The organism is Alterinioella nitratireducens (assembly GCF_013155465.1).
Classification (GTDB): domain Bacteria; phylum Pseudomonadota; class Alphaproteobacteria; order Rhodobacterales; family Rhodobacteraceae; genus Alterinioella; species Alterinioella nitratireducens.
This window is the reverse complement of the sequence record NZ_JABJVX010000001.1, coordinates 337,923-558,984: the sequence shown is the minus strand read 5'-3', so window position 1 is coordinate 558,984 and position 221,062 is coordinate 337,923. Positions and strand designations below refer to the sequence as shown.

Sequence of the window (221,062 nt, the reverse complement as noted above, 5' to 3'; positions counted from 1 at the left end):
CAATGCGTTGCGATTGCGGTATTATTTTACCCCATCAGAAATGGCCCCTTATTGCCGCAGCAGGGTCGATTGCACCGCATCCGCCTCGGCCCAGGCCAGCATCGCGTCGCGCAACCCCGCCTGGATCCGCGCCCGCCACGCGGCGTCGCGCAGGTTGTCGAGGTCATCCGAATCCGAGAGGAAGCCAAGCTCCAGCAGCACCGAAGGAATGTCGGCGGCCTTCAGGACAGAAAACCCGGCCTCCAGCCGCGGATGGCTGTACAGGGGCGCCCCGGCTGTGCCGAGACCCGCCACGATCTGGTCGGCAAGCGCGACCGATCTCGGCGCGGTCTCCGTCCGGGCCAGGTCGATGAGGACGCCCGCGACCTCGTCGTCATTGCCCGCCAGGTCGACGCCCGCCAGCAGGTCGGCGCGGTCATGCGCCTCGGCCAGCGCGGCGGAGGCCTCGTCGCTGGCCGTGTCGGAGAGGGTATAGACGGTGGCCCCGCTGGCGCGCCCTTCGGCCAGCGCGTCGGCATGCAGCGACAGGAAGATGTCGGCCCCGGCGCGGCGCGCGATGGTGACGCGCTCGGGCAGCGACACGAACCAGTCGCCTTCGCGCGTCAGAACCACGTCGAACCGGCCCGATCGCAGCAGCACCTCGCGCAGTTCCAGCGCGAAGATCAGCATCAGCTCGGCCTCGTCCCCGCCATCGCGCTGCGCGCCGGGGTCGACACCGCCATGGCCGGGGTCGAGTGCGACCATGATCAGATCGCCCGCCGTGGACGGCGCGGGGGCAGACAGAACCGCCTCGGGCAGGTTGAGCCCCGCGGGCGGTCCGGCGGCGGCGGCAAAGCCCGCGCGGTCGGTCGGATCGAGTTGCAGCCGGACGATGGCAGTGCCGTCCTGCGCGTTGGTGACCATGCCCGCGCGGGTGACGGCCATGGGCGCGGCCAGGGTCAGGACCATCCGCGACCACCCTGCCCCGGCGCCGCCCGTGGCCACGCCGGTGACGGCCTCGGACGCATCGAGCCCATCGGCCAGATCGCCCCAGGCGACCTCGCGGAAATCCAGCACCACGCGGTCCGGCCCCTCCAGCGTGAAGACGCGGTAGGGGACAGCTTGCGTCAGCGCCAGCACCAGTTCCGCGCCATCGCCCTGGTCGATCAGGTGGCTTTGTGCGGCCTCGACCCGCGCCACGGCACGAAAATCCTGCGCCAGGGCGGGCAGGCCGAGAAGAAGTGTCAGGAATAGCGTCGCAACTGCCCGCATCATCGGTCTTCCGCCGAGAATTTCATTGCCGCTGTCATAGCAGAGCGTCCCGCCAATCCCAAGGCTTTGCAGCCCCGCATCGTCGGCAATTTTCACGGGCATGCCCGCCCCCCGCCCGATGCGCGCCCGATTTGGCCCGCAGGCTGCACCCGGAGATTTCCATCACCCCGAGTTGCCCTATGCTGCGTTTCCTGTTTCGCGATATTCCCTACCGGATCCATATCCGCCGCCGGTTGATCCTGACCTCGCTGGCGCTTGTCGGACTTGGCGCCGCGGGCGCGCAACTGGTCGATCCCGCAAGAAACCCCTTCGCCGATCCGCAGGCCCTGCTGGCGCTGCTCTGGGTCTGGGGGGCGGTTCTGGTGCTGAATGCGGTGATCTTTCCGGCTGGCTGGATCGACGCGCTTCTCGGCTCACTGGCGCTGGCGATCCTGATCGTGCCGAGCCCGCTTTTCCTCGACGACCTCGCGGAGGCAAGCAAGGGCGCGCAGCCGATGTCACCCCTTGCGGCCCTCCTCAGTGCAATGGCCATCTGGTACGCGCTGTTCTGTGTTCTCGTGCTTGTGTTCTGCAAACTGGGGTCGAAGGTCAAGATGGGCCAGCGCAGACAGCAGGACAGCTTCCAGTCGACGCTCCCGCCCGAGGCGCTGCGTCGGGCCCTCTCCGTCTCTCCCAACCTCGACAACGGCGTGCGCCGCTGCGGCCCGGTCGACTGGACGGGGTGGTTTCCGGTCTCCTTCACGGCGGTCGAACCCGATCCCGACGGGTTCCGGCTCAGCGAAAACACCCATCGCTACAAGGCCAGGATCTTGCGGGACGAGGCCGTTTACAAGCTCGTCGAATACCAGATGGAGATCGAGGGGCGCACCAGCACGGGCCGGGTCGAGGAATGGTTCGAGCCTGACGGGACCGGCACACGCTACCGGATGCAGGAGACCCATGACCATTTCGACCTGCCGACCGCCCTGTCCTACTGGCTGTGCGATTTCGGCGCCGATCACACCCGCGCCCTGCTGGATGCCGCCCGGGGCCGCGCCTCGCCCGCGATCTTCACCAAGCCGCAGCGCACCGCGACGACCTCGCTGGCGCGGCTCTTCAGCTGGCGGCGCGCGCCGACATGAAGTCTTGCAGCCGCGCCAGCCCCTCCTCGATCTCGGCACTCGCGCGGGCATAGGAAAAGCGCAGCCAATGCGCGCCCCGGACGGGATCGAAATCCAGCCCCGGCGTGACCGCGACGCCGGCCTTGTCCAGGATCTCGGCAGCGAAGGCGAGGCTGTCATCTGTGTGCGCGGAGGCATCGGCATAGACGTAGAACGCCCCGTCGGCGGGCGCGACGTGATCGAAACCCGCCTTGGCAAGCCCCGCCAGCATCAGCGCCCGGTTGGCCGCGTAGATCTCGCGGTGGCGGTCCAGCTCGGTGCGGCCCTCGGGGCTGAGCGCGCCAAGCGCCGCGACCTGCGCGGCATGGGGCGGGCAGATGAAGAGGTTCTGCGCCAGCCGCTCCACCGTGCGGATGTGCTCCTCGGGCACGACCAGCCAGCCGAGCCGCCAGCCGGTCATCGAGAAATACTTGGAGAAGGAGTTGACCACATAGAGGTCATCGGAACATTCCAGCGCCGACACGGCCCGGTCGCGATATTGCAGCCCGTGGTAAATCTCGTCCGATATCAACGAGATACCGCGCGACGTTGACGCATCTACCAATGCGCCCATCGCCGCCTTGTCCAGCATGGTGCCGGAAGGATTGGCCGGTGAGGCCACGATCAGCCCGGCCATGTCGTCGGTCAAATCGTCAGGCGTGGGTTGAAACCGGGAGGTTTCATAGGTCTGGAACCCCACCGGCGTGAGCGACATGGCGCGCAGGATCTGGCGGTAGCTGGGATAGCAGGGCTCGCCCAACCCCACCTTGTCGCCTGCATCGAAGAGCGCCGAGAAGGCCAGGATGAACGCCCCGGAGGCCCCTGCCGTCACCACAACGCGGGCCGGGTCGAGGTCGATCCCATACCATTCGGCATAGAGCGCCGCGATGCCTGCGCGCAGATCGGGGCGGCCAAGCGCCACCGTGTAGCCAAGCGGCCCCGCCTCCATCTCGGCGGCCAACCGCTCGCGGGCGGCCCCGGGCGCGCCGGTGCCGGGCTGGCCGACCTCCATGTGGATGATGTGGCGGCCTGCCTCTTCGGCGGCACGGGCAGCCTCCATCACGTCCATCACGATGAAGGGATCGACCTGCGATCTGGTTGAAACGCGCATCGTTTTCTCCTTGGTTCCGGGCGAGTTGAACCAGCCCAACCGCTCGGCGTCAATGCGCCTGATCCGCGCTCTGCCCAATGCCGAGGACGCCCTGGTTCTGGTCCGGCAGGGCGACCAGCCGCCCAAACAAAAAGCGCCCCCGACCATCTGGCCGGGGGCGCTTTTTTTCGTGTCTTGTGACGATGTCAGCCGAGCGACCACCAGCCGCGCTTCTTCGGGCGGTCGGGATCGTCCGCCGGGGTCTCTTCGGCCATGGCGGGCTCGGGCGTGCGCTCGGGTTCCGGTTCGGGCTGCTCCGGGGTCTCCTCGGCGCCTTGCGCCTCCTCGACCGGGGCGGCCTCCTCGGGCACAGGCTGCGGAGCCTCTTCGGCCGCGGTCTCGGCGGGGGCCTCTTCGGGCTGCGCCTCCTCGGCGGCAGGCGCTTGCGCCTCCTCGGGCTGCGCCTCCTCGGCGGGGGCTTCCTCGACCGGTTTCTTCTTGGCCCGGCTGGCGCGCTTGCGCTTGGGCTTCGGGGCCTCTTCCTCGGCAGGCGTCTCCGCCACCGGTGCATCGGCGAGCGCCTCGGCCTCGGCCGCAGGGGCCTCCGTCACCTCGGCGTCGGGCTTGGCCGCGTCATCGGATGTCGCCGCCTCCGCGGTGCCGTTATCCCCATTGCCATTCTCGGTATTGCCATTCTCGCCATTGCCGGTGTCGGATTTCCGGCGACCGCGTCCGCCCCGTCTGCGGCGGCGCTTTTTCTTGGGGGCCTCCTCACCGGCGTTGGCGGCAATCTCGGCAGGCGAGTCCACGACCGGAGCGCTGTCCTCGTCGGAGGCCTCGTTTGCGACCTCCTCCATCAGCGCGCTGTCCATCGAGATCACGGGGGCCTCGGCCGGCACACGCCGGGTGGCGGTCTTGAACTTCTCGATCTTGTAATCGGGCGAGACCAGCATCGGATCGCCCTCGACCCGGATCGACAGGCCATAGCGCGCCTCGATCGCGGCGAGGTATTCGCGCTTGGTGTTCATGATGAAGTTCAGGATACCGATCGGCACCGTCAACAGAACCTCGCGCGAACGGCGGCGCGTGCCTTCCTCTTCCAGTTGGCGCAGGATCGACAGCGCCAGGCTGTCATCCGAGCGCACGATGCCGGTGCCGTGGCAGGCATGACAGGGCTGCGTCGTCGCCTCCAGCATGCCGGGGCGCAGACGCTGGCGGCTCATCTCCAGCAGGCCGAAGCCCGAGATACGGCCGACCTGGATCCGCGCGCGGTCCGATTTCAGCTTGTCCTTCAGGCGTTTCTCGACGGCGGCATTGTTGCGCCGCTCGTCCATGTCGATGTAGTCGATCACGATCAGACCGGCGAGGTCGCGCAGGCGCAACTGGCGGGCGATCTCATCCGACGCCTCCAGATTGGTCTTCGTCGCGGTATCCTCGATCGAGCCTTCCTTGGTGGAACGACCGGAGTTCACGTCGATGGCGATCAGCGCCTCAGTGACGCCGATGACGATGTAACCGCCCGATTTCAGCTGCACCGTGGGGTTGAACATGTCGGCCAGGTAGCCCTCAACCTGGTGGCGCGCGAAGAGCGGCATCTGGTCGGTATACTGCTTCACGTTCTTGGCGTGGGACGGCATGATCATCTTCATGAAGTTCTTGGCATGGCGGTAGCCCGCCTCGCCTTCGACCAGAACCTCGTCGATGTCGCGGTTGTAGAGGTCGCGGATCGAGCGGTGGATCAGGTCGCCTTCCTGGTAGATCGCCGCGGGCGCGATGGATTTCAGCGTCAGGTCGCGGACCTGTTCCCATTGCCGTTGCAGGTATTCATAGTCGCGCTTGATCTCGGTCTTGGTGCGTTTCGCCCCCGCCGTGCGGATGATGAGGCCCGCGCCCTGCGGCACCTCCAGCGAATTGGCGATATCCTTCAGCTTCTTGCGATCCGCCGCAGTGGTGATCTTGCGGGAGATGCCGCCGCCGCGCGCGGTGTTGGGCATCAGGACGCAGTAACGCCCGGCCAGGCTGAGATAGGTGGTCAGCGCCGCGCCCTTGTTGCCGCGTTCTTCCTTGACGACCTGCACCAGCATGACCTGGCGGACCTTCACGACCTCCTGGATCTTGTAGCGGCGCGGGCGCGGTTTGCGCACCGGGCGGATATCCTCCTGGTCGTCATCATCGGCGACGGTCGAGATATTGGGATCCTTCGCCTCGTCGGCGGGCTTGGCGGTGTCGTCGCCGTTATCATCGCTCTCGTCGCCGATCAGCTCGGGGCCGCCCTCATCCGCGTCCAGATCGACCACGTCCATCGAGGAGGGTGTGGCGGATGCGTCCTCGGCGTCGCCGCTGGTGACGGCGTCGTCATTGCTGTCGGCGGCGACGGTTTCATTCGCCGTCCCGGCCTGCGCATCCGCGGGTTTCTTGCGGCGGCGGCGGCTGCGTTTGGGCTTGGCGTCGGCATCGGCCTCGGCCGCGGCCTGCGCCTCGGCATAGGCGCGTTCCTCGGCCAGGAGCGCCTCACGGTCGGCGGTCGGGATCTGGTAGTAATCGGGGTGAATCTCGGAAAAGGCGAGGAACCCGTGGCGATTGCCGCCGTAATCCACGAAGGCGGCCTGCAACGAGGGTTCGACCCGCGTGATCTTCGCCAGATAGATATTTCCTGCCAGTTGCCGCTTGTTCAGCGACTCAAAGTCGAATTCCTCAACCTTATTCCCGTCGGCCACGACGACGCGGGTTTCTTCCGCGTGCGTGGCGTCGATAAGCATTTTCTTTGCCATGTGTTCCTTGCGCATGGAGCCACGCTACCGTGCCCCGGGGGGCCGGCATCCGTTGTTCCATGTTGTCCTGAAATGGCGATGGCGGGGGCGCAGTCGGACAGGATGCGGGCCAAGAACCCGTCATGCCATCCCTCAATCCTGCGCTCGCGTTGCATCGCGGTTTATCTCCGATGGCGGGGTGTCGTGCCCACCATCCGTTTGCAAGCCCCGGCCCTGCCGGGACAATCCTGTCGGGCCCGGTCGATTGCGGGGGCCCTCGTGACCTTCCCGAAATCCGCGCCGCGTCGTCTTGGGACGCGCGCCGGAAGACGGTTCGGAAATCTGTTGATGCGGTCCGGGCGTCCGGCCCATTGCCGCGTCTACAACATTAAGGGCAAGTTCGGGGCGATTACAATGGCAATTCGACACCAGACCCCGTTGCACCGGCCCACGATCATGGCGCCGTTGGGGGCGTTGCCCCCGCCGCCCTATGGGCGCCTCCCCCAGGATATTTTCGGAACAAAGAAGCCGTTAAGGTTAACCGCCGCCGCCGTTAACCGGAACGCAACATTTCATACCTATACCAAAGGCACGGTACAGGCGGGGACGCCGATGACCGTGAACGAAGAAGACCCCTGATGCGGGCGCTGGCCCGGATCAGGGGTTGTTCCGCCCCTTTTCTTTGTTCTCAAAATATCCTCGCCGAAGGCTCCCGTCCCCCGCGTCAGACGCGACGCTTCAAAGATAATCCGAACGGCTGAGCCCGTATTTCGCCATCTTCTCGTTCAGGGTCCGGCGCGGCAGGCTAAGCTCCTCCATCACATTGGCGATGGAGCCACGGTGCCGCCGCATGGTGTTGTCGATCAGCATCCGCTCGAACGCCTCGACATATTCCTTGAGCGGCTTGCCCTCGCCGACCTGTTGCTGGCCCACCTCCTCGCCATCGTTCATCAGAAGCGAGGCGATCGAGCCCGAGCCGCGCCTCTGTTGCAGGATGGCGCGTTCGGCGATGTTGATCAGTTGGCGCACATTGCCGGGCCAGGGGGCCTGCAGGAGCTGCGCGGCCTCCTGCGCGGTGACCTGCGGGGCCTCGGTGCCGTATTCCTCGGCGAACTGTTCCCCGAAACGGTTGAAGAGGGTCAGGATATCCTCGCCGCGCGCGCGCAGCGGTGGCAGGTCGATGCGCATCGCGGCCAGGCGATAGAAGAGATCGGGGCGCAGGCTGGCCTCGCAGCTTTCGGGTTCCGCCGCGTTGCAGATCGCCACGACGCGGGTCTCGGCCGGGTTGCCCATGTCGTTGATCAGCGTCAGCAGGCGCGCCTGCAACGCCTGCGGCAGCGCCTCGACCCCCTCCAGCAGCAGCGAGCCGCCGCGCGCCTGTTCGACCAACGGCAGATCCTGCCCCTCGCCCACCGGCCCGAACAGCATGGCGGACAGTGCGCTTTCCTCATGCGCGGCGCAGGCCACCGAGACCAGCGGCTTGCCCGCGCGCGGCCCCACCGCGTGCAGCGCATGGGCCACCAGCGATTTGCCGGTCCCGGTCTCGCCGGTGATCAGTACATGGCCATCGGCCTGGCCGAGGTCCAGGATATCCTCGCGCAGCCGCTCCATCACCGGCGAGGAGCCTATCAGCTTGCGCATCAGCACGGTGCCATCGCTGAGCTCGCGGCGCAGCGCGCGGTTGTCCAGCGTCAGACGCCGTGTCTGGCCGGCGCGCTTGGCAAGCTCGGTCATGCGGTCGGGATTGAACGGCTTTTCCAGGAAGTCATAGGCCCCGAGGCGCATCGCCTCGACCGCCATCGGCACGTCGCCATGACCTGTGATCATGATCACGGGCAGGCTGCTATCCATCCCCATCAACCGCTTGAGGAAAGCGATCCCGTCCATTCCGGGCATCTTGATGTCGCTGACGACGACGCCGGAATAATCCGGCCCGATCTGCTTGAGCGCCTCTTCCGCGCTGGCATAGGTCTCGGTCTCGAAGCCGCTGAGGGCCAGCCATTGGCTGATCGACTGGCGCATGTCCTGCTCGTCGTCGATGATCGCGATTCTCATGGTCTTTTCCCTACCTGCTCATTGCGCCGCGGCCTGGCTCTGATCGGCGCGCGGCAGGCGGACCTCGAACACCGCGCCGCCATCCTCGCCGTTGCGCGCCGTCAGCCGTCCGCCCAGATCCTTCACGATGCCCGAGGATATCGCGAGGCCGAGCCCCACGCCATCACCGGGTTTCTTGGTCGTGTAGAAGGGCTCGAACAGCGCGTCCAGATCGTCAATGCCGCGCCCGTTGTCGCGCACCGTCAAAACCACCTCGTCGCCCTCGGCGATGATCAGGTCCAGTTCGCGATGCGCCTCGCCCTTCATCGCATCCAGCGCATTGCGCAACAGGTTGATGATCACCTGTTCCAGCCGCAGCCGGTCGGCCAGCACCATCACGGGTTCTCGCGGCATGGTCTGGGTGATCTCGACCGTCATCTGGCGCAGTTGCGGCTCCATCATGGTCAGCGACGCGGCGAGAGAGTCGCGCAGATCGACGGGCGCAAACGCCTCGGCCCCCTTTCTTGCATAGGATTTGAGCTGCCGCGTGATCGCGTTCATCCGGTCAAGAAGGTCGTCGATGCGCTGGAACGAGGACAGCGCCTCCTCGGGCCGTCTGCGTTGCAAGAGCAGCCGCGCGCCCGCCAGGTAGGTTTTCATCGCGGCCAGCGGCTGGTTCAACTCGTGGCTGACGGCGGCCGACATCTCGCCCATCGCGGCCAGTTTGGAGCTTTGCGCCAGGCTCGCCTCGGCCTCCTCCAGCGTCTTCTCAACCCGTTGACGTTCGGCGATTTCCCGCTGCAAGCGATTGTTGAGGCGGCGAAGCTCCGCCGATTCGCGCTGGAAGATCACCGTCTGCATCCGCGCCCGGCGGCTCAACACATAGAAGGCGCCCGCCAGAGCCAACGCGAATCCCATGATCTCCAGCGCCAGCACCCCGTTGACGCGTTCGCGCACCGAGGCGAAGGCGGTGAACGAGACCAGTTTCCAGCCTCGAAACGGAATCCGGCTTTCCAGCCGCAGCGTCGAATTGCCGGAAAAGAACGGCCCCGGCGTGGTGAAGGCCCAATCCCCCGTCGCCTCGATCACGCGCTGGATGGCCGAGGGGGGCGATTGCACGGCCATCGCGCCCTCCTCCTCCAGCCCGCGCCAGCGCGGTTCGGTGGACAGGATGATGGTGCCTTCCGAATTGGCCACGAAGACCGCTTCGGAGGTGCCGCGCCAGCGATCCTCCAGGCGGCCCAGATCGACCTTGACCAGGATCACGCCGACCAGTTGATTGTCGGCCTCGATGCGGCGCGCGAAGGTGAACTCGAAGGCGCCGGTCTCCAGCTCGCTGGTGGTGAAGACCGTGTCATTGGTGCGCAGCGCCTGCACGAAATAAGGCTCGTTGCGGTGCAATTCGCCAATCTGGGGCCGGTCGGTTGCGGCCACCACGCGCCCCTCGCGATCCAGCAGCGTCAGGGACGCGGCCCCGATCTCCTCGCGGTAGGAAATCAGTTGCTGCGAGGTGCGGCTGAAATCCCCGATGGCCAGCGCGCGGGTCAGCGTCGGATCGCGCGACAAGAGCAGCGGCACCACCGAATTTCGCTGCAATTCCGAGATGATGGAGCCGGAATAGAGCGCCAGGCGCAGTTCCGCCCGGTTGCGGGTGCTTTCGGTGAACCGCTCGGTCAGCCAGATGTTCGAGACCCAGACGACCCCGCCCGCGATGGCCAGGAACAATACCATGACCCCACGCAAAATCCATGCGCGCCGCCCTGTCGAGGATCGCGGGGCAACGATGGGGCCAGACGGCTGGTTCATGGCGTGATGTTAGTGGCTTGGCCCATCCGGCTCAAGCCCGTCAGGCATCGGCCAGCGCATCGACCAATCCGGCAAAAAGCGCCCGCCCGTCGGTGCCGCCGACGCGGGCGTCAACCACACGCTCGGGGTGCGGCATCATCCCCAGCACGCGCCGGTTTTCCGACAGGATCCCGGCGATATCATCAACCGATCCGTTGGGATTGGCCCGGTAGCGGAAGGCCACGCGGCCCTGGTCCTTGAGCGCGGCCAGCCCCTCGGCGTCGATCACGTAATTGCCGTCATGATGGGCCAGCGGGATGGAGATCTCGGCGCCTTCGCCATAGCCACGGGTAAAGACGCTGTCGCCGGTCGCGACCGTCAGGGTTTGCATCTTGCAGGTGAATTTCAGCCCCGCATTGCGCATCAGCGCACCGGGCAGGAGGCCGGTTTCGCACAGCACCTGGAAGCCGTTGCAGATGCCGATCGCATAGCCGCCCCGGTGCACGTGATCCGCGACCGCCTTCATGACGGGCGAGCGCCCCGCGATGGCCCCGCAGCGCAGGTAATCGCCGAAGGAAAACCCGCCGGGAATACCGATGATATCGACGCCTTCGGGCAGCGTGCTGTCCTTGTGCCAGACCTCGGTTACTCCGCATCCGGCGGCGCGGAAGGCATCGCTCAGGTCACGGTCGCAATTGGAGCCGGGAAAGGTGATGACGGCGGCTTTCATGGGGCGGGATCCTTGTCTAGCGGGTGAAATCCGTGATGACGGCAATCCCCGGCGGGGCGGGGCCGTCGAAGGCGGCCAGTTCGGTTGTGACATCCGACAGCGTGACACGCCGCGCGATCATCGGTGACAGGTCCAGTCCGCCCGAGATCAGCGACAGCAGGGACGGATAGCGCCAGGCGGGCATGCCGCGCGTGCCATAGATGGCCAACTGGCCGGAATAGACCACGTCCCAGGGCAGCCTCATCGCGGCGTGGTCGCCCGCAGGCATCCCGACCTGCACCATGCGGCCCAGTTTGCGAAGGCATTTCAAAGCGTTGATCGTGGTGGGTGCAATGCCGAGCGCCTCGACAGCCAGATCGGCCCCGCCACCCGTGATCTCGCGGACCTCCCCCACCGGATCGGCCCCGCCCGCGTTCACGGCGGCATCAATGCCCAGGCTCAGCGCGTGGTCCAGCTTCTCCTGCACCAGGTCGGCCACCACCACCCGCGCGCCTAGGGCCTTGCCGATCAGCGCCGCCGCCAGCCCCACGCCGCCCGCGCCCCAGACGGCCAGCCATTCGCCGGGCCGCAGGGCCGCGCGCCCCGTCAGCGCGTGCCAGGCCGTCGTGACCCGGCAGCCGAGGGCCGCGGCAAGCGCGGGATCCATCCCCTCGGGCAGCGCGGTCAGGTTCACATCGGCGCGCGGCACGGCGATCTGCTCGGCAAAGGCCCCCGGCGCGGTGAACCCCGGCACCACCTGATCGGCGCAGATCGTCTGATTGCCCGCCTGGCAATCGGCACAGCCGCCGCAGGCCAGGATGAACGGCGCGATGACCCGGTCGCCCACCCGCCAGCGCGTCACATCCGCGCCCACGGCGCGCACGACACCGCAATATTCATGGCCGCCCACCTGCGGCAGGGACACATCCGGATCGGCCCCGACCCAGACATGCCAGTCCGAGCGGCAGATGCCGCAGGCCAGAACCTCCAGCACCACGCCATCGCGCGGGCAGTCGGGATCGGGCAGATCACTGATCTCCAGGTCCGACCGATAACCTGTCAAAAGCGCCGCCTTCATCGCGGACCTCAGCCCATCTCGATGCGGTAGCTTTCGATCACCGTGTTGGCGAGCAGCTTCTCGCACATCTCGGTCACCTCGGCCTCCGACGTTCCCTCGGCCAGGTCCAGCGCGATCACCTTGCCCTGGCGCACGCCCTCGACGCCGTCAAATCCGAGGCTGCCAAGCGCGTGGCGCACCGCCTCGCCTTGCGGGTCCAGAACCCCCTGTTTCAGCATCACGGTCACGGTCGCACGCATCACCCTGCCCCCATCTTCTTGGTCCAAATACTCAAAATCCCCCGCCAAACCCCGGGCGCGGAGCTTCAGTTGATCAGCGTCGGCTTCGTCACCGGGCCGTTATTCGTGGGCAGCACGCCCAACCGCCGCGCCACTTCCGTGTAGGCGTCGGCCAGGTCGCCCAGGTCGCGGCGGAACACGTCCTTGTCCAGCTTGCGGCCCGTCTCGATATCCCACAGGCGGCAGCTGTCGGGGCTGATCTCGTCGGCCACGATGAGGCGCATGAAATCGCCGTCATAGACGCGGCCGACCTCGATCTTGAAATCGACCAGCCTGATGCCCACGCCCAACATCAGCCCGGACATGAAATCGTTGACCCTGAGCGCCAGCGCCACGATGTCGTCAAGGTCCTGCTGGCTCGCCCATCCGAAGGCGATGATATATTCCTCGGGCACCAGCGGGTCGCCCAGGTCGTCGTTCTTGTAGGAAAACTCGATGATCGGGCGCGGCAGTTGCGTGCCCTCCTCCAGCCCCAGGCGCTTGGCCATGGACCCGGCGGCAAAGTTGCGCACGATGACCTCCAGCGGGATGATCTCGACCGCGCGGATCAGTTGTTCGCGCATGTTCAGGCGGCGGATGAAATGGGTGGGCACGCCAATGTTGTTCAGCCCGGTCATGAAATATTCCGACAGGCGGTTGTTCAGCACCCCCTTGCCTTCGATCACGTCGCGCTTTTCGGCATTGAACGCGGTCGCGTCATCCTTGAAATACTGCACCAGGGTGCCGGGTTCCGGGCCTTCGTACAGGGTCTTGGCCTTGCCTTCATAGACCTTCTTGCGCCGTGCCATGTGCTGCTTACTCCGAATCCCCGAGGGTCCGCCAAGGCGGGTCATCGCGCGTATACGCCGACACTGGCGGAAAGGAAAGCGGGGGCGGGGTCTACTCCGCCGCGAAGCCCCAGAAGCCATGGCGTCCGGTGCCGACGGCGATAACACCGGCATAGGAATGAAAGCCGCTCTCGGCGCTGAGGTTCAGAAACGGTTCGTCGTTGAGCAGCAGCTCCGCCCGCCCGTCCAGGAACCGGACCGCCAGCACGTCGGTGCCATCGCCACGCCCGACGGGGTCGTCAGCGTCGGCAAAGATCGGCTCCATCCCGTCCTCATCGCGCAACAGGACCATCGGGTTGTTTTCATGATCCAGCAGGAAGGCGGCATAGGTCGAGGTCTCGACATTGAAATCGAAGATCAGTCCAGCGGCGGCCAGCCCCTGCCCGTCATCGTTGCGGACATAGATATTGGTCTGGACACGGCCGTTGCCGACATCGCCGATCACGTTGCCGCGATAATAACGGATCGCGCCGGGATCGCTCCGGTTCTCCAGCACGTACCACCCCTCCTGCTCATAGCCCTGCCAGGTGTCATCCTGGAACGGCGCCATGTCCAGCGGGGCCAGGTATTGCCCGGTGCCGATCTCCGAGAACGTGTCTTGCGCGAATGTGGCGGTTGCGCCTGCGACAAGACAGGCGGCGATGAGGGGGAAATGGCGGATCATGGGACCGTCCTGGAGCTGTGAAAACCTTGTCAATCAAAGTCCCGCCAGAGTAATGCCGGGCCCGCGATTCGATCCAGCAAGAAACCTCCGGGCCAAGTCGGCACTTGAATGCGCCCCCGCTTGCCGATTATTTGGAAGGCAACGCAGCCCATGCCCGCAAGGAGAGCCCCCAAGATGACCACCTTCGATGACCGCGAGAACGCGTTCGAGAACAAATTCGCCCATGACGCCGAAATGGTCTTCAAGGCCGAGGCGCGGCGCAACAAGCTGGTCGGTCTCTGGGCCGCCGATCTGTTGGGCAAATCCGGCGACGAGGCCAATGCCTACGCGATCGAGGTCGTGAAATCCGATTTCGAGGAAGCGGGCCACGAGGATGTCGTGCGCAAGCTCAAGGGCGATCTGGGCGACAAGGCCAGCGACGAGCAGATCCGCGCCAAGATGGCCGAGCTTCTGATCGAGGCCAAGCGCCAGATCATGAAGGAAGCCTGACCGGGCGACTGTCCCCGCAAGGTGATCGGATGCCGCCTCGGGGCGGCATTCTGCATCCCGGCCCCCGCCTCATGATCATTATGCGCAATATGAACTTGCCCCGCGCGCATTGAGCGATCACACCCGGCAGCGACGCTGCCCCAAGCAAGAAGGCCCTACTGCGCATGTCCGACCTCCTGTCCCGACTGCTCGACACCCGCGACTGGCTGATGGCCGACGGGGCCACCGGCACGACGCTGTTCAACATGGGGCTATCTTCCGGCGACTCGCCCGAGATCTGGAACACCGATCATCCCGACCGGGTGGCAACGCTCTACCAGGGCGCGGTCGATGCGGGCTCCGACATCTTCCTGACCAACAGTTTCGGCGGCACCGCCGCGCGGCTCAAGCTGCATGACGCGCAAGACAGGGTGTTCGAGCTGAACAAGGCCGCCGCCGGAATCGGGCGCGAGGTGGCCGACAAGGCCGGGCGCGACGTGGTGGTCGCGGGCTCGATGGGGCCCACCGGCGAGATCATGGAGCCGATGGGCAGCCTGACCTATAAGGGCGCGGTCGAGATGTTCCACGAACAGGCCGAGGGGCTGAAGGCGGGCGGGGCCGATGTGCTCTGGGTCGAGACGATCTCGGCCGCCGAGGAATACAAGGCCGCCGCCGAGGCCGCGCGCCTGGCCGAGATGCCCTGGTGCGGCACGATGAGCTTCGACACGGCGGGCCGCACCATGATGGGGCTGACCTCGGCCGATATGGCGACGATGGTGGACGGGCTGGCGCATAAGCCGCTGGCCTATGGCGCGAATTGCGGGGTCGGCGCGTCGGACCTGTTGCGCACCGCGCTCGGTTTTCGCGCCTCGGGCGTCGAGATCCCGATCATCGCCAAGGGCAATGCGGGCATTCCGAAATATGTCGATGGCCACATCCACTATGACGGCACGCCCGATCTGATGGCGCAATACGCGGTGCTGGCCCGCGATTGCGGCGCGCGCATCATCGGCGGCTGCTGCGGCACCCAGACCGAGCATCTGCGCCGGATGCGCAAGGCGCTGGAAGACACGCCCCCCGGCCCCGCCCCGACCCTGGACAAGATCGCGGCAACGCTTGGCGCGTTTTCCTCCGACAGCGACGGCACCGACGGGGCAGGCCCGACCCGCGCCCGGACCAGCCGCCGCCGCGCGCGGGGCTGAGAGATTCACCGGATATTGACCGAGGCGACGGCAATGTTGCCCTCATGCGAGACATATTTGCCCCACCTCCGCGCCGCTCGAAACCCGATGTCATCGACCCCGAGATCTGGGTTACGCATCTTTTCTCGTCCCGCGCCGCCGCGGAAGGCGGTGTCGTGCGCCGCAAGGCCCGCGATGTGGAGCGGATCGTCGGGTGGGAGGTGTTCACCAGCGAGATCAAGCGGCGCGGCTACCGCGCGGTTCTCAATGGCGGGCAGGTGGTCGTCTTCTGCAACGCCGAACCCGTGCGCATCCTCGAATGACGGGGGCCTGACTTTTCGAAAAGGCAGGCCAAGGCCTTCGAAGGCCTTGAGCCCCCCACCAACGCGCGCAATCCGATCTCTTCGAAGAGATCGGCAAGAGCCTTCGAAGGCTCTTGCCCCACCCTCAGAACAGGCTCAACTGATCGCCACGCACCAGCGGCACCGCGAACAAGTCGCATCTGAGCGGCGGCAGTTCCTTTGCCAGCCCATGCGCCCGACGCGCCCGCGCGAACCGCTTTTGCAGCAGGTCTGCATAGACGCCGGTCCCCGTCATCCGCGTGCCGTATTCGCTGCTGTATGCCTTGCCGCCCTGCATCTCGCGCACCCGCGCCATGACGCGGCCCGCGCGGTCCGGCATATGCGTCTCCAGCCACTCGCGGAACAGTGGCCCGACCTCGAGCGGCAGGCGCAGCGTGATCATGCTGGCCGCCCTCGCCCCCGCCTCGGCGCCGGCCTGCACCAGCCGCTCGATCTCGTGATCGGTCAGGCCGGGGATGATCGGCGAGGCCATGAGCCGGACCGGAATCCCCGCTGCCGCCAGCCGCTCGATCACCTTGAGGCGACGCGCGGGCGCGGGCACGCGCGGCTCCATCCTGCGCGACAAATCGGGGTCCAGCGTCGTGACCGAGATGCCGACCTTGGCCAGCCCGTCGGCGGCCATTTCCGCCAGCAACCCGATATCGCGCTCGACCAAAACGCCCTTGGTGACGATGCCGACCGGATGGCGGAACTCCTGCAACACCTCCAGGATGCCGCGCATGACGCCCAGATTGCGCTCGATCGGCTGATAGGGGTCGGTATTGGTGCCGATGGCGATCGGCGCGACCTTGTAGCCAGGCCGCGACAGCTCCTGCCGGAGCACCTCGGGTGCCTCGGGCCGCGCCACCAGTCGCGTCTCGAAATCCAGCCCCGGCGACAGCCCCAGATAGGCATGGGTGGGCCGTGCGAAACAGTAGATGCAGCCATGTTCGCAGCCCCGGAACGGGTTGATCGAGCGGTCAAATCCCAGATCGGGCGAGGCGTTGCGCGTGATCACGCGGCGCGGCCTCTCGGCCCGTGTTTCCGTGCGCAGCGTCACCGCCTCCTCGGTCCGCGGCCAGCCGTCATCGACCGCCTCCGCCGTCAGCGGCTCGAACCGGCCCGGCGGGTTCGAACCCGCCCCGCGCCCGCGCGCTATCTTGTCGTTTCGCTGCATTGCGCCATTCTGGAACGAAACCGGAACATGTGCAAGTCAAGGTCGGTCCCGACATGAACCAAGTCGCAATCCGGCGCGTCAGGTTCGGGGCCAGACGCCAAAGATCACCCAATCGCCACCCCCATGCCGAAGCCAGGGAGTTTCCGACCCATGTCCGATGAAGATGAAATCATCCTGTCCGAGCTCGACGACGAAGAGCTTGTGCAGCAGATGTTCGACGACCTCTATGACGGCCTCAAGGAAGAGATCGAGGAAGGCGTCAACATCCTTCTGGACCGCGACTGGGAGCCCTACCGCATCCTAACCGAGGCGCTGGTCGGCGGCATGACCATCGTCGGCAAGGATTTCCGCGACGGCATCCTCTTCGTGCCCGAGGTGCTGCTGGCCGCCAACGCGATGAAGGGGGGCATGGCGATCCTCAAGCCGCTTCTGATCGAAACCGGCGCGCCGCGCGTGGGCAAGATGGTGATCGGCACCGTCAAGGGCGACATCCACGATATCGGCAAGAACCTGGTCTCGATGATGATGGAAGGCGCGGGCTTCGAGGTGGTGGACCTGGGCATCAACAACGCGGTCGAGAACTATCTCGAGGCGCTGGAGGCCGAGCAGCCCGACATCCTGGGCATGTCGGCCCTTCTGACCACGACCATGCCCTATATGAAGGTCGTGATCGACACCATGATCGAACAGGGCATCCGCGAGGACTATATCGTGCTGGTCGGCGGCGCCCCCCTGAACGAGGAATTCGGAAAGGCCATCGGCGCCGACGCCTATTGCCGCGATGCCGCCGTGGCGGTGGAGACGGCCAAGGATTACGTTGCGCGCAAGCATAACCGGATGGCCGCCGGGGCCTGAGCGCCCCTCACCTTGTTTCGGCATGGCCGGGCGGGGTAAAGGGGGTGCGTATGCCCCCCCGATCCCCGCATGGTGACCCCGGCCCCGCCACATGACCTTGAAGCTGCTCGCCCTCGCAAATCTTGCCCTGCTGGTGCTCTACCCGATCTCCTGGCAGGCGCCCTTGATGCGCGCGGGGCTGCTGCCCTTCTTCGCGCTCGACGAGATCTCGATCCTCTCCGGCATCGCGACGCTCTGGGGCGAGGATATCCTGCTGGCCAGCCTCGTCGCCCTTTTCGCCATCGCCGCCCCGATCGTGAAGACGCTCGGCCTTGTCCTGATCCATTTCGGCCAGGCCCCCTCGCGCCTGCTCACCGGTTTCACTGTGATGGGCAAGTTCGCCATGGCCGACGTGTTCCTGATCGCGCTCTATATCTTGCTGGTAAAGGGCGTCGGGCTTGGCCGGGTCGAGACCGCCTGGGGCCTCTGGCTCTTCACCGCCTGCACGCTCGTCTCGCTTGCCATCAGCCTTGCCACGGGCGCACTGGTCAAGCGCGGGCACCTGGGCTAAGCCAACGCAATGGCCAAACCCGTCACCCGTTTCATCTGCGCGAATTGCGGCACCGTTCACAGCAAATGGACAGGGCGCTGCGAGGGCTGCGGCGAATGGAATACGGTGCAGGAGGAACAGCCGCTTTCGACCGGTCCCAAGGGCCGCGGGCTTGGCGGCATGAAGGGCAAGGGCATGGCGCTGACCGACCTTGCCACGAAAGAGGCCCCGCCGCCCCGCGTCGGCTCGGGCATGGCGGAACTCGACCGCGTCCTTGGGGGCGGGCTGGTCGCGGCCTCGGCCTCCCTGGTCGGCGGCGATCCCGGTATCGGCAAATCGACGCTTCTGCTGCAAGCCGCAGCCAGTTTCGCGCGCGCAGGGCTCAAGGTGATCTATGTGTCGGGCGAAGAGGCCACCGCCCAGGTGCGGATGCGCGCGCGGCGCCTGGGTCTGGCCGATGCGTCGGTCAAACTCGCCGCCGAGACCAACCTGCGCGACATCTTGACCACGTTGGACAGGGAACAGCCCGATCTCGCCATAATCGATTCCATCCAGACCATGTGGCTGGATACGGTCGAAAGCGCGCCGGGCTCTGTCGCGCAGGTCCGCGCCTCGGCGCATGAATTGACAAGCTTTGCCAAGCGCAGCGGCACCTCGGTCATGCTGGTGGGGCACGTCACCAAGGAAGGCCAGATCGCGGGCCCCCGCGTGGTCGAGCATATGGTCGACACCGTGCTCTATTTCGAGGGCGAGCGCGGCCACCAGTTCCGCATCCTGCGCTCCGTCAAGAACCGCTTTGGCCCGGCCGATGAGATCGGCGTGTTCGAGATGACCGGCGCGGGACTGGCCGAAGTGCCGAACCCCTCGGCGCTGTTTCTTTCCGACCGCAATGAACGGGCGCCGGGATCGGTCGTCTTCGCGGGCATGGAGGGCACCCGTCCCGTGCTGGTCGAGGTGCAGGCGCTGGTCGCGCCGTCGTCGCTCAGCCAGCCGCGCCGCGCCGTCGTGGGGTGGGATGGCGGGCGGCTCTCGATGATCCTGGCGGTGCTGGAGGCACGGGTGGGCATCAGCTTTCAGGGGCTCGACGTCTACCTCAACATCGCGGGCGGCATGCGCATCTCGGAACCAGCCGCCGACCTGGCCGTTGCCGCCGCGCTGCTTTCGGCACGCGAAGACGCCGCCCTGCCCGCCACATCCGTGGTTTTTGGGGAACTTTCGCTCTCTGGCGCGCTGCGTCCGGTGGCTCAGGCCGAAAACAGGTTGAAAGAGGCCCGGAAACTTGGTTTTTCATCGGCTATCGCGCCCGAGGGATGCAAAATATCCGACGGGGCTGGTATGGATCTGAAACTGATGCCGGACCTGACCCGGTTCACTGGCGATATATTCGGCGCGGGCTGAGACCCGCCAAACAAGAACGAGAGGGCCGATATGGAAGGCTTCACCCTATTTGACGCGGTCGTCGCCGGTATCATCGTGATATCCGCCATCCTGGCCTATTCGCGCGGTTTCGTGCGCGAGGCGCTGTCGATCCTGGGCTGGATCGCGGCGGCGATCGTGGCCTTCATCTTCGCCCCGCAGGCGAAGGAGCTGATGTTCGAGGTGCCCTACCTGGGCGATTTCCTCAACGGATCCTGCGAATTGGCGGTGATCGCCGGTTTTGCCGCCGTTTTCGCGCTGGCGCTGGTGATCATCTCGCTCTTCACGCCGTTCTTTTCCTCCGCCGTGCAGCGCTCGGCGGTCGGCGGCCTGGATGCGGGGCTCGGCTTCCTCTTCGGTGTCGCGCGCGGCGTGCTCCTGGTGGCGGTCGCGCTCATCGCCTATGACCGCGTGGTGGGCAACGAGCCGATCGAGGTGATCTCGGACAGCCGCTCGGCGGAAGTGTTCCAGTCGATCACCGGCTCGATCGAGGAAAACATCCCCTCGGACGCGCCCGGCTGGATCGTGCAGCGCTACGAGGAACTGGTGAACAGCTGCGACCCCGTGGTCGCGGAGTAACCCCGGACGGGGCGCGCGAGGCTTTTCGAAAAGCCTCGTCAGGGCCTTCGAAGGCCCTGCGCCGCCCCGGAACCGGTGTCAGATCGCGTCATCGCGGCGATAGCGGCGGCCACCGCCCCCCGCCAGCGCCGCGATCAGCAGCAGGACCGCACCGCCCCAATAGGCGTAGAAGCCGATATCGACAAACTCCATCATCCGGTTCATCGCGGCACCGATCCCGTCCGAGAAATCCCACAGGCTCAGCCCGACCTGGTCCAGCGCATCCTGCGCCTGCATCTGGTTCCAGACCGCCAGCGCGAAGGGCGCGGCCCCGGCGATGAAATTCAGCAGCCGCGAGGGGGTGGACAGAAGCGCGACCAGCCCCGCCAACCCGCCAAGCGCAAAGGTGGCCGCATAGAGCAGCACCTCCAGCGGCGCATCGGGGCCAAGCGCCGGGCGCAGCGCGTCATAGGGGGTGAAGCCGCCCGCGAAAGGCATGCTGACCCAGTTGAGAAAGGCGCTCGCGGCCATCGCGGCCCCGGCGAGAATTGCAATAATACGCATGATGACGGGTCCTTGCTGATCAAATCGGATGCCGACACGCTAATCCGAGGGGCCGGGCGCAGGCAACCGTTCAGACCGGGGCCGCATCCTCCAGGAACCGGTCGAACGCATCCAGGCAGTCGGCCCAGATCGGATCACTGGGCACCACCATGTGATTGGGCGAGTCGCAGAGGTGAAACGTGGCATTCGGGATCCTCCGTGCCATCAGCTTGGACTGCTCCGGCGACTGGATCGCATCGCCCGCGCAATGCAGGATCAGCACCGGGCAGGTCACATCGCCCAGGATACCCGTCACGTCGATGTCTCCGATCACGCGGCGCAGCTCGGCGGCGGCGTCGGGCGTGGCCGAGACCGCTTGCAGCCCGACAAGGCTGTCCAGTTCTTCAACGGTAGATCGCGGCGCGAAGAGCGTCGCCACCGCCTTCATGAACGGGCTGCCCGCCACGCCCCAGCCGGCGCGGATCATCGCCACCATGGTCTCGGTTGTCTCACCCTCCCCCCGCGCGGTCGAGCCACGCACCAGACCGTTGTTCAGGATCATCCGGGCGACCCGGTCCGGGTGGCGCGCGGCGAAGACCAGCGCCGCCGGGACGCTCTGGGAAATGGCGTAGACCGGGAACCGGTCGATCCCGGCGGCATCGGCCACCGCCTCCATGTCATCGGCCAGATCCTCGACCGTGACGCGGCTCAGGTCCAGATCGCGTTCCGACAGCCCGGTGCCGCGCGGATCATAGCGGATCAGCCGCCGCCCGCGCGCCAGCCGTTGCAGAAGCGGCCCGAAGATCGGGCTGGACAGATCGTGTTCCAGATGGCTCAGCCAATGCCCGCCCCGCATCAGCGGCGGCCCCTCGCCCAGTTCGGCCCAGGCAATCGCGGTGCCATCGCGCGAGGTGGTGTAGCGGATGGTCTGACCCGCGGGCGGCACCGGGCGGATTGCGCCGCCGTCCGTGACGACCTCCACCACCATCTGCAAACCGCGCCGGGGCACCGTGCGGATCACGCCCTGCCGCTTGCCGTCATCGCCCAGGGCCGCGCGCGCCGCACTGATCCGGGCCGCCACCGTCGCGTCCGAGACGATGCGCCCCTGCCAGACATCGGCCCGGATCTCGTCGTAACGCACAAGATCCGGCGCGCGGGAGGCCAGAAGCGCGATGAGGGCGAAGACCTGCGGCTCCACATGCGCCTCCTTTCCCGCCACACGCAGCCGGTAGCGGTCCGTATCCAACTCAGCAGGGCCGAAACGATAGATCATGCGCCCATGATGCGCACCGGACCCGCGGTTTCTCAAGGAAAGAGAGGGGTCTGGGGCGAAATAGAAGCCCATCCCAAGGCTTTCTAAAGGCCCCCTTCAAGCGCGGAGCGCGCAGCCCTGTCATGGTGATCTCACCCAATCAGAAGGACCGCCCCGATGACCCGCACCCCGATCCACACCCGCCCCGATGGCTCCATCGACACCGCCCGCTACATGGCCCGTGGCCGCCGGATGCGCAGCGAAGAGGCGCATCGCCTGGCCCGCCGCACCACGTCCCGCCTGCCCGCGCTGGCCGTCGCCGCGGTGAGCGTGCTGGCCGCGCTCCTGATCCTGCCCATGGCCACCTGAGCGCAACGCCGCGCCGATATTCCGCCGGGGCCCGCGCGCATGTGGGTGACTTTGCGGGGCCGCTTCTCTATAGCTCCGGGGAATCGCCCCAGACGTGGACCCTGCCCCCATGCGTGCCGAGATGACCCCGTTCCATAGCCATCCCTTCGATGACGACAAGCTCAAGGAGGAATGCGGCGTTTTCGGCGTGGTCGGTGTTTCCGATGCGGCCAATTTCGTGGCCCTGGGCCTCCACGCCCTGCAACATCGCGGGCAGGAGGCGGGCGGCATCGTCACCCATGACCCCGATCACGGCTTCCAGTCGGCCCGCCGCTTCGGCTATGTGCGCGACAACTTCACCTCCGCCAAGCTGATGGAGACGCTGCCGGGCTCGATCGGCATCGGCCATGTGCGCTATTCCACCGCCGGATCGAAGGGCCAGACGCAGCTGCGCGACGTGCAGCCCTTCTTCGGCGAATTCTCGATGGGCGGGGCCGCCCTGGCCCATAACGGCAATATCACCAATGCCGAGGAATTGCGCCGCGACCTGATCGGGCGCGGCTCGATCTTCCACAGCTCCTCTGACAGCGAATGTATCATCCACCTGATGGCGCGCAGCTACCAGAAGAACATCCCCGAACGCATGAAGGACGCGCTGCGCCGGGTCGAGGGCGCGTTCTCGGTCGTGGCCATGACGCGCACCAAGCTGATTGGCGTGCGCGACCGCCTCGGCGTGCGCCCGCTGGTCCTGGGCCGGTTGGGCGACGGCTGGGTGCTGTCATCCGAGACCTGCGCGCTCGACATCATCGGGGCCGAGTTCATCCGCGAGGTGGAGCCCGGCGAAATGGTCGTGATCTCGCCCAAGGGCATCGAGAGCTTCATGCCGTTCGAGCCCGCAAGGCCCCGCTTCTGCATCTTCGAGCATGTCTATTTCTCGCGTCCCGACAGCATCCTGAACGGCCAGTCCGTCTATGAAACCCGCCGCCAGATCGGCGTGGAACTGGCGCGCGAGGCCCCCGTCGAGGCCGATCTCGTCTGCCCCGTGCCCGACAGCGGCACGCCCGCGGCCATCGGCTATTCCCAGGAAAGCGGCATTCCTTATGCGATGGGGATCATCCGCAACCAGTATATGGGCCGCACCTTCATCGAGCCGACCGAGCAGATCCGCAACATGGGCGTGCGCCTCAAGCTCAATGTCAACCGCGCGCTGATCAAGGGCAAGCGGGTGATCCTGGTCGACGATTCGGTCGTGCGCGGCACCACCAGCCGCAAGATCAAGGAGATGATCCTGGATGCAGGCGCGGCGGAGGTCCATTTCCGCATCGCTAGCCCCCCCACGGCCTGGCCCTGCTTCTACGGCGTCGACACGCCCGAACGCGAGAAACTGCTGGCCTCGACCATGTCCGAGGAAGAGATGCGCCGCCACCTGAACGTCGACAGCCTGCGCTTCATCTCGCTCGACGGGCTCTACCGTGCCGTCGGCGAGGCCAAGGGCCGCGACAATGCCTGCCCGCAATATTGCGATGCCTGTTTCTCGGGCGATTACCCGGTGCAGCCCTCGGACATGGTCGCCAAGGGCTTCGAGATGCGCGAACCGGCGGAGTAGCCCCGTGCTGCGCTTCCGCCCGCATCATTTCCTCTGCGCGCTCGGCTACCAGGGCAAGGGCTATTCGGACGGCTTCACCGCCAACATGTCGGCCATCGTCGTGGACCGCCTGCGCGCCCCCGACGGCGACGCAACGCCGATCCAGGTCACCGGCCATGCCGACGACATCTGCGCCCCCTGCCCCAAGCGGCGCGGCAATCTGTGTACCGAGCAGACCTCCATTTCCCGGCTCGACCGCGCCCATGCGCGCGCCCTGCGCCTTGCCCCGCATGAGCGCCTGACATGGGGCGAGGCACAGGCCCGCATCCGCAAACATGTCCAGCCCGGCGACCTTCAAACCCTCTGCCAGGGCTGCCAATGGCTTGCGCTCGGCCTCTGCGAAACGGCGCTGGCCCGGTTGCACGAAGACTGACCCGACCGCTTCTTTGTTCCGCAAATATCCCCGCCGGAGGCAGCGCAACGGGCCCACCATACACATCACCTCCAGTGATGCGCCCCCCCGCGCCGAGGACGGCCCGCAAGGGCCGGAGGAGGCGCGGAGCGATGCCGAAGGCAGCGCAATCCCAAAAAGAAAACGCCGCCCGAGGCTCCCCCCCGGGCGGCGTTTCAATTCAAACCCCTGTGGCTCAGCGCGCCGACAGGGCCTTCCAGCCGCCCGCAACCAGAAGCGCCGCGATCACGGCCTTGACCGCATCGCCCAGAAGGAAGGGCGCGACGAACCAGGTCCAGTAGAAGCCACTGCCCTGGGCGACCCACCCGGCCTCGACACCCGTGGCGCCCGCCACCAGCGCGGGCCAGGCCAGGCCCGGCACATAGAGCAGCGCCGAGATCACGATGGCCGACAGCGCCGTGCCGACAAACCCGCGCGCCAGCCCGCGCTCGGCGGCCCAACCGGCGGCCCATGCCATGCCGACGAAACCGACCAGGAAACCGGCGGTCGGCCCCGCGAAGGCCACGCCATTCATGCCGTTCGCAAAGACCGGCAGCCCCATCGCGCCCTCGGCGAGATAGGCGATCAGCGTCGCCGCCCCGAGGCGCGCGCCGAAGGTGAAGCCCACCATCAAGATGGCCAGCGTCTGCAAGGTCATCGGCACCGGCAGCATCGGCACCGAGATCTGCGCGGCCAACGCGATGAAAGCGGTGCCGCCCGCGACCATCAGCACCTGTTTCAACAGGCTGGTGGATCCGGTAACGGCCTGGCTCAAAGTCATGTCGCGGCTCATGCGCGTCTCCTCTGTCTCTGATTGGAGGTTTCCATTGGCCCTTGTTCTCACCAGCGGCACCGCCAAAGTCAAGCCGCTTGCCCCCTTGCCAAGCCGCGCCAAACCGGCCATCACGCGGCCATGAGCAAGAAACCTCTCGATGGACGCATCGCCCTTGTCACTGGGGCCTCACGCGGGATCGGCGCGGCCTCGGCGCTGTGGCTGGCGCAACGCGGCGCCCATGTCGTCGCGGTCGCGCGCACCGTGGGGGGCCTGGAAGATCTCGACGACCGGATCCAGGCCGCCGGCGGCAGTGCCACGCTGGCGCCGATGGACATCACGGATGAGAACGCGCTGGCCCATCTCTGCCGCTCGCTGCATGAGAGGTGGGGCCGCGCCGATATCTGGGTCCACGCCGCCATTCACGTGACCGCGCTGACGCCCGCGGGCCATATCCGCGCCAAGGATCTGGATGCCAACATCGCCACCAATATCCGCGCCCTCGCCCGCGCCATAGCGCTGATCGAGCCGCTCATCGCCGCCTCGGATGACGCCACGGCCCTGTTCTTCGACGACACCCGGATCGAAAAGAAATTCGCCGGGGCCTATGCGCTCTCGAAAGCCGCCGGGCGCGCCCTGATCCAGAGTTGGCAGGCCGAGACCGCGCGCCATGGACCGGCGGTCCACCTGCTGAAGCCCGCCCCGATGCCCACCGCCACCCGCGCCCGGTTCCATCCCGGCGAGGATCGCGGCCCGCTGGCCGACCCGATGGCCGAAGCCGACCGGCTGCTTGGCGTTCTCTTGCCTCGGGGCTGACCCGGCCTGCTCGGCGCTAGTCGCCCGGAGCGCGATATGCAGAGGCCATGTCGGCCGCCTTTTCCGCGACCTTGGCAAAGTCAGGCGAACTCCACGCCTGCACGGTCGTCAGGTCCGTCACCGAGCCCGAGGCGGCGGCGGTCATGACCCCGGCCAGAAACTCTTCGGCCCTGTCGGCTTCTGCCACAAGAACGAAATCGGTCGCGCCGGTCGTGACCCAGTAATGCAGGAACGTACCGCCCGCGGCCGACACGACCGCCGAAACGGCCTCGGTCCGGTCCTCGGGCTTTGCCATCAGCCCCCGCACGGCATCCAGAGAATAGCGTCCCGTCAGGATGAAAGTCGGCATGTCATGATCCCCCTTTTTGACATTGCAACCCGTCCCTCATAGCAGGTTTCTGCATCCTTGGCTGAATTATGTTAAGGACCGGCCCTGGCGCCCATCGCGCCGAGATCGGAATTGACGACAGCCCCGGGCAAACCTAACGTCGACCGGACAGTCGGCAGAGGAGGCCCGGTCATGTCCCGGACACGCCCCCCCGCCACCGCCCCCGCCTTTCCGATGCTGGTCGCGATGACCGGGCTGGCGCTGTTGACGCTGAACCTGATTGTGCCCTCGCTGCCCGCCATCGCGGCGGAATTCGACGCCAGCTATGCCTCGGTCAACCTGATGGTGGGCGGATACCTGGGCGTGACCGCGCTGGTGCAGATCGTGGCCGGGCCGCTTTCGGACCGGGTCGGGCGCAGGCCGGTGGTGCTGGTGGCGCTGGCGGTCTTCGTCGCGGCCTCGCTGACCTGCCTTCTGGCCACAAGCCTCTGGCTGCTCCTGGCCGCGCGCATGGTGCAGGCTGCGATCATCGCGCTTTCGGCCATGGCGATGGCGATCCTGCGCGACACCCATCCCGCCGACACTGCCGCCGCCCGCATCGCCACGCTTGGCATGGCCATGGCCATTGCGCCGATGGTCGGCCCGGTCCTGGGCGGCGCGCTGGAGGCGACGGTCGGCTGGCGCGCGGGGTTCGCGGTCTACACGGGCGCGGGGCTGACCCTGCTGGCCGTCACCTGGCGCAGCCTGGACGAGACGCATCGCCCCGGCACGGGCGGGCTTGGCGGCATCGGGCGCGACATAGGTTCGCTGCTGAAACTGCCCCGGTTTCGCGGCTTCGCCATCAGCGCGGTCTTTTCCGTGGGCGCCTTCTTCGTCTTCCTGGCCGGGGCGCCGCTGGTCGCAAGCGCCACCTTCGGCCTGCCGCCCGCCGCCCTCGGGGTGGTGCTCGGCTCGATCTCGGCGGGGTTCTTCTGCGGCAGCTTCGTGTCGTCGCGCATCATCGCGCGGGCGGGGCTGGTGCGGCTGGTGCTGGCGGGGCGCGTCGTGGCCTGCACCGGGCTGACGCTTGGCCTCATCGCCTATGCGGCGGGGCTGATCGGCAGTTTGGGCTATTTCGCCGCGACGATCACGGTCGGCCTTGGCAACGGGCTGACCATGCCCGCGGTGCATTCCGGGCTGATGTCGGTGCGGCCCGATCTGGCGGGCAGTGCCGCGGGTCTGGCGGGCGCGATGATCGTGGCGGGCGGGGCCGCGCTCAGCACCGCGACCGGCCTTGTCCTGCGCGCCGAGACCGCGGCCCCGATGCTGCTTGCGCTGCTGCTGGCCACCTGCTCTGTCGGGCTGGCATCAGCGCTTTGGCTGCTGCAAGACGAGCGGCGGATCCTGTCGCGGGCGTGATCAGCTCTCGGGCGCGTCCTCGAACTCCAGCGCCAGCGCCTCGGCGCGGGCTGCAAGCTCGGCCAGGCTGTCGGTGATCGCGGAGGGCACCACGGCGACCGAGACCTGTTCTGGGTCGGGCGGCGGCGCCTCTTCCAGTTCCGCGATTCGGCGCGCACGGCGTTCCAGCCGGTCCTCGGCATCGGCCAGGCTGCGGTCACGGGCGCGCAGGGTTTCCTCGGCGCGTTGCAGATCCTCTTCCAGCCCGGCGGTCTTGTCGGCCAGCATCAGCCCCGCCATCAGGAGCATGCGTTCCGGGGCCATGCGTCCGATCTGGCCGAGGATCACGGTGGCCTCGGTATCCAGCATCTTGGCGGCGGCCTGCAGATAGGGCTCCTCGCCCGGTTGGCAGGAGACGGCAAAGCTGCGCCCGCCGATGGTGATCGAGATCTCAGGCATTGGCCCCGCTCCCTTCCTTGTCCAGAACCGGCCGTATCTCGGCCAGGATGGCGCGCGCCTCGGCGGCGTCAACGGCCCGCTCGGCGCGCAGGCTTTCGAGTTCGGCGGCCAGGGCGGCGGTCACCAGGTCGCCATTGGCCACCGCGTCATTGCCGATCCCCTCGCGCATTTCCTCGATCGTGTCGCGCAGCGCGCTGTTGCTTTGCCGCAGGCGCGACAGTTCCTTGTCGGCCCCACCACCCGGTCCGGCAATCGCCTCGAGCTGGTCGAGCTTGCCCTGCACCTCGTCCAGTTGCTCGCGCGCCTCGGTGCGTTCTTCCTGCAGCGCGTTGCGTTCCTCGCGCAGGCGCTGGATACGGCGGCGCAGCACGTCCTCGACGCCCTGGCGGCGCTCGACCTCGGCCTCCAGCGCCTGCATCGTCTCGATATCGGCCTCGCTCATGGCGGGGGCGCTTTCCTTCGCCCTGGCGATCTCGCGCGCGGCCTCGTCGGCATCGGCCTTGCGGGCGGCCTCGACGGCGCGCAGGCGGTCGCTCAACTCGGCATGCGCGGCCTGCTCGGCGGCCAGCGCGCCTTGGGTTTCCTCCAGCGCCGCGCTGAGGGCGGCGACGCGTTCGGCCAATTCGCCCGCGTCTCCGCCCGCGTCTTCGCCCTGCGCACCCACACCCACACCCGCGCCGCGTGCCGCCACGCCCTGCGCGATGCGGTCCAGTGCCGCCGTGATCCGGTGTTCAAGCGCCGTGATCTGGTCCAGATCCGATGGTTCGCTCATATCAGCCCATGCCCCTCGTCTTGTTTCCAACCCGGGTCTTGCCCTGCCTGCCCGGGCCGATCTGCCTGGCCACAAGCGAATCGTATCCCGGCGTCATTTGCAACAGTTTCCGGGTCGTTTTCGAGCCTCGAATGCCGAAATGCGCCGAAAATGCCGCGTTGGGGGCCGCTGCCTTGCTTGCACTCCGCCCCCGGCCTGCTATCACCCTGCGCAACACAAGCCCCCGTTTGACAGGAGCCCGCCCCCGTGGACACCAAAGACCTTGCCGCCGCGCATCCCGATCACTGGCGCCGTGCCGCCTGCATCCGCACCCTGACGCTCGACGCCGTCGCCGCCGCCAATTCGGGCCATTCCGGCATGCCGATGGGCATGGCCGATGTCGCCACCGTGCTGTTTCGCAACCACCTGAAATTCGACGCAAGCGCGCCGCACTGGCCCGACCGCGACCGCTTCATCCTCAGCGCGGGCCATGGCTCGATGCTGCTCTACTCGTTGCTCTACCTGACGGGCTACGAGGATATGACGCTGGACCAGATCCGCAATTTCCGCCAGTTGGGGTCGATCACGGCGGGCCACCCGGAATACGGCCATGCGGCGGGGATCGAGACCACGACCGGCCCGCTTGGCCAGGGGCTGGCCAATGCCGTCGGCTTTGCCATGGCCGAGGAGTTCCTGCGCGCCCGGTGGGGCAAGAAGGTGGTCGATCACCACACCTATTGCATCGCCGGCGACGGCTGCCTGATGGAGGGCATCAGCCAGGAGGCGATCGGCCTTGCCGGCCGTCACGAGCTGAGCCACCTCATCGTGATGTGGGACAATAACGACATCACCATCGACGGCAAGGTGTCGCTGTCTGACCGCACCGACCAGATGGCGCGTTTTGCCGCCTCCGGCTGGGACGTGTTCGAATGCGACGGCCACGACCCCGAGGATATCGACCGCGCGCTGACCGCGGCCAAGGCCAGCGCGGGCCCCGCGATGATCGCCTGCAAGACGCATATCGCGCTCGGCTCCTCGGCGCAGGATACCTCCAAGGGGCATGGCGCGCTGACCGATGACCAGCTGATCGCCGATACCAAGGCGGCCTATGGCTGGAGCCACGGTCCCTTCGAGATCCCCTCGGACCTCAAGGAGGAATGGGAAGCCATCGGCGCGCGCGGCGCCGCCGACCGCGCGGATTGGGATGCCCGCATCGCGGCGCTCTCGACCACCAAGCAGGTGGAGTTTGCGCGCTCCATCGCGGGCGAGATGCCCAAGAAGCTCTCGGCCACGATCAAGGCGCTGAAAAAGCAGGTGACGGAAACCACCCCCAAGGTGGCCACCCGCAAGGCCAGCGAAATGGCGCTGGAGGTGATCAACCCGATCATCCGCGAAACGCTTGGCGGCTCGGCCGACCTGACGGGATCGAACAACACCAAGACCGCCGATCTGGGCACGTTCGAGCCGGAAAACCGCACCGGCCGCTACATCTATTACGGCATCCGCGAACATGGCATGGCGGGCGCGATGAACGGCATGGCGCTGCATGGCGGCGTGCGCCCCTATGGCGGCACCTTCATGTGCTTCACCGATTATGCGCGCGGCGCGATGCGGCTCAGCGCGCTGATGGGCGTCTCGGTGCAATATGTCATGACCCATGACAGCATCGGGTTGGGCGAGGACGGCCCGACACACCAGCCGGTGGAACATCTGGCCATGCTGCGCGCGACGCCCAACATGCTGGTCTTCCGCCCGGCGGATGCGGTGGAAACGGCGGAGGCCTGGGAAGCGGCGCTGAACCAGAAGGCGACGCCGTCGGTGCTGGCGCTTTCCCGCCAGGGCGTGCCGACCGTGCGCCGCGAGCACAAGACCGCCAACCAGACCTGGCGCGGGGCCTACGTGCTGGCCGAGGCCGAGGCCAAGCGCCAGGCGATCCTGATTGCCAGCGGCTCGGAGGTCTCCATCGCGCTGGAAGCCAAGGCGATCCTGGAGGGCGATGGCATCGGCGTGCGCGTCGTCTCCATGCCCTGCATGGAGCTGTTCGCGACCCAGGACGAGAGCTATCGCAAGCGCGTCCTGCCCGGCGGCGCGGTGCGCGTGGCCGTCGAGGCCGGGGTGCGCCAACCCTGGGACCAGTGGTTGTTGGGCGAACGCGGTCGCGAGGCCAAGGCGGGCTTTGTCGGCATGGAGGGGTTCGGTGCCTCGGCCCCGGCGGAGGAGCTTTACGCCCATTTCGGGATCACGGGCGAGGCCGTGGCCGCCAAGGTGCGCGCGCTGCTGTAAGCGCGGATCGTGACAGATCGTGAGGCCCCGCGTCGATCCCGGCGTGGGGCTTTTTCGTGGGCAGGGATTGCGCCGCCTTCGGCGTCGCCACGCGCCTCCTCCGGCCCTGGCGGGCCGTCCTCGGCGCGGGTCAGCGCGCGAACCGGAATGGCGGCGCAGTGTGGATGGGGTGGTTTTGAGTATTTTTGTCAAGAAGATGGGGAAGGGATTCGCGCAATGTCCGGCTTTTGGCGGCACGTCGATGCCGCGTTGCAGCAGCGGCAGCCAGATGTCATGCGCTAACATCAGCATTTATCGCTAACATGTTGCGGCAAATCGGTTTCCCGCCTTCTCACGCGGGGTGAGCCCCCCTATAAGCCGGGGCCAAGAGGCAAGAAGGAGCACGCCCCATGACCGTCACCATCGGGATCAACGGATTTGGCCGCATCGGCCGCTGCACTCTGGCCCATATCGCCGAAAGCGCGCGCAATGACGTGTCGGTGGTCAAGATCAACGCGACTGGGCCGATCGAGACCTCGGCGCATCTCTTGCGCTACGATTCGGTGCATGGGCGCTTTGCGGGCACCATCACGACCGAGGGCGATCACATGGACCTGGGCCGCGGCCCGATGAAGGTGTTTTCCACCTATGACCCGCGTGAGCTGGACTGGTCGGGCTGTGACGTGGTGCTGGAATGCACCGGCAAGTTCAATGACGGCCACAAGGCCAATATCCACCTGGAGCAGGGCGCGAAATCGGTGCTGATCTCGGCCCCCGCCAAACATGTGGACAAGACCATCGTCTATGGCGTCAATCACCGCACGCTGACGGATGACGACACCATGGTTTCGAACGGCTCCTGCACCACCAATTGCCTCGCCCCGCTGGCCAAGGTGCTGGACGAGGCCATCGGAATCGAGCGCGGCATCATGACCACGATCCACTCCTATACCGGCGACCAGCCGACGCTGGACCGGCGCCATGACGACCTCTACCGCGCGCGGGCCGGCGCCATGGCGATGATCCCGACCTCGACCGGCGCGGCCAAGGCGCTAGGCGAGGTGCTGCCCGGCCTCAAAGGAAAGCTGGACGGATCGGCCATGCGGGTGCCCACGCCCAATGTCTCGGCCGTGGACCTGACCTTTGAAGCGGGTCGCGACGTGAGCGTCGAGGATGTGAACGAGATCGTGCGCGAGGCCTGCGCCGGTCACATGGGCATGGTGATGGCCTATGACCCGGAACCCAAGGTCTCGATCGATTTCAACCACACCGTGCAAAGCTCGATCTTCGCGCCCGACCAGACCAAGGTTGTCGGCGGGCGCACGGTGCGGGTGCTGGCCTGGTATGACAATGAATGGGGCTTCTCGGCGCGCATGGCGGATGTCGCCGGGGCGATGGGGCGATTGCGGGGCTGAACGTCCCCTCGATCCTGTCTTGCGCGCCCGTCCCCCCGCGGTTCGGGCGCTTTTTCATGCCGCCTTGCGCCCTGCCCCGCCCTGCGCCATGGTCGCCGCGACGCTCCAAGCCCGGGATGCCCATGACCAACACCATCGCCTTCTGGCTTGCCTTCCTCATCGCCGCGATCTTCGCCGCCGACTATTTCTATTTCGACTGGGACCTGCATATCGTGTTGGGGCGTTACATCCTTCGGATCATCGAATGGGTGGCCTTCTGGCGCTGACCCCCTGCGATTGAGGCTTTGCATTTTGCCGAAAGCTGGAGTAAACGCAGCCATAACGGCGATGTTAGCGTTAACACGCGTCAGGGCCGCGAAACCGAAGCCGCAGACACCAAGGAGTGGATCATGACAGTCAAACTAGCCATCAACGGGTTCGGACGCATCGGGCGGCTGGTTCTGCGGGCGCTGGTCGAGGGCGGGCGTGACGATGTCGAGGTGGTCGCGATCAACGATCTGGGGCCGGTCGAGACCAACGCACATCTGCTGCAATTCGATAGCGTGCATGGCCGCTTCCCCTCGGAGGTCAGCCATGGCGAGGACTGGATCGACGCAGGCCGCGGCAAGATCGCCACCACCGCCATCCGCAACCCGGCGGAACTGCCCTGGGGCGATGTCGATATCGTGCTGGAATGCACCGGCATCTTCACCGGCGACAAGGCCAAGGTGCATCTGGAAAACGGCGCCTCGCGGGTGCTGGTCTCGGCCCCCTCCTCGGGTGCCGACAAGACCATCGTCTTCGGGGTCAACCATGACACGCTGACGGGTGACGATCTGCATGTCTCGAACGCGTCCTGCACCACCAACTGCCTGGCCCCCGTCGCCAAGGTGCTGAATGACGGCATCGGCATCACGCGCGGCTTCATGACCACGATCCACAGCTACACGGGCGACCAGCCGACGCTGGACACGATGCACAAGGATCTCTATCGCGCCCGCGCCGCGGCGATGAGCATGATCCCCACCTCGACCGGGGCCGCGCGCGCCGTTGGGCTGGTCATGCCCGAGTTGAAGGGCAAGCTGGATGGCGTCGCGATCCGGGTGCCGACGCCCAATGTCTCCTGCATCGACCTGACCTTCGAGGCCGCCCGCGATGTCACCGAGGACGAGATCAACGAGCTGATGCGCAAGGCCGCCGCCTCCGGCCCCCTCAAGGGCGTGCTCGGCGTGACCGACAAGCCGCTTGTGTCGATGGATTTCAACCACGATCCGATGAGTTCCACCTTCGCCACCGACCAGACCAAGGTGCTGGAGGGCCGCATGGTTCGCGTGCTCAGCTGGTATGACAATGAATGGGGTTTTTCCAACCGGATGCTGGATACCGCTGTGGCAATGGGCAAGCACCTCTGACCCGACCGGGGGCACCTTAACACTGTATCAAGGTTAACGCGCGCCCTGCCTTTCATTTTGCCCAAAATACCTCCGCCGGAGGCATCCCGCCCTCGCCGCCCGCGCGGCGGGCTGGTAGGATGTCCATACCCGTCAGCAAGGAGCCCTGCCAATGACCTGGAAAACCCTCGATGACATGGATCTTGCCGGCAAGATCGTGCTCACCCGCGTCGATATCAACGTGCCGGTCAAGGATGGCGCGGTGACGGATGCGACCCGGATCACCCGCATCGTGCCGACGATCCACGATATCCTCGCCAAGGGCGGCAAGCCGGTGATGCTGGCGCATTTCGGGCGTCCCAAGGGCGAGTATGTCCCCGAGTTGAGCCTGAAACTCACCCTGCCCGCCCTGCGCGAACATCTCGATTGCGATGTGAAATTCAACGAGAAACCCGACCGCGCCAGCCTGGAGGCCGTCCCCAGGGGCACCGCGGTCCTGGTCGAGAACACCCGCTTTGCCCCCGGCGAGGAAAAGAACGACCCCGACATGGCCGCCTTCCTCGCCTCGCTCGGCGATGTCTATTGCAACGATGCCTTTTCCGCCGCGCATCGCGCGCATGCCTCGACCGAGGGCGTCGCCCATCTGCTGCCTTCCTGCGCGGGTCGGCTGATGGAGGCCGAACTGCGCGCGCTGGAGGCGGCCCTGGGTCATCCCGACCGCCCCCTCATCGCGGTGGTCGGCGGGGCCAAGGTTTCGACCAAGCTGGCGCTTCTGGGCAATCTGGTCGAGAAGGTCGATCACCTCTTCATCGGCGGCGGCATGGCCAATACCTTCCTCGCCGCCGAGGGCATCCATGTCGGCAAATCGCTCTGCGAACATGACCTCGCCGTCACCGCGCGCGAGATCATGGACAAGGCGCGCGGCACCGATTGCACCATCCACCTGCCCCTCGATATCGTCGTCGCGCGCGAGTTTGCCGCCGGGGCCGCGCATGAGGTGATGGGGATCGACGATTGCCCCGAGGACGGGATGATCCTGGATGCCGGTCCCAAGACGGTGGCAGAATTCGACTCGGTGCTGTCCAATTGCCGCACGCTGATCTGGAACGGCCCGCTTGGCGCCTTCGAGATCGAGCCCTTCGACACCGCCACGGTCAAGGCCGCGCGGGCGGCCGCCGAGGCCACGAAATCGGGCCGGCTGATCTCGGTCGCGGGTGGCGGCGACACGGTCGCGGCGCTCAACCATGCGGGCGTCGCGGAGGATTTCACCTATGTCTCGACCGCGGGCGGCGCCTTCCTGGAATGGCTCGAGGGCAAGACCCTGCCGGGTGTCGCAGCACTTCAGGGCTGATCGCTGCAATCGCTTGCCAAGACCCGGACGGATGCGGTTTGATACCCGCATCCGTTAATTCATTTTGAAAGGGTCCGACATGACCGATTTTCGCCAGTCCGGCACCGCCCTCGCTGTCTCCGCGCTTCTTGCGGCCACGCCCGCCGCCGCCACGCCAAGCTCGCTCTGGGAACTCCTGACCATCGACCGGGTCGCCACCTGGGTCACGCAATATGCCATCGCGCTCTCGCGGACCGTGGCGCAGGTCACCTATACCGACCTCGATATCGCGGTGCTTGAGGGGCGCGTGGCGTTGACCGGCCTCAGCGTGCAACCCTACGCATCCCCCGGCGATGGCGATTGCGCCTTTTCCGCCGACCGCATCGTGATGACGGCCGCACCGCTGGATCAGCTGGACTACGGCGCCGCCAATATCGACATCATCGGGCTGGAGATGAGCCCCGGCTGCCTGTCCGAGATCGACCGGATGGAACTGGCGCAGATGGGACTGGACCGCTTCGTGCTGGACCGGGTGCAGGTGCAGATCGAACAGGTCATCGCAAGCGCCGAAACCCGCGTCGATTTCCAGGCCGTCTCCGAAGGTCTGGCCGAGGTCAGCGGCTCGGTCGACCTGTCCTATTTCGCGGTCGACGTGACGGGCCGCTCCCCCGAACCCGTGGCCTATCTGCGCCATGCCGAATACGAGATCCACGACCAGGGGGCCTGGGCCAATCTCGCGCCGATGCTGCCGCCCTTCATCGCCGATCCCGAAACCCTGCGCCAGATGCTGAGCGCCGAGCTGATGCGCGGCGGCGGGGCGGCCCCGACGGCGCCCGCACCGATCACACCTGATCCAACGGCCCCGGCCCCGGACACCCCCGACCCTGTCACCCCCACCCCGGCCGTGCCGTCCAAACAGGGCGTGGCCGGTGACACCGGACCGACCGAGCAATTCATCGGCGAGCTGGCCACCGCGCTGGCAGGGTTCGCCGCCGAACCGGGGCGCTTTGCCCTGACCCTCTCGCCGCCCGAACCGGTGCTGCTGACCGAGGAGATGTTCGAGGATTTCGGCCTCTTCGTCTCGGCCCTGCACCCCTCGGTCTCGACCAGCGACGCGCCCGAGATCACCCGTGTCACCGGGGCCGAGATCGAGACGCTGACCGGCGAGGCCGAAAGCGGCGAGATCGCGCTGGAGCCTGCCGACCGGTTGCGCATCGCACGCGCCTTCCTCACCGGCATCGGCGCGCCGCGCAACACCGACACCGCGTTGCAGATCCTGCGCCCGCTTCTGGAGGACAACCACCCCGTCGCCGTCGCCATGGCGCTGGAGGCATTGGATGACCTCGATCCCGGCCTGGCCTATCAACTGGCCCATCGCGCCGCCGCCGAGGGCAACCGCGCCGCCTTTGCCCGGCTGGATGCCCTGGAACGCGCGCTGCCGGTGGCCGATATCCGCGCGGTGCAAACGGGCGAGGCCCCCGAGCTGTCGGGCGAGGAAAGCCCCGCCGACCTGCGCCGCCGGGGCTATGACGCGCTGATCGGCCTCGGCACCCCGCGCAACTATGCCCATGCCTATTTCTACGGGCTGCTGGCGCTGGCCGAGGGCGACCGTGCCGCCGCCAGCCTGGTCGACGAGATCGAGGCCATGATCGCCCGCGCGCCTGAGGAGGAGACCGCCGAATGGCAGGGCATGGCCGACGCGGTGCAGGCGCGGGTCACGGCGCATTTCTTCGGCCTGGCCGCCGATGAGACCGCCGAACCGGAGACCGAGACCGACCAGTAACGGGCGCGGCACCCTGCCCCTGTTAGCGTAACCAGAATTGCAGCCCGGTCTCCGGGCTGCGATACAGCGCCCGACACCATGCCATCAGCGAGGGATTGCCAGATCATGCCGAACCAGGACCAGACCGACCGCATCGCCAGGGGCCAGGGCTTCATCGCGGCGCTCGACCAATCCGGCGGCTCCACGCCCAAGGCGCTGAAACTCTACGGCATCGACGAGGATCAGTATGCCTCCGAGGCCGAGATGTTCGACCTGATCCACGCCATGCGGTCCCGCATTGTCGAGGCCCCCGCCTTCAACGGCGACCGCGTCGTCGGCGCGATCCTGTTCGAGATGACGATGGAGCGCGAGATCGGCGGCAAACCCGCCCCCGCCGCCCTGTGGGAAGATCACGGCGTGGTGCCCTTTCTCAAGGTCGACAAGGGGCTGGAGGCGGAGGCCGACGGCGTCAGGCTGATGAACCCCATGCCCGACCTGGATGCGCTGCTGATCCGGGCGCGCGAGCTTGGCGTTTACGGCACCAAGATGCGCTCGGTCATCGACGCGGCCAACCCGGACGGCATCAAGGCCATCACCGACCAGCAATTCGAGGTTGCCGAGCAGATCCTGGGCCACGGGCTGATCCCGATCATCGAGCCCGAGGTGACGATCTCCATCGCCGACAAGGCCGAGGCCGAGGAGATGCTGCTGCGTGAGCTTCTGTTACATCTCGACCCGCTGCCCGAGGATCGGATGGTGATGCTGAAACTGACCCTGCCGGAGGTGGACAACCTCTACAAACCGCTGGTCGATCACCCCCGCGTGCTGAAGGTCGTGGCGCTGTCGGGCGGCTATTCGCGCGAGGAGGCCAATGCGCGGCTCGCGCGCCAGACCGGCATGATCGCCAGCTTCAGCCGCGCGTTGACCGAAGGTCTGTCGGCACAGCAGAGCGAGGCCGAGTTCAACGCCACGCTGGAGGCCTCCATCGCCTCGATCGCCAAGGCATCAACTTCCGGGTAACAATCGCTACGCAAGGGATTCCCTTTTCGCGCGGGATGTGCGAATCTGCCCGCAGGCGCCCACAAAAAGAGGCGGCGGGCAGAGGCGATGCAGAAAAAACGTTCATTGGCCGGGCTTCTTGTGCCCATGGGGTTGCTCTTCGTGGGGGCCTATTTCACCTTTGCCGCCGTGCAGGGCGATTACGGGCTGTTCCGCCGCATCCAGATCGAGGCCGAACGCGATACCTACCAGGCCGAACTGGATGCGCTGGTCGCGGAAACGGCGCAGATGACCCTGTTGACCCGGCGCCTCTCGGATGATTACCTTGACCTCGATCTGCTGGACCAGCAGGCGCGCGACCGGCTTGGCTACATGCGCGCCGACGAAGTAATCCTGCCTTGATCGCACCGGCCCTGATTCGCGCATTCTGACGCAAGGTCAATTCCGGGGGTGATTTTCCTCCTGTGATGGTTTAGAAGATAGTTCAATACTAAACTATTGTCCAAATCCGCAGGAGGGGACCCCATGGCCGCACGCAAGGCATCTGCGAAAAGCGCCGCAAAACCAAACGTTTCCGCCGAAGAGCTGATGGCCTATTACCGCGATATGCTGCTGATCCGCAGATTCGAGGAAAAGGCCGGCCAGCTCTATGGCATGGGTCTGATCGGCGGGTTCTGCCACCTCTATATCGGCCAGGAGGCCGTCGTCGTGGGGCTGGAGGCCGCCGCGAAAGAAGGTGACAAGCGCATCACCTCCTACCGCGATCACGGTCACATGCTGGCCTGCGGCATGGACCCCAAGGGCGTCATGGCCGAGCTGACGGGCCGCGAGGGCGGCTATTCCAAGGGCAAGGGCGGCTCGATGCACATGTTCTCGAAGGAGAAGCATTTCTACGGCGGTCACGGCATCGTCGGCGCGCAGGTGCCGCTTGGCGCGGGCCTGGCCTTTTCCGACAAGTACAAGGGCAATGACAACGTCACCTTCACCTATTTCGGCGACGGCGCGGCCAACCAGGGCCAGGTCTACGAGACCTTCAACATGGCGGCACTCTGGGATCTGCCGGTGATCTTCGTGATCGAGAACAACCAGTATGCCATGGGCACGGCGCAGGCGCGCTCGACCTCCAGCGCCGATATCTACGTGCGCGGCGAGGCTTTCGGCATCCCCGGCGAGATCGTCGATGGCATGGATGTGCTGAAGGTCAAGGAAGCCTCCGAAAAGGCGGTCGCGCATTGCCGCGCCGGCAAGGGGCCGTATATCCTGGAAATCAAGACCTACCGCTATCGCGGCCACTCGATGTCGGACCCGGCGAAATACCGGACCCGCGAGGAGGTGCAGAAGATGCGCGAGGAACGCGACCCGATCGAGGCCGTCCGCTCGCTGCTCCTGACTGGCAAGCACGCCTCCGAGGACGATCTCAAAGCGATCGACAAGGAGATCAAGGGCATCGTCAACGACGCCGCCGAGTTCTCCAAGGAAAGCCCGGAACCCGCATTGGAAGAGCTCTGGACCGACATCTATGCGAAAGGCGACGCCCCGCAGGAGGAAGACGCCTGATGCCGCATTTCGAGATACACGCAAGCGACGTCGAGGCCGCGAAAGCCTTCTACGGCGGCCTTTTCGGATGGGGCTTCTCGCCCATGGAGGGCGGCGAGGAGATGGCCTATCACCTGATCGAGGGCGACCAGATCGGGATGGACAAGGGCGTCACCGGCGGGCTGATGAGCCGCATGGGCGACGCGCCCCAACCGGGCGCGCCCATCCGCGGCGGCACCATGACCTTTGAAGTGGACGATTGCGACGCACGTTACGCCTGGGCGCTGGACAATGGCGGTGCCGAGGCGCTGCCGCCCGAAGATTACCCCGGCATCGGTCGCTGTGCCTATGTAGAGGACGGACAGGGAAATGTCGTCGGCCTCATCAAACCTGTGAATATGGAGCGCTAAGCCATGGCAACTGAAATTCTCATGCCCGCCCTCTCTCCCACGATGGAGGAAGGCACACTGGCGAAATGGCTGGTGAAAGAAGGCGACACCGTCGCATCCGGCGACATCATGGCCGAGATCGAGACCGACAAGGCCACGATGGAATTTGAAGCCGTCGATGAAGGCGTGATCGGCAAGATCCTGATCGAGGAAGGCACCGAAGGGGTCAAGGTCAACACCCCCATCGCGGTTCTTCTGGAAGAAGGCGAGGATGCCGACGCGGTGCCCGAGAGCAAATCCGAGGAGGCCGCACCCGCGGCCGAGGAGGAGACCCCGAAGGAGGAGGACAAGGCCCCGGCGCGTGCCGCCGACCCCGTCCCCTCCGCCAATGTCGAGCCGGACTACCCCGAAGGCACCGAGATGAAGACCCAGACCGTGCGCGAGGCCCTGCGCGACGCCATGGCCGAGGAAATGCGCCGCGACGATTCTGTGTTCCTGATGGGCGAGGAGGTCGCCGAATACCAGGGCGCCTACAAGATCAGCCAGGGGATGCTGGATGAATTCGGGGGCAAGCGCGTCATCGACACGCCGATCACCGAACACGGTTTCGCCGGTGTCGCGGTCGGCGCGTCTTTCGGCGGCCTGCGCCCCATCGTCGAGTTCATGACCTTCAACTTCGCCATGCAGGCGATTGACCAGATCATCAACTCGGCGGCCAAGACGCTCTACATGTCGGGCGGCCAGATGGGCGCGCCGATGGTGTTCCGTGGCCCCAACGGTGCCGCCGCCCGCGTCGGCGCGCAGCACAGCCACGATTACGCCGCCTGGTATGCCCAGGTGCCGGGCCTGAAAGTCGTGATGCCCTATTCGGCCGCCGACTATAAGGGCCTGATGAAGACCGCCATCCGCGACCCCAACCCGGTGATCTTCCTGGAAAACGAGATCCTCTATGGCCGCTCGGGCGATGTGCCGGACCTTGAGGATTTCACCATCCCCTTCGGCAAGGCCCGCATCTGGCGCGAGGGCGACGACGTCACCATCGTCAGCTTCGGCATCGGCATGCAATACGCGCTGGAGGCTGCCGACAAGCTGGCCGAGGAGGGTATCTCGGCGGAAGTGGTCGATCTGCGCACGCTGCGCCCCATCGACTACGACACGCTGCTGGCCTCGGTCATGAAGACCAACCGCTGCGTCACGGTCGAGGAAGGCTTCCCGGTCGCCTCCATCGGCAACCACCTCAGTGCCACGATCATGGAAAAGGCCTTCGATTACCTCGACGCGCCCGTGATCAACTGCACCGGCAAGGACGTGCCCATGCCCTACGCGGCCAACCTGGAGAAACACGCGCTGGTCACCACCGATGAGGTGATCGAGGCGGTCAAGCAGGTGACCTACCGTTAAGCCATGGATGTTCTTGGAAAAAATAAGACTGCCGAGGCCTATCGCGTTTCCGTCGAGATCGACGGGCGCGCGGTGGTCGGGCTGGTCCCCGATGCGTTCCTGACCTCGGAATACGGGAGAGGCGCGCGGGTCAGCCACACGGAGGCTTATGAATGGATAGCCGCCAACCGACATGACCTGACCGATGCGATCAGGGCGCGTTTGGCAGGCCAGCAACCGCGTGCGCCGTATCGGGCCGTGGTGCTTGAACAGGAGAGATAAGAGATGCCGACAGAAATTCTCATGCCCGCCCTTTCCCCCACGATGGAAGAAGGCACGCTGGCGAAATGGTTGGTCAAGGAAGGCGACGAGGTCAACTCGGGCGATCTCCTGGCCGAGATCGAGACCGACAAGGCCACGATGGAGTTTGAGGCCGTCGATGAAGGCGTGATCGGCAAGATCCTGGTCACGGAAGGCAGCGAGGGCGTCAAGGTCAACACCCCCATCGCGGTGCTTCTGGCCGAGGGTGAAAGCGCCGACGATATCGGCGAAAGCGCGGGGACATCCGACGCCGCACCCGCCGAAAAGAAAGAAGCCGCCGAAGCCCCCGAAAGCCCGAAGGAGCCCGCCAAACCGGAGGCAAAACCCGCCCCCGCCGCGCCGCAGGCCTCCGATGGCAGCCGCATCTTCGCCTCACCGCTGGCCCGTCGCATCGCCGCGCAGAAGGGGCTGGACCTCACGCAGATCAAGGGCTCCGGCCCGCGCGGGCGGATCGTCAAATCCGATGTGGAAGGCGCCACCGCCGCCAAACCCGCCGAGGCAAAACAGGCCGCCCCCGCCGCCGCAGCCCCGGTCGCGGCGCCCGCGCCCGTCGGACCTTCCGCCGATGTGGTGCTCAAGACCTACGAGGGGCGCGAGTTCCAGGAGGTCAAGCTGGACGGGATGCGCAAGACCATCGCCGCCCGCCTGACCGAGGCCAAGCAGACCATCCCGCATTTCTACCTGCGCCGGGATATCAAGCTGGACGCGCTCTTGAAATTCCGCAGCCAGCTGAACAAGCAATTGGAGGCGCGCGGCGTCAAGCTGTCGGTCAATGACTTCATCATCAAGGCCGTCGCCAACGCGCTGCAACAGGTGCCCGAGTGCAATTCGGTCTGGGCGGGCGACCGGGTGTTGCAATTGAAGCCTTCCGATGTGGCCGTCGCCGTCGCCATCGAGGGCGGTCTCTTCACACCGGTGCTGAAGGATGCCGAGATGAAATCGCTCTCGGCCCTCTCCGCCGAGATGAAAGACCTCGCCGCCCGCGCCCGCGACCGCAAGCTCGCGCCGCATGAATACCAGGGCGGCACTTTCGCGATCTCCAACCTGGGCATGTTCGGCATCGACAATTTCGACGCCATCGTGAACCCGCCCCATGCCGGGATCCTGGCCGTGGGCTCGGGCGTGAAAAAGCCGGTCGTGGGCGAGGATGGAGAGCTGACGGTCGCCACCATCATGTCTGCCAGCATGTCGGTCGATCACCGCGTCATCGACGGCGCGCTTGGGGCGAAGCTGCTGCAAGCCATTGTCGAGAACCTGGAAAATCCCATGACCATGCTGGCCTGACGCCGCATCGCCAGAGGCCAAACACACGGAAAACGCCCCGCCATATCGGACGGGGCGTTTTTCTGCTTGCATTCTATTAGTGTCTTATATACACTTATAGATATTGAACCGGACCAGATGCCAAACCGACAGACAGTTAACCACGAGGAGGGCCAGATGTTTTATTCCGAACTCAGCATGGATCTTGAGACCTTCCTCAAGGCGCTCGGCCTGATCGGGTTCGGCATTTACGTCACAGGCTTCATGCTGCTCAGCACCGGACGCCTCGACAGCCGCGGCACCCGCTATTTCGCGATGACGCTTGTCGCCTCCACCTGCGTCCTGCTCAGCCTGACCGTCGATTTCAACCTGTCCTCCGCCCTGATCCAGATCTTTTACGTCCTTGTCTCCCTCAGCGCGATTTTCCTGCGCGCGCGGCCCAATCCCCACCCCCGCCCTGTCCCGGTCCGCGTCTAAATCCCTTTACCAAGACGAAAAAAGGGCGGGCCCATTACGGCCCGCCCCTTTTTCATTTCTGATAGAAGATTTAGCTTTTCGACCCACCCGGCACGATTTGATCCATCGACAGCGACGGCTGGTCGCAGCCCGCCTCGCCCACGATCTTCGCGGGCACGCCCGCCACCGTCTTGCAAGGCGGCACCGGCTCCAACACCACCGATCCGGCGGCGATCCGGCTGCATTTGCCCACCGTGATATTGCCCAGGACCTTCGCCCCCGCCCCGATCAGCACGCCATCGGCGATCTTGGGGTGGCGGTCATCGTCTTCCTTGCCGGTCCCGCCAAGCGTCACCGAATGCAGCATCGAGACATTGTCGCCGACGACGGCCGTTTCCCCGATCACAATGGAATGGGCGTGGTCGATCATGATCCCCTGCCCGATCCGTGCCGCCGGGTGAATGTCGATCCCGTAGGTCTCGCTCACCCGCATCTGCACGAAATAGGCCAGGTCGCGCCGCCCCGCCTGCCACAGGTGATGGCCGACGCGATAGGCCTGGATCGCCTGGAACCCCTTGAAATAGAGCAAGGGCTGCATGAAGCGATGGCAGGCCGGATCGCGGTCATAGACGGCCACGATATCGGCCCGCGCCGCCGTGCCCAGACCGGATTCGCTGCGATAGGCCTCATCCGCCACCTCGCGAATCAACTGCTCGGACACGTCGCCCGAGGCCAGTTTCTGCGCCATCCGATACGCCAGCGCCGCCTCCAGCGAGCCGTGATGCAGGATACAGCCATGCACCAGCCCGCCCAGAAGCGGTTCATCGCGCACCGCCTCCTCGGCTTCGCGGGTGATGCGGCTCCAGACCGGGTCAAGCTCGGCCAGATGTGTGCGGGTCTTTGCCATGGGGCGCCTCCGGGTCATCTCCCCTCCTGACTACATCAGGTGCCCCCGAAGAACCAAGCCGAAACCCGTGATCGCCCCGATCACAATCGCTTATACCGCGTCCGGAATGGTAAACGCCGCGTAATGCAGCGCCAGGCGCACCGTGCCGCCCGCGAAATCCCCGCCATTCGCCGTCAGCAGCAAAGGCGTCGGTGCCCAGACCACGAACGGGTTCACCGGCCCGCTGATCCAGGAATTCTGCGCCGTACCCAGGCCACTGCCGAAACGGTCATCGCTGGACGTGTCGCCAAGCCGCCAATCGGCCAGCGTCCCGGTGATCGCATCCGTCACCCGGCCCGTCACGCCAAAGACGATGGAGCGCGCCGGAAAGGACAGCGCCGCCGCGACGCTGCCCCCCGCCGTGATCGCCACATCCTGCTCGACCGTCATCACCTGCATCCCGGCCCCGCCCGGTGCCGCCGAGACACCGCCCGCGCGCCAGCCACTGCCGTCATGCAGATCGGTGGTGCCACGATCCGCGACAAACGCCCGCCAACCGGCTTTCGGCGTGAAGAACACCCAGCCGCCATTGACGTATTGCGCGACCTCGCCGTCACGTCCGGCCCAGGCATTGACCGCCCCGCCCGGCACACCAAAGCATTCCCCCTCCAGCACCGCCCCCGGCGGCGTGGCCTCGCTGCGCGAGCGCAGGGTCAGTTGCACAACGCCATCCAGCCGTTGCAGGGCCTCGTTCACGGTCACATGCTTCTGCGCCTGCGCGGCGGCCAGAAGCGGGAGGGTCAGGTTGCTCGTGTCAGTCATTGATCTCGATCCTTGCAAATGGTCCCGGTCCGAAGCGCGCAGAAACCTGTGCAACTTCAATACTGTATGGCGCGCTGACCCCGTCTGAGATCCGCATCGCATCGCTATAGGTGAAGGCAGGCGCGTTCAGCGTGGCCTCCCGGCGCATGATGCCGCCGCCATCCCGCACCCGCAGGAGATAGCGCTCGACCTCTTCGCCCAGCGGCACCTCTGTCCCCTGCCAACTGTCGCCGTCGATGCGGGTGCGCCGGATCCACGAGATCTCGCGCCCCGCGCCCGCGACCGACGCGCGCAGATGCGCGGGCGCGTAGGGCCTGAGCCCGACCCCGTCAAAGGCCAGTTGCCGATGCACATAGCTTGGGTGGTCATAGCTCTTGGCGGCCTGCCCAACCCGGTAATGCCGTGCCAGGCCGCGCGCCGAAAGCGGCACCTCGATCTGTTCCGGCGCGCCGTCCAGCAACACGAAGAGGGAGCCCACCGGCCAATCGGCAGGCATGATCCCGTCACTGCCCGCCTGCCCGCGCAATCGCAGCGAGATGTCCCACAGGTCCTCGCCCACCAGCGTGGCCTGGGCAAACTGGATCACCTCCCAATTGGCCCCGTCGCCATCGCCGATCGCGGCGGCATTGGCCCCGTTCAGCACATCCTCCATCTCGGCCGAGGACAGCGCCCCGCTGCTCAACCGCACCCTGAGCGCAGGCCCCCGATCCCAGATACCGGGCTCCGCCGCAAAAAGGGCTGTTTCCAGCACCCCCACGGTCGCGCGCCGCTCGATCAGCGTGTTCAGCGTGTAGCCGCTATCCCCCGGCGCGCTATAGGCCGCGACGACCCCCGGCCAGGGCACGGCGGCCACGGCCAGATGCGGCGTGTGCTCGACCTCACCGCCCGTCAGCAGCGGCAGGTCCATGAAGACCGGGCTCACAGGGACCGGCGGCACGAAGGCCTCCAATGTCACGGCTTCATCGACGGTATCGGACGGCTCGTATATCTCCATCTCCGAGCGCACGGCCTCGATCCGCCGCGCCCCCGCATCCTCGACCCGGTCCACCCGCCACGAGGAGCCATCCACCAGCTCGAAAATCGTGCCCGCATCCACATCCAGCCGTGACGGCGGCAGCGAGAAGCTGATCGTGTCACGTGCAATCCGCGATTCCGCCAGCCAGCGCTCGGCCACCGCGCGTCCCTCGGCCCCCGTCATGACAAGCGGCAATTCGCTCTGGCTGATCCCGTCCTCGCCATCGTCGGGAAAGACGGCCTCGGCCACCCGCGTTTCATAAGCCCCTGCGGCTTCCGTATGGGCCAGGCGCACCCGGCCCACCATGTCGGCGCGCGGCTGACGCGTGTTGACGGGGGCGGAATTGCCCTCCTCATCCACCGCCATCAGATCGGCATCGACATTGGTCTCGGTCATGCCCACACGGCTGCGGAACACGATCTTGCCGTCCCGCTCGCTCGCCTCGAACCCATAGGCCAGCATCAGCGGCTGCAACCGTGCCCGCGCGCTTTCCACATCCGAGGACACCGTGCCGCGCACAAAGCCATAAAGCTCGCTGACATCGTAATCCTGCAGCCCCGCATCTTCGCAGATCTCGGCCACGACATCGGCCAGAGGCTGCGCCCCCATCCGCCCCGAGATCCAGTGCCCGCGCGCATGGTTCTCCCCGTCCGACCACAGCGCCTGATTGTTCGGAAAGGCCGGCCAGGGCCGCGCGTCCCAGGCCCAGACATAGGCATGATCCATATCCAGCATCGGCCCGCCATAGAGATCCGAGACCGGGTTCTTCTCGGGGTCCAGCCAATAATCCGTCATCGCGCGCAGATACTGCATCTGGATCAGGTCATCGCGCCGCCCGGTCGAGTAATAGGGGATCGAGGATTCCGAGGATTTCGGATCGAGGAACTTGTTGGGCTGGTTGGTGCCCTTGTCGATCGCCGCACAGCCCAGTTCGGTAAACCTGAGAGGTTTGCTCTGCGGGATCCATGCGGATACCTCCGCGCCGTGCTCCATCGCAATTGCACCGTAGGCAATCACGGATTCCCCTGACACGGTCGAATTCGGCCCAACAAGAAGAAAAATGGTGTTGTCGTCGGCTGCTAATGTTGCGTCCAGTTCCAGGCGCACAATGCCGTTTCCGATATCTGTTGCCGAGCTGCTGTGCACAGCATGACCGTTGTCACCGACTGAGATCGTTTTTGACGCAAAGTCGTATTCAAGCAGAGGTCCATTCCCGGTGTAGGCAACACTCATGCGCACTTTGCCGGACGTGCCTTCCCCGACCCAAGATCGAAAGACGAACCTTTTGCCACCACTGTTATCAATCGGATTGGTGTTTATGCGCCCTGCAGCAGCAATGTGGCCCATTGTCGAGATTTCCGCCGGAGCGTCAAATCCCGCGATTGGCGTTGCATTTGCGGGGGCAACTACACCATTCAGGAATGGATACCAGGTCGATGGCGCCTGCCCCAGATCGGTCAGATCGTTCTCGACCCCGTCGGTCCGGTTATGATGCGCGTTCGCCCACCAGTTGCGAATATCCTTGTATCGGTAGATCCAGGGTTTGTTTTCCGTCCCGTCGGTAATGGGCAGGCGCTTCTGCGCCGCGCGCCCTTCGACCGAACCATAATACCAGTCATAGCCCTCGCCACCCTCGATATTGGCCTTGAGGTAATCGAGATTGTAAATGGAGCGCCATTCCGCATCGGCATGGTCCTCGCCGTCTCGCCAATCGGAAAGCGGCATGTAATTGTCGATCCCGACAAAGTCGATATTGGCATCCGCCCAAAGCGCATCGAGGTGAAAGAACACGTCGCCCGAGCCGTCCTGCGGGTGATAGCCGAAATACTCCGACCAGTCGGCGGCATAGGACAGTTTCGCATCGGGCAGCAGCAGGCGCACTTCTGCCGCCAGGTCGATCAGCGCCTGCACCGCCGGAAACCCGATTGCGCCGCGCAACTGCGTCAGGCTGCGCATCTCGGACCCAATGCAAAAGCTCTCGACTCCGCCCGCCGCCGCCGCCAGCGCGGCACAATGAAGGATGAAGCGGCGATAGCGCCATTCGGACGGCCCGGAATAGGTCACGCTGCCCGCGCTCACCGTGAAATCCGAGGCCGAGGCGGTGCCGAAAAACGCCGCCACTTCCGCATCCGCCGCCGCCGTGCGATCGGGCGAGCCCGCGATCCCCGGCGCCTTTTCCCCGGTGATCCGCCCCCGCCAGGGCAGCACCGGCTGGTCCCCCGTCTCGCGCCACGGATCGGGCAATCCGTTGCCCTCAAGAATCTCCATCAGCAAGAACGGGTAGAACATCACCTCTTGCCCCGCCTCGTTCAGCGCCTGGATCGCCTCGATCACCGAGGCATCGGCGGGCGTGCCGCCATAGACCACCCGATCCTCGACCCGCGCGATAAGCTCGGCGTTGGACCGCGCAATACCCGCCACGGACCACGGCATTTCCGCGCCATCCGACACGTTCTGCTCGACCTTCGGCTTCACGCTGCACTGCCCCGCGCGCAGATCGTCGCCGAACCAGCTCACGATCAGGCTGGTGGCCCCGCAATTGGGCAACTCTCCCTGAAGGTTGTCCAACGCGCGCAGGAAATCCGCCTCGCCGCTGGCCGTGTTCACATTGGCGCTTTCCGATTTGCCAAAGCCATGCGCGTAACTCACGGCCGTGGTCGCCAGCGCATACTCCCCCGTCCCCGGCATCATCGCCACGGCACGGATGGCCTTTGACGGCTGCGGCGCGCTGTCCAGCCCCGCAGGACTGGCAGGCCGGATCACCTCGAAGCTGAATTGCGGCACCCGGTTGCCGTATGGCGTCAGGTCCAGATCCTCGATCACCACATAGGCTATGCCGCGATAGGCGGGCACCATGCCCAACCCCTCCACTGCTTCCATCTTGGGGTCCGGCATCTGGTCATCGGTGCCGCGATAGACACGCATCGTGAAATCGGTCTGCGCAATCTCGGCCCCATCGGCCCAGACCCGCCCCACACGGGCGATCTCACCCTCGCAAAGCGCCACCGCCAGGCTCACCGAATAGCTGTAGCTCGCCGTCCTCGGCTGCGGCGGCGCGCCCTTGCCGCCCCCCGTCACCGCGACGCTTTCCTTGAAGCGCGTGGCCCAGATCACCTGCCCGCCCAGGCGCATCTGCCCGAAGAGCCGCGCCACCGGCGCCCCCTCGGCAGCGCCCGTCAGGCGGAACCGGTCCATCTTGCCCTGCTCGATCACCTCCGAGCCCTGGCCCATCAGCCGCTGGTCAATGACCCGGCCCAGGGTCGCGCCCACGGCCCGGCCCACCACGGCCCCGGTCAGCCCCAGAACCGTGCCCGAGGATAGCCCGCCAATGGCGGCACCCGCCGCGGAAAGAAGGATCGTCGCCATGTGTCAGGTCCTTTCGGGAAACGCAAAACGCGCCACGATGCGCCGCTCCCATGGCGGCGTCAGGGCGCTTTCGATAACGCCATGCCCGCTATAGGCATGGATGAAAGTGGGGGCGGGGCCGGTTTCGGCCTGAAGCCCCAGATGCTTGGCCACGGCGCCGCGCCGCATCCGGAACAGCAGCAGATCGCCCTCGGCCTCCTCTGCGATCCGCTTTGCAGTCAGATGCCGCAAGGCCGCACGCCAAAGCCGCTCATCGCCCTCGGGTTCCGACCAGTCGGGCGTATAGGCGGGCACGGGCTCAGGCTCCCGCCCGAACACCTCGCGCCAGACGCCCCGCACCAGCCCCAGGCAATCGCAGCCCGCCCCATGGGTCGAGGCCTGGTGCACATAAGGCGTGCCGATCCAGCCCCGCGCCACGGTCACGACCACACTCATCGCAGGCTCTCGCCATCCGACGGTGCCGATCCGCGACCGGGATAGGCCATCACCCAATCCTCGCCCGGAATATCCGGAAAGCCCTGGAAATTGAGGATATTGGCGAATTTCAACCGGCAGGTCTCCATCCGCTTGTCGCAGCCCGCCTCAAGCCGCACGAGGTCGCCCGCCGCGATCTCCGCGCGCAACTCCTCCCACAGTTCGACCCGGCGCGCACCATCCGAGAACCGATCGTTCTTGATCACGCCGACCAGCCCCTCGGCCGCCCCGGACAGCACCACCATCCGCCCGCGCTCGAACCAGCGCGGCGCGAATTCATCGAGACCCTCGAAGATCAGCACCCGTCCATCCGCAACCGCGCTAACGGCACCCTCATGCGCATAGCCCGACACGGTCAGATCGAACCGGCACGCCGCATCGCCCAGAACCGCCGAACAGGGCCGCTGATAAACCCGCCCCTCGGGCCGGTTCATCGGCTCGGCCAACCCGCGCAATTCCACCTGGAACGCGCCTCCCTGGCGCTCCAACTCGCCGAAAGTGCCCTTGAACTGCAAGGCGCGGTTTTCCGGCGCGGACCAGTTGACCAGCCAGGCTTCGACCACGGCCCCGTCGAACCGGCCCGCCAGGATATCCGCCTCGCGGATCGAGGCATCGCTCAGCGCCCCGACGGCCTCGGTATTGTCCACCGACAGCCCCGTGGTCTGGCTAAGCGCCGCCGCCGACAACCCGCTATCGGCCTTGAACACGGTCCCCTCGAACGCCAACGCGCGGTCGTGATCGGTGAACCCGTATTGCACCCCATCGGCCCGCGTCACCCGCCAGCAGCGCGCGACCTCGCTGGCCCCGCCCGCCAGATGCGCCAGCAGCCCCTCACCCCCGCTCATGACAGGATCTCCACCACCGGCACATTGGGCGCCTCGCCCGCCTGGAAGCTCGCCAGCGAGGTCTGGATCCGGTCGATATCGAACCGCACCGGCACGTCGAACTCAAAGCTCGCCGCGACTTCGACCCCCTCGTCGGGCGCATCGGCGAAGGTGATCAGCCCGGTCGTGTCATCGACCTCGTAATGCGTGCCAAAGACCAGCTCCGCCGCGTCGAACCCGGCCAATACGCTACCTGACACCGGCTTGCGGATGGGGCGCGCATAGGTCTGCTCGCCTGACCGATAGACCTTGACCAGCTGAAACACCCGCGTCTCGCCATCGCCGATCCCGATCAGATTGTCGCGATAATGCAATGGCTTGGAGGGCGCGCAGCCCTTGTAATCCGACCAGTCCTTCCAGCGGAAGCCATGCAGCTGCCCGCGCCTTGCCTCGAAAAACGCGATCAGCGTCTCGATATCGTCCAGGCTGCGCATCCCCACGCCCGCATCATAGCGGCGGCGCGAATGCGCCCAGGGGGTGTTGCGCTCCTCATGGCCGTTGGCCAGCGTCACCACATCGGTGCGCCGCTCCGGCCCCCCGACCGAGCCGAAGCTCAGATTGGCGGGAAAGCGTATTTCGTGAAATGCCATCGTCAGCCTCCCTCAGCGGTTGCGTTGCCCGCGCGCCAGCGCCCGGCTCATCTGCGCGGCGATCTGGCTCTTCGATTTCTGGAACCCCTGCACATCGGGGGTCTGGATATTCATCGTGATGTTGATCGGGGCCCCGCCGCCCTGCGTGCGCACGCCCAGGCTGCCATCGGGCCCCCGGCTCAGCGGCATGATCGCCTCCGGCCCCGCCTCGCCCATCAGGCCCATGCCGCCCCGCATGGCGAAACTGGTCGGGCCGCTGACGATGCCGCCGCGGGCAAAGGGCGTCACCCGCCCGCCCGAAAACGCGCCGCCCTTCTCAAACGGCAAGAGGCCCGAGACCAGGCCGTTGACCCCATTGGCCAACAGCCCGCCGACCGCGTTCTGCACGGGCCGGATCGCGGTATTATAGGCCGCGTCCACCATGCTCTGCGCCACGCTGCGCAACGCATCCGACAGGCGCATCCCGTCGAACACAACCCCGTCAAAGGCCCGCCGCAGGCCGGTGCCGAAAGACCGGCTCAACCCCTGCACTTCGCGGCCTGTATAAAGCATCGTCTCCTGCATCGTGCGCAGCTCGCCCTGGAACGCCGCCACCATCGCGGTGGCCGATCCAAGCGAGGCCTCCAGCTCTCCCAATTCGGCGTCGAAGCCGTCAATTTCTTCATCCATCGTGATCGTCCTTCACATCGGGAAAGCGGGCGGCCAGGGCCTCTAGCCCCGCCCGTCCCATCGGGGCCACGCCCGGCTCGTCCCCCATCAAGATCAGCAATTCCGCGGGCGTCAGCGCCCAGAATTCATGCGGCTTCAAGCCAAGTCCCTGCATCCCGGCCCGCATCAGGCCGGGCCAGTCGAACGGCCTCGCGCCGCTCATTGGGGCGGCCGGAACGCAAGCGCCAGAAGCCGCGCCGCCACGCGCGCGGCCTCCAGCGGACCTCCCGCGATCTCGGCCTTCGCCAGATCGCCCAGATCGCCGTTCCAACCGCCCCCCCGCAGCCCCGCACAGACCAGCGCCAGCACATCGCGGCTCTTGAACGCACCCGCCTCGAACCGTTCGACCAGGTCGGCCAGGCTCTCGGCCCGCAACCAGGTCTCCAGTTCGGCCAGCGCGCCGAGCGTCAGTTTGAGCACCCGTGTCTCGCCATCGAGTTCCAGCGCCACTTCGCCTGCCCAGGGGTTCGCCATCGCTTACAGCGCCGTGAACGAGAGCACGCCCGCCGAGGCCAGCGACAGCTCATAGCTCGCCTCGCCGTCATGGCTGCCCGCATATTCGATCGAGGTGATCTGGAACGCGCCCTCCACGGTGCCGAAATCGGGGATGATGACCTGAAACTCGGGCACCTCGCCGTCAAAGAAGATCTGGCGCGCGCGTTCATCCGTCGCCTCGTCGCGGAACACGCCCGAGCCCGAGATGGCGGCCGATTTCACGCCGCCCCCGGCCAGCAATTCGCGCCAGCCCCCGGCGCTTTCCAGGCTGGTCACATCCACCGTTTCCGCGTTGAAGCTCAGCCGCGAGGCGCGCAGCCCCGCCATGGTCTGGAACGTGCTTGTCCCATCCAGGTCGACCTTGATCAGCAGGTCCTTGCCGTTTTGTGCAGGCATCTCAATCTCCAGTTATATCATGTATTTGCAAGTCAAAGCTCACGCGATAGCCTCGTCCAGGCGGGCGCGGAACCAGATATCGATGCGCCGGTTGGCGCTGGTCCGCACCGCCTTGGCGCGGGTAAAGTGAACCCGGCTGGCCCGGCCCCGGCTCAGGGTCAATGGCGCCGCCAGAACCGCATCCGAGACCGCTGCCGCGGCCTCTTTCGCCAGGTGAAACCCCGCCCCCGTCGTCACGACCGAGACGCTGAACTCATGCAGCGCGCCGCCCGCCGACCCGTCGCTGCGGTCGCGCACCTTTTCGGGGCCGAGCGTCACGTAGATCTCGGGCTCCGGTCCCGGCGGCATCGCGTCGAACACATCCGTTCCGACAATCGCGGCCAGCCCCGCATCCGTGCTCAGCCGCCCGTAGACCGCGCTTTGCAGCGCGGCAGTCATGCCATAGCTCATGCGCCTTCCTCCTCACGTGCGAAACAGACCAGGAACCGCCCTTCGGGATCGGCCTCCGTCACCGCTTCGATGGCAAACAGCCGCGCGCCGTCGCGGAACCGCTGCAAGGGTGTCGGCCGTGACGGCGCTCCCTGCGGCGCGGCCCGCACCGTGATCCTGAACCCCATGCGCGCCAGGTCACCGCTGTCGCGGCCCGTGCGCGGACGCACCTCGCCCCAGACCTGGCCAAGCGGCTGCCAGGTCTCCGCAAACCCGCCCGCGCCGTCGGGCACCCGCACCGGCCCCTCCAGCAGCAGGCGGCGCGAAAGATCGGGCCGGGTCATCCGCCCACCCCCCGCATCCGCACCGCGCGGTAGGGCTCGATCAGCACCGCCACGCCCACGGCAATCGTGGCGTCGCTGGTGCCGCGCGACTCGTAGAGTTCACCGGCCTGGATCAGAACCGCCTGCCGCAGGTCGGCGGGGATACCGTTCCAGTCCGAGCCATAGCCCGCGATCATCTCGATCTCGATCGAGCCGCCGCGCGACGGGTTCGGCAGGCTGCTCACCGCCTCCACCGCAGGGCGATGCGTGTCCTTGCGCAACACATAGGCATCGGGGTTCAGCACCGTCTCGACGCCCCCCCGCGTGATCACCTTGATTGATGTGATGCTCTGCACCGGGGCCACCGGCAGCGCCTGGCACTCGGTCGAGCTCCAGCCGTTCAGGTGCCAGGTAAAGCCGCGCTGAAACAGCGCCTTTCCGATCCGCGCCTCGACCGCCGCAAGGGCTGCCCGCAGGCAGCTTTCCAACTGCGCATCCTGGCTGCCATCATCGGCAAACCCGGATGACAGGCGCAGGTGATCGGTCAATTCGGTCACCGGCAGCGAAGCGCTCGGGACCGAGGTCATTTCGACCATCATCATGTTCTTTATTCTCCACGAAAGACTGCCTCGGAAACTGGCATGACAGGGCTTTGCACCGCTCATGCGGAGGACAAAAATAGGCTGGAGGCCGCCAAGCCCCGCCATGCCGCCCGCCCCGACCCGAAAAAAGAGGGCCGGAACGGGATCTCGCCTCGCCTCAGATCGTCAGGAGGTGCCGAATTTCAGCAGCTTGATGGCCGAGAAATCGCTGACATCGCCACCGACGCGCTTGGTGGCATAGAACAGGACATGCGGCTTGGCGCTGAACGGGTCACGCAGCACGCGCAGGTCGGGACGCTCGGCAATGGTGTAGCCGGCATCGAAATTGCCGAAGGCAATCGCCATGGCACCCGACGCGATATCGGGCATGTCCTCGGCGATCAGGACCGGATAGCCCATCAGGCGCGCGGGCTCCCCGGCAGCCAGACCATCGGACCACAGGAAGCGGCCATCGGCATCCTTCATCTTGCGCACGGCCCCGGCGGTCTTGGAATTCATCACGAAATTCGCATTGGCCCGGTAGCGCGCGCCCAGGGCATAGACCAGATCGACAATCGCATCTGCGGGGTTGGTGGCATCGAAATCGCCATCCGCGCCGGTCACGACATAGCCCAGGTTGCCCCAGGACCAGCTCGCATCGTCCACGGTGGGGTGGGTCAGGAAGCCGGTCGGCTTGTCGATTCCGTCGCCCGAGATGAAGGCCATGGCTTCCGCACGGCTGAACTTGTCCGCAATCCGCTCGGCCAGCCAGCCCTCGATGTCAAAGGCGGTGTCGTCCAGCAGGCGCTGCGATGCCTTGGGCAGGGCCGACAGCTCATGCAGCGGGATCGAGATGCGCTCGATCTGCGGCGTGTCGGTCTCGGTGCTCGCCGCCGTCTCGGTGGCCCAGCCCGCGCCGACATCGGTGTGATCGACCAGCACGTCGAACGAGGTCGCCTCGACATTGACCACATTGGCCACTGACCGCAGCGAGGAGGAGCCACGCAAGACGCCCTGGATTACCTCCGCCGTCTGCGGATCGACCAGGTAGCCACCTTCCGCGTTGACGGCAGTGTTAAGCGCCTTGCCCTCAAGCTCCAGGCCGCGCAGCCCGTCGTCGTCGCCGGTGCGCAAGTAGGTGCCGATGGCCTTCTTGTGCGGCGCACCCGCCTCGACAGAAGACGAAAGCGCAGGGCGCGAATGGGTCATGGATTTGGTTTTCAGCATGGAAATACGCTCTTCCTGTTTTGCAAGTTTGGTGGTCATGTCGTCCTGGAACTGGCTGAATTCACTCAAAAACCCTGCCAGGGCCGTTTTCACCTCGGTGGTCGCATCCTGGGCCTGAGGCACAGGGCTGCGACCCGAGGACTTCGATACAGTCTCGGTCATCCGATCATCCCAATTAGAAGTCGTCGCGGGGTCAGTGGCACGTTCGGAAAAACCTGAATCACCCGACGCTGCCTGAAATCAGAGATTCCAACGCGCCATGCGATGCTTGGTTTTCAGGAATTTCCGGGACCTGCCTTACCGCGCCGCCAGTTTGCGGCGGGCGTCCTGGAACACCGTCGCCAGTTCATGCAGGAAATCGCCCTTGGCCTCCTCGGCCTTATGGGCGTCCACCCGCGCCTGCGGCAGCATCGGGAAGGTGACAAGCGACACCTCCCAAAGCTCCACCTCGTTCAGAAGCCTGCGCCCCTGGTCATCCTTCGTGGCCCGCACAGTGCGATAGCCGATCGACAGCCCATCAATCGCGCCCGCCTCCAGCAGGGCCGCCGCTTCGCGCCCCTTGGCGACGCTTTCCAGCAACCGCCCCTTGACCATCAACCCGCGGCCATCCTCCCGCACCTCATCCCAGATCCCGATGGGCTGCGCCGGATCGTGCTGCCACAGCATCTTGACGTTGCGCCCGGCCCCCGCCAGCCCCTTCAGGCTGCGCGCATAGGCCCCCTTCTGCACCACGTCGCCGCCCTGGTCGCAGGCGCCGAACAGGCTCGCGTATCCTTCGATCCTGTGGCCTTCCCGCACGGTCAGCGCCTCGTCGAAGCGGCAGAACTTCATCTCAAGCCCCGCCTCTGAAATCATGTTCATTCTCAATCTCCTATCCGCCAGAGCTCATCTGAATCAGCTCGTTCACACCTTGTGCCAGGATGACGCTGACCGCGCCGAAGACGGCCAGCCACAGCCGCCGTTCCAACCGGTCCAATGCCCCTTCGATCCCCTTCAGCCGAAACGCCAGCGCCTGCCAACGCTCCTCCGCCACCCGTTCATTGGCGTCGATCCGGGCCGTGGCGGCATTGAACGGGTCGTAGAGGAACCGCGATCCGCCGGACGTGCCCCGCGCACTCATTGATCCTCCGACAGCCGCGGCAGACCCAGCATCGCGCGCTTTTCGGCAGGCGTCAGGAACTCGGCCTCCGCCACCCGCCGCCACTTCGCGTCCCGCTCGGCCGACAGCGCCGGAACCTGGTCAAGGTCGGGCCTGAGCTCCACGACTTCGCCGGAATACCCCGCCAGCCAATGCGACAGCGACGACAGAACCTTGCCCGCCAGCGGCAGCACGGTCAGGCGATAGAAGGCCCGGTTCGCCTCGGCGTAATTGGCATAGGTCGCGTCACCCGGTATCCCCATGATCATCGGCGGCACCCCGAAGGCCAAGGCGATCTCGCGCGCGGCGGCATCCTTGGTCTTCTGGAACTCCATATCCGAGGGGCTGAACCCCATCGGCTTCCAGTCCAGCCCGCCTTCCAGCAGCATCGGCCGCCCCGCATTGCGCGCGCCCTGGTGATGGCTCTCCATCTCCGCCTGCAACCGCTCGAACTGGTCGCCGGTCATCGTGCCCGCGCCATCCGCGCCCCGATAGACAATCGCGCCAGAAGGCCGCGCCGCGTTATCCAGCAACGCCTTCGACCAACGCGAGGCGCTGTTATGCACGTCCAGCGCCGTCGCCGCCGCCTGCATCGGGCTCAACCCGTAATGATCGTCCTGCGGATGGAACAGCTTGATATGGCAGATCGGCGACAGCCCCCGCGCGTCGAACCGATGCTTCTTTGCCCCGACCGTGTAATCATAGGCAATCGGCCAGCCATCCGGCCCCGGCACCAGCCCCATCCTGTCCGAGCGCAGCACATGCAATTCCTCCGGCGTATCGCCCTCGGGGCTCACCGCCTCGACGTAAGCGTTACCCGACAGCAGCAACTGCGCGTAGAGCGCCTCAAGCAGCTCCGCCCGCCCCTGCGCTGCATTGGGCCGCGACAGCAGCCGCAAGACCGGATGCGCCTCATAGCGCCGCTCGGCATCCTGGCAGATCAGGGGCAGCGCTGCTGCCGCCTCCGCGATCAGCTTGACCGACCGGAAGCCCACCGGGTTGCCGGAAAACCCCGTCTTCATCAGCGACACCGTATCGCGCGGGCTCCAGGCCACGCGCCCCGCGCCCGCCCAGGTCACCACCCGCCCCGTCGCCGAGGCCTTCGCCTCCACCGGCTCCGGTTTCCGCAAGAAATCCAACACCATCCGCTTGTCTCCTTGATCCATCAAAAAAGGCGTCCCGCCGGTTCAGCGAAACGCCTCGAAAAGCGCGGATAGCGCGCCCTTCACTGCAATAATTTCAGATCCGCCGCATCCCCGGCCGCGCGATATTCCGCGCGGGCACGATCATCCCGTCGGTCAGCGCCCAGACCAGCGCATCGACCCGGTCAGGGCTGCCGCGCCCCTGGTAGCCGGTCATCGTCATCCGGCACATCTCGTCTTCCAGCGCGTTCAGCCCCGGCATATGCGCCACGCGGCCTTGCTCGTAGAGCGCTGCCACCGGCTCGGCCCGCGCCACTTTCCCGCGAGACGCCCGCACCGATTGCACATTGACCAGCGGGTCGATCGCCCGCACCGCGTCCAGCACGAGGTCGCCGCCCTGGTTGACCTCCGCCACCATCCGCGCGCCCCCGTGTTTCTCATAGGCCGCCACCGCCCGCTCCGCCCATTGATGCGCCGAGACGCCCTGAACCGAGCAATCCTCGATCACCACCGCGTGCCAGCCCTGCGGCGCGCCGTGCTGCACCACGCCAACGACGACGATCCCGCAGGCGTCCGAGCCCGAATGCCCCGTCACCGGCGGATCCACCGCCACCGTGATACGCGCGCCCTCGGGCAGCTCCGTGACCCGTCCCGCCTCCAGGGCGGCCCGATCCCAAAGCGCCCCTTCCATATCCTCGACCAACTCGCCATCCAGCTCCTGCCGACCCAGTTTCGTATCGCCATAGCGCGCCCGCACATCGGCCAGGAACGAATCCGCCAGATAGGCCCGGTTGGCCTCGGTCGGCGCGCTCGTCACGACCGTGTTGTTGCGCGCCAGAAGCTCCTTCAACACCTCCACATTGCGCGGCGTCGTCGTCACCACCTGCCGTGGATCGTCGCCCAGACGCAGCCCGAATTGCAGCATGTCCCAGGTGTCCTCTGCCCGCTTCCACTTGGCCAGCTCATCGACCCAGGCCGCGTCGAATTGCGGGCCGCGCAAAGCCTCCGGGTCATGCGCCGAATAAAGCCGCGCCTCGGCCCCGTTGGGCCAGACCAACATTCGTTCCCCCGCCACCCAGCGCGGGCAGCGGTCGGGCGGAGAGCAGGCCAGTATCCCGCTCTCCCCCTTCACCATCACCGCCAGCGCCTGGTCATAGGTCTCACCCAACAGCGCCACCCGTCGCGCCCGTCCCGGCGCCTCCGGCGTCGCGCCTTCCACCATGGACCGCACCCATTCGGCCCCGGCGCGGGTCTTGCCCGCGCCGCGCCCGCCCAGGATCACCCAGGTCTTCCAGTCGCCCTCCGGGGCCAGTTGATGCGGCAAGGCCCAGAACTCGAAGATCCAGGGTAACGCCGCCAGCGCCTCATCCGGCAGGCTCGCCAGAAACGCCTCCGCCACCTCGGGCGGCTCTGAGGCAATCCAGGCGGCACCCGATTTCAGCGCGCGCCGCGTCGAGGTCGAGGGCACCGGCCCCACCCCTTGCTTGTTCTGCTGCTGCGTCACGTGTCTTCCCCTCGAAACCCATCGCCATCATCAGAGCATGGTTCATCGCCCGAAGGTCCTTGGAGAGATCCGTCCCCGAGACCTCTTGCTCCGCCTTCAGCTTCTCGATCGCACTCTGCAGCACCAATTGTGCCGTCGAAAACGCCGTCTCCGCGCGGCCCAGCATCTTGCGGGCCCACGCTTCTTCCCCATCGGTCAAAATCGTCATAATTGTTTTCCCCGTGCAAAATCCCGCACGAGCAGAAACGAAAAAGCGACCGTCAGGGTCACCCCCGAGGCCGCTTGCCCATTTCTTCCAGCATGTCACAATCTATGCCAGAGACCGTTCGCCAAGTCAATAAGTTTATTACTTTCAAACTGTTAACGACTCTCCCGCACGCTTACACAAAATTAACCCCGGCTTCTTTGTTCCGCAAATATCCCGGGGGGTGTGGGGGGCTGGCCCCCCACCAGGGTCGGTGCCAACGGCACCGAAACCCCTAGTTTTCCTGCGCCGCCCGCTCCGCCTCGATCACCCGCCAGGCAGCCACGTTGCGGTTATGCTCCTCCAGCGTCACGGCAAAGGCATGCCCGCCCGTGCCGTCGGCGACGAAATAGATATATTCCGTCTCGGCTGGATTGACCGCCGCCTCGATCGCCGCGCGGCCCGGATTGGCAATCGGCGTCGGCGGCAGCCCGTCGATCAGGTAGGTGTTCCACGGGTTGTCGGCATTGGCCAGTTCACTGGCCCGGATGCCACGCCCAAGGAACCCCTGCCCCTCGCTCTCGCCATAGATGATCGTGGGGTCGGTCTGCAGCCGGATTCCCTGCTCCAGCCGGTTCACGAAGACGCCCGCGACCTGATCGCGCTCCGAGCTCACGCCCGTCTCCTTCTCGATGATCGAGGCCAGGATCAGCGCCTCCCGCGCGTTTTCCAAGGGCAGGTCCTCGTCGCGTCCGGCCCAGGCCGCGACCAGGATATCGGTCTGCGCCTCGATCATGTCGGCCAGGATCTCCGAAATCGCGGTGCCGCGCGCCACCTCATAGGTGTCCGGGGCCAGCGTGCCCTCCTGCGGCAGGTCTTCGACGTCATCGACCAGGAACTCCGCGCCGCGCATCCCGTTCACGATCTGCCAGACCGTCATCCCCTCGGGCACGACGACGCGATAGACGATGGGTGTGCCGCCCTCGACCAGCGCCGTGTAATTCTCGGGCACCGGCTCATCCGAGCCGAACACCGCCAGGTCGATCTGCTCGCCCCCTCCCGGCAGCCGCTCGCGCAGCCGCATCTCGCCATTGCCCTGGCCACGGATCACATAGGTCGCGGTATAGCGGAAGGTCGATTGCCCGCCCGAGGTGATAATCTCCAGCACCTCCCGCATCGAGGCCCCGGCGGGGATCTCGTAATTGCCGAAACGCAGCTCATCCGCGCGCTCTGTGTAGCGCGCACCGAGCCGGAAGATGACGGGGCTGGAAATGATGCCCGCCGCCGCCAGGTTGTCGCCGACCTCGGCCAGGGACGCGCCGCGCGCGACCTCGAAATAGGCGGCTTCCGCCGCCGGTCCGGGTTCAACGAATTGCCGCTGCCCCCAGGCGATGGCCCCCGCAAAGGCGATCAGCGCCACGATCAGCAGGCTGAACGCATTGGCCGCAATGTGCTTCCACATCAGTCGCTTACCTTGCCCAGGACCAGGCTGGCATTGGTGCCGCCAAAGCCGAAACTGTTCGACAGCGCCACGTCGATCTTGCGCGCGCGCTTGGCGTTCGGGGCCAGGTCCAGAACCGGCTCGACCGCCGGGTTGTCCAGGTTGATCGTCGGCGGCGCGACCTGGTCCCGGATGGCCAGGATGCAGAAGATCGCCTCCACCGCGCCCGCGGCCCCCAGAAGGTGCCCGATCGAGGATTTGGTCGAGGACATGGTCGCGCCCGAGGCCGCGTCGCCCATCAGCCGCTCCACCGCGCCCAACTCGATCGTGTCGGCCATGGTCGAGGTGCCATGCGCGTTGATATAGTCGATATCCTTGGGGTCCACGCCCGCCCGCTCCAGCGCGGCCTGCATCGACCGGAACCCGCCATCGCCATCCTCCGACGGCGCGGTGATGTGATAGGCATCGCCCGACAGGCCGTAGCCCAGAACCTCGGCGTAGATCTTCGCGCCGCGCGCCTTGGCGTGCTCGTATTCCTCCAGCACAACGACGCCCGCGCCCTCGCCCATGACGAAGCCGTCGCGATCCGCGTCATAGGGCCGGCTGGCCTTCTGCGGATCGTCGGGCCGCTTGGTCGACAGGGCCTTGCAGGCGTTGAACCCGGCAATCCCGATCTCGCAGATCGCGGCCTCGGCCCCGCCCGCGATCATCACCTCGGCATCGCCCCACTGGATCAGCCGCGCCGCATCGCCGATGGCATGCGCGCCGGTCGAGCAGGCCGTCACAACCGCATGGTTCGGCCCCTTGAAGCCGTATCGGATCGAGACCTGCCCCGAGATGAGGTTGATCAGCGACCCGGGGATAAAGAAGGGCGACACCCGCCGCGGTCCCTTTTCCTTCAGCAGCACGGCCGTGTCTGCAATCGAGGACAACCCGCCGATGCCTGAGCCGATCATCACGCCCGTGCGCAGCCGGTCCGCCTCATCCTCGGGTGTCCACCCGGCATCGGTGACGGCCTGTTCCGCCGCCGCCATGCCGTAAAGGATGAAATCGTCGACCTTGCGCCGGTCCTTGGGGGCCATCCAGTCGTCGGGGTTGAACGTGCCGCCCGAGCCATCGCCGAGTGGCACTTCGCAGGCATAGGTCGTGGCCAGATGCGACGCATCAAACTTGGTGATCGGCCCGGCCCCGGACTGGCCCTCCAGCAGGCGGCTCCAGGTTTCATCAACTCCGCAGGCCAACGGGGACACCATCCCCAGGCCCGTGACAACAACTCGACGCATCTATTCCGCCCCTTCGCTTCGCAGCTTTTCGTCCCACCCTGATAGCGCCAAGCGGCCCTTGGGGGCAATCCCTTGGGCTCGGCCTGCGCGCGGGAATTCGCCCGTATCCGCGCGCGTGCAAATGCAAAACGGCACCCGCCGGGGGGGTGCCGCAATGGATCTGTCAAAGATCGTGGAACGCCTCAGGAGGCTTCCTTGATGAACTTCACGGCATCGCCGAAGGTCTGGATGGTCTCGGCGGCGTCATCGGGAATCTCGATGCCGAACTCCTCCTCGAAGGCCATGACCAGCTCGACGGTGTCCAGGCTGTCCGCGCCCAGATCGTCGATGAACGAGGCGTTCTCGGTCACTTTCTCTTCTTCGACACTCAGGTGCTCGACAACGATTTTCTTAACGCGGTCTGCGATATCGCTCATCTTTACGATCCTCATCCAGTTTTGCGAAAGTCCCCGATCCCGAGGTCGCCTTCGTTTTTCAATGTGCCGATGCCGGCGGTGGTCGTGGACTATTATAAAAGCCCCTCTACCGACTGACGCAAGAGCGTCCCCCGGCAAAATCTGCGCCGCCTATAGCACATCTCGTTGCGAAGGCAACGGGGCAATTGGCAGATCCCGCCCCGCGCCCGCCATGTTGTCACGGACGAATTCCGCCAGTTCCGCCAGCCCCTGATCGGCCTCGGGCACGCGCCCGCGCATCAGGTGCCAGACATGCGGCACATCCGTCCAGACGCGCAGGTCCGCCATGCCGCCCGCCTCCCGGACCGCCTCGGCCAGCCGCACGCCATCGTCGCGCAGCATCTCGCCCTCGCAAACCTGCACGATCATCGGCGGCAGGCCCGAAACCGCGCCCAGAAGCGGCGACAGGCGCGGGTCCGATGCGTCGCGCCCGTCCAGATAGGCCGCCACCGCGCGGCGCACCCAGGACGCGGGCAGCAGGTGATCCCGCCTGCGGTTTTCCTCCAGCGACGGGGCCGTCCCGCGCAGATCCGTGGCCGGTGAGATCAGCGCCGCGACAGCGGGCATGGGCAGCCCTTCGCGCGCAATATCTTGCAGAAGAACCGCCGCCAGGCAGCCCCCCGCACTGTCACCCGCCACCGCGATGCGGCACGGATCGTGCCCCGCCTCCAGCAGCGCGCGATAGACCGCCAGCACGTCATCGGGCGCGGCGGGAAAGGGGTGTTCGGGGGCCAGGGCGTAATCCGGCAGATAGCCCCTCAGCCCGGTTTCCGCCGCCAGATGCGCCACCAGGTGGCGATAGCTGCGCTGCGATCCCATGACGAACCCGCCGCCATGCAAGAAGAGCAGCACGCCCCCCTCCTCCTGCCCCGCGCGCGTCAGCCAGACCCCCGGAACACCGCCAAGCGCCGCGTCGTCCTCGACCAGGTCACGCGGTCTCTTGTAGAGGAGAAACGCGTTCATCTCGAACGTCATCCGCGACAGCCAGAAGGGCAGCGGCAGGGCCAGCAGGGGTTTCTGCACCGCCCGCGCAACCCCGTTGCTCAGGCGCTGACGCAGCGAGACCATCAGATCATCGCCATGCCGCCATTGACGTGCAGCGTGGTGCCGGTGACATAGCCCGCCTCGGGGGCCGCCAGGTAGAGCACGGCCGCCGCGACCTCCGAGGGTCTCCCCATGCGGCCCGCCGGGATCTGGGTCAGGATCTTGTCCTTCTGATCGTCGGTCAGCTTGTCGGTCATCGCCGTTTCGATAAAGCCGGGGGCCACCGCGTTCACCGTGATCCCGCGCGAGGCGACCTCGTAGGCCAGCGATTTCGACATGCCGATCATGCCCGCCTTGGACGCGGCATAGTTCCCCTGACCGGGATTGCCCGTGGCGCCCACGACCGAGCTGATATTGACGATCCGCCCCCACCGCGCCTTCATCATGCCGCGCAACACGCCCCGGCAAAGCCGCATGGTCGAGGTCAGGTTGACCTCCAGCACAGAGGTCCATTCCTCATCCGACATCCGCATGAAGAGGTTGTCGCGGGTTATCCCTGCGTTGTTGACCAGGATGTCAACCGCGCCCATCGCCTCGGCGGCCTGTTTCGGCAGCGCCTGGACGGCTTCGGCATCGCTCAGGTTGCAGGGCAGCACATGGGCGCGCGCGCCCAGGTCTGCCGCCAGCGCCTCCAGCGGCTCGACCCGCGTGCCCGACAGGCCCACAGTGGCCCCCGCGCCATGCAGCGCGCGCGCGATCTCGGCCCCGATGCCGCCCGACGCGCCGGTCACCAGCGCGCATTTTCCCGTCAAATCAACCATCTCCGCCCTCTTCCTCATCTTGTATGTAAAATTGTCCGGGTCTCAGCCGTTCAGCGTTTCCGCCGCCGCGCGGACCTCGTCCGGCGTGCCGACCGTGCGGGTGGCCAGCGACTTGTCGATCCGCCGAACCATGCCCGTCAGCGCCTTTCCGGCCCCGATCTCCCAGGTCTCGGTCACGCCATGCGCCGCCATCCACAACACGGATTCGCGCCAGCGCACCGCGCCCGTCACCTGGTCGACCAGGTGGTTGCGCAACAGCATGGGCGAGCTTTCGGCATGCGCCGTGATATTGCCCACGACCGGCACGGCGGGGCGCTCGATATCGACATGGCTCAACGCATCGGCCATGACCTCGGCGGCGGGGTCCATCAAGGCGCAGTGGAACGGGGCCGAGACCGGCAGCAAGATCGCGCGTTTCGCCCCTTCCGCCTTGGCCAGCTCCACCGCGCGTTCGACCGCCTCACGGTGGCCCGAAACCACGACCTGCGCCGGGTCATTGTCATTGGCCGCCGTGCAGATCTGGCCCTGCGCGGCGGCTTTCGCCACTTTCTGCGCGGTTGCAAGGTCCAGACCCAACAGCGCCGCCATCGCGCCCTTGCCGACCGGAACCGCCTCCTGCATCGCCTGCCCCCGCGTGCGCAGGAGCCGCGCGGTATCCGCGAGGCTCAACGCCCCCGCCGCACACAGCGCCGAGTATTCGCCAAGCGAATGGCCCGCCACATAGGCTGCCGCCTCGATCGTGACCCCTTCCGATTTCAGCGCCGCCATCGCCGCCATCGACGTCGCCATCAGCGCCGGCTGCGCGTTCCTGGTCAGCGTCAGATCGTCCTGGCTGCCGGTCCAGATCAGGTCCGACAGTTTCTCTCCCAGGGCCTCGTCGACCTCGTCGAAGACGGCCTGCGCGGCGGCATAATCCTGCGCCAGCGCCTGGCCCATGCCGATGGTCTGGGCGCCCTGCCCGGGGAAAAGAAATGCTCTGGTCATGGTCGTGCTGCACCCGAATTTGTTGTTTTGCTGACGCTATCTTGGCTTACGGGGCCCCCGCAAGGCAATGCGTTTCGCAAATCGCCCCGCATCCTAGAATCGCGAATAGCTCGGCACCGGGGGGCCTTCGCCCGGAAACATCTCCACGAAGGAGCGCGGCGCCAGCGCCCGCCAGCTCAGCAGCAGGTGGCCCTGCACCCATCCCAGGCTGACCCGGTCGGGCCGCGCGAACATCTGGTGGCGGGTCTCGATCTCGGGTGTGACAAAGAACACCTCGGGTTCGGCGGCGATCAGGAACGGGCGTTCGACGGGCAGGATACGAAAGCCGGGGGCATCGGTCTGCCGGTCCCACCAGGTCCAGAGTTGCCCATGCGCGGTCAGGCAGGGGCCTTGCGGCCGGTCGGTCTCGACCGTTCCGGGCAGGGCCAGACCCCACGCCAGGTCGCGCAAACCCATCCAATCCAGCGGCGCTATTGCCACCATCCCTCGACCTCCTGTTGCGGGATCGAGGGTAACACCTTTCAGGATGCGGGCACAGGACCGCAAAGGCGCGACAAGTGACGTTACGTCAACTTTTTTGGCCAAATTGTCGACTACCTGCATCCGATCGGGATGGAGCGGACCGGGATCGGCCCGATTCCAGCAGCCGCAGGTTGTGTCAGGCGCGGGCGCGAATCGCCGGGGCGGGCGTCGAGAGGCGATCAGTTCGGGCCACGGCCATTCCCGTTCCCGTTGCCATTCCCGTTCCCGTTCCCGTTCCCGTTCCCGTTGCCGTTTCCGTTGCCGTTCCCATTCCCGTTCCCATTCCCGTTGCCACTGGCGTTCCCGCCCTGCGTGCCAGTGCCGTCCTGGTTGCCGCCCGCGTTCTCGGCGTTGTTGTTAAACTCGGAATTGCCCGGCGCGTCCTGGTCGCCATTGCCGAAGCCGTTATTGCCCTGGCTGCCACCGCCACTGTTGCCGTTGCCATTCCCGTTGCCATTCCCGTTGCCGTTGCCGTTGCCGTTGCCGTTGCCGTTGCCGTTGCCGTTGCCGTTGCCGTTGCCGTTGCCGTTGCCGTTGCCGGGAGATGTCTCTGATCCGCTCCCGCTACCAGCCCCGTTTCCCTGCCCGCCGGAGTTTCCGCCCGACCCTGCGCCCGACGTGCCGTCCTGGTTGCCCCCGGCATTCTCGGCATTGTTGTGGGGCCCGGAATTGCCCGGCGCGTCCTGGTCGCCATTGCCGAAGCCGTTATTGCCCTGGCCGCCGCCATTGCCATTCCCGTTCCCGTTGCCATTCCCGTTGCCGTTGCCCATCCCGTAGCCATCGCCACCACCGGAACCGCCATTGCCGCCACCGGCGGCCTCGGCCAGTTCGTCGCAGATCGGCCAGCAATTGCTGGTGCCGGGCGGCGGGCCCTCCTCGGTGTCGGCCCCCCCGGCCGCATCGGCCCCGTCCGACTCCCCCGAGGGCTCGACGAAGCCGGTCGCCTGCCAATTCGCCATCGACCGATACCCCTCGAAGTCGCTCGAGATGATGCGGCTGCCGTTCAATTCGCCGACGATATAGTCCGACTGACGCTGCATCGCGTCAAAATTCGCGTCCATCGCCGCGACGGTAGAGAATGCGATCGCCGAGGTGAAAACCACGTAATCGGCGGTGACGGCCCCGCTTTCGCAGGACAGGAAGGATGCAAGCGACATGTTCAACACGATTGTTCGTCCCAATCTGGATCATCTGGATTCGGTTGATGAAAATTCGCCTCGAATTGCGCAGAAATCGTGACCGCCGCGTGATCCTTCATGGGCATTCGTGCTGGCCCGCAAAACCTGCTTGATCCCCGCGCCCAGATGGCTATAACGCGGACTTCCTCCGCCGTTGCCCATGCACCGGCGCGGTCTCTCGTGGTCGGGGGGCGGAGGATCAGCCCCGGCCTTTGAAACGCGCCCTGTAAAAAAGACTGGAGAACTCATGCCTCTCTACGAGCATGTGATGATTGCGCGTCAGGATCTGTCCAACACGCAAGCCGAAGGCCTGATCGAACATTTCGGCACCGTCCTTTCGGATAATGGCGGCAAGGTCGTCGATACCGAATACTGGGGCGTCAAGACGATGGCCTACAAGATCAACAAGAACCGCAAGGGCCATTACGCCTTCATCCGCACCGACGCACCCGCGACCGCCGTGCAGGAGATGGAGCGCCTGATGCGCCTGCATGACGACGTCATGCGCGTGCTGACCATCAAGGTCGACGACCACGCCGAGGGCCCCTCGGTCCAGATGCAGAAGCGCGAAGAACGTGGCGACCGCCGCGAACGCCGCTAAGCCAGGGAAGGAACAGACAAGATGGCCGCAAAACCGTTTTTCCGCCGCCGCAAGACCGACCCGTTCGAGGGCGAGAACGCGCCGAAGATCGACTACAAGGACACCCGCCTGCTGCAGCGCTACATCTCCGAGCGTGGCAAGATCGTGCCCTCCCGTATCACCGCCGTTGGGGCAAAGAACCAGCGCGCCCTGGCCCGTGCGATCAAACGCGCGCGGTTCCTGGCCCTGCTGCCCTACGCCGTAAAATAAGGAACCTGACCCATGGACGTTATCCTTCTGGAACGCGTGGCCAAACTGGGCCAGATGGGCGAAGTCGTCTCCGTCAAGGAGGGCTATGCCCGCAATTTCCTGCTGCCGCAGAAGAAAGCCCTGCGCGCCAATGAAACCAACCTGAAGACCTTCGAGAACCAGAAAGCGCAGCTTGAGGCGCAAAACCTGGAGACGAAGGCCGAAGCCGAGAAGATGGGCGAAAAGCTGGCGGGCCAGCAGTTCGTCGTGATCCGCTCGGCCTCGGATGCGGGCGCGCTCTATGGCTCGGTCACCACGCGTGACGCCGCCGATGCCGCCACCGCCGAGGGCTTCACGCTTGACAAGAAGCAGGTCGCGCTGTCGCGCCCGATCAAGTATCTGGGCGTGCATGTCGTGCATGTCGTCCTCCACCCCGAGGTCGAGGTCGACATCGAGCTGAACGTCGCCCGCTCGCCGGAAGAGGCCGAGCTGCAGGCGTCCGGCAAGTCGATCCAGGATCTCGCGGCCGAGGAAGAGGCCGCGGCCGATTTCGAGATCGCGGAGCTGTTCGACGATATCGGCGCGGCTGCCTCGGATGACGAGGACTTGGCCGAAGCGGCGGATATCGACACGGACACATCGGAAGACGGCTCGGGCGACGAGACCGAAGAACAAGCCTGATCCGATCGACCTCAGTGATGAGGGACAGGAAAACCGCGCCTCTCGGGGCGCGGTTTTTTCGTGTCACGGGCTGACGAGAAACGGCCCGCCCCTTTGTGCAAGGGGCGGGCCGCGATGGTGGTCGGCAGGTCGTTACTTGTTGTCACCGCCAGGGGCCGGAGCCGGAGCTGGTGCAGGGGCCGGTGCAGGCGCGGGTTCGGGCGCCGGAGCAGGTGCGGGCGCCGGAGTTGGTGCAGGCGCCGGAGCAGGCGCGGGCGCCGGAGCAGGTGCAGGCGCCGGAGCAGGTGCGGGGGCCGGTGCCGGTGCAGGCGCCGGTGCAGGCGTATCCGTATCCGAACCCGGCGCAGGTGCAAAGCCGCCGCCCGGTGCCGGGGCCGCCCCGCCGACCGGGATCGCTTGCGCCGTCAGGCTGGCCTCGCAAAAGCTGCCATCATAGGAGCCGACCCAGATATCCACGCGGCCATTCAGGTTCTCGGCCCCCGACACGGTCAGGCGCGGGTCGAGATTGCCATTGCTGTCATCATCGAACAGCCAGGTCGTGGTGACCGTGTTGACCAGCAATGTCGCGTCGCAGGCGGACTCGACCGACAGTTCCAGGTCATAATCGTCCATTTGGCTGAGGATCAGGGAAAAGTCCGGCGTGGCCGCGGCGGCACCGACGCCCGGCAGACCGCAATCCGCGACCGAGAATTGACCGCCCGCGACCACGGGCGCTTGCTGCCCGCCGACCAGCTGCGCGCCGGTGAAGCTGTAGGTTTCACCGGGTTGCTCCCAGGTTGGGCAGGCAAAGCCGGCGGCGCTTGTCGCCAGGACGAAGGCGGAGGAGAGGAGAATCGATTTCATTGCAGTGACTCCAGGTAGGGGCTTAAAAACATTGGGGTTAAGGATGGGCCGGAACGTAGGGAAAAGCAATTGGGGACAGATCGGCCCGGTTGGGTTTGGCAAGGCCGGTCCGGCCTTCAGGGGGACGGGCTGGCTTGCGGGTCATTTGCAGTCCGGTCAGGGAATCGGGCCGCAAGGCAGAGGGTAGACTCATGTTCGTGTATATGCAACACGTATCCATCTCCCCTGCCCCGAAAGAAGAAAGGCCGCCCCGATGCGGGACGGCCTTCCTTGCGATCATGGGATCCGGTCTCAGTTGTACCAGGTTTCCATCTCAAGCGTCGCCGAGCAGTTCGAGGTGCCATATGTGCCGACCCAGACGTCGATACGGCCCTGGGTGTTGGCGGTGCCATAGAGGTTGATGCGCGGGTTCGGGTAGCCGGCGCTGTCATCGTCATAGAACCAGGACGCGTTGGCCGAGTTCACCAGCAAGATCGTGTCGCAGGCGGCCTGGGTCACTTCGATCTCGAGGCGGCCATATCCGCTCATGCCGGATGTATAGAACGAGAAATCAGGCTGCGAAATGACATAGCCGGTGTTGTTCCAGCCGCAGTTGCGCAGGTTCTGGTTGCCGCCGGCCGTGACGGAATAGCGGTTGGGGGTGTAGAGATCCTGGCCGGTCACGGAATAGGACGCCCGACCTTGCTGGATCTGGGGACAGGCCACCGCCGCAGCTGAAAGGGACAAAAGAACGAAGAAGGAAGCAATTAGGGTGCGCATTGTAAACTCCATTATTATCATGCAAGGGGACATTAGCCCCCGATTAGTGTCCTGTCTACACGAAAAGTGATCGACCCGTTACTTTTTGTATGTCGTGGCATTGGGGAACGGGGTTCAAAGGAGGATTCTTCAATGATCCCAAGGCATTCCGCCCCCTCACGCTATCGACAAGCGACCGACCGGAAGCTGACGCTGACGTTCACGTCACCGGCCTTGGCAAAGAGTATTATCGAGGCTTGACGCCACGTCCAGAATTTTTTGCCGCCCCGCGCCCGAAACGGAAAAAGGGCCGCCCCGGTCGGAGCGGCCCCTTCCTAAGTTTCCAGCGATCGCCGGTATCAGTTGTACCAGGTCTCCAGTTCCAGCGTGGCCTGGCAGGAGTTGCCGTTATAGGTCCCGACCCAGACATCCAGGCGGCCGTTCAGGTTCGGGCCCGAGGTGATGTTGAGCTCCGGCTGCAGGCTGCCGCCGCCATCATCGTCGAAATGCCAGGTCGTGTTCGGCGTGTTGACCAGGAGGGTCGGATCGCACTGGCTCTCGACCTCGATCTCGAGCCGGCCATACTCCTCCATGCCCGACAGGATGAAGGAATATTGCGGCTGCTGGTTGACATAGCCGCGGCCCTCCATCGGGCAGTCACGCAGGTTGGCGGACCCGCTGGCCGTGACCTGATAGCGCTGCGGGCTGTAGAGCTGCTGCCCGGTCAGGTTGTAGGTCTGGCCCGGCACCTGCCAGGACGGGCACCCGCCCGCCGGGGTCGGCGTGGGCGTGGGCATCGGGGTCGGCGTGGGGGTCGGCGTGGGCGTCGGGGCCTGCGCATAGAAGCTTTCCATGTTCAGCGTTCCCTGACAGGACGTGTTGCCATAGGTGCCGACCCAGATATCGACCCGGCCATTGAGGTTCTGCGCGCCGCGCACCTCCAACTGCGGTTGCAGGCTGCCGGCGCTGTCATCGTCAAACAGCCAGGTGCCGTTCGCCGTGTTCACCAAGAGAAGCGTATCGCAGGAGGCCTGCACATCCGCGACCAGGTAATAGGGGTCCATCCCGCTCATCTCGAAGGAATATTGCGGAACCTGGCTGGCATAGCCGGGATATTGCAGGTTGCAGCTGCGCAGCGAGGCACCGCCCACGGCGGTCACCTGGTAGCTCTGCGGTGTGTAGAGCTGCTGACCGGTGATCGAGTAGTATTGCGGCGCGGGCGCGGCAAAGCTCGGGCACGCGGCGGCGGGTGTCGGCGTCGGCACCGGGGCCGGGGTCGGCGCCGGTGTGGGCGTCGGGGCCGGGGCCTGGGCATACCAGGTCTCCATGTTCAGCGTCGCATCGCAATAGGAGCCGTTATAGGTTCCGACCCAGACATCGACGCGGCCATTGAGGTTCTGCGCGCCGCGCACTTCAAGCCGGGGCTGCAACCCCTCGCTGCTGTCATCGTCGAACAGCCAGGTGGCGTTGGCCGTGTTCACCAGCAGCAGGGAATCGCAGGAGCTGACGACATCCGCGACCAGGTAATACGGGTCCATCCCGCTCAGGTAGAACGAGAAATCCGGGGCCGAGGTGGCATAGCCCGGATAGTTCATGTTGCAGTTGCGCAGCTGGTTCTGGCCACCGGCCACAACGCTGAAGGATTGCGGGCTGTAAAGCTGATCGCCGGTGTAATTATAGGTCGCACCGGTCTGGCTGTAATCCGGGCAGGCAAGCGCCGCGCCGGTGGTTGCGAAAAGGCCAAAAAGGGCTATGGCTAAATATCTCACGGGTTATTTCCTCCAAGAGATTTGGTTGAGATCATGTGGTGATGTTGTCCCAGGATGCCGGCCTCACATGATCCGTTTCTCGACCGACGCGGCCCCGCCTCACTCTCCCGGGGCCGTGGAGCAGACCGATCCGTTGACGAACCGCCCTGCCGTTTCCGATTTCAATTCCTTTCCCGCATCATTGCGTCAGCGAAAGAATGTTTCAAGCGTGAAGCCACCGGGGCAGCATTCGAAGCCCCCCATGGCGCGCGGAGTGTTGGCTGTCATGACAATGGGGTCGGAATGAGGCGCAGGCGCGGGATTTCACCGGCTTTCGGTGAAAGGGCACGGCGCAGGGGCAAGCGGTTCGCATGTCCAATCCTTCCCTGTTCTTGCGGTCCAGTCGCGGGACCGCTCGCGGCCCTCTTGTTCATTTGGTCCGACACCCGGGACGCGGGGGCCCCGTTCACCCGGGGTCCGGTCCATATCGTCGAGGGGCGTGACGCCCCACCTGGCTATAGGTGTCGTAACTGGCGCAAAAGGTTCAAAAATTCTGGCTCAAATATCTGACGGTTCCGGTTTCGTGCCGCAAGGATAACCACCTTACCCCGTATGGGCCTAGAAAAATCGTCTGGGGGCGGACAAAAATTTTGAGCGTTCAGCTGCAAAACGGCATGAAAAAGGGCCGCACCCAACGGCGCGGCCTCAGAGCGGATGCGGTTCGGATTGGAGACCGCGACATCGCGCCCCCCCTATGCTGTCGCATCGCCTCGGCGGCTCGCCTTGCGCATCGGCAGCGATCCCTGTCCCCCCTCTGGCACTTCCGACCGGCTCTTTCTGAGCCCCTTCAGGAGCTCGATCTTGGCAGGGTCGTTCCAGAGAATCTCCAGAAGCCCGACCGCCGCATCGCTCGGGGGCATGACACCCTTTTCGTATTTCTGAAAGGCACGGGGCCCGCCACCGACCAGATTGCCCGCTTCGACCTGCGTCAACCGCAATGACTTGCGGATTTCCCGGACGTGTTCGCCATATGCTTTGCGAAGCTTCGCAAACACTTCGTCACGCTCCGAAAGGTCCGACCCCGAGTGAATCGAGTCGCTGTCATCCTCCGGATACCACCCAGGCACATCCGCGCTTGCACTCAGTGAGCCGAAGGCGACAACCTGTGTCCGGACCTGACGCGTGAGACGCTTGCCGGTGACCGGATGAATACGGGTTTCAGTCATTCGCCCTTCTCCTTGAACGACACCAGTGTGATATCGATAATCGTCTCGCCCGCGAACTTGATGTAGAGATGACGCTCATCCCACCACATGTTGTATGTATCGTGCCAGACGCCGGGAATCGGGGGGCTATGCGCGGGCCGTGAACTCACGAAATCCCCTTCTTCCAAATCTCCGACCGCCTCCACGATGTCCTCAAGCCCGTAGCCGAGCGCGTTTGCCGTCTTCACCGCGGTTCGCGTAATTTCGAGGCTGTCCACATTCCTGAATTTCGACTGGATGGCGTCGAGATCATGATGCCGCTTGCGTTTGACAGTCAATATACACCTTCAAGGTCACTTTTCAAGTCACTTCCCCCCACGTCGCACAGTATTGCGACGGTCGCTGTCAGAAAAGACTGAACTCTTCGGAAAAGCGAGCCCTGGACGCCGGAGCGTCTTCAAGAAACAAATGGGGGCCGCACCCAACGGCGCGGCCCCTGTTCTTCCGTCGCTGACCTCGCAGATCAGGCCGTTTCGTCGTCGTCCAGCGCCTCGATCGCCTTTTGCAGGTCTTCCTTCGAGACCTCCTTGTCGGTGATCTCGGCCATCTCGAAGACGTAATCGACGACCTTGTCCTCGAAGAGCGGCGCGCGCAACTGCTGCTGTGCGGCCTGGTTTTGCTGGATGAACTCGAAGAACTGGCGCTCCTGGCCCGGATATTGCCGCGCCTGGTTCATGATCGCCTGGGTCATCTCGGCGTCGCTCACCTGCACGTCGTTCTTCTGGCCAAGCTCGGCCAGCAGAAGACCAAGGCGCACGCGGCGTTCGGCCAGTTTCCTGTGCTCGTCGGTGGGCTCGACCTCGGGGTGGTCATGGCCCTCGACATCGGGGTTTTCCTCGTGCCACAGCTGATGCGCGATCTGGCCTGCTTCGGCCTCGACCAGGCTCGGCGGCAGGTCGAAGCTGACGGCCTCGTCCAGCTTGTCCAGCAGGTTGCGCTTCATCACGGCGCGGGCGGTCCCGGCATATTCGGATTTCAGGCGTTCCTCGATCTGGCCGCGCAGGGCGTCCAGGCTTTCGGCGCCGAACTGCTTGGCCAGATCGTCGTTCAGCTCCGCCTTGGCGGGGGCCTTCACGTCCTTGATCTTGCACTCGAAGACGGCGGCTTTGCCGGCCAAATGCTCGGCGCCGTATTCCTCGGGGAAGGAGACCTCGACGTTCTTCTCGTCACCCGCCTTGGTGCCGATCAACTGCTCCTCGAAGCCGGGGATGAAGCTGTTCGAGCCGAGCGTGAGGGGGTAATCCTCGGCGGCCCCGCCTTCGAACGCCTCCCCATCGACCTTGCCGAGGAAGTCGATCACGACCTGGTCGCCCTCTTCCGCCGCGCCGTCCTTGGCCTCGAAATTCTGTGCCGACTCGGCCAGACCGTCCAGCGCTTCCTGCACGTCGGCCTCGGCCGGGGTCACGACCATCTTCTCCAGCGAGATCGCCTTGAAATCGACCTCGGGGATCTCGGGCAGCTTTTCATAGGTCATCGAGACGACGACATCGTCGCCCTCTTTCCAATCCTCGTTGACCATCTTGACCTCGGGCTGCATCGCCGGGCGGTCGCCGGTTTCCTCAAGGTGGCTCTGCATCGCGCCATCGACGCTTTCCTGCATCGCCTCGCCGATGAGGCGCGGGCCGAACTGTTTCTTGAGCAGCGCCATCGGCACCTTGCCCTTGCGAAAGCCCTTCATCTCGATTTCGGGCTGCGCCTCGGCCAGTTTCTCATCGACCTTGGCGGCCAGCTCGTCGCCGGTGATGGTGATCTCGTAGCCGCGCTTGAGGCCGTCGTTGGTTGTCTCGGAAACCTGCATTGCAATCCCTATAGCTCATGGGCGGGGCCCCTGCCCCGCGAACGTCAATTTCGCGGTCTTCTATGCGTGTGCGCCCAGGCGTGCAAGGGTCATTCGGGGGATTTGGCCGATAGGCGGGCCGCGCCTAGCAGACAACCATCACCGGCTCGTCCAGCGTGACCGTGATCCCGCGCGCGCGCAGGCGGGCGATCTGCGCCTGCAAGGCGGGGGTGTCGAACTCGGTCAAGGACAGCTCGCGCAGGCGCGGCAGGGTCTCGAACACGCTCAGATCGGTCAGGCCGGTATTGTCCAGATGCACCGTGCGCAGGGCCGGATGGCCGCGCAGCGCCTCCAGCGTCAGGCCCTCTCCCGGCAGGGTCAGGTTCAGACGCTCCAGCCGCGGCAGATCGGCGATAAATCCGAGATCGGTCAGGTTGCCGCCGCCCACGGCCAGCTCGCGCAGGCCGGTCAGCCCGCCGATGGCGCCATGGTCGCGCGCGGGCAGCCATTGCGCGTGCAGCACCGTCAGGTCGGGGAATGCGGCAAGGCCGGAAAGATCAGTGACCGCGCTGCTGCCGATATGCAATTCGCGCAACTGCCGCATCGGGGCGATCTGCCCGAGATCCGAGAAATCCGTGTAGCTGATCATCAGGGCGGTGATGTGATCCATCTCCGCAAGCACCGAATAGTCGCGCAGGCTGGCCCCGTCGAGGTTGAGCCGGTCGCAGGCCCCGGCCTCGCACGCCGCGAGCCGGTCGGCCCCAAGCTGCTGACTGGCGCGTGTGGCGGTGTTGCCGGTGGCCTGGCAGGCCATGAGCAGCGCGGCGGCAAGCCCGAGCGCGGGAAAGGTGGCAAGGCGATGGGTCATGTGCGGGATGTCCTGAAGAGATATGGCTTTCAGGTTGGTCGCGCGGCAGGCGGCTTGCGTTCAATCGGCCTTGCGCTCGGTCCGCAACTCGCCCGTCATCAGCACCGGGGCCGCATCGAAGCCGCGCGCGTCCAGCATGTCGGCCACACGCTCCAGCGAGGCGACAAGCTGCGCCTGTTCCCAATCCGCGAGGTCGAGGAATTTCCGCGCATAGCGCTGCTGCAACGCGTCGGGCGCCGCGCCCAGGCGGTCATGCCCGTCGCGCGTGACCGTCACGTTGACCTGCCGCCGGTCCTGTTCCGAGGGCACCCGCTCCACCAACCCCTGTGCCACCAGCTTGTCGACCAGCGCCGAGACCGTGGCCTGGCTGACGCCCATCTGCGTGGCCAGCGCCTTGGGCGTGGCGCTGTCACGCGCATCGACGATCTGAAGCACCCGCAATTGCGCCGGGGTCAGACCGACCGCATTGGCCAGGTCGCGCGCATAAAGCTCGGTCGCGCGCAGGATCCGCCTGAGCGCGACAAGGGTTTCGTCCATGCGGGTGTTGGCATCCCTGGTCATGAAAAAAACCTTGGCACAGGCCCCTTGACCCCGCAATCCTTGATCGCATCGCACCCCTTCGCCTTACGAAGCACCGGGGCGCTGCAAGAAAATATCCGGAACGATCAACATTTGCCCGAAAAACCACATTACAAGCAAAAATGAGCAAATATGTTGTTATCCGGCCTTTAAGGTTGATCTATGGCTCACATCGCATTACTTAGCCTTCCGAAGCAATAAGGATGCAAAGACACATGCCAGAGACCAGTGACATCAGCCGACCCCGCAAGCCCCTCCTGCGCAAACCTGAATCGGAGGACGGGGCCGCGATCTGGGAGCTTGTGCGCGACTGCAAGCCGCTGGATGAGAACTCGATGTACTGCAATCTGGTCCAGGCCGACCATTTCGCGGACACCTGCGTGGTCGCCGAACTGGATGGCGAGATCGTCGGCTGGATTTCCGGCCACATGATCCCCGATCAGGACGAACTCTTTGTCTGGCAGGTCGCCGTCAGCCCCAAGGCCCGTGGCCTGGGTCTGGGCAAGACCATGCTGCTCGACCTGACCCGGCGGGATGTTTGCGACGGGGCGACCCATCTCAAGACCACGATCACCAAGGACAACGCCGCCTCCTGGGGACTGTTTCGGGGCTTTGCGCGCGCCATCGGCGGCGAGCTCAGCGATACGCCCCATTTCAAGCGCGACATTCATTTCGAGGGCCGCCACGACACCGAACACATGGTGTCGATCACGCTGCCGCGTGAAGGCGACCTCAAGCGCGCGGCCTGATCCAGGCCCTCCTGCGCGCACTTCACCCTCCCAATTCTGACTTAATCCTTGAAAGGACATGACAATGCCCAAGGACATGATGACCGACGTTTCGATCTATGACCGCCGCGAAAGCGCCGCCCGCTCCTATTGCCGGGGGATGCCCGCGAGCTTCGCCACCGCGAAAGGATCCGAAGTGACGGATGAGACAGGCCGCACCTGGATCGACTTCCTCGCCGGCTGCTCCTCGCTGAATTACGGCCATAACGACCCCGACATGAAGGCCGCCCTGATCGAGCATATCTCAAATGACGGGATCGCCCACGGGCTGGACCTGCACACCGATGCCAAATCCGCCTTCCTGGAGGCGTTCGAGCAGCACATCCTGGCCCCGCGCGGCATGGATCACCGGGTGATGTTCACCGGCCCGACCGGCGCCAATGCCGTCGAGGCCGCGATGAAGATCGCGCGCAAGGTGACGGGCCGCACCAATATCATCGCCTTCACCAACGGCTTTCACGGCGTGACCATGGGCGCGCTGGCCGCGACCGGCAACGGCTATCACCGGGGCGGGGCCGCGATGCCGCTGGAGGGCGTCACGCGGATGCCCTTCGACGGCTTCTTCGGCGACGGCACCGACACGGCCGCACAGCTTGAGACCATGCTCGGCGATGCCTCAGGCGGCATCGACGCGCCCGCCGCGATCCTGCTGGAAACCGTGCAGGGCGAAGGCGGTCTGAACGCCGCCAGCGCGCCTTGGGTCAAACGCATCGCCGGGATTGCGAAGAAACACGGCGCGCTGCTGATCATCGACGACATCCAGGCCGGTTGCGGTCGCTGCGGCACCTTCTTCTCGTTCGAGGAGATGGGCGTGACCCCCGATATCGTGACCATGGCGAAATCCGTCTCGGGCTTCGGCCTGCCGATGGCGATGGTGCTGGTGCGCCCGGACCATGACGTGTTCGGCCCCGCCGAGCATAACGGCACCTTCCGGGGCAACACCCACGCCTTCGTCACCGCCCGCGTCGCGATCGAGAAATTCTGGGCCGATGACCGGTTCCAGAAAGAGCTGAGCGAGAAGGCGCAATTGATCGAGGACGCGCTGTCGGACCTGGCCAACATGGTGCCTGGCGCGCGCCTCAAGGGCCGTGGGCTGATGCGCGGCGTCGATGTCGGCTCGGGCGAGCTGGCCGGGGATATCTGCGCGCGTGCCTATGAACAGGGCCTGATCATCGAGACCTCGGGCAGCGACGGCCAGGTCGTCAAGGTGCTGGCCCCGCTGACCACCCCGAAAGAGACCTTCGCCAAGGGCTTCAACATCCTTCTCGACGCCGCCGACAAGGTGCTGGCGGCGCGGACCACCATCGCAGCGGAGTAAGCAACATGATTGTCAGGGATTTCAACAAGATCATCGAAAACGAACGCGACCGCGTGGTGTCGGATGCCGACTGGACCAGCATCCGGATGCTGCTGGCCGACGACAAGATGGGCTTTTCCTTCCACATCACCTTCCTCAACGAAGGCTCGGAACACACGTTCGAATACAAGAACCACTTCGAGAGCGTCTATTGCATGAAGGGAAAGGGCTCGATCACCGATCTGGCCACCGGCGAGACGCATGAGATCGTGCCGGGCGTGATGTATGCGCTGGACAAGCACGACCGCCACACGCTGCGCGCCGAGGAGGAGCTGGTGATGGCCTGCTGCTTCAACCCGCCCGTGACCGGCACCGAGGTGCATCGCGAAGACGGCTCCTATGCCGTGCCCGAGGAGGCCTGAGATGAGCCATACGGTCGAGAAGATCGGCGGCACCTCGATGTCGCGCCTGTCGGAGCTGCGCGAGACCCTGTTTATCGGGGATCGTGAGCCGTCCGACATCTACAACCGCATCTTCGTGGTCTCGGCCTTCGCAGGGATCACCAACCTGCTGCTGGAACACAAGAAATCAGGCGAATTGGGGGTCTACGCGCTCTTTGCCAATGCCGATAGCAACCATGAATGGCAGGACGCGCTGGACGGTGTCGCGGAGGCGATGAAATCCGCGCATCGCGAGATCCTGAGCCATGGCGGCGACATCCAGCAGGCCGACATGTTCGTCGAGGACCGCATCCTGGGCGCGCGCAACTGCCTGATCGACCTGCAACGGCTGTGCTCCTACGGGCATTTCCGACTGCCCGAGCATATGGGCCATATCCGCGAGTTGCTTTCGGGCCTGGGCGAGGCACATTCCGCCTTTGTCACCACCTTGATGCTGCAACGCCACGGCGTCGAGGCGCGGCTGGTCGACCTGACCGGCTGGCGCGACGAGGGCGACGTGAGCCTGGAGGCGCGCATCACCGACGCCTTCAAGGGGATCGACCCCGCGACGGAAATGCCCATCGTGACCGGCTATGCGCAATGCGTCGAGGGCCTGATGCGCGAGTTTGACCGCGGCTATTCCGAGATCACCTTCAGCCACCTTGCCGCGCTGACCGGCGCGCGCGAGGCGATCATCCACAAGGAGTTTCACCTCTCCTCGGCCGATCCCAAGCTGGTCGGTGTCGATGCCGTGCGCAAACTGGGCCGGACCAATTACGACGTGGCCGATCAGCTGTCGAATATGGGGATGGAGGCGATCCACCCCAATGCCGCCAAGGCGCTGCGTCAGGCCGGTGTGCCCCTGCGCGTCACCAACGCGTTCGAACCGGGCGATCCCGGCACGCTGATCGACGACCAGGCCGCCGACGGCTCTGCCGCCGAGATCGTCACCGGGCTGGAGATCGTCACGCTGGAAGTGTTCGAACAGGACATGGTCGGCGTGAAGGGCTATGATGTCGGCATCCTGGAGATCCTCAAGCGCCACAATGTGCGCATCGTGTCGAAGGTCTCGAACGCCAACACGATCACCCATTACCTCGATGCCTCGCTCAAGACGATGCGACGGGTGGAGCGGGACATCTCCAAGCTCTTCCCGGCCGCCGAGATCGCCACCCGGCGGCAGGCCGTCGTGTCAGTCATCGGGCGCGACCTGCGCGGGCTGTCGATCCTGTCGCGGGGGTTGCGGGCGATCGCGGATGCAGGCTTCGAGGCGATCGGGGCCAGCCAGGGCCCGCGCAACGTGGACGTGCAGTTCCTGATCGAGCGCGACGCGCTGGAACCGGTGATCAAGACGCTGCATTCGACGCTGATCGAAGAGGCAACCGCGCCGCAGCTCTCGCGCGCTGCGTAATCTCTGCCTCGGGCGGCGGGGGGGCTGCTGCCCTTCGCCGCCTGCCCAAGTCCCCGTATAGCGCGCGCCGTGAGACAGATATTGGTGCGGGTGAAGGGACTCGAACCCCCACGCCAAAGGCGCCAGAACCTAAATCTGGTGCGTCTACCAGTTCCGCCACACCCGCATTGCGCCGCTCTCTAGCAAAGCCCGGGCGCTTAGGCGAGACCCAAATGCCACCCCGTCAGACCCTCCGGGCAGTTTTTGCTTGGGCATGTTTCGGCCTTGGGTTAACCTGATGCCAATAAAACACGGGTCCATAATGGGCCAGGCACGAGCAGGACAGGCATCATGGCACAGTCTCACGGGCCCGCATCCGGCGGCACCGCATCCCTATTCGCAGGCGCGGGCCTGCCGATGGGCACCACGATCTACACGCTGGCGGGCGCGCTGCCGGTCGAGGCGCTCTATCCCGGCGACCGCGTGATCACCCGCGATGCGGGCGCGCAGACGCTGCTGGATATCCGCCGCCGCCCGGTTCCGGAGGGCACGGCCATGGTCCGCATTACCGGCGACGCGCTTGGCGGCAAGCCGACGCAGCCGACCATCCTGCCCGGTCATCAACGCGTGCTGATCCGCGACTGGCGGGCGCAGGCGCTCTATGGCACGCCGACCGCGCGGGTGCCGCTGTCGCGCCTTGTGGATGGGGACTTCGTCGCCTGGACGGATGAGCGGCCAGAGGCGCTGCTCACCCTGCATTTCGCCCATCCCCACATCATCTATGCCAATGGGCTGGAGCTGTTCAGCGCCGATCCGGTGCCAGCAGACGCCTGAAGACGGCGGGAAGCTGCTCCGGCAGATCCTCGGCAATCAGGCCGGGGCCGACCTCCAGCGCCGCCTCAAGATGCAGCGCAGCGCCGGTCATCGCGGCCTGCATCGGGGCCAGCTTTCGCGCCAACAGGCCGGTGATGATCCCCGCCAGCACGTCCCCCGCCCCCGCCGTCGCCAGCCAGGGCGCGGCGCGGCCATATGTGGCGGCGTTGAGCGCGGTGCGCCCCTCGGGCGCGGCGATCACGGTGTCCGGCCCTTTCAGCAGCACGATACAGCCCGCCCGCGCCGCCGCCGCGCGTGCGGCATCGACCTTGGAGAAGGCCGGGCCTGCCTTTGGCTTGTCGCGCAGCCTGTCCGAGAGATCGGGGAAGAGCCGGGCAAATTCACCCTCATGCGGGGTCAGGATCACATCCGGGTGCAGCATGTCGAAAAGCGCGTCCGGAGCCTCGGCAAAGGCTGTCAGCGCATCGGCATCCAGAACCATGGGACGGGGTTTGACCCCGCCGCACGCCACCTGCACCAGCGCCTTCGCCCGCTCCAGCCCCAGACCCGGCCCCAGGCAAAGCGCGTTGATCCGGTCGTCGTCCAGAAGCGCCGCCAAGCCTTCCGCATCCTCGCATTTGCGCAGCATGATCGCGGTCATTTGCGTGGCGCATTCCATCATCGCCGATCCCGGTGCGGCCACCGTCACCAGACCCGCGCCGACCCGGAGCGCGCCGCGCGCCGCCAGCCGCGCCGCCCCCGACCGGCCCATCGGACCCGACAGCACAACCGCGTGGCCGTGGCTGTATTTCTGCCCCTGCGCGCCCTTGTGGATCTGCGGCGAAACCCGACAGGGCGAGACCAGCGGCCCCAGTTTCAGCCCCGTCGGCCCCGGCCTGTTGCGGGGTCCCTGCCCCGAAAAGCGCGGCTCCAGCCCGATATCCTTGAGACGCAGTTTTCCACAGGCAATCGGCCCCGAGGCCAGGTGATGGCCGATGCGCGCGCGATGGAACGTGACCGTCAGATCGGCATTGGGCACGCCCGCCGCGCTGTCGATCAGGAGCCGCCCGCTATCCATGCACAGCCCCGTCGGCGCGTCGATGGCAAGGGCGCGGCAGGTCCGCCGCCGCCTGCCCCAACCGCGCACCATCGGATCGACCACCTCATGCGCCACGGGCCGGGTCAGACCGGCCCCGAACACCGCATCGACGCAGAGATCGGCCTCGGCCCCGATGATGGCGTCGGCGTCCCAGGCCGCGACCGCGCCCATGTCGCACCAGCGGTCATGGTTTGCCTTCGCATCCGGCGGCAGCTTGTCGGCATCGCCGAATAGAAACACTTCCACCTGCCACCCGGCCCCGCGCAGCAGGCGCGCCACGACGAACCCGTCGCCGCCATTGTTCCCCGGCCCGCAGAGCACCAGCGCCCGCTGCGGGGCCGCCGCGAAATCGGGCCATTCCTCATACGCGGCCTCGACCACGCCGCGCCCCGCGCGCTCCATCAACTCCAGCCCGGTGACCGTGCCGCCCTCTATCGCGGCGTGCTCGACCCTGCGCATCTGCGCCGCCGTCAAAAGCTCCATTCCGCACCTCGCTTTACAAACTGCCCGCTTTCTGTGCGCTTTGCACAATTTTTGTGCGCCAGCTCCGGTTTCCTCCGATCCGCCGCGCAACTCTCACGCTAGCCGATTGCCCCTTGCAAGGGAACGTGGTGTCAGAGGCCCAAGAGACGGGCGCGGAGGAGACATGTCATGAAAAAGATCGAAGCCATCATCAAACCCTTCAAGCTCGACGAGGTGAAGGAAGCGTTGCAGGAGATCGGCATCCAGGGCCTCAGCGTCACCGAGGTCAAGGGCTTCGGCCGCCAGAAGGGCCATACCGAGCTGTATCGCGGGGCCGAATATGTCGTCGATTTCCTGCCCAAGGTGAAGATCGAGGTGGTGCTGTCCGACGACATGGTCGATGGCGCCATCGAGGCCATCGTCGAGGCCGCCCGCACCGACAAGATCGGCGACGGCAAGATCTTCGTCTCGCCCGTCGAACAGGCGATCCGCATCCGCACCGGCGAATCCGGCGAAGACGCGCTTTGAACACATCCAGAAGACCACGCATCAAGGATACCAGATAATGAGCAACGACACCGTTCTGAAACTGATCAAGGAAGAGGATATCGACTATGTCGACATCCGGTTCACCGACCCGCGCGGGCGGTTGCAGCATGTGACCATCGTGTCCGACCTGGTCGATGAGGATTTCCTGGAAGAAGGCTTCATGTTCGACGGCTCGTCGATCGCCGGCTGGAAGGGGATCGAGGCCTCGGACATGAAGTTGATGCCCGACACCGACAGCGCCTATATCGACCCGTTCTATGCCGAAAAGACGCTCTGCCTGCATTGCAACGTCGTGGAACCGGATACCGGCGAGGCCTATAACCGCGACCCGCGCGGCACCGCCGTCCTGGCCGAGGCCTATCTGAAATCCTCCGGCATCGGCGATGTCGCCTATTTCGGCCCCGAGGCCGAATTCTTCCTGTTCGACGATGTCCGTTTCTCGGTCGAGATGAACAAGGTCAGCTTCGAGGTCGACGCCCAGGACGCGGCGTGGAATTCCGACAGCGAATACGAGATGGGCAACATGGGCCACCGCCCCGGCATCAAGGGCGGCTATTTCCCGGTGAACCCGACCGACGCGGCGCAGGATCTGCGTTCCGAAATGCTGTCGACCATGAAGCGGATCGGCATGAAGGTGGACAAGCACCACCATGAGGTCGCGTCATGCCAGCACGAGCTTGGGTTGATCTTCGACAGCCTGACCAAGCAGGCCGACGAGATCCAGAAATACAAATACGTCATCCACAACGTCGCCCACGCCTATGGCAAGACCGCGACCTTCATGCCCAAGCCGATTTCCGGCGACAACGGCACCGGCATGCATGTCAACATGTCGATCTGGAAGGACGGCAAACCCTTGTTTGCAGGCGACAAATACGCCGACCTCAGCGATGAGGCGCTGTGGTTCATCGGCGGCATCCTCAAGCATGCCAAGACGCTGAACGCCTTCACCAATCCCTCGACCAACAGCTACAAGCGCCTGATCCCCGGTTTCGAGGCCCCCGTGCTGCGCGCCTATTCCGCGCGCAACCGCTCGGGCTGCGTCCGGATCCCGTGGACCGAAAGCCCCAAGGCCAAGCGCGTCGAGGCCCGCTTCCCCGACCCGGCGGCCAACCCCTACCTGTGCTTTGCGGCGCTGCTGATGGCGGGGCTCGACGGCATTTCGAACAAGATCAACCCCGGCGAGCCGTCGGACAAGGACCTCTACGACCTGCCGCCCGAGGAACTGGCCGGCATCCCCACCGTCTGCGCCAGCCTTCGCGAGGCGCTGGAAAGCCTGGAGGCCGATCACGACTTCCTGCTCAAGGGCGACGTCTTCACCAAGGACCAGCTCGAAGGCTACATGGAGCTGAAATGGGAAGAGGTCTACGCCTATGAGCACACGCCCCACCCGGTGGAATACAAGATGTATTACAGCTGCTGAGACCGACTGATCCACACGACATGCAAGGGCATCCCTTCGGTTCGGAGGGGTGCCCTTTGCTTTTTCCCTGCACCCGTTGCGCACGCGCGACGCAGGTTTCTGTGGACCCGAATATCCAGGTGATCGTCGCGGCGGGCTCCGGCCCACCCCCGACCCGGCAGCGTCTTTCTTTTGACAGCGCGGGGCCCCCGGCCCTACCCTTGGGGGGTATCGAACCACCCATTTGAAGGATCACTTTGCCATGAAGCTTGCCCTTGTCACCGCCGCCCTGCTTGCGTTTTCCGCGCCCGCGCAGGCCCAGATGATGCTGACCACGCCCGAGGAGATCGCCGCCGTCGCGCGCGGCTTCGGGGCGGCCAGCGTGCAGACCTCCTCGACCGGGAGTCCGATCCTGAACGGCACCATCGAGGGAACCAATTACGGTATCTTGATGTATGGCTGCGACGGCACGCGGAATTGTGAATCGGTCCAGTTCTTCGCCACCTTCACCGGGCGCGGCCGCGACCTGGAGCACCTGAACACCTGGAACGAGGATCAGCGTTTCGGCACCGCCTATATCAACCAGGAGGGACGTATCTTCCTGCATTGGAGCGCCAACCTGGATTACGGTATCTCGCGCCAGAACCTCATTGACAGTTTCGATATCTGGCGATTGACGCTGGCCGAATTCGTCACCCACCTGGACGGCTGAGCGCGCGCTGAGCCGACGTCATCAGACACCATAAGAGGAAACCGGTATGAAATATCTTATTGCGACCCTCGCCACCCTGCTGGCCCCCTCCCTGGCATGGGCCGAGACGCCGCAGGCGCTGCTGGATCAGGCGCTGCTGCTTGGGCCCGCGCAACTGGGCGCGCCCGAGGGGCAGCCGGTGATCTTCGGACAGGCAGGCGATGCGGCCTATGTCGCCAACCTCGGCGGGCCGGATTGCCGCACGGGCGCCACCGGCTGCGACACGATCCGGTTTTCCAGCTTTGCCCCCGCGGCGGATCAGGCAACGCTCGATGCCTGGAACGCCGCCGGGAACGGCAGCCAGGTGGCGCTGGACGGCGAATGGGTCTCGCTCTCCGCCGAGATGCCGGTGACAGGCAATGCGCAGGCCGTGTTCGCCAACTGGAACGCGCTGCTGACGCAGTTCGTGCAGACCTTCGACCCGTAAGGGCCGCTATTCGGTCTCGGCGCCCTCTTCCGTCTCGGGGGTCTCTTCCTCGGGGGCCGGGGCCGGGACGATGGCATCATCGGGCGCGCAGGCATTGCCGCGCAGGTCGTTGATCGCGGCCAGCGCCGCCTCGGCGGTATCGGGGGCCAGGGTGATCTGCATCGGCGCGATCAGCGGATAGATCAGCGCGCCCCGGTCGCCGCGCATCTGCATCACATGGGTGCGCGCCATGACGGTGCCGAACTGGCCCGAGGCGGCATCGGCGGAAAAGATGCGATGCGCCTGGGTGCGCAGGGTCCGCGCGCCATCCATGGCATTGGGGTTCTCGGTATCGCCCTGTTCGGTGGCGGCCTGGCGCAGCCCGGTGAAGATATCGCCCGCCGCCTGGATCTGTTCCCAGGCCCCCTGGCTCGGCATCAGCATGACGCGGCGGTTGCCGGTCGAGGTATCCTCGGCGGGCAGCACGCCGGTGATCGGGTCGAGGTCGCGCAGATCCATGCGCAGGACCTGCACGCCGACCGGATTGCCCGCGCTGCGGCCCGCCGTGGTCAGCAGGGTCTGGACCAGGCGGCAGCCCTGAAGCTCCAGCTCGATCACGGTGAACTCGCCGGGCACATCGCCCTCGACGATACCGGGCGAGGCCGCGCGGATCGCGATCTCCTCGGGGGTGACCTCCTGCTGCGCGGCCAGGGGGGCGCTGGTGCAGATCAGGGCAATGGCGGGCAAAATCCGGGCAAATCGAGACATGAAAACCGCTCCTTCCTAAAAATATGCCGTCAGCGTCGCATGGGGCGTCAGGAAGGACCAGAGTGAATGGCCCCCTTTACCGCGCGCCTGCGCTGCCGGTCTTTCGTTCAGAACCGCGTGATGCGGCGCGCCATACGAGTGATCTGGCGGGTGCGCTGCGCGTTCTGGCGGTCGGGCTGGTGATCGTCCTGCGGCATCGTGCGGTCGCCCCTGTTGCGAAAGGCGTTGATCCCGGCATCCATGCCGCGATTGACGGCCTGGCGCATGATGCGGTTGAGGATCATGTTGATGATACGGTCCATGTCTCTGCCTCCGGTCCTTTTTTCTGCTTAAGGCGATTCTCGCACATATCTGCGGCGGAATTGGGGCACTTGGCGTCACTGTGCCATATTTCGGGGGATTCCAGAAGGCGGATCACGCGCCGAACATGTCTTCCTGGCCCTTTTCGGGCTCCGGCCCGTCCTCCGCCTCGTCGCCGTCGTCGTTGTCACCGCCTTCGCCCGGTCCCGGAAAGGCCCCCGGCGGGGGGCGGTTTTCCAGAAGGCCCGCATCGCGCAATTCCTTCAGCCCCGGCAGGTCGCGCGTGGTTTCCAGGCCGAAATGGTCGAGGAACGCCTCGGTCACCACATAGGTCACGGGCCGGCCCGGTGTCATCTTGCGGCGGCCGAAGCGGATCCACTCCATCTCCATCAACTGGTCGATGGTGCCCCGGCTGACGCTGACACCGCGCACCTCCTCGATCTCGGCGCGGGTGGCGGGCTGATGATAGGCGATGATGGCCAGCGTCTCGATCGCGGCGCGGCTGAGCTTGCGTTGCTCGGAGGTTTCGCGGCTCATCAAAAAGCCGAGGTCGGGGGCGGTGCGGATGGCCCAGGCATCGCCCACGCGCACGACCTGCACGCCGCGCCCCTCATAGCGTTTGCGCAGGAGCACCATCGCCTCGGCGGCGTCGCAGCCATGCGGCATCCGCGCCTGCATCTCGCGCGTCGTCAGCGGATCGGCGGAGGCAAAGAGCATCGCCTCGACCATACGCTCCTGCTCGGCCAGGGGCGGCGCGTGGAAGAGGCTTTCCTCGGGCGTGTCGGCTGCGTCGCTCATTCCGGTGCTCTCGGTTTCAGGTGGATGGGCGAAAAGGTCTCGCGCTGGCGCAGGTCGGCGCGACCCGCCTTGACCAGTTCAAGCGCCGCGGCAAAGGTCGAGGCCGTGGCCGAGCGGCGTTTCTTGGGGTCATTGCGCCAGCCCTCGGGGATGAAACCGATAATGTCCATCCAGTCGCCGCCATATCCGATCATGCCGCGCATCCGGTCCAGCGCCTCCTCCATGGTAAAGATGCGGTCGCGATCCATGGTGAAGGGGCGGAACTCGTCGCGGGTGCGGATGCGGGCATAGCCCTGCATGAGGTCCAGAAGCGAGGCGGTATAGGTCACGTTGCGCGCAGTTTCCACCACCTCGGGCAGGCCGCGCGCAAAGCGATCCTTGCCAAGGCGGTCGCGCGCCATCAGTTGCGCGGCGCGGGTGCGCATGGCTTGCAGCCGTTCCAGCTGAAAGGCCAGATGCGCGGCCAGTTCCTCGCCCGTCGGCCCCTCCTCGCTCGGGTCGGGCGGCAGCAGCAGGCGGGATTTCAGAAAGGCGAGCCAGGCCGCCATGACCAGGTAATCGGCGGCCAGTTCGATGCGCAAAGACCGCGCCTTTTCGACGAAGGCCAGGTATTGCTCGGCCAGCTTCAGCACCGAGATCGTGCGCAGGTCGACCTTTTGCGTGCGGCTGAGCGTCAGCAGCACATCCAGCGGCCCCTCGAACCCGTCCACATCGACGATAAGCGCCTCGGCCGCGCGCCTTTCGGCGACGGTTTCCCACATGTCATCGTCCTGGATCGGCATTTCGGCCATCATCTGTCCCGCGAAATCAGCGCGTCAAATTCGGCTTCAACCTCGCGTATGTCAAGGCGAACCGGGTCGGGGCGCGCGCGCATCACGGCGGCCAGACGGTCGGTCGCGTCCCGGTCCAGCGTCCCGGCGGCCTCGACCACCTTGCGCATTTCCTCCATCTCGCCATTGCAATGCAGCACGATATCACAGCCTGCCGCACGCGCGCGGCCTGCACGCTCCTCCACCGGGCCGGGCAGCGCGTTCATCGACAGATCGTCGGTCATCAGAAGGCCCTGGAACCCGATCCCGTCTCGGATCACCCGGATCATGCGCGGGCTCAGCGTGGCGGGCAGGTCGGGGTCGATGGCCTCATAGACCAGATGCGCGGTCATGCCCCAGGGCAGATCGGCCAGCGCCTGGAACGGGGCGAAATCGGTGTCGCGCAGGGTCTCCAGATCGGTGGTGACGCGGGGCAGGTCGTGGTGGCTGTCGAGCCGTGCCCGGCCATGGCCGGGGATGTGTTTCAGGACCGGAAAGACGCCCGCATCGCGCAGGCCGTCGGCGACGGCGCGGGCGTGCAGCGCCACCTGCCCCGCCTCGTCGCCATAAAGACGGTTGCGCAGAACCGGATGCGTATGGGCCTGGGCAATATCGGCCAGCGGTCCGCAATTGGCATCAATCCCGCAATCCAGAAGCTCGCGGCCAATGATATAGCTGCGCAGATACAGCGCGCGCGAGGCATCCGCGCCGAGCGCCTCGACCATATCCAAGGGCGGCGTCCATTCGCGCCAATAGGGCGCGCGCATCCGCTGCACCCGTCCGCCTTCCTGGTCGATGAAGACGGGCGCATCGGGCGCGGTCGCGCGCAGGTCGCTGACCAGGCGGGCCAGTTGCAGCGGTTTTTCGACATTGCGCGCGAAGAGGATGAAGCCCACGGGCTGCACATCCCGGAAAAACGCGTCTTCCTCACGCGTCAATTCGGTCCCGGCACAGCCCAGGATGGTGGCCGAGAACCCCATCTCAGCGCAGGGTGACGGGGATGCAGGGCGCGCCTTGCGCGTTGAGCGCAGTGCAGAAGCGGCGCGCATCGCTGAGGTCGGTAAAGCCATGCGCGCGCAGGCGGAAGAACGCGCGCCCGCCCGAAACCGCCTGCTGGATCACGCGGTTCTTGTCGCGGAAGTAATCGGCATGGGCGCGGGCCAGGCGGTCCCACTCGGCGCGCGCGGTCGCCGCATCGTCAAAGGCGCCAAGCTGCACCAGCCGCGTGCCCGTGGCCAGTTCATCGGCGGCCAGTTCGGTGACCTCGGGCGTTTGCACGGGGGTCGCCGGGGACGAGGCCGAGGCCGAGACGCGCAGTTCCTCGGGCCGCGTGGAGGGGCGCAGCGACAGGCTGACGCCGGGAATGGTGGCGGGAATGACCTCGATCACGGGCCGCGCGGGCGCGATCCTGGCGACCTCCTCGTCGCCCTCCTCGGCGTCGGGCAGCGCGTCCAGCGGCAGGGCCTCCTCGACCAGGCGGTCGATCAGGGCCATGGTTTCCTCGCTGCTGACATCGGGCGCAGGGTCGGCGTTTTCCGGCAGGCTGGCCGAGGATAGGTCGATCTCTTCCAGGTCCAGCGGCGCGGGCGCCAGCACGATCCGGTCAGCGGCGGGTTCCGCGACCTCGCCCTCGGTGATGCGGTTGACGGTCAGGCCCTGGTGATCAATGATCGAGCCGCCGGGGTTTTCGGGGGCCACCCGCAACGGCCCTTCCAGCGCGCGGATCACCGGCACGCCGGAGACGTCGCGCACCGTCAATTGCCAGGCCCAAAGCCCCATCCCGACGACAAGGCCCACCGACATCAGCGCGCCGGCCCAGTTGACGATCGTTTTCACCGCCGACGGGCCCGCCGTTGCGGGGGCCATGCGAAGGTCGGACTCGTCCTCGTAATATTCGATATCTGCCATGCCTGCCCTCATTGCCCCGGCATGGGCAGTGCGCGAAGGGGGCGCGGCATACCGGGATGTTCTGGTCCTGCTCGTGACACGCGGCCTGGCTGATTGTTGCGGGCCGACCCGGTTTTCCGGGCCTGACCTCAGCGCATTTCTTCGACCGGTGTCACGCCCAGAATAGCAAGACCGTTGGAAATAACAACCTGAACGGCACCGATGAGGGCAAGTTTCGCAGCCGTGGCGGCGGGATCACCCTCCTGCAGGAAGCGCAAGGACGTCTCCGCGTTGCCCTTGTTCCAAAGCGCGTGGAATTCGGAGGCCAGGTCGTAGAGGTAGAAGGCCACCCGGTGCGGTTCATGCGCGCGCGCCGCGATCTCGATGAGGCGCGGCCATTCCGCCAGCTTCGCGGCCAGCGCCAGCTCGGCCTCATGGGTCAGCTGCGACAGGTCCGCCGCCTCGGATGTCAGGCCCGCCTCCGCCGCCTTGCGCTGCACCGAACAGATCCGCGCATGAGCGTATTGCACGTAGAAAACGGGGTTGTCCTTGGATTGTTCGCGCACCTTGTCAAGGTCGAAATCCAGCGGTGCGTCGTTCTTGCGGGTCAGCATGACAAAGCGGGTCACATCCGCGCCCACCATCTCGACCACATCGGCCAGCGTGACGAAAGTGCCTGCGCGTTTCGACATCTTGAAGGGCTCGCCATTCTGCCACAGCTTCACCAGCTGCGTCAGCTTGATGTCCAGCGGCACACGGCCATCCGACAGTGCCGACACCGCCGCCTTCATCCGCTTGACATAGCCGCCATGATCGGCCCCGAACACATCAATAAGGGCGTCGAACCCCCTGGAAACCTTGTCATAATGATAGGCAATGTCGGGCGCGAAATAGGTCCATGCCCCGTCCGATTTCTGGATCGGGCGGTCCACGTCGTCGCCATGCGCGGTCGAGCGGAAGAGCGTCTGTTCGCGCGGCTCCCAATCCTCGGGCTGCTTGCCCTTGGGCGGCTCCAGCGTGCCGCGATAGATCAGGCCCTTGGCGTCCAGATCGGCGATCGCGGCCTCGATCCGGCCGGTGCCGTAGAGCGATTTCTCCGAATAGAAATGGTCCATCTTCACGCCAAGCGACGCAAGGTCGGCGCGGATCAGGTCCATCATCGCCTCGGTGGCGATGTTGCGCACATCTTCCAGCCAGACCTGCTCGCCCTTGCCGACATAGGCATCGCCCACCTTGTCCTTCAGCGCCTCACCGACCGCGATCAGGTAATCGCCGGGATAGGTGCCATCCTCGAAGGCGACCTCCTGGCCGTGTGCCTCAAGGTAACGAAGATAGACCGAGCGCGCGAGGACATCGACCTGCGCGCCGCCATCGTTGATGTAATATTCGCGCGTGACCTCATGACCCGAGAAGGCCAGCAGGCTCGCCAGCGCATCGCCGAAGACGGCACCGCGGGTGTGGCCGACATGAAGCGGGCCGGTGGGATTGGCCGAGACATATTCGACATTGACCTTCTGCCCCTGCCCCATGTCGGAGCGGCCATAGCCCTCGCCCGCCTGCAATATCCCCGCGATCACGCCCTGCCAGGTCGAGGCCGACAGCCGCAGGTTCAGGAAGCCAGGCCCCGCCACCTCGGCGCTGGCGATGCGCGGATCCTCCGCCAGCTTCCCGGCCAACGCGCCCGCAATGTCGCGCGGTTTCATCCCGGCAGGTTTGGCCAGCACCATCGCGGCATTGGTGGCCATGTCGCCATGCGCCGCATCGCGCGGCGGCTCCACCGCGACATTGGACATGTCGAGCCCCTCGGGCAACGCGCCCTCAGCGGTCATTGTGTCGAGGCTGGCGATCACCAGCGCACGGATATCGGCGAAAAGGGTCATTGCGTCGGTCCTGATTGGCTTGGGCGCGGGTTTATCACGGGGGAACCCGAGGTCAATCACCCGCGCGCGGGCCTATCGGGGGGCCGGGCCGCAATAGGCGTAGTAATCGGCGTAGTTGTCGCCGACAATGATCAGCCCGTCATGCGGCGGCCTGCCGATGGGGCCGTTCTGCCAGACCGGCATCAGCATCAGCCGCCGCTCCCAGCTCTCGCCCTCGCCGGCACAGGTTGCGTCATAGAGCACCGCCTCGCCCATGCCGCGCACCGGCATCGGCGCGGACAGGTCGCATCGGCTTTCCCAATAGGCGATGCTGTAATCCGACAGGGTGATCGTGCTTTCGCCCACGCGGCCCGTGCAGGCGTCAAGCTCATAGCGCCCGTCGAGGGCCGGATCGGCCATCAGCGGCGCGGTGCTGAGCAGGAGGGCAAGGGGGGCGAAAAGACGGGGCATGGCAATGTCCTTCTGGTCAAAATCACATGTCCTGATCCTGCGGCAGGCGGGCGGCCCGCGTCAATCTTCGGGGTCCGTCAGGAACAGGGCACCGCACATCTCGGATGGGCCCAACAGATCACGGATGGGGCCGCGCTGGCATCGGAGTGGTCCCGGCAACCAGCACCTCATGCCGCTCGAAGGCGTAGCGGTCGGTCATGCCCGCGATGTAATCGGCAACCAGGCGGGCCCGCGCGGTGGCGTCATCCGCCGCGGCGACATCGGCGCTCCACTCACGCGGCAGGTGGTCGGGCCGGTCCATGTAGAGCTGGAACAGATCCTGCACAACCCGCGTCACCCGCGCGCGCATCTCGACCACGGTCGGCGCGCGATACATATGGGCAAAGAGGAAGGCGCGGATCTCCTTCAACTGCGCGAAGAGCGGATCGGAGAACCGCACCATCGGCCGCCCCGCCCGGCGCAGCGCATCGACATCGGCGGGCGCGGTGTCAGCCAGCCGGGTCCGCGCCTCGGCGATGACATCGGCGACCATGACACCGAAAACCCGGCGCAGCGCTTCGGCCCGGCGGCGCTTTCTGTCCAACCGGGGATAGAGCGCGTCCACCTGTGCATAGGCCGGCCCGACAATGGGCAGCTCCGCAGCCTCCTCATCGGTGAAGAGGCCCGCGCGCAACCCGTCGGCGAGATCATGGTTGTTATAGGCAATATCGTCCGAGACGGCGGCGACCTGCGCCTCTCCCGACGCATGGGTGTCCAGTTCCAGATCGTGACGCGCGTTGTAATCGGCCAGCGCGAAGGGCAGCGGCGCGGCGACAGGACCGTTATGCTTGGCGATCCCCTCCAGCGTGTCCCAGGTCAGGTTCAGCCCGTCAAACTCGGCATAGCTGCGCTCCAGCGCGGTGACGATCTTGAGCGCCTGCGCATTGTGATCGAAGCCGCCATAGGGGGCCATCAGCGCGTTCAGCGCATCCTCTCCGGTATGGCCAAAGGGGGTGTGGCCGAAATCATGCGCAAGGGCCACCGCTTCGGTCAGATCCTCGTTCAGGCCAAGCGCGCGGGCGATGGTGCGCGCGACCTGCGCCACCTCGATGGAATGGGTCAGGCGGGTGCGGAAATAATCGCCCTCATGTTCCACAAACACTTGCGTCTTGTGCTTGAGGCGGCGGAATGCGCCCGCATGGATGATCCGGTCGCGGTCGCGCTGGAAGGGCGAGCGAAAGGCGCTCTCCTCCTCGGCGAAATATCTGCCCCGGCTGGCCGCCGGTTCGCAGGCATAGGGTGCCGCCATCGGTCCCCGTCCCCTCTCTGCTGGTCCGGTGGCTCTGCCAACCACCTGTTTCCCAACGCCATATCAGGCCCCGCGTCCCGGCGCGAGGGGGCATGTTTAATCCCGCCCCGCCCTTGTGAGCCGCGCCCGCGGGGTCTATTTTAGAAGACAAAGCCTGTTTCTAGGAAAGATGGCGAAAGGATCACGATGCTGACCGTTCCCCCCAAAGTCACCGACCGCGCCTTTGCGCGCCTGTCCGAGATCAACGAGGACGCCAAGGAGGCCAAGGCCCTGCGCGTCGCCGTCGAGGGCGGCGGCTGTTCCGGGTTTCAATACGAGATCACGCTGGACGCGCCCACCGAGGATGACCTGGTGCTGGAAGGCGCGGGCCAGAAGGTCGTGGTGGACAGCGTGTCGCTGCCCTTCCTCGCCAATGCGGTGATCGACTTTTCCGAGGAACTGATCGGCGCGCGGTTTGTCATCGAGAACCCGAACGCGGCCTCCTCCTGCGGCTGCGGCACGTCCTTTTCGATGTGATCCCGGCGCGTGCGGGTCAGATCATGTCCAACCTGATCAAGACGGGGAGTGCCTGCCAATGACCGAGCCCACATTCACCGCCAAGCTGGAGGCGCCGAACCTGCTTGTGATGGAGGTCTCCGGCAAGATGGATTCCATCGCCATGGAGGTGGCGCTGAACACGCTGGTGCCCGTGGTGCGCGACATGGACCATGGGGCCATGTTGATGCGGGCGCGCAATGTCTCCTGGCCGACGCTTGGCGCGATTGGCGTCGAGCTGCGCCATTGGGGGCAGTTGATGGCGATGATCCGCAAGGTCGACCGGGTCGCGGTGCTGACCGATCAGGGGTGGCTGGCCAATGCGGCGGCGGTCGAAAGCCTGCTTGTCCCCAATCTCGAAATTCACTCCTTCCCGCCCGACCAGGAGGCCGAGGCCCGCGCCTGGCTGGCCGAACTGGATGGCGTGGCGGCCAGTTGAGGGCCGAGGCGGTCAGGGTGTGACCGGCGCGGCAAAGACCGGCGGCGGCGGGGCCGCGCCTTGACCCTGCAAGGCCCTTATATCGCCGGGTTCCAGCAGCGCATCGACCATCTCGGCGGCCTCGGTGGCCGCGGCCAATCCTGCCTGGCTGTCATCCGACAGCGCCTCCAGCGCCCGTTCGACCGCGGCAATCTGCCCATCCGGCAGGGGCGCAGCGGCGGGCGGAGGGGCGGCGGTCGGGGCGGCGATGATGGCGGTGCTTGAGGTGACCGTGCTTGTGGTGGCCGTGCTTATGCTGGGGGCAACAGTGCGCCGGTTGCCCGACTGGGTAACCGCGCCGGAGCCGACCTGCGCGCCGCCCTGAAACGCGTCCAAACCAGAATTGGCGCCGCTGGACCCGGTCCCCAAAGTCACCCCGCCCGTCGGCGCATCGGCGATGGGCAGGTCAAGCTCCGGCTCCGGCTCCGGTTCCGGCTCGGGCGCGTTGTTCGCGGCCATGTCGGTGACCGGGTTCATGTCGGGCCCTTCCAGCCCCAGATGCGCCGCGCGCGCCTCCAGCCGCAGCCTTGCGCGCTCGATCAGCATGGTGCGCAGGGGGCCGGGTTCGGTGATCCGCGCCAGCGCCAGCAAGGGCGCGACGGGCCGCGCGGAAAAGCCTTCGCGCGCGGCCAGATCGGCCAGGTCGCCGAACCGGGCCGTGCCGAAAAGGTCGGCCAGCAGCAGCGCATCGTTGATCAGCACGCGGCGCAGGGTGGCGGTGTTGCCGCCTTCAAGGTCCAGCGTCTCGACCCGTTCGGAAAGCGCCGCGAAATTCGCCGCCTCGGCGTCATGGCCGGCGTCCCCCACCGGCGGGATCAGGTCGAGCCCCGCCACCGTCGCGGCATCGGGGCTGGCCGAGGAGGCCCAGACCCGGTCGGCCTCGTCCAGCGCGAGGTAATAGAGCGCGTCGCAACAGCCCACATCCTGCGCCAGATCGGTCCAGAAGGCGCGTTCCGCCAGCCGCGCGACGTCATCGTGCAGCCATTCGGGGATGCGCCGCGCCACCTCCAGCAATTGCGCCGTGGGCACCGCCAGCGCGGCTTCGGCCTCGGCCTCGCTCACCTCGCCCGCGTCGAGGGCGGCCTGCCATTCGGCCAGCCGCGCGTCGGCCTCGTCGAAGAACAGCCGCATCCGCGACCAGCGCTGAAAGACGGTCGCGCTCCAGCGGTCCAGGTAGCGGTTGGAAAAGCCGATGCCACTGGAATCGAACGCATCTTGCAACTCGGCGCGGGCACGCGCCATGGCGAAATCCTCGTTCAGCGCGGCCTCCGCATCCGACAGCATGGCGCGGTATTCGGGGATCCGCTCAACCGTCTGGGCCCGCAGCTGCAGGGGCAGCGCGAGCATGAGAAGGCCGATCAAGGCTATGATGCGTCGTTTCATCTGGGGGCATCCCCCTTTGTTGTCATCGTCAGAACAGGCCCGCCAAAAGGCTCTGCAAGGCCGGGCCAACCGGGCCCGTCGGTGCCGGTGCCGCCGTCACGCGCAACGGCAGCAGAAGGAAGAGAAAAAACAGTGCCGTCAACAGATTGCGCATCGGATTTGCCCTCCTTCAAAGCGCCTGCAGCAAAAGTGTCATATCTACACTTTAATGGCAAGCCCCAATAAGGCCCCTTGGCAATTTCCCGCTGGACAGGCAAAAATGCCAAGTAAATCTGTATTTTGAACACGAACAGGGCGGGCAGAATGAAGATCGCGACCTTCAACATCAATGGAATTAAGGCGCGGTATGCCGCCCTCTGCGACTGGCTGGACGAATCGCACCCCGATATCGCGCTGTTGCAGGAGATCAAATCGGTGGATGCGAATTTCCCGCGCGAGATGTTCGAGGATCGCGGCTACAATGTCGAGACGCATGGCCAGAAGAGCTTCAACGGCGTCGCGATCTTGTCGAAATTCCCGCTCGAGGAAGTGGTGCGCGGACTGCCCGGCGACGAGGCGGACGAACAGGCGCGCTGGATCGAGGCCACCGTGGTGGGCGACGCGCAGGCGGTGCGGCTCTGCGGTCTCTACCTGCCCAATGGCAACCCCGTGCCGGGGCCGAAATACGACTACAAGCTGGCCTGGATGGCCCGCATGGAGGCCCGCGCGCGGGAGCTTTTGCAAAGCGAAATGCCGGTGGTCATGGCGGGCGATTACAACATCATCCCGCAAGATGAGGATGCCGCGCGCCCGCAAGCCTGGAAAGACGACGCGCTGGCCCTGCCCGCGAGCCGCGCCGCGTTCCGCCGGATCCTGAACCTCGGCTTCACCGAGGCGTTCCGGGCGCGGGTCCGGGGCCCCGAGCATTATTCCTTCTGGGATTACCAGGCCGGGGCCTGGCAGCGCAATGACGGGATCCGGATTGATCATCTTCTGCTGAGCCCGCAGGCCGCCGACCTGATGCGGGATGTGCGGATCGACGCCGAGATCCGGGGGCGCGAGAAGCCGTCGGATCATGTTCCGGTCTGGGTGGAGTTGGCGGCGTAGCTGGGGCGTTGCCCCCGGTCGCCCTGCGGGCGCCCTCCCCCAGGATATTTGCGGAACAAAGAAGGCGGGCGGGGGCCGTCGGAAAGAAGGGCGCGCGTCAAGGTGAACGGCGCGCGCGTTAACCTTAATGTCGGGTTACGTCATGCCCGTAGAGCCAGTCAAACCGGCGTGCGGCGAGGCCGGGGGCCAGCCTGGTGCCCAGTTTCAGGGCCAGATGTGCCGCGGCGCGGGTGGGGCCGGGATGCAGGTGGTAGTTCCGCGCGTTCCGGGAGGCGGCGTCGATGACACGCGCGGCGCGCGGGCGGCGGCGGGCCTGGTAGGTGGCGAAGGCGGCCTCGGTCGTCGCATGGGTGTCGAGGCAGTCGGCCAGCACCCAGGCATCCTCCAGCGCCATGTTGGCGCCCTGCGCCAGGAAGGGCAGCGTCGGATGCGCCGCATCGCCCAGGATGGCCGCGCGGCCCTGGCCCCAGTTGCGCGCGACCGGGTGGCGAAAGAGGCCCCAGAGATAGACCTCCTCGGCGCGGTAGAGGATGTCGCGCACCTCGGGGCAGAAATCGACGAAGGCGCGCCAGGGCGCCTGGGGGTCGTCGCGGTGGTGCCAGCCTTCGGCGGCCCACGCATCGCGTTCTTCAACCGCCACCACATTGAGCAGCGCGCCACCGCGCAGGGGATAGGTCACCAGGTGGCGGCCCGGCCCCATATGGATCGTCGCCTCGGGCGGGGTGGCCGGGTCATCCCAGGGGATGGTGCTGCGCCAGGCGACCTGGCCGGTGAAGAAGGGCTGCCCGCCGGGGTTCAGCGCGGCACGGGTGGGCGAATGCAGCCCCCCTGCCCCGATGATCAGCGGCGCGGTTTCGGTGTGGCCGTTGACCAGCATCTGGCCCGCCTCGGGGTCGACGCCCGTGACGTGCTGGCCAAGCTCGATGCGGGCGCCGGCCTCGCTCGCGCCCTGGCGCAGGATATTGATCAGGTCGGCGCGGTGGGTCAGGTGATAGGGCCGGTCGGGGCGGGTGAGGTCCAGCCGGAACACCGGATCGCCGCGGCGAAAATCGCGCAGCTGCACCGCGCGCGCGAGCGGGGCCGCCGCCTGCAGCGCGCCTTCCAGCCCGAGCGCGCGCAGCACCGCCACGCCATTGGGCGTGACCTGCAACCCGGCGCCGACCTCGCGGATCGCATCGGCCTGTTCCAGCACGCGCACCTGCGCGCCGCGCTGCGCCAGGGCGGTTGCCACGGCCAGCCCCGCGATGCCCGCGCCCAGAACGGTGATCTCTTGCCCATTCAGCATGGCCCCTGCCTTTCGCATGAAAAAACCGGGCACCCGCAAAAGGCCCCGGTTTCATCCCTGCCCCGGTCGCCCGGGGATTGCCATGAGGCACCGCGCCTCAGTCGTCGCGATGCACTTTCTCGCGGCGCTCGTGGCGTTCCTGGGCCTCCAGGCTCATCGTCGCGATGGGCCGCGCATCGAGCCGCTTGAGCGAGATCGGATCGCCGGTTTTCTCACAATAGCCGTATTCGCCCTCTTCGATCCGGCGCAGGGCAGAGTCGATCTTCGAGATCAGCTTGCGCTGGCGGTCGCGGGTGCGCAATTCCAGAGCGCGGTCGGTTTCCTCCGAGGCGCGGTCGGCCACGTCTGGGATGTTGCGGGTATCGCCCTGCAGGACCGCGACGGTCGAGCGGCTTTCATCAAGAAGGTCCTCGCGCCAGGCGATCAGCTTGCGGCGGAAATACTCCACCTGGCGGTCATTCATGAACGGTTCATCCTCGGCGGGACGGTAATCATCAGGCAGAAAGACTTCAGCTTTCATTGTTCTCCCTTTCGCGGGACCGGAACGAGGGGGCGACTCAGTCATCACGTCCTCACGCGGCCTCATTGCGGCCCGATTACTCCAACATCGCCCCCTTGTCACCCCACCTAATGGCCGCTTGTGACCAAATGAGGGCATGCTATGGTCCGGCCCGATCGGGGCAGGCCAAACGATTGAGGCAGTATATGAAATTCGACGGAACCGCCGATTACGTGGCGACGGAAGACCTGAGCGTGGCGGTCAATGCCGCGGTGACATTGCAGCGTCCACTGCTGGTCAAGGGCGAGCCCGGAACCGGCAAGACGGAACTGGCGCGGCAAGTGGCCCGGGCGCTGGATCTGCCGATCATCGAGTGGCATGTGAAATCCACCACGCGGGCGCAGCAGGGGCTGTATGAATACGACGCCGTCAGCCGGTTGCGCGACAGCCAGCTTGGCGAGGAACGCGTGCATGACGTCGCCAATTACATCCGCAAGGGCAAGCTGTGGCAGGCCTTCGAGGCGCCCGAACGGGTCGTGCTGCTGATCGACGAGGTCGACAAGGCCGATATCGAGTTTCCCAACGATCTTCTGCAAGAGCTCGACCGGATGGAGTTCCATGTCTACGAGACCGGCGAGACCGTGAAAGCCGTCAATAGGCCCATCGTGATCATCACCTCGAACAACGAAAAGGAACTGCCCGACGCCTTCTTGCGGCGCTGTTTCTTCCACTACATCCGCTTTCCCGATATCGACGTGCTGAAACGCATCGTCGAGGTGCATCACCCCGGCATCAAGCCCGCGTTGCTGACCACCGCGCTCACGCAGTTCTACGAGATCCGCGACCAGCAGGGGCTGAAGAAAAAGCCCTCCACCTCGGAAGTGCTGGACTGGCTCAAGCTGCTGCTGGCCGAGGATCTTTCGCCTGAAGACCTCAAGCGCGACGGGGCGTCCGCCTTGCCGAAACTGCACGGGGCGCTTCTGAAGAACGAGCAGGACGTGGCGCTTTTCGAACGGCTCGCCTTCATGGCGCGCTCCGGCGGGCGGTCGGCCCGCTAGATGCTGGCCACCCTCGCCGATCCGATCCTGCCGGTCTTCATGGTGATGGCGGCGGGCTACCTGTTGCGCAGGATCGGCGTGATGGAGGCCGAGCATGCGGGCATCATCAACCGCTATGCCTTCTACCTCGCGGTGCCCGCCCTCATCGTGTCGGTCGTGGCAACGACGCCCTTCTTGCAGATCGAATGGCGCGCGGTGGCGGTCTATTCCTCGCTTCAGGTCGGGCTGGCGCTGGCCGGTTTCGCGGTGCTGCGCCTGCTGTTCAGGATCGAGATGCGCGAGGCGGTGCTGCTCGGCATGGCCACCAGCTTCGTCAACCACGTCTTCTTCGTCCTGCCCATCGCCGAGCGGCTGGTGGGCCCCGATGCCGCCATGCCGATGGCGGGGATCGTGATGGTGGATGCCGGGTTCATCTTCCCGATGAGCGTGCTGCTGGTGGCACGGCTCAGCGGCGGGCGCAGCGGACAGGGGCGGCTGGCGGGGCTGCTCTTTCGCAACCCTTTCGTCTACGCCTCGCCCATCGGGGTGGCGATCGGGCTGATGGGGGATGCCGCGCCCGCGGGGCTGATGACCTTCATGACCTTCGCGGGCGGGTCGGCGGCGCCTGTCCTCCTCTTCACGCTTGGCATCACGCTGGCGGGCTCATCGTTGCTGCGCACCGGGGGCGCGGTCTGGACCGTCGTCGGGCTGAAACTGCTGGCCCATCCCGTTCTGGTCGGCAGCGGGCTGGCCTTGGTCGGAGCCAGCGCCTTTACCGGCGACATCACGCTTCTGGTGGCTGCCGGTCCCTGCGGGGCCATGCCCTTCGTCATCGCCACGCAATACGGTGTGGCAACCGAGCGACTGGCCAAGGTCGTGCTGATCTCGACCTTGCTTTCCATATTGTCGCTGGCATATCTCACTTTGCGTTTCATCTGATGCAGACAGCATCGAAAGGCGCGTTCGACCGCAGGGAGAGGCAGCGTCTTTCGATTCCAATCCAACGCAATGTGCTTTATCTCACGGGATAGTGCGGGCGGATTGACTTGTCCGACCCCCAAATTGTGCCACAATCGCAGGCTAAGACCCCCCGAAACCCGCAAAGGCCCGCCTCCGCATGACGTCCGACCTTGTTATCCGGCCCCTTGCGGCCCGCGACCGCGACAGCTGGCAACCGCTCTGGCGGGCCTATCTGGCGTTCTATGAGACGCAGGTGGATGGGCAGGTCTATGATGCAACCTTTGCCCGCTACGCCGACCCGGACAATTCGGATATGCGCGCCTGGCTCGCCTGGCAGGGGGACGCCGCGCTTGGCCTTGCGCATGCCATCGCACATCCGCATGGCTGGCGGGTGGCCCCTGTGACCTATCTGCAAGACCTCTTCACCGTTCCGCAAGCACGCGGGCGCGGCGTTGCGCGCGCGCTGATCGACGCCGTTTACGCGGATGCCGACGCGGCGGGCCGCCCCGCCGTCTACTGGCTGACCCAGACCGGCAACGCCACCGCCCGCGCGCTTTACGACCGCATCGCCACCCCGACCGATTTCATGGTCTATCGCCGAAAGACAAACTGACCCGCCCATGATCAAGACCAGTCTTGCCATCCTGTCCCTCGCCTTCGTGGCCGCCTGCGCGGCCACGCCTGTTGCCGATCTGCCCGAGCGGCGCGGCGCGACCCTGCCCGCGGCGCTGCCGCCCATGGCCATGTTCGGCACCCCGCGCCCCGTGGCCAGCACCCGGTCGAACACCGAGATCGCGCGTGATTTCCTGGAACTCAGCTTCGAGATGGAGAGCGGGCGGGCCATCCCCACCCTGTCGCGCTTCGAAGGGCCGGTGACTGTCGCCGTGGCCCCCGGCGCGCCGGTCACGCTGAACCGCGACCTCGAACGGCTGATCGCGCGCCTGCGCGCCGAGGCCCGGATCGACATTCGCCAGGTCGCGAACGGGCCCGCGCCCGCCTCGATCACCATCCAGACTTTGCCGCGCGCCCGGATGCAGCGCGCGGTGCCGCAGGCGGCCTGTTTCGTGGTCCCGCGCGTCTCCTCCTGGGCCGAGTTCCGGCAGGCGCGGCGCAGCGCCGGCGCGCTGGACTGGACCACGCTGGAAACCCGCGAACGGGTGGCCATCTTCATCCCCAGTGATGTCAGCCCGCAAGAGGTGCGCGATTGCCTACACGAGGAGATCGGCCAGGCGCTTGGCCCCCTGAATGACCTCTACCGGCTGTCGGACTCGGTCTTCAACGACGACAATTTCCATGCCGTGCTGACCGGGTTCGACATGCTGATCCTGCGCACCTATTACGACGACGCGCTTGTATCGGGCATGTCGCGCGCCGAGGTCGCCGCCCGCCTGCCCGCCATCCTGTCCCGCCTCAACCCCACCGGCAACCGCGCCGCGGCCAGCGGGCCATCGCGTCCGCACCGGCAATGGATCGCCTCGATGGAGGATGCGCTTGGCGACCGGCTGCCGCTGCAATCGCGCATCGCGGCGGCCGAACGCGCGGTGCAGATCGCGGTTGCGCAGGGCTGGAGCGACACCCGCATCGGATTTTCCCATTTCGCGCTAGGCCGCCTGACGCTGGCGCGGGACGCCAACCGCTCGGTGCGGGCCTTCGTCACTGCCGGCACCTATTTCCGCCGCATCGACCCGAATGGCATCCAGGTCGCGCATGTGAACATGCAGCTTGCCGCCTTTGCCCTGTCCGCGGGCGAGGCCGACCAGGTCCTGGCCCTTGTCGGCGATGCCCTGCCCGCCGCGACGCGGGCCGAAAACGCCTCGCTTCTGGCAACCCTCCTGATGCTGCGCGCCGAGGCGCTGGAATTGCAGGGCCGCCCCTCCGAGGCCGCCACCGTCCGGCTCGACAGTCTGGGATGGGCGCGCTATGGCTTCGGTGCGGACCAGGCCGTGCGCGAACGGCTGACCGAGGTCGCCGCCCTGCCGCCGCAAAGCTGACCGACCCCATGGGATAGGATGACATGGCGAACCTTCTGGGACTGTTCCTTGGCGTGGCGATCGGCCTCTTCCTTGCGCGCCGCAAGGGCGGCAACCGCATGGATATGGCGCATTACGCGGGCGTCTTCGGCCTGATCGGGCTGATCCTCGGCACCCTTGTCGGCGTGTTCCTGCTGCGCGGGTAAGGGCGATGTTCCTGCCCTTCTTCGAGACCCTGCGCGCCGCCCGAATCCCCGTCAGCTTGCGCGAATACCTGGCCTTTCTGGAAGGCGTCGGCGCGGGGCTGGTCACCTATGACATCGACGGTTTCTACTACCTCGCGCGCACCGCGATGGTGAAGGATGAACGCCATCTCGACCGCTTCGACCGCGCCTTTGCCCACAGTTTCGGCAGCCTTGAGGCGATCACGCCGCAAGAGGTGCTGGAGGCCGCCGAGATCCCCGCGGACTGGCTGGAGAAACTGGCCGAAAAACACCTCAGCCCCGAGGAACGCGCCGAGATCGAGGCACTTGGCGGCTTCGACAAGCTGATGGAGACGCTGCGCGAGCGCCTGAAGGAGCAGCAGGGCCGCCACCAGGGCGGCAACAAGTGGATCGGGACCGCCGGAACCTCGCCCTTCGGCGCCTATGGCTACAACCCCGAGGGCGTGCGCATCGGGCAGAAGGAAAGCCGCCACCAGCGCGCGGTCAAGGTCTGGGACAAGCGCGAGTTCCGCAATCTCGACGACAGCGTGGAGCTTGGCACCCGCAACATCAAGGTGGCCCTGAAACGCCTGCGCCAATGGGCCCGCACCGGGGCCGAGGAGGAGTTGGACCTCGACGGCACCATCCGATCCAGCGCCGAGAAGGGCTATATCGACGTGAAGACCCGGCCCGAGCGGCACAATGCGGTCAAGCTGGTGCTGTTTCTCGATGCGGGCGGCTCGATGGACCCGCATGTAAAGGTGGTGGAGGAGCTGTTCTCCGCCGCGCGGTCCGAATTCAAGCACCTGGAACACTATTACTTCCACAACTGCCTCTATGAAGGCGTCTGGCGCGACAACCGCCGCCGCTGGACCGAGCAGATCCCCACCTTTGACGTGCGCAACACCTACGGGCCTGATTACAAGTGCATTTTCGTGGGCGATGCGGCGATGAGCCCCTATGAGATCGCGATCCCCGGCGGCGCGAACGAGCATTGGAACCGGGAGGCGGGCCAGGTCTGGCTGGACCGCGCGCGCAACGCTTGGCCCGATCACCTCTGGATCAACCCGACCCCGCGCACGCATTGGCCCTATACCCAATCCATCGCCATGATCCGCGAGATATTCCAGGGCCGCATGGTGCCGATGACGCTGGAAGGCATTGATACGGGCATGCGGATGCTGTCGCGGTGACGGAAACGCCCGCCTGCCGCGTGTTACCGCAAACCGCCCGCCGATCCGGGCCAAGGCAGGGGCCACCCGCATGATCCGATTTCTCAGACGCATCTGGCAGGCCGCCCCGGTCGCGACCGTGATCCTGGCCCTCGCGCTGACCGCATCGGTCTTTTTCGGGGCCAGGGTGATCAGCCGCGCGATCTACTGGAACGATCCGGCCCACCAGGAACAGGCCATCGAGCCCTGGATGACGCCGGGCTATGTCGCGCAGTCCTGGCGCGTCCCGCGTGAGACGGTGGGCGACGCGCTGGACGCGTTCGGCGCGCGCCCCGCAAGGCCGATGAATTTCGACCGCATCGCCGCGGAATCCGGCATCCCGGTCGCGGACCTGATCGCCGCCACCGAGGCCGCGATTGCCGCCTTCCGCGCCACGGAGGGCGCGGAATGAGCGATCTCGTCCTGTCGCTGGTGACCGAGTTCGGGGCCTATGTCATCTTTGCCTCGGCCTTCCTGTCCTGCCTCGCGCTGCCGATCCCCACCTCGTTGATGATGCTCTCGGGCGGGGCCTTCGTGGCCACGGGCGACCTGTCGCTCTGGACCGTTGTGCTTGCGGCCTATGCGGGCGCGGTCCTGGGCGACCAGACCGGGTATATGCTGGCCCGGTGGGGCGGTGCGCCCTTGCTGGCCCACCTTGCCCGCGCGCCTGCGCGCCGCGCCGCGCTGGACCGGGCCCGCGCCCTTGTCGAGCGTCGTGGCGCGGTGGGTGTGTTCTTTTCCACCTGGCTTCTGGCCCCGCTTGGACCTTGGGTGAATTTCGTGGCCGGGGCGACGGGGTTTTCCTGGGCGCGGTTCGCGCTCTGGGACATCCTGGGCGAGGTCATCTGGGTCACCGGCTATGTCGGGCTCGGCTATGCGTTTTCCAGCAGCATCGGCACCGTGGCCGACGTGATGGGCAATATCGTCGGGTTGCTGGTGGCCGTTACCGTGGCGATCGCCATGGGCCTGTGGATCCGCACCATCCTGCGCCAACAGCGCCGCGCCAGGGCCCCTTGAGGCGATTTTCATATGCAACCTTTACCGCCCCCCGCGCATTGGACCTCCAAGACAATTCACAAAAGGAGACCGCGACATGGCTATCGAAAAACACGGGAGCGCGAACTGGAAGGGCGGATTGAAGGACGGCAAGGGCCTTGTCTCGACCCAGTCCGGCCACCTCTCGGACCAGCCCTATGGCTTCAACACCCGCTTCGAGGGTCAGGGCGGCACCAACCCCGAGGAACTGGTCGGCGCGGCCCATGCCAGTTGCTTCGCCATGGCGCTGTCGATGATCCTGGGCGAGGCCGGCATGACGCCCGAGAACATCGACGCCACATCGACGGTCTATCTCGAAGAGGTCGATGACGGCTTTGCGGTGACGCGGGTGCATCTGGATGTCGAGGCGCAGATCCCCGGCGCGGATGCCGCGAAATTCCTGGAGGCCGCGGAGACCGCCAAGGTCAACTGCCCGATCTCCAAGCTTCTGGCGGGCGCCGAGATCACCATGGACGCCGCCCTGGTCTGACAATCACGCCCCACCTGCCGCCCGCGCCATTGCCGCGCGGGCGCGCAGGCCCCATATCTGCGCCATGATTTTGCGCCTGACCCCCATCCTGCTTGCCATCGCCTACGGGCTGGTGATGTATCATTTCTCGGCCTGGCGCACCCGGCGCGAGCTGGATGCGAAATCCACCGAACTGGCCGATCCCGGCCTGCGCGCGCTCTGCGCCCGGATGGCGCGCGCGCTGGAGATCGCGCGCATCCGCGTCGACATCTACGAGGTCGACCCGGTGAACGGGCTTGCCGCGCCCGATGGGCGGATCTTCCTGACGCGCGGGTTTTACGAGAAATACCGCAAGGGCGAGGTGACCGGCGAGGAAATGGCCAGCGTCATCGCGCATGAACTGGGCCATGTGGCGCTTGGCCATGCGCGCCGCCGGATGATCGACTTTTCCGGCCAGAACGCGGTGCGCACGGTGCTGGTGACGGTCCTGGGCCGATTCATCCCCTGGGTCGGGCCGATGATCGCGAACCTGTTGATGTCGCTCCTGGCCGCGCGTCTCAGCCGGGGCGATGAGTATGAGGCCGACGCCTATGCCGCGGCGCTGCTGACGAAGGCCGGCATCGGAACGGGCCCGCAGAAATCGCTGCTGACCAAGCTGGAAGGGCTGACGGGGATGCGCGGGCGCGGCACCCCGGCCTGGCTGATGAGCCACCCGAAGACGGCGGAACGCATTGCCGCGATCGAGACGCTGGAGGCCCGGTGGGTGAAGGCGTGAAGGGCGTCGAACGCTGCCGCGTCCGACCGGGGGCCATGCGTGAACGCATGGCGGGACCCCTCCCTCCAGCATCGCGCCCCGGGGCGGATGGGCCCTCCGGGGGAGGTATTTTCGGCAAACTGAAATCAGCGGGTAAGGGCCTTGCCCAGACGCGGCAGGCGGGCGCGCTTGAGGAGCGGGCGCAGGGCCAGGTCGGTCAGGGGCTCCGCCTCGGCATGGACCTGTCGTGCGGCGGCGGCGACAGGGTCGGGGTCGGAGAGCCAGAGGTCATGGAGCACCGCATCGGGATGGCGGGCGGCAAGGCCGTGGGCGGAAAGCTGTCGCGCCGGAAAATCCTTCAGGTTCAAGGTGATGATGGTGTCGGCGCGGCCCTCGATGGCGGTGGCCAGCACATGGATATCGCCCGGATCGGGAAGCCAGAGACCGGCCTCGCGCGCGGGGCTGGCCGCGATTTCGGCCTCGGGCCAGCGCGCCGCCATCCGCGCCATTTCCCCGCGCGCGAAGACCCCGTCGCCGGGATTGAGCCGTTCCGCGGTCAGATACCATTCCTTGAGGATGCGCGCCGACCAGAGCGGCGTGATCAGCCCCGCCCCGGCCACGCCAAGCAGGATCTGGCGCAGCACGGTCGGGTAGAGCACGCAGGCATCCAGCACCGCCCTCATGGGAGGAGGCGGAAGGCCAGCGCCTTGAGGTAGCCGGTCTCGGTCAGCGCCGGGTGTTGCGGGTGATCCGGCCCGGCAAAGCCCGTGTAGATCAGGCGCGGATCGCGGCCCGCCCGTCCGATCCCGCGCAGGCAGGCGGCGCGGAACCTGCCCAGGTCGGCGGCGTGCGAGCAGGAGCAGAGCACCAGCGTGCCGCCCGGCGCCACCAGCGGGGCCGCAAGCCGCGCGATGCGTTCATAGGCGCGCAAACCTTGCGTCAATGCGGATTTGGACGGCGCGAAGGCGGGCGGGTCGGCGATGACGATGTCGAAGCGGGCCGGTTCCCCCGCCATCGCCTCCAGCACCGCGAAGGCATCGCCCTGCCGTGTCTCGAACCTGGCGCCCTGCCCCATCGCGGCGGCGCCCTGTTCGGCCAGCGCCAAAGCGGGTGCCGAGGCATCGACGGCCAGCGCGCTCTCCGCGCCACCGGCCAGCGCCGCAAGGCCGAACCCGCCGACATGGGCGAAGACATCGAGCACGCGTGCCCCCCGCGCCATGCCTGCCACGAAGGCGTGGTTGGGCCGCTGATCATAGAAAAGGCCGGTCTTCTGCCCGCCCGTCACATCGGCCAGATAGGTCGCCCCGGTCATCTGCACCGGCAGGGCCGCGGCGGGGGCGGTGCCGGTCAGAATCGCGCTCTCCTCCGGCAGGCCCTCCTGGGCGCGGGCGCGGGATTGGCCGTTCTTGATCACGGTCGTGGCCCCGGTCAGATCGGTGAGGATCGCGGTGATCTCATCGAGCCGGTCCTCCAGCCAGATCGCGTTGGGTTGCAGCACCAATACATCGCCGAAACGGTCCACGATGAGACCGGGCAGCGCGTCGCCCTCGGCATGGACGAGCCGGTAGAAGGGCGCGTCGAAGAGGCGCGCGCGCAAGGCCAGCGCGGCGGACAGACGCGCGCGCAGCCAATCCCCGTCAAGCGTCGCGCCCGGATCGCGGTCCAGCACCCGAAAGCCGATCTTCGCCTCAACGCTCGCGGTGCCGATGGCCAGCGGCTGACGCTCGCCATCCTCAAGCACGGCAATCGCACCGGGGGCGACCCCGCGCGCGCGGCGGTCGAGCACAAGCTCATCGGACCAGACGAAGGGATGCCCATGGCGGATGCGGCGCGCATCGGCCTTGGGTTTGAGCCGCAGAACGGGAAAGGGGGACGCTGTCATGCGCCCCCCTTATCGGGATTTCTTACCGTTGGAAACGGGGATCAGGAGGTGAAGCCCGGCACCGGTGGTGTCAGCCCGAACTCCTGTTGCGCCCACCTGACCACCTGGCTCTGGATGCGGTCGCGCTGGAAGATGCCGTTGCGTTCCGATTCGATGGCGCGCTGGCCGCCCAATGCGCGGAAGGTCAGGTCGATTTGGCGCGGGCCGGTCAGGGCCTGGCCGGTCTCGGCATGGCGCACGGTGAACAGGAACTCGATCTCGTGCTGGCCGCCGATCGTATAGCGGGTGCGTTCGGTAAGCGCGTGGAACCGGGTCATCTCGATCTCGACGATGACGGGGACAGAGCCCTCCATCGGGGTCAGGGCAAACTCCATCGCTTCGGCCATGATCGCCTGCACCTGGGCATGACGGTCGCCAAGCGGATCCTCGCGCCAGACGATATCGGCGCGCGGCTTGAGGCGGTTGGCCTCGGACACGGTCAATTCTGCGGGGACGTCGATGATGATCTCCTGCACGTCCCAATCGGCGCTGACGATATGGGTGGGCAGCGCGCCGGGCGCGGGAAGATCCTGCGTCACGTCGACGCCGGGAACGGTGGAACAGGCCGAAACGCCAAGTGCGGCAAGGCCAAGAAATGCGACTACGAAGCGGTTCATGCTCATCTCTCCTGCCCCGTGCCTGGTTTTTGTTTTCACAGGGCTCTTTGGTTGCTCGATGGCATGATCATGACAGTGAATGAGGGCGGAAAAAGGATGGCCCCGGTGCCAATCCGGGGCCATTTGGTGCAAAATCAAGGCAAATGCGACGCGAATTGTGGCGATCACATTCGCGCCCTATCGCCTGTTTTCATGGGGATTGTTTCGGATCCATCCCCAATATTGTGTCAGCCCTGCGCCACAATCATGCGCTGCTGGCCAAGCCCGTCAACCTCCAGCACGACCTCGTCGCCCGCCTTCAGGAAGGTCGGCGGGTCCATGCCAAGCCCGACGCCCGCGGGCGTGCCGGTGGCGATGATGTCGCCGGGATGCAGGGTCATGAACTGGCTCAGATAGGCGACCGAAAAAGCCACGCCGAAGATCATGTCGGCGGTATTGCCGTCCTGCCGCGTCTCGCCGTTCACCATGAGGCGCAGGCCGAGCTTCTGCGGGTCCGCGATCTCGTCGGGCGTGACCAGCCAGGGGCCGATGGGGCCGAACGTGTCGCAGCTCTTGCCCTTGGTGAACTGGCCCGCGCGGCGTTTCTGATACTCGCGCTCGGAGACGTCATTGACCGCGACGAAGCCCGCGATATGGTCCATCACCTGATCTTCGGTAATGTATTTCGCGCGCTTGCCGATGACGATGCCAAGCTCCACCTCCCAATCGGTATTGGTCGAGCCGCGCGGCAATTCGATGGTGTCGTTCGGGCCGCAAATGGCCGAGGTGGCCTTCATGAAGATCATCGGCTCGGGCGGCGGGGTGGCGCCGGTTTCGGCGGCGTGATCGCGGTAGTTGAGGCCGATGCAGACCATCTTGCCCGTGCCCGCGACCGGAGGACCGAGGCGCGGGTTGCCTTCGACGACCGGGCCATCGGCGGTCAGGCTGTCGAGCCGCGCCAGCACGTCACCCGCCAGGTCATCCACCTGCCCCGAAAGGTCGCGCAGCACGCCGTTCCCGTCCAGAATGCCGGGCTTTTCCCGCCCCGGTTCGCCATAGCGCAAGAATTTCATCGCCCTTGTCCCTTTCGATGTTCGGATGTCTGGCGACAGAAAGACCCGAAGCGCGCGCAGGGTCAAGCCATGCTCAGCCGGGGCCAGGCATGGCGGCGTCGATCAGGCGTTCGGCTGGGGTTTTCTCGGGTGCCGGTTCGGGCGCTGGCTTGGCCACGATCTTCTGCGGCGGCAGCCCCGCGCCTGGCATCAGGCAGAGCGCGCGCTTGCCCGCAACCGCGCCCAACCGCGCCCGCAGGACCGGTTTGCCCTTCACATCCGTGACCCGCATCTGCGCCAGGTCGGCGCGGTCGAACTCCAGCACGTCGCCGACATCGAGGCCCTGCAAGCGCGCCAGCGGCATGGTCTGGCGCAACAGCACCGCCTCGAGCGCAACCGGCGCTTCGGACGCGATGGCGGGCCAGAGCCGCGCCCAGGCCAACCCGTCGCCGGGGCCGTCCTCGGCCTGATACGCGGTCTCGCCGGTGACCGGCACCAGCAGCATGATCCGGCCCGTCTTGGCCCCGTCGCCCAGTGACAGCTGCACCGTGATCAGGTGATAGGGCCGGTCGGGCAGCAGCAGGTCCAACTGGCGATCATCGGTGACGCAGGCGCCATAGGTCAGGCCGAGGGGCCAGTTGACGCCCGCCTGCCCGCCCATCTCGGCGGCAAACCCGCTGAGGAACAGCCCGATGAAATCGCGGCTCAGCGCGGCGTCGATCTGGGTGGTGGCGCGCAGCATCGCAGGCGCGGTATCGACGCGCCCCGTGGTCTGCACCTCGACCAGCGCATCGACGACGCCGTTTTCCAGGATGCAAAGCGCGCGCGCGCCCGGCCCCCCCTCCAGCACCGCCAGCAGGCGATGTTCGGGCAGCGCCGCGCGGGCCTCGGCCAGCGTCATGTCCCATTGGGCCTCTTGCGGGTCGGGCGTGGCCATCAGCCCCTCATAGGGGGCCGCCGCCTTTCGCAGCGCGCGGGTCAGCGCCGCCGACAAGCCATCGGGGCGCAACGCCGCGCGGGCGGCACCTGCCCCCGTCCCTGCCAGTTTCTTCCGCAATGCCGCGTTGAAGCCGCTTTCCGCCATGGCCTACCTGTCCATATCCATCCGCGCCTTTATGGCAGGCCCAGGGTTAAGAAAGCGTCAAGCCGCGCGCAGGGCGCGGGCCGGCAGGCGCACCCGAAATGCCGCGCCGCCATGGCCCGCCACATAGGTCAGCCCGCCCCCCAGCCGCGCCATGATCTCGCGGCTGATGGCCAGGCCAAGCCCCGCGCCTTGCGCATCGCGCGCCGTCTCCAGCCGGGTGAATTTCTCGAAGATCAGGCGGCGCTGGCGTTCGGGTATCCCCGATCCGTTATCTATGAAATCCACATCCACATGCGGCCCCAGGCGCGAGACCGTGATGCGCAATTCCGGCTCCTCGGCATCGCAATATTTCCGCGCGTTGGAGAGGATATTGATGAAGACCTGCGCCAGCCGGTCGGGATCGGTCCAGAGCGATATGCGCTCAGCTTCAACGTCGCGGAGGATGCGCAACCCCTCGCCCGCCTCGATCACGCCGCTCGCGTGGATGGCCCTGTCCAGCACGTCGCCAAGGCTTGCCGCGCTTTCGTTCAGGCTGACGCGGCCATGTTCCAGCACGCTGAGATCAAGCAGATCGTCCAGCAGCCGGGTCAGGCGCAGGCTCTCGGCATGGATGATCCCCGCAAACCGCGCGCGGGCGGCCTCGTCCAGATCGCCGGACTTGAGCAATTCGGAAAACGCCCGGATCGAGGTCATCGGCGTGCGCAATTCATGGCTGATCTGGCTCAGGAAAGCGTCCTTCTGCTCGCCCAGTTGAGTCAGCTTCTGGTTGGCCTCGCGCAATTGCCGGGCCGAGCGGGTCAGTTCCTGGCTCTGCCGTTCCAGGCGGCTGGAATATTCCATCATCTGCGCGGTCTCATCGGCCACGGCCAGGAGGTCCTGCACCGACACCGTGGTGCCGCCGGTGATCTGGTAGACCATCGCATGTGCCGTCGCGGCCCCCACGGACCCGGCCAGTTCACGCTCCAGCATCTTCAGGAAATCGGGGTCCGGGTCGGGCAGCCGCGCGGCCCGGCCTTGCGCGCGGGCCGCCTCCTGAAACAGGCGCCCCGCCCGGCCCGTGCCCAGGATCCGCTGCGCCATCACCAGCAGGTCATCGGCGGCCGCCACCCCCGCCTGCCAGCCGATCGCGGGCGCGGAATGGTCGAAGACATTGACAAACTGCGCGCCCTGCAACCGCTCCATCGGCGAGGGGAACGTCACCAGCGAGACCAGCGTGAACATGGCCAGGTTCGACCCCAGCGACAGCACCATCGTCAACAGCAGCGGATCGGCCCCGGTGATGCCAAGCGGCGTTTCCGGGCGCAGCCAGCCGATCCCGAAGGGACCGCCCGCCAGCATCCCCTCCATCAGCCCGGAGGTCGCGGCATTGGGCAGAAGCAGCACCCAGGCCCAGATGCCAAAGCCCACGGCAATGCCCGCGCCCGCGCCTGCCCGTGTCGCGCCGCGCCAGAAGATGCCGCCGATGAGGGCGGGCAAGACCTGCGCCACACCCAGGAACGCGATCAGCCCGATCGAGGCCAGCGCCGCCGACCCGCCCGAGGCGCGATAGTAAATGAGCCCAAGCGCCATCACCCCGATGATCGACAAGCGCCGCGCCATCAGCGCCACCCGCCGCATATCGCCCGACATCGGATCGTCGCCCGCCGTCAGCCGCAGCCAGATCGGCACAATGATATGGTTCGACAGCATAGTGCTGAGCGCCAGCGCCGCGATGATCACCATCGAGGTGGCGCTGGAGAACCCGCCCAGAAACACCAGCAGCGCCAGCCCCTCCTGCCCCATCGCCTGCGGCAGGGTCAGCACGTAGAGGTCCGGGTTCGCCCCCGGCAGCACCTGCAACCCCACGACGGCAATGGGCAGCACGAAGAGACTCATGAGCAGCAGGTAGAGCGGAAAGGCCCAGGCCGCCGTCGCCAGGTGCCGCTCATCCGCGTTTTCGACCACCAGCACCTGGAACATGCGCGGCAGGCACAGGATCGCGGCCGCCGACAGCATGGTCAGCCCGACCCACCGCGCGCCATTGAGCTGCCATTCCGCCAGCGGGCTTTCCGCGATGCGGTCCAATATGTCCGACGGCCCGTCGGCCACGCCCCAGACCACGAAGACCCCCACCGCCAGCAAGGCCGCCAGCTTGACGATGGCCTCCAGCGCGATGGCGGACACAAGCCCCGGATGGCGTTCGTTCACATCCAGGCTGCGGGTGCCGAAGATGATGGTGAACAGCGCCATGCCCCCCGCCACCCAGATCGCGGTCACGTCCGATCCGACCTGCCCGAAGGCGCCGGGCTGCGCGAAGACCGAGAAGGACAACGTCACCGATTGCAGTTGCAGCGCCAGGTAGGGCGTGGTGCCGACCACCGCCAGGACCGTGACCAGCGCCGCCAACCCGCCCGATTTGCCGTAACGGCTGGAGATCATGTCGGCGATCGAGGTGATCCGCTGCGCCCGCCCGATCCGGACCAGTTTCCTGAGCAGCCAGAACCAGCCGACGAAGACGATCACCGGGCCAAGGTAGATGGTCATGAACTCCAGCCCCGAGCGCGCCGCCGACCCGACCGCGCCGTAGAAGGTCCAGGCCGTGGTGTAGATCGACAGCGACAGCGTGTAGGTCAGGGGCGAATTCAGCCAGCCTGCCCGCCCCTCGGCGGCGCGCTTCTCGGCCCAGAAGGCGACCGCGAACAGGCCCAACACGTAGAGCACGCAAATCGCGATGAGCCCGTCCAGCGACAGCATCAGTCGCCGCCATCCGCGTCCGGCCCCTCATCGGGGAAGGCGCGCGCCAGCGCCCCCGACAACACGCCCGACAACACCACCAGCCCGGCCCAGACGCCCAGGAAATAGACCAGCCAGCCGCCGGTCTCGCCGCTGATGCCGGTATTCGATGTCAGGATGAAGACCGGTCCGAAAAACAGGAACATCGCCAGCACCGGGGCCAGCCTTGCGGCATCCTGCAACCGGTTGCGCCGATAGGTGCGCCGTTCGAGAAACAGCCGCCGGCTCATGACGCGCCCGCCACGTCGCGCAGCGTCGCCACCATCTCGGCGTTGGAAAAGGGCTTGGTCAGGTAGGCATTGGCCCCCAGCGCCAGCGCCAGGTCGCGATCCTTGGTCTGGCCCTTGGCGGTCAGCATCAGCACCGGCAGATCGGCGGTCGCGGCATCGCGGCGCAGATCGCGCAGAATATCGAGGCCCGAGCGCCCCGGCAGCATCACGTCGAGGACCAGCACATCGGGGGCCTGGCGGGCGATCTCGGCCAATGCGGTCGCGCCATTGCCATGGCCATGCACCTCCCACCCGTCGCGCGACAGGATGAAGCTGATGGCCTCGAAGATGTTGACCTCATCCTCGACAAGCAGAACGCGACCCTTCACCGGCACCTCCCCTGGTCTCGCTCATGGCGACACACACCGTAAGAGTGCCGATGCGCGCGCGCGAATGTCAAACATTGAGTGGCGGGCCCCCTCATCCCCGCCGCGCCGCGCACTCCTCGCGCGGGCACATCTCGCAGCCCGGCCCCACCGGGCGCGGCCCCTGCGCCAGCGCCTCGTCCTCGGGCACCGCGCGCAGGAGCATCACCGCCTGCATCACCGGCTGCGCGCCGAAGCCCGTGGCCCCCACCGGCGCCGCCACCGCCCAGGCCCGGAACCGCGCCCCGTCGGGCTGCTCCAGCACCGCCAGGTCGGGCACCATGGGCCGCGCCAACGCCCCGTAAAGCGGCCAGAGCGCGCAGCCCGCCCCGTAGCGCGGCACCGAAAAGGCCGGGATGCGGCGGCGAAAGATCAGCGCCCCGGCCGCGTCGCAAATCGCAAGGCCGAACCCCGGCACGCCTTCCGCGCCACCCTCGGGCAGGCTCGCCAACCGCCGCAGCACCAGCGCCACGTCGCCGCCGCCCATCCCGATCAGCGCCTCGGGGTTGAAGTCAACCGCCGCCGCCGCCGCCAGGAACGGCCCCAGCGGCAGCCGCGCCGCATCCTCGGCGTAGCGCGTCAGCCGGTCTCGCGCCAGCCGCGCCGCGCCCGCGTCCAGCCCCTCCATGCCCTCGATGACCTCCGCAACCGACGCCACGCCGCCCGCCTCGATGGCCGGAAAATGATGCCCCGCCGCGTCGAAAGCCGCCTCCACCCGCTCCTGCGGGGTCGAGACCAGGTCGGTCCGCGCGCCCTGCCGCTCGAAATGGCGCAGTAGCGCGGTGGCATTGTCCGACAGCCGCTCCGCCTCCTCGTGCAGGTTGCGATGAAACCGCCCCCGCCAGACCGCTTCCAGGTCGGGCTCGCGCACCAGGATATCCGAGGTCGAACGGATCGCGGCCACGGTCGACAGCATCTCGTGCATCGCGCCCGCCAGTACCGGGTCATGCGCCAGCCGGTCGCGCAACCCCTCCACCGCCGCTTCAAGATCGGCGATCCGTTTCTGCTGCGCCGCGATGATCCCGATCCAGCCGGGAAAGCGGCCTGCGAATTCCTCGATCCGATCCAGCTCGGCAGGCGGCCCGAGCGCCGGCAACCCGGCGCCTGCCGCGGCATGAACCATGTCGCTCAGGCTGGCATCCATGCCATCCGACAGCCGCGCCGGTTCCACCTCCATCGCGCGGGCCAGGTCCAGGAGCAGCTTGCCGCCGATGCGCCGCTTGTTGTGCTCGATGAGGTTGAGGTAACTGGCCGAGACCCCGACCCGCTCGGCCAGATCGCCCTGCTTCATTCCCAGCGCCAGCCGCCGCTCGCGGATCCGGCTGCCGGTCAGCGCATGCCTGCGCGAGGGGGGGGTGCTGCGCGCCATCTCGGGGCCGCTCCTGTCAAGGGTCTGAAAAGAAATTAACAACCTTTGCAAGCGCCGTCAAAGACATGACACCCCGCACGCCGCCCCAGCTTCTTTGTTCGGCAAATATCCCCCCCGGAGGGTCCGCGCTCAAATCCCGCGCCGCCCGTCCGGCCAAAAACACCCCGCCGCCACAAGCGCCAATCAGGAACAAAGCGGCGCGGCCCTGCATCTTGCAGGGCCGCGCCTCAATTCGACAGCACTCGCCAGGTCTCAGTTATTCAGCGCCGCGTCCGTCACCGCATGGGTGAACGCCCCCTCGGGCTCTTGCGTGATCACCGGGTCGGACCCGCCCGCCAGAAGCGTGTCGACCGTGCGCTGATAGGCCGCCTCGTCCAGGCGCCCGTCCGAGCCCTCGGTCAGCTGCGCGATCTCGCCCATCATACGGATCTGATGCGCCTCGGTCTGCGCCCCGCTTTCATCGTAATCCAGCACGATCATCGCGGCCTCTTCGGGGTTCTCCTCGGCCCAGTCCCAACCGCGCATCGAGGCCCGCACGAAACGTGCCATGCGGTCGACGAACGCGGGATCGTCCAGGTTCTCCTCGGAGACGTAGAGCCCGTCCTCCAGCGTCGCGACCCCCTGGTCCTCATACTGGAAGGTGATCAGGTCATCCTCGCTGACGCCCGCATCCAGGACCTGGCCATATTCGTTATAGGTCATGGTCGAGATGCAATCGGCCTGGCGCTGCAACAGCGGGTCGACATTGAAGCCCTGCTGCAGCACCTCGACCCCGTCCTCGCCGCCCTCGGTGGGGATACCAAGCTGGCTCATCCAGCTCAGGAACGGGTATTCGTTGCCGAAGAACCAGACCCCCAGGGTATTGCCCCGGAAATCCTCCGGCCCCTCGATGCCCGAATCCGCCCAACAGGTCAGCATCATGCCCGAGCGGGCGAAGGGCTGCGCGATATTGACCAGCGGCAGGCCGCGTTCGCGCGCCGCCAGCGCGGCGGGCATCCATTCGACGATCACATCGGCGCCGCCGCCCGCCAGAACCTGCGGCGGGGCAATATCCGGCCCGCCGGGGTTGATGGTGACATCCAAGCCCTCTTCCTCGTAATAGCCGTTCTCCAGCGCCACGTAATAGCCCGCGAACTGCGCCTGGGTGACCCATTTCAGTTGCAGGGTCACCTCGTCCTGCGCCTGCGCCGCGCCCGCGGCAAGGCCGAGGGCCAGCGTTGTCGTCATCAGTCTTTTCATTGTCTTTCCTCCCAGAGTTATGGTTCTTGTCATGTCTTGCCGCGCTGCGACGGATGCCAGAAGGTCATGCGCGCCTCGATCCAGGCAACCAGCCCGTAAAGCGCCGAGCCCGCCACGGCGGCCACCGCGATCTCGGCCCAGACCATCGCCAGTTCCAGCGCGCCGAAACTGGTCTTGATGCGGAACCCCATGCCCACGATGGGCGAGCCGAAGAATTCCGCCACAATCGCCCCGATCAGCGCCAGCGTGGTGCAGACCTTGAGGCCATTGAAGATAAAGGGCAAGGCCGCAGGCAGGCGCAGCCTGAACAGGCCCTGCCAATAGCTTGCCGCATAGGTGCGCATCAGGTCGCGCTGCATCGCGTCACTGGCCTTGAGGCCCGCGACCGTGTTCACCAGGATCGGAAAGAACACCATGACCACGACCACGGCGGCCTTGGATTGCCAGCCGAAACCGAACCACATGACCAGGATCGGCGCGGTTCCCACGATGGGCAGCGCCGCGATGAAATTGCCGACCGGCAGCAGACCGCGTTGCAGAAACGGCGAGCGGTCCACCGCGATCGCCGTCCCGATGGCCAGAGCCGCGCCGATGATATAGCCGCTCAGCGCCCCCTTCACGACGGTCTGCACGAAATCGGCCCACAGGATCGGCCCGTTGGTCCGGATCTCGACCCAGATATCGGACGGCGCGGGCAGGATCACCTGGTTCACATCATAGAGCCGGACCGAAACCTGCCACAGCACCAGCAGCGTCAGCCCGAAGATCACCGGCACCGCGAACCGCGTCACCTGCGTGGGCCGGACCGAGAGCACCGTGTTCAGCCCCCAGGCCCCGAACCAGATCGCCAGGAGCAGCCCCGCGCGCCAGTCCAGAGCCGCGGCAATGACAACCAGCCCCGCGATCAGCCCAAGGCGCACAAGGCTCTTCGAAGTGCCTCGTGAGGTCCTTCGAAGGACCTCATTCCCTCCCGCATTCATCGCGCCAACCCCATTCTGTCCAGAACCCTGCGCTCCACCGCGCCGATCAGCCAGACCAGCACCGCCGCGCAAAGTGCGGCCATCAAGAGCGCGGCCCAGATCTGTACAGTCTGCCCGTAATAACTGCCCGAGAGCAGCCGCGCCCCAAGCCCGAACCGCGCCCCCGTCGGCAGTTCCGCCACGATGGTGCCGACCAGGGCCGCCGCGATGCCGATCTTGAGCGAGGCGAAGAGATAGGGCAGCGAGGCGGGCAGCCGCAGCTTCCAGAACACCTGGGCGCCGCTGGCCGAATAGGTGCGCATCAGGTCCAGCTCCATGCCGCGCGGGGATCGCAACCCCTTCACCATGCCGACCACGACGGGAAAGAAGCTCAGGTAACTCGATATGAGCGATTTCGGCAGCAACCCCTGCACCCCGACCGCGTTCAGCACCACGATGACCATCGGCGCGATGGCAAGGATCGGGATGGTCTGCGAGGCAATCGCCCAGGGCATCACGCTGAGATCCATGGTCCGGTTATGCACGATCCCCACGGCCAGCAGAATCCCAAGCCCGGTGCCGATGGCAAAGCCCAACAGCGTCGGCGCCAGCGTCTGCCAGGCGTGGAACAGCAGCGACCGGCGGTTGTTGACGACCCGCAGGCAGCCCTCGGAAAGGCCCGTCCAATGCTCGCGGCCCGCGCCCCACCCGGTGAACTCGCAACCGCGCGCGAGGCCGATGGTGTTTTCATACATCTCCACCACGACATCCTGCGGCCTCGGCAGGCGCGGACGCTCGAACGCGTAGGCGGCGGGGATGACGCCGGGATTGTCGATCATCAGCCGCACCAGCCCGGTCTCGCCCTGTTCGTCCGGCGTCGCGGGCGTCACGTCTTCGCCGCCGCGCATCGCCGCATCCAGCGCCAGCCGGAAATTCATCGGCGCGACGGCGGCCAGCCAAAGGCCCAGAAGCGCCGCCACCACCACCACGACCGGCAGCGCGCCGCGCAGGCTGGCGAAGAGATGCGCCAGCAGGGTGCGGCGCGGGGCGGGATTGGTCAGCGCCGTCATCGCGCGCCCCTCGTCTGCACGGGGGGTGCATGGGGGGGTGTACAGGGGGTGTACACGGGTTTCACGGCCTCAATCGTCATAGGCATGCCCCGCCCTGAGCCCGTCGCGCACCCGATGCGCGATCTCCAGAAACTCCGGCGTATCGCGGATATCGAGGGGGCGTTCCGTCGGCAGATCGCTCTCGATCACGTCCGAGATCCGCCCCGGCCGCGGGCTCATCACCACGATCTTGGTGGAGAGATAGACCGCCTCGGGGATCGAGTGGGTGACGAAGGCAATCGTCTTGGTCGTGCGCGCCCAAAGCTTGAGCAATTGCTCGTTCAGATGGTCGCGCACGATCTCGTCGAGCGCCCCGAACGGCTCGTCCATCAACAGGATATCGGCATCGAAGGCCAGCGCCCGCGCGATGGAGGCCCGCTGCTGCATCCCGCCCGATAACTGCCAGGGGTACTTCTTGCCAAATCCTTCCAGATCAACGAGTTGCAGCACGTCCCTCACGCGCCGCTCCTGCTCGGCGCGGTCGAATCCCATGATCTCCAGCGGCAGCTTGATGTTCTTCTCGATGGTCCGCCACGGGTAGAGCCCCGCCGCCTGGAAGACATAGCCATAGGCCCGGTTGCGCCGCGCCTCATCCGCGCTCATCCCGTTGACGGTGATGCTCCCGCCGGTGGGGTTTTCAAGCGCCGCCATCGTGCGCAGGAAGGTCGTCTTGCCACAGCCCGAGGGGCCGATGAAGCTGACAAACTCGCCCTTCCCGATTTCGAGCGAGACATCCTTGAGCGCATGGACCGGACCGTCATTGGTCTGGAAGGTCAGGTCGAGATTCTTGGCCTGAATGACACTCATACCGGACGCCCCCAAAGTTTCGGCTCGCTCACCTCGACCGAGTTCCGCGCAGGATCACGCACATAGATCGACCGCGCCCCGTTGGGCCAGAAAAAATCGGACTCGATCCCGACCCCCTGCCCTTCGAACCACGACGCCCATCCGTCAAGTGCCTGAGCATCCACGCGAAAACACACATGCCCCGGCCCGCGCGCGCCATGCGGCGGCACCGGCAGCTTGCCGCCGGGCACTTCGGTCGCATCGGGATTGAACAGCATCACCATGCCCGGCCCGCATTCGAAAAACACGTGCCGCCCCTCGCTGCGCGAATGTTCCCGCAGCCCGATCACATCGGCGTAGAACCCGGCGGTCTCGTCCAGATTCCGTGCATAAAGCGCCGTTTCCAGCACCGCTTCGGGACCTCTCATTCAGATCCCCGCCGGAATGTTCAGCGGATCGCGGTTGATCTGCTTGGGTGCGGTCAGCGCCTTCCATTTGCTCAGCGCCTCATGCGCCGAGGGGAAAGGCGGGCGCGGCACGAAGCGGCCCCGGCCCGGTTGCGGCTGGCTGTTCTGCCCCCAGGCCCAGATGACCTCGCCCCGGCTCAGCGTGTAGCGCGCCTGAGCGGTCACGTCGAAGCCCTCGAAGACGTTGTAATCCAGCACCGAATGGTGGTTCGACGCGCTGATCGTCTTGGAGATCTTGGGATCCCAGACCACAATATCGGCATCCGCCCCTTCGACGATCGCGCCCTTTTTAGGGTAGATATTCAATATCTTGGCGACGTTCGTTGAAGTGGCCGCGACAAATTCGTTCGGCGTCAGGCGACCGGTTTCCACGCCTTCCGTCCACAAGACGGCCAGGCGCTCCTCCAGCCCGTTCGAGCCGTTGGGAATGATCCGGAAATCGTCTCTCCCTGCGCGTTTCTGTTCGGTATTGAAGGCGGCGTGATCGGTGGCCACGACCTGCAACGATCCGGCCTGCAACCCCGCCCAGAGGCTCTGCTGGTGTTCCTTGTTGCGGAAGGGCGGCGACATCACGCGGCGCGCGGCATGGTCCCAATCCTTGTTGAAATACTCCGATTCATCGAGCGTCAGGAATTGTATGAGAGGCTCGCCATAGACCCGCATCCCCTTTTGCCGCGCGCGCCTTATGGCCTCATGCGCCTGTTCACAGGAGACATGCACGATGTAGAGAGGCACGCCCGCCGCATCGGCGATGGTAATCGCGCGGTTCGCTGCCTCGCCCTCGAATTCGGGCGGGCGCGAATAGGCGTGGCCTTCCGGCCCGGTGATGCCCTTCGCCATCATCTGTTCCTGCATGTCGGCGACCAGATCGCCGTTTTCGGCATGCACCATGGGAAGCGCGCCAAGCTCCTTGCAGCGCTTGAACGAGGCGAACATCTCGTCATCCTCGATCATCAATGCGCCCTTGTAGGCCATGAAATGCTTGAACGAGTTGACGCCCATATCGACGGCATCCTTCATCTCGTTGAAGACGCTCTCATCCCATCCCGTGACGGCCATGTGATAGCCGATATCCGAGCAGATCTGTGGCGCCGATTTCCGGTGCCACTCATTGATCGCGTTCTTGATGCTGCCATCGGCGCCCGGCAGGCAGAAATCGACCACCATCGTGGTGCCGCCCGTCGCCGCCGCCCAGGTGCCGGATTCGAAGGTTTCCGCCGCCGTCGTGCCCATGAAGGGCATTTCCAGATGGGTATGCGGGTCGATGCCGCCGGGGATGACATAGGCGCCTTCCGCGTCAATATATTCATCGCCTTTCAGATCCTCGCCGATCTGTTTGATGGTCTCGCCCTCGATCAGCACATCGGCCCTCCAGGTGCGGTCGGCGGTGCAGACCATGCCACTCTTGATCACTTTCGTGGTCATTGTTTTTCCTCCAAGTTAACTGGATTTAGCGGGCCGTCGTTTTCCCAGTGCCTACGGTTCGCTCGCGTCGGTGCATTGAAGTGGACCGGCACTTCGAACGATATTCGACTCACTGACTCCTTGGCGACATTACCCTTCAATTCTCCAAAACTGAGAACGGAGATTCCACCGCCACCCTCAGCATTGATAGTCACCGCAACTTCAAACGTGACCAATTGCCCATCAGTTTTACTGACACCCTCGACCATGCCGGGCGCAACAAACAGCTTTGCTTCTTCTTGCGCATCAGCAACTCCGTCCGTGATCTGGAGTAAGGTTTGTTTGACAAATTCACTTAGATTCATTGAGTTTTACCACGCTCCCTACAGGCAGACCGGCACGTTTTCCTCATCACGCACCGGACTCTGGATCGAGTCCCGTGGCACGTGTTGCCTGTCCCGATCGCAGCCATCGACCGTGCCCTGCCGGATCGACTCCCCGGGCATGTCCGCGGGGATGTGATCCAAGGCGATCGGCGGGCCCGACCCCGATCAGAGCAATGGCTGTTCTCATTCCACGATCTCCGCCGTTTCGACCACCGCGTGCATCAGCACATTGGCCCCGGCCTCGGCCCATTCCGGGCTGATCTCCTCGGCCTCGTTATGGCTGAGGCCATCGACACAGGGGCACATCACCATCGCCGTCGGCGCCACATCATTGATCCAGCACGCATCATGGCCCGCGCCCGAGACAATATCCATATGCGAATAGCCAAGCCGTTCGGCGGCATTGCGCACGGCGGCGACGCAGCCCTCGTCAAAGGCGGGCGGGTCGAACTGGCCGACGATCTCGGATGAGAATTCCACGCCGATATCTTCGCAGAGTTTCGGCGCGCGGGCGTTGAACTCCTCCACCATCCCGTTGAGCTTGTCCAGAAGATGGGTGCGCATGTCGACGGTGAAGACCGCGCGGCCGGGGATGATGTTGCGGCTGTTGGGGTAGATGTCGATATGGCCGATCGCGCCCACGGCATTGGGCTGGTTGTCCATGGCGATTTCATGCACCAGCTCGGTGATCAGCGCGAGGCCGCGCCCCGCATTCCTGCGCATCGCCATGGGGGTCGAGCCGGTATGGCTTTCCTTGCCCGTCACGGTGCATTCGATCCAGCGCAGACCCTGCCCGTGGGTGACGACACCGATATCCTTGCCCTCGGCCTCCAGAATCGGGCCCTGTTCGATATGCAGCTCGAACATGGCGTGCATCTTGCGCTCGCCGACCTTCTCGGTGCCTTTCCAGCCGATGCGCTCCAGCTCATCGCCGAAACGCTTGCCCTCCGCGTCGATGCGGTCGTAGGCCCAATCGCGGTCATGCTTGCCCGCGAAGACGCCCGAGGACAGCATCGCGGGGGCATAGCGCGTGCCCTCCTCGTTGGTCCAGTTCGTCACCACGATGGGGTGTTTCGTCTTGATGCCCAAATCATTGAGCGTGCGGATGATTTCGAGGCCCCCAAGCACGCCCAACACGCCGTCATACTTGCCGCCCGTGGGCTGCGTATCGAGGTGAGAGCCGACATAGACCGGCAGTGCTTCCGGATCCGTGCCCTCACGCCGCGCGAACATGTTGCCCATCTCGTCAAGCCCCATGGACAGGCCCGCCGCCTCGCACCATTTCTGGAACAGCGCGCGGCCCTCGGCATCCTCATCGGTCAGGGTCTGGCGGTTGTTGCCGCCCGCGACGCCGGGGCCGATCCTGGCCATCTCCATCAGGCTGTCCCAAAGGCGGCTGCCGTCGATCTTGAGGTTTTCACCGGGGGCGGGCATTCGGGCTCTCCTTCGCGTTCATGTCAAAGGGGGGCTTGGCACCGTCAAACGCGCCGCGCCGAACAGGTCTGATCCTGGTCATCTTCCCCCCTGGTCCTGACAGCCGCAGACAAAACTCCGGCCGGCTTGATTGTTCTTTTTGACCAATCGGTCAAGAACAGGCTATCAGAGGGATATGGTCAGTCAAGAAATAGCATGGCGCTTTGTCGGATTTGGCGCGAGATTCGAGGGACGGGGATGAACCTGCAGCCGCCGCGCACACGAATTCAGCGCAAGAATACCGAGAACATCCTGAATGCCGGGCTGGAGGTGTTCTCGCGCCACGGGTTTCGCGGCGCAACGCTGGACCAGATCGCCGCCGAGGCGGGGCTGTCAAAACCCAACCTGCTCTATTACTTCCCCTCGAAGGAGGCGATTCACGTCACCCTTATGGACCGGCTGATGCAGACCTGGCTGGACCCGCTGCGCAAGCTGGATGCCGGCGGCGACCCGGTGGCCGAGCTTTTGGCCTATGTCCGGCGCAAATTGCAGATGAGCCGGGATTTTCCGCGTGAAAGCAAGCTCTTCGCCAACGAAATCCTGCAAGGCGCGCCGCGGATGCTGGCGGCATTGGAGGGCGATCTCAAGCGGCTGGTCGATGAAAAGGCGACTGTGATCGCGGGCTGGTCGCGGGCCGGGCGGCTGGCGCGGATCGACCCGCATCACCTGATCATCTCGATCTGGGCGCTGACGCAGCATTACGCCGATTTCGACGTGCAGATTCGCGCCGTTCTGGGGCCGGGGCACGACCCGATGACAGAGGCCGAGAGCTACCTTGTGACGCTGTTCACCAAGCTGCTGACGCCGGAGGGGTAAGGGCTTTCGAAAGCCCTCATGAGGCTCTTCGAAGAGCCTCAGCGCGCCACATCGGCAGCGGTGAAATCGATATGGATATGGTTGCCGTCGGGGTCGTGGATATTGACCTGCACCACATCGACCGGGCCGGGTGGCACGCGGGACAGGCGGTAGGGGATGCCCATCTCCTCCAGCCGCGCGATGAAATCGGCATAGCCCGTTGCGCGCAGGGCGAAATGCTCCAGCGCCAGGGTGTCGCCGCCGGGGCCGTCGACGGCCCCATCCTCTATCAGATGGATAACCGCCTGATCGCCCGCATAGAGCCAGGCGCCCGGAAAACCGAACGCGGGGCGCGCACCGGGCTGCATCATCAGTACACGCCCATACCAGTCGACCATCGTGTCGAGCTGGCCCGTGCGCAGGTTCACATGGTCGAGCGCTTCAATCATGTCTTGTCCTTTCTCTCACGCCGGAACCGCAATTGCCGCCGTCCGGTCATCCCCGCCTCGACACGCCCCGCCCAACGAAAGTAGCGAAACACAAGCTCGGCCTCGCAGATCTTGAAGACGAGATAGCAGGTCAGGGCCACCAGCCCGGTGCCCGTCAGTTGCAGAAGCTGCACCAGCGCCCCTTCGCGCAGCGCCACCAGCCCGTGGCGCTGGATGAAGTCGAAATTGGCCATCGCAATGGCAAAGAGGTTGACCGAGATGAAGGCCAGCGCCACCGCCGACAGCCCCGCAAGAGCAATTACGGCAAGGGCGGGCCAGCGCGTGACATTCAGCAAGATCACCTCATTCCGCCGCCTGCGCGCCGGGATTGTTGGGATGGGTCGTCCAGTTGGCGTAGTCCTCCTCCACCACCTTGCCGGTGCGTTCGTCGATCTGGCCGGGCTCCAGCGTCACCATGGTGATGCAATCCTCGACCGGGCAGACATTGACGCAGAGGTTGCAGGCAACGCATTCGTCATCCTTGACCTCGAAGACGCGATCCGCCGACATGGAAATCGCCTGGTGCGACGTATCCTCGCAAGCCGCATAGCAACGCCCGCATTTGATGCACATATCCTGGTCGATGCGCGCCTTGGTGACGTGGTTGAGGTTGAGGTAATTCCAATCCGTCACGTTCGGAACAGCCTGGCCGATGAAGTCCTGCGTGCTGGTATGGCCCTTTTCGTCCATCCACTGGGAAAGCCCCGAGATCATCTCCTCGACGATCTTGAAGCCATAGGTCATGGCGGCCGTACAGACCTGCACATTCCCCGCGCCAAGCGCCATGAACTCGGCCGCGTCGCGCCATGTGGTGATGCCGCCGATGGCCGAGATGGGGAAGCCGTGGGTTTCCGGGTCGCGGGCAATCTCCGCCACCATGTGCATGGCGATGGGTTTGACCGCCGGCCCGCAATACCCGCCATGCGTGCCCTTGCCGTCGATCATCGGCTCGGGGCTCATCACATCGAGATTGACCGAGGTGATCGAGTTGATCGTGTTGATGAGGGACACCGCATCCGCCCCGCCCGCCTTGGCCGCACGCGCCGAGCTGCGAATATCGGTGATGTTCGGTGTCAGCTTCACGATGACGGGGCGCGAGTAATACATCTTGCACCATTCCGCGACCATCTGGACATATTCCGGCACCTGCCCCACGGCAGACCCCATGCCGCGTTCGGCCATGCCATGCGGGCAGCCGAAGTTGAGCTCGATCCCGTCCGCGCCGGTATCCTCGACGCGCGGCAGGATGTCCTTCCAGGCCTGTTCCTCGCAGGGCACCATGATCGAGGCGATGATGGCCCGGTCGGGATAGTCCTTCTTGACGCGGGCGATTTCATCAAGGTTCACCTGCAAGGGCCGGTCGGTGATCAGCTCGATATTGTTGAGGCCCAACAGGCGGCGATCCGCCCCCCAGATCGCGCCATAGCGCGGGCCGTTCACATTGACGACGGGCGGGCCTTCCGCGCCGAGCGTCTTCCAGACCACGCCGCCCCATCCGGCCTCGAAAGCGCGGCGGACATTGTATTCCTTGTCCGTGGGCGGGGCAGAGGCCAGCCAGAACGGGTTGGGGGTCTTGATGCCGAGGAAGTCTGTCGTCAGATCAGCCATGGGTGTCGTCCTTTCAGGTCTCGCAGCGGGCCGAGTGTAGCACGGAAGGCCGCATCGCCCGGAATCACATTCAAATCGGGGCCGCGCGTCACGCGCTCAGGCTTGCGTGGATGTCCTCCGCCGCGTCGCGCCCTTCGGCCACCGCCGTCACGGTCAGGTCATCGCCGCTGCTTGCGCAATCGCCCCCGGCCCAAACCCCGGCCTCGGAGGTGCGGCCCGCGCCGGTGATCGCGATCTTGCGCCCGTCCAGTTTCAGAGCCCCGGCATCGCCGAGCGACTGCCCGATGGCCTTGAAGACCTGGTCGGCGGGGAGGGTAAAGCGCTCGCCCGTGCCTTTCAGCCCCTCGGGCGTCTGCGTCGTGTATTCGGCCTCAAGGGCCTGCACCGCGCCGTTTCCGGTCATTCGCACCGGCATGGCGTTGAAGATGATCCGCACGCCCTTGGAGGCGGCCAGATCCTGTTCATAACGACTGGCGGGCATGGCGTCCCGGCCCCGGCGATAGAGGATGGTGACGTTCTCCGCCCCCAGGAGCTTGGATTGCACAGCGGCGTCCACCGCCGTCATGCCGCCGCCGATCACCACCACGTTGCGGCCCACGGGTAGGCTGGAAAGATCGCCCGCCTGGCGCAGGTCGGCGATGAAATCGACCGCATTGGCCACACCCTCCTTGTCCTCACCGTCAGTGCGCAGCGCGTTCACACCGGCCAGCCCCATGCCCAGGAACACCGCGTCATAATCGCCGCGCAACTCCTCCAGCGTCAGGTCGCGGCCAAGCGCCCGCCCGTTCAGCATCCGGATGCCGCCGATCTGCATCAGCCAATTCACTTCCGCCTCGGCGAAGCCACCCACCGTCTTGTAGGCGGCGATGCCGTATTCGTTGAGGCCACCGGGTTTTTCCCGCGCCTCGAAGATGTCGACGTCATGGCCCTTCATCGCCAGGCGATGCGCACAGGCCAGACCGGCGGGGCCCGCGCCGACCACGGCGACCTTTCGGCCCGTGGGCGCGGCGCGGGAATAGGGATGCGTGCCCGCCGCCATCACCGTGTCGGTGGCATAGCGTTGCAGCCGCCCGATCTCGACCGGCTTTCCTTCCGCGGCCTCGCGCACGCAGGCTTCTTCGCAAAGCGTCTCGGTCGGGCAGACGCGGGCGCACATGCCGCCCAGGATATTCTGGTCGAAGATAGTCCTGGCCGCCGCCTCGGGCGTATCTGTCGCGATCTGGCGGATGAACAGGGGAATGTCGATCGAGGTCGGGCAGGCCGTGATGCAGGGCGCGTCATGGCAGAAATAACAGCGATCCGCCGCCACCAGAGCCTCGTGATCATCCAAGGGCGCGTGCAGATCGGCGAAATTGGCCGCGTATTCTGCGCGATCCAGCCGCGCGGGCGCGATGCCGGGGGTGAATGGGCTGTTCGACATGGGGCCTCCCTTCCCTGATCGAATGAATGTCTTGGCAAAACGCTTGCACAGGTCTCATTTTTGATCAAGTGGTAAAAAATGAAATCTGCGGGATCGCAGGCGCGTCCGCCGCGAAAACGGGGCCCCGTGGTTGGCTTTTGCTTTTCACCCCCCGCGCGTGGCACTATATACGGGCGAACAGGATCATGCGCAGGGCAATGACGGCAGAAAGCCGGGGCCCTCGCGCGGCACATGAGGGACAGGACATATGGCAGACAAGTCGCATGACGGGGACGTGGCATTCATCAAGGCGCTGGCCGAATTGCTGGAACAGAACGACCTGACCGAGATCGAGGTCATGCGCGAATATGGCGAGGATGACAGCCTGAACGTGCGCGTCAGCCGCCAGATGGCCGTGGCCCCCGCCCCCGCCTATCACGCCCCCGCGCCTGCCGCGCCGCAGGCCCAAGCGACGCCCGCCGCCCCGGCCACGCCCGCGACCGGCGGCGACCCGGCGCAGGACCCCGATGCGCTGACCTCGCCGATGGTCGGCACCGCCTACCTGGCGCCGGAACCGGGATCACCCAATTTCGTCTCGGTCGGCGACAAGGTGGCCGAGGGGCAGACCCTGATGATCGTCGAGGCGATGAAGACGATGAACCAGATCCCCTCGCCCCGCGCGGGCACCGTCACCCGCATCCTGATCGGCGATGGCGACCCGGTGGAATTCGGCTCGCCCCTGATGATCATCTCCTGAAGGGCGCGACATGTTTGACAAAATCCTGATTGCCAATCGCGGCGAGATCGCCCTGCGCGTCATTCGCGCCGCGCGCGAGATGGGCATCCAGTCGGTTGCCGTCCATTCCACCGCCGACAGTGACGCGATGCATGTGCGCATGGCCGATGAGGCGATCTGCATCGGCCCGCCCTCGGCCACGCAAAGCTACCTGTCCATTCCCGCGATCATCTCGGCCTGCGAGATCACCGGCGCGCAGGCGATCCATCCCGGCTATGGTTTCCTGTCGGAAAACGCCGCCTTCGTGCAGATCGTCGAGGATCACGACCTGACCTTCATCGGCCCCACGGCGGAACATATCCGCGTCATGGGCGACAAGATCACCGCCAAGGAGACGATGAGGAAGCTCGGCGTGCCCTGCGTGCCCGGCAGCGAGGGCGGTGTCGACACGCTGGAGGACGCGCTGAAGATCGGCGAGGAATTCGGCTATCCCGTCATCATCAAGGCGACGGCGGGCGGCGGCGGCAAGGGCATGAAGGTGGCGCGCTCGGCCGAGGAGATGAAATCGGCCTTCCAGACCGCGCGCGCGGAAGGCAAGTCGAATTTCGGCAATTCGGATGTCTATATCGAGAAATACCTGACCACACCGCGCCATATCGAGATTCAGGTCTTCGGCGACGGCAAGGGCCGCGCCGTGCATCTGGGCGAGCGTGACTGCTCCCTGCAACGCCGCCACCAGAAAGTGTTCGAGGAGGCCCCCGGCCCCGCGATCGACGCGGCGACCCGCGCCCGGATCGGCAAGATCTGCGCCGATGCAATGGCCGATATCAACTATATCGGGGCCGGCACGATCGAGTTCCTCTTTGAGGATGGCGAGTTCTATTTCATCGAGATGAACACCCGGCTTCAGGTCGAACACCCGGTGACCGAGGGCGTCTTCGGCGTCGACCTCGTGCGCGAACAGATCCGCGTCGCCGCCGGTTTGCCGATGTCGTTCACCCAGGACGACCTGCAGGTGCAGGGCCACGCCATCGAGGTGCGCATCAACGCCGAGAAACTGCCGAATTTCTCGCCCTGCCCCGGCAAGATCACGCAATTCCACGCCCCCGGCGGGCTTGGCGTGCGGATGGATTCGGCGCTCTATGACGGCTATTCGATCCCGCCCTATTACGACAGCCTGATCGCCAAGCTGATCGTGCAGGGCCGCGACCGGCCCGAGGCGCTGGCGCGTCTGCACCGGGCGCTTGGCGAATTGATCGTGGACGGCATCGACACCACCATCCCCCTCTTCCGCGACCTGCTGCGCGAAGAGGCGGTTCAGACGGGCAATTACAACATCCACTGGCTGGAAAAGTGGCTGGCGGAAACCTATCCCTGACCCGACGCTTTCCGCCCCGTAACCCGATATGGATACGGGGGCGATTTCGCCTTTGCGCTGACCCGGATCGCGCAACAGTCTGTCGCAGCCGCCCCCCGCTACATTCGCGGGAAACCCTGCTAGACTGCCGGTGCAATGCCTCATGATGTCCTGACCCCCACACGCCCCGCCATCACCCCTGATCTTCTGCTCAGGGCCTATTCGGTGGGCATTTTTCCGATGTCCGAGGGGCGCGAGGATCCGGGCGTTTTCTGGGTCGATCCGCAGATGCGCGGGATCATTCCCCTGAATGGCCTGCACATCTCGCGCAGCCTGGCCCGCGCGATCCGGGCAGAGCGCTACCAGGTCCGCGTCAACGCCGATTTCGCGGGCACCGTGCTGGGATGCGCCGCGCGCGACGAGACCTGGATCAACGACCAGATCTTCGACCTCTACGAACAGCTTCACGCCGCGGGCTTCGCCCATTCGGTCGAGGTCTGGGATGGGGATGACCTGGTCGGCGGCGTCTATGGCGTGGCGCTCGGCGCCGCGTTCTTCGGCGAAAGCATGTTCTCGCGCCGTACGAATGCCTCCAAGATCGCGCTGGCCTACCTGGTCAAGCGGCTGCGCTACGGCGGCTTTCAGCTGTTCGATACGCAGTTCGTCACCGATCACCTGCTGAGCATGGGCGCGGTCGAAATCCCGCGTTCCGAGTATCGCAAGCGGCTGGAAAAGGCGCTGGATTGGGAGGCCGATTTCCTCGCCCAACCCTCACCGGTGCCGGTTCACGAGATCCTGCACCGCAGAACCCAGACATCGTAGCGCGGGTGTTCCAACGCCACCAGCGCGGGGCTGGAGGCGATCATCCAGGCGTTGAACAGCTCCTCGCCCTCAAGATCGAGCACCTGGACATGGGCATAGGCCTCGGCCTCGGGCGTGTCCTCGGGGTAGCGGCATTCGATCAGCCGCACCGCGATGCGCCCGATCAGCACGGTCTGGCCGCGCGCGATGTCGATATCGGTGGACCGGCCCACGGTCTTGTCCAGCATCCGCAGCACCGCGCCGGGGGCTTCCAGAACCACCGGGCCGGGGTCGAAATTCGGGTTCGGCTCCTGCGTCAGCTGCACGCCGTCCTGCTGCGCCAGCGCCGCGAGGGGCGTGAGCATCAGGGTCAGCGCAAGCGCGAGCCGTCTCATTGCGTGCTGTCCCCGCCATTGCCGCCGACATAGCGCAGCAGAAGCGTGACCAGCGAGACCGAGCTTTGCGTGTTGTAGACCTCGTCCCCCTCGGCCAGGGCTTCGAGGGATCCGCCGGGCAGAAGCTCAACGAAATTGCCGCCGAGCAGCCCTTCCGAGGAGATCGCAACCGTGCTGTCCTCGGGCACCTCGACATCGTCGAGCACGGTGAACCCGACATCGGCGCGGAAGGTTTCGGTGTTCAGCGTCAGATCGGTGACGGATCCCACGCGCACGCCGGCCAGCCGCACATCGGTGCCGACCGTGATGCCGTCCGCGGCGCGGAACGAGGCCGACAGGCGGTAGCTGTCGCTCGATCCCATCTCGTAGCCGCCGACCTGCGCGGCATAGATGAAGAACCCCACCGCGGCGGCCAGGACGGCGCCGCCCACCAGAACTTCTGTCGTGTTTTCGGACATTTGAAAGGCTCCCCGAGGGTTATTCCGGGCTCCAGGCCTCGTAATCGCTGCGCTCGGCCGGCACCGCGCGGCGGATCGACCCGGCGGGCGCATAGGCGTTTTCCGTGCCGGTCAGGTTGGGAATATGCGGCTTTTCCCAGGTCTTGTGAACCATGGGCCGGTCGGTCGGCGGCTCGGCATAGGTGTGGTGCAGCCAGCCATGCCATTCCGGCGAGACGCGGCTGCCCTCGACCAGGCCGTGATAGATCACCCACCGGCGGCTGTCATCGGCGTTGCGATAGTAGATATTGCCCTGATCGTCCTCGCCCACCTTCTGGCCCTTGCGCCAGGTGAAAAGCTGCGTGCCGATGGTCTGGTCGTTCCACCAGGTGAACAGGCGATTGATGAACGCAAGCATTTGGGCCTCCGGCAAGGGGGTAATCGTCGCCTTCCCTAATGCCGCAACTGGGCGGGGAGGTCCAGCGCGAAAGCCTCGGGCAGGGTGACGCGGGCAGAGGTCCGCACCCCCTGCCCGCGCGGCGTCTCAGGCGGCCAGCGCCGAGGCGACGTCGGTATAGTCCAGGCCAAGCGCCTCGGCGACGGCCTTGTAGGTGACCTTGCCGTTCCAGACGTTGAGACCGTTTGCCAGATGCGGATCGGCGCGCAGTGCTTCCTGCCAGCCCTTGTCGGCGATGCGCAGGGCATGCGGCAGCGTCACGTTGTTCAGCGCATAGGTCGAGGTGCGGGCCACGGCACCCGGCATGTTGGCGACGCAGTAATGCACGATACCATCGACCAGGTAGGTCGGATCGGCATGGGTGGTCGCCTTCGAGGTTTCGAAACACCCGCCCTGGTCGATGGCCACGTCGACCATCACCGCGCCGGGCTTCATCGTCGACAGCATGTCGCGGCTGACCAGCTTGGGCGCGGCGGCACCAGGCAGCAGCACCGCGCCGATGACCATGTCGGCCTCGGCCACGCATTCGGCGAGGTTCGCCTGGTTCGAGAAGCGCGTCATGGCGCGGGCCTCGAAATGGATTGCCAGACGCTCCAGCACTTCCGGGTTGCGGTCGAGGATGGTGACATCCGCGCCAAGCCCCACGGCCATCTGCGCCGCGTTGAACCCGACGACGCCGCCGCCCAGGACGGTGACCTTGCCCGGCGCCACACCCGGCACACCGCCAAGCAGCACGCCGCGCCCGCCATGGGCCTTTTCCAGCGCCGAGGCCCCGGCATGGACCGACATCCGGCCCGCGACCTGGCTCATCGGCTTGAGCAGCGGCAGGCCGCCATGGCGGTCGGTGACGGTCTCATAGGCGATACAGGTCGCGCCCGAGGCCACGAGATCCTTGGTCTGGGCGGGATCGGGGGCGAGGTGCAGGTAGGTATAGAGGATCTGCCCCTCGCGCAGCATCGCGCGCTCACCGGCCTGGGGTTCCTTGACCTTGACGATCATGTCGGCGGTGGCAAAGACCTCTTGCGCCGTATCGACAATCGCGGCGCCCGCGGCGCGGTAGGCGTCATCCTCGGCCCCGATTCCGGCCCCGGCCCCCGCCTCGATCACGACCTGATGGCCATGCGCGATCATCTCTTCGGCGCTTTCGGGCGTTATGCCGACGCGGTATTCGTGGTTCTTGATTTCCTTCGGGCATCCGATCTTCATGGCGCTGGTCCTCCCCCTATGCGTGAATTGCGCGTAAAATACCCGCGAAACGCCGGGATTTTGTTGATTTTTTCCTGATGTTATGCTGAGTTTCTGCAAGTTTCTTGCGCATCAACCACGGTATCCGGAAAATAATGGACCAGATCGACACCCGCATCCTGCGCGCCCTGCAACGCGATTCGCACCGCCCGGTGGCCGATCTGGCCGCCGATCTGGGTCTCTCCGCCTCGGCCTGTCACCGCCGCATCAAGGCGCTTGAAGGCGCGGGCATCATCGCCGGATACGCCGCCCGGCTGAGCCGCAGGAAACTGGGCTTCAGCCTGCTGGTCTTTGTCGAGATCACCCTGAAAAGCCAGGAACGCAGCGTGCTGCAGGCGTTCGAGCAGGCGGTGCGCGCCGCCGATGACATCCTGGAATGCCACCTGACCAGCGGCCAGGCCGATTACACCCTGCGCGTCAGCGCCCGCGACATGGACGATTACGACCGCATCCACCGCGACGGGCTGGCCACCCTGCCCCATGTCGCGGCGATGCACACGACCTTTGCCCTGCGCCCCATCAAACACTGGCAGGGCTACCCGGTCAGATAGGGGTTTTGCTTGGCCGGGGGCTTCTGTAGGTTGCCCCCAAAGGCCCATAAAAACGAGAGGTTCGAGGGGGATCACATGCAGTTAGTGTTTCACATCGGCGCGCCCTGCACGGATGACGACCGGCTGATCAAGTCGCTCCTGCGCAACCGCGAGGCGCTGGCCCGCGACGGCATCGCCATCCCCACCCCGGCGCAGTATCGCGGCGTGATCTCGGACACGATGCGCGCGCTGGCCGGTGCGCCTGCGCCGCTCGAAATGCAGGACGCCATCCTTGAGGCCGCGCAGGTGCCCGATGGTGCCGCGCGGGTGGTGTTCTCGGATGCCAAGATCGTCACCATCCCGCGCCTGGTCATGATCGGGCCGCAGATCTGGCCCAAGATCGAGCGCAAGGCGCGCAACCTGCGCAACCTCTTCCCCGAGGCCGAGGTGGAGTTCTTCGTCGGCATGCGCGACCCCGCCACGCTGATCCCGACGCTTTTCAAAGGCTCGCGCTTTACCGATTTCGCCGAGTTCACCGACGACATGCAGCCCCTCGCGCTGGCCTGGTCGGAAATGCTGATGCGGATGCGCGCCGCGGTGCCCGACAGCCCGGTCACGGTCTGGTGCAACGAGGATACGCCGCTGATCTGGGGCGAAGTCCTGCGCGAGATGGCCGGCTGCAACCCGACGGCCCCTCTGGCGGGCGTCGATGACCTGCTGGAGGAGTTGATGGAGCCCAAGGGTTTCAAGCGGTTGCAGGAATATCTGGAGAAGAACCCGCCGGAAAACGAGATGCTGCGGCGCCGGGTGACGGCGGCCTTCCTCGACAAATACGTGCGCGACGACATGATCGAGGAAGAACTGGACACACCCGGCTGGTCGCCCGAGATGCTGGAGGCGATGACCGACGCCTACGAGGATGACATGGACGCGGTCGCCCGCATCCCCGGCGTCACGCTGATCACGCCGTGAGACCGGGGCGATGCGCGGGGTCGACCCCGCGCACGCAAACTGCGTCGACGCAGTTTCCCCCCCCGCAATCAGCGCATGCCCAGGGCTTCCTTGTACATCTCCAGCACCGCCTCTTCCTCGGCGATATCGTCGGGCTCGCGCTTGCGCAGCGCCACGACCTTGCGGATCACCTTGGTGTCATAGCCGCGCCCCTTGGCCTCGGCCATGACCTCCTTCTGCTGGTCCGCGATGTCCTTTTTCTCGGCCTCGAGCCGCTCGAACCGTTCGATGAACTGGCGCAGCTCGTCTGCGGTCACGCGGTAGCTGTCGGGGGGGGAGGAAGCGGTGTCGTCCATCACGGGCCTGCCTTTGTTGTTGGAAATCAGCTCTTGCCAGCGGTCTACCCCGACGCCCGCGCCCTCGCAAGACTTGCGAAGCGGCCCCCGGCGGGCTAAGGCCCAAAACGGCAGAGGGGCGGCGAAAGGATATCGGGGATGGTGTGGCTGGTCTGGGTCGGCGCGGGGCTGACATTGGCGGGGCTGGTGCTGATCGGCTATTGCATCGCGGCGGCGCTCAGGGTGCGGCGCGCGGGGCTGGCCGACGAGGAGACGCGCGCACGCCTGCAACGCATCGTCTTCATCAACATGGGCGCGCTGTTGCTGTCGGCCCTCGGGCTGATGTCGGTCGTCCTGGGCGTGCTCCTGGCCTAGGCCCGCCCTATTCCAGCCGCGCCGCCCCCAGGATCAGACCCGGTCCGGCCTCCTGCACGATCACCACCACGGGTGTGTCGCTGGCATCTGTCAGGCTGAGGCGGAAAGGCTCCTCGCCGGTCCAGGTGCCGACCTGCGACCATTCGGTGACGATATTGGTATAGGTGAAGGTGCGGCCCGCATTCTCGCCGCGCCGGATCTCGACGGTTGCCGTCGGATCGTAGCGCACGACCTGCACCACCATCGCGTCATCAGGCATCGCCATTGTGGCCTCGGCCTCGATATTCAGGACCGAGCCCTCGCGGCTCAGCCGCACATGCACCGGGTATTCGACCTCGCGTTGGGTCATGATCAGGTCGGCCACGCGCATCGTCTCGCTGCCGACGACATGCTCGCCGCCGCCAATGATCATCTGGGGCGTGTAGACCATGCGCCGCCCCGCCGCGCGGGCATAGGCGTGCTGACGGCGGGTGAACTGGCGCGAGGCAAAAGTGTCCTCCCACCCGATGTAATCCCAGTAATCGACATGCAGCGCCAGCGGGATGACGTCGTCGCGCGTCGCGAGCTCGGCCAGAAGCGCATCGGCGGGCGGACAGGCGGAACAACCCTGGCTGGTAAAAAGCTCGATCACGACGGGTACATTCACGACGGGGCCATCCGCGCGCGGCGCGGTGGCCGGCGCGAGGCCGAGGATCAGGGCGAGGGCAAAGGCGATGCGGCGCATGGGGGTCCCTTCGGGTCTATGACCTAGACCTAGCCATCCGAAGCCCGGCTTACCAATCAAGCCTTTGCGATATTTCGTTACAGCCAGCGGCCTGTGGTCTGCATGTAACGGCGCGCCTCCAGCCCGAAGGTTTCGATCAGGCGTTCTTCTTCCGGTTGAATGAAGCGCAGGGTGAGGACCGAGATGAACAGCCCCGGCAGCAGCGCCGCGCTGAGCGCCCCGAGCCAGAGCACATAGCCCGTCAGCATCGCCACCAGCCCCAGGTAGATCGGATTGCGCGAGAAGCGGAACGGGCCCTCGGTAATCAGCACGCGCGGCGCGTGATGCGGCTCGATCGTGGTGCGCTTGGCCTGGAACCACAGCGCGGACCAGACGATCAGCCCCGCTCCGCCCGCGATCAGCACCAGCCCGAGCCCCCAGAAGACCGGCCCGAAGGCCAGCACCAGCGGCAATTCGCGCGCCAGCAGCCAGGCGGCGAGGCAGAAACCCGCGAACCAGATCGGCGGCAGATCGGGAAATCCCTTCATCAAGCGTCACTGGAAGATCGACAGGTCGAGGTCCAGCCCGCAGCCAAGCCAGATCGCGTGATCGCGGTGATCGGCCAGTTGCGCCGGTTTGCTCTCGCCGGTGATCGGATGGGCGAAGACGACCAGCCCGCCCCGGTTCAACGCCAGCCAGGGCAGCAGGCGGGCGAACTCCTCGGGCGTGGCGGACAGCTGGCACGAGCCGCAGGGATGCGGGCCGACGGGCTTGTCATGCAGCCGGCCCATCCCGACGCCGAAAACCTCATGCGCCGCCTCGCACAGCTCCTGCGCCCGCGCGCGGGTCTGCGCCGTGAAATAGACATGGGCGTGATAACCCTTGATTTCGGCGGTTCCGGTCATGGCGCAAGCCCCCCCTCTCGTAACCGCCCCAGTCTAGATCAAGCGCGGGAGTATCGCCAGAGGCGGTTGGGGGCCTGCCCCGTCAGGACACCGCCCGAACTGGGGCAGTTTCTGCGGCGGTTCCACCGAAAATCCCGAGCCGCGCCTTGAGGGCGTCCGGCAACAGCCGCGCGGTGGAAATCCGCGGCTGTGCCATCTCGGGGATGATGCGCTCGGCCCCGTAGAGGTCGAGATATTCGGCGTGGTTGTCGAAGGCGGCGCGTCCGAGATTAGAACCGTATCCGTCATAGCCGATTTTCTGCCCGGAAAGGCTGTTGGCGTTGGTCAAGATGAAATAGAGGCCGCCATCGACGATCATCGGATCGTTGCCCGGCCCCGCAGGCCCCACCACGGTCACCGGGTTGGGGGAATCCGTCAAGGTCGCCGACTGTCCCGAGTTGGTCATTCCGTCGTCGATGGCGTCCAGATTGTCGGAACGCCTACTGCTTTCAACCGTTCCTGACCCGGCTACGATCGACCTGTCGGGCGGCGTGGATCCGAGAGGTAACAGAAATCGTAAGTCGCAGGTATTGGCTCAGTCCAATCTCCATCATCGCATCGGGTAAGGCGCGCCTTCGGGCGGGCGCGGGTATGCAACGCGCCAAGCACGTGCCTATTCTCACCAAAACAGGCTTTCCGGTCGCAACGCGGCCCGTCATGATTTTCCAGCGCGCACAGGGTGGGCAGTCCTGCCCTCCGATAACCTTGGAAAAGGTGGGCAGATCCCTGCCCACCCTGCCCGTCACCCCGCCTTGGCCAGGTCGCGCAGCACGTAATGCAGCACGCCGCCATGTTCGACATATTCCTTCTCGATGGCGGTATCTATGCGGCACTTGAGTGTGATCTCCTTCACCGTGCCGTCCTCCATCGTGATCTTGCAGGGCACCTCCTGCTGCGGCTTGACCTCGTCGAGCCCCAGGATCGAGACCGTTTCCTTGCCGGTCAACCCAAGCGTCTTGCGGGTGTCGCCGCCGGTGAACTCGAACGGGATCACGCCCATGCCGACGAGGTTGGAGCGGTGGATACGCTCGAAGTTTTCCGCGATCACGGCCTTGACGCCCAGAAGCGCGGTGCCCTTGGCTGCCCAATCGCGCGAGGAGCCCGCGCCGTATTGCTCACCGCCGAAGATGACCAGCGGCGTGCCCGCCTCCTGATGCGCCATCGCGGCGTCGTAGATCGAGGTCTGCTTGCCGTCGGGCCCAAGCGTGTAGCCGCCCTCGACCCCGTCCAGCATCTCGTTCTTGATGCGGATATTGGCGAAGGTGCCGCGCATCATGACCTCGTGGTTGCCGCGCCGTGAGCCGTAGGAGTTGAACTCGCGCACCGGCACCTGGCGTTCGACCAGGTATTGACCGGCGGGCGTGCTTTCCTTGAACGACCCGGCGGGGCTGATGTGGTCGGTGGTGACCATGTCGCCCAGAACCGCCAGCACCTTGGCATTCTCGATATTCGAGATCGTGCCGGGTTCCTTGCTCATGCCCTGGAAATAGGGCGGGTTCTGCACATAGGTGGATTGCGGCGGCCAGTCATAGGTCTCGGCCTCTGAGGTTTCCACCTGCTGCCATTTCTCGTCGCCCTTGAAGACATCGGCGTATTTCTCGATGAAGGCTTTCCGGGTCACCGTCTTCTGGACCAGGTCGGCGATCTCCTTCTGGGAGGGCCAGAGGTCTTTCAGGTAGACCGGGTTGCCGTCCTTGTCCTCGGCCAGCGGATCCTTCGTGATGTCGATATTCATGTCCCCGGCCAGCGCATAGGCCACGACCAGCGGCGGGCTGGCCAGGTAGTTGGCGCGCACGTCCGGTGAAATCCGGCCCTCGAAATTGCGGTTGCCCGACAGGACCGAGACGCCGATCAGATCGTTGTCGTTGATCGCCTTGCTGATCGCGGGCTCCAGCGGGCCGGAATTGCCGATGCAGGTGGTGCAGCCATAGCCCACGAGGTTGAAGCCGATGGCATCCAGATCGTCCTGAAGCCCGGCGGCTTCCAGGTATTCCGAAACGACCTGGCTGCCCGGCGCCAGCGAGGTCTTGACCCAGGGCTTGCGGTTCAGGCCCAACTCGCGCGCCTTGCGTGCCACCAGCCCCGCGCCGATCATCACGTAAGGATTCGAGGTGTTGGTGCAGGACGTGATCGAGGCGATCACGACCGAGCCGTCATGCAGCTGGTAATGGCCGTCCTCGGTGCTGACGAAGGCGTGCTCGTGCTGGCCGGTACTGCCGGGGATGTCGCGGGGCTCGGGCGCGCCGCCTTCGCCCAACCAGCGCGTCTCATCCTTGGCCCGGACATCGCGGCCTTCGCGGAAGCCGTTGACATATTTCGTGAATTCCGACGCGGCGGCATCCAGCGCGATGTGATCCTGGGGCCGTTTCGGGCCGGAAATGGCGGGCACGACCGACCCCATGTCCAGGCTCAGCGTGTCGGTATAGATCGGCGCATAGCTGTCATCGCGCCACATGCCGTTTTCCTTGGCATAGGCCTCGACCAGCGCGATGCGGTCCTTGTCGCGGCCGGTCAGCTCCAGGTAGCGCAGGGTTTCGCCGTCGATCGGGAAGAAGCCGCAGGTGGCGCCGTATTCGGGGGCCATGTTGGCGATGGTGGCGCGGTCGGCCAGCGGCAGGTGGTTCAGACCCTCGCCGTAGAACTCGACGAACTTGCTGACCACGCCCTTTTTGCGCAGCATCTCGACCACTTTCAGCACCAGGTCGGTGCCGGTGCAGCCCTCGACCATCTTGCCGGTCAGCTCGAAGCCCACAACCTCGGGGATCAGCATGGAAATCGGCTGCCCCAGCATCGCGGCCTCGGCCTCGATCCCGCCGACGCCCCATCCCAGGACGGCCAGGCCGTTGATCATGGTGGTGTGGCTGTCGGTGCCGACCAGCGTGTCGGGATAGGCCACGCTCTCGCCATTCTGGTCCTCGTCGGTCCAGACCGTCTTGCCCAGATATTCCAGGTTGACCTGGTGGCAGATGCCGGTGCCCGGCGGCACCACGCGGAAATTGTTGAACGCGCCCTGCCCCCATTTCAGGAACTGGTAGCGCTCCATGTTGCGTTCATATTCGCGGTCGACGTTCATCTGGAAAGCACGCGGGTTGCCGAACTCGTCGATCATGACCGAGTGGTCGATGACCAGATCGACCGGGTTCAGCGGGTTGATCTGCTGCGCGTCGCCACCAAGCGCCACGATGCCGTCACGCATCGCCGCCAGATCAACGACCGCCGGAACCCCGGTGAAATCCTGCATCAACACGCGCGCAGGGCGATAGGCGATCTCGCGCGGGTTCTGGCCGCCCTTGTCGGCCCAGTCTGAGAACGCCTTGATGTCGTCCACCGTGACGGTCTTGCCATCCTCGAAGCGCAGCATGTTTTCCAGCACTACTTTCAGGGCGGCGGGCAGCTTGGAGAAATCGCCAAGCCCGGCGGCCTCGGCGGCGGGGATGGAGTAATAGGCGACGGACTGGTCGCCAACGGTGAGCGTCTTGCGCGTCTTGGCGCTGTCTTGACCGACGGTAATGGGCATGGGTGGGGCCTCCCTGAACTGCGCGGAAATTGGGTATCGCTGCCGCTTCACATGCCAGCAAACCCTGCCCCGATCAAGGGGGGTGCGGCGATTTTGTATGCAATGGCATACTGAAATTGAGGGGTTTCGCGCTGTGACAGGCTGGCGCTTCCCCCCTTGCCCGGTTTGGGCTAGGGGTTCGGCCCATGACGCTTGTTGTAGACGCCCTGTCCTGCGCCCGAGGCGGTGTTCCGATCCTGACCGGGGTGGGCTTTGCGCTGGCGCCGGGCGAAGGGCTTGTCCTGCGCGGGCCGAACGGGTCGGGCAAGACAACCCTGCTGCGCGCGCTGGCGGGGCTGACGCCGCCCGTCGCGGGCCGGATCGACGCGCCCGAGGATGCGATCGCCTACGCGGGCCATGCCGACGGGCTGAAAGCGCAGCTCAGCGTCGCCGAGAACCTGACCTTCTGGGCGGGTGTCTTCGGCGGGCGCGACATATCGGCGGCGGTCGAGGGGTTCGACCTTGCGGGCCTTCTGGACCGGCGGGCAGGCAACCTTTCGGCGGGGCAGAAACGGCGGCTGAGCCTGGCGCGGCTTCTGGTTACCGGGCGGCCGATCTGGTGCCTGGATGAACCCACAGTGTCGCTGGATACCCAGAACGTCGCCCGCTTCGGCGCGGCTGTGCGCGGGCATCTGGACGCGGGCGGGATCGCCGTCATCGCCACCCATATCGACCTCGGGCTGGAGGATGTGCAAAGCCTCGACATCACCCCCTTCATCGCACGGACCGAGCGCCAGAGCGCCGATCCGTTCCTGTCCGGGGGCGCGTTGTGAAGGGACTTCTTCTACGAGATCTTCGGCTCGCCTTCCGCGCCGGCGGCGGGTTCGGGCTTGGCCTTGCCTTCTTCCTGATCGTCACCGTCCTGATGCCCTTCGGGATCGGCCCCGAGACCGCGACCCTGGCCCGCATCGCGCCGGGGATTCTCTGGATCGGGGCGCTTCTGGCCTGCCTCTTGTCGCTGGACCGCATCTTCGCGCTGGACTGGGAGGACGGATCGCTCGACCTGCTGGCCACCGCGCCGCTGCCGCTGGAGGCCGTCGCCGCCGTCAAGGCGCTGGCGCATTGGATCACCACCGGCCTGCCGCTGGTCGCGCTCAGCCCGGTGCTGGCCGTGCTGCTGAACCTGCCCGCCGAGGGGTTCCCCTGGCTCATCGCGTCGCTCACGCTCGGCACGCCCGCCCTTTCCGCCATCGGCAGTTTCGGCGCGGCGCTGACGGTGGGGCTGAGACGCGGCGGGCTGCTCATGTCGCTATTGGTGCTGCCGCTCTATGTGCCGACGCTGATCTTCGGGGCCGAGGCCGTGCGGCGCGGGGCGGACGGGCTGGACGCCGCCACACCGCTGGCATTGCTGGCCGGGGTCACGCTGGCGACGCTGGCCGCGATGCCCTTCGCCGCCGCCGCCGCCCTCCGCGTCAATCTGCGCTAGGCGCGCGTCCTCAAGCCCCATTGTGATGCAAGGTAACGCGGCATAGGTTGCGGCGCATGTCGATCTGGGAATATGCAAATCCACGCAAGTTCATGGCCCTTTCGGGCGCTGTGCTGCCATGGGTCAGCGCAGCTGCCGCGATCGTGCTGGTCGGCGGGCTGATCTGGGGCTTCTTCTTCACGCCCGACGATTTCCGCCAGGGCTCCACCGTCAAGATCATCTACCTGCATGTGCCCGCCGCGATCATGGCGACCTCGGTCTGGTTCATGATGCTTGTGACCTCGCTGATTTGGCTCATTCGCCGCCACCATGTCAGCGCCCTGGCCGCCAAGGCCGCCGCCCCCGTGGGCATGGTCTTCACGCTGATCGGTCTTTTCACCGGCGCGGTCTGGGGGCAGCCGATGTGGGGCAGTTGGTGGGAATGGGATCCGCGCCTGACCGCCTTCCTGATCCTGTTCCTCTTCTACCTCGGTTATATCGCGCTGTGGGAAGCGGTCGAGAACCCGGACGCCGCCGCCGACCTGACCTCCGTTCTGTGCCTTGTCGGCACGGTCTTTGCCGTGATCTCGCGCTACGCGATCCTCTTCTGGAACCAGGGCCTGCATCAGGGCGCGTCGCTGTCGATGGATGCCGAGGAAAACGTGGCCGATGTCTTCGCCTACCCGCTCTGGACCAGTATCGGCGGGTTCTTCCTGCTCTTCCTGGCGCTCGTGCTCTACCGCACGAGGACCGAGATCCGCGCCCGCCGCCTGCAAGCGCTGGTGCAACGCGAGAGGATGGCATGATGCCGGATCTGGGGGCCTACCGGGTCGAGGTGCTGTCGGCCTATGCCGGGACGCTGCTGCTTCTCGCGGTGCTCGTCGCCGCATCCATCTGGAAGGCGCGGCGCACCTTGCGCCAGTTGCGCGATGCCGAGGCGCGTCGGGAAAACGTCAAATGAAATACAACTGGTTGCTGGCCCTGCCGCTGATCGTCACGGCGGCAATATCGGGTTTCTTCCTGGCGCAGCTTGTGCTCAATCGCGGCGATCCGGCGAGGGGGGGCGATTCCGCCGCCCTGCCCTCGACCCGCGCGGGCAGCGTGGCGCCGGATCTCGACCTGCAACCGCTCGCGCAATTGCCCGGACTGACCCGCGCCGATCTTGAAGGCAACGGGTTGGTGATCGTCAATTTCTTCGCCAGCTGGTGCGTGCCCTGCCGCGCCGAGCACCCGACCCTGACCGCGCTGGCCGAGGCGGGCAACCCGCTTTACGGGGTGAATTACCGCGATGCGCCCGACGATGCGCTCGGCTTCCTGTCCGATCTCGGCAACCCTTACGACCTGATCGGGGCCGATCCCGAGGCCCGTGCCGGCCGGGAGTGGGGCGTGGCGGCGTTGCCCGAGACCTTCTTCGTCAACGACGAAGGTATCGTCGTGCTGCATTTGCGGGGCCCGGTCCTGCGCCGCAGCCTGCGCAACCAGGTGATCCCGGCCTTGGCCGAGGCCGGTTACACGCTGCAAGGCGCCGAGGCCATCGCGCAGCAGTGACGAACGCCCGTCCCGTCCCTCTCGCCGTTGGCAAGACGGATATTCCTGCCCGCCGCCTGAACTGGCGAAACCGTCCCTGTTCCCGCGCCGCCCGCCCTGCGCGCCAAAGCGCTCTGTTGTGACGCGGGGGAACTTGGCCTAAGACGATGCGGGAATTTCTTGATCAGGGAGGCTTTCGCCCGATGTCCGACGCACCCACCTACGGTTTCGACACGCTGCAGATCCACGCGGGCGCCAAGCCCGACCCCGCCACCGGCGCGCGGCAGACGCCGATCTACCAGACCACCGCCTATGTGTTCCGCGATGCCGATCACGCCGCGGCCCTCTTCAACCTGCAAGAGGTCGGCTATATCTACTCGCGCCTGACCAACCCCACCGTCGCCGTGCTGCAAGAACGCATCGCCACGCTGGAGGGCGGCGCCGGTGCGGTCTGCTGTTCCTCGGGCCACGCGGCGCAGATCATGGCGCTGTTCCCGCTGATGGGGCCGGGCAGGAACGTCGTGGTCTCGACCCGTCTCTATGGCGGCACGGTCACCCAGATGAGCCAGACCATCAAGCGCTTCGGCTGGTCGGCCAAATTCGTCGATTTCGACGATCTGGACGCGGTGAAATCGGCGATTGACGAGGACACCCGCGCGGTGTTCTGCGAAAGCATCGCCAACCCCGGCGGCTATATCACCGATATCCGCGCCATTGCCGACATCACCGATGCGGCGGGGCTGCCGCTGATCGTCGACAACACATCGGCCACGCCCTACCTGTGCAACCCGATCAGCCTGGGCGCGACGCTGGTGGTGCATTCCACCACCAAGTTCCTGACCGGCAACGGCACCGTCACCGGCGGCTGCGTCGTCGATTCGGGCAAGTTCGACTGGATGGCGTCGGACAAATTCCCCTCGCTCAGCCAGCCGGAACCGGCCTATCACGGGCTGGTCTTCGCCGAGGTGCTCGGGCCGATGGCCTTCACCTTCCATTCCATCGCGATCGGGCTGCGCGACCTTGGCATGACGATGAACCCGCAGGCGGCGCATTACACGCTGATGGGGATCGAGACGCTGTCGCTGCGCATGGAACGCCATGTCGAGAACGCGGTGAAACTGGCGAAATGGCTGGAGGCCGACGACCGGGTCGATTTCGTGACCTATGCGGGGCTGGAAAGCTCGCCCTATTATGCCCGGATCGAGAAGGTCTGCCCGAAAGGTGCCGGCGCCCTCTTCACCTTTGCCGTGAAGGGCGGCTACGAGGCCTGCGTGAAGCTGGTCGATTCCCTTGAGATCTTCAGCCATGTCGCCAACCTGGGCGATACGAGGTCGCTGGTGATCCATTCGGCCTCGACCACGCACCGGCAGTTGACGCCGGAGCAGCAGGAGGCGGCGGGCGCGGCCCCGAACGTGGTGCGCCTGTCGATCGGGACCGAGAATTTCGAGGATCTGATTGCCGATCTGGACCAGGCATTGACCAAGGCCACCGCCTGACCTTTGCGTCGGATTGCCTGACGGCAATCCGATCCGTGGGGGGCTGTCTGCCCCCCACACCCCCCGCCCCCCACACCCCCCGAAGGTATTTCTGGCAAAATGAAGATGAGGGCGCGCGCGTTAAGGGTAACGGGCATGCGTTAGAGTTCGTCGCGTTCATTCGCATTCACGCAGGCGCCCTCTAACCTCTTGATGACGCATGTCCGAGAAGCTCAAAACCGGTTCCCACTTTTGATCGACATGCTCTAATCATTTGACAGGGTTCAGTTTTCGATCTCGTAGGTGATCGTGACCTGCGCCGTGAGGGACAGCGCGCCTTCCGCCACCGGGACCGCGCTGCGCGTGGCCATCTCCATCATCTGCGGGCGCGGCTCGGGGCCGGTCTGCTCGGACAGCTCCAGCACATCGCCAAGCGTGACGCCCGCCGCCTCGGCATAGAGCGCGGCGCGGGCCTGCGCGGCCTCCACCGCCGCGATGCGGGCCTCGTCGGTCAGGGGCCCGGGCTCCTGCAGGCCGAAGCTGATGCCGCGGAACTCGTTCGCCCCGGCCTCGGCCACCGCATCGAGCACCTCGCCGAGCGCGTCGATGTCGCGCACGATCACGGCAAGCGCATTGGTCACGCGGTAGGCCTCGATCCGGGCCGGGTCGCCGCCGCCCTCGCGCGCGTCCTGCCAGACCGGGGTCAGATCGAAGCGGGTGGTCTGCATGTCCGCCTCGGCGATACCGGCCCCCCGCAGCACCTCGAAGATGCGCGCCATGCGGGCGGAGTTCCGCGACAGCGCATCGGCAGCGGCCGCATCGCGGGTGACGACGCCAAGCGAGATCGTCGCCATGTCGGGGCTGGCCTGGACCTCACCGCGTCCGGTTACCGTCAGGATTGCGGGATCATCGGCCAGGGCCGGAGTTGCGACCGGGGCGGCCAGGATCAGACCCAGAACAAGGACAATAGGTTTCATGCGGCGACTTTCCTTTTACATTTTGCCCAAAGAGCTTAGGATGATTTCCGCCAACCCGCACCCGGTCGGGCGGCAGTAGGTTTTCCTTGGCGAATTCCTGCTATAGAGACCGGGTTTTCAGGATGAGGGCCGTCCCGGGGGGATTCGCGGCCCGATCTGACCGAACGGCATCAGAGGCATCAATGGCACCGGAATTCGCTCTGTTTCTATCACCCGATGGAATCGCATTGGCGCATCGCCAGCCAAAGGGCCATTGGGCCGTGCTGGCCGATACGCCGCTGGATGTGGACGACCTGTCGGTCGCGCTGACCGCTCTGCGCAAGCGGGCCGAGGAGCGGGCGGATGGCAAGTTCACCACGCTGGTGGTCCTGCCCGACGACCAGGTTCTGTTCACGTCGCTGACCGCGCCCGGCCCCGATGAGGAGGATCGGCTGGAGCAGATTCGCAGCGGCCTGGAGGGGCTGACGCCCTACCCGGTCGAGGATCTGGCCTTCGATTACACGCCGCTGGAATATGGCCGGGTCAAGCTGGCGGTCGTCGCGCGCGAAACCCTGGCCGAGGCCGAGAGCTTCGCCAAGGAACACGGGTTCGAGCCGGCGGGCTTTGCCGCGCGGCCCGTGGACAATCGCTTTCCGGGCGTGGCGCTGTTCGACCGCGAACCAGACTGGACCGCATCGCTGACCGAGATCGAGTTCGGGCGCGACAGCTGGCCCAAGTCGAATGCCAAGCCCGCAGAGGCAGCAGCAGCGGAACTGGCAAAGGAGGCCGTGCCCGAGGCTGAGGCCGATAGAGCGCCCGACAAGGCCGAGGACGCGGCGAAGGCGGCGACAGCCAAGACCAAGGACGCACCCGCACCGAAAGACGAGCCGAAAGACGAGCCGAAGGACAGGACCGACCCGCCAGAAGCCGCCGAAGGGGCGGACGGCCCGGCCCCCGATCCCGTCACCGGAGACGCGGTCAAGGCCCCCTCCAAGGCCGCGAAGCCCGCGACCGGCACAGCGGTCGAGACCACGCGGGACAACGCCGAAAACGCCGCGCAGGTGCAACTCTCGGCCCTGTCCCTGCCGGAGGGTTTCGGCCTGCGCCGGGATCGCGACAACCCGGACGATGCCGTTGCCGACCGGATCGGCTCGCGCCCGCCGCGCTTCGGTATTTCCCCTCCCGAGTTGAGCCGCGGCACCGCCACGGGCGACGACATGGGCGACGACACTGGGGACGACACGGGCGACCGCCCGCGCTTCGGACGCGGCGAGACCCTGCCCGATCCGCTTGACGACCCGGAAACCAGCCCCGCGCGCCCCTCTGCCGCCGGTCCCGCGCCGGAACTGCCGCCGCTGACGCGGACCAAGCTCCAGGCGCAGCGCGCCAGCACAAGCCTGTCCTCCTCCGACCCTGTGCCCCGCCCCGACCTGCCGCCGCTCTCGACCGCGACCGGTGCGGGGGGGGCCGCGAAACCCGCACGGCGGGGGCGGCTTTCGGGCATGGGCAAGCGGCTGAGCGCGAAGAAACAGTCGCAGACCGGCGCGGCCCCGGCGCCCGAGGCGGAGGCAGGGGCGGAGGCGGCTCCGACACCAACCCCGGTCGGCTCGATCCGGTCGCGGCTCAAGACGCTGGCCCGACGCCCCGGCGCGAAAAGCGGCACGGCTGCCGACTCCGCGCAGGAGCGCCAGGAAAACCCCGCCGCCAAACCCGCCACCATCGCGCCGCCGCCCGCCACCAAGCCGCGGCGCGCGGAAAAGGCGGCCGGGCGGAAATCCCCCGCGCCGACCGCGCCGATGACGGATGCCGATGCCTCGCTGACCGGCGGGCTTCTGGCGCGCGAGGCGATGTCCAGGCCCAAGGGTCCGTCGCTGCGCGCGGGTCTGATCCTGACGCTGATCCTGCTGGCGGTGCTCGGCCTGATCGCGATCTGGGCCGCGCTCTACCTGCCCGACACCGCGCTTGCGCGCTGGCTCGGGATGGGGCGGGAGGAGCCGGTGATAACCGTCTCCGAACCCGCCCCCGAAATCGCCGCGCCGCCCGCCCTGCCCGAGGCCGGGACCGCGGGCGACGGCATCGCGGGCCTGCAGCCCGAGGCCAGCGCGCCCGAGGTGCCCGCCGAGACGCCGGAGGCGCCCGAGCTTCTGCCCGATATCGACGCCGACCTCGATCTTGCCCCGGTCGCGCCGCGCGTCGATCCCGAGACGCTCCTGCCCACACGCGCGGAAAACGAGGCCTTCTATGCCCGCACCGGCATCTGGCAGCGCCCGCCGGTGATCGACCTGCCGGTGCCGGAAGAGGCGCTGGACGATGTTCTGCTGGCCAGCCTCGATCCCCCCGTCACCATCCATGACGCCATCGCCCTGCCCGTCCCCGCCTTCAATCCCGCGGGCGACCTGCCGCGCAGGCAAACCATTCCGGTCGATCCAGACACGGAGTTTGTCTTCGATGATAACGGGTTGGTCGTGCCGGAGGCCGAAGGCGCGCTGAACCCCGATGGTATCTTGATCTATGCGGGCACGCCGGAGGTCACGCCGCGGCCGCGCCCCGGCGACAACCCGGCAGCCCTGGCCGCCGCCGAGGCCGAGGCCGATGGCACAGCGGGCGAGGCCGATCCGACGGCAGGCGCGATCGACACCGCCGTGCTGGCCGCGCTGCGCCCCGATCAGCGCCCCGCCGATCTGCAGGAAACCCGCGAACGGCAGATACTGGGCGGCATCTCCTATTCCGAACTGGCGCGCATCCGGCCAGATACGCGCCCCGCCTCGATCCAGGAACTTGCCACCGCCGAAGTGACAGAATCCGAGGCCGAGACCCTCGCCCTGGGGACCGACCCCGCCGAGATCACGAGCGACAGCCCGATGGCCGTCGCGGTCTCCTTCGTGCCGTCCACCCGGCCCGCGAATTTCGCGGCACTGGTCGAGACCGCGCGCGAGGCCGACAGCACCGAGCCCGCGCCCGTCGTAGCCGCCAGCATCTCGGATACGGTGCAGCCCTCGGTCCCCAGCTCGGCCTCGGTGACCCGCGCCGCGACCCAGGAAAACGCGATCAACCTGCGCCGGATCAACCTGATCGGCGTCTCCGGCAGCCCGTCGGACCGGCGCGCGCTGGTGCGCCTGCCCTCGGGCCGCTTCGTCACGGTCGAGCGCGGCGATCGCCTCGATGGCGGCCAGGTCGCCGCGATCGGCGAGAATGCCCTGCAATATATCAAGCGCGGCCGCACGATCACGTTGGAAATGCCGGCGGGTTGACGCAGGCGCTGCGCCGATCCGGATCGGTAGGTTCGAATTGCCTTCGGCAATCCGACCGGTTGGGGGGCTCGCCCCGTCGCCAGTGTCGCCCGGACCAATGGCGCAACAATGACGATCCCCCAGGATATTTTCAGACCAAGGAAGGCGCGCTGGTCCCGGTGAAATCAAGCCTGGGTCAGAGCAGCACCACCGCCGCCAGCCCCAGGAAGGCGAAGAAGCCCACGATATCGGTCACGGTGGTGACAAACGCGCCCGAGGCCAGCGCCGGGTCGATCTTGAGCCGTTCCAGCGTCACCGGCACCAATACGCCCGCAAGCCCCGCGATCACCAGGTTGATCACCATGGCGACCGCGATGACGCCGCCAAGGGCGGCCGATGCGAACCAGAAATAGCCGATCAGCCCCATGACGAGGGCAAAGGCCAGCCCGTTGATCAGGCCCGCCCCGGCCTCGCGCAGGACGACGCGCATGAGGTTCGAGCCGGTGAGGTCGCGCGTGGCGATGGCGCGCACCGCGACGGTCAGGCTCTGGGTTCCGGCATTGCCGCCCATCGAGGCCACAATCGGCATCAGCACCGCCAGCGCCACGAATTGCGCGATGGTCTCCTCGAACTGCGCGATGACGGCGGAGGCCAGGATCGCGGTGATCAGGTTGACGAAGAGCCAGGGAAAGCGGCGTTTCGTGGTCTCGAGAATGCGGTCGCTGAGGCTGCTGTCGCCGACACCGGCGAGACGCAGGATGTCCTCCTCGGCCTCTTCCTCCAGCACGATCATGGCATCGTCGATGGTGATGACGCCCACCAGCCGCCCGTCGGCATCCACAACGGGGGCCGAGATCAGGTGATACTGGTTGAACGCATAGGCCACGTCGGCCTGGGGCTGGTCGGCGGGGATGGTGCGGAACATCTCCTCGACCAGATCACGCATCATGACGGGGCGTGGGGTGGACAGGAGCCGCCCGAGCGTCACGTTGCCCACCGGCTTCATGCGCGGGTCGACCAGGATCACGTGATAGAACTGTTCGGGCAGATCCTCGGTCTGGCTGCGCAGGAAATCAATGGTCTCGCCCACGCTCCAGAACTCGGGCACGCGGACCACCTCGGTCTGCATGAGGCGGCCGGCGGAGTCCTCGGGATAGCTGAGCGCGGCCTCGACCGCCGCCCGGTCATCATCGTCGAGCGCGCCGAGGATGGCCTGCTGCTGCCCGGCATCCTCGATATCCTCCAGAAGGTCCACGACATCGTCGCTTTCCAGGTCGCGCACCGCCTCGGCCAGCGCGCCCTCGGGCAGGAGCGAGATGACCTCCTCGCGCAGCACCTCGTCGAGATCGGAGAGCACCTCGCCGTCGATGGCGCGGCTGTAGGCGCCGAGCAGCTCGGCCCGCTCGCCCGAGGACATCTGTTCCAGAAGGTCGGCGATATCGGCGGGGTGGAGCGGTTCGAAAAGCGCGTCCAGCCGCGCCTCGTCCCCCGCATCGACCGCCGCGATGACATCCTCGTAGAGCGTCGCATCCAGTGCATAGGCGTCCTCGTAGCCCTCCGTGCCGCTCAACTCGTCTTTTGCCATAGGCCTGCCCCCGGGTCGCTGTTCGGGCTCAACATAAAGCGGCGGGTGCGGAGATGACAGGGGGAAGGCTGCCGGAAATGACGGGGGCAACTGCGTGGACGCAGTTGCGGGCGCCTGTGGTGAGGCAGGGGCCCATGCCGTCCGGGACGGTGCCTGGCAGAGAGCGACGGCAGCCTGCGGCGCAGGTATTTATGGCAAAATGAAAGGGTGTCCGGTCAGCAAGGAGAGGCCAGCACCAGCACCCGGATTGTGCCGTCGGAGGCGAAGCCGTAAAGCGTCGCGCGCCGGTCCAGCATGTTGCGGCGGTGGCCGGGGGACGCCGCCCAGGCGGACAGCGTGGCGGCATCGCTGGCCTGCCCCAGGGCGATGTTCTCGGCCACGAAACAGGGCGTCAGCCCCGCGCGGCGCACACGCTCCATGACATCCGATCCATAGCGCCCCTCATGGCTGAGGCGGCCCGTCGCGGCCAGATCGGCGGCATGGCTCGCGGCGGTGGCGTCCAGCGTGCCCATCCGTTGCAGGGGCGCGCGCCCTTCCGCTTCTCGATAGGCGTTCAGCGCAAGGTCGGCCTCTGCCGGGATTGGCAGCAGTACCAGGACGACGAAGAGGACAAGCCGGGGGATCATGCGCCCATCCCGCCTATGCCATCAATGCCGCGGCAAGGCTGCGCTGGCGCGCGAGCGTGCCGGCCAGGTCAATGCTGGTGATCTGGCCACCCGCCACGATCCGGCGGCCCTCGACCAGCAGGTCGCGCACGCGGGTCGGTCCCGCAAGCAACGCCGCGCCCATGTCCCAGTTGCCCGCCGCCTCGACGCCCGACATGTCCCAGATCGCGATATCGGCGCGTTTGCCGGTCGCGATCTGGCCGCAATCATGCCGCCCCAGAACCTCCGCCCCGCCGCGCGTGGCGATCCACAGCGCCTCGCGCGCGCTCATCGCGTCGGCGCCGCTCTGCACCCGTTGCAAGAGCATCGCCATGCGCGCCTCGGCCACCAGATTGCCGGAATCGTTGGAAGCCGAGCCATCGACGCCGAGCCCCACCTTGACGCCTGCATCGCGCATCGCCCGGATGGGCGCGATGCCCGAGCCAAGCCGGCAGTTGGAACACGGACAATGCGCGATCCCGGTGCGGGTTTTCGCAAAGAGATCAATTTCTTGCCCATCGAGTTTCACGCAATGCGCATGCCAGACATCATCGCCGGTCCAACCCAGGTCTTCGGCATATTGGCCGGGGCGGCAGCCGAATTTCTCCAGGGAATAGGCGATATCCTCGTCGTTCTCGGCCAGGTGCGTATGCAGCATCACGCCCTTGTCACGGGCCAGGATCGCCGCGTCGCGCATCAGATCGCGGCTGACCGAAAAGGGCGAACAGGGCGCGATGCCGACGCGGCACATGGCGCCCTCGGCCGGGTCGTGGAACGCGTCGATGACACGGATGCAATCGTTCAGGATGTGGGCTTCACGCTCGACCAGGCTGTCGGGCGGGAGGCCGCCATCGCTCTCGCCGATGGACATGGCGCCACGGGTGGGGTGGAAGCGCATGCCGATCTCCGCGGCGGCGGCGATGGTGTCATCCAGCCGCGCGCCATTGGGATAGAGATAGAGGTGATCCGAGGTCAGCGTGCAGCCCGAGAGCGCCAGTTCGGCCAAACCGGTGAGCGCGGAGACATGTATCTCCTCCGGGCCGAAGCGGGCCCAGATCGGGTAGAGCGTCTGCAACCAGCCGAAAAGCAGCGCGTCCTGTGCTTGCGGCACCGCGCGGGTCAGGCTCTGGTAGAGATGGTGGTGCGTGTTGACGAGGCCGGGTGTCACCAGGCATCCGGCGGCGTCGATTGCCTCGCCGCCCGTCAGGCCCGCGCCGATCTCGGCAATCACGCCGTCCCGTACCCGGATGTCGACGCCGGCAAGTTCCCGCGCCGCATCATCCATCGTCAGGATCAGGCTGGCGGATTTTATCACGATTTCAGTCATATATGTCTCACACTTCATCCGGCCCGTTTGGTGTCACGAGGTGTGAGGGCGCGTGGCATAAAACGGGTGAAAGGCGGCCAGGCATCCCTGCCGAGCAGCCTAGCGCGCGCCCCACCCGCCGCAAATCCTAAAAATCAGATAGGATTTTCAGGACATTTCGATGCAGTTCGGGACAGCCCGCCGCAACCGCGCGCCCGCCCTCATGGACCGGGCCGCCCTGCCAGTCGGTGACGATGCCGCCCGCCGCCTCGATCACCGCGATGGGGGCGGCGATGTCATAGGCGTTGAGGCCCGCCTCGATGACCAGATCGACATGGCCGCCCGCGACCAGCCCGTAGGCGTAGCAATCCATGCCGTAGCGGGTCAGTTGCACCCGGTCGCGCACCGCTTCGAAGCCGCGCCGTTCCGCCGCGCTGCCAAGTTCGGGGAAGGTGGTGAACAGAACCGCCTCGGCCAGGCCCCGGCCCCGGCGGGTGCGCAAGGGACGGGGTCCGTGCGGGCCGGTCAGCTCGGCGCGGCCAAAGCCGCCCTCGAACCGCTCGCCGATATAGGGCTGGTCAATGAGGCCATAGAGCGGGCCATCCGTCCCCTGCACCGCGATCAGCACGCCCCAGGTGGGCGTGCCGGAGATGAAGGCGCGGGTGCCGTCGATGGGGTCGAGCACCCAGGTCAGGCCGCTGGTGCCGGGGGCCGCCCCGAATTCCTCGCCCAGGATGGCATCCTCGGGGCGGCGCTCGGCCAGGATGGCGCGCATCGCGGCCTCGGCGGCGCGGTCGGCCTCGGTCACCGGATCGAAGCCGCCCGCCAGCTTGTTCTCGGCGGCCAGGTCGACGGTGCGGAAATAGGGCAGGATCACCGCGCGCGCGGCATCTGCCATGGCATGCGCCGTGGCGATCAGATCGTCGGTCAGGTCTTGCGATAACGCGGGGCGGGTCATGGGCGCGGGCCTTCTTGCTGCTCGCACGCCCCGTGGCACGGCCCCGCCCCTGCCGTCAAGCGGCGCTGCCCGACAGCACGCGGGCCAGCTCGAACAACTGGCGGCGCTGGTTTTCCGGAATCGCGTAGTAGGAGCGGACCAGTTCCAGCGCCTCGCGGTCGGCCAGAACGTCGCCGGGCAGCGGACCCGACGCCTCCGTGCCGCCCTCCAGCCCGTCGAAGAAATAGCTGACCGGCACATCCATCGCGCCCGCAATTTCCCACAGGCGCGAGGCGCTCACCCGGTTCATGCCGGTCTCGTATTTCTGGATCTGCTGGAACTTGATGCCGACCTGTTCGGCCAGTTGCTGCTGCGTCATCTCGACCATCCAGCGGCGGTGGCGGATCCTCTTTCCAACATGGACATCCACGGGATGCTTCATAGTCCTCGATACTCCATACGCTCGACCCTTGCGCACAACCATAGGTGGAAGCGCGGCCATAGGGAACCCGCGATTGCCCGGTTGCATCCTGCTAAGGTAGCGCTAGCCTCGGCGGCGGCAACTGGAACGAGAGGAAAATTGATGCGCGCCTTCCGATTGAACGGGTTCGATACCGCGCCGGAGATCGAGGAACTGCCCCGCCCCGTGCCGCAAGAGGGCGAGGCGCTGGTGCGGATCGCGGCCTGCGGGCTGAATTTCGCCGATCTGCTGATGCTGACGGGCCGCTACCAGGACACGCCCGCGCCGCCCTTCACCATGGGGATGGAGGTGGCGGGCATCGTCGAGGCGCTCGGCCAGAACACGGACGGCCCCGCCCCCGGCACCCGCGTGGCGGTCTTTGCCGGTCAGGGCGGGCTGGCCGAGGCGGGCTGCTTTCCGGTCGCGCGCATGGTGGCGATCCCCGATGCGATGCCCTTCGACCAGGCGGCGGGGTTCCTGGTGGCCTATGGCACCTCGCACCTGGCGCTGGACCACCGGGCGCGGCTGCAGAAAGGCGAACGGCTGCTGGTCCTGGGGGCCGCGGGCGGTGTCGGGCTGACGGCGGTCGAGATCGGCGCCGGCATGGGGGCCGAGGTGATCGCCTGCGCCCGAGGGGCCGCCAAGCTGGAGGTGGCGCGCGCGGCCGGGGCGCACCACCTGATCGACAGCGAAACGGGCGATATCCGCGAGGCGGTGCGCGCGCTTGGCGGGGCCGATGTGGTCTATGACGCGGTCGGCGGCGACCAATTCAAGGCGGCGATGCGCGCGAGCAATCCGAGCGGGAGGCTGATCCCCATCGGCTTTGCCAGCGGCGAGGTGCCGCAGATCCCCGCCAATATCCTGCTGGTCAAGAACCTGACCGTGATCGGGTGCTACTGGGGCGGCTATGTGGGCTTTGCGCCCGACATCCTGCGCGACAGCCTGGCGGAGCTGTTCCGTCTCTACGAGGCGGGCCGCCTGCACCCCCATATCGGCGCGACCTACCCGCTGGAGCGGGCCGCCGATGCGCTGGCCCTGATGAAGGCGCGCAAATCGACCGGCAAGGTGGTGGTGGTGATGTCGGGCTGACCATGGTCCGCGCTTGCGCCTTGTTGCCGTTGGCGTCGAATTGCCTTCGGCAATCCGACCGGTTGGGGGGACGCTGTCCCCCCAAACCCCCCTGGGATATTTTCAGAACAAAGAAGGGGGCAGGCGCAGGCCAGGGACGGGGGGAGCCCGGCTAGAGCATGTCTCTCAAAAGTGGGAACCGGTTTTGAGCTTCTCGGACATGCGTCATCAAGAGATTAGAGGGCGTTGCGTGAATGCGAATGAACGCGACGAACTCTAGAGCGTCGCGAAGGCCTGGCGGACGAACTCCACCATGGCCTTTTCCGGCTCGCTCTTGGCCAGGTCGGCGCCGTACATGTTGATCTTGACCTGCGGCAGGTCCGGCAGCGCGCCGCCATGGCGCAGCTGCGCGACATAGCGCGGCTCGGCCCCCTCGATACAGGCATTGACGGCCAGATCGGCGCTGATCGTGGCCTCGATGGTGCGGGTGTTGTCGCTTTCGACGGCCATTTCCCAGGGGATCCCGGCGCGGTCCAGCTCGCGCTGCACGGCATGGCGGAAGATGCACATCTCCTCGAAGGCCAGGCGCAGCGGGCGCGCGCGCCATTGCTGCCCGTCGATGGCCCCGACCCAGACCAGGGGGCGCTCCAGCAGGGTCTCGCCGCCGCTGTCCAGATGCGGTTCGGTGGCCAGCGTCAGGTTGACCTCGCCGCGTTCCAGCATCCGGCGCAGGCGCGAGGTGAAGGAGCTGACCAGCTGCACCTTCATTCGCGGAAAGGTCGCGTTGAAACGTTGCAACACCTGCGGGATCGCCGGGTAGATGATGTCGCTCGGCACGCCCAGGGCCAGCTGCCCCTCGTAATCCTGCGCGGTCAGCCGGGTCATCGCCTCATCGTTCAGCGACAGCATCCGGCGCGCGTAGCTCAGCATCTGTTCGCCCTGCCGGGTCAGCGCCAGCTTGCGCGCCGAGCGATCCAGAAGCGAGACACCGACGCTTTCCTCAAGCCGCTTCAACTGCATCGAGACCGCCGATTGCGTGAGGTTCAGGAAGCCGCTGGCACGGGTGACGCCGCCGGTATCGGCGACGGTCACGAAGGCGCGCAGGGCGGTCATATCGAGATTTCGCATTCATCACGTTCCTTGATGCAAGCGTTCATGAACATTCATTTTCATAATGGATATGGGCGGCCTACATATCAAGCATCGAAATGATCCGACTGCTGAAAAGGCCTCCTCCCATGGCACATACCCTCCTGCACCGCCCCGTCACCACCGCCCGCCGCCCGTCCGTTCTGGCCTATGCCGCTGCCGGCCTCTCCGCGTGGCGCCAGCGCCGCGCCCTGACCCGCCTGGACGCCGCCGCGCGCCGCGACCTGGGCCTCTCCGAGGCGGATGTCTATGTCGAATCCAACCGCCCGGCCTGGAACATTCCGGCGGGCTGGCTGCGCTGAGCCGGAATTTCCGGAAAATTCGCGCGGGATCGGTCCCGGTTATCCTTGAATTTGCGCCCCGCCTTGCCGATATTCAGGCAGGAGGCGGGGCGCATGTCGTTCCGCCATACGAATCACTTGCCTTTCATCGGAGGATTCCATGGCAGAGTTTGACACGATCCGGTCGCGCGGCGCAGCCGTAAGCCAGGCCGAGATCGACCAGGGCCTGCGGGCCCACATGAACAAGGTCTATGGCACCATGTCGATCGGCATGGTGATCACCGCCGCCGCCGCGTGGGCGATCTCGGGCCTTGCCGTCACCGATATTCCTGGTGGCGTGCCCCTGCGTCCCGGCACGTATCTGACCGGCCTTGGCGAAACACTGTATCTCACGCCGCTGAAATGGGTGGTGATGTTCGCGCCGCTGGCCTTCCTGCTCTTCGGATGGGGCGCGCTGATGCGCCGGGGCTCGGCCGCTGCCGTCTCGCTCGGCTTCTTCATCTTCTCCGCCGTGATGGGCGTCTCGATGAGCTCCATCTTCCTGGTCTTCACGCCCTATTCCATCGTGCAGGCCTTCCTGGTGACCGCCATCGCCTTCGCGGGGCTCAGCCTGTTCGGCTACACCACCAAGCGCGACCTCAGCGGCATGGGGACGTTCCTGATGATGGGCGTGTTCGGCCTGCTTGGCGTGATGATCGTCAACCTCTTCATCCAGTCCGAATTGATGATGAACGTGATCGCGGTTGTCGGCCTGCTGATCTTCGCCGGTCTCACCGCCTTCTACACCCAGGCGATCAAGTCCGAATACGTGGCCCACGCCGCGCATAACGACCAGGAGTGGCTGGACAAGGCCGCCGTCGATGGCGCGTTGAGCCTCTATATCGCCTTCCTGAACATGTTCCAGTTCCTGCTAATGTTCCTCGGGCAACAGGAATAACAGCGGCGCAAGCTGACAGGATCAAGGGCCGGTCGCCAGTGACCGGCCCTTTTTTCATGGCCAGGGCGCCAGACGGAAAACGGGCCGCGACTGGATCACCAGCGCGGCCCGTTTGCAAAGCGGTTCGGCAGATCGGCTTACTTGATCTTGCCTTCCTTGTATTCGACATGCTTGCGCGCGACGGGGTCGTATTTGTTCACGACCATCTTCTCGGTCATCGTGCGTGCGTTCTTCTTGGTCACGTAGAAGTGGCCGGTGCCCGCCGAAGAATTGAGGCGGATCTTGATGGTGGTCGGCTTCGCCATGTGAAAACTCCTGATCAGCGGGGCGCAAGGGGCCTAGGGCCGCCCGCGCGGGCGTTCCTTGGTGTTGAGCGCGCTTTTTACCCTTGTCGGGCCGGGTGTCAACCGAAAACGGGCGCGATCAGGCCCATCCAGATCGCCCCGGCCCCCGCCATCAGCGGCAGCACCAGCAGCAGGTCCAGTTTGCGCCCGATCAGCAACCCTGCCGCGATCAGCGACAGCACCAGCGCGCCGGGGTTCAGCGTGGCCAGGTCGGGCAGCCACAGCCGCGCGGGGCCAAGATCGACCCGCGCCACATCGGCAAAGAGGACATTGAGCCCGAACCACAGCGACAGGTTGAGGATGACGCCCACCACCGCCGCCGTGATGCCGCGAAGCGCGCCCCCCAGGCGCGGCTGGTGGGTGATCCACTCCACGTAAGGCGCAAAGGCGAAGATCCACAGGAAACAGGGCGTGAAGGTCACCCAGAGCGTGATGAGTGCCGCCAGCACGCCGCCCCAGAGCCCGCCCTGCCCCGCGCCTGCCATGAAGCCCACGAACTCGGTCACCAGGATCAGGGGGCCGGGTGTGGTCTCGGCCAGGCCAAGCGCATCCATCATCTGCCCGGTGTCCAGCCAGCCGAAATCGCCCACCACCGCCTGCACCATATAGGCCAGCACCGCGTAGGCCCCGCCGAAGGTGACCACGGCAAGCTTGGAGAAGAACAGCGCGACCTCTGCCATGACGCCCTCGGGCGCGATCAGCCACAGCGCCGCGACCGGCAGCAGCCACAGCGCCAGCCACAGCGCGATGGTGGCGAGCGTGCCAGTCTCCACGGGGCGCGCGGGCGCGGGGTCGCTGGATGTCCTGCCCATGGCCAGCGCCCCCGCCAGCGCGGCGCCCGCGATGATCAGCGGAAAGGGCAGATCAAAGGCGAAGAGCGCCAGGAACGCCGCTGCGGCCAGCCCGTAGGCCAGCCTTGAGGTCAGCGCCTTGCGCGCCACCCGGATCAGCGCCTCGATCACGATGATGATGACCGTGGCCTTGATCCCGAGGAAGAGTGCGGCGATCAACGGCACCTGCCCGAACGTCGAATAGAGCGCGGCCAGCACCAGGATCACCATCGCCCCCGGCAGCACGAACAGCCCGCCCGCCAGAAGGCCCCCGCGCGTGCCGCCCAATCGCCATCCGGCATAGGTGGCCAGTTGCATCGCCTCCGGCCCCGGCAAGAGCATGCAGAAGGAGAGCGCGTTGAGGAACCGCTGCTCGCTCAGCCACGCCCGCGTTTCGACAAGCTCGCGGTGCATCAGCGCGATCTGCGCGGCGGGGCCGCCGAAGCTCAAGAGGCCGATCCGCCCGAAGACGCGAACCATCTCGCGATATCCGATCTCCATCGCCTCAGCCCCGGCCCGGTCCGGGCCAGTCATGCCCCTCATCCACCCCGTCCCGCGCCCACCGGTAGAGCGCATCATAAAGCGGCAGGGCCGCCTCAAGCTGCGCATTGTCATCGCGGTATTGGCGCGAGAAGCCGACGCTTGCGGCCAGCAGCCCGGCGGCCTGCGGGGCGAGGTCATGCGCGTTGGTGTCGGCGCCGCCCGATCGGCGAAGCGCCGGATCAGGCAGGGGCAGGCCGCACCCGCACATGTGGCGGTCAGGGGTGATCAGGTTGAGGCCGGACATGGGTGGCATCCTCCTTGTCGGTCAAGGGTTGGGGATGCGGGCAGGTTCGGCCTTGGCCTCACGGGGGTTGCACGCAGGGATGCCCCCATGCCCCCACCATCCGGCCAGTCGGGCGATGCTGTCAACCCCGGCGGCGCGTCAGGGGGTGTACAGGGGGTGCATCGGGGGGTGTACGGGCGGGTGCCCCCCGAAAATGGGCCGCGGAGGCCGGTTCGTGGATGAAAATGCGCGGAGGGCCTGTAAGCCGGATTCTGTCCTCGGGCCGGGTTTCCCCGTCCGATGGATGACCATTCCTCTCGGCTGCCGGTTGCCCGACAGCTCTAGCTGCCAACCCGGATCTCTCGGGCTGAAGCGGCCCTGTGACACGCACGCGAGATCCCTATTTGGCATTGCTCCCGGTGGGGCTTGCCATACCGTCCTTGTTGCCAAGGCCGTGGTGGGCTCTTACCCCACCGTTTCACCTTTTCCCTGAAAAATCAGGGTAGTATCATTTCTGTGGCGCTGTCCGTCGGATCCGCGCGGGTTTCCCCGCCCCTCTCCGCCCGGGCGTTACCCGGCACCGCTGCTTCAGGGAGTCCGGACTTTCCTCGGTGCGGGGCTTGCACCGCAGGCCCCGCACCGCGCCGCGACAGTGTCTTTTCGCAAGAAAAGATCACGAGAGCGGCCCCGTCGAAGATTACAGAGCAAACACCGCGCCGCGGCCATCCAGCCCTCCGCGCGCTGTTCACCTAGGCGCTCGGCCCCCGCCGGTCAATGCCGAACCGTTCCGCGAGGTCGGTTATGATCGCCATATCCCGCGCATCAAACGGCCCATCAAAACAAGGCCGAAACCGCAATCGCACCGTTTGCAGCAGCAAATCGTCGTCCACCGCCGGATAACCGAACTCAAGCGCCGCCGCGCGGAACCGTTCCATATCCGGCGCCGGGGCATCGCGGTTATCGGGCCAGACCGCCAGCCCCTGCCGCGCCAGCCGCCGCCAGTCGAAGCGCGGGCCAGGATCGATCTTGCGCCCCGGCGCCATGTCGGAATGGCCGATGACGCCATGGGGGGGGATGTTCCAGCGGGCGAGGAGCGGAGCGAGGAGCCGCTCCAGCGCGTCCATCTGCGCCGCCGCGAAGGGCACCAGCCCGGTGTTGGACAGCTCGATCCCGATGGAGCGGGAATTGACATCGTCACGCCCCGCCCATGCGCCCGCGCCCGCATGCCAGGCGCGCATCTCCTCATCGACCAGCGCGCGGATCCCGCCTGCCTCCGAGATCAGGTAATGCGCCGAGACCTCGCGCGCGGGATCGCAGAGCACCCGTTCGGCGGCCTCGCAATCCGCCATCGCGGTGTAGTGGATCACCACAAGTTCGGGCCGCAACCCATTGCGCCGATTGGTGAAATTTGGCGACAGGCTCACTGGTTACGGGCAGCGGCGGCGGCGTTGCGGAAGACGCTCGGATCCCATCCGCAGGCATAGCCGTCGCCATCGGGGTCCAGCGCCTGCCGGTCGCGCTCTGGCCCTCCCGCGGCCAGGAACGCCTCCTGCGCCAGGTCGTCGGAGCGGTAGCTGCGGCAGTTGCGTTCATGCCGGTTGCCGGAGAACAGCGTGTTGCGCGAATAGACCTGCTGGCCCACGGGATGGGTCGTGGTGACGGCATATTCGATGATGTTCGGCCCCGCATTGCCGGTGCGCGCGGGCAGCGCGGTCGGCGCGATCTCGACGCGCTGTTCGATCATGCGCTGGCGGCGTTCGGCGTCGCTTTCGATGCTTTCGCGGGCGGAAACGGCGTCGAAATTCTGCTCATCCGAAATCGCGGCAGCGCCGGGGGTGGCTGCGGGGCGGGCCTCGGCGGCGGCAATCGCACCGCCCGCGACGGCGGCGATGTCGGCGGTGCTGCCCGCGGATTGGGCGGCAGGCGCTGACTGCGGTTGCGGGGCGGTGGCCCGCGCCGCGCGCGCCTGTGCCGTCGCATCATAGGGGCCGAACCCCACCCCGGTATCGTCCGGCACCCGCGCGCAGGCCGCCAGAGCCAGGAGGCCAAGCCCGAATGCCATCATGTTCCGCATTGTCCGTCCTCTGCCCAAATCGTCTTGCCGCAAGCGTTTTGACAGGGGTTTACCACCATTTCTCCGGTTTCGCCACAAAACCCGCCGCGCGTTCCAGCGCGTAGGCGGTGTTGAGCAGGTCGCCCTCTTCCCAGGGCCGTCCGATCAGTTGCAGCCCCACCGGCAGCCCGCGCGAATTCTGCCCCGTCGGCACCGCGATCCCCGGCAGACCGGCGAGGTTGACGGTCACGGTGAAGACATCGTTGAGATACATCTCGACCGGGTCGGTATGGGTCTGGCCCAACTCAAACGCGGCGGACGGCGTGGCGGGCGTCAGGATGCTGTCGACACCGGCTGCGAACGCCTCCTCGAAATCGCGCTTGATCAGGGCGCGGACCTTGCGGGCGCGATTGTAATAGGCGTCGTAGAAGCCCGCCGACAGCACGTAGGTGCCGACCATGATCCGGCGCTTGACCTCGGGCCCGAAGCCCTCGGCGCGGGTCTTCTCGTACATTTCGGTGATGCCGTCGCCCTGCGCCAGATCGGCCCGGTAGCCGAAGCGCACGCCGTCATAGCGCGCCAGATTGGACGACGCCTCGGCGGGCGCCACCACGTAATAGGCGGGCAGCGCGTATTTGGTATGCGGCAGCGAGATGTCGCGGATCTCGGCGCCCGCATCCTTGAGCATTTCCGCGCCGTCCTGCCACAGCCGCTCGATCGCGGCGGGCATGCCCTCCATGCGGTATTCCCTGGGGATGCCGATCACCTTGCCCTTAATATCGCCGGTCAGCATCGCCTCGAAATCGGGGACAGCCATATCGGCCGAGGTGCTGTCGCGCGCGTCATGGCCCATCATCGCCGTGCCCATGATGGCCGCATCGCGCACCGTCTTGGTCATCGGTCCGGCCTGGTCCAGCGACGAGGCAAAGGCCACGATCCCCCACCGCGAGCAGCGCCCATAGGTGGGTTTCAGCCCGACCGTGCCGGTGAAGGCGGCGGGCTGGCGGATCGAGCCGCCGGTATCGGTGCCGGTCGCGGCCAGGCACAGATCGGCGGCCACGGCGGCGGCGGACCCGCCCGAGGAGCCACCCGGCGTCAGCGGCGCGGTCGATCCTTCCGCGCGCCAGGGATTGACGGCATTGCCATAGACCGAGGTTTCGTTGCTCGACCCCATCGCAAACTCATCCATGTTGAGCTTGCCAAGCATCACCGCGCCCGCATCGCGCAGCTGCGCCGAGACGGTGGATTCGTATTCCGGCTTGAAGCCTTCGAGGATCTTCGATCCGGCCTGGCTGGCGACGCCCTCGGTGCAGAACAGATCCTTGATCCCCACCGGGATGCCGCACATGGCGGGCGCATCGCCCTTCGCGATTCTCGCATCGGCGGCTTTCGCCCGCTCCAGCGCGATCTCGGGCGTCTTGTGGACAAAGGCCCCAAGCGCATCCGCGCCCTCGATGGCGGCAAGGCAGGCCTCGGTCAGCGCGACCGATGTCGTCTCGCCCTTGCGCAGCGCGTCGCGCGCCTGCGTGATGGTCAGCGTGTTCAGATCGGTCATCATTCCACCACCTTCGGCACGGCAAAGAACCCCTCACGCGCATCGGGGGCGTTGGCCAGCACCTTGGCCTGCTGGTCCCCATCCGTCACCACATCGGCCCGGCGTGGCAGGCGCATCGGCGTGACCGAGGTCATCGGCTCGACGTTCTCCACATCCAGTTCGCCCAGTTGCTCGATGAAGCCGAGAATGGCGTTGAACTCATCGGCCAGCGCCGGCAGCGCCTCGGGCTCCACCTTGATGCGGGCCAGCTTGGCGACGCGGGCGGCGGTTTCGATATCAATGGACATGGAGCTTGGCCTACCTTTCCAGGGACTTCGGATCGCGCAAGGGTGTATCGCCGCGCGGGCGCGCCCGCAAGCGCCCCTTGACGGGGTTTTGCATTGAAACGCGGGCGCACCCGCCCATAGTTTGACAGCAACGACAGCACAGGAAGGGGAGAAGAGACATGAAGATCATCTGGCTTGGCCATGGCAGTTTCCGCATCGAGATCGGCGGCGAGGTCCTGCTGCTCGACCCGTGGTTCTCGGACAACCCGGTCTTTCCCGAGGACCGCAAGGGCGAGGCCACGCAAGGCGCCACGCATATCCTGCTGACCCATGCGCATTTCGATCACGTCGCGGATGTGCTGGATCTGGCGCGCGACCTGGATATTCCCGTCGCGGGCCAGTTCGACCTGATGAGCCATTGGGAGGAGCATGAGGGCATCAGCGTCATCGGCTTCAACAAGGGCGGCACGGTGATGTTGGGCGATGTCGCGGTGACGATGGTGAACGCGGTCCATTCCAGCAGCTTCGGAACCCCGGACGGCCCGCGCTATGGCGGCACCGAATGCGGCTTCATGATCAAGGGCGAGGGCCGCACGATCTATGTCTCGGGCGATACGGATGTGATGGCGGATATGGGCGTCTTCAATGATCTGCATGCGCCCGAGATCGGCATTCTCGCGGCGGGCGGTCATTTCACGATGGACATGGCGCGGGCGGGCTATGCGGCGAAAAAATTCTTCGATTTCAAGACCGTGATCCCCTGTCATTACAAGACTTTCCCGATTCTGGAGCAATCGGCGGAGACGCTCGTGCAGGCCCTGCCCGGTGTGGACGTGATCGAACCCGAAGTGATGACGGCGATCGAGTTGTAGCGGGGGGCAAGGCGCTTCGAAGCGCCTCATGCGCAATTTCGAAATTGCGTGTCACCGCCGCGCGGCAAAGAAGTCCCTGAGCAGGTCCGCCGCCGCGCGCTCGGCTATCCCGCCATAGACCTCGGGCTTGTGATGCGCCTGCGCGTGATCGAACACGCGCGGTCCCTGCGCCACGCCGCCCGATTTGGGGTCCGCCGCACCGTAATAGAGCCGCGCGATGCGCGCCGCCGAGATCGCGCCCGCGCAAGCCGTGCAGGGCTCCAGCGTCACGTAAAGATCGCAGCCCGCAAGCCGCTCCGAACCAAGCGCCGCGCAGGCCGCGCGAATGGCCAGCATCTCGGCATGGGCCGTGGGGTCGCATAGCTCCCGCATCCGGTTGCGCGCGCGCGCCAGCACCGCGCCATCCGGCCCGATCACCACCGCGCCCACGGGCACCTCGCCCGCGCGGGCGGCGGCGCGCGCCTCCTCCAGCGCAAGCGTCATGTGACTGGTAAACACCATGCCCACGGCAATCGCCGCTTTCCGCGCCGCTGTCAAATGCGGGCATTACCCCGGATCGCGCGGCAGAGCCCCCCGTGCGATCCGGGACAAGACCGAGGGTGCCCCCACCCAAGTTCCCTTTCCTAGCGCGGCGGAGGTTAATCGCGGGTTAACCCCGCATTCGCGCTTTCGCTTTTTCCCGCGAACCGCTACGCCCTAGCGCATGAGTGACGACACCCCCAAAGGCGACCGCATCGCCAAGCACCTCTCGCGCGCGGGCATCGCCTCGCGCCGCGCGGCCGAGCGCATGATCGAGGCGGGCCGCGTCAGCGTGAACGGCAAGACCATCACCAGCCCGGCGCTCAACGTGACCGAGTCTGACCGCATCGTGGTCGATGGCCGCGAAGTCGGAACCCCGGAACGCCCCCGCCTCTGGCTCTATCACAAGCCCGCCGGGCTGGTCACATCGGCCAGCGACGAGAAGGGCCGCGAGACGGTCTTCGACACCCTGCCCGAGGACATGCCGCGGGTGATGAGCGTGGGCCGGCTCGACCTCAATTCGGAAGGCTTGTTGCTGCTGACCAATGATGGCGGCATCAAGCGGCAGCTGGAACTGCCCTCGACCGGCTGGCTGCGCAAGTATCGCGTGCGGGTCAAGGGCGCGCCCTCCGAGGCGCTGCTGGAGACCTTGCGCAAGGGTGTCACCTCGGACGGCGAGAAATTTCAGCCGATGGATGTGAAATTCGACCGCCAGCAAGGGGCCAATGCCTGGCTGACCGTGGGCATCCGCGAGGGCAAGAACCGCGAGGTGCGCCGCGCCTTCGCCGAGATCGGGGTCAGCGTGAACCGGCTGCTGCGCGTCAGCTACGGCCCCTTCTGCCTCAACGATCTGAAACCCGGCGCGGTCGAGGAGATCAAGCCCAAGGTCCTGCGCGACCAATTGGGCATCGCCCTGCCGGACGGCCATGCCGAGGCCAAGGCGAAGCCGAAGCGCCCCGGCCCGAAGCGGGTCAAGAAACCCGCCCCGCGCAAACCGCGCTAGCCTTCGGCGTCATCCTCGGGCGTGATCATGTAGCGCTCGAAGAGCTTGGCTTGGAACATGAACACGGCGAAGAGGAAACCGGGCAGCACGAAGGTCTCGAAGGTCACCCAGAATTCCGTGGTTTGCGTGCGCCAGACGATCTCGTTGGCCAGTGCCATCGCCGCGAAGGCCGCGACCAGCCGCCTGGTCAGGATCATCCAGCCCTCTTCGCGCATCGGCATCATCTCGCCCATGACGAATTGCAGCCAGCTTTGCCCGCGCAGCAGGCCGATACCCAGGACCACGACGAAGAAGGCATAAACCAGCGTCGTCTTCATCTTGAAAAAGCGTTCATCGTCGAACCAGACCGTCAGCGCGCCGAAGACCACGACCAGCACGGCGGTGAATATCTGCATCCGGCTGAGCTTGCCGGTCAGGTGCCACAACGCCGCGATCGAGGCCAGCAAGAGCGGGACAAAGGCCGCCGTCACCACGATGAAGCCGTCATAGTCGTGGCCCGCGATGGTGAAGCTCTCGTCCTTCAGCCACAGATAGGCGATGAAGAACAGGATCGGGGGGCCCAGTTCCAGGGTGAATTTCAGGGTCGGGTTGACTTTGTGTTCTTCCATCTCGGCCTCGGGGTTCATGCGCCCATCTCAACTATCACCGCGCCCGCCGCAATCAACCCCATGAGGCACAAACGCCGCGGTCCGACGCGCTCTCCCAGCATCAGCCAGCCGATCAGCGCCGCGAATACGGTCGAGGTCTCGCGCAGCACCGCCGCCTGCCCCACCTGATCGAGCCGTGTGGCCAGCATGATCGAGCCGAAGCTGAGCACCGCGATGACGCCGCCGACGGCCCCGCGCAGGAAAAGCGGGCCAAGCGTCGGCGGGTCGGCCATGCGGCGATAGGCATATAGCGCGACCACGGGCATGGTGATGCCGTCGAGAAAGAAGAACCAGGCCAGGAAGGTGAAGGGATCGCGCGTGGCGCGGATGCCATAGGCGTCATAGGTCGTGTAGGCGGCCACGAAGAGCCCGGTCAGAACCGCCAGCCACAAGGCAGGCACCAGCGTCTCGCGCGCCACTGTGATGGTGCGCAGGTTATAGGCGGCGAGGCCGAATATGCCCGAAAGCAGCACCGCGACACCGGCCCATTGCAGCGGGCTGAACACCTCGCCGAACAACAGCCAGGCTCCGATCACGGCGAAAAGCGGCCCGGTGCCGCGCATGACCGGATAGACGACCGTGAACGCCCCGCGCCGGTAGCTGGCGACCTGCGCCGCCTTGTAGCCGATATGGATCGCCACCATGCCTGCGAAGATGGGCCACATATGGCGCTCCGGCCAGGGCACGAGGAAGAGGGCCACGGGCGCGGCCATCAGGCCATAGCTTGCGTCGATGATGCCCCGGCTGAGCAGCGGATCGTGCCGCCCCTTCTGTAACGCGCCGAAAACCGCGTGCAGGAACGCCGCCAGCAGCGCCAGCGCGGTCGCAAGCGTCGCGCCCTGCGGCGTCCCCGCGATGGAGACCAGCCAGCCGCTCATCGCAATTGCCCCGCCGCCGCACGCGGGCGGAACCAAACCCGCGCCTTGCGCATTGATCCGGCAACACGCCCCGCCGATGCGCGGGCCGAGCGGGCTGCGCGGGTCCGACAGCATGTCCGACAGCATGGAGGCGAGGAGGCGATATGTGGCAGACGATACTCAACGAGCTTGAGGGCGGTTTCGCCGCGGTCCCTCCCTTCATCGCGGGGATCAGGCTGGTCGTCGCGATGGTGCTTGGCGGCATCATCGGGTTCGAGCGGGAATGGCGGCAAAAGCCCGCCGGTCTGCGCACGCATATGCTGGTCTCGACCGCCGCCTGCCTCTTCATCATCGTCAGCCAGCAACTGGCCTCGATGCAGTTCGGCGCGGGCGATGCGCTGCGCGTCGATCCGCTGCGCCTGATCGAGGCGGTGACGGCGGGGGTCGCCTTTCTGGCGGCGGGGATCATCTTCACCTCGCACGGCAAGGTGCGCAACGCGACGACGGGCGCGTCGATGTGGCTGTGCGGGGCCATCGGCCTGGCCTGCGGATCCGGGCAGATTCCGTTGGCCGTGATGGCCACCATCATCGTGCTGGTGATCCTGTCGATCCTGGGGCTGATCTCGCGCCGGGTCGGCCAGGACTAGGCCCGGCACGGGCGGCGTCATTGTGCGCCGGTCAGGGCGCGGGCGAACTCCTCTGGGTCAAACGGCGCAAGGTCGTCGATCTGTTCGCCCACCCCGATGGCATGGATGGGCAGGCCGAAGCGGTCGGCCAGCGCCACCAGCACGCCGCCCTTGGCGGTGCCGTCAAGCTTGGTCATGACGAGGCCCGAGACATCGGCCAGTTTCTGGAAGGTCTCGACCTGGGAGAGCGCGTTCTGCCCCGTCGTCGCATCCAGCACCAGCAGCGTGTTATGCGGCGCGTCCGGATCCTTGCGGCGGATGACACGCACGATCTTGGCCAGCTCCTCCATCAGATCGGCGCGGTTCTGCAAGCGCCCCGCCGTGTCGATCATCAGAAGGTCGGCCCCGTCCGCCTCGGCCCTGGTCATGGCGTCGAAGGCCAGCGCCGCGGGGTCGGACCCTTCCGGCGCGGTCAGGACCGGCACACCCGCGCGGTCGCCCCAGACCTGCAGCTGTTCCACCGCCGCGGCGCGGAACGTGTCGCCCGCGGCAATCACCACGGACTTGCCGGCGGCGCGGAACTGGCTGGCGAGCTTGCCGATGGTCGTCGTCTTGCCTGAGCCGTTGACACCGACCACCAGCACCACCTGCGGCGTCTTGGGGTAGATCGGCAGCGGCTTGGCCACGGGCTCCATGATGCGGGCGATCTCGTCGCTCAGCAGCGCCTTGATATCCGCCGCCGTCATCATCTTGCCAAAGCGCCCCTCGGCCATGTTGGCGGTGACGCGCATCGCGGTCTCGACGCCCATGTCGGCAGTGATCAGAAGCTCCTCCAGCTCCTCCAGCATGTCGTCGTCCAGCGCCCGGCGCGGCGCCGCGCCGCGGCCCATCAGGCGCCCCATCAGGCCGGGCCTGGCGGAGGTCGGATCGGGGATCGGCGCCGGGATCGGCTCGGGCGTCGGCGTCAGCGCGGGCGACGGCACGGGACCGTGCGAGGGCACCTGCGGCGGCATCGGGGCGGTCGGTGGGGTCGCGGGGGCGTCATCGGCGGTCTCAGACCGCTCCTCCACCCCTTGCCGGATGTCCTCGCCCGCATCTTCGTCGGCGCCATCTTCGATAATCGCATCCAGCCCTTCGTCCAGTCGGGACGAGGATTTGAACATCCGATCCTTGAGCTTCTTGAAAAACGACATCGACGGTCTCCGCTTTGCTGACATCCACCTAATACGGGGGGCCGCCGGATGCAAAGGGCGGTGCCTCCGGCGGTCAATCCTCGAACCGGTAGGGGATGCGCGCGTCGGGGTAGGGCATCCGGCGCTTGTCGGGGTTGGCGGGGTCATAGGCGCGGGTCGGCATGTTGACGAAACTTGCGTCACCCTCGCCCTCGTTCATCACGCCATGCACGACATGGGCCGGGATGGTCAGGCGCAGCGGGTTGTCGGCCCCGGCATGGATCACCTGCATCTGGCCGCGCGTCGGGCTGCCCGGGCGGATATCGTAGAGCACGACGCGGAACCGCCCCTCGGTATAGGTCAGGCGGTCGGATTGGTGGTCATGATAGACCCAGGCCCGGATCGACCCCGGCCTGGCCGTGACCCTGTAGACATGCACGATCTCCTCCACGGGCGCGTGCAGCTGGCTCAACAGCACCACGAGGTCGCCGCGCTTGTCGGAATGCACGGCCAGCGGCTCGATCACCACGCCCTCGATCGGGGATGGCAGCGGGGCCGGGGGGGCGTCGCCCCGCCAGGGCGTGTCCTGAACGAAATCGTCGAGCGACGGGAGGGGGTGGTCGGGTCGGGTCATGTTGCGAATGCCTTTGGGATAAAAAGCCACCGACAGGTTCTGGCCGAGTTTCGGGGATTGGGCAAGCGTCGGTGCGGACGGATCCCGGTGCCCCCCACCCTCAAAGCCCGCCGATCACCCCATAGGCAATCAGCGCCTGCCCGCCCCAGTAGAGCGGCCAGACCGCGCGCCCTGCGTTGCGATGCACAGGCGTGCCGGGGGCAAGCCGGAAGATCTGCACCGACAGGATCACGTCCGAGGCCAGGAACATCGCCGCCCCGAGCAGGGCCAGCCGGAAGGCCGGGGCCAGCAGCAGCGCCGCCGCCCCCATCGCGGTGATGACCAGAACATAGGCGACGACCGGCCCGCGCAACCGGCCCGTGTAGGGCAGCAGCCAGCGCGCCGTAGACGGGGCCAGGAGGGCGAGGCCAATCAGCCCCGCATAGGCCGCCCAACCGGGATCTGAGGTATCTCCCCACCCCGGCAAGCCGGTAAAAAGCGCGATATAGGCCAGATGCGACAGGGCAAAGACGACGAGCCCCCTCAGGAATGCCCCCTGCCCCGGCCGCGACAGGAAGAAATCGCCCAAGGCCCCCAGGGCCAGCGCCAGAACCAGCAGCCACGGGCCACCCGCGACAAGGCTCGCCAGCGCCAGGGCCGCCGTCGCCCCGGTCTTGATCGCGGAACGCGACCCGCTTTTCGGCGCGCCGAGCAGTCCCTGATAGGCCAGCGCCGCCGCCAGCCCAAGGGCCGCCAGCGTCCAGGTCATATCTCGTCGGCGAAATGCTTCATCACCATGCGGATCGGATTCGGAGCCGCCTGCCCCAACCCGCAGATCGAGGCATCGCCCATGGCCACGCAAAGCTCCTCCAGCAGCGGCTGGTCCCAGGTCTCGGCCTGCATCAGCTTGACCGCCTTTTCGCAGCCGACCCGGCAGGGCGTACATTGACCGCAGCTTTCATCCTCGAAGAACCGCAGCATGTTCAGCGCTGCATCGCGGGCATTGTCCTGATCCGACAGCACCACGATGGCCGCCGAGCCGATGAAGGTGCCATGCTCCTGAAGCACGTCGAAATCCATCGGGATATCGGCCATGCTTGCGGGCAGCAGCCCCGCAGACGGACCGCCGGGCTGGTAGGCCTTGAAGCTGTGCCCTTCCGCCATGCCGCCGCACGCCTCGATGATCTCATTCATCGTCGATCCGGCAGGCAGCAGGTAGACACCGGGGGTCTTGACGCGCCCCGAGACCGAATAGCTGCGCAGACCCCTGCGCCCGTTCTTTTCGACACCAGACAGAACCTCCGGCCCCTCGCGGCAGACCCGCGCCACCCAGTGCAGCGTCTCGACATTATGCACCAGCGTGGGCCGGTCGAAGACGCCCACCTGCGCGACGAAAGGCGGGCGGTGGCGCGGCAGGCCCCGCTTGCCCTCGATCGATTCGATCATCGCGCTTTCCTCGCCGCAGATATAGGCGCCCGCGCCCCGGCGCAGGTCGATATGGCCCGGCTCCACGATCCCGGCCTCCTCCAGCGCGGCAATCTCGCGGCGCAATATCTCCAGCACCGCCGGGTATTCGTCGCGCATGTAGATGAAGCAGGTCTCGGCCTCGACCGCCCAAGCCGCGATCAGCATCCCCTCCAGCATCAGGTGCGGAGTGCGTTCCAGGTAATAGCGGTCCTTGAAGGTGCCGGGCTCGCCCTCGTCGCCATTGACGGCCAGGTAGCGGGGGCCGGGATTGGCGCGCACGAAGCCCCATTTCTTGCCCGAGGGGAACCCCGCCCCGCCAAGCCCGCGCAGGCCCGAGGCGAGCACGGTTTCCTGCACCGCCTCCCAGTCGCCGCCCGCGCGCAGCTTGTCCAGCACCTCGTAGCCGCCCGAGGCGCGGTAGGCCGCAAGCGTTTCATATTCGGGGATCACCGGATGCGTATGGCCGCCCGCAATCGCCGCCTGCACCTTGTCGGCCGTGGCGTGGTCGATATGGGCATGGCCAAGCTCCAGCACCGGCGCGGTGTCGCAGCGGCCCATGCAGGGCGCGCGCAGCACGCGGACATGGCCGGGGTCCAGCCCCTCCTCCAACGCTTGCTGCAACGCCTCCGCCCCGGCCAGTTCGCAGGACAGCGAATCGCAGACCCGGACGGTCAGCGAGGGCGGCGGGGTCTCGCCTTCGCGCACCAGGTCGAAATGGGCATAGAAACTGGCAACCTCGTAGACCTCGGCCTGCCCCACCCGCATTTCCTCGGCCAGCGCGCGGATATGGGCGGCGCTCAGATGGCCGAAACTGTCCTGGATCAGGTGCAGATGCTCGATCAGCAGGTCGCGCCGCCGGGGCCGGTCGCCCAGAAGCGCCTGCACTTCCTCAAGGGCCACATCCTCGACCTGGCGGCCCTTGGGCGTGCGCCGCCCCTTGCCGCGCCCCGATTTCCACACACCCTTGTCCTGATCCAGCGCCATCGCGGTGGCCCCCCTTGCAGCCCGTCTTTCCCCCTTCTAACGCGTCCATCCCGACCGCGCCCCCCAAAACCGACATTCAATTGCCGCAAAACGCGGGACATACTGCCGCCGTGCCATGCCGCACCCGCCTTGCTATGACGGAACCCGAAAAGGAGCGCCCCGATGCTGATCCTGCGCTATGCCATCGCCACGCTGATCCCGCTGGCCTGCCTGCTCTTGGGCGCTGTCCTGGGCGGCTGGTGGGCGGCCCTGGCGCTGGTCTGGCTGACGCTCTTCGCCGCCGGAATGGATCACCTGCTGTCGCCGCCCCCCATTGGCACCACCCATGCCGCCAGCGCCGAGGCGCTCTCGGTCACGCTGGCCTCGGGCCATCTCGCGCTCCTGCCGCTGGCCAGCCTCGCCTTCGCGGATCCCACGCAGACCTGGGGCGAGACGATCACGCTCGCCCTCGCCGCCGCCTCTTTCATGGGCCAGGTCAGCCATCCCAACGCGCATGAACTGATCCACCGGAGGCCGCGCGCCCTGCGCCGTCTCGGCGTCGCGGTCTATGTCTCGATGCTGTTCGGCCACCACGTCTCGGCGCATCGGCTGGTCCATCACGTCTTTGTCGGCACCGAAAGCGACCCCAACACGCCGCGCAGGGGGGAAAGCTTCTGGGCCTTCCTGCCCCGCGCCTGGCTCGGCTCCTTCCGTGCCGGTCACGCGCAGGAGGCGCGCCGCCACAAAGCCGGCACCCTGCCCGCTTACGCGATCTATGTCGGCGGGGCCGCGCTGGCGCTGGTGCTGGCCGCGCTCCTCGGCGGCTGGCCCGGCCTTCTCGGCTTCTCCATCGTGGCGGCGCTGGCGCAGATGCAGATCCTGCTCTCCGACTATATCCAGCATTACGGCCTGACCCGCCGCACGCTGCCGAACGGCCGCCTGGAACCGGTCGCGCCGCATCACAGCTGGAACGCCCCGCGCGGCTTCACGTCCTTCCTGATGGTCAACGCCCCGAGCCATTCCGACCACCACATGCACCCCGACCGCCCCTATGATGCGCTGAGGATCCCCGAAGGCGCCCCCCTCCTGCCCTATTCCCTGCCGATCATGGCGATACTGGCCACCATGCCGCGCCGCTGGCGGCGCAATATGGACCGCCGCGCGGAAAAAGCGATGGCCAAGGCCCCGCCGCTGCCGTGAAGCGCAGAACCCGCCCCCATCTTCTTGGTCCAAATACTCAAGAAAACGCTGCCCACGCGCACGGGCGCCATCATCTTCTTCGTCCAAATACCTGAATCTGACAGCCAACCCAAGACACCGCCCCCTCGGGTCACGCGCCACAGATGCCCCGGCCGAGGAGGGCCGCAAGGCCCGAGGAGGCCCCGCTAAAAGAGCGACCCCTGGTCCTCATCGTCGCCGCCACCCGATCTGCCGCGCCGATGCCTCGCACCCGCGACCACATCCAACCTTCCATCGGCGAACTGGATCTCCAGCCGTCCGGCGCGCTCGGCCTCGGCCTTCCCGGTCACCACATCGGCGCCTGCCCGCACAACCGCGTAGCCGCGCTTCAGCGTCTCGGTATAGCCAAGCGTCTGGCGCATCCGCTCCAGCGCGTCCAGCCGGTCGCGCCGCTGCTCCAGCCGCGCCCGCGCCACCGCGTCGAGCCGGACCAGCGCCGCATCCAGTCGCGCGCGGCGCTCCACCACACGCTCGGACAGCCGCGCAACCTGCATCCTTGCGCCGAGCCGGTCCAGATCTTCACGCCGCCGCGCCACCTGGGCCTTGAGCCGCGTCACCGACAGCCCCGCTTCGGCCCGGCCAAGCGCCACGCGCTTGATGCCGACCGCGCGCTCCAGGCCCGGGCCGAGCCGCGCCGCCTTGCGGTCCAACTCCATCCGCTTGGCCTGCGTCGCGGCGCGCAAGGCCGGGTCCAGCCGGTCGGCCAGCCCGTCGAGCCGCTGGCGCGGGCCATCCAGCACGCTCTCAAGCCGGGGCAATCCGCGTGAGAGGTCGCCCAAGCGCTGCCGCCGTGCCGCCACCCCTTGCGTGATCGCGCGGCTCATCCGTCCGCCCGCCGTTTCCAGCCAGGCCAGAAGCTCCAGGCGCACCGGCACCGCCATCTCGGCAGCCGCCGTTGGCGTCGGCGCGCGGCGGTCGGCGGCATGGTCAATCAGCGTGGTATCCGTCTCATGCCCCACGGCCGAGATCAGCGGGATCGCGCTTTCCGCCGCCGCGCGCACCACAACCTCCTCGTTGAAGCCCCAGAGATCCTCCAGCGAGCCCCCGCCGCGCGCCACGATGATCAGGTCGGGCCGGGGGATGCGCCCGCCCGCCTCAAGCGCGTTGAATCCCCTGATCGCGGCAGCCACCTCCGGCGCGCATTTCGCGCCCTGCACCGCGACCGGCCAGATCAGCACCTTGCGCGGGAACCGGTCGCGCAGCCGGTGCAGGATGTCGCGGATCACCGCGCCCGAGGGCGAGGTCACCACCCCGATCACCTCCGGCAGGCGCGGCAGGGGCCGCTTGCGGGCCTCGTCGAACAGCCCCTCGGCGGCCAGCGCCTGACGGCGTTTCTCCAGCATCGCCATCAGCGCGCCGACGCCTGCGGGGCGGATCTCCTCGATCACCATCTGGTATTTCGACTGGCCGGGGAAGGTGGTCAGGCGGCCCGTGGCGACGACCTCCATCCCCTCCTCGGGCTGCGTCGCCATCCGGCCCGCCACGCCCTTCCAGATGACGCCCGCCAGCACGGCGCGGTCATCCTTGAGGTCGAGATAGATATGGCCTGAGCGCGGGCGCGACAGCCGCCCGACCTCGCCGCGCACGCGCACGAGGGAAAACGCGCCCTCGACGGTTTTCTTGACCGCTCCCGAGATTTCGGAGACGGAGAATTCCGGCGCATTGCCGGGGCCCGGATCGGGGCCGTCATCATCCAGCAGATCATCCATGCACGCGACCCTAGCTTTCGAGGTCGCGGGGGGCCAGACCAATCTGGCATCGGATCAGTCAGGGACCGCCACCGGGCGTCCCGCCGCCTCCGCCGCCGACGCGCGCGGCCCCCGACAGACCGCCCCCGCCCGCCATCCGGCCCTTGGTCAGCAGGTAGACCGCGATGACCAGCGCCGGGATACCGCCGAGCGCCAGCGGCGCGAGGCTGCCATCGAAGACCGAGGCCACCGCGCCGCCCGCGACCAGCAGCCCCGCGAGGCTCCAATGCGGCAGGCGCGAGCGTGAGGCCCAGAAGAACCGGGGCGGGGCCTGGCCAAACTCGGCCTCGTAGCCCGCCAGAGTTGCGGCCCTGTCGCCGCGCTCGGGCGGAAGGGCCGCGACCTGCAATACGTCGCGGCAATAGCGGGCGAAATCCCCAGTCTGGCGGTGAAGCGCCAGCGCGGTGCCGATGAGGCCCGGCGCCTGGGGCCGCGCCACGGCGCCCGAGGCCGCGAGATAGGTGAAGCGCTTGTATTCCAGGATCACGTCGCCCGCCTGCCCTTGCCGGATGCGAGCGGTCTCGGCCAGCCAGGCGGCAAAGCTCTCGCCCTCCGGCCCGCGCGGCATGGGATGGGCCAGACAGCGCTGCCACATTGCCCGGTCTTTCATCCACCCCGCCCCCTTCGCGTCTTGTGACTTTGCGCCCGCTTGCGTATCCCGACCCCGGAATTACCAGTCTGGGGGCCGGAAGTGAACATACTCATCCTTGGCAGCGGCGGGCGCGAACATGCCCTGGCCTGGGCCTGCCTGCAGAACCCGAAATGCGACCGGCTGGTCGTGGCACCGGGCAATGGCGGCATCGCGCAGATCGCCGATTGCGCGGCCCTGGACCCGGAGGATGCGGGCGAGGTGGTGGACTTCGCCGCGGAGGAAGCCATTGATTTCGTTATCATAGGACCAGAGGGCCCGCTGGCCGCCGGGGTCGCGGATGCGTTGCGCGCGGCGGGGATCCTGTGCTTCGGACCGAGCCAGGCGGCGGCGGAGCTTGAAGCCTCCAAGGCGTTCACCAAGGAGATCTGCGACGCGGCAGGTGCCCCCACGGCGGCCTATGCGCGCTTTACCGAGGCAGAGCCCGCGCGGGCCTATATCCGCCAACAGGGCGCGCCCATCGTGGTCAAGGCCGACGGGCTTGCGGCGGGCAAGGGCGTGATCGTGGCGATGAGCGAGGCGGAGGCGCTGGCCGCCGTCGACGACATGTTCGCGGGCAGTTTCGGCGGCGCGGGCGCCGAGGTGGTGATCGAGGCGTTCCTGGAGGGCGAGGAGGCCAGTTTCTTCGTGCTCTGCGATGGCGAAACCGTGCTGCCCATCGGCACGGCGCAGGATCACAAGCGGGCCTTTGACGGCGATCAGGGGCCGAACACGGGCGGCATGGGGGCCTATTCGCCCGCGCCGGTGATGACGGATGCTATCATCTTGAAAACAATGGATGAAATTATCCGTCCAACGATGGCCGAGATGGCGAGGCGCGGCACGCCTTTCTCGGGTGTGCTGTTCGCGGGGCTTATGATCAAACACGGCGCGCCGCGCCTGATCGAATACAATGTCCGCTTCGGCGATCCCGAATGCCAATGCCTGATGTTGCGCCTCGGCGGTCAGGCGCTGGATCTCATGCTGGCCTGCGCCGAGGGGCGGCTCGGTGACATGGCCGTCAACTGGGCCGAAGATCACGCGATGTGCGTGGTGATGGCGGCGCAGGGGTATCCCGGAAGTTACGAGAAGGGCAGCGTGATCAGGGGGTTGGAGGAGATGCCCGAGACCAGCCATGAGATGTGCTTTCACGCCGGGACCACGCGCAGGGACGGGCAATACCTGGCCAATGGCGGCAGGGTTCTGGGGCTGACCGCGCGGGGAGAGAACTTGCGCGCGGCACGGGACCGGGCCTATGCGCTGGTGGACCGGGTGGACTGGCCCGAGGGGGTCTGCCGCTCCGATATCGGCTGGCGGGCGCTGGAGGGATGAGGGGGGTCGCCGCCTGACGGCGGCGACCGTTCTGAAGAGTTATGGGAACGGGATTTGCGCGGCTTTTCTGACAGGAGTGTCAGAAATTCCTGACAGGTTTGTCCGGTTTTCGAGGACGGGATTTCGCCGCCTTTCGGCGCCGATCCGGCGCCGCGCGCACGCGCGGCGGGCAGGGATCGAGGCTGCGTCCGGGATTCGGACGGAGTGAGTGTGGAGGGCGTGATGCCGGTTTGCCGAGAGGTCCGAATGGCGGGGAATGCCCGCATTCGGACCTGATCAAGGCTGCTGTCCGAGTCGCCTGCCGCGTCAAGGACGGGGCCGCGCGGGGCGCAGTCGCTGACGCGATCCTTGACCCGTCAGGCGAATCGGGGTTGGGGCGCTAGTCGCAGGACAACGCGGTTTGCAGCGCGGTGGCGCTGTAGGGGCCGAGGTCGGTTGCGGTGATCCCGGTGCCATCGAAACGGCTGGCGATGAGGCGGGACCAGTCGGCATTGGCGGTCAGCATCTCGGGGCCGTCCCCGCAATCGCGGAGACCCGAGGAGATGAAATCCTCGCCGATGCGGTGATTGGTGAGGCCGGTGGCGGCGGCAAGTTCGGTCAGGTCGCCATTTGCAAAGCGCCAGATGCGCAGGGTGCGCGCCAGGTGGGGGCGGTCGATATAGGCGATCTCCATATGCCCGTCGCCATCCAGATCGGCGGCCCCGATGGGCGCGAGCCAACGATTGGCGCGGCCGATATAGGGGGTCGTGGCGAGGAGCGTCAGCGAGGCGCCGGTGGCGGCGTAGATGGCCAGTTGCGCGCCTTGCGTCAGGCTGGAACGGACCGTGATGATCTCGGCCATGCCGTCGCCGTCCAGGTCGGCCAGGCGCGGGGCGGTGTCCTCGAACACATGGGCCCCGTCCAGGGTGACGCCGACGAGGTCGCAGTCATTGCCCGCACCTTCGGCATAAGCGTAGAGCGCGCCGCCCTCGATGGCGTCGCCAAGGACGCCGTGGCCGTAGCGGGTGGTCGCGGAGCCATACCAGGCAGCCCAGACCCCCTCGCCCTCGGCGCCCGCGAAGGTGACGCTTTCCGGCAGATCGGTCGCCCGGTGCGGAGGCTGTTCGCAGGCCATCGCGGCACCCGTCCCGAGGCCAAACGCCGCGACGAGTCCCGCAAGCCGCATCAGATCTGCTTTTCCGGCATCCGCACGATCAGCCCGTCCAGCTCATCCGTGACCTTCAACTGGCAGGTCAGGCGCGAGGTTGCATCCGGCTCGTAGGCGAACTCCAGCATGTCCTCTTCCATCGGGTCGATGGCGGGCAGTTTCTCGACCCAGGAGGGATCGACATGCACATGGCAGGTGGAACAGGCGCAGGCGCCGCCGCAATCGGCCTCGATGCCCGGAATGTTGTTGTCGCGGGCGCCTTCCATCACGGTCAGCCCGGTGGGAACATCGACGACATGTTCGGTGCCGCCGAACTCGATATAGGTGATCTTTGCCATGGGGGGAGCGGTCCTCGTCTTCAAATCCATCAAACAGGTAACGACCCCGGCCCGCCTTTTCCAGCCCCGAAATCGCCCCTGCATATGTGCAGACATATAGTGGATCGTGCCAGGGGAGGCCAGAGGCCCCGGACCGCAAGGACACAGGATGCCGCCGATCCCCGCTTGGGCGCTTTTCCGGGGCGTCGAATGGCGGTATAAGCGGGCGCAGAACAGATGCCCCGGCAAACGGGGCTCTCCGGATACAGGCCCGATATGAAACTCTTTCCCCTGATCGGCGCGGGCGCGTTGTGGCTTGCCGCATGTAGCCCCGCCCCCTCGCCCGAGGTGGCGCGGCTTCTGGATCGTGACGGCACCATCGTGACGCGCGGCGAGGGCCCCGAGAATGCCCGGCCCGATGCCTGTTACGCGCAGGACGTGACGCCCGCCGTGATCGAGACGGTGACGGAGCAGGTGATGGTCGCCCCGCCCCAGGTGGATGCCGGCGGCACCGTTACCAGCCCCGCGATCTTCCAGACCGAGACCCGCCAGCGCATCGTGACCGAGCGCGACGACCTGTGGTTCGAGACACCCTGCGCCGCCGAAAACGACCCCGAGTTCATCGCCATGGTGCAGCGGGCGCTGGCCGTGCGCGGGCATTATCGCGGGCCGGTGACGGGGGTGATGGATCTGCGCACGCGCCGCGCCATCCGCGAATACCAGCGGCCCCAGGGTCTGAATTCCGGCGCGCTGTCGCTGGCGGCGGCGCGGCTCTTGGGGCTGGCGGTCTGGGATCCGGAGGCGGCGGCGGTGCGGGGGGCACCTTCGGACGCATGACCCCGTTCAGATGACAAAACGCCCGGCCTGATCTCTCGGGCCGGGCGGTTCTTGCAATGTCGGGAGGCCGTGTCCCGGCATTATTCGTCCTCTTCGTCCGAGATCGGCAGCGCCACGAAACGCGGGTTGCCGCCCCGGCTGATCAGGAGCAGCACCGATTTCTGGCCGGCCTCGGCGGCCTCGGCCACGCGGGCGTGGAAGGCGTCGAGATCGGCCACCGGCTCCTGGCCGACCTCGGTGATCACGTCACCCGCCATCAGGCCGCGGTCGGCGGCTTCGCTGTTGGGGTCGACCGCCTCGATCACCAGGCCGCCCTCGACGCCCTCGGCCCCAAGCTGCTGGCGCAGCTCATCGGTCAGCGGCATCAGGGTCAGGCCCCGGAAATCGCTCTGCTCGGGGGCGACGTCGGGGCTTTCCGTATCGGGGAAGGCGACGCGCTCCTCGGTTTCGCGGCGGCCGAGCGTGACCAGCAGGGTCTGGGTCTCGCCCTCGCGCAGGACCACGACGCGGACGGTCTCGCCAACCGGCGATTCGCCGACGATGCGGACCAGTTCGCGGGTATCCTCGACCGTGCTGCCGTCGAAGCTGGTGATCACGTCACCCACTTCCATCCCGGCCTCGCGCGCGGGGCCTTCGGGCACGTCGGTGACCAGCGCGCCCGCGCTGGCTTCGAGCCCGAGACCTTCCGCGATATCGGGGGTCACGTCCTGGATGCGCACGCCGAGCCAGCCACGGCGGGTCTCGCCGAATTCCTGCAACTGTTCGACCACGCGCATGACCACGTTGGACGACATCGAGAAGCCAAGCCCGATCGAGCCGCCATTGGGGCTGAGGATCGCGGTGTTCACGCCGACGACCTCGCCATCCATGTTGAAGAGCGGCCCGCCCGAGTTGCCCCGGTTGATCGCGGCATCGGTCTGGATGAAGTCGTCATAGGTGCCCGAAAGCGCGCGTTCCCGCGCCGAGACGATCCCGGCGGAGACCGAGAAGCCCTGGCCCAGGGGGTTGCCCACGGCCATGACCCAATCGCCCACGCGCATCACGTCGCTGTCGCCGAAGGGGACGAAATCGAGCGGCTGGTCGGGATCGACCTTGAGAAGCGCGATATCGGTGTTCTCATCGGTGCCGATTACCTCGGCGGGCAGTTCGAGCCCCGAGCGGAACTCGATCATGATCTCGTCGGCGCCGGCGATGACGTGGTTGTTGGTGACGATAAAGCCATCCTCGGAGATCACGAAGCCCGAGCCGAGCGCATTGGGCCGGCGCGGCTGCGGCTGGCCGGGGCCGTCCCGGTCCAGAAACTCGTTGAAGAAATCCTCGAGCGGCGAGCCCGGCGGCACGTTCGGCCCCGGCCCGGTGCCCGAGGCGACAAGGCTGGTGGTCGTGATGTTGACCACGGAATCGCCGACCTGGTCGACGAGATCGGCAAAGCTGGACGGGCCGGAAAACTGCGCCCGTGAGGGCAAGGCCGAGGCGATGACTGTGGCCAGCGCCATCGCGATGATCAAGATGAATGCCAGTGCGGTCTTGGCCTGCTCGGTCCCGCGAACCGGACGGGCCTGGGTGACGGCCCGCGTGTCTGGATTGTGATGGATCACGTTCTTCCTCCGTTCAGAGTTGTTCAGGAAATCCTGTCCTCATGCTGACAAGAGATATTTGCCCGCAGCCGCTGTCAATCAACCAATGGATTTGAAACCTCGGTCACATGGGCGTGAAGTTGCTTGTCGGAGAGAGGGCGAAACGCGCCGTCGACGGCGCGCCCCGTCCGCAAATTCGAATTTGCGGGGGAGGCTTTTGGGAAAGCCTCCACCACTGCGGTCCGGGTGGGGGCGGCAGGGCCTTCGAAGGCCCTGTGGAGGCTTTTCGAAAAGCCTCCGGCCAGCCCCGGCGCGGTCTATCGCCTACATGTCCACCGGCAACTCGTAGCACTTGCAGATCGCGCCGCCCGAAACCCGGTAATCGCGAAACCCCATCGCCTCGTAATAGGCCAGACCTTCGGCGTTCTCCGGCTGGATCGTCGCGTCGATCGAGCGCACCCCGGCGCGCCGCGCGGCATCCCGGCTGGCAGCGAACAGCGCCCGCCCGACACCGCGCCGGGCGGCATCGGGGCTGACATGAGTGCCGATGATGCCCCATCCCTGCGTCACGCCGTAGATATTCCCGTCGCGCGCATGCTTGAGGCTCTGCATCCCCAGTATGTGCCCCTGCGCAACCAATGCCACGCTGCATGCGATCCGGTCGGGGTGGCCGATATAATGGATGCGCACGAAATCGACATCGCTGGGGCTCTTGCGCTTGCCGCGCGCGGCAAGCTCCCGCAGGAAGTCACTGATTGCGGGCGCGTCCTCTGGCGCCGCCGGTCTGATCCGGATGTCGCTCATCCCCCCGCAACCTGGCTCAGCACCACCAGGAGCGTGCCGATCACCAGCGCCCCGAAGCCCGCGATGCGCAAGGTCTCGATGGGTTCATGGCGCATCCGTTCCATCAGGTCCTTCATGAAGGAAGGGGCCAGCGCATAGGCCAGCCCCTCGATCACAAGTACCAGTCCGAACCCCCAGAGGATCGTCTGGAGCATGGGTCTACTGCCCCACGGTCGGCGCATCCGCCGGGAGGGGGGCGTCCGCCTCCTCCTCCTCGGGGGTTTCGACCTCCTCTTCCGGGGCCGCGTCGGGGGTCGCCGCGACCGGGGCCGCGCCCAGGCTGCCGCCCATGGGGTCGGCGAAGAACTCGAAGAAGGCACTGTCGGGTGACAACACCATCGAGGAATTCGAGCCCGGCAATGCGCGCTCATAGGCCGTCATCGAGCGGTAGAACTCGAAGAAGTCCTGATCCGCCCCGAAGGCCTCGGCAAAGATCCGGTTGCGCGCGGCATCGGCTTCACCGCGGATGATCTCGGCGTCGCGGGTCGCTTCCGAGACCAGCTCCACCACGGTCCGGTCGGCGGTGGCGCGCACGCGCTGTGCGGCTTCCTCACCCCGTGCCCGTTCATCCGTCGCCTCGCGTTCACGCTCGGCCCGCATCCGGGCGAAGGTGGCGGCGAGGTTCTGCTGCGGCAGTTCGGTCTGTTTCAGGCGCACGTCCAGCACATCGAGCCCGAGCGGCAGGGCGCGCAGCCTTGCCTGTTCGGTGATGCGCTCCATCAGCACGGCGCGTTCAGAGGACAGGATCGTGTTGGAAGTCACGCCCTCGGAACCCAGAACGGCGCGGATCTGCGGGTTCAGGATGTCTTCCAGCAGGCGTTCGGCCTCGCGCAGGCCCCCGGCACCGACGGCCAGCCGGAACTGTTCGGCATCGACGATGCGGTAGCGGGCGAAGGCATCGACCACCAGGCGGCGGTCATCCGACGGCGTGACCTCGATCGCCGCGGTATCGAGCGACAGGATGCGGTCGTCGTAATAGACCACCTCCTGAATGAAGGGGATCTTGAAGTTGAGCCCCGGTTCCTCGATGACCTGGCGGATCTGACCGAATTGCAGCACCAGCGCGCGCTGGCGTTCATCGACCACGAAGACCGAGGACAGAAGCAGCGCGACGGCCACCACGGCGACGGGTATGAGGATGGTGATCTTGCGCATCAGTTGGTCCCCCGGTTGCGGAGTTCATTGAGCGGCAGGTAGGGCACGATGCCCCCTGCCCCGGTGCCGGCCTCGGTATCCAGGATCATCGTCTCCATGTCGCCAAGCACGCGTTCCATCGTCTCCAGGTAGAGACGGCGGCGGGTCACTTCGGGGGCCAGCAGATATTCGGCCAGAACCGCCGAGAAGCGGCTGGCCTCACCCTGGGCCTCGTTGACGACCTGGGCGCGGTAACCCTCGGCCTCTTCCAGCAATTGCGCCGCTTCACCGCGTGCGCCGGCCAGAACCCGGTTGGCATAGGCATCGGCCTGGCGTTGCAGCTGGTCGCGTTCCTGTTCGGCGGCCTGCACATCGCGGAAGGCGTCGATGACCTCGTTTGGCGGATCGGCGCGGTCGAGGTTGAGGCGGACGATGTTGATGCCGCTTTCATACCCGTCAAGCGTGGTCTGGATCAGTTCCTCGACCGTATCGGCGATCAAGGCCCGGTCACGGTTGAGGATCGGGGCCAGTTGGCTCGCCGCGATGACCTCGCGCATGGCGGCCTCGGAGACCGCGCGCACCGTCGCCTCGGGATCGCGCAGGTTGAAGAGGTAGCGTTGCGGGTCGGAGATGTTCCAGACAACTTCGAAGTCGATATCGACGATGTTCTCATCCGTCGTCAGCATCAGCCCATCGGCCTGCGCGCCGGAGCGGTTGTTGCCAATGCTCTCGGTGCGGTTGGTGGTGACCTCGACCACTTCGGCAGTGACCAGCGGCCAGGGCGCGAAGTTGAGGCCGGGATCGTTGACCGAGGAAAACTCGCCCAGGAAGAGCTCGACCGAGCGTTCCTCGGGCTGGACCGAGTAGACCGAGGCGTAGAGCCAGAGGCCAATGACGGCGAGACCGGCGATGACGAAGCCGCCGCGCCCGATCTGGGGGCCGCCACCGCCGCCTTCGCCGTTGGCGCCGCCGCCGCGACCGCCCATCAGGACGCGCAGCTGTTCCTGGCCCTTGCGCATGATCTCGTCCAGTTCGGGGATCTGCTGACCCCCGCCCTGTCCGGGGCCGCGCCCGCCTCGGGGTGGATCGCGGTCGTCATCGCCCCTGTTGCCACCGTTGCCAGAGCCGCCACCGCCGCCCCAGGGTCCGCCAGAATTTCCTGCCATACCAGCCTACTTCCCTCTAGATGTCCAAGCCGCACACGTCGGCGCGCGCGGCGGTTCCTTGCTACCTGTGCTTATATTGGTCGAAAATCAAGCCGTGCGCACGGGTGTTTTCATCGTGACCAGTTCTTCGGCCATCGTGGGGTGGACCGCAACCGTGCGGTCGAAATCCTCTTTCGTGGCCCCCATGCGCACCGCGATGCCCACCATCTGGATCATTTCGCCCGCGTGATCGCCCACCAGATGCACGCCCAGGACGCGGCGCGTGTCGGCGCAGACGACCAGTTTCATCAGCACTTTTTCAGCGTGCCCCGCGAACATCGGCTGCATCGGCCGGAAGGCGGCGACATAGACCTCGATCGGGCCTTGCGCGCGGGCCGCCTCCTCGGTGAGGCCCACGGTGCCCATCTCGGGCTGCGTGAAGACGGCCGAGGGGATCAGGTCATGCTCGGCCTTGCGCGGCGTGCCGCCAAAGACGGTGTCGGCAAAGGCGTGGCCCTCGCGGATCGCCACAGGCGTCAGGTTGACGCGGTCGGTCACGTCGCCCACGGCAAAGACCGAGGGGATGTTGGTCTGGCTGTACTCATCCACCGCAATCGCCCCGTTCTCACGCAGGGTGACGCCGATCTCCTCCAGCCCCAGGCCGGCGGTGTTCGGGTGGCGCCCGGTGGCATACATCACCGCGTCATATTGCGCGATGGAGCCGTCGCCGGAGGTCGCCTTGATGCCGTCCGGGCCGCGCTCCAGCTTGCGCAGCACGGTGTCGGTATGAAGCGTCACACCGCGCGCGCGCATCGCGTCGGCGATGTGGTCGCGCGCCTCATCGTCGAAGCCGCGCAGGATCTGGGGACCGCGATAGAATTGCGTCACGTCCACGCCCAAGCCATTAAGAATACAGGAAAACTCACAGGCGATATAGCCGCCCCCGACGATCAGGATGGATTTCGGCAGCGCGTCGAGCTTGAAGATCTCGTTCGAGGTGATGACCAGGTCGGAGCCGGGGAAATCCGGCACGAAGGGCCAGCCGCCGGTGGCGATGAGGATGTGCTTCGCGGTTTTCGTGCTGCCATCGGCCAGCTTGACGCTGTGGGGGTCGGCAAGCGTCGCGCGGGTATCGAAGACCTTCACGCCCGCGCGGTCCAGGTTGCGGCGATAGGCCGCTTCCAACCGGTCAAGCTCGGCCTCCAGCTTGCCGTGAAACCTGCCCCAGTCGAACGCCCCGAGCGTGGCCTCCCACCCATAGGCCGCCGCATCGCGCACCTGGTCGGGGTATTCCGAGGCATAGACCATCAGTTTCTTCGGCACGCAGCCCCGGATCACGCAGGTTCCGCCCATGCGGTATTCCTCGGCCAGCGCGACCTTCGCGCCATGTTCCGCCGCGATCCGCCCCGCGCGCACCCCGCCCGAGCCGCCGCCAATGACGAAAAGGTCGTAATCGAATGCGGTCATGTCACGCCGTCCTTCCTGATTGCCTCATAACCCCTATCTGGCGCCAATCACCCCCTCGCGCAGCCCGCGCGGCTGCACACGTCCCTGTGCATCAGGAGGTGGCGATCACTCCGCGATGTCGACGAAGAGGTTGTCGGTGTCGATGATGTCGATGCGCTCGTGTTCAACGGTGCCGTTGTTGATGTCGCGCACTTCCACGCTGCCATCGCCCTTGCCGATCACCACCACGTCGCAGATATCGAGGAAGAGCCCGTTTTCGACCACGCCCGGCACCTGGTTCAGCACCAGGCTGAGCTGCTGCGGATTGGGGATGTGGCGCAGGTGCAGATCGAGGATGAAGTTGCCCTCATCGGTGCGGAACGGCGTGTCATGGTTGAGGCGCAGCGAGGTCGTGTTGCCGAGCACGTCGAGATTTCCCAGCATCTCCTCGACCAGCGCCTTGGTGGTCTGCCAGCCGAACGGGATCACCTCGATCGGCAGCGGGAAGGCCCCGAGGGTTTCGACCTGCTTGGAGGCATCGGCGATCACGATCATCTGGTCGCTGGCGGTGGCCACGATCTTCTCCTGCAAGAGCGCCCCGCCGCCGCCCTTGATGAGGTTCAGTTGCGGGTCGTATTCATCGGCCCCGTCGATGGTCAGGTCCAGCCATTTGACCTCATCGAGGGTCGAGATCGGCACCCCCACCTGGCGCGCCAGATCAGCGGTGCGGGTCGAGGTGGCGACGCCGGTGACCTTGATCCCCTCATCGCGCACCAGTTCCCCCAGGCAGCGCACCATCCAGGCCGCCGTCGAGCCCGTGCCAAGCCCGATCCGCATCCCGTCCTCGACATAATCCACCGCGCGTTTGGCGGCGACGAATTTGGCCTTGTCGATGGGCGAAAGCTGTGCGGTCATGTCGGTTGCGTCCCTCGTTGATTGGGCTCGGGTTTACACAAGCGCGCCTGCACTGGCGAGGGAAAAACGCTCCTGTCAGAACAGCGCGGCAGAGACGATGCGCAAATGCGCCTTGGGCAGGATCACCAGCATCGCGGCGGCGTCCATCGTCAGGCGGACGCTGGCGGCCACGCTGCGGTTCGAGGTGCCGATGCGCCTGCCGGGCGCGAAATCCAGCCCGTCGATGGGCCATTCCAGCCCCTGCGACGTGCCGCTGACGGGGGCCATCGGAAAGAGCGAGACGCGCGTGCCGATGGGCAGGCGCAGGGTCATCTCGGCGGGGCAGAGGAAGACCAGATCAGCCCCGCCCAGGACGATCGCGCGCGGGGCCCGCTGCGCCATCAGCGTGTGCCAGGCGGCCAGTTCATGATCGTTGCGCCCGCCGGTAAACCCAAGCGCCAGCACGCCGGGCGCGTCAATGCGCGACAGCGCCTTGTGAAAATCCGTGCTCTCCTGCTCGGCCACATGTATAAAGGCCCCGTCAGGCAGCGAGACGCGGGCGTGATCCGAGATCGAATCGAGATCGCCGACAACCGCGCAAGGACGGTATCCGAGGCTCAGGGCAGCATCCGCGCCGCTATCGGCGGCCACGAGTTTCGGGGCGAGGCTTAAAGATTCGGCAAGATCGGCCGGGTTAAGGTCCCCCCCGCCCAATAATGTCACCAAGGTGTCAGATCGGATTTTGGACGATGAAGCTGGCAAGATATCGCCTTTTTTCCGGACAGAAATCAAAGAATGGCCCCAATGGTGACCGTTTTGAATGGAATAGATTTGTCAGAAGATTTCGCAAGAGTGTAAATTCCGGGGCCACGCCGGGAGGAGCAGAGGCAAGACCATGAGTGATGCAAACAAGATTTTGACGGTCTCCTACGGGACGTTCTCCTGCACGCTGGAAGGGTTCAACGATCCTTTCTCGGCGATGAAGGCGATCGCGGAATATTTCCGCGACCTGGCCGCGGGCGACAGGTTCTTCGGGGCCGAGCCGCCGACCCCCGACGCCGAGATGCTGCACCGGATCACCGAACAGGCGGTCAAGGCACGGGTCAATGCGCAGCTCTCCGAAACCGGGCTGATCCTGCGCCAGTCGGACGAAGCCTATGACAATACCGACGCCGCCCCCGAAGGCGCAATGGCCGAGGATGGCGATGCGGCGCGTGGCGTGGCCGAGGTCGAGGAGGACGACGCCAGCCCCGAGGAGGTCGCGGAAGCGGCCGAGGATGTGGCCGAAGACACCGCCGATCTGGCCGATGCCGCCGAGGAGGTGGCCGAGGATGCGGCGGAGTTGGCCGAGGCTGCGGGCGACCTGGCCGAGGCGGAGGCGTCTTCGGCTGAAGACGAGCCCGAGGATGGTCGCGAGCAGGCCCCTGCCGAGGCGGTCGCGCAGGATGAGGCCCTCGTCGAAGATACCGCCGCCACCGAAGTTGCCGCGGAAGACGAGTCCCTCGTCGCGGATTTCACGGCCCCCGAAGCCGCTGCCGAGGACACGACCGGCGACGACGCACCGGCAGAGGAAACCGCCGAAGATGCGGCGGAAAATTTCTTTGCCGAAAGCGACACGCCGGTTGAGGCCGAGGATGAGGACAGCGATGCCGCCGCCCTCGCCGCCGCCAGCGCCACTGCCGCAGCCCTTGCCGCCGGTGCCGCCGGTGCCGCTGATGCGGAAGAGGACGGGCAGGACGACCGGGCCGAGGGCGAAGACACGCTTTCCGCGGTCATGCAGGCGATGTCAGCCGCCGATGAGACTGTGCAGCACAGCGCCGGGGACAACCGCGCCGAGGAAGCCTTTGCCGAACCCGTCGAGGAAAGCTTTCCCGACCCCGACAGTGTCGCCGCGAAACTGGCCCGCATCCGCCGCGTCGTCGCGCTGGAGGAAGCCCGCGACCGCGATGACGAGATCGGATATAGCGAGGACGAGCACGCAGGCGACCCTTTTTCCGATGATCCCGAGGATGGGGATGATGAAGACGTCGCCGAGGTCGGGGCCGAGGTCGGGGCCGAGGTCGGGGATGACGACACTGACGATGCGGTGGCGCAGGATGCCGATGAAAACGCCTCGGACGCGTTGATCGCGGCGCTGGCGGCGGCAGGCTCCGACGACACTGCGGCGCAGGAGACGGGCGAGGCCGTCGAGGACGCGCCCGAAACGGGTGACGCGCCGGAAGCCGAGGCCGAGACCGAGACCGCTGATGAGGCCGAGACCGCCGAAGACACCGGCACCGAAGACGCCGCGCAACCGGCCCCCGCCGCCACAGCGCCGCGCGTCTGGGTGATCCGCGGCAAGACCAAAGCCGCCCCCGAGGCCGACGCCGAGAATGCGCCCACTGCCGACGCGGACGACACGGACACGGCCGAAGCCGGGGCCGATCCCTCGCCCACCGATCTCGACCCCGCGGACGAGGCCGAATTGCAGCGCGAACTGGCCGCGATCGAAGCCGACCGGCAAAGCCGCCGCGCCGAGCGCGAGGCCCGCCGCCAGCAACTGGAGGAGCGCTCGGAAACCGGCGACCCGGAGGAGGATGTGCGCCGCCTGTTCGAGGCCACCGACAGCCGCCTCTCGACCGATGAGAACAGCCGCCGCCGCGCCAATATCGGCCACCTGAAAGCCGCCGTCGCCGCGCGCGCCGCCGAGGAACAGCTGGCCGAGCCGCAAGCCCCCGAGGACGAGACCGAGCCTTACCGCGAAGACCTGGCCCGCGTCATGCGCCCGCGCCGGGTGCAGAAGGAGGGCCAGCGCCGCCTGGACCGCCCCGCCCCGGCCACCGCCCGGCCCGCGCCGCTGGTGCTGGTCTCGGAGCAGCGCGTCGACGAGACCACCGGCGAGGGCCGCGCCCGCGCGCTGCCCACCGCCACCGTGGTGCGCCCGCGCCGCGTGGTGAAAAGCAACCTCGCCGTCGCCCGCGATATGTCGCGCGACGAAGACCGCCATGAAGACGAAGACCGGGAGGCCGCGACCGGCACCCTGGACCTGGAGCCCGAGCAGGCCATCGCCCGGGTCGTCGATACGCCCGCCCCCACCGGGCCGGTGCTGGCGGATGATGAATTCGGGCGTTACGCACAGGAAAACGGCGCCAGTGAGCTGGTCGATGTCGCGGCTGCCGCCGCCGGGTTCGTGACGCATCGCATGGGCCAGTCCGTCTTTGGCCGCGCCGAGGTCGTCAACCTGGTGATCCAGGCCTCGAATAGCGAGATCGCGCGCGAGGATGCGCTGCGCGCCTTCGGCCTGATCCTGAATGACGGCCAGATCGAGAAGATCCGCCGCGGCCAGTTCCGCCTGACCCGGAAATCGGATTACTACCGCCGCTGACCGCAGGCCCCGATCCCGAACAGGGAAACCCCCGGCAGGCAATGCGCCTTCCGGGGGTTTTCTTTTGTCATCACCAGATGTCGGTCACCGGTCGGGTGTGTCGTCCCGGTCTCTGTCCGCATCCGGGTCGGGCTGGCCGATCCCCATGAAGATCGGCTTGAGCGGAATGATCCAGACCACCCCCAGGCCCACGAAGATCGCCAGTTGCAGCAGCACCGACTGCACCTCCAGGAAACTGGTCAGGAACCAGGCCACGGCGATGTAGCCGGGCAGGCCCAGGAGCAAGATCACCAGCGCCCAGCGGCGGCGCGCCTTGTAGGACAGGGCCATATCGGGCCTCCTTATCAGTCGGTCAGTCGGCGAAGGGGTCGGTCACCAGGATGGTATCCTCGCGTTCCGGGCTGGTCGAGAGCATGGCGACAGGGCATTGGATCAATTCCTCGACCCGGCGCACATATTTGATCGCGTTGGCGGGCAGGTCGGCCCAGGAGCGGGCGCCTTCCGTGGTTTCGGACCAGCCCGGCATCTCCTCGTAGACCGGCACGCAGCGGGCCTGTTGCTCGGCGGCGGTGGGCAGGTAGTCCAGCACCTCGCCATCCAGCGCGTAGCCGGTGCAGATGCGCAGCGTCTCGAACCCGTCCAGCACGTCGAGCTTGGTCAGCGCGATGCCGTTCACACCCGAGGTCGCGCAGGTCTGGCGCACGAGGACGGCGTCGAACCAGCCGCAGCGGCGCTTGCGCCCCGTGGTGGTGCCGAACTCATGCCCCCGTTCGCCCAGGCGCTGGCCGTCGGCATCCTCCAATTCGGTCGGGAACGGGCCTTCGCCGACGCGGGTGGTGTAGGCCTTGACGATGCCAAGCACGAAGTCGATCGCGCCGGGGCCGATGCCGACGCCGGTGGCGGCCTGGCCCGCGATGACATTCGATGAGGTGACAAAGGGATAGGTGCCGAAGTCGATATCCAGCAGCGCGCCCTGCGCCCCTTCAAAGAGGATGCGTTTGCCGGCGCGGCGCTTCTCGTTCATCACCTTCCAGACCGGCGCGGCGTATTCCAGAACCTGCGGCGCGATCTGGCGCAGATCGGCCAGCAGCCGGTCGCGATCGACAGGCGCGATGCCCAGACCCCGGCGCAGCGGGTTGTGATGTTGCAGCGCGCGGTCCACCCGCGCCTCAAGCGTCGCGTCATCGGCCAGATCGGCCACCCGGACCGAGCGGCGGCCCACCTTGTCCTCATAGGCCGGGCCGATGCCGCGCCCGGTGGTGCCGATCTTGGTGCCCGTGCTGGCGGCCTCCTCGCGGGCGCGATCAAGCTCACCGTGGATGGGCAGGATCAGCGGCGTGTTCTCGGCGATCATCAGCGTCTCGGGGCTGATCTGCACGCCCTGCGCGCGGATGGTCTCGATCTCACGCATCAGGTGCCAGGGGTCCAGCACCACGCCATTGCCGATGACGGACAGCTTGCCGCCGCGCACCACGCCCGAGGGCAGCGCGTGCAGCTTGTAGACGGTGCCATCGACAACCAGCGTGTGGCCCGCGTTATGGCCGCCCTGGAATCGCGCGATCACATCGGCGCGCTCGGACAGCCAATCGACGATCTTGCCCTTGCCTTCATCGCCCCACTGGGCCCCCACCACCACGACATTGGCCATGCTGTTCGTCCTTCCTGTCCGAAACTCCGCAGGCGGTATAGCGGCGCGGGAGGCGGGGTGAAACCGGAATCTGGCGCGGCGCGCGCGCGGTCAGGCAAGATTGCCTCCCATCCCGTGTTGTGCAAGATTTGGCGGATGTCGGGTGACATACGGGATGGGTGGGATATGACGGACGAAATGCTGCGCCGGACGCAGTTGCAGGATAACGCCGCCTTTCTGGCGCGCGCGCATGATTTCCAGGCCGATATCGAGATGCTGTCCAGCAGCGACCTTGTCGGCACCATCCTCGAAACCGTGATGCTGGCCGCGAACATGCGCTTTGCGGCGGTCGCGCGCGTGACCGAGGATCGCTGGGTCGCCTGCCGGACCGTGGACGAGGTCGATTTCGGCCTGGCACCGGGCGACGAGATCGAGATCCGGTCGACCTTCTGCCAATCGGTTCGGGTGACGCGGCAGAAAGTGCTGTTCAACGATGTCGCCACCGATGAGGTCTACCGGAACCACCCGATCGCGGCAAAGTTCGGCATCGTCAGCTACGCCTCGATCCCGATCCATCGCAGCGATGGCAGTTTCTTCGGCACGCTCTGCGCCATCGACACCGTGCCGCGCGACGTCAAGCACCCCCGCGCCGTCGCCATGCTGGAGATGTTCGCGGACCTCATCGGCCGCAGCCTGGAGACCGAGGAACGGCTGGAGGCACAGGAGGCGCATGTCGCCCATGAGCGCGAGATGGCGCGCATCCAGGAGGAATTCGTCGCCGTCCTGGGCCATGACCTGCGCAACCCGGTGGCCGCCCTCGACGCGGGCCTGCGGCTGCTGGCGAAGGAGCCGCAGACCGACAAGGCGCGCGATCTGCTGCCCCTGATGCGCGCCTCGGTGCATCGCATGAGCGACCTGATCGGCAATATCATGCTGCACGCGAAGAACCGTCTCGGCGGCGGCATCCGGGTCAACGCCGAGCCCGACGCGCCGCTGTCGCAGGCCATCACCCATGTCGTCGGGGAAATCCGGTCGGCCTTTCCCGAGAGGGAGATCGCGCTGGATCTGTCGATCACCCGTCCCGTGCACTGCGATGCCGCGCGGGTGGCGCAGGCGGTTTCGAACCTCGTGTCAAACGCCGTGCAGCATGGACAAGAGGGCGCCCCCATCGCGGTTCGGGCGGTGACGGATGCGCAAGGCGTCACTGTCTGTGTCGCCAACCAGGGCGAGGCCCTGCCCGAGGAGATGCGTCAGCAACTGTTCCAGCCCTTCCAGAGGGGCAACCGGGAAAGCGGCGGCGGGTTGGGGCTTGGCCTCTATATCGCGGGCTCCATCGCCGACGCGCAAGGCGGGCGGATCGAGGTGGACTGCGCGGACGGCACCACCACCTTCACGATTGCGCTGCCGGACCCCGTGGCACTGACATGAGGGGCGGCATGCGCATCACCGTCCGGCGAAACCCGTGCTGCACCTGCATCCATGGGCTTGCGGCGGCCTGTCGCATCTCATAAGTAGGCGAGAAAGCACACCAAGGCCCGGACCGATCCCCCCATGGAAAATGTCATTCTCGTCATCCACCTGATCCTCGCCATCTGCCTGATCGGCGTGGTGCTGCTGCAACGCTCCGAAGGGGGCGGGCTCGGCATGGGCGGCGGCGGTGGCGGCGGCGCGATGACGGGGCGCTCTGCGGCCTCGGCGCTTGGCAAGATCACCTGGGTTTTCGCGGTTGCCTTCCTGGTCACCTCGATCACGCTGACCATCCTGTCGGCGCAGAACTCGGGCGGCGGATCGGTGCTGGACCGGGTCACCGACGCGCCAGCGGAAGAGCCCGGCGATGCGCCCGTCCTTCCCGACCTGAGCGGCGACGGCCCGCTTCTGCCGCCATCCGATAGCGACGCGCCGCTGGTGCCGCCGCGCACCGAATGATCCAATAAATCTTGGGGGCCTGCCCCCTTTACTCAACATCATCTAGCGGCTGCCTTGCGGACGCGCTGCGAATCCTGTTATCCTCAAATCCCGTGAGTATCGGATTTCAGGACCGGGAATCGCCATTGCGATGCGGCGGTCCGGCACGGGGGGCAAGCACCATATGGCGCGTTTCATCTTCATCACCGGCGGTGTGGTCTCGAGCCTGGGCAAGGGGCTGGCCTCGGCGGCGCTCGGCTCGCTTCTGCAGGCGCGTGGATTCACCGTGCGGCTGCGCAAGCTGGACCCTTACCTGAACGTCGATCCCGGCACGATGAGCCCGTTCGAACATGGCGAGGTCTTCGTCACCGATGACGGGGCCGAGACCGACCTCGACCTCGGCCATTACGAGCGTTTCACCGGCGTGCCTGCCTGCAAGACCGATTCTGTCAGCTCGGGCCGGATCTATTCGGACGTGCTGGAGAAGGAGCGCAAGGGCGACTACCTGGGCAAGACCATCCAGGTGATTCCGCATGTCACCAACGAGATCAAGGATTTCATCCGCATCGGCGAGGATGACGTGGATTTCATGCTCTGCGAAATCGGCGGCACGGTGGGCGATATCGAGGGCCTGCCATTCTTCGAGGCGATCCGCCAGTTCTCCCATGACAAGCCGCGCGGGCAATGCATCTTCATGCACCTGACGCTGCTGCCCTACCTGGCCGCCAGCGGAGAGCTCAAGACCAAGCCGACGCAGCACAGCGTCAAGGAATTGCAGTCCATCGGCATCGCGCCCGATATCCTTGTCTGCCGCTCGGAACAGCCGATCCCCGAGAAGGAGCGCGAGAAGATCGCCCTTTTCTGCAATGTCCGCAAGGAGGCGGTGGTGCCCGCCTATGACCTCAAGTCGATCTACGAGGCGCCGCTGGCCTATCACCGCGAGGGGCTGGACCAGGCGGTGCTGGACGCGTTCAACATCTCGCCCGCGCCGCGCCCCGATCTGGGCATCTGGCAGGACGTGGCCGACCGCATCCACCACACCGAGGGCGAGATCAACGTCGCCATCGTCGGCAAGTACACGCAGCTGGAAGACGCCTACAAGTCGATCAAGGAGGCGCTGACCCATGGCGGCATGGCCAACCGGGTCAAGGTCAATGTCGACTGGGTCGATGCGGAAGTGTTCGACACCGAAGACCCCGCGCCGCATCTTGAGGGCTTCCACGCGATCCTGGTCCCCGGCGGGTTCGGCGAACGCGGCACCGAGGGCAAGATCAAGGCGGCGGAGTTTGCCCGCACGCGGAAAATTCCCTATCTGGGCATCTGCCTCGGCATGCAGATGGCGGTGATCGAGGCCGCGCGCAACCTGGCCAGGATGGAGGATGCGGGGTCCGAGGAGTTCGACTTCGAGGCCGGGAAAAAGCGGTTCACGCCCGTGGTCTACCACCTCAAGGAATGGGTGCAGGGCAATCATACCGTGTCCCGCAAGGTCACGGATGACAAGGGCGGCACCATGCGGCTGGGGGCCTATGACGCGGTGTTGAAGGACGACTCAAAAGTGGCCGAGATCTACGGCACCACCCGGATCGAGGAACGCCACCGCCACCGCTACGAGGTCGACCTGCGCTTTCAGAAGGCGCTTGAGGAAAAGGGCCTGATCTTCTCCGGCATGTCCCCCGATGGCCGCCTGCCCGAGATCGTCGAGGTCGAGGATCACCCGTGGTATATCGGCGTGCAATTCCACCCCGAGCTGAAATCCAAACCCTTCGCGCCGCATCCCCTCTTCGCCGATTTCGTGCGCGCGGCGGTGGACGTGTCGCGGCTGGTGTGACGAGCACAGACAGGGTAAGTCGAGCCGCCCCCATTACCGGGGCGGCTTTTCTTTGAACGCCGGTCCGCCGTCCTGCGACCCATGATCACGACATCCTTTTCTCTTCACGATCATTTTCCAGGAGGCCGCCCCATGCGCCGTTCCCTCAAGACCTTTACCGCCGCCCTTGCCCTTTCCGCCGCGACGGCCCCCGCCGCTTTCGCCGACGCCACCGCCTTCCAGGGGCTTTATGGCGGTTTTTCCATGGGGCTCAGCAGTGCCGACATCAACGCGATCACCGCCGATATCGACACCGGTTTCAGCGGCGATGTGTTCGTCGGCTACAACCACGCGATCGGCCCGAACTGGGTGATCGGGGGCGAGCTTGGCTATGGCCGGTCCCTCGGCCATGACATTCCGGCGCTTTTCCCCGCCTCGTTCGATGTCGAGAACCTAGTCACGGTCAGCGCGCGCGCGGGCTACGTGACCGGCAACACGATGATCTATGGCCGTCTTGGCTACCAGTCCGGCGACATGGCGATCAATTTCGCCCCCGGCACGCCCGAACTGGAGGGCCACGTCTTCGGCCTCGGGGTCGAGCACATGTTCGCGCAGAATTTCTCGGGCCGGATCGAGGTCACGCAGAGCGTCTGGGATGTCGATGGCGGCGGTGCGCCTCCGGGCACCGAGCTGGAATCGACCCGCGTCTCCATCGGCGTGGCCTATCACTTCTGATCCCCTCAACCCGAAATGGGGCGGCGCGCAATCCCCGGCGCGCCGCCCCTTTTTTCTCATGCGATGCTTTGAACCTTTACGCAGCGTCATCCGACCTATGGGCAGAAACCACCCCCGTCCAAGGAGGACGCCACGATGACCCGCCTGCCCCGCACCCTCGCCGCCGCGCTGATTGCCGGTGCCACTGCCACCTCAGCCCATGCCGATGCCGCGCTCTGGCAAGGCTTCTATGGCGGTCTATCTGTCGGCGCGGTCAATCCGACCGTGCCAGCGGCGACCGTCGATCCGGAAATCGCGCCGGGTTACGCCATTTTCGCGGGCTACAACCACGCCCTCGGCCCCAACTGGGTGCTTGGCGGCGAGCTCTCCTATGGCATGTCGGGCACCCATTCCATGGCCCCCTCACCGACCACGATCACGATGGAAAATACCCTGACGGCCAGCATTCGCGGCGGCTATGCGTTTGGCAATTCGCTGGTCTATGCGCGGCTCGGCTACCAGACCACGGATGTCGAGGTCAGCACATCCATCGGCGATTTCGAAGCCGAGGGCATGGTCTACGGGCTCGGCTTCGAACAGATGCTGGCCGAGAACCTGTCGGCCCGGATCGAGTATACCCATGCCGACATGGACCTGCGCCGGATCGGGTTCCCGAACACGACGAATTTCGACACCGACACGATCTCGGTCGGGATCGCGTTTCATTTCTGACACTTGCGAAACGGCCCCGTTTGCGTGTCAATTGCCCCGACCTGATCCGAGAGTGAGACGCAAGATGACCGCCCTGCCCTTCGCCACCTGCGATGTGTTCACCCACGCGCCCTATGGCGGCAATCCGCTGGCCATTGTCGAGGGGGCGGATGACCTGACCACCGCGCAGATGCAGCTGATCGCGCGGGAGTTCAACCTCAGCGAGACCATCTTCGTGCAGACGCCCGATGACCCCGCCAACGCCGCCAGGGTGCGCATCTTCTTTCCCACCGCCGAGATCCCCTTTGCCGGGCACCCCACCATCGGCTGCGCGATCCACCTGGCCAGGGCGCGGCAGGCGGGCGAGGACTGGACCGACCTGATCACGCTGGAGGAAATGGCGGGCCTGGTTCCCGTCACCGTCACCTGCAAATCGGGCAAGATCACTGCGCAGTTCACCGCGCCGGTGCTGCCGACCCCGCATCCCGGCCCCGTCGATCCCGACCTGATCGCCGACGCGCTCGGGCTGGAGCGCGCGCAGATCGGCTTTGACAGCCACGCGCCCGCGATGTGGGCGGGGGGGCCGGATTTCCTCTATGTGCCGGTGGCCAGCCTCGATGCGCTGGCCCGCGCGCAGCCCACGCAACCCGCCTGGGGCAGGCTGACGGCGCAAAGCAATGAATCGGTCTATGTCTATGCGCGGGGGAAGGATTGCGATTTCCGCGCCCGCATGTTCGCGCCGGGGCACGGGATTGCCGAGGATCCCGCCACCGGCTCGGCCTCGGCCATCCTTGCCGCGCAACTGCACGCCTCGGCGCAGATCGGGGAGGGCACGACGCGGTTCAGCTTGCATCAGGGCGTCGAGATGGGCCGTCCGTCGCAGATCGGCCTGAGCGTCGATTGCGAGGATGGAAAGGTCACGGCGATCCGCGTCGCGGGCACAGCCGTGCCGATCATGTCGGGGCGGATCACGCCGCCCGAGGCGTGAGTGCTTGGCAGATGCGCTGATCGGGACTATCTGACATCCATGTTTGCTGATCTGCTCAAGCGCCTGACGGCCCCCGACCCCGCCCCTCTGCCCGACCCGGAGGCGAAACTGGCGCTTGCCGCCCTTCTGGTGCGCATCGCGCGCAGCGACGGCAGTTATGATGACAGCGAAAAGGCCCATATCGACCGCATCCTGGCCGCGCGTCACGATGTCGGGCCGCTCAACGTCGCCAAGCTGCGCGCCGAGGCGGAAGTGCTGGAATCCGAGGCCCCCGACACCGTCCGCTTCACACGCGCCATCAAGGAGGCGGTGCCGCATGAGGACCGCGAGGCGGTGATCGAGGCGCTGTGGTCCGTGGTGCTGGCCGATGGCGTGCGCGACCACGAGGAGGACGCGATGCTGCGGCTGACGGCGAACCTGCTTGGCATCAACGACCGCGATAGTGCGCTGGCCCGCCAACGGGTCGAAGCGCGGGGATGATCGCCGCCCTGCCGATGTATGACCGGCCCGAGACGGCGGCGGCAACCGATCGTTATTGGGGCCTTATCCGCGACGGTTTGCGGGCGCGGGAGATCGACGCGCCCGATGACCTGACGCGCACGGATGACCTCTGGACGCTCTGGCAATCGCCCGATCTGGTGCTGGCGCAGACCTGCGGGTTGCCCTTCCGCGCACATCTTCACGCACAGGTGCAACTTGTCGGCACCCCCGATTTCGGCCTGCCGGGCTGTGCTCCTGGCTATTACAACTCGGTCATCATCGCGCGGGCGTCGGATGGCGCGGTGCCGCTGACCACGCTGATGGCGGGGCGCGTGGCGATCAACGAGGGGCTCAGCCAATCGGGTTGGGCCGCGTTCCACGATTTCGCGCAGAGCATCGGCATGACGCCCGCGCGGCCGCTCATTTCGGGCGGGCACCGTAACTCGGCCCGGATGGTGGCCGAGGGCCGCGCCGACATCGCCGCGCTCGACGCGCAGACCTGGGGGCTCATCCTGCGCCACGACGCCTGGAGCGAACGCCTGACCGAGCGCAGCTGCACAAGGAAAACCCCCGCCCTGCCCTATATCACCGCCAGGGGCCAGGACGCGGAGGCCATTGCGAACGCGGTCGAGGAGGCCATCGCGGCGCTCGCGCCCGAGGATCGCCAGATGCTTGGCCTGGTCGGGCTGGCCCGCATTCCCGCCAGCGACTATCTGGCGCAGCCGCTGCCGCCCGACCCTGCCGATATGCCCGAATACCCCGTCACTCCGGCGGATGACCACGGGTAACCCGCCAGAACGGCGTTGCAATTGGGCCGATAATGCGCACAAATCGCCAATGCTCCGGGGAGGGATAGGACCAACGTGACGCAAGAGACGCCGCCCGTCATCGAAATTACGGGCCTGCACAAGAGCTATGGCGCGCTGGAGGTGCTGAAGGGCGTCGACATGGCCGCCAGGGCTGGCGATGTCGTCTCGCTGATCGGCTCGTCGGGCTCGGGCAAATCCACGCTGCTGCGCTGTGCCAACCTGCTGGAGGACAGTCAGGAGGGCGAGATCCGCTTCGAGGGCGAGGCCGTGCGCTGGAAAGGCACGGGCCATAACCGCCGCCCCGCCGACGCGGGCCAGGTCCGCCGCATCCGCACCAACCTGTCGATGGTGTTCCAACAGTTCAACCTCTGGGCGCATATGTCGATCCTGCAAAACGTGATGGAGGCGCCGGTCACCGTGTTGGGCGAGGACCGCGCCGAGGTCGAGGCCCGCGCACGCAAGTTGCTCGACAAGGTCGGGATCGGCGACAAATGCGATGTCTGGCCCGCGCAACTGTCCGGCGGCCAGCAACAGCGCGCCGCCATCGCCCGCGCGCTCTGCATGGAGCCGCGCGCGCTTCTGTTCGACGAGCCGACCTCGGCGCTGGACCCCGAGCTTGAGCAGGAGGTCGTCAAGGTCATCAAGGATCTGGCCGGTGAAGGCCGCACCATGCTGCTGGTCACCCATGACATGCGGCTGGCCCGCGATGTCAGCGACCATGTGGTGTTCCTGCACCAGGGCCGGATCGAGGAAGAAGGTCCGCCCGACACGCTTTTTGGCGCCCCCAAGACCGAGCGCCTGCAACAATTCCTCAGCCATACCGTTTCGGCCTGAGGACGAACCGAACCAAATCAGGGAGTTACAGACATGAAAAAACTGGTTCTTTCCACCACCATCCTGGCGCTGAGCGCCGGGTTTGCGCTGGCCGACAGCCATGAGCGCACCATCCGCATGGGCACCGAGGGCGCCTATCCCCCCTACAACTTCATCAATGACGATGGCGAAGTGGACGGGTTCGAGCGCGACCTTGGCGATGAGCTTTGCGCCCGCGCCGAGCTGACCTGCGAATGGGTCACAAACGATTGGGATTCGATCATCCCGAACCTCACCTCGGGCAATTACGACACCATCATCGCGGGCATGTCGATCACCGACGAGCGCGACGAAGTGATTGATTTCACGCAGAACTACATCCCGCCGACCCCGTCGCTCTATGTCGCGCTCAGCGATGATGTGGACCTGTCCAGTGCCGTGATCGCGGCCCAGGCCAACACCATCCAGGCGGGTTACATCGCCGAATCCGGTGCCACGCTTCTGGAATACGCAACGCCCGATGAGACCGTGGCCGCCGTGCGCAACGGCGAGGCCGACGCGGTCTTTGCCGATGACAGCTTCCTGCTGGATATCACCGCGGAAGATCCCGACCTGATGGTCGTGGGCGACCCGGTGCCGCTTGGCGGTGGGATCGGCATGGGCCTGCGCGAGAACGATCAGGAATTGCTGGCAACCTTCGACGCGGCCATCACCTCGATGAAGGAAGACGGCAGCCTGAACGCGCTCTTGGTCGAGTGGTTCGGCGACGACGTGCCGCTCTACGACGACATGTAAGATCGGCGGGCGCAGGGCCTCTGCCTTGCGCCCGACCCCCTTTTCGCATCCCGAGGTCCGATGTTCGAGTTTTGCGCCGACCCCTCCACGCTGGAAACCGGCCCATGGTTCGCCTGCTATCTGACCAATGGCGTGCATCTGCTGTTCTATCAGAGCTTCCTGACCGTCCTTCTGCTGCTCGCCATCACCGCCCCCGTGGCGCTGGCCTTCGGCTTTGCCGGGGCCGCCGCCTCGCGCAGTCACATCGCGCCCCTGCGCTGGTTCGGCCAGGTCTACACCTCGATGGTGCGCGGCGTGCCGGATATCGTGTTCTTCCTCTTCTTCGTCATCGCGCTGGATCAGGCGCTGGAATGGATCAACCACCAGATCCGATGTCCCGACTGGGACGAGCCAATACGCCAGGGCGCGAATTTCACCGTCTGCCAGGCGGCCAAGATCCCGCTCTCCTCCTCGCCGCAATGGGTGCATGAGGTCTATAATTTCGGCGTCGCGGTCTTCACCTTCGCCATCGTTTTCGGGGCCTTCGCGGCCAATGTCCTTTTCGGGGCGATGCGGGCGGTGCCGCGCGCGCAGCTTGAAACCGCCGAGGCCTATGGCATGACGCGGCGGCAAAGCTTCTGGCGCGTGCTGGTGCCGCAGATGTGGATCTACGCGCTGCCGGGGCTTTCCAACCTCTGGATGATCCTGATCAAGGCCACCCCGCTTCTGTTCCTTCTGGGCGTGGAAGACATCGTCTACTGGGCGCGGGAGCTTGGCGGCTCGCGCACCTCGCAATTCGCCTATCCCCACCCGGATTGGCGGCTGTGGTATTTCCTTGCGCTGCTGATCTTCTATCTCGGCTTTACCCGGATCTCCGAGGTCGTGCTGGCGCGGCTCACCACGCGGCTCAGCCGGGGCCAGGCCACCATGGCAGGCGAAGCGCAGCGGAGGGCGGGGGCATGAGCTGCTGGGACACCGTTCAGGCCTATGCCTTCCGGTCCTTGGGCTATGGCGAGCGCCTGCTGCCGCGCGGCGAGATCACGCTGTGTGAACAGGTCACGCTGATCGGGTCCGGCCTGATCTGGAACGTCTATTTCGGGCTGGTGGCGCTGCTCACCGGTTTCGTCTTCGCGGTGACGCTGGCCGTGGGCAAGAACGCGACCCGGGCGTGGGCGCGCAAACCGGCGGAATGGTTCATCTTCGTCTTTCGCGGCTCGCCCCTCTTCATCCAGTTCTTCCTGGCCTATTACGCGCTGGTCAACCTGCCCGAGGAGATCGGCCGCTATGACATCAGCGCCTTCACCGACCCGTTCGCGCGGGCCTGGCTCGGCGCGGCCATCGTCCTCTTCCTCAACACCTCCGCCTATGCCGGCGAGATCTTCTACGGCGCGCTGCGTTCCGTTCCCAAGGGCGACCTGGAGGCCGCGGATGCCTATGGCCTCTCGGGCTGGAAACGCTTCCGCCGGGTGGTCTTCCCGACCACGATGCGGCTTGCCTGGCCCGCCTATACGAACGAGGCGATCTTTCTTTTCCACGCCACCACGCTGGTCTTCCTGTCGGGCTTTCCGGCCTTCCGGCAACAGGGCGACGCGCTCTATTACGCGCAGTATTTCGCGGACCGGACCTTCAACCCCTTCGTCCCCTACCCGATCGTCGCGGTCTATTTCATCATCGTGACGCTGAGTGTGATCGCGGGCTTTTCGCTGATCAATCGCCGCCTGAACCGGCATCTGCCCGGTGAAAGCCGCGCGCGCCTGAAATTCCGCCCCACCCTGATCCGCTGATCCGCCACAGATCTGCGCCCAAGTGACCGCCCGGCGCGGTTTTTCCTGTCCTTTTGCCCGCGCCCGATGTAAAGAAAAATGAAATACAGGCTTTCAAAAAGGTGAAACCATGACGCTTGCGCCCAATGTCTATGACGCCGAGCCGATCCCCGAGGCCGCCCGCGCCGAGATCGACCGCCTGCTGGCAACCGGTGACCTCTTCCGCTACACCGCGCCGGAAAACGCCCCGGTGGCGTTGCTGGAGCGGGAGTTTGCCAAGCTTTTGGGCACGAAATACGCGCTGGCCGTGTCGTCGTGTTCCGCCGCGCTGTTCCTGTCGCTGCTTGGCCTGGGGCTGAAACCGGGCACGAAAGTGCTGATCCCGGGCTTTACCTTCGCCGCCGTGCCGTCGGCGGTGATCCATGCCAATTGCCGCCCTGTGCTGGTCGAGGTCGGGCAGAACTACCGCATTGACTTGGAGGATTTCGCCGCCAAGCTGACCGATGAGGTCGGCGCGGTGATCATCAGTCACATGCGCGGGCATACGTCCGATATGGACGCCATCATGGCGCTTTGCGATGCCGCGGGCGTGCCGGTGGTCGAGGATGCGGCGCATTCGCTCGGCACGCTCTGGAACGGGCGCAATATCGGCACCCTGGGCCGCGTCGGCTGTTTTTCCTTCCAGTCCTACAAGCTGATCAATTCCGGCGAGGGCGGCATCCTGGTGACGGATGATGCCGACCTGGTCGCGCGCGCCGTGATCATGTCGGGCGCCTATGAGCATAACTGGGCCAAGCATATCGGCGGCAGCGATCCGGCGCTGGAGGCCGCGTTTGCCCGCTGGCAGAACAAGCTGCCGCTCTACAACCTGCGCCTGTCGAACCTCTCCGCCGCGATCATCCGGGCGCAATTGCCCGAGTTGGCCCGCCGGGTGCGCGATGGCCGCGCCAATCACGATTACGTCGCGGAGGCGCTGAACAGCTCGCCCTGGCTGGACGTGCCGCCGCCCTTGACCCCCGAGACCCGTGCGCCGGATTCGATCCAGTTCAACCTGGTGGGTTTTGCCGACGATGCCGAGGCGCGGGCCTTTGCCGATGCGGCGGCCGCGCGTGGCGTCAAGGTGCAGATTTTCGGGTTGAGCCGCGACAACGCGCGCGCCTTCTGGAACTGGCAATTCATCGAGGATCTGCCCGATCTGCCGCAGACCCGTGCCATGCTGATGCGCGCCTGCGACGTGCGGCTGCCCGCGCGGCTGACGCGAAGTGAGCTGGATTTCGTCGCCGGCGCGCTGATCGAGGCTGCCGAGGACATCAAGGGCATCACCCAGGCATACGGGACCTGAATTTTCGAAAATTCAGGGGAGAATTTTTCGAGAATTCTCCCCGCCCGGATCAGAGCTTGTTCAGTTTCGACTGAAGGTCGGCGAGCTGTTTCTTGATCTCGGCCAGTTCATCCTCCGCGTTGCCGCTCTCGTCACCCTCCTCATCGCGCGGCACGCCCATGCCGCCGGTCATCGCCTTGATGAACTGTTCTTGCTGCGCGCGCATCGCCTCGAAGCCCGGCATTTTCGCCATCGGGTTCATCGCGGCGATGTTCTCGACCATCTTGGACTGCCCGTCGCGCAGCATGTCGAAGGACATCGCCAGGAACTCGGGCACCACGCTTTGCGCCTGCGTGGTGTAGCTGCGCACGAGGTCGGTCAGCACCGCAATCGGCAGCACGCTTTCGCCGCGGCTTTCATGTTCGGCCACGATTTGCAGCAGGTATTGCCGTGTCAGGTCATCGCCCGATTTCAGATCGACGATCTTCACCTCGCGCCCGTCGCGGATAAAGCCCGAGATATCCTCCAGCGTCACGTAATCCGAGGTCTCGGTGTTGTAGAGCCTGCGGCTGGCATAGCGCTTGATCAGCAGCGGCGCTTTGGCGTCACTCATGGCAACCCCTCTCCCTTATCCGTTACACTGCAATGCAGCATTCGCAGCCTAGCCCGCTGGATTGAAAATGCAATCGCCATGCGGACATAAAAAAGAACGGCCCCCCTTTCGGGAGACCGTTCCTCTGGATGTCACGGGGGCAGGGTCGGGAGGAAACCCCGGGCCCCGTGATCGTCCTGTCTGTCGCTTACGCGGCGGTCGCTTTCTTGGCGGCGGTCGTCACGTCGGCGGTTGCTTTCTTGACGGCGGCAGAGGCTTCCTCGGAGGCTTCCTTGCCAGCGGCCATCATCAGCTCGACGGTTTCGACCTGCACCTTTTTCGCGATCTCGGCGAAGGAGGCGAGGTTTTCAGCTGCCATTTCGGCCTGCGCGGAGGCGAAATCGGTCATCGCCTTGGTGTAGTCGGTCGGCTCGGATTTGACCGAGGTCACGTCCGACATCTTGGCGAGGGTGTCTTTGGTCCACTTCGAGGAGATCTCGGTGGATTTCTCGGCGGCTTCCAGAGCGACTTTCGAGAACTTCTCGCCCATTGCGGCGGAGGTCTTGAACGCGTCGTTATAGGCGGTCATGTCGACCGGGAAGTTCGCCATTGCTTCGTTGACATAGGCGGTGAAGTCGGTGGTCTTTGCTTTGGCCATGGTCTTGCTCCTGATGTTCGCCCCGGTGCCGGGGGATGAATGTGTCGGTCCGCATTGCTGCGTCTGCAAAGAATATGCGCGCTGCGTTGCAGAATTTCAAGATATTTTTCTGCACCGCAGCATATTTTCGCAAAACCGTTCAAATTCAGGAGGTTGACCCTTCCAACACATAAGTTCCGGGGGCATCGCCGAGGATCTCATGGCCCGACTCACCGGGAACGCGGGCCGCGACCTGCGCGCCGGAGCGCTTTTTCAGCCAGGCTTCCCACCGCGGCCACCACGATCCCTCGTGGAACTCGGCGGCCTCTTCCCAGGCATCCGGGCCCTGCCCCATCTCGCCACTGGTGAAATGGCCGTATTTCTTCTTGGAGGGCGGATTGACGATGCCCGCGATATGGCCCGATTCCGACATGATGAAGGTCTTGTCCTTCGATCCGAATTTCTCGAACCCCACAAAACACTGCCGCCAGGGCGCGATATGGTCGGTCTTGGTGCCGATCGACATGACGGGCAGCTTGATGTCGCGCAGATGCACCGTCTCGCCCAGGATCTTGAAGCCATCCTCGGCCAGCGCGTTCTTCTGGCACAGCTCGCGCAGGTATTGCACCGCCATGCGCCCCGGCAGGTTGGTGCTGTCGCCGTTCCAGTAGAGCAGATCGAAAGCGGGCGGCGCCTCGCCCATCATGTAGCTTTTCACGGCGGGGCCATAGACCAGGTCGCGGGCGCGCAGGAAGCTCATGGTCTTGGACATGAAATAGCTGTTGAGGATGCCCTTTTCCGTCACCTGCCGTTCGATCGCATCGACGAAATCGTCCTGCAGGAAAACTGTGAACTCGCCCTGGTCGGAGAAATCGGTCAGCGTGGTGAAGAAGGTGGCCGACTTGATCGACTTGTCGCCGCGTTTCTGCATCCAGGCCAGCGCGGCGGACAGCGTGGTGCCCGCGATGCAATAGCCGACCGCGTTGACCTGTTTCTCGCCGGTGATCTCCTTGGCGGTCTCGACGGCCTGCACGTAGCCTTCCTCGACATAATCCTCCAGCCCGACATCGGCATAGCTGGGGTCCGGGTTCTTCCAGCTGACCACGAAGAGGGTATAGCCCTGTTCCAGCACCCACCGGATCAGGCTGTTCTTGGGCTTGAGGTCCAGAATGTAGAACTTGTTGATCCAGGGCGGGAAGATGACCAGCGGGGTCTTGTGGACCTTCTCGGTCAGGGGGGCATACTGGATCAGCTCCATCATCCGGTTGCGAAAGACCACCTTGCCTTGCGTCGCGCCGATGTTTTCGCCCACGGTAAAGGCGTCGGGGTCCGACAGCGTCGGCAGAAGCTCACCGTGATGCGCCTCGATATCGCGCACCAGGTTCTCCAGCCCGTCGACCAGGCTCTGCCCCTCGGTCTCGACCGCCTTTTGCAGCGCGTCGGGGTTGGTGGCCAGGTAATTGGTCGGTGCAAACAGGTCGATGATCTGGCGCGAGAAGAATTCGACCCGCTGTTTCTCCTTCGAATCCAGCCCGTCCAGATCCTTGACGGCCATGTTGATCGCATCGGCGTTCAGCTCGTATTGCTGGCGCACCAGGCGGAAATAGGGATGCGTGCGCCACATCGGGTTGGCAAAGCGGGGGTCGTCGGGCACGTCCTCATCCTCGGGGATCTCCAGCTGACCGGCGGCCAGCGCCTTCTGCGCCTCGGTGAAATGCTCCAGCGCGCGGCCCCAATAGGCCACCTGGTGGCCGATCAGCTTGCCCGGATTGGTCATCATGTCATTGAGATAGGCCGAGCCCGCCTTCATGTAGAAGTCCTGTCCCGGCCCGGTCAGTCCGGCATCGGTGGCCAGGTCCTTCTGGCCAAGGGCCGCGACCATGCGTTTAGACAGCTCCTCCATGCGGGCGAGATTGGCATTCAGCCGGTCGAGATTCTCCTCCGTCCCGGTCTCGGTCGTGTCGTCACCTTGTGCCATGGCTTGATTTTACCCTCTCGATGCTGCATGTGCATATTAGCCTTGCCGGGGTGAGGGGGCAAAGCGACGAATTGAACCGGGCCAAGCGTGACCGGGCAAATCACAGTTTTGCAGGAGTCCCACGGGGATGAAATACCTACTTACATACGACATGATGGAATCGATCCGCGTGTCCAACCAGTGGCTCGGCGCGACCGCCCGCGCGATGTGTTCCTACCCGCAGCTTGGGCTGGTCGCGAATCCGGCCATCAAGATCACCGCCGCCTGGGGCGAGGTGATGGAACGCAGCTTCGAGCGCATGGTCGTCAAGCCCGACTGGAACATCCAGATCATGACCGGCGCCGACGGGCGCGACCATTCGGTCGAGATCCAGGTGGTGCAGAAACGCCCCTTCGGCGACCTGATCCGCTTCAACGTCGCGGGGCGCGAGCCCACGGGCCGCAAGGTTCTGCTGGTGGCGCCGATGTCCGGTCATTATGCGACCCTCCTGCGGTCGACCGTCCTCAGCCTATTGCCCGATTGTGACGTCTATATCACGGATTGGCACAATGCGCGTGACATCCCGGTTTCGGTCGGCAAGTTCGACGTCGAGGATTATACCCTCTACCTCGTTGACTTCATGAAGGAAATCGGCCCCGACACGCATGTGATCGCGGTCTGTCAGCCCGCGCCCCTGGCGCTGGCCGCCACCGCCTACCTGGCCGAGGAAGACCCCGACGCGCAGCCGCGCACCCTGACGCTGATCGGCGGCCCGATCGACCCAGACGCGGCGGCGACGGATGTGACCGATTTCGGCAACCGCGTCACCATGGGCCAGCTCGAACAGCACGTGCTGCAACGCGTCGGCTTCAAGTACAAGGGCGCGGGGCGGATGGTCTATCCGGGCCTGCAGCAGCTTTCCAGCTTCATCGCCATGAATGCCGAGAAACATGCCAAGGCCTTCACCGACCAGATCATGCGCGTCGCCAAGGGCGAGGCGTCCGAACACGACAAGCACAACCGGTTCTACGACGAGTATTTGGCCGTGATGGACATGACGGCGGAGTTCTACCTCTCCACCGTCGAACGCATCTTCAAGGGGCTGGAGATTGCCGAGAACCGCTTTACCGTGGCGGGCAAACAGGTCGATATCGGCAAGATCACCACCGTGGCGGTCAAGACCGTCGAGGGCGGCAAGGACGATATCTCGGCCCCCGGTCAATGCGTCGCCGCGCTGCGGCTATGCACCGGCTTGCCCGAGTCCAAGAAGGCCAGCTACCTGGAACCCGATGCGGGCCATTACGGGATCTTCGCGGGCAAAAGCTGGCGCAACAAGATCCGGCCCCTGGTGCTGGATTTCATCGACGCGAATTGCGACGTGCCGAAAACGCCGGTGACCTCGGGCGTCGCCGCCGAGTAGGCCGGGCCATGGCGCGCGGCGGCACGGATATCGGGTTTTCCTGCCGCTGCGGCGCGTTGACGGGCACGCTGAAATCCGTCGATCCCGATGAAGGCACCCATGCGCTGTGCCATTGTGCAAGCTGCCGCCGCGCGCTGGACCTCTATGGCATCCCCGGCACGCGGGCAGAGGGGGTCGGCATCTTCCAGACCACCCCCGACAGGATCGCGATCGCACAAGGGGCCGAGCATCTGGGCGTCATGAAACTGTCGCCCAAGGGCCTCTACCGCTGGTATGCCAAATGCTGCGGCACGCCGATGTTCAACACCGCGCGGGGCCCGAAACCCGCCTTTGTCGGCGTGCAGACATCCTGCCTGTCCGAGATCGCGCCGCTCGGGCCTGTCCTGGCCGAAGGGTTCATGGACACCAAGCCAAGGCATATCGGGCTGGCGCGCATGATCTGGCGCTTCTACCGCCGCGCCCTGGCCGCGCGCCTTGGCGGGCGCTGGCGTCAGACACCGTTCTTCGACGAGACCGGCGCGCCGGTCGCCGAGCCCGAGCTTGCCCCTAGGCGGACAGCCACACTCTGAACGCCTCAAGGCTCGCGCCGGGTGCCTCCTGCGTCAGCAAATGCCCTGCATCTTCAAGGATCTCCAGCCGCGCGCCGGGGATCAACTGGGCCATGAATTCATGCCGTCGCGGCGGGCACATCCGGTCATGCGCGCCGCCCATCACCAGCGTCGGCACCTGCACCCGGCGCAGCGTGCCCTGCTGATCGGGGCGGCGTTGCAACGCGCGCATCTGGTCGCCGAACTGCTCGGCCCCGGCCTCCAGCCCCATGCGCACAAACCCGTCCTGAATGCCGGCGCGCCCCGGACCTGGGGCGAGGGTCTGTGCGGGCAGGAACTCACGCAGCACCTCCTCCAGCCGTCCGCCCCTGGCCCGCGCGATCAGCACCTCGCGGCCTGCCGCCATGTCGGGCGTGTCGGTCAGCGGGTCGGTCGCCATCAGCGCCAGACGGGTGACGCGGGCCGGCGCCTTGCGGATGACCTCCATCGCCACGATGCCGCCAAGCGAAAGACCCGCCAGCGCGAAGCGTTCCGGCGCGGCCTCCAGCACCGCCTCGGCCATGGCGCGCACGCTGTCATGCCCGGCCAGGCATGCGACCTGCACCGCGCGCTCGCGCGACAGCGCCTCGATCTGGGGCGCGAACAGACGCGCATCGCACATCATGCCCGGCAGAAAAACCAATGGGTCCAATTTGATACGCCTCACAGCTCACAGGTTGCCGGACGGGTGTGCGCCAGCCGCGGGGGCGGGGTCAATGCGAAACGCGCCGCGCGGGCCGGTTTACCGCGCGACGGTCACGAATTGCGCCCCGTCCCACCGCTGCCGCGCGATGCAGGCCGGTTGCAGGCCAAGCACGGAGCAGGTGGCCGGATCCACGCCAAGCAAGATGTCGCTGTCACTCTCGCTGGCGACCCGCGCGCTGAGTGCAAGCACCTCATATGGTCCGTTGCCCGCCCCGATCGCGGAGGAGACGAAAACCGAGGTCAGGCAGTTGGACGCCCCGCAATTGCCGCCGCCGCGCAGATTGGCAAGATCGCCTTGCTGGCACGAGACGCCCGACCAATGCACCATCACATCCTCGACCCCGTCACCGTCGAAATCGCTGCGCCCGATGGCATCGGCGCGCACCTGCGCCGCGCCGGAACAGATGCCGGTGACATAGTCCAGCATCGCCTGTTCCATGTTGGTGGCCCCCGAAGATGGCCTGTCGCGCAGGGTCTGCATGGTGATCGCGGCGTGCGTCGGCAAGGGCGCGCCCGAGGCGATCCAGTGGCTGTCGCAGAAATTGATCGCGCCCGCCACCGAGCTGGACAGCCCCGCAGCGGGCAGGTCGCCGACCAGCGCGCCCTCGGCCCAAAGCTGCGCCTCGCCGCCCGCCAGAAGCGCCGTGATCAGCGGGTCGCCGATCGAGATCTGCGTGGACCATTCGCCCACCATCTCGTTCCAGCGCACATCCGGCAGCTGATAGCCGGTATTGCCGATGACGAAGATCACGTCGTTGCGCGGGGCGTTATTGGCCCAGTTTGCCTCGCCCGGCACGCCGATGGTCTGGTTCATCGAAATCTGGATGATGTAAGGATCATACGGCCCCCCGCCCTCGCCATAGGACCAGTCCGCGCCGGGATAGTGATCGGCGCAGTTGAAGCTGATCGGCCCGCCCTCGATGCCTGCGCCCGCGAAGAACCAGCCCTCGGTGAAATCGGTCCGCACGGTCCAGCCCTGCGCGGAAGCCGCACCCGCCAGCACCAGCGATGCCAGCGCGACCAGCCCTGCCTTGAAAACGCCCATGACGAAACTCTCCGCTTGGAAAATGCCTGAGGCCAGAGTTGCAGAGACGGGGCCGATGCCGCAACAGATATGTTGCGCGACGGCGAGTTTGGGCGTCTCTTGTCCCGCTCGGTCAGTCCTGCAATCCCCGCGCCCAGGTCACGATCTCATCCGTCACCCGTTCGGTCATGGCGGGGCTGAGGATGTCGCCCGCGATGACATGGGCGAAGGGGTCCGCGCCCGCGTCGGGCAGGTCCAGGGGGACCAGCGTGACCGGCCCGCGCCATCCTTGGGCGAAGGTGCGCGTGGCGGGGGCCGAAACGACCCGGTCGGCATCGGAGAAGAGGAAGAGCGCGGGCAGATCGGCGCCGGAATAGTCGCGGGCATTTGCCTCGGCCATCAGCGTGCCAAGCGTGACCCCGGCGGATGAGGGATAGCGCGTGGTCCAATAGGTGGCATGGTCCTCGTTCTGCGGCTCGAAACTGCGCTCCGCCCCGACAAGCCACGGCACCCAGTGGCGGGCGAGCGGAAATTCCAGCAGGGCCGCCGCCGGGTTCACCAGGGCGAAATTCGGCGAGACCATCGCAAGACCCAGGACATCCCGGGCCATGTCGGGTTCGGTGGCCGCGATGACCGAGAGGGTGCCGCCGGTCGAGGTCGAGAGGATCAGCACGCGATCGCCGACGGCCCGCGCAACGGCCAGCGCCTCGGCGGTGTCGTCGATCCAGTCGCCCGCCCGTGCCCGCGCCAGCGCCGCCCCGTTGCGGCCATGCCCGCGCAGGCGGGCGAAGACGAGGTTGGCGTCGAGGGCGGTGGCAAGATTGTCGGGGACGGGTCGGATTTCCTCGGAGGTCGCCGAAAACCCGTGCAGGTAGAGGATGGAGAGCGGCGTCGTGGCCCCGGCCTGCCCGGCCCAGACGATGCGCGCCTGCGTTCCGGGCGTGATGCCGGAAATGGCGGCCTCGCGGGTGGCGAGGTATCCCGCCGGGTCGCTCAGATCGCCCGCGAAAGGGGCGCCACGGATGGCTGCTTCGCGGGGGGCGAGAAACCAGAAGGCCGCGCCCGCGACGATGAGCAGGAGGGCCAGGCGGCCCAGGGTTTTGCCGAGCCTACGCATGGGCCAGAACATCCTCGACGGCGGCCACGATGCGCGACAGGCAAGCATCGTCTGAGAAGCGGTGATCGGCCCCCTTGACCAGTTCCAGCACGATATCCGGCCCCTCCAGATGCGCCAGCAGCCGCAGCGCCACCGACATCTCGACATCCGCATCCGCCGTGCCCTGCAAGAGGCGCACCGGCGCGTCGATGCGCAAGGGGGATCGCAGGACAAGCTGGTTGCGCCCATCCTCGATCATGCGGCGGGTGATGATGTAGGGATCGCCATAATCCGAGGGCAAGGCGAGCTGACCCTCCTCCATCATGCGGGCCTTTTCGGCTTCGGAGAAGCCGGCCCACATGCTGTCCTCGGTAAAGTCGGGGGCGGCGGCGATGCCGACGAACCCCGCGACCCGGCCAGGGCATGCGCGCGCGACCAGGCAGGCGATCCAGCCGCCCATGGAAGAACCGACCAGCACCTGAGGCCCTTCCGTCAGGGCCGTGATCGCCGCACGCGCATCCTCGGCCCAATCGCCGATGCAACCCTCGGTGAACGCCCCCGAGCTCTGCCCATGGCCGGAATAGTCGAAGCGCAGGAAGGCGCGGCCCTCGCGCCTGGCCCAGGCCTCCAGGTGCAGCGCCTTGGTCCCCTCCATGTCGGATTTCAGCCCGCCGAGGAAGACCACGCCCGGCCCCGCGCCGTCGGTCTTGTGATAGGCAAGGGTGCGGTTCTGATCGGTCTTGAGCGTGTCCGGCTGCATCTGGTCCTCCTGCTGGTCCCTGGCCGAGGTTGTGGCCGGAGAAGCGGGCTCACGCAAGGCCAACGCCGGGGCAGTAAGGGGTCGAATTGCGTGGCAATCCGACCGGGGGCGGAGACGGACGTCTCCGCGGGAGTATTTGAACCAAGAAGATGGGCAGGGCCGGCGCGGGGTTGACGGCGATTTGATCTGCGGCCATTTAGGCCCCTCATACACCCGCAACCGGGCGTTTCGTAGGCGCCAAACCGATGAGGAGCATGGCCGATGGCCCAGATTTCCCTGACTTTCCCCGATGGCAATTCCCGTGACTTTCCGGCAGGCGTCACGCCCGCAGAGGTGGCCGAGGGGATTTCCACCTCCTTGCGCAAGAAGGCCATCTCGGCGCGCGTGAACGGCGCCCATTGGGACCTGCAATGGCCCATCGGGACGGATGCGCGGATCGCCATTCACACGCTGGCCGATGACGCGCCCGCGCTGGAACTGATCCGCCATGACTGCGCCCATATCATGGCCCGCGCGGTGCAGGAGATCTGGCCGGATGTGAAAGTGACCATCGGCCCGGTGATCGAGAACGGTTTCTATTACGATTTCGACCGGGAGGAGCCGTTCACCCCCGAAGACCTCGGACGTATCGAGAAGAAGATGCGCGAGATCATCAATGCCCGCGACCCCGTGCGCACCGAGGTCTGGGAGCGCGACCGCGCGATCAGGCACTATGAGGACAGCGGCGAGCCTTACAAGGTCGAGCTGATCGAGGCCATTCCGGGCGATGAGCCGCTGCGCATGTATTGGCACGGGGGATGGCAGGATCTCTGCCGGGGCCCGCATTTCCAGCATACCGGCCAGGTGCCCGCCGATGCCTTCAAGCTGATGAACGTCGCGGGCGCCTATTGGCGTGGCGACAGCGACCGCGCCATGCTGCAACGCATCTACGGCGTCGCCTTCAAGACCAAGGCGGACCTCAAGGCGCATCTGTCCATGCTGGAGGAGGCCGCCAAGCGCGACCACCGCAAACTGGGCCGCGAGATGAACCTCTTTCACATGCAGGAGGAGGCCCCGGGGCAGATCTTCTGGCATCCCGATGGCTGGACCATCTACACCGAGTTGCAGAATTACATGCGCCGCAAGCAGCGCGCGGGCGGTTATGTCGAGGTCAACACGCCGCAGGTCGTCGACCGCAAGCTGTGGGAGGCCTCGGGCCACTGGGACAAGTATCAGGAGCATATGTTCATCGTCGAAGTGGACGAGGAGCACGCGCGCGAAAAATCCATCAACGCGCTCAAGCCGATGAACTGCCCCTGCCATGTGCAGGTCTATAATCAGGGGCTGAAGAGCTATCGCGAACTGCCCTTGCGCATGGCCGAATTTGGCTCGTGCAACCGCTATGAGCCCTCCGGCGCGCTGCATGGCATCATGCGGGTGCGCGGCTTTACGCAAGATGACGCGCATATCTTCTGCACCGAAGAGCAGATCGAGGCCGAATGCGCCCGCTTCATCGAGTTTCTGTCCTCGGTTTACCGCGATCTTGGCTTTGAAGAATTCGAGATCATGTTCGCCACCCGGCCCGAAAAGCGGGTCGGGTCGGAGGAATCCTGGGATCACGTTGAAAACGCGCTGGAAAACGCGATCAAGAAGACCGGGCATGATTATACGCTCGACCCTGGCGAGGGCGCGTTTTACGGCCCCAAGCTGGATTTCAAGCTGACCGACGCCATCGGCCGGGTCTGGCAATGCGGCACGTTCCAGGTCGATCCGAACCTGCCCGAGCGCCTCGGCGCGGTCTATATCGGCGAGGACGGGGCCAAGCACCGGCCCTACATGCTGCACCGCGCCTGTCTGGGCAGCTTCGAGCGGTTCATCGGCATCCTGATCGAGAACTGGGCCGGGAAACTGCCCTTCTGGCTGGCGCCGCGGCAGGTTGTCGTGGCCTCGATCGTGTCGGAGGCGGATGAGTATGTGGCCGAGGTGGTCGCCGCGCTGACCAAGGCGGGCGTGCGGGCCGAGGCCGACACCCGCAATGAAAAGATCAACTACAAGGTGCGCGAGCATTCCGTCGGCAAGGTTCCGGTGATCCTGGCCATCGGCCGCAAGGAGGTCGAGGACCGCACGGTCACCCTGCGCCGGTTGGGCGAGAAGCAGACGCAGGTGGTCTCGCTGGAGAGCGTCACCGCCGATCTGGCCGCCGAGGCCGTGGCCCCGGACCTGCGCTGACCCCTACCCGGCCAGTTGCAGCTCCGGTTGCGGCTCGGCGGGTTTGCTCTGGCGGTGCAGGCGGCGGATGGTCTTCAGGAGGTCCGCATAGTCGGGATTCTTGCGCAGCTTGCGCGCCCGTTTGCGGTGCCAAGCCAGCGATTTGTCGTGCAGGGCGCGCAATTCCGTATCGCGCAGCAATTCCTCGACGCCCGCGCGCAATTGCGTGGCGCGATCGGCCAGGCAGCGGTCCTCCACGTCATTGCGATCATGCTTGGTCCAGTAGCGCCGCGCATCCTTCCAGCGCAGGTCCGAGGTCTCGGCCCCCGCGATGGGATTGGCGCTGCCCCGGTCGCGCTTGATCAGGAACCCCTGCATCGAGCGCACCGAGTAATGGTTGATATGGGCAAGCGCATGGCCTGACTGCTCAGGCGGCAGTCCCTTCACGGCCTTGGCGTCCCGGCCCGCGTCGATCAGCGCCCCGTCACCATTGACCCAGGCCACATCGGGCCGGTTCTTCGCATCATAGATGGGCGCGTTATTGGCGAAGGTCCGGCAGGGCGAGGCGCCGCGCATGAAGCTCTTGATTGCGGCAAAGCCCTCGCCCCTGGGGTTGCAGCGGGTGAAGGCTTCGGTCTGGAGCGCGTTGTTCTCGGCGATATGCAGGAACCCGTTGCAGCCGTAATTGAGCAGCGAGAGCGAGACCGCATCGGCCTCGGGCACGGCATTGAACAGGTCTTCCAGCCGCCCCTTGCCGGTATTGACCGAGATGAATTCATCCGCATCCAGGTTGATCACCCAGTCCGACCGCCGCAGGCGCGGCATCTTGTTGATATACTTGATCAACTGGATGTGGTGGCGCGGGTTTTTCAGAAGCGTGGAGGGGTTCGGCATGTGTCGGATCAGCCCCAATTCGTCCAGACGTTCCAGGATCAGATCGGTGCCGTCACTGCAATCGTTTGAAAAAACAAGAAAATCATTGACCCCAAGGCGCAGGTTATGGGCCAGCCACTCGACAATATAGGGGCCCTCGTTTCGCATCGGGGTAATCGCGGTGATCCGCATCGCTGCCTCGTTATTCGGTTATTTTTCACCGAATTAGCCATGGTTTTGTGGCACCAATGTGGCGCAGGGCGCGGTTTGACCGGGCAGCGCCTAGAGATAGTTGAACGTCAGATTGACCGAGACCGGCCTGTCGGCGGCATCGAAGCGGATACCGACGGAAAAGCCATCGGCGAACCAGCGCGCGAACAGGAAGTTCCAGCCTCGAAACACTGGCGCGTCGGCATGATCGCCCGCGAAACCGGCATCCACCAACCGGGTGCCAGCAGGAAAGACGTTGCTCAGCACCTGCGCCCGGAACCCCTGCCCTTCCAGCCAGGTCACCAGCGCCTCGGGACCGTCCAACGTCTCGGCTTTCAGGAACAGGCAGAGTTCGACCGCCTCCTCGCTGCGCATCGCGCGCCAGTTGAAAACGGGGGCCGCCCCCGGATCGTCCGCGCGCAGGCAGGCGGCAAGGTCGGGAAACCGGGCCATGGCGCGGTCATAGGCGCGGATCCCCTGCGCGCTCCAGATCGGGCGCAGCTCATTCACGCTATGGGTCGCTGTCGGGTGAAAGCGGTCGGCCAGCGGCACCTCCTCCTGCGCCGCAAGCGGGTCGGCAAGCAGCGTCAGCGCCAGCGCGCCCGCCATCAGGAATTTCGGTGTCGCCAAGACGGCCTCCCGCAAGAAAAGCTGACAGGTCTGTCAGGTAAACCTGACACATCCGTCAGAAATGGCTCACTTCCTCATCCGGGCGGCCCGCCGCGAGGGCCAGGATCCCGGCCAGACCGGTCAGCGCCAAGGGAAACATCGTGAAGACGCCGAAGCCGAAGGCGTAATACATCCCCGCGGTCGAGATCAGCAACAGGATGCCGGCCCAAAGCGCCCGCGCCCGTGCCATCGCCCCGCCTGCCAGCGCCAGCACCGGAGACACGATGCTGACCGCGCGGATCAGGTCGGGGTTCTCGACCTGGCGCGCGACATCCGGCACCTCGCCGAAATAGTCGATGAAGGCGACATAGCCATAGCCGAAAAATCCCACGATCATTCCAAGAATGCCGCCGATGATGCCCAGGGTGAGGGCCGCGTTGCGCATGGGTGGTCTCCTGCCAATACCGGTGTCGCCTTGGGTCCAGATAGGCGGGCGGCGCGCCCATTCCAAGGCGAACCGGGGCGAGAGGGCTGAAACATTTTCCCGCAAAACGCGAAGTGCCGTTACGGAAGGCTCCGGGCGCAAGACGCCCTAGATCAGCATAACAATCTGTTCTTGAATGAAAAATAGAGGCGCTCCCAACGCCACCCCGCCTCACTCGCCGCTGACGTCTGGTCACGCCCACGTGCTTGACAGGGGTGTGATTGGCCAGTGATCGCATTGGCCCGTTACGTCTATCCCCGTCAGGTCCGATGACCGGGCCGGGACACCAGAACAACAATCTTACGGGAGCTTTCCACATGTCGACTCAACTCAAATCCCTCGCCATTCTCGGCGCCGTCGCAACCGCCATCGGGTCCATCGGGGCCACCGGCGCATCGGCGCAGGAAATGGAGAAATGCTATGGCGTGTCGCTCGCCGGTGAAAACGGCTGCGCCGCCGGTCCCGGCACCACCTGCGCGGGCACCTCGACGATCGACTACCAGGGCAACGCCTGGATGCTGGTTCCCGCCGGCACCTGCGCCGAGATCGAGCTGCCGGGCGACCGGATGGGCGAATCCGAAGCCTCGCTTGAGGCGGACGGCTACATGGGTCTGGCGCGCGACCTGCCCGAGGGTCTGACCGACGAGGTCCTGGCGCAATATCGCGACACGATGATGTAAGGCGACCACCAGGGGCGCGCGGCCCTGATCCGCGCGCCCCACCCCTGCCCGAGACGTCCCCGACCCACTGCCCGAGGATGACCGCAATCATGTATGACACCGGCCCCAGAACCCTGCCCCATGCCGCCGGCATCGGCTACAAGGCACCGCATTTCGCCGATCTGCGCGCCGATCCCGGACCGGTCAAGTGGCTGGAAATCCACGCGGAAAACTACATGGGCGATGGTGGCAGGCCGCTGGCGCAACTGCGCGCCCTCTCGGAACACTTCCCCATTTCCGTCCATGGCGTCGGCCTTTCCATCGGCGGCGAGACCGCGTTGGACGCCGACCATATCGCCCGGCTCAAGCATCTCTGCGACTGGCTGAACCCCGCCAGTTTCTCGGAACATCTGGCCTGGTCCACGCATGGCGGGGCCTATTTCAACGACCTGTTGCCCCTGCCCTATACCGACGAAACGCTGGCCCGTGTCGTCACCCATATCGACCAGGTGCAAGACGCGCTTGGCCGCCGATTGCTCCTGGAAAACCCCTCCACCTACCTCGCCTTCGAGGAGACCACGATGCAGGAGGTCGATTTCCTGGCCGAGATCGCGCGCCGTTCGGGCTGTGGCCTGCTGCTCGACGTCAACAATGTCTTCGTCTCCGCCGTGAACCAGCAGACCGACCCGGTCTCCTATATCGACGCCTTCCCGCTGGACGCGGTCGGCGAGATCCATCTGGGCGGCCATGACGAGGATGAGGATGAGCATGGCGCGCCCTTGCTGATCGACGCGCATGGCTCCGAGGTGGTCGATCCGGTCTGGAGCCTCTACGCCCACACCATCGCGCGCGGGGGGCCGAAGCCGACGCTCATCGAATGGGACAACAACGTGCCCGATTTTGCCACCCTTCGCGCCGAGGCCGCCCGCGCCGACGCGCATCTTGTCCCGGCCTGAACCGATGGACGCGCATGAGTTCACAACCGCCCTGTTGACCCCCGACGCCGCGCCGCCCGAGGGCCTGACCGATCCGGCGGGCCGTCCGGCGGGCAGGCGTTTCGACGTCTATCGCAACAACGTCACCGCCTCGCTGGCCGACGCGCTTGAGACCGGGTTTCCGGTGCTGGTCAAGCTTCTGGGTCAGGCCACGTTCCGCCAGCTTGCCCTGATCCACCTGCGCGCCCACCCGCCCACAAGCCGCGCCCTGTCGCAATATGGCGCGGAAATGCCAGGCTTTCTCGACGGTTTCGCGCCGCTCGCCGCCTATCCCTATCTCGCCGATATTGCCCGGCTGGAGCTTGGCATCCGCCGCTCATACCACGCCGCCGACGCCGCGCCGCTGACACCCGAGGGCCGCGACCCCGAGGCGCTGATGGCCCTTAGCCCGCGCCTTGCCCCCGCCACGGTGCTGCTCTCCTCCGCCCACCCGGTGCTGTCGATCTGGCGCTACAACACCGAACCCGGCGCCCCCAAGCCGCAAGCCGGGGCCGAGGCGGTCATGATCACCCGGCCCCAGTTCGACCCCGCCCCGCACCTGCTGCCGCAAGGCGGGCTGGAGCTGGCCCGGGCGCTCGACGGCACCACAACGCTCGGTGCCGCGCTGGAGGCGACGCTTGCCGCCGCCCCCCGCGCCGACATCGCCGCGCTCATGACCCTCTTCCTCGGCTCTGCCGCGCTGACCCTCTCCGAAAGGCCCTGACCATGACCGCCCTCATCTCGCTCTATGATCGCCTCTTCGGCACGCTTGAGGCCCGTATCGCCCCCATCCTCATGCCGACGCTGGCGCGGCTGGTCTTTGCCGGCACCCTGCTGCTCTATTACTGGAATTCCGGCCTGACCAAGATTGGCGTGGGGCTCACCGGTATCTTCCAGCCCAATTTCAACGCCTATGCCCAGATCCTGCCCCGCATGTCCGAGGCCGTGAGCTATGACGCCAGCCAGTTGGGCGGGTTCTGGCGGATCGTGGTGCTCTTTGCCACCTGGGGCGAGTTCATCCTGCCGCTGCTGGTGGTGGTCGGGCTTCTCACCCGCCTCGGCGCGCTTGGCATGATCGGCTTTGTCGTGGCGCAATCCTGGGTCGATATCTTCGGCCATGGCGTAAGCGCAGAGGATCGCGGCAGCTGGTTCGACGCTGCCTCGGACGGGCTGATCCTCGACCAGCGCGCCTTCTGGGTCTTCCTGCTGCTCTACCTCGTGGTCCGGGGGGGCGGGCCGCTCTCGGTCGACGCGCTTCTGCGGTCGCGGTTGCAGCCTCAGACCAGCTTCGCCTGAACCGGCCTGCCCCACCCCAGATGCAGCGCGCCGGTATCGTCCCGGATCACCGGGCGCTTCATCAGCGCCGGGTGGTCCTCCATCAGATCGAGCGGATCGCGGCCCCGCTCCGCCTCGGACAGCCCGCGCCAGGTGGTTGACCGCGTGTTCAGCAACGCCGCGCCGAACGCCGCGTGAAACGCCGCAAGCGTCTCGCGCTCCAGAGGTTCGGCCCGAATATCCTGAAACCGCACCGTATGCCCCGCGCTTTCAAGCGCCTTCATCGCCTTGCGGCAGGTATCGCAGTTTTTCAGCCCGTAGAGGTGCATGTTGGTCTCCTCGCGTTGCCCCCCATCTGACCCGCTGAAGGCCGGGGTTTCAACCCGCCATCGCCGCCAAGACCAACCGAGACGCGAAATCCCCCGCCTCTTGCGAATCGGGGGATCCCGGGCCTTGCGTTCGGGGCCACAGGCCGTGCCCGGCCTGCCGACCCATCGGGCTCAGTTCATCGTGAAACCGCCCGAGATATTGTTGGTATAGGCACCGTCCGCACCGGTCCCGGCATCGAAACCGCCGCCGCCCGTGCGCGTCATCCACGAGCCGGTCCCGCCAACGACGCTCCAGCTTCCCAGGGTGCGCCCCTCGGCGCTCATTCCCTCGGCGTCCCACCTGACCACGGCCTGATCGCCCGAGGCATCGGTGTAATGACAATAGCCGCCGCCCGATACGACACCCGCATTGATCAGGATCGTCCCGGTGCAGGGGCCGGTCGCATTCAGCAACGGGTTGTCCATGTCGTCGGACACGATGTCGGTATACATCGTCCGTGCGTTGATCA

The 221,062-nt window shown here is 66.3% G+C and carries 237 protein-coding genes, 1 tRNA gene, 1 other RNA gene and 2 pseudogenes (1 of these 241 running past the window's edge); 96 read left to right on the top strand and 145 right to left on the bottom strand.

Annotated elements, in window-relative coordinates; all coding sequences use genetic code 11:
• Positions 1-48: 48 nt before the first annotated feature.
• The gene (locus tag HNS34_RS02825) at positions 49-1,353 is read right to left on the bottom strand and encodes an N-acetylmuramoyl-L-alanine amidase (protein ID WP_235952590.1); all 1,305 of its coding nucleotides are present in this window, start codon (positions 1,351-1,353) and stop codon (positions 49-51) included.
• 77 nt (positions 1,354-1,430) lie between these two features.
• Between HNS34_RS02825 and HNS34_RS02820 the strand changes: the two genes are divergently transcribed.
• Positions 1,431-2,372, top strand: a complete 942-nt coding sequence (locus tag HNS34_RS02820) for a hypothetical protein (protein ID WP_172317719.1) — start codon at positions 1,431-1,433, stop codon at positions 2,370-2,372.
• Here HNS34_RS02820 and HNS34_RS02815 read toward each other — a convergent pair.
• The 9 genes from HNS34_RS02815 to HNS34_RS02775 form a co-directional block, all read right to left on the bottom strand.
• Positions 2,347-3,501: a pyridoxal phosphate-dependent aminotransferase gene (locus HNS34_RS02815; RefSeq protein ID WP_172317717.1), complete on the bottom strand. Its 1,155-nt coding sequence runs from the start codon at positions 3,499-3,501 to the stop codon at positions 2,347-2,349. The genes HNS34_RS02820 and HNS34_RS02815 overlap by 26 nt on opposite strands.
• A gap of 185 nt (positions 3,502-3,686) precedes the next feature.
• On the bottom strand, positions 3,687-6,251 hold the full coding sequence (locus HNS34_RS02810) for an Rne/Rng family ribonuclease (protein WP_172317715.1): 2,565 nt from the start codon (positions 6,249-6,251) through the stop codon (positions 3,687-3,689).
• 717 nt (positions 6,252-6,968) lie between these two features.
• Entirely contained in the window at positions 6,969-8,285 is a 1,317-nt protein-coding gene (locus tag HNS34_RS02805; protein ID WP_172317713.1) for a sigma-54-dependent transcriptional regulator, read from the bottom strand.
• A gap of 18 nt (positions 8,286-8,303) precedes the next feature.
• Positions 8,304-10,070 carry a sensor histidine kinase gene (locus HNS34_RS02800; protein WP_172317711.1) on the bottom strand — a complete coding sequence of 589 codons (1,767 nt, stop codon included), beginning with the start codon at positions 10,068-10,070 and terminating at the stop codon, positions 8,304-8,306.
• Between the two features lie 40 nt (positions 10,071-10,110).
• Positions 10,111-10,779: a phosphoribosylformylglycinamidine synthase subunit PurQ gene (gene purQ / locus HNS34_RS02795; RefSeq protein ID WP_172317709.1), complete on the bottom strand. Its 669-nt coding sequence runs from the start codon at positions 10,777-10,779 to the stop codon at positions 10,111-10,113.
• A gap of 16 nt (positions 10,780-10,795) precedes the next feature.
• Positions 10,796-11,836: a zinc-binding dehydrogenase gene (locus HNS34_RS02790; protein WP_172317707.1), complete on the bottom strand. Its 1,041-nt coding sequence runs from the start codon at positions 11,834-11,836 to the stop codon at positions 10,796-10,798.
• An 8-nt stretch (positions 11,837-11,844) separates the two neighbouring features.
• Positions 11,845-12,075: a phosphoribosylformylglycinamidine synthase subunit PurS gene (gene purS, locus HNS34_RS02785; RefSeq protein WP_172317705.1), complete on the bottom strand. Its 231-nt coding sequence runs from the start codon at positions 12,073-12,075 to the stop codon at positions 11,845-11,847.
• Positions 12,076-12,140: 65 nt separating this feature from the next.
• Positions 12,141-12,902, bottom strand: coding sequence for a phosphoribosylaminoimidazolesuccinocarboxamide synthase (gene purC / locus HNS34_RS02780; protein WP_172317703.1), 762 nt, complete (start codon positions 12,900-12,902; stop codon positions 12,141-12,143).
• A gap of 91 nt (positions 12,903-12,993) precedes the next feature.
• Entirely contained in the window at positions 12,994-13,605 is a 612-nt protein-coding gene (locus HNS34_RS02775; protein ID WP_172317701.1) for a hypothetical protein, read from the bottom strand.
• 174 nt (positions 13,606-13,779) lie between these two features.
• Between HNS34_RS02775 and HNS34_RS02770 the strand changes: the two genes are divergently transcribed.
• The 3 genes from HNS34_RS02770 to HNS34_RS02760 all read left to right on the top strand — a co-directional run bounded on the left by HNS34_RS02770 (position 13,780) and on the right by HNS34_RS02760 (position 15,577).
• On the top strand, positions 13,780-14,094 hold the full coding sequence (locus HNS34_RS02770; RefSeq protein WP_172317699.1) for a DUF1476 domain-containing protein: 315 nt from the start codon (positions 13,780-13,782) through the stop codon (positions 14,092-14,094).
• A gap of 164 nt (positions 14,095-14,258) precedes the next feature.
• Entirely contained in the window at positions 14,259-15,275 is a 1,017-nt protein-coding gene (bmt, locus tag HNS34_RS02765) for a betaine--homocysteine S-methyltransferase (RefSeq protein ID WP_172317697.1), read from the top strand.
• Between the two features lie 44 nt (positions 15,276-15,319).
• Positions 15,320-15,577: an N-(5'-phosphoribosyl)anthranilate isomerase gene (locus HNS34_RS02760; protein WP_172317695.1), complete on the top strand. Its 258-nt coding sequence runs from the start codon at positions 15,320-15,322 to the stop codon at positions 15,575-15,577.
• Positions 15,578-15,701: 124 nt separating this feature from the next.
• Here HNS34_RS02760 and HNS34_RS02755 read toward each other — a convergent pair whose 3' ends face one another.
• On the bottom strand, positions 15,702-16,772 hold the full coding sequence (locus HNS34_RS02755; protein ID WP_172317693.1) for a PA0069 family radical SAM protein: 1,071 nt from the start codon (positions 16,770-16,772) through the stop codon (positions 15,702-15,704).
• A gap of 150 nt (positions 16,773-16,922) precedes the next feature.
• Here HNS34_RS02755 and HNS34_RS02750 point away from each other — a divergent pair, with 150 nt between their 5' ends.
• From HNS34_RS02750 to HNS34_RS02735, 4 genes are all read left to right on the top strand, one after another.
• Positions 16,923-17,627 carry a corrinoid protein gene (locus tag HNS34_RS02750; protein ID WP_172317691.1) on the top strand — a complete coding sequence of 235 codons (705 nt, stop codon included), beginning with the start codon at positions 16,923-16,925 and terminating at the stop codon, positions 17,625-17,627.
• A 91-nt stretch (positions 17,628-17,718) separates the two neighbouring features.
• Positions 17,719-18,177: a paraquat-inducible protein A gene (locus tag HNS34_RS02745; RefSeq protein WP_235952588.1), complete on the top strand. Its 459-nt coding sequence runs from the start codon at positions 17,719-17,721 to the stop codon at positions 18,175-18,177.
• A gap of 9 nt (positions 18,178-18,186) precedes the next feature.
• Complete coding sequence (gene radA / locus HNS34_RS02740) at positions 18,187-19,554, top strand: DNA repair protein RadA (RefSeq protein ID WP_172317689.1); 1,368 nt, start codon at positions 18,187-18,189, stop codon at positions 19,552-19,554.
• A gap of 30 nt (positions 19,555-19,584) precedes the next feature.
• Positions 19,585-20,151, top strand: coding sequence for a CvpA family protein (locus tag HNS34_RS02735; protein WP_172317687.1), 567 nt, complete (start codon positions 19,585-19,587; stop codon positions 20,149-20,151).
• A 78-nt stretch (positions 20,152-20,229) separates the two neighbouring features.
• Here HNS34_RS02735 and HNS34_RS02730 read toward each other — a convergent pair whose 3' ends face one another.
• Both HNS34_RS02730 and HNS34_RS02725 read right to left on the bottom strand, forming a co-directional pair.
• Complete coding sequence (locus HNS34_RS02730; RefSeq protein WP_172317685.1) at positions 20,230-20,694, bottom strand: hypothetical protein; 465 nt, start codon at positions 20,692-20,694, stop codon at positions 20,230-20,232.
• 70 nt (positions 20,695-20,764) lie between these two features.
• A complete protein-coding gene (locus HNS34_RS02725) occupies positions 20,765-21,946 on the bottom strand; it encodes an alpha/beta hydrolase (RefSeq protein ID WP_172317683.1) in 1,182 nt (393 codons plus the stop codon).
• 156 nt (positions 21,947-22,102) lie between these two features.
• Between HNS34_RS02725 and HNS34_RS02720 the strand changes: the two genes are divergently transcribed.
• From HNS34_RS02720 to HNS34_RS02710, 3 genes are all read left to right on the top strand, one after another.
• Positions 22,103-22,294 carry a hypothetical protein gene (locus tag HNS34_RS02720; RefSeq protein WP_172317681.1) on the top strand — a complete coding sequence of 64 codons (192 nt, stop codon included), beginning with the start codon at positions 22,103-22,105 and terminating at the stop codon, positions 22,292-22,294.
• A 121-nt stretch (positions 22,295-22,415) separates the two neighbouring features.
• Positions 22,416-23,879 carry an amidophosphoribosyltransferase gene (gene purF, locus HNS34_RS02715; protein ID WP_172317935.1) on the top strand — a complete coding sequence of 488 codons (1,464 nt, stop codon included), beginning with the start codon at positions 22,416-22,418 and terminating at the stop codon, positions 23,877-23,879.
• 4 nt (positions 23,880-23,883) lie between these two features.
• Positions 23,884-24,291, top strand: a complete 408-nt coding sequence (locus HNS34_RS02710; RefSeq protein WP_328700455.1) for a DUF1284 domain-containing protein — start codon at positions 23,884-23,886, stop codon at positions 24,289-24,291.
• Between the two features lie 214 nt (positions 24,292-24,505).
• Here HNS34_RS02710 and HNS34_RS02705 read toward each other — a convergent pair whose 3' ends face one another.
• Entirely contained in the window at positions 24,506-25,102 is a 597-nt protein-coding gene (locus tag HNS34_RS02705; protein WP_172317677.1) for a biotin transporter BioY, read from the bottom strand.
• Between the two features lie 120 nt (positions 25,103-25,222).
• Here HNS34_RS02705 and HNS34_RS02700 point away from each other — a divergent pair, with 120 nt between their 5' ends.
• Positions 25,223-25,897 carry an SDR family NAD(P)-dependent oxidoreductase gene (locus tag HNS34_RS02700; RefSeq protein ID WP_172317675.1) on the top strand — a complete coding sequence of 225 codons (675 nt, stop codon included), beginning with the start codon at positions 25,223-25,225 and terminating at the stop codon, positions 25,895-25,897.
• Between the two features lie 16 nt (positions 25,898-25,913).
• Here HNS34_RS02700 and HNS34_RS02695 read toward each other — a convergent pair whose 3' ends face one another.
• Positions 25,914-26,246 (bottom strand): GYD domain-containing protein, encoded by a 333-nt coding sequence (locus HNS34_RS02695; protein WP_172317673.1) that lies wholly within the window; start codon positions 26,244-26,246, stop codon positions 25,914-25,916.
• 171 nt (positions 26,247-26,417) lie between these two features.
• Between HNS34_RS02695 and HNS34_RS02690 the strand changes: the two genes are divergently transcribed.
• On the top strand, positions 26,418-27,623 hold the full coding sequence (locus HNS34_RS02690) for an MFS transporter (protein WP_235952587.1): 1,206 nt from the start codon (positions 26,418-26,420) through the stop codon (positions 27,621-27,623).
• On the opposite strand, the gene HNS34_RS02685 is transcribed toward HNS34_RS02690, so the two are convergent.
• Both HNS34_RS02685 and HNS34_RS02680 read right to left on the bottom strand, forming a co-directional pair.
• Positions 27,624-28,061, bottom strand: a complete 438-nt coding sequence (locus HNS34_RS02685; RefSeq protein ID WP_172317671.1) for a cell division protein ZapA — start codon at positions 28,059-28,061, stop codon at positions 27,624-27,626.
• Entirely contained in the window at positions 28,054-28,833 is a 780-nt protein-coding gene (locus HNS34_RS02680) for a coiled-coil domain-containing protein (protein WP_172317669.1), read from the bottom strand. Before HNS34_RS02680 ends, HNS34_RS02685 begins: the two co-directional genes overlap by 8 nt.
• 246 nt (positions 28,834-29,079) lie before the next feature.
• On the opposite strand from HNS34_RS02680, the gene tkt reads away from it, so the two are divergent.
• From tkt to HNS34_RS02610, 14 genes are all read left to right on the top strand, one after another.
• Entirely contained in the window at positions 29,080-31,095 is a 2,016-nt protein-coding gene (tkt, locus tag HNS34_RS02675; RefSeq protein ID WP_172317667.1) for a transketolase, read from the top strand.
• 389 nt (positions 31,096-31,484) lie between these two features.
• Positions 31,485-32,489 (top strand): type I glyceraldehyde-3-phosphate dehydrogenase, encoded by a 1,005-nt coding sequence (gap, locus tag HNS34_RS02670; RefSeq protein ID WP_172317665.1) that lies wholly within the window; start codon positions 31,485-31,487, stop codon positions 32,487-32,489.
• Positions 32,490-32,611: 122 nt separating this feature from the next.
• Complete coding sequence (locus HNS34_RS02665; RefSeq protein ID WP_172317663.1) at positions 32,612-32,755, top strand: hypothetical protein; 144 nt, start codon at positions 32,612-32,614, stop codon at positions 32,753-32,755.
• Between the two features lie 123 nt (positions 32,756-32,878).
• On the top strand, positions 32,879-33,880 hold the full coding sequence (gap, locus tag HNS34_RS02660; protein ID WP_172317661.1) for a type I glyceraldehyde-3-phosphate dehydrogenase: 1,002 nt from the start codon (positions 32,879-32,881) through the stop codon (positions 33,878-33,880).
• 151 nt (positions 33,881-34,031) lie between these two features.
• Entirely contained in the window at positions 34,032-35,210 is a 1,179-nt protein-coding gene (locus HNS34_RS02655; RefSeq protein ID WP_172317659.1) for a phosphoglycerate kinase, read from the top strand.
• A 79-nt stretch (positions 35,211-35,289) separates the two neighbouring features.
• Complete coding sequence (locus HNS34_RS02650) at positions 35,290-36,972, top strand: YML083C domain-containing protein (protein ID WP_172317657.1); 1,683 nt, start codon at positions 35,290-35,292, stop codon at positions 36,970-36,972.
• A 105-nt stretch (positions 36,973-37,077) separates the two neighbouring features.
• Positions 37,078-37,971 (top strand): fructose bisphosphate aldolase, encoded by an 894-nt coding sequence (locus HNS34_RS02645; RefSeq protein ID WP_172317655.1) that lies wholly within the window; start codon positions 37,078-37,080, stop codon positions 37,969-37,971.
• A gap of 105 nt (positions 37,972-38,076) precedes the next feature.
• Positions 38,077-38,352, top strand: a complete 276-nt coding sequence (locus tag HNS34_RS02640) for an FtsB family cell division protein (RefSeq protein ID WP_328700454.1) — start codon at positions 38,077-38,079, stop codon at positions 38,350-38,352.
• Positions 38,353-38,475: 123 nt separating this feature from the next.
• Positions 38,476-39,507, top strand: coding sequence for a pyruvate dehydrogenase (acetyl-transferring) E1 component subunit alpha (gene pdhA, locus HNS34_RS02635; RefSeq protein ID WP_172317651.1), 1,032 nt, complete (start codon positions 38,476-38,478; stop codon positions 39,505-39,507).
• Positions 39,507-39,896, top strand: coding sequence for a VOC family protein (locus tag HNS34_RS02630; protein WP_172317649.1), 390 nt, complete (start codon positions 39,507-39,509; stop codon positions 39,894-39,896). Before pdhA ends, HNS34_RS02630 begins: the two co-directional genes overlap by 1 nt.
• A gap of 3 nt (positions 39,897-39,899) precedes the next feature.
• Positions 39,900-41,276 carry a pyruvate dehydrogenase complex E1 component subunit beta gene (locus tag HNS34_RS02625; protein WP_172317647.1) on the top strand — a complete coding sequence of 459 codons (1,377 nt, stop codon included), beginning with the start codon at positions 39,900-39,902 and terminating at the stop codon, positions 41,274-41,276.
• 3 nt (positions 41,277-41,279) lie between these two features.
• Positions 41,280-41,537, top strand: coding sequence for a hypothetical protein (locus HNS34_RS02620; protein WP_172317645.1), 258 nt, complete (start codon positions 41,280-41,282; stop codon positions 41,535-41,537).
• A gap of 3 nt (positions 41,538-41,540) precedes the next feature.
• Complete coding sequence (locus tag HNS34_RS02615; RefSeq protein WP_172317643.1) at positions 41,541-42,860, top strand: pyruvate dehydrogenase complex dihydrolipoamide acetyltransferase; 1,320 nt, start codon at positions 41,541-41,543, stop codon at positions 42,858-42,860.
• Positions 42,861-43,016: 156 nt separating this feature from the next.
• Positions 43,017-43,316 carry a CBU_0592 family membrane protein gene (locus HNS34_RS02610; RefSeq protein ID WP_172317641.1) on the top strand — a complete coding sequence of 100 codons (300 nt, stop codon included), beginning with the start codon at positions 43,017-43,019 and terminating at the stop codon, positions 43,314-43,316.
• Positions 43,317-43,386: 70 nt separating this feature from the next.
• Here the strand turns inward: HNS34_RS02610 and cysE are convergent, their stop codons facing one another.
• From cysE to HNS34_RS02475, 26 genes and pseudogenes are all read right to left on the bottom strand, one after another.
• Complete coding sequence (gene cysE, locus HNS34_RS02605) at positions 43,387-44,202, bottom strand: serine O-acetyltransferase (protein ID WP_172317639.1); 816 nt, start codon at positions 44,200-44,202, stop codon at positions 43,387-43,389.
• A 90-nt stretch (positions 44,203-44,292) separates the two neighbouring features.
• Positions 44,293-45,003 carry a DUF2793 domain-containing protein gene (locus tag HNS34_RS02600; protein WP_172317638.1) on the bottom strand — a complete coding sequence of 237 codons (711 nt, stop codon included), beginning with the start codon at positions 45,001-45,003 and terminating at the stop codon, positions 44,293-44,295.
• A 352-nt stretch (positions 45,004-45,355) separates the two neighbouring features.
• Positions 45,356-49,384: pseudogene (locus tag HNS34_RS20640) on the bottom strand (baseplate multidomain protein megatron); the annotation flags it as partial.
• 3 nt (positions 49,385-49,387) lie between these two features.
• Entirely contained in the window at positions 49,388-49,819 is a 432-nt protein-coding gene (locus HNS34_RS02585) for an NlpC/P60 family protein (protein WP_172317636.1), read from the bottom strand.
• On the bottom strand, positions 49,816-50,703 hold the full coding sequence (locus tag HNS34_RS02580; RefSeq protein WP_172317634.1) for a phage/gene transfer agent baseplate hub protein: 888 nt from the start codon (positions 50,701-50,703) through the stop codon (positions 49,816-49,818). The genes HNS34_RS02585 and HNS34_RS02580 overlap by 4 nt, the downstream gene beginning before the upstream one ends.
• On the bottom strand, positions 50,700-51,332 hold the full coding sequence (locus HNS34_RS02575; RefSeq protein ID WP_172317632.1) for a DUF2460 domain-containing protein: 633 nt from the start codon (positions 51,330-51,332) through the stop codon (positions 50,700-50,702). Before HNS34_RS02575 ends, HNS34_RS02580 begins: the two co-directional genes overlap by 4 nt.
• A 12-nt stretch (positions 51,333-51,344) precedes the next feature.
• Positions 51,345-52,001 (bottom strand): RcGTA-type gene transfer agent tail tape measure protein, encoded by a 657-nt coding sequence (locus tag HNS34_RS02570; RefSeq protein ID WP_172317630.1) that lies wholly within the window; start codon positions 51,999-52,001, stop codon positions 51,345-51,347.
• Positions 51,994-52,203, bottom strand: coding sequence for a rcc01693 family protein (locus HNS34_RS02565; protein ID WP_172317628.1), 210 nt, complete (start codon positions 52,201-52,203; stop codon positions 51,994-51,996). The genes HNS34_RS02570 and HNS34_RS02565 overlap by 8 nt, the downstream gene beginning before the upstream one ends.
• Entirely contained in the window at positions 52,200-52,514 is a 315-nt protein-coding gene (locus HNS34_RS02560) for a gene transfer agent family protein (RefSeq protein ID WP_172317626.1), read from the bottom strand. The genes HNS34_RS02565 and HNS34_RS02560 overlap by 4 nt, the downstream gene beginning before the upstream one ends.
• Before the next feature lie 3 nt (positions 52,515-52,517).
• Positions 52,518-52,931 carry a phage major tail protein, TP901-1 family gene (locus HNS34_RS02555; protein ID WP_172317624.1) on the bottom strand — a complete coding sequence of 138 codons (414 nt, stop codon included), beginning with the start codon at positions 52,929-52,931 and terminating at the stop codon, positions 52,518-52,520.
• 39 nt (positions 52,932-52,970) lie between these two features.
• Positions 52,971-53,381, bottom strand: a complete 411-nt coding sequence (locus HNS34_RS02550) for a DUF3168 domain-containing protein (RefSeq protein ID WP_172317622.1) — start codon at positions 53,379-53,381, stop codon at positions 52,971-52,973.
• Positions 53,378-53,704: a head-tail adaptor protein gene (locus HNS34_RS02545; RefSeq protein WP_172317620.1), complete on the bottom strand. Its 327-nt coding sequence runs from the start codon at positions 53,702-53,704 to the stop codon at positions 53,378-53,380. Before HNS34_RS02545 ends, HNS34_RS02550 begins: the two co-directional genes overlap by 4 nt.
• Positions 53,701-54,285 (bottom strand): head-tail connector protein, encoded by a 585-nt coding sequence (locus HNS34_RS02540; RefSeq protein ID WP_172317618.1) that lies wholly within the window; start codon positions 54,283-54,285, stop codon positions 53,701-53,703. The genes HNS34_RS02545 and HNS34_RS02540 overlap by 4 nt, the downstream gene beginning before the upstream one ends.
• A 165-nt stretch (positions 54,286-54,450) precedes the next feature.
• Entirely contained in the window at positions 54,451-55,653 is a 1,203-nt protein-coding gene (locus HNS34_RS02535) for a phage major capsid protein (RefSeq protein WP_172317616.1), read from the bottom strand.
• Between the two features lie 135 nt (positions 55,654-55,788).
• A complete protein-coding gene (locus tag HNS34_RS02530; protein WP_172317917.1) occupies positions 55,789-56,346 on the bottom strand; it encodes an HK97 family phage prohead protease in 558 nt (185 codons plus the stop codon).
• Between the two features lie 16 nt (positions 56,347-56,362).
• Complete coding sequence (locus tag HNS34_RS02525) at positions 56,363-56,611, bottom strand: GTA head formation protein, RCAP_rcc01685 family (RefSeq protein WP_172317614.1); 249 nt, start codon at positions 56,609-56,611, stop codon at positions 56,363-56,365.
• Positions 56,608-57,774 (bottom strand): phage portal protein, encoded by a 1,167-nt coding sequence (locus HNS34_RS02520; RefSeq protein WP_172317612.1) that lies wholly within the window; start codon positions 57,772-57,774, stop codon positions 56,608-56,610. The genes HNS34_RS02525 and HNS34_RS02520 overlap by 4 nt, the downstream gene beginning before the upstream one ends.
• A gap of 94 nt (positions 57,775-57,868) precedes the next feature.
• The gene (locus tag HNS34_RS02515; protein ID WP_172317915.1) at positions 57,869-59,212 is read right to left on the bottom strand and encodes a DNA-packaging protein; all 1,344 of its coding nucleotides are present in this window, start codon (positions 59,210-59,212) and stop codon (positions 57,869-57,871) included.
• 542 nt (positions 59,213-59,754) lie between these two features.
• Positions 59,755-60,921, bottom strand: a complete 1,167-nt coding sequence (mltG, locus tag HNS34_RS02510; protein ID WP_172317610.1) for an endolytic transglycosylase MltG — start codon at positions 60,919-60,921, stop codon at positions 59,755-59,757.
• The gene (gene fabF / locus HNS34_RS02505) at positions 60,921-62,183 is read right to left on the bottom strand and encodes a beta-ketoacyl-ACP synthase II (RefSeq protein WP_172317608.1); all 1,263 of its coding nucleotides are present in this window, start codon (positions 62,181-62,183) and stop codon (positions 60,921-60,923) included. The genes mltG and fabF overlap by 1 nt, the downstream gene beginning before the upstream one ends.
• A gap of 182 nt (positions 62,184-62,365) precedes the next feature.
• Complete coding sequence (locus HNS34_RS02500; protein ID WP_172317607.1) at positions 62,366-62,599, bottom strand: acyl carrier protein; 234 nt, start codon at positions 62,597-62,599, stop codon at positions 62,366-62,368.
• Between the two features lie 150 nt (positions 62,600-62,749).
• Entirely contained in the window at positions 62,750-63,706 is a 957-nt protein-coding gene (locus HNS34_RS02495; RefSeq protein WP_172317606.1) for an alpha/beta hydrolase, read from the bottom strand.
• Positions 63,706-64,443 (bottom strand): 3-oxoacyl-[acyl-carrier-protein] reductase, encoded by a 738-nt coding sequence (gene fabG, locus HNS34_RS02490; RefSeq protein ID WP_172317605.1) that lies wholly within the window; start codon positions 64,441-64,443, stop codon positions 63,706-63,708. Before fabG ends, HNS34_RS02495 begins: the two co-directional genes overlap by 1 nt.
• A 42-nt stretch (positions 64,444-64,485) precedes the next feature.
• Positions 64,486-65,427, bottom strand: a complete 942-nt coding sequence (gene fabD / locus HNS34_RS02485) for an ACP S-malonyltransferase (RefSeq protein ID WP_172317604.1) — start codon at positions 65,425-65,427, stop codon at positions 64,486-64,488.
• A gap of 93 nt (positions 65,428-65,520) precedes the next feature.
• Positions 65,521-65,910: a hypothetical protein gene (locus tag HNS34_RS02480; RefSeq protein ID WP_172317603.1), complete on the bottom strand. Its 390-nt coding sequence runs from the start codon at positions 65,908-65,910 to the stop codon at positions 65,521-65,523.
• 218 nt (positions 65,911-66,128) lie between these two features.
• A complete protein-coding gene (locus HNS34_RS02475; RefSeq protein WP_172317602.1) occupies positions 66,129-67,106 on the bottom strand; it encodes a hypothetical protein in 978 nt (325 codons plus the stop codon).
• A 268-nt stretch (positions 67,107-67,374) separates the two neighbouring features.
• Between HNS34_RS02475 and rpsF the strand changes: the two genes are divergently transcribed.
• From rpsF to rplI, 3 genes are read left to right on the top strand one after another with little or no spacing between them, the layout of a single operon-like run.
• Positions 67,375-67,728: a 30S ribosomal protein S6 gene (rpsF, locus tag HNS34_RS02470; RefSeq protein ID WP_172317601.1), complete on the top strand. Its 354-nt coding sequence runs from the start codon at positions 67,375-67,377 to the stop codon at positions 67,726-67,728.
• Positions 67,729-67,749: 21 nt separating this feature from the next.
• The gene (gene rpsR, locus HNS34_RS02465) at positions 67,750-67,977 is read left to right on the top strand and encodes a 30S ribosomal protein S18 (RefSeq protein WP_172317600.1); all 228 of its coding nucleotides are present in this window, start codon (positions 67,750-67,752) and stop codon (positions 67,975-67,977) included.
• Positions 67,978-67,989: 12 nt separating this feature from the next.
• Positions 67,990-68,637 (top strand): 50S ribosomal protein L9, encoded by a 648-nt coding sequence (gene rplI, locus HNS34_RS02460; RefSeq protein ID WP_172317599.1) that lies wholly within the window; start codon positions 67,990-67,992, stop codon positions 68,635-68,637.
• A 132-nt stretch (positions 68,638-68,769) separates the two neighbouring features.
• Here rplI and HNS34_RS20530 read toward each other — a convergent pair whose 3' ends face one another.
• The 8 genes from HNS34_RS20530 to HNS34_RS02415 form a co-directional block, all read right to left on the bottom strand.
• Complete coding sequence (locus HNS34_RS20530; RefSeq protein WP_214647394.1) at positions 68,770-69,480, bottom strand: hypothetical protein; 711 nt, start codon at positions 69,478-69,480, stop codon at positions 68,770-68,772.
• A gap of 291 nt (positions 69,481-69,771) precedes the next feature.
• Positions 69,772-70,239, bottom strand: a complete 468-nt coding sequence (locus HNS34_RS02450) for a hypothetical protein (RefSeq protein ID WP_172317598.1) — start codon at positions 70,237-70,239, stop codon at positions 69,772-69,774.
• 338 nt (positions 70,240-70,577) lie between these two features.
• Positions 70,578-71,987 (bottom strand): cupredoxin domain-containing protein, encoded by a 1,410-nt coding sequence (locus HNS34_RS20635; RefSeq protein ID WP_235952585.1) that lies wholly within the window; start codon positions 71,985-71,987, stop codon positions 70,578-70,580.
• Between the two features lie 731 nt (positions 71,988-72,718).
• Positions 72,719-73,192, bottom strand: coding sequence for a type II toxin-antitoxin system MqsA family antitoxin (locus HNS34_RS02435; protein WP_172317597.1), 474 nt, complete (start codon positions 73,190-73,192; stop codon positions 72,719-72,721).
• On the bottom strand, positions 73,189-73,509 hold the full coding sequence (locus tag HNS34_RS02430; protein ID WP_172317596.1) for a type II toxin-antitoxin system MqsR family toxin: 321 nt from the start codon (positions 73,507-73,509) through the stop codon (positions 73,189-73,191). Before HNS34_RS02430 ends, HNS34_RS02435 begins: the two co-directional genes overlap by 4 nt.
• A gap of 185 nt (positions 73,510-73,694) precedes the next feature.
• On the bottom strand, positions 73,695-75,029 hold the full coding sequence (tig, locus tag HNS34_RS02425; protein WP_172317595.1) for a trigger factor: 1,335 nt from the start codon (positions 75,027-75,029) through the stop codon (positions 73,695-73,697).
• Positions 75,030-75,153: 124 nt separating this feature from the next.
• Positions 75,154-75,876, bottom strand: coding sequence for a leucine-rich repeat domain-containing protein (locus tag HNS34_RS02420; RefSeq protein WP_172317594.1), 723 nt, complete (start codon positions 75,874-75,876; stop codon positions 75,154-75,156).
• Positions 75,877-75,936: 60 nt separating this feature from the next.
• Positions 75,937-76,437 (bottom strand): MarR family winged helix-turn-helix transcriptional regulator, encoded by a 501-nt coding sequence (locus tag HNS34_RS02415; RefSeq protein ID WP_172317593.1) that lies wholly within the window; start codon positions 76,435-76,437, stop codon positions 75,937-75,939.
• Positions 76,438-76,670: 233 nt separating this feature from the next.
• Between HNS34_RS02415 and ectA the strand changes: the two genes are divergently transcribed.
• The 4 genes from ectA to HNS34_RS02395 all read left to right on the top strand — a co-directional run bounded on the left by ectA (position 76,671) and on the right by HNS34_RS02395 (position 80,391).
• A complete protein-coding gene (ectA, locus tag HNS34_RS02410; RefSeq protein WP_235952584.1) occupies positions 76,671-77,204 on the top strand; it encodes a diaminobutyrate acetyltransferase in 534 nt (177 codons plus the stop codon).
• Positions 77,205-77,268: 64 nt separating this feature from the next.
• Positions 77,269-78,561 carry a diaminobutyrate--2-oxoglutarate transaminase gene (gene ectB / locus HNS34_RS02405; protein WP_172317591.1) on the top strand — a complete coding sequence of 431 codons (1,293 nt, stop codon included), beginning with the start codon at positions 77,269-77,271 and terminating at the stop codon, positions 78,559-78,561.
• A 5-nt stretch (positions 78,562-78,566) separates the two neighbouring features.
• A complete protein-coding gene (locus tag HNS34_RS02400) occupies positions 78,567-78,962 on the top strand; it encodes an ectoine synthase (RefSeq protein ID WP_172317590.1) in 396 nt (131 codons plus the stop codon).
• Position 78,963: 1 nt separating this feature from the next.
• Positions 78,964-80,391: an aspartate kinase gene (locus HNS34_RS02395; RefSeq protein WP_172317589.1), complete on the top strand. Its 1,428-nt coding sequence runs from the start codon at positions 78,964-78,966 to the stop codon at positions 80,389-80,391.
• A gap of 82 nt (positions 80,392-80,473) precedes the next feature.
• On the opposite strand, the gene HNS34_RS02390 is transcribed toward HNS34_RS02395, so the two are convergent.
• Positions 80,474-80,557: transfer RNA gene (locus HNS34_RS02390), tRNA-Leu, on the bottom strand.
• Between the two features lie 164 nt (positions 80,558-80,721).
• Here HNS34_RS02390 and HNS34_RS02385 point away from each other — a divergent pair.
• Entirely contained in the window at positions 80,722-81,204 is a 483-nt protein-coding gene (locus HNS34_RS02385; RefSeq protein ID WP_172317588.1) for a Hint domain-containing protein, read from the top strand.
• Here the strand turns inward: HNS34_RS02385 and HNS34_RS02380 are convergent.
• Positions 81,173-82,765, bottom strand: coding sequence for an NAD(P)H-hydrate dehydratase (locus tag HNS34_RS02380; RefSeq protein WP_172317587.1), 1,593 nt, complete (start codon positions 82,763-82,765; stop codon positions 81,173-81,175). The genes HNS34_RS02385 and HNS34_RS02380 overlap by 32 nt on opposite strands.
• Before the next feature lie 168 nt (positions 82,766-82,933).
• Here HNS34_RS02380 and HNS34_RS02375 point away from each other — a divergent pair, with 168 nt between their 5' ends.
• The 4 genes from HNS34_RS02375 (at position 82,934) to HNS34_RS02360 (ending at position 85,873) form a co-directional block, all read left to right on the top strand.
• Positions 82,934-83,272, top strand: a complete 339-nt coding sequence (locus tag HNS34_RS02375) for a P-II family nitrogen regulator (protein WP_172317586.1) — start codon at positions 82,934-82,936, stop codon at positions 83,270-83,272.
• A gap of 37 nt (positions 83,273-83,309) precedes the next feature.
• On the top strand, positions 83,310-84,716 hold the full coding sequence (glnA, locus tag HNS34_RS02370) for a type I glutamate--ammonia ligase (RefSeq protein WP_172317585.1): 1,407 nt from the start codon (positions 83,310-83,312) through the stop codon (positions 84,714-84,716).
• A gap of 241 nt (positions 84,717-84,957) precedes the next feature.
• Positions 84,958-85,407 carry a YbjN domain-containing protein gene (locus tag HNS34_RS02365; protein ID WP_172317584.1) on the top strand — a complete coding sequence of 150 codons (450 nt, stop codon included), beginning with the start codon at positions 84,958-84,960 and terminating at the stop codon, positions 85,405-85,407.
• A gap of 46 nt (positions 85,408-85,453) precedes the next feature.
• Entirely contained in the window at positions 85,454-85,873 is a 420-nt protein-coding gene (locus tag HNS34_RS02360; RefSeq protein ID WP_172317583.1) for a hypothetical protein, read from the top strand.
• Positions 85,874-85,879: 6 nt separating this feature from the next.
• On the opposite strand, the gene HNS34_RS02355 is transcribed toward HNS34_RS02360, so the two are convergent.
• The 9 genes from HNS34_RS02355 to HNS34_RS02315 all read right to left on the bottom strand — a co-directional run bounded on the left by HNS34_RS02355 (position 85,880) and on the right by HNS34_RS02315 (position 94,032).
• Positions 85,880-86,620: a hypothetical protein gene (locus HNS34_RS02355; RefSeq protein ID WP_172317581.1), complete on the bottom strand. Its 741-nt coding sequence runs from the start codon at positions 86,618-86,620 to the stop codon at positions 85,880-85,882.
• A 107-nt stretch (positions 86,621-86,727) separates the two neighbouring features.
• The gene (locus HNS34_RS02350; protein ID WP_172317580.1) at positions 86,728-86,922 is read right to left on the bottom strand and encodes a hypothetical protein; all 195 of its coding nucleotides are present in this window, start codon (positions 86,920-86,922) and stop codon (positions 86,728-86,730) included.
• Between the two features lie 112 nt (positions 86,923-87,034).
• Positions 87,035-87,718 (bottom strand): SMC-Scp complex subunit ScpB, encoded by a 684-nt coding sequence (gene scpB, locus HNS34_RS02345; protein WP_172317578.1) that lies wholly within the window; start codon positions 87,716-87,718, stop codon positions 87,035-87,037.
• The gene (locus HNS34_RS02340; protein WP_172317911.1) at positions 87,715-88,509 is read right to left on the bottom strand and encodes a segregation and condensation protein A; all 795 of its coding nucleotides are present in this window, start codon (positions 88,507-88,509) and stop codon (positions 87,715-87,717) included. The genes scpB and HNS34_RS02340 overlap by 4 nt, the downstream gene beginning before the upstream one ends.
• Positions 88,509-89,507 carry a glycoside hydrolase family 3 protein gene (locus tag HNS34_RS02335; RefSeq protein WP_172317576.1) on the bottom strand — a complete coding sequence of 333 codons (999 nt, stop codon included), beginning with the start codon at positions 89,505-89,507 and terminating at the stop codon, positions 88,509-88,511. The genes HNS34_RS02340 and HNS34_RS02335 overlap by 1 nt, the downstream gene beginning before the upstream one ends.
• Before the next feature lies 1 nt (position 89,508).
• Positions 89,509-90,435 carry an SPOR domain-containing protein gene (locus HNS34_RS02330; RefSeq protein WP_172317574.1) on the bottom strand — a complete coding sequence of 309 codons (927 nt, stop codon included), beginning with the start codon at positions 90,433-90,435 and terminating at the stop codon, positions 89,509-89,511.
• A gap of 128 nt (positions 90,436-90,563) precedes the next feature.
• Complete coding sequence (argS, locus tag HNS34_RS02325) at positions 90,564-92,294, bottom strand: arginine--tRNA ligase (protein WP_172317572.1); 1,731 nt, start codon at positions 92,292-92,294, stop codon at positions 90,564-90,566.
• Positions 92,295-92,366: 72 nt separating this feature from the next.
• Positions 92,367-92,744, bottom strand: coding sequence for a hypothetical protein (locus HNS34_RS02320; protein WP_172317570.1), 378 nt, complete (start codon positions 92,742-92,744; stop codon positions 92,367-92,369).
• Between the two features lie 118 nt (positions 92,745-92,862).
• Positions 92,863-94,032 carry a deoxyguanosinetriphosphate triphosphohydrolase gene (locus HNS34_RS02315; protein WP_172317569.1) on the bottom strand — a complete coding sequence of 390 codons (1,170 nt, stop codon included), beginning with the start codon at positions 94,030-94,032 and terminating at the stop codon, positions 92,863-92,865.
• A gap of 186 nt (positions 94,033-94,218) precedes the next feature.
• Here HNS34_RS02315 and HNS34_RS02310 point away from each other — a divergent pair, with 186 nt between their 5' ends.
• Complete coding sequence (locus tag HNS34_RS02310; protein WP_172317567.1) at positions 94,219-94,548, top strand: HesB/IscA family protein; 330 nt, start codon at positions 94,219-94,221, stop codon at positions 94,546-94,548.
• A 58-nt stretch (positions 94,549-94,606) separates the two neighbouring features.
• Positions 94,607-95,005, top strand: coding sequence for a SpoIIAA family protein (locus tag HNS34_RS02305; RefSeq protein WP_172317565.1), 399 nt, complete (start codon positions 94,607-94,609; stop codon positions 95,003-95,005).
• Positions 95,006-95,017: 12 nt separating this feature from the next.
• Here HNS34_RS02305 and HNS34_RS02300 read toward each other — a convergent pair whose 3' ends face one another.
• Together HNS34_RS02300 and HNS34_RS02295 are read right to left on the bottom strand one after the other, a co-directional pair.
• A complete protein-coding gene (locus HNS34_RS02300) occupies positions 95,018-96,427 on the bottom strand; it encodes a hypothetical protein (protein WP_172317563.1) in 1,410 nt (469 codons plus the stop codon).
• Entirely contained in the window at positions 96,424-96,756 is a 333-nt protein-coding gene (locus tag HNS34_RS02295; RefSeq protein ID WP_172317561.1) for a hypothetical protein, read from the bottom strand. The genes HNS34_RS02300 and HNS34_RS02295 overlap by 4 nt, the downstream gene beginning before the upstream one ends.
• On the opposite strand from HNS34_RS02295, the gene xth reads away from it, so the two are divergent.
• On the top strand, positions 96,731-97,513 hold the full coding sequence (gene xth, locus HNS34_RS02290) for an exodeoxyribonuclease III (protein WP_172317559.1): 783 nt from the start codon (positions 96,731-96,733) through the stop codon (positions 97,511-97,513). The two genes, HNS34_RS02295 and xth, sit on opposite strands and share 26 nt — an antisense overlap.
• 124 nt (positions 97,514-97,637) lie before the next feature.
• Here the strand turns inward: xth and HNS34_RS02285 are convergent, their stop codons facing one another.
• On the bottom strand, positions 97,638-98,798 hold the full coding sequence (locus tag HNS34_RS02285) for an FAD-dependent monooxygenase (protein ID WP_172317557.1): 1,161 nt from the start codon (positions 98,796-98,798) through the stop codon (positions 97,638-97,640).
• Between the two features lie 97 nt (positions 98,799-98,895).
• The gene (dksA, locus tag HNS34_RS02280) at positions 98,896-99,318 is read right to left on the bottom strand and encodes an RNA polymerase-binding protein DksA (RefSeq protein WP_172317555.1); all 423 of its coding nucleotides are present in this window, start codon (positions 99,316-99,318) and stop codon (positions 98,896-98,898) included.
• 185 nt (positions 99,319-99,503) lie between these two features.
• On the opposite strand from dksA, the gene HNS34_RS02275 reads away from it, so the two are divergent.
• The 10 genes from HNS34_RS02275 to HNS34_RS02230 all read left to right on the top strand — a co-directional run bounded on the left by HNS34_RS02275 (position 99,504) and on the right by HNS34_RS02230 (position 106,957).
• Positions 99,504-100,355, top strand: a complete 852-nt coding sequence (locus HNS34_RS02275; RefSeq protein ID WP_172317553.1) for an AAA family ATPase — start codon at positions 99,504-99,506, stop codon at positions 100,353-100,355.
• Positions 100,356-101,273, top strand: a complete 918-nt coding sequence (locus HNS34_RS02270) for an AEC family transporter (RefSeq protein WP_172317551.1) — start codon at positions 100,356-100,358, stop codon at positions 101,271-101,273.
• A gap of 178 nt (positions 101,274-101,451) precedes the next feature.
• Positions 101,452-101,907 carry a GNAT family N-acetyltransferase gene (locus HNS34_RS02265; RefSeq protein WP_172317549.1) on the top strand — a complete coding sequence of 152 codons (456 nt, stop codon included), beginning with the start codon at positions 101,452-101,454 and terminating at the stop codon, positions 101,905-101,907.
• Between the two features lie 7 nt (positions 101,908-101,914).
• Positions 101,915-103,285, top strand: a complete 1,371-nt coding sequence (locus tag HNS34_RS02260) for a DUF2927 domain-containing protein (RefSeq protein ID WP_172317547.1) — start codon at positions 101,915-101,917, stop codon at positions 103,283-103,285.
• Positions 103,286-103,308: 23 nt separating this feature from the next.
• Positions 103,309-103,470, top strand: coding sequence for a hypothetical protein (locus HNS34_RS02255; RefSeq protein WP_172317545.1), 162 nt, complete (start codon positions 103,309-103,311; stop codon positions 103,468-103,470).
• Between the two features lie 5 nt (positions 103,471-103,475).
• Complete coding sequence (locus HNS34_RS02250; RefSeq protein WP_172317543.1) at positions 103,476-104,660, top strand: vWA domain-containing protein; 1,185 nt, start codon at positions 103,476-103,478, stop codon at positions 104,658-104,660.
• A 70-nt stretch (positions 104,661-104,730) separates the two neighbouring features.
• Positions 104,731-105,090 (top strand): hypothetical protein, encoded by a 360-nt coding sequence (locus HNS34_RS02245; protein WP_172317541.1) that lies wholly within the window; start codon positions 104,731-104,733, stop codon positions 105,088-105,090.
• A complete protein-coding gene (locus tag HNS34_RS02240; protein ID WP_172317539.1) occupies positions 105,087-105,695 on the top strand; it encodes a DedA family protein in 609 nt (202 codons plus the stop codon). The genes HNS34_RS02245 and HNS34_RS02240 overlap by 4 nt, the downstream gene beginning before the upstream one ends.
• Before the next feature lie 82 nt (positions 105,696-105,777).
• Positions 105,778-106,203, top strand: coding sequence for an OsmC family protein (locus tag HNS34_RS02235; RefSeq protein ID WP_407925848.1), 426 nt, complete (start codon positions 105,778-105,780; stop codon positions 106,201-106,203).
• Positions 106,204-106,270: 67 nt separating this feature from the next.
• Positions 106,271-106,957, top strand: coding sequence for a M48 family metalloprotease (locus HNS34_RS02230; RefSeq protein ID WP_172317909.1), 687 nt, complete (start codon positions 106,271-106,273; stop codon positions 106,955-106,957).
• A 125-nt stretch (positions 106,958-107,082) separates the two neighbouring features.
• Here the strand turns inward: HNS34_RS02230 and HNS34_RS02225 are convergent, their stop codons facing one another.
• From HNS34_RS02225 to HNS34_RS02145, 17 genes are all read right to left on the bottom strand, one after another.
• Positions 107,083-107,619 (bottom strand): RSP_2648 family PIN domain-containing protein, encoded by a 537-nt coding sequence (locus HNS34_RS02225; protein WP_172317535.1) that lies wholly within the window; start codon positions 107,617-107,619, stop codon positions 107,083-107,085.
• Positions 107,616-108,818, bottom strand: a complete 1,203-nt coding sequence (locus HNS34_RS02220) for an RSP_2647 family RNA methyltransferase (protein ID WP_172317533.1) — start codon at positions 108,816-108,818, stop codon at positions 107,616-107,618. The genes HNS34_RS02225 and HNS34_RS02220 overlap by 4 nt, the downstream gene beginning before the upstream one ends.
• A gap of 41 nt (positions 108,819-108,859) precedes the next feature.
• Positions 108,860-109,474 (bottom strand): DUF6778 family protein, encoded by a 615-nt coding sequence (locus tag HNS34_RS02215; RefSeq protein WP_172317531.1) that lies wholly within the window; start codon positions 109,472-109,474, stop codon positions 108,860-108,862.
• Between the two features lie 227 nt (positions 109,475-109,701).
• Positions 109,702-110,526 (bottom strand): fumarylacetoacetate hydrolase family protein, encoded by an 825-nt coding sequence (locus HNS34_RS02210; protein WP_172317529.1) that lies wholly within the window; start codon positions 110,524-110,526, stop codon positions 109,702-109,704.
• Between the two features lie 73 nt (positions 110,527-110,599).
• A complete protein-coding gene (locus HNS34_RS02205) occupies positions 110,600-111,589 on the bottom strand; it encodes a FliM/FliN family flagellar motor switch protein (RefSeq protein ID WP_172317527.1) in 990 nt (329 codons plus the stop codon).
• 57 nt (positions 111,590-111,646) lie between these two features.
• Entirely contained in the window at positions 111,647-114,322 is a 2,676-nt protein-coding gene (locus HNS34_RS02200; protein WP_172317525.1) for an ATP-binding protein, read from the bottom strand.
• Positions 114,322-114,591, bottom strand: coding sequence for a hypothetical protein (locus HNS34_RS02195; protein WP_172317523.1), 270 nt, complete (start codon positions 114,589-114,591; stop codon positions 114,322-114,324). Before HNS34_RS02195 ends, HNS34_RS02200 begins: the two co-directional genes overlap by 1 nt.
• Positions 114,588-114,959 carry a response regulator transcription factor gene (locus tag HNS34_RS02190; RefSeq protein ID WP_172317521.1) on the bottom strand — a complete coding sequence of 124 codons (372 nt, stop codon included), beginning with the start codon at positions 114,957-114,959 and terminating at the stop codon, positions 114,588-114,590. Before HNS34_RS02190 ends, HNS34_RS02195 begins: the two co-directional genes overlap by 4 nt.
• 91 nt (positions 114,960-115,050) lie before the next feature.
• On the bottom strand, positions 115,051-116,364 hold the full coding sequence (locus HNS34_RS02185) for a helix-turn-helix transcriptional regulator (RefSeq protein ID WP_172317519.1): 1,314 nt from the start codon (positions 116,362-116,364) through the stop codon (positions 115,051-115,053).
• A gap of 252 nt (positions 116,365-116,616) precedes the next feature.
• Positions 116,617-117,603, bottom strand: a complete 987-nt coding sequence (locus tag HNS34_RS02180) for an ABC transporter substrate-binding protein (protein ID WP_172317517.1) — start codon at positions 117,601-117,603, stop codon at positions 116,617-116,619.
• Between the two features lie 29 nt (positions 117,604-117,632).
• Positions 117,633-118,523 (bottom strand): ABC transporter permease, encoded by an 891-nt coding sequence (locus HNS34_RS02175; RefSeq protein WP_407925845.1) that lies wholly within the window; start codon positions 118,521-118,523, stop codon positions 117,633-117,635.
• 56 nt (positions 118,524-118,579) lie between these two features.
• Positions 118,580-119,632, bottom strand: a complete 1,053-nt coding sequence (locus HNS34_RS02170; RefSeq protein WP_407925844.1) for an ABC transporter permease — start codon at positions 119,630-119,632, stop codon at positions 118,580-118,582.
• A gap of 69 nt (positions 119,633-119,701) precedes the next feature.
• Positions 119,702-120,478 carry an ABC transporter ATP-binding protein gene (locus HNS34_RS02165; protein ID WP_172317513.1) on the bottom strand — a complete coding sequence of 259 codons (777 nt, stop codon included), beginning with the start codon at positions 120,476-120,478 and terminating at the stop codon, positions 119,702-119,704.
• Entirely contained in the window at positions 120,475-120,885 is a 411-nt protein-coding gene (locus HNS34_RS02160; RefSeq protein ID WP_172317511.1) for a VOC family protein, read from the bottom strand. The genes HNS34_RS02165 and HNS34_RS02160 overlap by 4 nt, the downstream gene beginning before the upstream one ends.
• A complete protein-coding gene (hydA, locus tag HNS34_RS02155; RefSeq protein WP_172317509.1) occupies positions 120,886-122,349 on the bottom strand; it encodes a dihydropyrimidinase in 1,464 nt (487 codons plus the stop codon).
• Complete coding sequence (locus HNS34_RS02150) at positions 122,346-122,693, bottom strand: hypothetical protein (RefSeq protein WP_172317507.1); 348 nt, start codon at positions 122,691-122,693, stop codon at positions 122,346-122,348. The genes hydA and HNS34_RS02150 overlap by 4 nt, the downstream gene beginning before the upstream one ends.
• Before the next feature lie 204 nt (positions 122,694-122,897).
• Positions 122,898-124,148, bottom strand: coding sequence for a Zn-dependent hydrolase (locus HNS34_RS02145; protein WP_172317505.1), 1,251 nt, complete (start codon positions 124,146-124,148; stop codon positions 122,898-122,900).
• Positions 124,149-124,385: 237 nt separating this feature from the next.
• Between HNS34_RS02145 and HNS34_RS02140 the strand changes: the two genes are divergently transcribed.
• Entirely contained in the window at positions 124,386-125,003 is a 618-nt protein-coding gene (locus HNS34_RS02140; protein WP_172317503.1) for a TetR family transcriptional regulator C-terminal domain-containing protein, read from the top strand.
• A gap of 38 nt (positions 125,004-125,041) precedes the next feature.
• Here HNS34_RS02140 and HNS34_RS02135 read toward each other — a convergent pair whose 3' ends face one another.
• From HNS34_RS02135 to HNS34_RS02120, 4 genes are all read right to left on the bottom strand, one after another.
• Complete coding sequence (locus HNS34_RS02135) at positions 125,042-125,431, bottom strand: VOC family protein (RefSeq protein WP_172317501.1); 390 nt, start codon at positions 125,429-125,431, stop codon at positions 125,042-125,044.
• The gene (locus HNS34_RS02130; protein ID WP_172317499.1) at positions 125,428-125,772 is read right to left on the bottom strand and encodes a hypothetical protein; all 345 of its coding nucleotides are present in this window, start codon (positions 125,770-125,772) and stop codon (positions 125,428-125,430) included. Before HNS34_RS02130 ends, HNS34_RS02135 begins: the two co-directional genes overlap by 4 nt.
• A gap of 1 nt (position 125,773) precedes the next feature.
• The gene (preA, locus tag HNS34_RS02125) at positions 125,774-127,078 is read right to left on the bottom strand and encodes an NAD-dependent dihydropyrimidine dehydrogenase subunit PreA (protein ID WP_172317497.1); all 1,305 of its coding nucleotides are present in this window, start codon (positions 127,076-127,078) and stop codon (positions 125,774-125,776) included.
• Between the two features lie 88 nt (positions 127,079-127,166).
• Positions 127,167-128,498: an NAD(P)-dependent oxidoreductase gene (locus HNS34_RS02120; protein ID WP_172317495.1), complete on the bottom strand. Its 1,332-nt coding sequence runs from the start codon at positions 128,496-128,498 to the stop codon at positions 127,167-127,169.
• 247 nt (positions 128,499-128,745) lie between these two features.
• Between HNS34_RS02120 and accB the strand changes: the two genes are divergently transcribed.
• The 3 genes from accB (at position 128,746) to aat (ending at position 131,392) form a co-directional block, all read left to right on the top strand.
• Positions 128,746-129,234 (top strand): acetyl-CoA carboxylase biotin carboxyl carrier protein, encoded by a 489-nt coding sequence (gene accB / locus HNS34_RS02115; RefSeq protein WP_172317494.1) that lies wholly within the window; start codon positions 128,746-128,748, stop codon positions 129,232-129,234.
• A 10-nt stretch (positions 129,235-129,244) separates the two neighbouring features.
• Entirely contained in the window at positions 129,245-130,591 is a 1,347-nt protein-coding gene (gene accC, locus HNS34_RS02110; protein ID WP_172317492.1) for an acetyl-CoA carboxylase biotin carboxylase subunit, read from the top strand.
• A 135-nt stretch (positions 130,592-130,726) separates the two neighbouring features.
• Positions 130,727-131,392 (top strand): leucyl/phenylalanyl-tRNA--protein transferase, encoded by a 666-nt coding sequence (aat, locus tag HNS34_RS02105; RefSeq protein ID WP_172317490.1) that lies wholly within the window; start codon positions 130,727-130,729, stop codon positions 131,390-131,392.
• Here aat and HNS34_RS02100 read toward each other — a convergent pair.
• The 4 genes from HNS34_RS02100 to ald form a co-directional block, all read right to left on the bottom strand.
• Positions 131,356-131,766 carry a DUF2155 domain-containing protein gene (locus tag HNS34_RS02100; RefSeq protein ID WP_235952583.1) on the bottom strand — a complete coding sequence of 137 codons (411 nt, stop codon included), beginning with the start codon at positions 131,764-131,766 and terminating at the stop codon, positions 131,356-131,358. The two genes, aat and HNS34_RS02100, sit on opposite strands and share 37 nt — an antisense overlap.
• Positions 131,763-132,224, bottom strand: coding sequence for an outer membrane lipid asymmetry maintenance protein MlaD (mlaD, locus tag HNS34_RS02095; protein WP_172317488.1), 462 nt, complete (start codon positions 132,222-132,224; stop codon positions 131,763-131,765). The genes HNS34_RS02100 and mlaD overlap by 4 nt, the downstream gene beginning before the upstream one ends.
• Before the next feature lie 19 nt (positions 132,225-132,243).
• Entirely contained in the window at positions 132,244-132,621 is a 378-nt protein-coding gene (locus HNS34_RS02090; protein ID WP_172317486.1) for an NADH:ubiquinone oxidoreductase subunit NDUFA12, read from the bottom strand.
• A gap of 126 nt (positions 132,622-132,747) precedes the next feature.
• Positions 132,748-133,866, bottom strand: coding sequence for an alanine dehydrogenase (gene ald, locus HNS34_RS02085; protein WP_172317484.1), 1,119 nt, complete (start codon positions 133,864-133,866; stop codon positions 132,748-132,750).
• A 134-nt stretch (positions 133,867-134,000) separates the two neighbouring features.
• On the opposite strand from ald, the gene HNS34_RS02080 reads away from it, so the two are divergent.
• Both HNS34_RS02080 and HNS34_RS02075 read left to right on the top strand, forming a co-directional pair.
• Positions 134,001-134,456: an Lrp/AsnC family transcriptional regulator gene (locus HNS34_RS02080; RefSeq protein WP_172317482.1), complete on the top strand. Its 456-nt coding sequence runs from the start codon at positions 134,001-134,003 to the stop codon at positions 134,454-134,456.
• A 75-nt stretch (positions 134,457-134,531) separates the two neighbouring features.
• Entirely contained in the window at positions 134,532-135,407 is an 876-nt protein-coding gene (locus tag HNS34_RS02075; protein ID WP_172317480.1) for a hypothetical protein, read from the top strand.
• 68 nt (positions 135,408-135,475) lie between these two features.
• Here HNS34_RS02075 and HNS34_RS02070 read toward each other — a convergent pair whose 3' ends face one another.
• Positions 135,476-135,742 carry a DUF2312 domain-containing protein gene (locus HNS34_RS02070; RefSeq protein ID WP_172317478.1) on the bottom strand — a complete coding sequence of 89 codons (267 nt, stop codon included), beginning with the start codon at positions 135,740-135,742 and terminating at the stop codon, positions 135,476-135,478.
• A 138-nt stretch (positions 135,743-135,880) separates the two neighbouring features.
• Between HNS34_RS02070 and HNS34_RS02065 the strand changes: the two genes are divergently transcribed.
• A complete protein-coding gene (locus HNS34_RS02065) occupies positions 135,881-136,096 on the top strand; it encodes a hypothetical protein (RefSeq protein ID WP_172317477.1) in 216 nt (71 codons plus the stop codon).
• A 7-nt stretch (positions 136,097-136,103) separates the two neighbouring features.
• On the opposite strand, the gene HNS34_RS02060 is transcribed toward HNS34_RS02065, so the two are convergent.
• From HNS34_RS02060 to acnA, 5 genes are all read right to left on the bottom strand, one after another.
• Positions 136,104-136,820, bottom strand: coding sequence for a DUF1223 domain-containing protein (locus HNS34_RS02060; RefSeq protein WP_172317475.1), 717 nt, complete (start codon positions 136,818-136,820; stop codon positions 136,104-136,106).
• A 77-nt stretch (positions 136,821-136,897) separates the two neighbouring features.
• Positions 136,898-137,347 (bottom strand): methyltransferase family protein, encoded by a 450-nt coding sequence (locus tag HNS34_RS02055; protein ID WP_172317473.1) that lies wholly within the window; start codon positions 137,345-137,347, stop codon positions 136,898-136,900.
• A 6-nt stretch (positions 137,348-137,353) separates the two neighbouring features.
• Positions 137,354-137,704 (bottom strand): DOPA 4,5-dioxygenase family protein, encoded by a 351-nt coding sequence (locus tag HNS34_RS02050; RefSeq protein WP_172317471.1) that lies wholly within the window; start codon positions 137,702-137,704, stop codon positions 137,354-137,356.
• An 82-nt stretch (positions 137,705-137,786) separates the two neighbouring features.
• A complete protein-coding gene (locus tag HNS34_RS02045) occupies positions 137,787-138,149 on the bottom strand; it encodes a hypothetical protein (protein ID WP_172317469.1) in 363 nt (120 codons plus the stop codon).
• 336 nt (positions 138,150-138,485) lie between these two features.
• Entirely contained in the window at positions 138,486-141,260 is a 2,775-nt protein-coding gene (gene acnA, locus HNS34_RS02040; RefSeq protein ID WP_172317467.1) for an aconitate hydratase AcnA, read from the bottom strand.
• 185 nt (positions 141,261-141,445) lie between these two features.
• Between acnA and ccmA the strand changes: the two genes are divergently transcribed.
• The 6 genes from ccmA to HNS34_RS02010 all read left to right on the top strand — a co-directional run bounded on the left by ccmA (position 141,446) and on the right by HNS34_RS02010 (position 145,727).
• Positions 141,446-142,072 carry a heme ABC exporter ATP-binding protein CcmA gene (gene ccmA / locus HNS34_RS02035; protein WP_172317465.1) on the top strand — a complete coding sequence of 209 codons (627 nt, stop codon included), beginning with the start codon at positions 141,446-141,448 and terminating at the stop codon, positions 142,070-142,072.
• Complete coding sequence (ccmB, locus tag HNS34_RS02030; RefSeq protein WP_172317463.1) at positions 142,069-142,725, top strand: heme exporter protein CcmB; 657 nt, start codon at positions 142,069-142,071, stop codon at positions 142,723-142,725. The genes ccmA and ccmB overlap by 4 nt, the downstream gene beginning before the upstream one ends.
• 56 nt (positions 142,726-142,781) lie before the next feature.
• Entirely contained in the window at positions 142,782-143,510 is a 729-nt protein-coding gene (gene ccmC, locus HNS34_RS02025; protein WP_172317461.1) for a heme ABC transporter permease CcmC, read from the top strand.
• Positions 143,507-143,665: a heme exporter protein CcmD gene (ccmD, locus tag HNS34_RS02020; RefSeq protein ID WP_172317459.1), complete on the top strand. Its 159-nt coding sequence runs from the start codon at positions 143,507-143,509 to the stop codon at positions 143,663-143,665. Before ccmC ends, ccmD begins: the two co-directional genes overlap by 4 nt.
• Positions 143,662-144,252, top strand: coding sequence for a DsbE family thiol:disulfide interchange protein (locus HNS34_RS02015; protein WP_172317457.1), 591 nt, complete (start codon positions 143,662-143,664; stop codon positions 144,250-144,252). The genes ccmD and HNS34_RS02015 overlap by 4 nt, the downstream gene beginning before the upstream one ends.
• 182 nt (positions 144,253-144,434) lie before the next feature.
• Positions 144,435-145,727 carry an O-acetylhomoserine aminocarboxypropyltransferase/cysteine synthase family protein gene (locus HNS34_RS02010; RefSeq protein ID WP_172317455.1) on the top strand — a complete coding sequence of 431 codons (1,293 nt, stop codon included), beginning with the start codon at positions 144,435-144,437 and terminating at the stop codon, positions 145,725-145,727.
• Between the two features lie 263 nt (positions 145,728-145,990).
• On the opposite strand, the gene HNS34_RS02005 is transcribed toward HNS34_RS02010, so the two are convergent.
• Positions 145,991-146,683, bottom strand: a complete 693-nt coding sequence (locus HNS34_RS02005) for an SIMPL domain-containing protein (RefSeq protein ID WP_172317453.1) — start codon at positions 146,681-146,683, stop codon at positions 145,991-145,993.
• Between the two features lie 182 nt (positions 146,684-146,865).
• Between HNS34_RS02005 and HNS34_RS02000 the strand changes: the two genes are divergently transcribed.
• The gene (locus HNS34_RS02000; RefSeq protein ID WP_172317451.1) at positions 146,866-149,913 is read left to right on the top strand and encodes a hypothetical protein; all 3,048 of its coding nucleotides are present in this window, start codon (positions 146,866-146,868) and stop codon (positions 149,911-149,913) included.
• A gap of 175 nt (positions 149,914-150,088) precedes the next feature.
• Here the strand turns inward: HNS34_RS02000 and mgtE are convergent, their stop codons facing one another.
• The 5 genes from mgtE to HNS34_RS01975 all read right to left on the bottom strand — a co-directional run bounded on the left by mgtE (position 150,089) and on the right by HNS34_RS01975 (position 154,806).
• Positions 150,089-151,477, bottom strand: a complete 1,389-nt coding sequence (gene mgtE, locus HNS34_RS01995; protein WP_172317449.1) for a magnesium transporter — start codon at positions 151,475-151,477, stop codon at positions 150,089-150,091.
• Between the two features lie 215 nt (positions 151,478-151,692).
• On the bottom strand, positions 151,693-152,103 hold the full coding sequence (locus HNS34_RS01990; RefSeq protein ID WP_214647392.1) for a CAP domain-containing protein: 411 nt from the start codon (positions 152,101-152,103) through the stop codon (positions 151,693-151,695).
• 13 nt (positions 152,104-152,116) lie between these two features.
• Positions 152,117-153,448 (bottom strand): 8-oxoguanine deaminase, encoded by a 1,332-nt coding sequence (locus tag HNS34_RS01985; protein ID WP_172317447.1) that lies wholly within the window; start codon positions 153,446-153,448, stop codon positions 152,117-152,119.
• A 127-nt stretch (positions 153,449-153,575) separates the two neighbouring features.
• A complete protein-coding gene (gene hisN, locus HNS34_RS01980; RefSeq protein WP_172317445.1) occupies positions 153,576-154,385 on the bottom strand; it encodes a histidinol-phosphatase in 810 nt (269 codons plus the stop codon).
• Positions 154,386-154,440: 55 nt separating this feature from the next.
• The gene (locus HNS34_RS01975) at positions 154,441-154,806 is read right to left on the bottom strand and encodes a helix-turn-helix domain-containing protein (protein ID WP_172317443.1); all 366 of its coding nucleotides are present in this window, start codon (positions 154,804-154,806) and stop codon (positions 154,441-154,443) included.
• Between the two features lie 141 nt (positions 154,807-154,947).
• Here HNS34_RS01975 and HNS34_RS01970 point away from each other — a divergent pair, with 141 nt between their 5' ends.
• Positions 154,948-155,913 carry an NADPH:quinone oxidoreductase family protein gene (locus tag HNS34_RS01970; protein WP_172317441.1) on the top strand — a complete coding sequence of 322 codons (966 nt, stop codon included), beginning with the start codon at positions 154,948-154,950 and terminating at the stop codon, positions 155,911-155,913.
• A 255-nt stretch (positions 155,914-156,168) separates the two neighbouring features.
• Here the strand turns inward: HNS34_RS01970 and HNS34_RS01965 are convergent, their stop codons facing one another.
• Positions 156,169-157,020, bottom strand: coding sequence for a LysR family transcriptional regulator (locus HNS34_RS01965; protein ID WP_172317439.1), 852 nt, complete (start codon positions 157,018-157,020; stop codon positions 156,169-156,171).
• 110 nt (positions 157,021-157,130) lie between these two features.
• Here HNS34_RS01965 and HNS34_RS01960 point away from each other — a divergent pair, with 110 nt between their 5' ends.
• Complete coding sequence (locus HNS34_RS01960; RefSeq protein ID WP_172317437.1) at positions 157,131-157,343, top strand: YjiS-like domain-containing protein; 213 nt, start codon at positions 157,131-157,133, stop codon at positions 157,341-157,343.
• A gap of 139 nt (positions 157,344-157,482) precedes the next feature.
• Complete coding sequence (locus HNS34_RS01955) at positions 157,483-158,259, top strand: Bax inhibitor-1/YccA family protein (RefSeq protein WP_172317435.1); 777 nt, start codon at positions 157,483-157,485, stop codon at positions 158,257-158,259.
• Between the two features lie 137 nt (positions 158,260-158,396).
• Here HNS34_RS01955 and rpmG read toward each other — a convergent pair whose 3' ends face one another.
• The 8 genes and pseudogenes from rpmG to gatC form a co-directional block, all read right to left on the bottom strand.
• Positions 158,397-158,564 (bottom strand): 50S ribosomal protein L33, encoded by a 168-nt coding sequence (gene rpmG / locus HNS34_RS01950; RefSeq protein ID WP_035256543.1) that lies wholly within the window; start codon positions 158,562-158,564, stop codon positions 158,397-158,399.
• Between the two features lie 98 nt (positions 158,565-158,662).
• Positions 158,663-159,976 carry a chromate efflux transporter gene (chrA, locus tag HNS34_RS01945; protein WP_407925843.1) on the bottom strand — a complete coding sequence of 438 codons (1,314 nt, stop codon included), beginning with the start codon at positions 159,974-159,976 and terminating at the stop codon, positions 158,663-158,665.
• Positions 159,939-160,130, bottom strand: a pseudogene (locus tag HNS34_RS01940) (chromate resistance protein ChrB domain-containing protein); the annotation flags it as partial. The gene chrA and the pseudogene HNS34_RS01940, both read right to left, overlap by 38 nt.
• A 314-nt stretch (positions 160,131-160,444) precedes the next feature.
• Positions 160,445-160,847: RNase P RNA component class A (gene rnpB, locus HNS34_RS01935), an RNA gene on the bottom strand.
• 101 nt (positions 160,848-160,948) lie between these two features.
• A complete protein-coding gene (locus HNS34_RS01930; RefSeq protein WP_172317433.1) occupies positions 160,949-161,623 on the bottom strand; it encodes an N-acetylmuramoyl-L-alanine amidase in 675 nt (224 codons plus the stop codon).
• Positions 161,620-162,273 carry a hypothetical protein gene (locus HNS34_RS01925; protein ID WP_235952581.1) on the bottom strand — a complete coding sequence of 218 codons (654 nt, stop codon included), beginning with the start codon at positions 162,271-162,273 and terminating at the stop codon, positions 161,620-161,622. Before HNS34_RS01925 ends, HNS34_RS01930 begins: the two co-directional genes overlap by 4 nt.
• Positions 162,274-162,322: 49 nt before the next feature.
• On the bottom strand, positions 162,323-163,807 hold the full coding sequence (gene gatA / locus HNS34_RS01920; RefSeq protein ID WP_172317431.1) for an Asp-tRNA(Asn)/Glu-tRNA(Gln) amidotransferase subunit GatA: 1,485 nt from the start codon (positions 163,805-163,807) through the stop codon (positions 162,323-162,325).
• Positions 163,807-164,094, bottom strand: coding sequence for an Asp-tRNA(Asn)/Glu-tRNA(Gln) amidotransferase subunit GatC (gatC, locus tag HNS34_RS01915; RefSeq protein WP_172317429.1), 288 nt, complete (start codon positions 164,092-164,094; stop codon positions 163,807-163,809). The genes gatA and gatC overlap by 1 nt, the downstream gene beginning before the upstream one ends.
• 158 nt (positions 164,095-164,252) lie before the next feature.
• On the opposite strand from gatC, the gene HNS34_RS01910 reads away from it, so the two are divergent.
• The gene (locus HNS34_RS01910) at positions 164,253-164,945 is read left to right on the top strand and encodes a metal-dependent hydrolase (RefSeq protein WP_172317427.1); all 693 of its coding nucleotides are present in this window, start codon (positions 164,253-164,255) and stop codon (positions 164,943-164,945) included.
• Positions 164,946-164,996: 51 nt separating this feature from the next.
• Here HNS34_RS01910 and HNS34_RS01905 read toward each other — a convergent pair whose 3' ends face one another.
• Complete coding sequence (locus HNS34_RS01905; RefSeq protein ID WP_172317425.1) at positions 164,997-165,446, bottom strand: nucleoside deaminase; 450 nt, start codon at positions 165,444-165,446, stop codon at positions 164,997-164,999.
• A gap of 202 nt (positions 165,447-165,648) precedes the next feature.
• On the opposite strand from HNS34_RS01905, the gene HNS34_RS01900 reads away from it, so the two are divergent.
• Complete coding sequence (locus tag HNS34_RS01900) at positions 165,649-166,467, top strand: pseudouridine synthase (protein ID WP_172317423.1); 819 nt, start codon at positions 165,649-165,651, stop codon at positions 166,465-166,467.
• On the opposite strand, the gene HNS34_RS01895 is transcribed toward HNS34_RS01900, so the two are convergent.
• Entirely contained in the window at positions 166,464-167,075 is a 612-nt protein-coding gene (locus HNS34_RS01895) for an inner membrane-spanning protein YciB (RefSeq protein ID WP_172317898.1), read from the bottom strand. The two genes, HNS34_RS01900 and HNS34_RS01895, sit on opposite strands and share 4 nt — an antisense overlap.
• A 14-nt stretch (positions 167,076-167,089) precedes the next feature.
• On the bottom strand, positions 167,090-167,992 hold the full coding sequence (locus HNS34_RS01890) for an EamA family transporter (RefSeq protein WP_172317896.1): 903 nt from the start codon (positions 167,990-167,992) through the stop codon (positions 167,090-167,092).
• Positions 167,993-168,135: 143 nt separating this feature from the next.
• Here HNS34_RS01890 and HNS34_RS01885 point away from each other — a divergent pair, with 143 nt between their 5' ends.
• Entirely contained in the window at positions 168,136-168,618 is a 483-nt protein-coding gene (locus tag HNS34_RS01885) for an MgtC/SapB family protein (protein WP_172317421.1), read from the top strand.
• Positions 168,619-168,635: 17 nt separating this feature from the next.
• On the opposite strand, the gene ftsY is transcribed toward HNS34_RS01885, so the two are convergent.
• The 4 genes from ftsY to HNS34_RS01865 all read right to left on the bottom strand — a co-directional run bounded on the left by ftsY (position 168,636) and on the right by HNS34_RS01865 (position 172,833).
• Positions 168,636-169,790, bottom strand: coding sequence for a signal recognition particle-docking protein FtsY (ftsY, locus tag HNS34_RS01880; protein ID WP_172317419.1), 1,155 nt, complete (start codon positions 169,788-169,790; stop codon positions 168,636-168,638).
• A 73-nt stretch (positions 169,791-169,863) separates the two neighbouring features.
• Complete coding sequence (locus HNS34_RS01875) at positions 169,864-170,403, bottom strand: dTDP-4-dehydrorhamnose 3,5-epimerase family protein (RefSeq protein WP_172317417.1); 540 nt, start codon at positions 170,401-170,403, stop codon at positions 169,864-169,866.
• A 100-nt stretch (positions 170,404-170,503) separates the two neighbouring features.
• Complete coding sequence (locus tag HNS34_RS01870) at positions 170,504-171,151, bottom strand: lysoplasmalogenase (RefSeq protein ID WP_172317415.1); 648 nt, start codon at positions 171,149-171,151, stop codon at positions 170,504-170,506.
• Positions 171,148-172,833, bottom strand: coding sequence for an NAD(P)H-dependent oxidoreductase subunit E (locus HNS34_RS01865; protein ID WP_172317413.1), 1,686 nt, complete (start codon positions 172,831-172,833; stop codon positions 171,148-171,150). Before HNS34_RS01865 ends, HNS34_RS01870 begins: the two co-directional genes overlap by 4 nt.
• Before the next feature lie 162 nt (positions 172,834-172,995).
• Between HNS34_RS01865 and HNS34_RS01860 the strand changes: the two genes are divergently transcribed.
• Positions 172,996-174,012, top strand: coding sequence for an alkane 1-monooxygenase (locus HNS34_RS01860; RefSeq protein WP_172317411.1), 1,017 nt, complete (start codon positions 172,996-172,998; stop codon positions 174,010-174,012).
• A gap of 185 nt (positions 174,013-174,197) precedes the next feature.
• Here the strand turns inward: HNS34_RS01860 and xseA are convergent, their stop codons facing one another.
• Positions 174,198-175,760 (bottom strand): exodeoxyribonuclease VII large subunit, encoded by a 1,563-nt coding sequence (gene xseA / locus HNS34_RS01855; RefSeq protein ID WP_172317409.1) that lies wholly within the window; start codon positions 175,758-175,760, stop codon positions 174,198-174,200.
• A gap of 58 nt (positions 175,761-175,818) precedes the next feature.
• Positions 175,819-176,409: a hypothetical protein gene (locus HNS34_RS01850; protein ID WP_172317407.1), complete on the bottom strand. Its 591-nt coding sequence runs from the start codon at positions 176,407-176,409 to the stop codon at positions 175,819-175,821.
• Between the two features lie 81 nt (positions 176,410-176,490).
• On the opposite strand from HNS34_RS01850, the gene purD reads away from it, so the two are divergent.
• Positions 176,491-177,759 (top strand): phosphoribosylamine--glycine ligase, encoded by a 1,269-nt coding sequence (gene purD, locus HNS34_RS01845; RefSeq protein ID WP_172317405.1) that lies wholly within the window; start codon positions 176,491-176,493, stop codon positions 177,757-177,759.
• A gap of 379 nt (positions 177,760-178,138) precedes the next feature.
• On the opposite strand, the gene HNS34_RS01840 is transcribed toward purD, so the two are convergent.
• Together HNS34_RS01840 and HNS34_RS01835 are read right to left on the bottom strand one after the other, a co-directional pair.
• On the bottom strand, positions 178,139-178,924 hold the full coding sequence (locus HNS34_RS01840; RefSeq protein WP_172317403.1) for an FG-GAP repeat domain-containing protein: 786 nt from the start codon (positions 178,922-178,924) through the stop codon (positions 178,139-178,141).
• Positions 178,924-179,244, bottom strand: a complete 321-nt coding sequence (locus HNS34_RS01835) for a 2Fe-2S iron-sulfur cluster-binding protein (RefSeq protein ID WP_172317401.1) — start codon at positions 179,242-179,244, stop codon at positions 178,924-178,926. The genes HNS34_RS01840 and HNS34_RS01835 overlap by 1 nt, the downstream gene beginning before the upstream one ends.
• Positions 179,245-179,499: 255 nt before the next feature.
• Between HNS34_RS01835 and HNS34_RS01830 the strand changes: the two genes are divergently transcribed.
• On the top strand, positions 179,500-180,060 hold the full coding sequence (locus tag HNS34_RS01830) for a peptidoglycan-binding domain-containing protein (RefSeq protein ID WP_172317400.1): 561 nt from the start codon (positions 179,500-179,502) through the stop codon (positions 180,058-180,060).
• A gap of 80 nt (positions 180,061-180,140) precedes the next feature.
• Here HNS34_RS01830 and HNS34_RS01825 read toward each other — a convergent pair whose 3' ends face one another.
• The 8 genes from HNS34_RS01825 to HNS34_RS01790 form a co-directional block, all read right to left on the bottom strand.
• Complete coding sequence (locus tag HNS34_RS01825; protein ID WP_172317894.1) at positions 180,141-181,556, bottom strand: DegQ family serine endoprotease; 1,416 nt, start codon at positions 181,554-181,556, stop codon at positions 180,141-180,143.
• 405 nt (positions 181,557-181,961) lie between these two features.
• On the bottom strand, positions 181,962-182,441 hold the full coding sequence (locus HNS34_RS01820; RefSeq protein ID WP_214647390.1) for a GNAT family N-acetyltransferase: 480 nt from the start codon (positions 182,439-182,441) through the stop codon (positions 181,962-181,964).
• Positions 182,438-182,635, bottom strand: coding sequence for a DUF2065 domain-containing protein (locus HNS34_RS01815; protein ID WP_172317398.1), 198 nt, complete (start codon positions 182,633-182,635; stop codon positions 182,438-182,440). Before HNS34_RS01815 ends, HNS34_RS01820 begins: the two co-directional genes overlap by 4 nt.
• A 4-nt stretch (positions 182,636-182,639) precedes the next feature.
• Entirely contained in the window at positions 182,640-183,635 is a 996-nt protein-coding gene (hflC, locus tag HNS34_RS01810; RefSeq protein WP_172317396.1) for a protease modulator HflC, read from the bottom strand.
• A complete protein-coding gene (hflK, locus tag HNS34_RS01805; RefSeq protein WP_172317394.1) occupies positions 183,635-184,780 on the bottom strand; it encodes an FtsH protease activity modulator HflK in 1,146 nt (381 codons plus the stop codon). The genes hflC and hflK overlap by 1 nt, the downstream gene beginning before the upstream one ends.
• Before the next feature lie 87 nt (positions 184,781-184,867).
• Positions 184,868-186,226: a glutathione-disulfide reductase gene (gene gor, locus HNS34_RS01800; protein WP_172317392.1), complete on the bottom strand. Its 1,359-nt coding sequence runs from the start codon at positions 186,224-186,226 to the stop codon at positions 184,868-184,870.
• Between the two features lie 105 nt (positions 186,227-186,331).
• Positions 186,332-187,120, bottom strand: a complete 789-nt coding sequence (gene rpiA, locus HNS34_RS01795; protein ID WP_172317390.1) for a ribose-5-phosphate isomerase RpiA — start codon at positions 187,118-187,120, stop codon at positions 186,332-186,334.
• A gap of 75 nt (positions 187,121-187,195) precedes the next feature.
• Positions 187,196-187,822 (bottom strand): thiamine diphosphokinase, encoded by a 627-nt coding sequence (locus HNS34_RS01790; protein WP_328700458.1) that lies wholly within the window; start codon positions 187,820-187,822, stop codon positions 187,196-187,198.
• 172 nt (positions 187,823-187,994) lie between these two features.
• Between HNS34_RS01790 and HNS34_RS01785 the strand changes: the two genes are divergently transcribed.
• A complete protein-coding gene (locus HNS34_RS01785) occupies positions 187,995-190,463 on the top strand; it encodes a midas domain-containing protein (RefSeq protein WP_172317386.1) in 2,469 nt (822 codons plus the stop codon).
• Positions 190,464-190,547: 84 nt separating this feature from the next.
• Here HNS34_RS01785 and HNS34_RS01780 read toward each other — a convergent pair whose 3' ends face one another.
• Both HNS34_RS01780 and HNS34_RS01775 read right to left on the bottom strand, forming a co-directional pair.
• Complete coding sequence (locus tag HNS34_RS01780; RefSeq protein ID WP_172317384.1) at positions 190,548-190,793, bottom strand: DUF2842 domain-containing protein; 246 nt, start codon at positions 190,791-190,793, stop codon at positions 190,548-190,550.
• Between the two features lie 22 nt (positions 190,794-190,815).
• A complete protein-coding gene (locus tag HNS34_RS01775; RefSeq protein ID WP_172317382.1) occupies positions 190,816-192,111 on the bottom strand; it encodes an adenylosuccinate synthase in 1,296 nt (431 codons plus the stop codon).
• A 165-nt stretch (positions 192,112-192,276) separates the two neighbouring features.
• On the opposite strand from HNS34_RS01775, the gene HNS34_RS01770 reads away from it, so the two are divergent.
• The 13 genes from HNS34_RS01770 to HNS34_RS01710 all read left to right on the top strand — a co-directional run bounded on the left by HNS34_RS01770 (position 192,277) and on the right by HNS34_RS01710 (position 204,196).
• Positions 192,277-193,518, top strand: a complete 1,242-nt coding sequence (locus HNS34_RS01770) for a GAF domain-containing sensor histidine kinase (protein ID WP_172317380.1) — start codon at positions 192,277-192,279, stop codon at positions 193,516-193,518.
• A 123-nt stretch (positions 193,519-193,641) separates the two neighbouring features.
• Entirely contained in the window at positions 193,642-194,016 is a 375-nt protein-coding gene (secG, locus tag HNS34_RS01765; RefSeq protein ID WP_172317378.1) for a preprotein translocase subunit SecG, read from the top strand.
• Between the two features lie 163 nt (positions 194,017-194,179).
• Entirely contained in the window at positions 194,180-195,823 is a 1,644-nt protein-coding gene (locus tag HNS34_RS01760) for a CTP synthase (protein WP_172317376.1), read from the top strand.
• Between the two features lie 132 nt (positions 195,824-195,955).
• Positions 195,956-196,537: an outer membrane protein gene (locus HNS34_RS01755; protein WP_172317374.1), complete on the top strand. Its 582-nt coding sequence runs from the start codon at positions 195,956-195,958 to the stop codon at positions 196,535-196,537.
• Positions 196,538-196,672: 135 nt separating this feature from the next.
• A complete protein-coding gene (locus HNS34_RS01750) occupies positions 196,673-197,248 on the top strand; it encodes a porin family protein (RefSeq protein ID WP_172317372.1) in 576 nt (191 codons plus the stop codon).
• Between the two features lie 52 nt (positions 197,249-197,300).
• Positions 197,301-198,215, top strand: coding sequence for a PhzF family phenazine biosynthesis protein (locus HNS34_RS01745; protein ID WP_328700453.1), 915 nt, complete (start codon positions 197,301-197,303; stop codon positions 198,213-198,215).
• Between the two features lie 39 nt (positions 198,216-198,254).
• Positions 198,255-198,695 (top strand): tellurite resistance TerB family protein, encoded by a 441-nt coding sequence (locus tag HNS34_RS01740; protein ID WP_172317370.1) that lies wholly within the window; start codon positions 198,255-198,257, stop codon positions 198,693-198,695.
• Positions 198,692-199,483 (top strand): phosphate/phosphite/phosphonate ABC transporter substrate-binding protein, encoded by a 792-nt coding sequence (locus HNS34_RS01735; RefSeq protein ID WP_172317368.1) that lies wholly within the window; start codon positions 198,692-198,694, stop codon positions 199,481-199,483. The genes HNS34_RS01740 and HNS34_RS01735 overlap by 4 nt, the downstream gene beginning before the upstream one ends.
• A 75-nt stretch (positions 199,484-199,558) precedes the next feature.
• On the top strand, positions 199,559-200,338 hold the full coding sequence (locus HNS34_RS01730) for an ABC transporter ATP-binding protein (protein ID WP_328700452.1): 780 nt from the start codon (positions 199,559-199,561) through the stop codon (positions 200,336-200,338).
• Between the two features lie 33 nt (positions 200,339-200,371).
• The gene (locus HNS34_RS01725) at positions 200,372-201,112 is read left to right on the top strand and encodes a transporter substrate-binding domain-containing protein (RefSeq protein WP_172317366.1); all 741 of its coding nucleotides are present in this window, start codon (positions 200,372-200,374) and stop codon (positions 201,110-201,112) included.
• Positions 201,113-201,172: 60 nt separating this feature from the next.
• Positions 201,173-202,054: an ABC transporter permease gene (locus tag HNS34_RS01720; protein WP_172317364.1), complete on the top strand. Its 882-nt coding sequence runs from the start codon at positions 201,173-201,175 to the stop codon at positions 202,052-202,054.
• Positions 202,051-202,875: an ABC transporter permease gene (locus HNS34_RS01715; protein ID WP_172317362.1), complete on the top strand. Its 825-nt coding sequence runs from the start codon at positions 202,051-202,053 to the stop codon at positions 202,873-202,875. The genes HNS34_RS01720 and HNS34_RS01715 overlap by 4 nt, the downstream gene beginning before the upstream one ends.
• 109 nt (positions 202,876-202,984) lie before the next feature.
• Positions 202,985-204,196 (top strand): DegT/DnrJ/EryC1/StrS family aminotransferase, encoded by a 1,212-nt coding sequence (locus tag HNS34_RS01710; RefSeq protein ID WP_172317360.1) that lies wholly within the window; start codon positions 202,985-202,987, stop codon positions 204,194-204,196.
• A gap of 49 nt (positions 204,197-204,245) precedes the next feature.
• Here the strand turns inward: HNS34_RS01710 and phaR are convergent, their stop codons facing one another.
• From phaR to HNS34_RS01695, 3 genes are all read right to left on the bottom strand, one after another.
• Positions 204,246-204,788 carry a polyhydroxyalkanoate synthesis repressor PhaR gene (gene phaR, locus HNS34_RS01705; RefSeq protein ID WP_172317358.1) on the bottom strand — a complete coding sequence of 181 codons (543 nt, stop codon included), beginning with the start codon at positions 204,786-204,788 and terminating at the stop codon, positions 204,246-204,248.
• A 187-nt stretch (positions 204,789-204,975) separates the two neighbouring features.
• On the bottom strand, positions 204,976-205,425 hold the full coding sequence (locus tag HNS34_RS01700) for a phasin family protein (RefSeq protein ID WP_172317356.1): 450 nt from the start codon (positions 205,423-205,425) through the stop codon (positions 204,976-204,978).
• 145 nt (positions 205,426-205,570) lie between these two features.
• Entirely contained in the window at positions 205,571-207,382 is a 1,812-nt protein-coding gene (locus HNS34_RS01695) for a PHA/PHB synthase family protein (protein WP_172317354.1), read from the bottom strand.
• Between the two features lie 127 nt (positions 207,383-207,509).
• Between HNS34_RS01695 and phaZ the strand changes: the two genes are divergently transcribed.
• Positions 207,510-208,781 (top strand): polyhydroxyalkanoate depolymerase, encoded by a 1,272-nt coding sequence (gene phaZ, locus HNS34_RS01690; protein ID WP_172317352.1) that lies wholly within the window; start codon positions 207,510-207,512, stop codon positions 208,779-208,781.
• Complete coding sequence (locus HNS34_RS01685; RefSeq protein ID WP_172316748.1) at positions 208,733-209,350, top strand: DUF6151 family protein; 618 nt, start codon at positions 208,733-208,735, stop codon at positions 209,348-209,350. Before phaZ ends, HNS34_RS01685 begins: the two co-directional genes overlap by 49 nt.
• Here HNS34_RS01685 and HNS34_RS01680 read toward each other — a convergent pair.
• The 4 genes from HNS34_RS01680 to HNS34_RS01665 form a co-directional block, all read right to left on the bottom strand.
• A complete protein-coding gene (locus tag HNS34_RS01680; protein ID WP_328700451.1) occupies positions 209,328-210,035 on the bottom strand; it encodes an alpha/beta fold hydrolase in 708 nt (235 codons plus the stop codon). The genes HNS34_RS01685 and HNS34_RS01680 overlap by 23 nt on opposite strands.
• Before the next feature lie 75 nt (positions 210,036-210,110).
• Positions 210,111-211,118 (bottom strand): hypothetical protein, encoded by a 1,008-nt coding sequence (locus HNS34_RS01675; protein ID WP_172317350.1) that lies wholly within the window; start codon positions 211,116-211,118, stop codon positions 210,111-210,113.
• A 112-nt stretch (positions 211,119-211,230) separates the two neighbouring features.
• The gene (locus HNS34_RS01670) at positions 211,231-212,214 is read right to left on the bottom strand and encodes an alpha/beta hydrolase (protein ID WP_172317348.1); all 984 of its coding nucleotides are present in this window, start codon (positions 212,212-212,214) and stop codon (positions 211,231-211,233) included.
• Positions 212,207-212,953, bottom strand: a complete 747-nt coding sequence (locus HNS34_RS01665; RefSeq protein ID WP_172317346.1) for an alpha/beta fold hydrolase — start codon at positions 212,951-212,953, stop codon at positions 212,207-212,209. Before HNS34_RS01665 ends, HNS34_RS01670 begins: the two co-directional genes overlap by 8 nt.
• Positions 212,954-213,214: 261 nt before the next feature.
• On the opposite strand from HNS34_RS01665, the gene thrS reads away from it, so the two are divergent.
• Positions 213,215-215,161, top strand: coding sequence for a threonine--tRNA ligase (gene thrS, locus HNS34_RS01660; protein ID WP_172317344.1), 1,947 nt, complete (start codon positions 213,215-213,217; stop codon positions 215,159-215,161).
• A 3-nt stretch (positions 215,162-215,164) separates the two neighbouring features.
• Here the strand turns inward: thrS and HNS34_RS01655 are convergent, their stop codons facing one another.
• The 3 genes from HNS34_RS01655 to HNS34_RS01645 all read right to left on the bottom strand — a co-directional run bounded on the left by HNS34_RS01655 (position 215,165) and on the right by HNS34_RS01645 (position 217,277).
• Positions 215,165-216,205 carry a glycosyltransferase family 2 protein gene (locus HNS34_RS01655; RefSeq protein WP_172317342.1) on the bottom strand — a complete coding sequence of 347 codons (1,041 nt, stop codon included), beginning with the start codon at positions 216,203-216,205 and terminating at the stop codon, positions 215,165-215,167.
• Positions 216,206-216,295: 90 nt separating this feature from the next.
• Positions 216,296-216,853, bottom strand: a complete 558-nt coding sequence (locus HNS34_RS01650) for a hypothetical protein (protein ID WP_172317340.1) — start codon at positions 216,851-216,853, stop codon at positions 216,296-216,298.
• Positions 216,854-216,908: 55 nt separating this feature from the next.
• Positions 216,909-217,277, bottom strand: a complete 369-nt coding sequence (locus HNS34_RS01645; RefSeq protein ID WP_172317338.1) for a hypothetical protein — start codon at positions 217,275-217,277, stop codon at positions 216,909-216,911.
• Positions 217,278-217,633: 356 nt separating this feature from the next.
• On the opposite strand from HNS34_RS01645, the gene HNS34_RS01640 reads away from it, so the two are divergent.
• The 4 genes from HNS34_RS01640 (at position 217,634) to HNS34_RS01625 (ending at position 220,245) form a co-directional block, all read left to right on the top strand.
• Positions 217,634-217,996, top strand: a complete 363-nt coding sequence (locus HNS34_RS01640) for a BufA1 family periplasmic bufferin-type metallophore (protein WP_172317336.1) — start codon at positions 217,634-217,636, stop codon at positions 217,994-217,996.
• 77 nt (positions 217,997-218,073) lie between these two features.
• A complete protein-coding gene (gene bufB / locus HNS34_RS01635) occupies positions 218,074-218,931 on the top strand; it encodes an MNIO family bufferin maturase (protein WP_235952580.1) in 858 nt (285 codons plus the stop codon).
• Positions 218,918-219,673, top strand: coding sequence for an HvfC/BufC N-terminal domain-containing protein (locus tag HNS34_RS01630; RefSeq protein WP_235952579.1), 756 nt, complete (start codon positions 218,918-218,920; stop codon positions 219,671-219,673). The genes bufB and HNS34_RS01630 overlap by 14 nt, the downstream gene beginning before the upstream one ends.
• A 2-nt stretch (positions 219,674-219,675) precedes the next feature.
• On the top strand, positions 219,676-220,245 hold the full coding sequence (locus HNS34_RS01625) for a DoxX family membrane protein (protein ID WP_172317334.1): 570 nt from the start codon (positions 219,676-219,678) through the stop codon (positions 220,243-220,245).
• Here the strand turns inward: HNS34_RS01625 and HNS34_RS01620 are convergent.
• Positions 220,227-220,553, bottom strand: coding sequence for an arsenate reductase family protein (locus HNS34_RS01620; protein WP_172317332.1), 327 nt, complete (start codon positions 220,551-220,553; stop codon positions 220,227-220,229). The genes HNS34_RS01625 and HNS34_RS01620 overlap by 19 nt on opposite strands.
• A gap of 171 nt (positions 220,554-220,724) precedes the next feature.
• On the bottom strand, positions 220,725-221,062 hold the 3' portion of the coding sequence (locus HNS34_RS01615; protein ID WP_172317330.1) for a hypothetical protein. 130 nt of this gene lie beyond the right edge of the window; 338 of the gene's 468 nt are visible here — the last part of the coding sequence; its start codon lies beyond the right edge, outside the window; it ends in the stop codon at positions 220,725-220,727.

Bases quoted from the DNA above. Each gene is read 5' to 3' on its own strand.
- HNS34_RS02090 (WP_172317486.1), bottom strand. From the start codon at position 132,621: ATGCTTGCGTTCATCAATCGCCTGTTCACCTGGTGGAACGACCAGACC.
- xseA (WP_172317409.1), bottom strand. From the start codon at position 175,760: ATGGATGATCTGCTGGATGATGACGGCCCCGATCCGGGCCCCGGCAAT.
- dksA (WP_172317555.1), bottom strand. From the start codon at position 99,318: ATGAAAGCTGAAGTCTTTCTGCCTGATGATTACCGTCCCGCCGAGGAT.
- glnA (WP_172317585.1), top strand. From the start codon at position 83,310: ATGAGCAACGACACCGTTCTGAAACTGATCAAGGAAGAGGATATCGAC.
- HNS34_RS02380 (WP_172317587.1), bottom strand. From the start codon at position 82,765: ATGGAGCTTTTGACGGCGGCGCAGATGCGCAGGGTCGAGCACGCCGCG.
- rpsR (WP_172317600.1), top strand. From the start codon at position 67,750: ATGGCCGCAAAACCGTTTTTCCGCCGCCGCAAGACCGACCCGTTCGAG.
- HNS34_RS01655 (WP_172317342.1), bottom strand. From the start codon at position 216,205: ATGCGGATCACCGCGATTACCCCGATGCGAAACGAGGGCCCCTATATT.
- HNS34_RS01840 (WP_172317403.1), bottom strand. From the start codon at position 178,924: ATGCGGCTTGCGGGACTCGTCGCGGCGTTTGGCCTCGGGACGGGTGCC.
- HNS34_RS02165 (WP_172317513.1), bottom strand. From the start codon at position 120,478: ATGAGTGTCATTCAGGCCAAGAATCTCGACCTGACCTTCCAGACCAAT.
- HNS34_RS02540 (WP_172317618.1), bottom strand. From the start codon at position 54,285: ATGATGATGGTCGAAATGACCTCGGTCCCGAGCGCTTCGCTGCCGGTG.
- HNS34_RS02010 (WP_172317455.1), top strand. From the start codon at position 144,435: ATGTCCGACGCACCCACCTACGGTTTCGACACGCTGCAGATCCACGCG.
- HNS34_RS01965 (WP_172317439.1), bottom strand. From the start codon at position 157,020: ATGCGAAATCTCGATATGACCGCCCTGCGCGCCTTCGTGACCGTCGCC.
- HNS34_RS01755 (WP_172317374.1), top strand. From the start codon at position 195,956: ATGCGCCGTTCCCTCAAGACCTTTACCGCCGCCCTTGCCCTTTCCGCC.
- HNS34_RS02060 (WP_172317475.1), bottom strand. From the start codon at position 136,820: ATGCGCCGCATCGCCTTTGCCCTCGCCCTGATCCTCGGCCTCGCGCCG.
- HNS34_RS01715 (WP_172317362.1), top strand. From the start codon at position 202,051: ATGAGCTGCTGGGACACCGTTCAGGCCTATGCCTTCCGGTCCTTGGGC.
- HNS34_RS01775 (WP_172317382.1), bottom strand. From the start codon at position 192,111: ATGGCCAATGTCGTGGTGGTGGGGGCCCAGTGGGGCGATGAAGGCAAG.
- HNS34_RS01875 (WP_172317417.1), bottom strand. From the start codon at position 170,403: ATGACCCGACCCGACCACCCCCTCCCGTCGCTCGACGATTTCGTTCAG.
- HNS34_RS01960 (WP_172317437.1), top strand. From the start codon at position 157,131: ATGGCACATACCCTCCTGCACCGCCCCGTCACCACCGCCCGCCGCCCG.
- HNS34_RS02205 (WP_172317527.1), bottom strand. From the start codon at position 111,589: ATGGCGGAAAGCGGCTTCAACGCGGCATTGCGGAAGAAACTGGCAGGG.
- HNS34_RS01955 (WP_172317435.1), top strand. From the start codon at position 157,483: ATGGCAGAGTTTGACACGATCCGGTCGCGCGGCGCAGCCGTAAGCCAG.
- HNS34_RS02100 (WP_235952583.1), bottom strand. From the start codon at position 131,766: ATGAGACGGCTCGCGCTTGCGCTGACCCTGATGCTCACGCCCCTCGCG.
- HNS34_RS02360 (WP_172317583.1), top strand. From the start codon at position 85,454: ATGAAATATCTTATTGCGACCCTCGCCACCCTGCTGGCCCCCTCCCTG.
- HNS34_RS01760 (WP_172317376.1), top strand. From the start codon at position 194,180: ATGGCGCGTTTCATCTTCATCACCGGCGGTGTGGTCTCGAGCCTGGGC.
- hflC (WP_172317396.1), bottom strand. From the start codon at position 183,635: ATGCGCAAGATCACCATCCTCATACCCGTCGCCGTGGTGGCCGTCGCG.
- HNS34_RS02585 (WP_172317636.1), bottom strand. From the start codon at position 49,819: ATGAGTGTGGTCGTGACCGTGGCGCGGGGCTGGATCGGCACGCCTTAT.
- HNS34_RS02145 (WP_172317505.1), bottom strand. From the start codon at position 124,148: ATGCCCGCCCCCGGTGAAAACCTCAAGATCGACGGCAGCCGCCTTTGG.
- HNS34_RS01710 (WP_172317360.1), top strand. From the start codon at position 202,985: ATGACGCTTGCGCCCAATGTCTATGACGCCGAGCCGATCCCCGAGGCC.
- HNS34_RS02420 (WP_172317594.1), bottom strand. From the start codon at position 75,876: ATGACCCATCGCCTTGCCACCTTTCCCGCGCTCGGGCTTGCCGCCGCG.
- hydA (WP_172317509.1), bottom strand. From the start codon at position 122,349: ATGACCACGAAAGTGATCAAGAGTGGCATGGTCTGCACCGCCGACCGC.
- HNS34_RS02400 (WP_172317590.1), top strand. From the start codon at position 78,567: ATGATTGTCAGGGATTTCAACAAGATCATCGAAAACGAACGCGACCGC.
- HNS34_RS02015 (WP_172317457.1), top strand. From the start codon at position 143,662: ATGAAATACAACTGGTTGCTGGCCCTGCCGCTGATCGTCACGGCGGCA.
- hisN (WP_172317445.1), bottom strand. From the start codon at position 154,385: ATGACCCGCCCCGCGTTATCGCAAGACCTGACCGACGATCTGATCGCC.
- HNS34_RS02375 (WP_172317586.1), top strand. From the start codon at position 82,934: ATGAAAAAGATCGAAGCCATCATCAAACCCTTCAAGCTCGACGAGGTG.
- HNS34_RS02265 (WP_172317549.1), top strand. From the start codon at position 101,452: ATGACGTCCGACCTTGTTATCCGGCCCCTTGCGGCCCGCGACCGCGAC.
- HNS34_RS02140 (WP_172317503.1), top strand. From the start codon at position 124,386: ATGAACCTGCAGCCGCCGCGCACACGAATTCAGCGCAAGAATACCGAG.
- mlaD (WP_172317488.1), bottom strand. From the start codon at position 132,224: ATGTCCGAAAACACGACAGAAGTTCTGGTGGGCGGCGCCGTCCTGGCC.
- HNS34_RS02680 (WP_172317669.1), bottom strand. From the start codon at position 28,833: ATGAGCGAACCATCGGATCTGGACCAGATCACGGCGCTTGAACACCGG.
- mltG (WP_172317610.1), bottom strand. From the start codon at position 60,921: ATGTGGAAGCACATTGCGGCCAATGCGTTCAGCCTGCTGATCGTGGCG.
- HNS34_RS02245 (WP_172317541.1), top strand. From the start codon at position 104,731: ATGATCCGATTTCTCAGACGCATCTGGCAGGCCGCCCCGGTCGCGACC.
- gatC (WP_172317429.1), bottom strand. From the start codon at position 164,094: ATGTCCATTGATATCGAAACCGCCGCCCGCGTCGCCAAGCTGGCCCGC.
- HNS34_RS01990 (WP_214647392.1), bottom strand. From the start codon at position 152,103: ATGATCCCCCGGCTTGTCCTCTTCGTCGTCCTGGTACTGCTGCCAATC.
- HNS34_RS02045 (WP_172317469.1), bottom strand. From the start codon at position 138,149: ATGACCAACTCGGGACAGTCGGCGACCTTGACGGATTCCCCCAACCCG.
- HNS34_RS02645 (WP_172317655.1), top strand. From the start codon at position 37,078: ATGCCGAACCAGGACCAGACCGACCGCATCGCCAGGGGCCAGGGCTTC.
- HNS34_RS02350 (WP_172317580.1), bottom strand. From the start codon at position 86,922: ATGGACCGTATCATCAACATGATCCTCAACCGCATCATGCGCCAGGCC.
- HNS34_RS02480 (WP_172317603.1), bottom strand. From the start codon at position 65,910: ATGGTGGCAATAGCGCCGCTGGATTGGATGGGTTTGCGCGACCTGGCG.
- rpiA (WP_172317390.1), bottom strand. From the start codon at position 187,120: ATGACCGCACAGCTTTCGCCCATCGACAAGGCCAAATTCGTCGCCGCC.
- HNS34_RS01825 (WP_172317894.1), bottom strand. From the start codon at position 181,556: ATGGCGCTGGCCACAGTCATCGCCTCGGCCTTGCCCTCACGGGCGCAG.
- HNS34_RS01720 (WP_172317364.1), top strand. From the start codon at position 201,173: ATGTTCGAGTTTTGCGCCGACCCCTCCACGCTGGAAACCGGCCCATGG.
- HNS34_RS02315 (WP_172317569.1), bottom strand. From the start codon at position 94,032: ATGGCGGCACCCTATGCCTGCGAACCGGCGGCCAGCCGGGGCAGATAT.
- HNS34_RS01975 (WP_172317443.1), bottom strand. From the start codon at position 154,806: ATGAAGCATCCCGTGGATGTCCATGTTGGAAAGAGGATCCGCCACCGC.
- HNS34_RS02210 (WP_172317529.1), bottom strand. From the start codon at position 110,526: ATGAAATTCTTGCGCTATGGCGAACCGGGGCGGGAAAAGCCCGGCATT.
- HNS34_RS02545 (WP_172317620.1), bottom strand. From the start codon at position 53,704: ATGACCCGGCCCGATCTTTCGCGCCGCCTGCTGCTGGAGGGGCCGGTG.
- HNS34_RS02365 (WP_172317584.1), top strand. From the start codon at position 84,958: ATGAAGCTTGCCCTTGTCACCGCCGCCCTGCTTGCGTTTTCCGCGCCC.
- HNS34_RS01925 (WP_235952581.1), bottom strand. From the start codon at position 162,273: ATGCGGAACATGATGGCATTCGGGCTTGGCCTCCTGGCTCTGGCGGCC.
- HNS34_RS02685 (WP_172317671.1), bottom strand. From the start codon at position 28,061: ATGCCTGAGATCTCGATCACCATCGGCGGGCGCAGCTTTGCCGTCTCC.
- radA (WP_172317689.1), top strand. From the start codon at position 18,187: ATGGCCAAACCCGTCACCCGTTTCATCTGCGCGAATTGCGGCACCGTT.
- HNS34_RS01885 (WP_172317421.1), top strand. From the start codon at position 168,136: ATGTGGCAGACGATACTCAACGAGCTTGAGGGCGGTTTCGCCGCGGTC.
- HNS34_RS02160 (WP_172317511.1), bottom strand. From the start codon at position 120,885: ATGAGAGGTCCCGAAGCGGTGCTGGAAACGGCGCTTTATGCACGGAAT.
- HNS34_RS02665 (WP_172317663.1), top strand. From the start codon at position 32,612: ATGACCAACACCATCGCCTTCTGGCTTGCCTTCCTCATCGCCGCGATC.
- rpsF (WP_172317601.1), top strand. From the start codon at position 67,375: ATGCCTCTCTACGAGCATGTGATGATTGCGCGTCAGGATCTGTCCAAC.
- HNS34_RS01900 (WP_172317423.1), top strand. From the start codon at position 165,649: ATGAGTGACGACACCCCCAAAGGCGACCGCATCGCCAAGCACCTCTCG.
- fabF (WP_172317608.1), bottom strand. From the start codon at position 62,183: ATGCGTCGAGTTGTTGTCACGGGCCTGGGGATGGTGTCCCCGTTGGCC.
- HNS34_RS02815 (WP_172317717.1), bottom strand. From the start codon at position 3,501: ATGCGCGTTTCAACCAGATCGCAGGTCGATCCCTTCATCGTGATGGAC.
- HNS34_RS02220 (WP_172317533.1), bottom strand. From the start codon at position 108,818: ATGACAGCGTCCCCCTTTCCCGTTCTGCGGCTCAAACCCAAGGCCGAT.
- HNS34_RS02180 (WP_172317517.1), bottom strand. From the start codon at position 117,603: ATGAAAAGACTGATGACGACAACGCTGGCCCTCGGCCTTGCCGCGGGC.
- HNS34_RS02395 (WP_172317589.1), top strand. From the start codon at position 78,964: ATGAGCCATACGGTCGAGAAGATCGGCGGCACCTCGATGTCGCGCCTG.
- ald (WP_172317484.1), bottom strand. From the start codon at position 133,866: ATGAAGATCGGATGCCCGAAGGAAATCAAGAACCACGAATACCGCGTC.
- rpmG (WP_035256543.1), bottom strand. From the start codon at position 158,564: ATGGCGAAGCCGACCACCATCAAGATCCGCCTCAATTCTTCGGCGGGC.
- preA (WP_172317497.1), bottom strand. From the start codon at position 127,078: ATGGCTGATCTGACGACAGACTTCCTCGGCATCAAGACCCCCAACCCG.
- HNS34_RS01905 (WP_172317425.1), bottom strand. From the start codon at position 165,446: ATGGTGTTTACCAGTCACATGACGCTTGCGCTGGAGGAGGCGCGCGCC.
- aat (WP_172317490.1), top strand. From the start codon at position 130,727: ATGCCTCATGATGTCCTGACCCCCACACGCCCCGCCATCACCCCTGAT.
- HNS34_RS02650 (WP_172317657.1), top strand. From the start codon at position 35,290: ATGACCGATTTTCGCCAGTCCGGCACCGCCCTCGCTGTCTCCGCGCTT.
- HNS34_RS02355 (WP_172317581.1), bottom strand. From the start codon at position 86,620: ATGTCTCGATTTGCCCGGATTTTGCCCGCCATTGCCCTGATCTGCACC.
- acnA (WP_172317467.1), bottom strand. From the start codon at position 141,260: ATGCCCATTACCGTCGGTCAAGACAGCGCCAAGACGCGCAAGACGCTC.
- HNS34_RS02070 (WP_172317478.1), bottom strand. From the start codon at position 135,742: ATGGACGACACCGCTTCCTCCCCCCCCGACAGCTACCGCGTGACCGCA.
- HNS34_RS01645 (WP_172317338.1), bottom strand. From the start codon at position 217,277: ATGCGCAACGCGGCCCTCACCCTGGGCATCATCGGCGGCATTCTTGGA.
- HNS34_RS02075 (WP_172317480.1), top strand. From the start codon at position 134,532: ATGCAGTTAGTGTTTCACATCGGCGCGCCCTGCACGGATGACGACCGG.
- HNS34_RS02530 (WP_172317917.1), bottom strand. From the start codon at position 56,346: ATGATTTCAGAGGCGGGGCTTGAGATGAAGTTCTGCCGCTTCGACGAG.
- HNS34_RS02520 (WP_172317612.1), bottom strand. From the start codon at position 57,774: ATGGTGTTGGATTTCTTGCGGAAACCGGAGCCGGTGGAGGCGAAGGCC.
- HNS34_RS01725 (WP_172317366.1), top strand. From the start codon at position 200,372: ATGAAAAAACTGGTTCTTTCCACCACCATCCTGGCGCTGAGCGCCGGG.
- HNS34_RS02550 (WP_172317622.1), bottom strand. From the start codon at position 53,381: ATGAGCTATGGCATGACTGCCGCGCTGCAAAGCGCGGTCTACGGGCGG.
- HNS34_RS02305 (WP_172317565.1), top strand. From the start codon at position 94,607: ATGACCGAGCCCACATTCACCGCCAAGCTGGAGGCGCCGAACCTGCTT.
- chrA (WP_407925843.1), bottom strand. From the start codon at position 159,976: ATGAGGGGCATGACTGGCCCGGACCGGGCCGGGGCTGAGGCGATGGAG.
- HNS34_RS02055 (WP_172317473.1), bottom strand. From the start codon at position 137,347: ATGAAGGGATTTCCCGATCTGCCGCCGATCTGGTTCGCGGGTTTCTGC.
- HNS34_RS02340 (WP_172317911.1), bottom strand. From the start codon at position 88,509: ATGGCCGAAATGCCGATCCAGGACGATGACATGTGGGAAACCGTCGCC.
- HNS34_RS02065 (WP_172317477.1), top strand. From the start codon at position 135,881: ATGGTGTGGCTGGTCTGGGTCGGCGCGGGGCTGACATTGGCGGGGCTG.
- HNS34_RS01865 (WP_172317413.1), bottom strand. From the start codon at position 172,833: ATGGCGCTGGATCAGGACAAGGGTGTGTGGAAATCGGGGCGCGGCAAG.
- HNS34_RS02195 (WP_172317523.1), bottom strand. From the start codon at position 114,591: ATGAGCCGGCGGCTGTTTCTCGAACGGCGCACCTATCGGCGCAACCGG.
- HNS34_RS01640 (WP_172317336.1), top strand. From the start codon at position 217,634: ATGTCGACTCAACTCAAATCCCTCGCCATTCTCGGCGCCGTCGCAACC.
- HNS34_RS01780 (WP_172317384.1), bottom strand. From the start codon at position 190,793: ATGGCCCTGTCCTACAAGGCGCGCCGCCGCTGGGCGCTGGTGATCTTG.
- HNS34_RS02620 (WP_172317645.1), top strand. From the start codon at position 41,280: ATGGATGTTCTTGGAAAAAATAAGACTGCCGAGGCCTATCGCGTTTCC.
- pdhA (WP_172317651.1), top strand. From the start codon at position 38,476: ATGGCCGCACGCAAGGCATCTGCGAAAAGCGCCGCAAAACCAAACGTT.
- HNS34_RS20530 (WP_214647394.1), bottom strand. From the start codon at position 69,480: ATGAAATCGATTCTCCTCTCCTCCGCCTTCGTCCTGGCGACAAGCGCC.
- HNS34_RS02320 (WP_172317570.1), bottom strand. From the start codon at position 92,744: ATGCCCCGTCTTTTCGCCCCCCTTGCCCTCCTGCTCAGCACCGCGCCG.
- HNS34_RS01740 (WP_172317370.1), top strand. From the start codon at position 198,255: ATGTTTGCTGATCTGCTCAAGCGCCTGACGGCCCCCGACCCCGCCCCT.
- purS (WP_172317705.1), bottom strand. From the start codon at position 12,075: ATGCGTGCGACCGTGACCGTGATGCTGAAACAGGGGGTTCTGGACCCG.
- HNS34_RS02725 (WP_172317683.1), bottom strand. From the start codon at position 21,946: ATGATCTATCGTTTCGGCCCTGCTGAGTTGGATACGGACCGCTACCGG.
- HNS34_RS02310 (WP_172317567.1), top strand. From the start codon at position 94,219: ATGCTGACCGTTCCCCCCAAAGTCACCGACCGCGCCTTTGCGCGCCTG.
- argS (WP_172317572.1), bottom strand. From the start codon at position 92,294: ATGACCCTTTTCGCCGATATCCGTGCGCTGGTGATCGCCAGCCTCGAC.
- HNS34_RS01815 (WP_172317398.1), bottom strand. From the start codon at position 182,635: ATGCTCCAGACGATCCTCTGGGGGTTCGGACTGGTACTTGTGATCGAG.
- HNS34_RS01820 (WP_214647390.1), bottom strand. From the start codon at position 182,441: ATGAGCGACATCCGGATCAGACCGGCGGCGCCAGAGGACGCGCCCGCA.
- HNS34_RS02525 (WP_172317614.1), bottom strand. From the start codon at position 56,611: ATGAGTGCGCGGGGCACGTCCGGCGGATCGCGGTTCCTCTACGACCCG.
- HNS34_RS02775 (WP_172317701.1), bottom strand. From the start codon at position 13,605: ATGATCCGCCATTTCCCCCTCATCGCCGCCTGTCTTGTCGCAGGCGCA.
- HNS34_RS01985 (WP_172317447.1), bottom strand. From the start codon at position 153,448: ATGACTGAAATCGTGATAAAATCCGCCAGCCTGATCCTGACGATGGAT.
- accB (WP_172317494.1), top strand. From the start codon at position 128,746: ATGGCAGACAAGTCGCATGACGGGGACGTGGCATTCATCAAGGCGCTG.
- phaZ (WP_172317352.1), top strand. From the start codon at position 207,510: ATGAAATACCTACTTACATACGACATGATGGAATCGATCCGCGTGTCC.
- HNS34_RS02790 (WP_172317707.1), bottom strand. From the start codon at position 11,836: ATGAAGGCGGCGCTTTTGACAGGTTATCGGTCGGACCTGGAGATCAGT.
- scpB (WP_172317578.1), bottom strand. From the start codon at position 87,718: ATGAGCGACGCAGCCGACACGCCCGAGGAAAGCCTCTTCCACGCGCCG.
- HNS34_RS02080 (WP_172317482.1), top strand. From the start codon at position 134,001: ATGGACCAGATCGACACCCGCATCCTGCGCGCCCTGCAACGCGATTCG.
- HNS34_RS02580 (WP_172317634.1), bottom strand. From the start codon at position 50,703: ATGAGCGGGGGTGAGGGGCTGCTGGCGCATCTGGCGGGCGGGGCCAGC.
- gor (WP_172317392.1), bottom strand. From the start codon at position 186,226: ATGACCGCATTCGATTACGACCTTTTCGTCATTGGCGGCGGCTCGGGC.
- HNS34_RS02385 (WP_172317588.1), top strand. From the start codon at position 80,722: ATGGCACAGTCTCACGGGCCCGCATCCGGCGGCACCGCATCCCTATTC.
- HNS34_RS02005 (WP_172317453.1), bottom strand. From the start codon at position 146,683: ATGAAACCTATTGTCCTTGTTCTGGGTCTGATCCTGGCCGCCCCGGTC.
- HNS34_RS02200 (WP_172317525.1), bottom strand. From the start codon at position 114,322: ATGCTGTCGCTGGACGGGCTCATCGCGATTTGCGTGCTCTACGTGTTG.
- gap (WP_172317661.1), top strand. From the start codon at position 32,879: ATGACAGTCAAACTAGCCATCAACGGGTTCGGACGCATCGGGCGGCTG.
- HNS34_RS02000 (WP_172317451.1), top strand. From the start codon at position 146,866: ATGGCACCGGAATTCGCTCTGTTTCTATCACCCGATGGAATCGCATTG.
- HNS34_RS02600 (WP_172317638.1), bottom strand. From the start codon at position 45,003: ATGACTGACACGAGCAACCTGACCCTCCCGCTTCTGGCCGCCGCGCAG.
- HNS34_RS01785 (WP_172317386.1), top strand. From the start codon at position 187,995: ATGAGTGATGCAAACAAGATTTTGACGGTCTCCTACGGGACGTTCTCC.
- HNS34_RS01890 (WP_172317896.1), bottom strand. From the start codon at position 167,992: ATGAGCGGCTGGCTGGTCTCCATCGCGGGGACGCCGCAGGGCGCGACG.
- HNS34_RS02575 (WP_172317632.1), bottom strand. From the start codon at position 51,332: ATGGCATTTCACGAAATACGCTTTCCCGCCAATCTGAGCTTCGGCTCG.
- purC (WP_172317703.1), bottom strand. From the start codon at position 12,902: ATGGCACGGCGCAAGAAGGTCTATGAAGGCAAGGCCAAGACCCTGTAC.
- HNS34_RS02695 (WP_172317673.1), bottom strand. From the start codon at position 26,246: ATGCCGACTTTCATCCTGACGGGACGCTATTCTCTGGATGCCGTGCGG.
- xth (WP_172317559.1), top strand. From the start codon at position 96,731: ATGAAGATCGCGACCTTCAACATCAATGGAATTAAGGCGCGGTATGCC.
- HNS34_RS02700 (WP_172317675.1), top strand. From the start codon at position 25,223: ATGAGCAAGAAACCTCTCGATGGACGCATCGCCCTTGTCACTGGGGCC.
- ectA (WP_235952584.1), top strand. From the start codon at position 76,671: ATGCCAGAGACCAGTGACATCAGCCGACCCCGCAAGCCCCTCCTGCGC.
- HNS34_RS02450 (WP_172317598.1), bottom strand. From the start codon at position 70,239: ATGCGCACCCTAATTGCTTCCTTCTTCGTTCTTTTGTCCCTTTCAGCT.
- HNS34_RS02655 (WP_172317659.1), top strand. From the start codon at position 34,032: ATGACCTGGAAAACCCTCGATGACATGGATCTTGCCGGCAAGATCGTG.
- HNS34_RS01910 (WP_172317427.1), top strand. From the start codon at position 164,253: ATGAAGATCATCTGGCTTGGCCATGGCAGTTTCCGCATCGAGATCGGC.
- HNS34_RS01835 (WP_172317401.1), bottom strand. From the start codon at position 179,244: ATGGCAAAGATCACCTATATCGAGTTCGGCGGCACCGAACATGTCGTC.
- HNS34_RS01675 (WP_172317350.1), bottom strand. From the start codon at position 211,118: ATGGGCGTTTTCAAGGCAGGGCTGGTCGCGCTGGCATCGCTGGTGCTG.
- secG (WP_172317378.1), top strand. From the start codon at position 193,642: ATGGAAAATGTCATTCTCGTCATCCACCTGATCCTCGCCATCTGCCTG.
- ccmC (WP_172317461.1), top strand. From the start codon at position 142,782: ATGTCGATCTGGGAATATGCAAATCCACGCAAGTTCATGGCCCTTTCG.
- ccmD (WP_172317459.1), top strand. From the start codon at position 143,507: ATGATGCCGGATCTGGGGGCCTACCGGGTCGAGGTGCTGTCGGCCTAT.
- HNS34_RS02275 (WP_172317553.1), top strand. From the start codon at position 99,504: ATGAAATTCGACGGAACCGCCGATTACGTGGCGACGGAAGACCTGAGC.
- HNS34_RS01700 (WP_172317356.1), bottom strand. From the start codon at position 205,425: ATGGCCAAAGCAAAGACCACCGACTTCACCGCCTATGTCAACGAAGCA.
- HNS34_RS02260 (WP_172317547.1), top strand. From the start codon at position 101,915: ATGATCAAGACCAGTCTTGCCATCCTGTCCCTCGCCTTCGTGGCCGCC.
- HNS34_RS02185 (WP_172317519.1), bottom strand. From the start codon at position 116,364: ATGGCGCGCAGCACCCCCCCCTCGCGCAGGCATGCGCTGACCGGCAGC.
- HNS34_RS02800 (WP_172317711.1), bottom strand. From the start codon at position 10,070: ATGAACCAGCCGTCTGGCCCCATCGTTGCCCCGCGATCCTCGACAGGG.
- HNS34_RS02610 (WP_172317641.1), top strand. From the start codon at position 43,017: ATGTTTTATTCCGAACTCAGCATGGATCTTGAGACCTTCCTCAAGGCG.
- HNS34_RS02495 (WP_172317606.1), bottom strand. From the start codon at position 63,706: ATGGTCTCGCTGCGTCAGCGCCTGAGCAACGGGGTTGCGCGGGCGGTG.
- HNS34_RS02135 (WP_172317501.1), bottom strand. From the start codon at position 125,431: ATGATTGAAGCGCTCGACCATGTGAACCTGCGCACGGGCCAGCTCGAC.
- bmt (WP_172317697.1), top strand. From the start codon at position 14,259: ATGTCCGACCTCCTGTCCCGACTGCTCGACACCCGCGACTGGCTGATG.
- HNS34_RS02330 (WP_172317574.1), bottom strand. From the start codon at position 90,435: ATGGCAGATATCGAATATTACGAGGACGAGTCCGACCTTCGCATGGCC.
- ftsY (WP_172317419.1), bottom strand. From the start codon at position 169,790: ATGTCGTTTTTCAAGAAGCTCAAGGATCGGATGTTCAAATCCTCGTCC.
- gap (WP_172317665.1), top strand. From the start codon at position 31,485: ATGACCGTCACCATCGGGATCAACGGATTTGGCCGCATCGGCCGCTGC.
- HNS34_RS01625 (WP_172317334.1), top strand. From the start codon at position 219,676: ATGACCGCCCTCATCTCGCTCTATGATCGCCTCTTCGGCACGCTTGAG.
- HNS34_RS02240 (WP_172317539.1), top strand. From the start codon at position 105,087: ATGAGCGATCTCGTCCTGTCGCTGGTGACCGAGTTCGGGGCCTATGTC.
- HNS34_RS01620 (WP_172317332.1), bottom strand. From the start codon at position 220,553: ATGCACCTCTACGGGCTGAAAAACTGCGATACCTGCCGCAAGGCGATG.
- cysE (WP_172317639.1), bottom strand. From the start codon at position 44,202: ATGGCAAAGACCCGCACACATCTGGCCGAGCTTGACCCGGTCTGGAGC.
- HNS34_RS01695 (WP_172317354.1), bottom strand. From the start codon at position 207,382: ATGGCACAAGGTGACGACACGACCGAGACCGGGACGGAGGAGAATCTC.
- HNS34_RS02805 (WP_172317713.1), bottom strand. From the start codon at position 8,285: ATGAGAATCGCGATCATCGACGACGAGCAGGACATGCGCCAGTCGATC.
- HNS34_RS02170 (WP_407925844.1), bottom strand. From the start codon at position 119,632: ATGACGGCGCTGACCAATCCCGCCCCGCGCCGCACCCTGCTGGCGCAT.
- purF (WP_172317935.1), top strand. From the start codon at position 22,416: ATGACCCCGTTCCATAGCCATCCCTTCGATGACGACAAGCTCAAGGAG.
- HNS34_RS01750 (WP_172317372.1), top strand. From the start codon at position 196,673: ATGACCCGCCTGCCCCGCACCCTCGCCGCCGCGCTGATTGCCGGTGCC.
- HNS34_RS02335 (WP_172317576.1), bottom strand. From the start codon at position 89,507: ATGGGGTTCTCGGCCACCATCCTGGGCTGTGCCGGGACCGAATTGACG.
- HNS34_RS02570 (WP_172317630.1), bottom strand. From the start codon at position 52,001: ATGGATGAAGAAATTGACGGCTTCGACGCCGAATTGGGAGAGCTGGAG.
- HNS34_RS02810 (WP_172317715.1), bottom strand. From the start codon at position 6,251: ATGGCAAAGAAAATGCTTATCGACGCCACGCACGCGGAAGAAACCCGC.
- HNS34_RS02690 (WP_235952587.1), top strand. From the start codon at position 26,418: ATGTCCCGGACACGCCCCCCCGCCACCGCCCCCGCCTTTCCGATGCTG.
- phaR (WP_172317358.1), bottom strand. From the start codon at position 204,788: ATGAGTGACGCCAAAGCGCCGCTGCTGATCAAGCGCTATGCCAGCCGC.
- HNS34_RS01830 (WP_172317400.1), top strand. From the start codon at position 179,500: ATGAAACTCTTTCCCCTGATCGGCGCGGGCGCGTTGTGGCTTGCCGCA.
- HNS34_RS01770 (WP_172317380.1), top strand. From the start codon at position 192,277: ATGACGGACGAAATGCTGCGCCGGACGCAGTTGCAGGATAACGCCGCC.
- HNS34_RS02500 (WP_172317607.1), bottom strand. From the start codon at position 62,599: ATGAGCGATATCGCAGACCGCGTTAAGAAAATCGTTGTCGAGCACCTG.
- accC (WP_172317492.1), top strand. From the start codon at position 129,245: ATGTTTGACAAAATCCTGATTGCCAATCGCGGCGAGATCGCCCTGCGC.
- HNS34_RS01870 (WP_172317415.1), bottom strand. From the start codon at position 171,151: ATGACCTGGACGCTGGCGGCCCTTGGGCTGGCGGCGGCGCTGGCCTAT.
- HNS34_RS02755 (WP_172317693.1), bottom strand. From the start codon at position 16,772: ATGCAGCGAAACGACAAGATAGCGCGCGGGCGCGGGGCGGGTTCGAAC.
- HNS34_RS02560 (WP_172317626.1), bottom strand. From the start codon at position 52,514: ATGGCGAACCCCTGGGCAGGCGAAGTGGCGCTGGAACTCGATGGCGAG.
- HNS34_RS02150 (WP_172317507.1), bottom strand. From the start codon at position 122,693: ATGAATCTAAGTGAATTTGTCAAACAAACCTTACTCCAGATCACGGAC.
- HNS34_RS02630 (WP_172317649.1), top strand. From the start codon at position 39,507: ATGCCGCATTTCGAGATACACGCAAGCGACGTCGAGGCCGCGAAAGCC.
- HNS34_RS01670 (WP_172317348.1), bottom strand. From the start codon at position 212,214: ATGCGTAGGCTCGGCAAAACCCTGGGCCGCCTGGCCCTCCTGCTCATC.
- HNS34_RS02535 (WP_172317616.1), bottom strand. From the start codon at position 55,653: ATGACCGAGACTGTATCGAAGTCCTCGGGTCGCAGCCCTGTGCCTCAG.
- HNS34_RS02555 (WP_172317624.1), bottom strand. From the start codon at position 52,931: ATGCCTGCACAAAACGGCAAGGACCTGCTGATCAAGGTCGACCTGGAT.
- fabG (WP_172317605.1), bottom strand. From the start codon at position 64,443: ATGGTTGATTTGACGGGAAAATGCGCGCTGGTGACCGGCGCGTCGGGC.
- rplI (WP_172317599.1), top strand. From the start codon at position 67,990: ATGGACGTTATCCTTCTGGAACGCGTGGCCAAACTGGGCCAGATGGGC.
- HNS34_RS02750 (WP_172317691.1), top strand. From the start codon at position 16,923: ATGTCCGATGAAGATGAAATCATCCTGTCCGAGCTCGACGACGAAGAG.
- HNS34_RS01970 (WP_172317441.1), top strand. From the start codon at position 154,948: ATGCGCGCCTTCCGATTGAACGGGTTCGATACCGCGCCGGAGATCGAG.
- HNS34_RS02615 (WP_172317643.1), top strand. From the start codon at position 41,541: ATGCCGACAGAAATTCTCATGCCCGCCCTTTCCCCCACGATGGAAGAA.
- HNS34_RS02225 (WP_172317535.1), bottom strand. From the start codon at position 107,619: ATGAGGGCGGTGCTGGATGCCTGCGTGCTCTACCCGACCGTGCTGCGC.
- HNS34_RS01860 (WP_172317411.1), top strand. From the start codon at position 172,996: ATGCTGATCCTGCGCTATGCCATCGCCACGCTGATCCCGCTGGCCTGC.
- HNS34_RS02435 (WP_172317597.1), bottom strand. From the start codon at position 73,192: ATGACTGAAACCCGTATTCATCCGGTCACCGGCAAGCGTCTCACGCGT.
- HNS34_RS02625 (WP_172317647.1), top strand. From the start codon at position 39,900: ATGGCAACTGAAATTCTCATGCCCGCCCTCTCTCCCACGATGGAGGAA.
- HNS34_RS02720 (WP_172317681.1), top strand. From the start codon at position 22,103: ATGACCCGCACCCCGATCCACACCCGCCCCGATGGCTCCATCGACACC.
- gatA (WP_172317431.1), bottom strand. From the start codon at position 163,807: ATGACCGATCTGAACACGCTGACCATCACGCAGGCGCGCGACGCGCTG.
- bufB (WP_235952580.1), top strand. From the start codon at position 218,074: ATGACCGCAATCATGTATGACACCGGCCCCAGAACCCTGCCCCATGCC.
- HNS34_RS02730 (WP_172317685.1), bottom strand. From the start codon at position 20,694: ATGCGTATTATTGCAATTCTCGCCGGGGCCGCGATGGCCGCGAGCGCC.
- HNS34_RS01850 (WP_172317407.1), bottom strand. From the start codon at position 176,409: ATGAAAGACCGGGCAATGTGGCAGCGCTGTCTGGCCCATCCCATGCCG.
- hflK (WP_172317394.1), bottom strand. From the start codon at position 184,780: ATGGCAGGAAATTCTGGCGGACCCTGGGGCGGCGGTGGCGGCTCTGGC.
- ccmA (WP_172317465.1), top strand. From the start codon at position 141,446: ATGACGCTTGTTGTAGACGCCCTGTCCTGCGCCCGAGGCGGTGTTCCG.
- HNS34_RS02565 (WP_172317628.1), bottom strand. From the start codon at position 52,203: ATGAGCGGCGCGAGGCCGTTCGACTGGCCCGGCCTGATGCGGGCCGGG.
- HNS34_RS02745 (WP_235952588.1), top strand. From the start codon at position 17,719: ATGACCTTGAAGCTGCTCGCCCTCGCAAATCTTGCCCTGCTGGTGCTC.
- HNS34_RS02770 (WP_172317699.1), top strand. From the start codon at position 13,780: ATGACCACCTTCGATGACCGCGAGAACGCGTTCGAGAACAAATTCGCC.
- HNS34_RS02255 (WP_172317545.1), top strand. From the start codon at position 103,309: ATGGCGAACCTTCTGGGACTGTTCCTTGGCGTGGCGATCGGCCTCTTC.
- HNS34_RS02415 (WP_172317593.1), bottom strand. From the start codon at position 76,437: ATGACCAGGGATGCCAACACCCGCATGGACGAAACCCTTGTCGCGCTC.
- HNS34_RS02825 (WP_235952590.1), bottom strand. From the start codon at position 1,353: ATGCCCGTGAAAATTGCCGACGATGCGGGGCTGCAAAGCCTTGGGATT.
- ectB (WP_172317591.1), top strand. From the start codon at position 77,269: ATGCCCAAGGACATGATGACCGACGTTTCGATCTATGACCGCCGCGAA.
- HNS34_RS01665 (WP_172317346.1), bottom strand. From the start codon at position 212,953: ATGCAGCCGGACACGCTCAAGACCGATCAGAACCGCACCCTTGCCTAT.
- fabD (WP_172317604.1), bottom strand. From the start codon at position 65,427: ATGACCAGAGCATTTCTTTTCCCCGGGCAGGGCGCCCAGACCATCGGC.
- mgtE (WP_172317449.1), bottom strand. From the start codon at position 151,477: ATGGCAAAAGACGAGTTGAGCGGCACGGAGGGCTACGAGGACGCCTAT.
- HNS34_RS02120 (WP_172317495.1), bottom strand. From the start codon at position 128,498: ATGTCGAACAGCCCATTCACCCCCGGCATCGCGCCCGCGCGGCTGGAT.
- HNS34_RS02820 (WP_172317719.1), top strand. From the start codon at position 1,431: ATGCTGCGTTTCCTGTTTCGCGATATTCCCTACCGGATCCATATCCGC.
- HNS34_RS01895 (WP_172317898.1), bottom strand. From the start codon at position 167,075: ATGGAAGAACACAAAGTCAACCCGACCCTGAAATTCACCCTGGAACTG.
- HNS34_RS02705 (WP_172317677.1), bottom strand. From the start codon at position 25,102: ATGAGCCGCGACATGACTTTGAGCCAGGCCGTTACCGGATCCACCAGC.
- HNS34_RS02300 (WP_172317563.1), bottom strand. From the start codon at position 96,427: ATGAAACGACGCATCATAGCCTTGATCGGCCTTCTCATGCTCGCGCTG.
- HNS34_RS02735 (WP_172317687.1), top strand. From the start codon at position 19,585: ATGGAAGGCTTCACCCTATTTGACGCGGTCGTCGCCGGTATCATCGTG.
- tig (WP_172317595.1), bottom strand. From the start codon at position 75,029: ATGCAGGTTTCCGAGACAACCAACGACGGCCTCAAGCGCGGCTACGAG.
- HNS34_RS02250 (WP_172317543.1), top strand. From the start codon at position 103,476: ATGTTCCTGCCCTTCTTCGAGACCCTGCGCGCCGCCCGAATCCCCGTC.
- purQ (WP_172317709.1), bottom strand. From the start codon at position 10,779: ATGAAAGCCGCCGTCATCACCTTTCCCGGCTCCAATTGCGACCGTGAC.
- thrS (WP_172317344.1), top strand. From the start codon at position 213,215: ATGGCCCAGATTTCCCTGACTTTCCCCGATGGCAATTCCCGTGACTTT.
- HNS34_RS02475 (WP_172317602.1), bottom strand. From the start codon at position 67,106: ATGTCGCTTGCATCCTTCCTGTCCTGCGAAAGCGGGGCCGTCACCGCC.
- HNS34_RS02270 (WP_172317551.1), top strand. From the start codon at position 100,356: ATGCTGGCCACCCTCGCCGATCCGATCCTGCCGGTCTTCATGGTGATG.
- HNS34_RS02285 (WP_172317557.1), bottom strand. From the start codon at position 98,798: ATGCTGAATGGGCAAGAGATCACCGTTCTGGGCGCGGGCATCGCGGGG.
- HNS34_RS02760 (WP_172317695.1), top strand. From the start codon at position 15,320: ATGCGAGACATATTTGCCCCACCTCCGCGCCGCTCGAAACCCGATGTC.
- HNS34_RS02215 (WP_172317531.1), bottom strand. From the start codon at position 109,474: ATGAACCGCTTCGTAGTCGCATTTCTTGGCCTTGCCGCACTTGGCGTT.
- HNS34_RS01735 (WP_172317368.1), top strand. From the start codon at position 198,692: ATGATCGCCGCCCTGCCGATGTATGACCGGCCCGAGACGGCGGCGGCA.
- HNS34_RS02050 (WP_172317471.1), bottom strand. From the start codon at position 137,704: ATGACCGGAACCGCCGAAATCAAGGGTTATCACGCCCATGTCTATTTC.